The following is a 226,345-nucleotide window of genomic DNA, read 5'->3' on the forward strand; positions in this document are numbered from 1 at the left end:
GTTGCTCAACCCGCCCGAGAGGGCATAATCATGCCAAGGCTCTAATCCCCCGTGGGGGAAACTTCAGTGGCACGTCACAGCGTGAAAACGCCGATAGCGAAAGCGACCAGGGCGCTTCCGTTCTTGCGCCGCGCAACAAGAAAGCTGAGAGCGAAGATTACGACCGGGAAGACGACGTAGAACTGCTCTTCCACGGACAGAGACCAGGTATGCAGCAGCGGCTTCGTCTCCGCCGGTTGGTCGAAATAATTGTTGGACTGACTCCAGAAAAAGATATTCGAAACGAACAGCGTCGCCGCGATCGCGCTTTGAGCGAAGCCCTGATAATCCTCCGGCAGCAGCAGGAACCAGCCCGCAACTTCCGTAGCCAGCAGCACGGCGAAAAAAGCCGGCAGGATGCGGCGCGCGCGGCGCTCATAGAAATTGATGATGGAAAAACGAGAAGAATCGATCTCCGACTTGATGATCCCCGTGATCAGAAAGCCCGAAATCACGAAGAAAATATCGACACCGACAAACCCGCCGGGAAAGAAGCCAAAACCCGCGTGGAATAAAACGACCGGAAGAACGGCCAAAGCCCTCAATCCGTCGATATCGCGCCTATGCAACATTACCGCCCTATTCGTAACAATTGTGGCACAGATACGGCTCCTCTCCTGAATGGCTCGACCGCCAACTCCAAGATTTCCTTGCTGCGTGCGAAAGCGGATTGAATTCCATCGCCTGCCCCTCCAACCCAATGCCTTCTGGATTGACGAATATTAAGGGGGAACGCCCACACCGACAAATCAACCATGCCCGAATTGGAGGGAGTTAGCGCCCTTTTTATCAGCGGCGAACCACCCCGTCGAACGCAGTTACTCACACAACATCCATTGCCCCTCGCTGAATTGGATCGATCCGCTACTTCACCTCTTCGACAAGAAGTGGTTGCCGCCGGTATGAATCATTGGCTCTATCGACTCTGGGGGCGATCCCGCAGCGGCTGAGCGGAAGGCAGAACATCCGATCTGGCAACACCTGCCCATTAGAAGCGACGGATATGTATTTATCGTATCGCAGGGACATCGACGGATTACGCGCTATCGCAGTCCTGCCAGTCGTTCTGTTTCATGCTGGCTTCAGTATATTCCGCGGCGGCTTTGTCGGCGTCGACGTCTTTTTCGTAATCTCCGGCTACCTCATTACCCTGATCATCTCCGCCGAGATCAGAGAGAACCGGTTTTCTGTTCTGCGCTTTTACGAACGGCGCATACGCCGCATAGTTCCAGCCCTTTTCGCCGTTCTGTTCTTTACCCTGAGCGCCGGGACGGCTCTTCTCCTGCCCGAGGACCTGAAGTCACTGAGCCGAGGCATCATCGCCACCGCTCTCTTCGGGTCCAATATCCTGTTTTGGAAGCAAAGCGGCTATTTCGATACGTCAGCCGAGCTAAAACCGCTGCTGCATACATGGTCGCTGGCAGTCGAAGAGCAGTTTTACATCTTCTTCCCGCTGGCTCTCGTACTTGTCTGGCGCTGGAGCCGATACTGGCGACCGGATTTCGCGTGGAGGTTGGTCACATGGACCAGCCTGATCATCTCATTGGCGGCCAGTATCTACTGCGTAGGCTATACGGCCGCATTGAACGGCCTCTCACTTGAAACTAAATCGGACGCCACTTCTCCCGAAATCACAAAGCATCCCCACGGCGCAATCAGCCTAAATCAAGCAGAAGGGATGATGCGGCATGGCCTGGAGGAGCAGATCAACCTCCTCCTCGACAATGGCAAGGAGGTATTTCTTGTCTATCCGATACCGGAAAGCAGCTACGATATACCAAGCGCGTTGGCCCGGCTTGCAAAGAGCGGGGGGGGGGGGCGAAGGGTTACGACTCAGCGAAGCCGCATTCCAGATCCGGAGTCGTGACGCGACGAGAATACTTGACGCCATTCCCGACGCGCCCAACTTGCATCGCATCAGACCTGCCGAACTCCTTTGCAACAAAGGCAGTTGCTTAATCTACAAGGCTGACAAGTCGCTATATGCTGACGACGATCACCTTAGCAAGGCTGGCGCGGAATTTCTGTCCCCCCTCTTCGCACCAGTCTTCGCCACACAGAGATGAAGCTCATTCCGTCGCGGATGAGTTTGTTACAGTTTGAGGCGAATGCGCATTTCAAGCGTCATCGGTATCCGCCTATAATGCCGCGAGTCCGGTTGCCGGGCACCCGGATGGGCTATCGCGAGCGGAGACAGGAGTACGAGGTCCATGCGTTTTGGGACCGTGACCTTACATGCGGGTTTCAATGAAGGCGCGATCCTGCAGAGCCTCGCCCTGCACCGCGCCATCGGCGAGCTTCGTCCCGGAACCGACGTCGAAATCGTGGATCATCGCTACCCCGTGCTGATGGAAAAGGCCTATGGGCCCGCCGATGACGACCGGAAGAAGGTGCTTCAGGATTTTTCCGACCATTGCCTGCCCGTGAGCCCGCGCCGCTTCTACAGCGCCGACCGGCATCCGACATTTGACTATATCCGCTCGCGCTATGACGCCATTGTCATTGGCAGCGACGAGGTCTGGAAGATCGCCTTTCAGCGCCGCCTGAAGGGGTTGCTCCGCTTGCAAACGGATCCCTATGCGCCGGCCTTTCCCAATGTGTTCTGGCCCGACCGGAGCATCGCTATACCGAAACTCGCCTATGCTGCGTCGGCCGGCGAGAAAACCGACTGGCTTTCCATGTCGCCGCGCATGCGCCGCAAGATCGCCGACATTCTGGGCGGCTTCGGCGCCATCGGCGTACGCGACGAGCGGACGCGGGCATTCGCCCTGTGGGCGGACCCCTCGCTTGCCGGAAAGATAGAATGGACGCCCGATCCGACGCTGATCTGCGACCTGACGAACGACGCCGATCCGGACGATCTGCGCGCGCGCCTTGCTGCATGGGGCGTCGATTTCAATCGCCCGCGCCTGCTGCTCATTGCGGGCGAGCATCCGGCCTATGCGGCGGCCTGCACGTTGCTGAAGACGCGGGGCTATCAGATCGTTTCCGTTTCGGACCGGAACCCCTATGCGGACATCGACCTCACCGGCGCCGCCATTGACCCGCTGGACTGGGCGGGCCTTGCACGTCACTTCGACGCATGCCTGAGCGAGCGCATGCATGGCGGCATTTTCGCCGTACTCAATGGTTGCCCACTCATCTGCGCGGACAGGCGACGCCCGACCATGGGCTTTCCAACCAAGAACCACGCGCTGAGCGACATGCTGGGCCTCTCCCATCGCTACGTGTCGGTCAATGAGGCCGGGGGCCAGAGCCGGTTGCTGGAAATGTGCGCCACGCTTCAAAGCCTGCCATATGACCGCGCAGAGATTGGCGAAAGGCTCGCGGAGTTGCGCCGGATCGGGCGAGATTTCCTCGACCGCTCTCTGCCGGGGAATCATCCATGAACAATGCCCTTCCGGAGGCAGGTGAACACCCGACAATCTCCGTTGTCATACCCTATTACAATTCTGGCGCCTTCATCGAAGGGGCGCTCGAACAGTTGAGCCAGCAGACCTTTCGTGATTTCGAGGTGGTGATCGTCGATGACGGTTCATCGGCCGACGAGGCGGCACTTGCCCGTGAGGCTGCGGCGCGATGGCATGCGATCTATCTGCGTCAGAGCAATGCGGGGCCGGGCGCGGCGCGGAATCGTGGCGCGAGGATGGCGAAAGGAACATGGATCGCCTTCCTCGATGTGGATGACACCTGGGAGCCATCCAAGCTTGCCGAGCAAATTGCTGCGGGCGCAGATCAAGACCTCGTCCTGTGCGATACTCAGACCGTCGCGAAGAGCGGCACACTTCGCCACCGTCATTTTTGGAGCTCTTACATCGGGACAGACGTGTTCAGCGCAGCCATATTGCGGGGTGACGTCTATTCCTTTACCTCGGCAATTTTCGTCCGTACCGAGCTCTTTTTCGCGCTTGGTGGATTCGACGAACGGCTTCGCTATCTTGAGGATCACCATTTTCTCTACCGGGCGGTGAAGGTGCTTCGCTGGACCTGCCTCGGTAAAGCACTTTCATCGCGGATCGTGCACGAAGAGAGCATGTCTCACATCTCCCGCAATCTGGACGTCGACGCGCATGTTGAGCGTCGCAAGTTGTTTCTCGACGTCCTGAGCGAGTTCGAGCCAGAGCTTGACAAGAAGGATCACCTGTTGCGCGAGATGCACCGCAACATCAAGCGCAGCATCGTTATGCGCCGCCCGCAAAAGGCACTGGAGCTGGCCTTGCGCGCCGTCGCCTTGAAGCCCGCCAGGCTAAAGAACTACGGGTTCCTCATCGCCATAATAATTTCCCTCGCAAGCCCCTCGGAATTCGACCACTGGAACCCGGATCTGGCGCAAATCGCAAAGACAGCCGACAAGCCGAGGGCGCTGCCTTGTCCATGACGTTGCGCGCCACGCGCGGCATTTCGCAGATCCTTCTCGGCTCGACGGTGCAGACGCTGCTTCGCTTCGGCGTCATCGGAATTCTGGCCCGACATCTTACGCCTGCGGATTTCGGAGTCGTCGCCGCTGCCATGATTATCGTGTCGATTGTTGATCTCGAAGGCGCCCTCGGCGTTGCCCCTGCCCTGATCCAGCGCAAGGAGCTGGAACCCCGCCACATCGAAACGGGCCAGAGCCTCGCCCTAGCCGTGGCAGCACTCCTTGGCGGCAGCCTATATCTCGCCTCTGACTTCGTCGCCGACCTGCTTTCCATTCCTCAGAGTGCCAGCGCCTTGCACGTACTTTGCCTCGTCGTGTTTCTGCGCACCGCCGTTTCGGTGCCTGAGGCGATGATTTATCGAACCCTCCAGTTCCGCAAACTTGCAGCGACGCAGGTGGCGTCCTATTGCATCGGCTATGCGATCGTTGGCGTGGGTCTCGCCATGATGAGCTTCGGCTATTGGTCGCTTGTCTACGCGGAAGTGGCACAGGCATTGGCACTAAGCCTGCTTTACGTCTGGCAAAGCCGGCCCTCACCACGCCTCGGATTCGACAGACTAACGGCGCGCGAACTGCTCGGCTTCGGCTTGAGTCTCAGCGCCGCCAAGGTCATGCGGCAGGTAATCTTCTCAATCGATCAGGCGGTGGTCGCGCGGCTCTTCGGCCCTACCCAACTCGGCCTCTACGTTCGCGCGCAGAGCACGACATTTCGCCCAATCAACGCGCTGGGTGGTGCACTTGAGTCCGTAATCTTCCCAATGATGTCGACAATCCAGCACGATACGGAACGCGTGAACACCGTTTTCGCCCGAGGAATGAGCGCCTATTTCGCATTTATCTCGCCGGTAGTCGCGACAAGCGCGATCCTGTCGAATGAAATCATCTATATTCTTCTGGGCTCCGGCTGGACCGAAGCGGCTCTGCTGATGCAGCTACTCGCCGCAGGCTTTTTCTGCCGAACGGCAAATCGCCTCTGCGCTACGATACTCAAAGCGCGCGGCAGAGCCCTCTGGCTGCTCCTGCTCCAAATAGAGCATGTCGTAATCGTATCGACCTGCATCCTTGCCGGCGCTCAATTCGGCGTGAGGGGCGTTGCTGTCGGCATGAGCGCCTCGCAGTTCCTGCATCTTCTCTCCGGTATCATATTGGTTCTTTGGGAGACGAAAGGCGGCTGGAGGCCGCTGTGTCGTACGCTGTTAGGCACCGCCCCGATAGCCGTCGGCCCCGTGCTGCTGGGCCTCGCCGGGCATGTCGCGCTGGTGGCTCTGGGCGCACCATGGTTTGTCGCGTTCACCCTCACCTGCGCCATAGTAATCTTGTCCTGGCTCACGACTATCATGCTCATTCCGGTGCAGACGCTAGGCGAGCATGGACCGTGGCTCCTGCAATCCCTGTCGAAATTTGTTCCCTCTCGACTCCCAAAAAGCGCAATTCTCAGAGCATGGATTGCACGGTCGCCCACAGCGGAGATGCAGGGGCAATCATGAGCGCACCAACCACCGACACATCGCCAATTGCCGATCTTTTCAGAACGGTCGTAGCCGGGGGGTACTGCGTGGGCTGCGGCGCATGCGCCACAATGGCGCCCGAGCATCTGGAAATGCGCCTCGATAGTTACGGGCGCTTTCTTCCTCGTCAGATCGGGGATGCAGCTCCGTCAGATACCGCACTCACTGACGTTAGAGCCGTCTGCCCATTTTCAGGCAGATCGCGGAACGAAGACGAAATCGGCGCCGACGCCTTCGGTCACGCACCCCATCAGAACGGTCTCATAGGCCGATGGGAAACACTTCACGCTGGATATGTGAGCGAAGGGGATTTTCGGCAAAACGGCACATCCGGCGGCATGACGAACTGGATTGCCAGCGAACTCCTCTCGCGAGGACTTGTCGACGCCATAATCCACATTCGTCCAGGAGCGCAATCCACCGGCGGTCCGCTATTCCAATACGCCGTATCCCGAACAATCGAAGAACTGCGCGAAGGCGCCAAGACGCGCTATTACCCCTGCGAACTCTCCACCGTGATGCAATACATACGCGAGACGCCCATGCGCTTCGCATTGATCTCCCTGCCCTGCTTCGCGCGTGCCGCGCGCCTGCTTCGGGAGAACGACGCCGTCATCGGCGAAAGACTGCATTTTCAGATCGCCATTGTCTGCGGCCATCTCAAGAGCACCGGCTATGCCGAATATTACGGCTGGACCGCAGGCATGCATCCGCGCGACCTCACCTATGTAGATTTTCGATACAAGGCTCCGCAAGCAATCTCGGCCAAGCAATATTTCATTCTTGCGAGAAGCAAAGATCGCCAATCCGTGATCGCCAACGCGAATGTCTATGGAACAGATTGGGGGCTCGGCTTTTTCAAGCTGAAGGCATGCGACTATTGCGATGACGTTCTCGGCGAAACTGCCGACATAACCTTGGGCGATGCATGGCTACCGCGCTTCGACAGCGATCCGGCCGGAACAAACATCGTCATCACCCGCCATCCTCAACTCGCGCAGATCGTTGCCGAGGGGCGCGCAAACGGCAGCATTCATATTGAAGATCTAGGCGCCGAAGACATTGCCCGTTCGCAGGAAGCGGGATTTCGCCATCGTCGAGATGGCTTGGCCTACCGACTTTATTTACGCGACCAAGAGGGCCAATGGCGCCCACGAAAGCGCGTGGCAGCCGCACATCACCTCAGCCTCCGCTACCGCCTGATCTTCCGCCTGCGCGAAGCGCTGCGCGATCGAAGCCATGCTGCATTCGCAGAGGCGGTGCGCGGCAATGATCTGCGTATCTTCATCAGGAAAATGGCCCCCCTCGTCCGGGTCTACCTTGTCGTTCTTCGCCAAATGAATCCCGACTACTGGCAGAAAAAGTGGGCCGGGCTCCGGCGCCGTCTCTCTCTCCGCTAAAGGGCACCCACGACGAGACCCCTTGGTCTGCGGCGCATAGTCTGCGTAAATTGTTTCCTCCGATGACCAACCGCCGTTATCGGCAGCCTGAGATATGCGGCAGGGGCCGTCGCCATTACCGCCTTGGCCAGGCGGTCGCGGCGCGTCGGGAACGCGAAATAAGGCCGAGGGGGAAATTTGATGACGCGCATACTGATCGGCACTCCGGCCTATGGCGGCCAGGTCACGACTGCATGGTTTCATTCGATGCGGAACCTGCAGGCCGCCTGCCAGAAGCGGGGGATCGAGCTTTCCGTGATGACGCTGGACAAGGAGTCGCTCATCAGCCGGGGCCGCAACTCGGTCGTCGCGGAATTTCTCGGCCGCGAGGATCACTCGCACCTCCTCTTCATCGACGCTGATATCGGCTTTCAGCCCGACGCGGTTTTCCGCCTGCTGAGCCTCAACAAGCCGGTCGTCGGCGCGGCCTACCCGAAGAAGGGTATCAATTGGGAAAAGGTTCTCAAGGCCGCCAAGACCACCGAGGATGCGAACACGCTGCGGGACATGTCGGTCGAAATGGCGATCAATGTCTTCGACGAGGACATGCCCAATACCGGCCCCGACAAGGGACACCCCGTCGTCAACGGCTTCATGCGCGTCAGCAAGATCGCGACCGGTTTCATGATGATCCAGCGCGGCGTCTTCGACATCATGCGCCAGCGCTTCCCGGACAAGCAGTACAAGAACGATATCACCGGATATGACAACCAGTTCTCGAAGGGGAATTTCTGGTCCTTCTTCGATGTCATCATCCACCCGGAGACCAAGCGCTATCTCAGCGAGGATTACGGCTTCTGCTATCTCTGGACCAAGGGCTGCGGCGGCGAGATCTGGTGCGACGTGACGAGCCGGATGACGCATTTCGGCGCCTACAGCTATTCGGGCTCGTTACTCGCCGGGCACGTGCAGAAGTAAGGCTCAGCGGCTCGCGGCCAGCAGCAGGTCGAGAAGGCCGAGGATGATTTCCTCGCGCGGACGGCGGAAGTTCGACAGCACCCAGCGCATTGCCACATGGACGATGGCGCCGACAAGGCCCGCCGCGAGGATCTCGGTGCGCCCCTTGTCCGCGCTGACGCGGGGAAAGAGTTCCGGCGTGTCCGTCTGCAGATGCACCGAGAAGAGGTCCATCGCCTCGCGATAGACGTGATCGAGGTTCGGCCCGAGGCTCAAAACCTCGATAAGCAGCACGCGCGCGAAAAGCGGATCGCGCTCGATCTCGCCGAAATAGGCGCTGAGCACGGCTCTGGCCTTCGCCTCCGGCGTGTCGTCCGCCGCTTCCAGCGCCACGAAGAGCGCCGCGCCCACGCGCTCGACGCAATGGGCATAAACGGCAATGAAGAGATCGTCCTTGCTGGCAAAGGATTCGTAGAAATAGCGCTCGGTGAGCCCCGCCTCGACGCAGATCTGGCGGACGGTCGCCGCGCGATAGCCGATGCTGGCAAAGACTTTCAGCCCTGCGGCGACGAGGCGTTCCCGGCGGCCAGACTGCCGTTCCGCCTGACTTTCGCCGCGATAGCGCCGGCTTGGCTTGCTTTCGGGTTCATCCAACATGGCTGAATATTGACAGGATTTATTGTCACATACAATTCGCCGGCGGCCCGGAGCGCCGGACCTTTTGCCGCATAATTAGAGCCGTATACGGACAAAATAAACCCGGCGCGGATCGCTCCGGCCGGGTTCATCTTGTTGAGGCAGTGGGCAGGCGCGACGTTCGCGCTCGCCGCTCGCCCGCGCTTCAGCTCAAAGGAGCTGGAGGTTCGCGGCCGAGGTCTTGCCCTTTTCCGTCACGAGCTCGTAGGAGAGCTTCTGACCTTCGTTGAGGTTCGACAGACCGGCGCGCTCAACGGCCGAGATGTGAACGAAAACGTCGTTGCCGCCATTGTCCGGCTGAATGAAGCCGAAGCCCTTCTGGCTGTTGAACCACTTTACCGCGCCCTTGTTGGACATGGTGTCTCCTTGAATAATAAAGGTGTCGCCCACGCAATATCGCGCAAGCGTGTCAATCTTCACTGAGAGTAAGGGATAGCCCGGCGCTCGATCTTGAGCGTAGAGAGCATGCCGAACCAAAACGAATTGACACCCCATAAGTGGGGCGCGCCGGAGAAATAGCAAGGGGAAAAGTCCGGGCGATGCAAACTGCGCCGCCAGATCGGACTTTTCCCCTGTTTTGAGCCGTTTTTCGTTCCACCTCGAACTAGCTGGCGAGCCGCTTCCGCTCTGCCGAAGCGGGGCGCGGGTTCGAAAATTCCATCGCTCCATCCTCAACACGCCCGAATTTCAGGCTCACAATGTCCAGCGCATAGTTCTGATAGAGCTTCCAGGGCGCCTTCGATCCCTGCTTGGGGAACTTGTCGATCGTGCGCTGTACATAGCCCGAGGAGAAGTCGAGGAAGGGCTCTTCGCCGAGTGTCGGGTCGTTGCGGCGCGGCGTACACTGACGAAGGCCGGTCCGGTCCATGTGGTTGATGAGCCTGCAGACATATTCGCAGGTGAGGTCGCATTTCAGCGTCCAGGAGGCGTTGGTATAGCCGAAGGCCGAAGCGAGGTTCGGCACGTCGCTATACATCATGCCCTTGTAGTTGAGCGTCTTCGACATATCGACGGGCGCGCCGTCGACAGAAATCTGCAGATCGCTCAACACCTGAAGATTGAGGCCGGTCGCGGTGACGATGAGATCGGCCTCGAGTTCCGTGCCGGATTCAAGCTTGATGCCCTTTTCCGTGAAGGTCTCGATACGATCCGTTACGACGGAAGCGCGGTTCGACTTGATCGCGTCGAAGAGATCGCCATTCGGCACGGCGCAAAGACGCTGATCCCAGGGGTTGTATTTCGGCGTGAAATGCTTGGCCACGTCATAGTCGGGGCCAAGCTGTTCGCGGACCTGCTTCAGGAGGAATTGCTTCACGCCCTCGGGCTTCCGCCGCGAGAGGTTGTAGAAATACATGCTGAGAAGCACTTTCTTCCAGCGCGTGAGACCATAGGCGAGCTTGGCCGGAAGATAGCGGCGCATCGCATTGGCGAGCTTATCTTCCGCCGGGACCGTGGCGACATAGGTAGGCGAGCGCTGCAGCATGGTGACGTGAGCGGCCGTCTTCGCCATCTCGGGCACGAGCGTCACCGCCGTCGCGCCGCTGCCGATCACGATCACGCGCTTGCCGGCATAATCGATATCGTCGGTCCATTTCTGCGGATGAACGATACGGCCCTTGAAACGCTCCGTTCCCGGAAAGTCGGGCGTATAGCCTTCAGCGTAATTGTAGTAGCCGCTGCACATGAAGAGGAAGTTGCAGGTGAAGCGGGTAAGCTCCTTCTCGGGGCCCTGCTCCACCTCGACCGTCCATTGCGCGTTCTCCGTCGACCAGGAGGCGCGCTTCACGAAATGCCGGAAGCGGATCTTGCGGTCGATACCGTAGTCCTTCGCCGTCTCGCGCAGATAGTTGAGGATCGCCGGGCCGTCCGCGATCGACTTCGCCTCCGTCCAGGGGCGGAAGGAATAGCCGAGCGTGTACATGTCGGAGTCGGACCGGATTCCCGGATAGCGGAAGAGGTCCCAGGTGCCGCCGAGGCAGTCGCGGCCTTCGAGGATCACATAAGTCTTGGAAGGACAGTTCGCCTGCAGGTGATAGCCCGCGCCGATGCCGGAAATGCCGGCACCCACAATCAGTACGTCGAAATGCTCAATCGTCATGACGCCGGCGAACTCCCTAAATCTGAAATGTCACGTTGTCTGTTTGTAAAGATTTAGTCGCAATCGCCCCTGCATTCCAACTCAAAGTGGCGCAATTCGTCGTTCAGACGTGCCGCGCCCCCGATGCGCGGCTGAACGGGTAAGAGCCAAGGCGCCCCATGGGCCGGGCAAGCCAAGAGCACTCGCAATGCGTGTGATGAAAATAAAATAAGCTCGTTATGGTTGTGTTAAGGGTTATACGTGTCACTATGGTTGTAGAGATTTGCGATTCGCAGTCGCCAATCCCGCAAATACGCCAGTGTTTCCTAGAAAGGAGCCCGGCAGGGCTCAACCGGAGATTGTATTATGTCCATGCAGACATTGACCAACGACCGTCAGAACTGGGGCGCCCGCCCGCTTTCACAAACCGCAACTCCTGCTTCGCATGAAGGCGCGCTGACCCGGCACAGGGCCCGGATGCTGCTCGACCTCTACAATGCCCGGATGAAGTTCTTCCCGACCGGCCTTTTCGCGGACCCTGCCTGGGACATGCTGCTCGACCTCACCCATGCGCGGCTGGCCGGCAAGCGCATTTCGGTTTCGAGCCTCTGCATCGCCGCCAATGTGCCGGCAACCACCGCCCTGCGTCGCATCGGCGACCTCGTGGGCAGCGGCCTTGCGGTCCGCGTCAAGGATGAGAGCGATGGCAGGCGCGTCTTCGTTGAGCTGACGGATGACGGCTTTGCCCGCATGGGGCGCTATCTCGAAAGCGTTCTGAAGGCGATGAGCGCGGATACGAGCCTGGCCGTCAAATAGGCCTCAGGCGACGAGATCGCGATATTCGGGATGCTTCTCGATATAGGCGGCAACAAAGGGGCACTGCGGCACAAGCTTCAGCCCCTCGGTGCGGATCATCTCAAGCGCCCCTTTGACCAGCCGCGAACCGACGCCCTTCCCACCCAGCGCATCGGGCACGATCGTATGAATGAGAACGATGCGGTCCGGCTTTCGCTCATAATCGATATGGGCGGTGATACCCTCGACGATAAGCTCGAAGCGATTGCGCGCGCGATTGTCTGTAACGTCTTCGGACATGAGTCTGCTCTCTCGGGAAAGCTGATGATCAGAGCGCGGCGCGCGCGGCCTCTTCGCTGTCGAAAAAGCTGAAGATCTGCGTAAGGCCGCTCGTCTCCAGGGCATGGAGCACATCCGCGGAGCCAGGCGCGATGATGCCGAGCTTCACCTGACGCTGATGCAGCATCTTGCCTGCCGTGACGAGCAGACGAATACCGAGCGAGGAGAGAAAATCAACACCAGACAGATCGAGCAGAGCCACGTCGCCCGCCTTCTTGACCGCGCCCACTTGGGCGTAGAAACGCGTCTCGAGCTCGCCGACCCGGCTCGTATCGAGGCGGCCTGAAAGCTTGATGCTGTGGAATGCTGAGCTGTCGGTCATTTGAATACCCGGTGAGGCTGTTTCGTGCGCCGCAAGTTATGAGCGCACTGTAACGGAATCATGACATCGGCATCGACCGCTCTTTCAGGATTTCAGCGCGGCGATCGCCTGCTCGTCCGTGTCGTGCATGCCGAAGATGGTGGCAAAGCCGCTCACGTCGAAGACTTCCTTCACATTGCTGCTGACGCCGCTCAGCGTCAGCGCCCCGCCTGCCGACTTGGCGCGCTTGGCCGTGGTGAGCACGACCCGCAGGCCCGCCGAACTGATGTAGTCGACCGCAGAGAAGTCGATGACGACTTTCGCGGGGCCTGCATCGACCAGCGCATTGGCCTGTTCCTCGAAGGATTTGGCCGTGCTGCTGTCGATCCGCTTCGCAGGGCGGAGGATCAGGACATCGCCCCGGATCTCATGGGTCATTTCGAGCATTCTTTATCCCCTTTGGCCGTCAGCCGACCGCATTCAAATTCATGTGCATCTGTAGCCGGTTGAACCCGCCCTCGCGGCTATAGTCCAGCCGGTCCATATGGGTCCGGACAAGCTTGATCCCCAAGCCACCGATCCGCCGCTCGTCCAGCCCCTCGCCAAGCTCGGGAAGTTCCGCATCGACCGGATTGAACGGCTTGCCGTTATCGATCAACAGCGCCTCGATAACGCCATCCCTGAGTTCCACCGTCAACTCGATGTGGCATTCAGAATGGCCTTCAAACGCGTAGGACACAATATTCGTGATGAGCTCGTCGAGCGCCAGGTTGAGCCTGAAGATTGCCTTGGGCGACAGGCCGTGCGCCTCACCGAAGGCTTCGATGGCGTCGAGCACGCGCCCAACCTCCGAGATATCGTTTCGGAGCGCCATTTCGATCTTGTCGGACAAGAAAACCGCTCCACTGCAAGAGGTCTGGGCCACCATTGCCCCCGGCGCGGCATTGGACCCGATGTCTCTTAACATCCTGCCCTTCTCCGTCAAGCCGCGCCGCCAGTATCGAGTATGCGTCTTTCTGCGACAACATCATCACATCGGATAACGCTGCCGCGCTCCGCTGCCTCCCGATGCACCCGGGAGTTCCACGTTGACACCCTCCGGCGGCCTCGTAATATCCGGCTCTTGAGAGCACATGGGGAGCGGGTTAAATGCTGACGGTACCTGAAGAATTCCTGCTACTGACGGTCAAGGACGAGGACGGCGGCTTCGTGGATATTCCCCATGAGGCAGTGAGCGCCGGCTTCATCGGCGCCGCCATCATGGAACTTGCCCTCGAGAATCGCATCGACAGCGACCTCGACCGGATCTGGATCGTCGACAAGACGCCCACCGGCGAGGCTTGCGTCGATCTCATCCTCAGCCAGGTCGCTGCTCCCGATTTCGACCTCAGCGCCGCGAAGCTCATCGACCAGCTGGTCTTCTATGGCACGCAGGTTCGCGAGATGGCGCTGGAGCGCCTCTGTGAAAAGAAGATCCTCGCCAAGGAAGAAGGCCGCATCCTGTGGTTCCTCAAGGCGCGGCGCTACCCGGTGGTGGACGGCAAGGAAATCCGCGAGGTGAAGATTCGCCTGCTGGAGATTCTGCTCCGCGACGAACTCCCCGATCCGCGCGACGTCTGCCTTCTGTCCCTTGCCGACACCTGCGGCATCATCCGCCAGATCGTCCCGGCTTCGGAACTTCACCGCGCCCAGGAGCGCATCGCCACGCTGGCCAAGATGGACCTCATCGGCCAGAACGTGACGCGCTACATCAACATCTTCCAGGAAGCCGTCGCCTACGCCTCCTACACCTGGCCGATGTAAGAACGACCGTTCGGCGCAAAAGAAAGCCCGGCCAATGTGCTGGGCTTTTTTGTGTCTGCCGTTCAGGAATGCTCAACGAGGAGCGAGCGCCCCGCCGTCTCGACATCGGTGCAGCCGGTCAGCGCCATCGCAACTTCGAGTTCGGCCTTGAGCGTCTTCAGCATGGCGCTCACGCCCACTTCGCCACCGCCCGCCAACGCATAGGCCCAGGCTCGCCCGATGGCCACGCTCTTCGCGCCGAGCGCCAGCGCCTTCAGCACATCGAGGCCGGAGCGCACCCCGCCATCCATCACAATGTCGAGGCGAGACCCCACCGCCTCGACGATGGGCGGCAAGGCATCGACCGACGCGGGCACGCCGTCGAGCTGCCGGCCGCCATGATTGGAGACGACGATGCCATCCGCGCCGACTTCCGCCGCCATGCGCGCATCCTCAGGGTCGAGAATGCCCTTGATGACGATGGGCCCATCCCAGCGCGCGCGCACCCATTCGAAATCGCGCCAGGTCACTGAAGGATCGAAATTCTTTCCGATCCACTGGGCGAAATCATTGGTGCCCTTCGCGTTCGGCATGGCATGGGCGATATTGCCGAATGTATGCGGCCGCCCGCCAATGAACACCTCGCGCATCCAGCGCGGATGAGAGAGCACGTTGAAGCCGCGCCTGAGCTTGTCGGCCAGCGTGAGTTCGCCCGAAAGTCCCGAGCGCACATCCCGGTAGCGCGCGCCCGTCACAGGCAGATCGACGGTGAAGACAAGCACCGGCGAGCCCGCCTCCTTCGCGCGGTTAAGCAGCTCCATCATGAAGCCCCGGTCGCGGATCATGTAGAGCTGGAACCAGAATGGCTTCGCCACCGACTTGCGCACCTCCTCCAACGAACAGATGCTCACAGTCGAAAGGCAGAAGGGAAGTCCGGCCGCCTCCGCGGCACGCGCGGCCTGCGTCTCGCCGCGATGCGCGTAGAGCCCGGCCATGCCGACCGGCCCGAGAATGACGGGCATGGCGAGCGTCTGGCCGAAGAGCTCCGTCGAGAGCTTGAGCTTCGACACATCAGTCAGCACGCGCTGGCGCAGCGCGATCTCTTCCATCGCCGCGACATTGCGGCGGAGCGTCGCCTCGGCATAGGCGCCGCCATCGATATAGTCGAACATCATGCGCGGCAGTCGCTTCTGCGCGCGCAGGCGCCAATCCGATACGGATGCAGGTCGTGTCATCGTTTCTCCCCCTCGCAAGGCTTTGGCCCAGTCTAGCGCAACTGCCTGAAAAGCGATCCGCCCTATCGCCACAGGGTAGAATTTCCTAAAGTCCAGCCATCGAAACTTGTATTTCAGGAGACAATGATGACCGTAGCAGGCAAGGGACGACTTTCAGGAAAGCGCGCCGTCGTGACGGGCGCGGGCAGCGGCATCGGACGGGCGAGCGCCGTGCTCTTCGCGCTGGAAGGCGCGAGCGTCGTCGCCGTCGACCGCGTCGAGGACGCAGTGGACGAAACGGCTGCGATGATCCGCGCCAATGGCGGCACGGTCCTCTCGGTCGCCGCCGATGTGGGCGACGAGGAATCGGTCAAGACCTTCATCAACCTCAGCGTCGAGAAGCATGGCGGCCTCGATGTCGTCTATGCCAATGCAGGCATCAGCGGCGGCCTCGTTCCACTGGGCGAGCAGTCGGTCGAATATTGGCTCGAAATCCTCCGCATCAATCTGATCGGCCCGTTCCTCGCCATCAAGCATGCCTCGCCCATCATGGCGAAGCAGGGCTTCGGCTCGATCGTCTGCACAGCCTCCGTCGCCGGGCTTCGCGCCAATGCGGGCGGCCTGCCGTATAGCGCCAGCAAGGCGGGTGTCATCAGCCTCGTCCAGACATCGGCGAATGAACTCTATGGCACAGGCGTTCGCGTCAACGCCGTCTGCCCCGGCCTCATCGAAACCGGCATGACGAAGCCGATCTTCGACAATGCCCGGGCCCGCGGCACGGAAGGCAAGATCGGCCAGCTCAATCCGCTGAAGCGCAATGGCGTGCCGGAAGAGATCGCCAACATGGCGCTCTTCCTCGCCAGCGACGAAGCCTCCTATGTGAACGGCCAGGCCTTCGCCGTCGATGGCGGCCTTTCGAGCACCCATCCCTTCTCGGGCAAGCGTTGAACATGCCGGTGGCATGACGCGCAAGATGATCTATGTGGAGTGATCAGAACTCCGCGTCGAGCTCTTCCAGCTCTTCAGGCTCGGCCTTCGCGCCCTTGGTCCATTCGATCATGTGCGGCAGCGCCGCAATGCGCTTGCAATAGGCAGCCGCCGGCTGGTCGAGTTCGACGTCATAGGTGATGAAGCGGGTGCAGACCGGCGCGTACATGGCATCCGCCATGGTCGGCTTCTTGCCGAAGAGGAAAGGCCCCCTGTAGCGCTCGAGCGCCTCCTCCCATATCTCGGCGACGCGGTCGATATCGGCCTGCGCGCCTGCCCAGATCTTGAAGTCCGGATAGCGCGCCTTGAGATTCATGGGCAGCGCCGAGCGGAGATTGGCGAAGCCCGAATGCATCTCGCCCGAAATCGACCTGCAATGGGCGCGGGCCGCCTGATCCGCCGGCAGGAGCCCCGCCTCCGGTTTGATCTCATGGAGATATTCGGCAATGGCCAGCGTGTCCCAGACCTTGATGCCGTGATGTGTGAGACAAGGCACCAGAAATGATGGCGAGAGCAGCAGAAGCTCCGCCCGGGTCGAGGGGTCGCTGGCGGAAAGCTGTTCCTCCTCGAAATCGAGCCCGGCCATCTTGCAGAGCAGCCAGCCCCGCAGCGACCAGGACGAGTAGTTCTTGCTGCTTATGGTCAGAGTAGCCTTGGCCATGGCGGTCCCCTTTGTCCACGCCGCGCTGTCACGCGCTCGCAATAATTATCTCGCAGTGCAGCATAAGTTGCACTAGCCTTCTAGTGGGTCGGCCAAACTTTATGGCCGATGACAGTGACGTTCAGGGGGCTGGCCGCTGCCATGATGTATTACGCCTATCAGGCGCAAGCAGACTTGATGAAACCTTGGCGGGCCGTGGCGAACGCCGCGGTTTCCTTTCTCAACAACCCGCTGGTGACCCAGTTCGACTCTGCGACGCTCAACCATTGGTCGGCGGCGCTTGAGCTTTTCTCCCGTGCCGGCCTTACCCATGGCCGCCCTCCCTTCGGCATAGACACGGTTCACGTCGATGGCGAGGACGTGCCCGTCCATGAAGAGGCGGCCTTCTCGACGCCTTTCGGAACTCTGCTACGCTTCAAAAAAGAACATGTGAGTTCGGAGCAGCCCCGGGTTCTCGTCGTCGCCCCCCTGTCCGGCCATTTCGCGACCCTGCTCCGCAACACCGTCGCGGTGCTCCTGCCCGATCACGATGTCTACATCACCGACTGGCACAATGCCCGCGACGTCAGCCTCGATGCCGGGCGCTTCGGCTTCGACGAATACGTGGATCACGTGATCCGTTTTCTCGAAGAGCTGGGCCCAGGCGCGCATCTCGTCTCGGTCTGCCAGCCCTGCGCTCACGCCTTTGCCGCCGTCGCCGTCATGGCCGCGACCGACAATCCGGCCCAGCCCGCCAGCATGACGCTGATGGCAGGTCCCATCGACACGCGGATCAATCCGACGACCGTCAACGAACTCGCCACGACGCATTCGATCGAGTGGTTCGAAAAGAATCTCATCTCGCGCGTGCCTGCGGGTTTCGCCGGTGCGGGACGCCGCGTCTATCCGGGCTTCGTTCAGCTCACCGCCTTCATGAGCATGAACCCCAAACGCCATATCGACACGCATGTCGACCTTCTCGGGCATATCGCGACCGGCAACATCGAACGCGCCGAGGCAACCAAGACCTTCTATGACGAATATTTCGCCGTGCTCGATCTCACCGCCGAGTTCTATCTGGAGACGGTGAACCTCGTCTTCCAGAAGCATCTGCTGCCGCAAGGCCTTCTCACATGGCATGGGGAGCGGGTCGACCCCGCCGCGATCCGCCGCACGGCGCTCCTCACGGTCGAGGGCGAGAAGGACGACATCTGCTCGGTCGGCCAGACGCTTGCCGCGCAGGATCTCTGTACCAGCATCAGGCCCTACAAGAAGCGCCACCACCTGCAAGCGGGCGTCGGCCATTACGGTGTCTTTTCGGGTTCGCGCTGGGCGGGGCAGATCTATCCCATCGTCCGGAACATGATCCTCGCCAACGACTAGCCGGTCGCGGCGGGCCGTGCGAACTCCGCGAGACGGTTGCCGAGTTCCGGCAATTCACGCCGCATCTCCTCGAAGGCAAATCCCAGCGTGAACAATCCACCCACGGTCTCGGGCGGAAGCTCCGTCATCAGCGGATCGGCGCGGAGGCGCTCAAGCTCGTTGCCGAAAGCATCGATCGCCGCAATGAAGGCATCGGCCGAAGGCGGCGCCGTTCGGTTGCGCGCCGCCGCGGCGGCTGCGTTCAACTGAGTTTCGAGCGTCGAGGTTACCGCTGCAAGCGGCGCCTGAAGCCACGCGGTCACAGTCTCCGGCCAGGCCGCCGCCGTCGCTCGCCCGACCAGAATGAAGTCGTGCCGAAAGCGTCGCAGCGAGCGCAGCAAGGCGTCCGTGTCGCCATATTCGGCAATCCGCGCGGACCTCTCGCGCTTCATGTCTTCGCCCGCCGTTTCGGCGCCCGCGACCGTGGCGCGAAGCCGGTCGTTGACGCCCTGAAGCTTCGTCTTGAGCAGGACCGCGTCCGCGCCGGGGTCGAGGCTCGCGATCTCGAGCTTCCAGACCTCGGCGAGCAGCGCGAGCACCGCCCCCACCCGCTCGGCGAGATCGGAATGGGCCCGGGCCGGAAGCACGAAAAGCGCCACGGCCACGCCGATGAAGCCGCCAAGCACGATTTCACCGACGCGCTCAACGGCAAGCCAGAAGGCGGGCTCATGGCCCGTCCGGCTCAACACGACGATGATCGCCGTGATGGGCGCAATCTTGAACCTCGGATTGGACGCCGAAAGAAATGCGAGTGGCCCCAGTACCAGCGCGATGACGAGCCCCTCCGCCACGAGGCCGTTCGCCGCCACGAGCGTGGCGAGAAATCCGCCGAGCGCACCGACCACCGTTCCGGTGAGCCGGTCGGTCGCCGCTTTGAGCGAGCTGCCGATATTGCTCTGCATGACGATGACCGCCGTCAGCATCACCCAGTAGCCCTGCGGCAGTCCCAGCGTTCGCGCGAGCATGAAGGAGAGAAAGCTCGCCACCATCACGCGAATGGCGAAGCGTTGCTCGGCGCGCCGCGACGCGACGAAACGCCATGCCGCACTTGCCTGCGCTTTCAGATTGTTTTCGCTCATTCCTACTCCAGCGCCGCCCCGCTCCTTTTCCAATACCCACATCATATCGGCGGGAACGAAGCGACGACAGGATTGCCTCACAGAATGGCCGAGACGGAGGTCGTTCCGGTTGCGCCGGAGATTGCCGCCCTGAGCTTGCAAGGACCGAGCACGAAGCCCCCGACGCCATTCTGCGTGAAGCTCACCGACTGGCCCACGGAGAACCAGTTCGTCCCGTCGGGGCTTGCCTCAAGCGCCACCGTCGCCCCGCCGAAAGTCCCCCAGGCCCAGAAAGTGCCCGTGCCGCCGGTCCAGTCCACCGCCGTCGACCCGCCGTTTGCCGTCGCCGCGTTCAATATGGTCGCCATGATCTCATCCTTGCTCTGCCGCGCCCATGCGCTCGTTGATCGCCGACAGTCTGCAAGGGCCGCGAAGGGCGGGGATAAGTTCGGCACGAAAAAAGCGCCGCCCCATCTGCCGGAGCGGCACTTTCCCAATTCCGTTCTGACCGTCCGCTTACTGAACGACGCGCCAGTCACCGTCTTCGCCGAGGCACGCAGTGCCATAGGCCTGCCGCCACTCGCCGCCGACGCGAACCCTCGACTGGTATTCGCGGCAATACTGGCCGGAGGTGCTGCGATAGACCTCGGAGGCGGGAACCGCCTGAAGGGGCGGCTGCCCGTAATATCCGCTCGGCGCAGGCGCATAAGCGACCGGCGGCGGGGCGTCATAAGCCGGTTGCGACATGATGGCCGCGCCGAGCAGGAGGCCGACACCGGCAGCAACCGCAATCGCCGCGCCGTCATTATCGTCATGCCCGCGATCCCAGCCGCGATCCCAACCGCGATCATGGTATCCGCCGCCCCAATCGCCATGACGCTCCCAGCCATGCCGGTCGCCGCCATGCCACCCGTCGGCAAGGGCCGGCGTCATGGGAAGCGCCACCGTCGCGAAGCCGGCCAGCGCCAGCGCAGCGGCCTTGGCACGGAACGAAGAACTGATCTTGGTCATGGCGATCTCCTTTGGACGGGTCGGTTCGAACCTTCGGACCGCGAGGTCCGTCCTCACATGCTCAAGAGATAGGGCCTGGCGGCTGAACCCACGATGAACGGAGATGCCTGAATACCGCCGCAATCCATTCAGGTGGGGTTCAAACGGCATCGGCGATCCTGCGCGAGCTTGTGGCGGTTCAGAGGAGCCTGCCAAGCCCCAAGGAGAATCCCATGTCCAGACTTGCCGATATCGCACTCAGAGCGCTGGTCGTCGTCGTCATTGTCAGAGGGCTTTTCGAAGCCCGCGACGCGAGGAAGATGCGCCGGTCGGGCCTGCCTCTTCGGGCCTGAAGTCCGGTTCCGCGCGCGTCTCTACCGTGCGCCCGGCTTTGCCCGACGCGCCTCTTCGTCGAGCGTCACCTTGAGGAACTTGTCCATCCGCGCTTTGGCCGCCGCGCCGCCGAATACCCCCTCTGCGATGAAAGTCCGGGTCTCGACCGGGGCATCGCGGTAGATGAAGGCGAGGTCACGCCGCGCACGCGAATTCCAGATACTGCGCAGATCCGCTTCCACATAAGGTTTCAAATCGTCGGGGACGCCCTGCGGCAACGCGAGAATGGCCGAAACCCGAAGGCTCGCGCAGCCGGGCGTCGGCGGGCTCAGTATATAGGCGAGCCGGACCGAAGGTTCGATCGCGATCGAAGGCAAGGCGTAGCGGCTTCCCGCATAGGAATACATGGCCCAGGCGCAGGTGCGGTTGGGAGCCGCCGCGACGGCGGCCCGCAAGGCGCTCGCCGCTTCATCCTTCAGCGCGGCGTTTTCCGCCCGTTCGGCGCGAAGCGCGAGCAGGGCGAGCCGTCCGCGCATTTGCTGAAGGTCGGCATCGCCCGGCAGCCAGGCTGCGGCATTGCGATAAGCGGCGAGCACCGCATCCGTTTGCTCGACGGGCGCACCCGGCCGCGGTCCGGCCTGCGAAAAGTCGCGCCATGAGACAACATCGAAATAGGCAACGACGCGCGGAACGGCGAGGCCGACCAGAACGATGCCGATCGCCAACGCGCCGCCCGGCGCCAGAAAGCGCGAGAAACGGGGGGCTCTTTCCTGCGGCAACGCCACGGCCCCGCCTCAGTCAGCGTAATAGTGGCGGTACTTGCCGTAGTAATAGCCTTCGCTCGCGCCATAGCCATATTTGGCGAGCCTGGCGGTATCGACCTGGACAAGCACAGCGCCGGCAAGATCGACATTATAGCTGCGCAGCTCCTTGATTGCCGAAGCGGCGGCATCGCGGGGCGTGGCATCCCACTTTACGATGAAGACCGTCTTGTCGGCCTGCAGCGCGAGAACGCGCGTATCGGCAACGGGGAGAACCGGCGCACTGTCCAGAATGACGAGATCGTAGATGCCCACGACGTGATCGAGGAGGCGGCGCATCTGCGCCGAGCTCAGGAGGTCGGGCGGGTTGGCGGCGCCGGAGGCCACCGGCAGAACGTCGAGGCCGGTCTGGCCATCCTTGCGGATGACATCTTCGAACTGCACACGCCCCGCGAGGCATTCGACAAAGCCATTCTCGACGCGCTCCCAGCCCAGCGCTCGGTGCACGGAAGGATGCCTGAGATCGCAATCGATCAGCAGTGTCTTGACGCCGGCATGAGCGGCGGCGCGGGCAAAACTCAAAGCAGTCGTTGTCTTGCCTTCGTCGGGAAGTGCCGAAGTGAAGAGGATGATGCGTGGCGGCTTGTCGACATTCGACAGCGCCAGCGCCGTCCGCAGACCCCGCAGCGCCTCCGAAAAGCCGGATAGCGGCTTCTGGATGACATAGTCCTGCGGTTTCATCGGCTTTCCGTCGACGTCCTTCTCGCGCGGCGTCCGGGGAATCGTGGCGAGATGCGGCAGGCTCAACACGCCTTCGAGTTGTTGCCCCGTCTGCACGCCATTGTCGAGATGGTCGAGCAAGAATGCGAGGCCGACACCCAACAGGACGGAGAGGGCAAAGGCAATCTCTATAAACAGGTCCTTCTTCGGGAAAGAAGGGCCCATGGGGACTGCGGCGCGCGCGACGACACGCGCATCGGACATCTGGAGATTCTGCTGCTGCGTCGTCTCCTTGAAGCGTCCAAGGAAGGACTCATAAAGGGTGCGGTTCGCAGTGGCCTCGCGCTCGAGCTCATTGAGGCGCACGAATGCCTGATTGTTCTGGCCCGTGCGGTGCTGGAGGTCGTCGAGGCTCTTTTGGAGGGCGTTGACGCGCGCATCGGCGACCATCGCCTCGTTTGAAAGGCTCGCCACAATGCGGCGCACCTCGTTCTGAATCTGGCTTTCGAGATCGCGGCGTTCGGATTCGAGATTCAGGATCGACGGATGCCTCGGACCGTATTTCGCCGAGAGATCGCCCTGCTTGCGCGCAAGCTCGGCCTCCTGTCCACGCAGGCTGCCGATGACGGAGGACTGCATCACATCCACGACAGATTCAATGCTGCCGCCGGACTGCACGATCTGGCGCGCGCGGTCGTATTTCGCGTGTTTCTCGGCGCGGTCGGCGCGGGCCAGGATCAGCTGGGCATTAAGCTCGGAAAGCTGCTGCTCGTTGAGTGTGCCTGTCTGGGTCGTGACGATATTGTTCTGGCTCTTGTAGAGCTCGACGGCACGTTCCGACGCTTCAAGCTGCCGACGCAACTCATCGAGCCGACCGGATAGCCAGTCATTCGCCTGTTTCGTCGCGTCGAACTTCGCCTCCAGCTGGCTGACGATATAGGCGTCGGCGATCGCATCGGCAATCCTGGCGGACTTTTCCGGGCTCGGCGAAGTAAAGGAGATATCGATCACATAAGTGAGGGCGCGCCTGCTGACATCCTCTTGTCCAACAACGACGTCGACGGCCGCATCAATCATGGCTTCTTTTTCGTCTGCGGACGGCTGCACAGCCTTGTTCGACGACGCAAAGAGCCTGCCGATCCAGTGCAGTGGATTTATGGTGTCGAGCCAGGAGGCCGGGCGGAGCCGCGGATTGAATTCCGGGTCGTCGATAAGGGAGAGTTTTTCAACAACCCGCCGCGCAGTCGCCCTCGACCGGATTATTTCCACCTCGGTGTCGATGGCCGCGGAGTCGGAGCCGAGCCCCGACATGACATCGTTGAGGTTGACCACATCCTTGCGCTGGGTGTCGATCATGACCTGGGTGCCCGCGGTATAGCGCGGCGTCAGCTGGAACACCGCCACCGTCGCCAGCGCCGAAACGGCGACCACAACACTCAGTATGACATTCAGGCGCCGCCTGAGCGTGCGGAACAGCTTGACCAGGTCAAGCTCCAGATGTGTCTGATCCTCAGGGTCGCCAAAACCCCCGGGCGTAGCGGCCGGCGCACCCGACCGCTGAAGCGGCGCATTCATGAACTCACCACATCGACAGACATCACAGCACCGCCACAGTTGCGCCGATGAGGACCGATAGGGCCCCCTGTCACGACGCCCACAAAGGCCTCAAGTTGTTCGAGCGAATCAGAGCTGGCCGCGCAGGGTGAACCCGATCTGGTTCTGCGTATAGTCTGCCCCCGAGACGTTCGAGCTACGATCCACGATGCCATAATTGATGCCGACGGCGAAAAAATTATTCAGAAGATAAGTCGCGCCGACAGAGCCCGACGTCACATCATCCTTACGCGAAATGTTGCCGAAATCATCATTTTCATATGCGACGTCTCCACTGAGGATCAGGTTCCGCAGCAGTTCGTGGTCGAGGCCGAGGCCGACCTTCTGGCTCGTATAGCCCGATGCGCCGGGATCGATCGATTCCTGGATCGTCGACGCCGCGGTGATGCGCACAGTTGTCAGCGGCGTTACGAACCAGTTCACCTTCGCGCCATAAGCGAGGCCGCTGGTAGCGGAGTAATAGGACGCGTCATACTGCTGGCGCTGATAACCCACATAGACCTCGCCCTGCGCAAGCGCTGAGAGCTTGAACTCGGAGCCGATGACAGCCTCATAGCCGTCCGAGTTACGATCGACCGGCACCGACGTGTCGTAAGAGCGCTTGTTGAGCGTTCCCTCCGCATAGACATTGGTGTCGGGGGAGAGGTCATAGCCAAGCCGCAGCTTGCCGATATATTCGTTGCGGTCACGAACGTCTTCGTTGATCGTGCCGCCGCCAATCTGGGCGACATTCTTGTAATCATATTGATTGAAGGCGCCACTCAGCTTCGCCGTGACACGATTGAAGCGCTGGAAAAGGCCGAGCGAACTTTCGAAGAGATTATATTCAACCGGTTCCGCCGCCGATGTCGACGAATTCGTCGAGCCGCGGTCTTCATGGGCAAGCTGATAGCCGAGAGCGCCGGTAAGATAGGTGTCGCGCAGCACGTCAAGCCGGCCATCCGCCCCCACGTTCCAGTTGAGGCGATCTTCCGAGCTATGGCTGTTGTACCAATACTGATCAAGGCCCGCCTTGAGGTTCAGAGCGTGACGCGACCAGAGTGACTGGACCTTGATCGAAGGCGCGACAGACGTGACGAAGTCGCTCTTCGTGTTGGTATCGGTCGCATAGATGTTGTCGTTGTAGCTTTCGCCAAGATCGACCTTGGGCAGAATGAGGAAGCTACCGGCACGGATGCCCACGGCGTCATATCCCGGCCGTGCGCGCTCGCGAACGCTCTGGCCGCGCACATCGGTGATCGGGTCTTGAGAAGAAGGCGTAATATCCTCAGCGGATGCCACAACGCTGGACCCGACCAGCGCGACGACCGGAACGATCAGATAAAATGGGATATTCTTCATAAGCCTCTCCAAACTGTCTGAGCGCGCTGTCCGGGTCGCCCCCCACATCGCGGCCCTCCGCACATGGCACATCGCTACGTATTCGATTAATTCGGGCTCTGCGTCGTCAGCGGAGTGGTCTTCGCGAGCAGCGTATCGCCGGTCTGATTGTTGAGCCCAGCGGTCTGGATTTCCGAAGCCTCTTCGGCATAGGCGGTCTTGACCTCATCGAGGCCTGAGGCATCGACTTGCGCAATGATCTTGCCGGCAACGTCGGCCATTCCCGGCAGGTCCTTCAGACTGGCAACCGCGATCGCCAGCCCTCTACCGGCAGCCTTGCGGTTGTCCTCGCCGAAATACTGCGCAACCGCGAGGACGGTCGCCGAAATCGCGTCGGCGCCCTTGCCGCCGTCAGCGACGACCTTGCCGATCGCAGCCGCAAGCGCATCGGGCGTGATGGAATCCATCCCGTCAATAGCACCCGCAACCGCCGCGAGAGCGGCAGGCGACGCGCCGCCGAGCGAGGCGATCACCTCCGCTGCGGCCGTAGCCGGATTTGCGGCATTCGAAATGAGAGAAGCGAAGGCTGCCCGCAGGGCAGCCCCCCCATCCGCATCGGCCGCGTGAGCCGCAACGATCTGCCCGACATCGTCGGCCACCGCTGCGTGCGCAGCCACCATAACCGTCTGACTGCCGCCAATCACGGACATCATCAGAACTACAGCCTTCAGCCACCGATGTTTCATGTCCCCTCACACGGATAAAGGCCCGCATCACGCTACCGGTCCCAACAAAAATACTTATTTTTTTATACCACAACCGCCCTCTCCACAAAAGCGCGCAGGCTCTCAAATCGATCAATTTGCGGGGTCGGGCTTTTTTCTCACGGCGCAATTTTATTCAGCTGTGCCATTGAAGCATCAGAAGTCCGCAGCACCGGTGCACGGACACGCAGGACCCGATAATCAACATGTCGTTCTCGTGGCTTCCTTTTGACTCACACCAGGAATTGCCACTGGCCAAATTCCGCAATCAGAAGAAGCGTTCCGGCACCCGGACCACATCACCAGGCAGCACCTTGACCTGCTGTGAGGCCGGGTATTGCGCTTCGGCGCCATTGCCGCGCGTGATGTAAACCGTATCGTTGTTCGCGCGGTAAGTGTAACCACCAGCGACGGCAATCGCGTTCAACACAGTCATATCGCTCGTATAGGGATACTGCCCGGGCTTATCGACCTCACCCAGGATGTAGAAGGGCCGGTAATTCAGCACTTCCGCACTCACCTTCGGGTTCGTCAGGTAGCCTTGCGATAATTTATCGCGCGTCTCCTTTTCGAATTGGTCAAGCGTGAGCCCGGCTGCCTGCACCTGGCCAACCAGAGGCAGCGACACTTTCCCGGTGCCCGTCACATCGAATTCACCCGAAAGATCCTGCTCGCCGTAAACGATGACACGCAGCTTGTCGCCCGCGCCAAGAACATAAGCCACTTCCGACGGTGCGGCGGCCGAAGCGGCTGGCGCCGCTGCGGGTGCCTGGCTCTGGCCCGCACCGGAGGTGGCGCAGGCTGCCAGCGCCATCAACCCCGCCGCCATCACGACGTTCAGAACGGCCCGCCGAACCAGATGTGCGCTTGTGAAACTCATTATCCCCACCTTTGACTTCATTTTCCGCCACTTTACCAAAGGACAATCTCGGAACATCCCAACCGCATTGAAAGCATCGCATGCCCGGCGATGTCTCATGCTACTCGGCAGCCGTGCCCGAAAATGCCGCCATCACAACATCCGCCGTCTGAATTATGCGCATCTCCTGCCCCTCGAGAGCGAGACACGAGAGCACATTGGTCATGTAGGCCCCCGTATCGATGCCAATTCTATTCGGGCGGAAGACCGGCCTCTCCTTCGGAGTGTGGCCATGGACGACCACTTTCCCGAACCACATATCCGATTGAAGAAACTTGTCACGAATCCAGAGCAAGTCATCCTCGACCTGCCGCGCAAGACTGATCCCCGGCGCCACGCCCGCGTGAACGAAGAAGTAGTCGCCGATCTCGACCGACAGCCGGAGCGTTTCCAGAAAGCGTCGATGAGCGACCGGCAGAACCTTGAGCAGATGCTCCCGCGCGCGCTCAAAATCATCGGGATTGTCGCTCAGCGTCAGTTCGGTGATGCCATAGGAATGCAGCGTTTCGAGCCCGCCGTAATATTTCCACGTGCGCCCGAAATTCGCATCGCGCATAAACTCGAGCATCGCGGCTTCATGGTTGCCCTTCAGGTACACGAATTCGAAACCCGCAAGCGGATGAGAGGTCAGTCGGTCGAGCACCTGCTTCGACTGCAGTCCCCTGTCGACATAGTCACCCAGGAAGATGACGATATTGCGGGCGGGCGGACGTGCATGAGCATCCGCCTCAACCCGCTGAAGCATATTGGCGAGCAGATCGTCGCGGCCATGGATATCGCCGACGGCGTAGACTCTCACACCGTCTGGAATTGCCGCTGGCTTGCGCTCTGCAACTCCCACCGCTTCGCGAACCCGTTTTACGATCCCACCAAACACGTTACGACCTGGACTTTCGCTTCATACATAAAGGAACCCGGACTGGCTCCGCGACTGCAGCCCATCAGTCCCGAAAAGACCATTGTTTTTAACTCTATACCCGCCAGCCGCGATGACCAAAGCACCGGGTCAAGGCGGAACGGAGGCCTCATAAGGCGACGCCACAAACGAAAAATCTGTTAAGCTATTACCAATTATACCCGCAGTGGTTCCATCGCCATGTACGGCAGTCAACTCCTAAGGCCTTCCCTTGTCATCCGCAAATAAATCCAGAGAGCCTGCAATCTCCAGCCACCTCGCCTCGGCCCGGCGCACGCTCGAGCTCGAAATAGCCGGGCTCAAGGCGCTGGCGGCGTCGCTCGATAGCGGCTTTTCCGAAGCCGTCGATCTTCTTTATGCGGTCGAGGGCCGGATCGTGGTAACGGGTATGGGCAAAAGCGGACATATCGGCCGCAAGATCGCCGCCACCCTCGCCTCCACCGGTGCGCCGGCCCAGTTCGTCCATCCTGCCGAGGCAAGCCACGGAGATCTCGGCATGATCACACGGGACGACGCGATCCTCGCGCTCTCCTGGTCGGGCGAGTCCGCGGAGCTTCATAGCATCCTTTCCTACGCAAAGCGTTTCGCCATTCCCCTGATCGCGATCACGGCCGTGGCGAAGAGCGCGCTCGCTCGCGCGGCGGACATCGCCCTTGTCCTGCCCAAAGCCGAGGAAGCCTGCTCCAACACCAATGCGCCGACGACCTCGACAACCATGCAGCTCGCGCTTGGCGACGCGCTGGCCGTCGCATTGATTGACCGTCGCGGCTTCACGGCAAGCGACTTCCGCATTTTCCATCCGGGCGGGAAGCTGGGCGCGCAGATGCGCCATGTCGGCGACATCATGCACAAGGCCCCAGACCTGCCGCTGGCGAAGGCGGATACGCCGATGACAGAGGCGCTGATCGAGATGTCGCGCAAGAGCCTCGGCTGCCTCGGCATCATTGACGACGAGGGTAAGCTCATCGGCCTCATCACCGATGGCGACTTGCGCCGCCACATGGGCGCGGACCTTCTGGAAAAGCGCGTCGGCGACATCATGAATCGGACGCCGAAAACCGTTCCGCCCACCATGTTCGTGTCCGAAGCGCTCAACTTTCTTAACGAGCAGAAGATCACGAGCCTCTTCGTGGTCGACGACGGAAAGCCCGTTGGCGTGGTTCACATCCACGACTTCCTGCGCGCAGGCGTCGCCTGACCCCACGTCAGATCTTGCTGACGATGAAGCCCGGCGCGAAGCGGATAATGAGCATGATGAAGCGCCACCAGAAGGGTGCGTAAATGATGCCGCGCTTGCCCTTGCGCACGGCGGCGGCGATCTCCTCACCGACCGACTTCGCAGAGGCCCAGAGCGCCCCTTTCGGGAACTCCGCCGTCATCGGCGTATCGACAAAGCCCGGCTTCACGACGAGCACATTGACGCCCGCGCGACCGAGGGCGAATGCCATGCCCTCGCCCATCACGGAGAGAAGCGCCTTCGAGGCGCCATAGACATAATTGCTCGGTCGCCCGCGATCGCCGGCGACCGAGGAAATGACGACAAGCGAGCCAGAGCCCTGTGCCACAAGGATTTCTCCAAGGCGGATCATCAGCGCTGCCGGACTCAGGGCATTGACCCGCAGCGCGCCGAGCGTCGCGTCGACGGAAGTTTCGCAGGCCTTCTGGTCGGGAAGAATGCCATGCGCGATGAGCGCCACATCGATGCCGCCAAGCGCGGCGCGCCCCTTGTCGCAAAGACCGGAAAGCGAATCGAGATCGCTAAGATCCGCGATATGCGTCGCCACGCTTTGTGCTCCGCGTACCTTGAGATCGGCGGCGATATCGGCCAGCGCCGTCTGGTTGCGGGCGACCAGAAAAAAGCTCGCGCCGTCTTTTGCGAAGCTCCGCGCGGCCTCCTGCGCGATGGCAGATGTTGCGCCGAAAATCATTACGCGGCTCATCAGGCTCTCTCCATGACACGCCGCGCGAAACTGGAATTCATGCGCGGATCAACGAATTTGCGGAAAGTTTCGAGATTGGGATAGCCCCGCGCGAAAGAGGCAGGCGACATGCGCGCGTCCTTTGCCGGATAGATGCGGCCCTTCGCTTCCATGACGATGGCATCGAGCCTGTCGAGCAGCTTGAAGGTTTCGTCGCCCAGTATCGGAAAATCGAGCGCGAGCGTCGTTCCCGGCATGGGAAAGGAGAGCAGGCCCGGCGATGGCCGGTCTCCAAAGACCTTGAGCACGACAAGGAAAGAGCCCTTTCCGCTGCGCGCGATTTCCTCCAGCAACGCTTCAGACACATCGCGCTGATCGGCAGTCGGTACAACGACCTGATATTGCAGGAATCCGCGCGGCCCATAGATGCGGTTCCAGTTCGCGATGGCGTCGAGCGGATAGTGAAAACTATCGACATCCCAGATTTTTTCCGCCACGCGCGGCGACTGCCGGTTGTAATAGGCAGCGTTGAAGGCCTTGAGCGTCAAATGATTGACGAGCGAGACTGGCGGCATAACCGGAACGGTCAGCGGCAGGGCTTTCCGCTGTTTGCGGCCCGCAGCCTCTTCCGCCGAAAGAATATTTGCGCGCAGAAAATGCCCACGCCCCAGGGTTTCGCCGCTGCCCAGACAATCGATCCACGACACCACATATTCATGGCTCGCCGCCGACTCTGCGCTCAACTCGAAGAATTCATCGAGGCCGCCGAACTTGATCGACTGTCCGCCGAGAAAGGCGGAGGCGACGCGCTTCAATTGCAACGTCGCCATGGTGACAAGGCCGGTGAGGCCGAGCCCGCCGATGGTTGCGGCGAAGTGATCCGCGTTCGTTTCTGGCGAGCAGGCAAGCCTCGTTCCGTCCGAACGTAAAAGCTCGAAACTCTTTACGTGGCAACCGAAAGTGCCCTCGCGGTGGTGGTTCTTGCCATGCACGTCATTGGCGATGGCGCCGCCCAGGGTCACGAATTTCGTACCGGGCGTGACCGGCAGAAACCAGCCATGCGGCAGCGCCACCTCGATGATCTCGGCGAGCGAAACACCCGCCTCGCAGGCGATCTCGCCGCTTTCCTTGTCAAAGGAAATGAAACGGTCGAGCCCGCGGGTCGCAATCAGCGTGCCACCGCCATTGAGGCAACTGTCACCATATGAGCGCCCGAGCCCATAGGGAAGGACGCTTCCCTCGGTCGGGAGCGGCAGCGCCGCATGACGATCCGACATGCCCACCACATGTTGAGCGAGGCGCGGATAGCGTCCCCAACTCATGGGTTTGACAACAGGATCGACCATCAGAGCGACGCCGCGACGATGATGGCGACGGCGACGGCGCCGATGACCCGGCTCGTCCGGTCCTTCAGCGCGAAGACGATCGGATCGTCATGCATCTCACCTCGATGCGTGAGGAGCCATATCCGGCTGATCCAGTAGAGCATCAACGGCGCGAAGAGCCAGAGGAGCTGGTGATGCGGGTAGAGAGCGCGGCTCTCCGGCGCGCTCACATAGAGCGCGAGCACGACAATACTTGCATAGCCCGCCGCAACGCCCAGCATTTGCAATATGAAAAGGTCTTCGGATCTGTAGCCGCGCCCTTGCAGAAGCGTCACGCCACGCCTCCGCCCGGATTCTATTTCCGCGACACGCTTCACCACGCCAAGGCTGAGGAAGAGGAAGATCGACACGCCCACCAGCCAGGGTGACAGCGCAACATGGGCGACGACGGCGCCCGCGATGATACGAAGCGAATAGAGCGCGGCGAGCGTGAATACATCGAGGAGCGCCCGGCGCTTCAGATCGAACGAATAGGCGACAGTGACGAGATAATAGACGCCAAGCACGGCGGCAAAGGGCAGATCGACATAGACCGCGAGCGAGAAACTCGCTGCGAGAAGCAGCGGGATCGCGACGATGCCCTGTTCGAGCGGCAGAGCCGCATCAGCGAAGGGCCGGAGTCGTTTGGTCGGATGCCTGCGGTCCGCGCCGAGGTCGAGAAGGTCATTGAGCAGATAGACGCTCGATGCGCAAAGACTGAAGGCGAGAAAGCCAAGGCCGACAGCCACCAGCTTGGCCTCATTGAAAATCTGATGCGACAGAATGAGCGGCGCGAAGAGAAGCGAGTTCTTCACCCACTGATGAATGCGCAGCGCCTTCAGCCAGAGCCGGATGCGCGAGCGGCTCTCGCCTTCGCGGCGGAACACGCGATCGAAGTTCACATGTTTCGAAAGCGCCCGCTCGACCGCGTCCGAATGCGCCGCGAGCATCGAGGCCTCCGCTCCCGCCCAGACGGGAATGTCGACCGGAGCATTGCCGACATAGGCGTAATTGCCGAACCGATCCTTGAGGATTGCTGCCTTTGCCTTGCCCGTCATGTTGACGACGCCATCGCTCGCGATGACATCGGCAAAAAATCCGTGATGAGCTGCGATTGCCTCGACAATGCGCCGGTCGGCGCCGGAGGCGAGCACGATCTTGCGGCCGGAAGCATATTCGTCGCGAAGCCAGCCGACGAGGTCCTCATTATAGGCGAGCGCTGCCGGATCGAAGGAAATGCGCCGCGCAATCTCTGCCTTGCAATGCGCCTTGCCCCGGAGAAGCCAGAGGGGCAGCAGAAACAAAGCCCAGGGCCGCTGCTTCAGAAGCAGCAGAACGGCCTCGGTCAGCGTGTCCGTCCGCGAGAACGTGCCGTCGAGATCGACGCAGAGCACAGAGCCGGACGTTACGATGGTTTCATTCATGGGTGGCCTCACCCTTCAAGCGTAGCTTGCTTTGGCGCGGGCGCAACCTTGAGTTCGACCAGCGCGAGCGCGCCGACACCAAGCAACACTGCGAACCAGAGCGTCGCGAGGCGACACACCAGCGTGATCGCAATCGACGAGGCGATGGGGAGCCCCGCCGCCGCAAGGGCACCCGTCATCACCGCCTCGGTGCCGCCAAGCCCGGCGGGCACGAAGACAGCCATCGCGCCGGCCAGAATGGCAAGGCCGTAGATTCCCACGGAAAGGCCGATGCCGAGATCGTGCCCGAGTGCGGAAGTGAGAAGCCAGACGCCATAACCCTCCGCACCCCACGCAATGACGGTGAGCGCGAGGCTGGCTGCGAGCCGCTTCCAGACGAGAAGCTGGCGCGAGTGTTCCAGCGTATCCGCCACCCATTCAATCGTATGGCCGACGCGCCCGCCGAGCCTTTGTCCGGCCCGAACCAGCAAGGCGGGGCTCCCCTCGCGGGTGACGAGGAAGAGCGCGACGACAAGGAGCGAGAGCGGGCCCACAATCGCCCAGACGAGATCGGCCCTGACGGTGAGAACGAGCGCTGCAAGAATAACCACGGCGAAAAAGTCCAGAAGCCGCTCGACGAACAGGAGTGCGACGCTCGCCTTGTAGGGCACGCCCTCATCGGCGAGATAGAGGCAGCGTACGGCCTCGCCTGCCTTGCCGGGGCTCACCGTCAGCGCGAAGCCGGAAAGATAAATGGCCAGGCTTCGCAGGACCGGAACCTTGAAGCCCCGCCAGCCGAGATAAAGCTGCCAGCGGCAGAAGCGGAGCCCATAGTTGAAAAGCGAAAGGCCGAGGACTGCCAGAACCGCCCCGGGGCCGATATGGGCAATCGAGTCGAGGATCTGGCCGCCCTGCACCGAGAGGGCGACGGCCAGATAGGCCGCCATCGCGAGCGCGGTCACGCCCGCCGCGCTGCGTCGCCACTTTGCCGGTACTTTCACGTCTCACTCCACACTTCGCCGTTTCAACGATCTTAATGAACCGCGACCGCCACATGTTCGAAGATTGCCCCAGATTGATGAAGGCTTTTCGAATCCCCTTCGCGCCAAAATTTCTTTTCTCTACTTAATTAATATAGTATTGTTTCTCCAATTGGGCCCCGGACACCGGGTGGAGCTTGCCATGACGAAACGCATTGCAGACCTGCCGCGCTTCAGCGCAATTCTCGAAGCCTCACGCATGCGAATGCAGGCCCGCCTCATGACGCTCATGTGTCAGCACGACCGAATGTGTTGTCGCGCCTGAGCGCAAGTTTGCCGCGGCGTCTGCCCGGCTGAGCAGAAAAATCTTCACAAAATTTTCGCCGCGCCGACAAGGCGCGAGCCGGTGATGCGCGTTATACGCGCCACGGCGAGAGGAGTTGACATGACCGACGCTTATGTAATCGAGATCAACGATGAGGCCGCAGGCATTATCGTCAGGACCGGACGGGATTATTCCTTCTACGCCTCAAACCCTCATTACGCGCAGCTTGAGGGCGCAAGCTTTTCCTCACCTTCGAAAGCGGAAGATGCCGCCCGCGCGCTGAGGCGCCCGGCACTGGCCCGCGCAAGCTGATCGCAATCGACATAAAACGCCGCGCCTCATCAGCGCGGCGTTTTTGATTCAGCTATCGTGAACGAAATACCTTAGCTCCAGGGACCACGACGAGGCCCCTCGCCACCGTCGCGGCGTTCATCCCCGCGCCGCGCGTCGAAGATGCGGGGCGTTCCTCGCTGGAGAAGCGGGACATCGCGTCTCTTGAAAATGGGCGCCAGCACCATCCCCGCGATGAAGCCTCCGACATGAGCCCAGAAGGCGACGCCGCCTTTGGCGCCGTCACTCGAAAGGCCACTCAGAAACTGGATTATGAACCAGAAGCCCAGCACGACGAGCGACGGCACTGTCACGACGCGCACAAAAAATGGAAGAGGCATGATCAGCACACGAACGCGGCCAAAGGGGTGGATGAGCAGGTAACTGCCGAGCACCCCCGAGATCGCGCCGCTCGCGCCAACCAGCGGAATGATCGACTCCGGCGCCTGCAAGGCCTGCGCGAGCGCGGCCGCCGCACCACAGACGAGATAGAAGACGAGGAAGCGAACGCGGCCCATGGCAAGTTCGACATTGTCGCCGAATATCCACAGATAGAGCATGTTCCCACCGACATGGCCCAGGCTCGCATGCATGAACATCGAGGTGAATATCGTTGCCCAGACAGGAACGGCGCCGACTGCCATCGAACCAAAAAGCGCGGCGGGGATCGCGCCGAACTGGAGGAGCGCCCGGTCGGCCTCATCGGCCGGCAGCGACATTTCCCAGAGAAAAACGGCAATGCAGACCGCGATGATCGCCCAGGTGACGAGAGGTCGGCCGGGCTCCGGATTGTCGTCCGAAATGGGGAACATCGAAACCAGCTTGCGCGTTGAGGGGCACCGTCGAGGCTACAGGCCCGCCGCGCCCGCCGCTAGCGCCGGATTTCCGGAGGCTGGAATTCGGCTTCCTTGGTCCGCGCCAGCGCTTCCGCCTCCGCCTTCGATGCGTCAGCGAGCGGACGGGCGGCTGCCACCGCGTCCTTGGTCGCATCGAGCCGGAAGAAGGTATAGGAGAGCGTAATGGTACGGATCGACTTAGCCGTCGTATCCGTCAGCATTTCCGGATCGACATAGAAGACAACCGGCATGCGGGCTGACTCACCTGGCTTCAGCGTCTCCTCGGTGAAGCAAAAGCACTGCGTCTTGGTGAAGTAATAGCCCGCGGCCTCGGGCGTCACATTGTATGTGGCGCGAGCGACGATCGTCTCCTTCGACAGGTTCTTCGCGAGAAAGTATACCGTCGTCGGCAGGCCGATATGGGTCTTGACCGAGACTTCCTCGGGCTTGAACTCCCAGTCGAGCGAGGGCGCCACATTGGTATCAAAACGCACCGTAATCTCGGGCCCGATGGCGTTGGACTGGGTGTAGGTCTCCGTATCGGTCGAGCGCTTTTCGGTCACCGAGCCGCCATATCCCGTAGCGGCGCAGAACCAGCGGTAAAGCGTCGGCGAATAGGAAACACCCGCCGTCATCACTGCCAGCATGAACAGAGACAGTCCGACAGATGGGAGCTTCTTGGAGCGGAGCCATGTAAACATGGCCCGCACCCTAAGTCGCCCGGCTGGTCCGGATCAAGCCCTGATTCCGGGTCCGATCACATGAATTACGACGGGATCACTGGCCCTTCACCGCCGCAACCGCCTTGTCGAAGCCGGCGAGCGGAATGGCGAAGGTGGTCGCCTTGCCATTGAGGCCGACAATGGTGAGCTTCGCCTTTTCCGCCGTCTTCGATTGTTCGACAAACGCATCGGTGAGCGGTGCCGAGGCAAAGCAACCACGTTGCGAGCAGCTTTCAAAGACGAAGTTTTGCGGCTTGCCCTCACCGAGCGTCACATCGACGCCGCGCGGCAACAATACGCCGCCAGGCGTCTGAATGGTCGTGCCGAGCTCGCCCTTGCCGTTTCTGCCGATGACCCAGGTCAGGAGGATCTGATTCCTCTTGGCGTCCTTGATCTCAAGAATGCCGAAGCAACCTTTGGCCGGGCCCTGCGCATCCTTGCGGCAACGAACCTCCCACACGCCGAAGCTCGCGGTCTTCTCCCAACGCGGCTCATTGCCCTGCGCCGTTGCGGCGGCAGGCACGGGGGTCTGCGAAGAGGCGGCCCCGGACATCCCGGCCACGGGGGCCGGCCCGCTGCTGAGACGGTGCGCAACAAAAATGCCCAAAACTGTCAGCGCCAACAGCACAAAGACAATCAGGATCAGAGTTTTCTGGTCCTGGAATTTACCCGTCCGGCTTTCCGCCATCTTGACCTCCCCGAGTTCTCTGCAGCGCGGTGCCTGAGCGCCGCTCAAAAACAGAATGGACCGGCCTTTCGGGCCGGTCCATCCCTTCATTGTAGATTAAGAGCGTCTTACCACTCGTAGCGGAGGCCAGCGGTCAGCTCGCCGCTGGTGTAGTTGCTCTTGAACTTGGCGCCGCCGTTGACGAAGCCCGACAGGCCATCGCCAAGACCGAAGACGTTCACACTGCCGACCACTTCGCCGAACGTACCGTCGAACTTGTCGGTCATGGTCAGGTCCGGTCCGCCGCTGCGGATGACCATCTTGTTGTCGCCCTCGAACTCGTTCCAGAGGCGACCGGTCAAGGAGAGATCAACCTTCGTCTCCGACGACTTGTAGGCCGTCGCGCCGCCACGAAGGCCGAGGCTGCCGCGGAAGCTGGTCGCATCCTGGAAGTCGAACTGCGAATTAGCCACCGAGAAGGTGTCGATCTGGGTCTTCGCATAGGTCAGCGAGGCCAGAGGCTCGAAGAAGGCACTGTCCGAAATCGGGAAGCGCTGGCCGGCGTCGACTTCCACGCCGTAGGACTTGACGTCCGGGCTTGCCGTCGCACCACCGAGCGAGGGCGCCTTGTAGTCCATGGTCAGCAGGTTGGCCTTCGCCATCGCGTCGATGAAGAAGCCGCCCTTGAGGTACGTGCCATAGATGCCGAGGACCGCGCCCTTGTACTCCGCCGTGGTGGGCGAAGCCTTGAAGTTCTGGTCCGAGGTCACGTAACCGGCCGACACACCGCCGAGAAGCGTATCGCCCTGGCCCAGCACATTGCTGCTGCCCGTGTCGACGCCCGCGACGAAGCCGTAGGTGTCCTGATCGTAGTCGGCCTTGTTGGTGATGGAGGTACCACCAGCCGAGACGGTCTGGCTGAGATCACGTGAGGTCCAGCGACCGAGCGCCTTGCCCCAGACGCCGGGTGTGACCGTACCTTCGCCGCCTTTCAGCTGATCCCGGAGGTCAGCCTGACGATCGAGCCAGGGCGAGGTCTCGTACCAGATGCTCTGAGCCGCCGTCAGGAAGGTCGGCAGTTCGGACGCTTCATTCCCCGGAAGCGAGATCAGGCGTTCCTCGCCACCATTAAAGACGAGCTTGTAGTTGAAGAGGCCCGCATCGAGTGCATCGATCGAGGAGTTGTAAAGCGCCTGCGTCGTATCGAGGCTGAAGTTCGACGCGGAAGACGAACCGTTGACGAGCAGGATGCCGTCCGAGAAGTTCGACCCGAGCCAGGCGCCATATCCGGTCGCGACATTGTTGACGCGAATGGCCGTCGAGCCGGTGGTGCCACCCAAAACAGTCAGATAGTCCGCAGAGGCGGAGGCATCGAGGTAGGAGTCGAGGACGAGCTTGCTCGAACCCGTGCCATTGAATGCGCCGCTGATCGTGACGGTGTCTGTCGTGTCTGTATTGTCGGCACTCAGATCAAGCGTGCCTGAGTTGTTGAAGTTCTCGAGGCCAGTAAAGCTCGTGTCGCCGGTGACGAAGAAGTGGCCGGCATTGGCAACTGTGTCGTTGCCCGCGCCGAAGGCGAAGGTCGTCGTATCGCTGGTGTGGATGTCGCCCGTCGACGTGTTGGTGAGCGTATCGTCTCCAGCAGTGAAGTTGTTGTCGCCGCTGGTGTACCAGGTGTTGGCGGTGTTGTTGAACGTCGCGCCGCCCGTGCTGGTGAGGTCGAAATCGACGCGACCGGTGATGTCTCCGTCGTTCTGAACGAGAACGGCACCAGTGCCCGTCGATGTCTGGATGGCAAGAGCGCTCCACGACGGTGAGAGGCCCGTCGCCTGGATCGAGCTGCCGACCTCATTGTTGATCGTGACGCCGCCACCGTTGGTCGTGGCGTTGACCACCGGATCGGCGGACGAGGTCGCGGCGCCGTAATTGGTGATGTCGATGTTGCCCGTGTTGGACGCAACGTCGATGGCGCTACCCACGGTCGAGGTAACGTCGCCGTTGGCGGTGACGTTCACATGACCGCTGCCAGCCAGGACTTCCGCATGGATGCCGTCATCACCACCCGTCACAGTGCCTGTGCCGGTCGTGATGTCGATATTGCCATCGGCCGCCTGGGCATAGATGCCGTAGTCATAGGTGCCCGTACCAGCGGTGATCGCCTTGGTACCGGTATTGACTTCGATGTCGCCCGTACCCGTCTGCTTCGTCCAGATGCCGGCTTCGTTGTTCTGGAGCGTGCCGGCATTGGCACCGAGATCGCCCGTGGTGTTGTTGATCGCGCCGTAGGCGTTGACCGTGACCTTGCCGGCGCCCGAGGTCTGCGCCTCGATGCCGTTGCCGGCCGCCGTGATGGAGGCGTTGGTGTTACCCGTACCGAAGTCGATCGTGATGGGCGCGCCGCCGGAGAGACCGATGGCCGTGATGCCATCGTCGCCGCCATTGTTGCCCGCCGTGATCGTGCCGTTCGAGGTGATGTGGATCAGGCCCGTGCCGGTGCTGACGGCTTCGATGCCGTCATCGCTGGTGGAGTCGACCGTGGTACCCGCATCCTGCGTGATCGTGATCGTGCCCGTGTTGCCCGTCGTAGCGTAGATACCTTCGCCACCAGAGCCCGTGCCCGTGACAGTGCCGCTGTTGAGGTCGACGACGATGTTGCCGGTCGTGTTCTCTGCGTAGATGCCATCCGTCGAGCCGGTGATGCTGGTGCCGTCGGCCGTCACAGTGACAGTGCCGCCTGCGCCCGTTGCGCTGATGCCGGCACCATTCGTGGCGTCGATAACTGTGTCGGTACCCGCCGTCACATCGACCGTGCCGGAGCCCGCATTCGAAGCGAGAATGCCATTGTTGCCGGCGTAGATCGAGGCGTTCGCCTGAACCTTGACGGTGCCCGCGCTGCCGCTGTTCAGCACATTGGCTTCGATGCCGTTATTGCCGACATAGTTGCCCGAGGTGCCGATCGCATCGTTGATCGTGACAGAGACGTTGCCGGTGCCCGACAGATCCGACTCGGCCTTGATGCCATCATTGGCGTTGCCGCTGATCGTTCCGCCGGCGTGAGTAACGATGGTCACATCGCCCGTACCGTCCGCATCGGCATAGATGCCGCGGTCGCCCGTCGCATCGATCGCCGCATAGGTGTCGATATTGAGATTGCCGTCATGCGAGTAGGCTTCAATGCCGTTGCCATTGCTCGTAGTGATGGCGCCATACGTCGCGATGTCGACCTGGCCTGCCGGAGTGCCCCAGCCCTGACGGCCTGCATTCGCGTAGATGCCGACCGTGTTGTTGCCTGTGCTGCTGACATCGATCGCGCCGGTGCCAGTCGTGATGGAGATATTGCCACCATCCGTGAGCGCCGCAATGCCGACCGTCGGAACCGAGGTCGTTGCGCCACCGGTCACGGTGATGTTGCCCGCGCCAGTTGTCACAGTGACGTCGCCGCTGCCGTTGAAGACGCCGAGCGTCGGATCTGCCGTCGCCGCCAGGATGCCGATGGCCTGATCGCCGGACACCACGAGAGCGGTACCGTTTGTGCCGCCATTGGTGGCCGTGTCGACCTTCACCGAACCAGTGCCGCCGCCTTGATTGGTCGCCTCAATACCGACGGCATTGGCACCCGTGACCGTAACAAGGCCGTTGTCGCCCGTTGTGACGACGGCGGTATCAGTGCCGGAGGCCTTGTCGCTCTGCGCATAGAGGCCGACAGCGCCGGCGCCGGCCACCGTCACTGTGTCGCCGTCATTGGTCGTAACCGAGGCATTGCCGCCGGCACTATAGGCATAGGCGCCATAGCCGGTGGGATCGATGGTCACATCGTCCGCGACGATGACCTTCGCGTCGCCCGAACCGTCCGTGCTCGCCGCCGCACCGTAGACACCATCAGCATAGATGGAGTTGTTCACGTTGACGGTGACGTTGCCCGTGCTCGCGTTGTTCGTGTTCGTCGCCACGATGCCACTGCCAGCCGTCGCCGTGGTGCTGTTGCCCACGGTGCCGTTGTTGGTGACGGTGATGTCGCCCGTGCCGCCGCCGGAGTTGAGGGCGTAGATGCCGACATCCGTCAGCGAGGTGACTTCGCCACCCGTGGTGATGTCGATATTGCCGTCGCCGCCCAGCACTTCGGCGTGTATCGCATCGTCGCCGCCCGTTACGGTGCCCGTGCCGGTCGTGATATCGATGGCGCCACCGGCTACCTGGGCATAGATGCCGTAGTCATAGAGGTTATTGCCAGCGGAGATGGACTTCGTTCCGGTGTTGATCTCGATGTCACCGGTGCCGGTCTGCTTCGTCCAGATGCCGGATTCGTTGTTCTGGAGCGTGCCGCCATTGGCACCCAGATCGCCGGCGGCGTTGCTGATCGTGCCGTCGGCGTTGATCGTGATCTTGCCGGTGCCCGAGGTCTGCGCCTCAATGCCGTTGCCCGCCGCCGTGATCGACGCGTCGACATTGCCCGTGCCGAAGTCGATGGTGATGGGCGCGCCGCCGGCAAGGCCGATGGCCGTGATGCCATCGTCGCCGCCATTATTGCCAGCGGTGATGTTGCCGTTCGAGGTGATGTGGATCAGGCCCGTGCCGGTGCTGACCGCCTCGATGCCGTCATCGATCCTCGAGTTGACCGTGGTGCCGGCATCCTGGGTGATCGTGATCGTGCCCGCGCCGCCCGTCGTGGCATAGATGCCTTCGCCGGAATTGCCGGTGCCCGTCACCGTACCGCTGTTGAGGTCGACGACCACATTGCCAGTCGTGTTCGCAGCGTAGATACCGTCCGTCAAACCTGTGATGCTCGTGCCGTTAGCCGTCACGGTGACCGTACCGCCGGCGCCCGTGGCGGAGATGCCGGCACCATTCGTGCCACTGATCACTGTGTCGGCGGCCGCCGTCACGTCCACATTGCCCGTGCCGCTCGAATTAGCGTCGATGCCGTCGACCGCACCAGTGACGCCCGCATTGGCCGTAACCGAGATCAGGCCGTCAACGCCGCTGACGTAGATCGCGTCGCCTCCAGTGGTGGTGACATCGTCATTCGTGGTGACGGTGATCGTGCCCGAACCGCCGGTGACGGCGCCGATGCCCCCGTCACTCACCGTGCCATTGGTCGTAATGCCGATATTGCCGGTGTTGCTGTCGGCGCGAATGCCATAAGCGCTTGCAGGGGTACCCGTCGAAACGTCCGTTCCGGCATCGGTCGTGATGCTGATGTTGCCGGCATCGGTCGAGGCATAGACACCATCGTTGGAGGCACCGGAAACGTTGTCGCCGATCGTCATCGTGACGGTACCGGCACCTGTCGTCTCCATGTCGACGCCATAGGTGCTGCCGGTGACCGTCGTCCCCGGAATGGTGCCGAGGATGAGATCGCCGCCATTGCTAAGCAGCTGAACGCCGGCGCCACCACTATTGTTGACGATCGGCTTAGCAGGAAGAATGCCGCCGAAGGTGCTGACGGCAAGGCTGATGTCGTAACCGTTCAGGCCCGCATCGAGGTATACACCGTTGGCTGTGATCGCCTGATTGCCGAAGACGACGACCTGATCGTTAGTGACCGTTGCGGAAATGCCTGCATCCGTGCCGCCGCACACCTCAAGCGCACCATTGAAGTTGCCCGGCGTACAGGCAGCAAGTGCTTGCGTCGAGCCAAGCGTCAGGCCGGCGACCCCCGCCAGAATGCCCGTTCCAATCCGCACATCCGACCACAATCGGCGGATTTTTACCGACCCGACGGACGTGCTATCCAGAAGGCGAGGCGCGCCAAGACGCCTGAGCAGAAGGTTTCGGGGGAGGACGGTGTGAGTTTGAAATTTCGATGGGGAGTCGCGCTGGGCATTGGGCTTCTAGCAGGCTTCCCCTACGTCATGTGCATGCCTGTGCTGGCAGATGAGGCCAAACAGGAAGCGCTCCAGCCGCAGATGGACCAACCGCAGGCCGACGAGATCGTCGTCACCGCCACAGGTTATGGCGAGAAGCGCAAGACCCATCCCGGCAATATCGCCAAGATTTCTGGCGACGAGATTCGCTTCGTCAAATCGTCGCAGCCCGCGGCGCTGCTCAATCGCGCGCCCGGCGTCGATATTCAACAGGGCAGCGGCGTGGAGCACCTGACCGCGATCCGCTCGCCGGTCCTCACCGGGACGGCGGGCGCAGGCTCCTTCCTTTATCTGGAAGATGGCGTGCCGATGCGCGCGGCGGGCTTTGCCAATGTGAACGAGTTGATGGACGCGCTGACCGAAGAAGCCGGCGGCATCGAAATCGTGCGGGGGCCCGGCAGCGCCCTTTATGGCTCCAATGCGGAACATGGCCTCATCAACATTCTGAGTAGGGCCCCCTCCGAGGTGCCGGAGGCTGAGCTCACCGGCCTCGTCGGCCCGCATGGGGTGCGCGAACTCGACGGCACGGCCAGCACGACGATTACCCGTGGCAACGCCAGCCACGGGTTTCGCGGCAGCTTCGTGCTGAAGGACGACGGCGGCTTCCGCGACGCATCCGGCTACGGCCAGCAGAAGGGCCAACTCCGCTACGACTACACAGCGCCGGACACCACGGTCCGCACGACCTTCACCACGATCAATCTCAATCAGGAAACGGCTGGCTATGCGTCCAGCTACAAGGACCCGGCGATCTACAAGGCCAATGCCAACCCGGAAGCCTATCGCGACGCCTGGGCGATCCGCGCCGCATCGCGCATCGAGCGGGACCTCGGCGACGGCAACAGAATTTCGCTGACTCCCTATATGCGCACCAACGGCATGAACTTCCTCATGCATTTCCAGCCGGGCGAGCCGGTGGAGGAAAACGGGCATTGGTCGGGTGGACTGCTCAGCAGCTTCGCGCATGATCTGGCGGGTGGACACCAGATCATCGTTGGCGTCGATACGGAGTATACGGACGGTTATCTACGAGAGATCCAATCGAGTGCGACGGTCGGTGGCGGCTATGTCACCGGCACGCATTATAACTATGACGTGAAGGCGCTCGTCGTCGCACCCTATATCCACACGGTATGGAAGCTCGGACCCGCGACGGAGTTGACGGCGGGCCTGCGCTACGAATTTACGCGCTACGACTATACGAACAATCTGGCGAGCGATCTCGTCGGCCGCTTCCTGCGTCCCGCCTCGCGCGTCGACACCTTCTCGAACCCGACGCCGAAGCTCGGCCTCACCCATGTTTTCAGCGATGCCTTCATCGGCTTCGCCAATCTTGCACGCTCGGCGCGCGCGCCGCAGACGGCGGATCTTTATCGCCTCCAGACGGGCCAGGACCCGAGCGCCATAAAGTCGGAAGTGCTGGACAGCGCCGAGCTGGGCGCGCGCGGCGCCCTCGACGGCCTGCGCTATGAAGTTTCGGCCTATCTGATGAAGAAGCGGAACTTTGCTTTCCGCGACTCGAATGGCGACAACATCACCGACGGACGCACCAGACACTGGGGCTTCGAGGCGGAGGTCGCCGCGCCGCTCTGGTGGAATTTCGACATCGCCGCCTCGGCAAGCTATGCCCACCACACCTATGACTTCACCGACATCATCACCAAGCCGGGCTATGCTTCGGAATCGATCCTGTCGGGCAACGACATCGACACGGCGCCGCGCCTCGTCTCCAATCTTCGCCTCGGCTACGTCTTCGACAAGGGGCTGGGCCGCGCGGAAATCGAATGGGTGCATATGGGCGAATACTGGATGGATGCCGCCGACACGCAGCGCTATCCGGGCCACGATCTCTTCAATCTGCGGACCGACTATATGCTGACCGAAAGCCTCTCGATCTTCGGGCGGCTCGAAAATGTCTTCGACAAGCGCTATGCCGATCGCGCGGATTATTTCTGCCGTCCGCTCCCGGCCGGCTGCGCGCCGCGTTACTTCCCCGGCGATGGCCGCGGCCTCTATGCGGGGGCAACAATACGCTTCTAAACCCGGACGGCGGCGGGGCTGGACGCGCCGCCCACTTGCTCTAAGCTCGCCGCCATGCAGTTCCTGGTCGATATATGGCCCTATCTCGCGGGCACCGTCGAATTCGCAGCCATGGCCGGGGCCGTCGTCCATGCCATGCTGACGAAGAGCGATGTCCGCTCGGCGGCAGGCTGGGTCGGCTTCATCCTTCTGGTGCCTGTTCTCGGCTGGCTCGTCTACCTTCTCTTTGGCGTCAACCGCATCCAGCGCCGCGCGCGGGAATTGCGCGGCGTCCGGCGCAGCAAGACGCTTCTGCCGCCCAGCGCCGTACAGCCCGAAATCCTGCCCGCCGAGCAGGAAGATCAGCGCAAGGAGCTCGAAAGCTTCGCACGTTTCGGGCAGAAGGTTCTGCCGGAGCATTTCGAGGCAGGCAACGATGTCGATGTGCTGACGAATGGCGACGAGGCCTATCCTGCCATGATCTCGGCGATCGAGGGGGCGGCGCGCTCCATCGCTCTCTCGACCTACATTTTCAACAATGACAAGGCCGGGCACCTCTTCCTCGATGCGCTGACGCGGGCCGTGGAACGCGGTGTGCGTGTGCGCGTTCTCATCGACGGCGTCGGCTCCTGGTATTCGCGGCCATCGCTCATTCCGCTGCTCAAGGAGCGCGGCATCAATTACGCGCGCTTCCTGCATTCGTTCATGCCCTGGCAGATGCCCTATCTCAACATGCGGAACCACCAGAAAATTCTGGTGGTGGATGGGGAGCATGGCTTCACCGGCGGCATGAACATCTCGATCGGCAATCTGCTGGACGAGAAGCCGCGGAAGCCCATCCTCGACCATCATTTTCGCGTCGAAGGGCCGGTCGTCGCGCAGCTCATGCGCACCTTCGCGCATGAATGGGAATTCACGACCGGCGAAATCCTTGGCGGGCCGGACTGGTTTCCGCATATAGCCCGCGTCGGCGAACTCGTGGCCCGCGCGCTGCCGGCCGGGCCGGACATGGGCTTCAACCCGATCCGCTGGACATTGCTCGGCGCGCTCACCCAGGCACGGCAGAGCATCCGCATCGTGACGCCCTATTTTCTGCCCGACACGACGCTGGCGACCAACCTGTCGCTCGCGGCCATGCATGGCGTCGAGGTGGACATCATTCTACCCGCCAGGAACAACCTGCCCTTCGTCGACTGGGCGGCGACGCCGTCGCTCGGCTGGCTCATCGACTCTGGTTGCCGGGTCTGGAAGACCGAAAGCCATTTCGAGCACACGAAACTCATGACTGTCGACGGCATCTGGTCGACGGTCGGCTCCGCCAATTGGGACGGGCGGAGCCTCAGGCTCAATTTCGAGCTGAACCTCGACTGCTACGGCAAGTCCTTTGCCCATAAACTGGACCGCATCATAGATGCGAAAATTGCAGCAGCTCGCCCGGTCACACTGGAAAGCATCGCCCGGCGCCCCTTCGCGGTAAAGGTTCGGGACGCGGCCATACGCCTCGCCTCGCCCTATCTCTGAGCCGTCACACCCCTCGGGGCCCCTCGGTTTCCACGTATTTGCGCGCCCATGTGCCCGCGCTAAGCTCTGTCACAAGATTCCATTCAACGAGGAGCGAGCAAATGGCCGACAAGACCGCCACGACGGCGGAGATCGCCGAGCTCCAGGCCGAGGTCGAGCGGCTGACCAAGGCATTGGAAGAAGCCAAGGCCCTTCTGGGCGAGCAGCCCGACGAGCAGCCCCACACCGCGCGCGAAACGGCGGAAGAAATCGGCGAGCGCGTTCAGGAAGGCCTCTCCGACCTTCATAAACAGATCGGGGAAAATCCCGTGCCGAGCGCGCTCATTGCCCTCGGCATCGGCTTTCTCCTCGGCCGCGTCTTCACGCGATAGGAGCGCCATCATGCTCGACCCCACACCCAATATGCGCCGCCTTGCCGAGGCGGAACTTCAGCGCGCTGAACTCGAGGCGCGCCGCCTCGCCCGCCGCGCCGGATGGATCGGCATTGGCGTGCTCTTCGCGGGGCTTGCGATCACCATGCTCACGCTTGCGGGCTTCCTCGCTCTCTCCGAAGTCTATGGCTACACATGGGCGGCGGCGATCAGCGGCACAGCACTCGTGCTGCTTGCGTTCATCTCGCTGCTCGTTGCCAGCCAGAAGCATCAGGGTCGTGCAGCACAGCTTGAAATGCAGCTTGCCAATCGCTCCGTCGAGGATGCGCGGCGCGAAATCCGCCGCGACTTCGAGGTCATCGAGAAACGGCTCGACGAACTCAGCATGGGGCTTCTCGGCCTCTTCAAGGGATCAACCTCGAACCTGCCCATCCTCACGCTGATACTCGGCGCGGTGGCGGCGCTGAGCCCGGCGCTTCGACACATCATCATGCCATTCCTGAAAAGGACGGAGCCATGAGAGGCGCAGCCCCCCTCCTCTGCGTTGCGTTGACGCTTTCGGCCTGCGCGCAATCGACGCCGCCGCAACCGCAGGTCACCGAAAAGCAGCCGGAACCGCTCATCCATATTCCGGTCGACGATCGCGGATCGGGAATCGTGGGGCCGGGCGGCGGCGCGCTGCTCGGTTCGACCATCGGCGCGGGGCACGGCTTCCAGGCCGCCGTGGTGGCAGGCCTCCTTATCGGTTATGCGGTTCACGGATCGAACGGGCCGACGCTTTCCGGTTTCCCCGCCTCCGAGCAACGCCGCGCGATGGCAAAGGTCATGTCTGTCGAGATCGGCCAGCCGGTGCGCTGGTGGACCGCGACCGAACAGGCATCCGGCACGATCACGCCCATCAACGAATATCGCGACAAGGAAGGCCGCCGCTGCCGCGACTTCACCGAGACGCGCAGCGTGCGCGCGACGCATGGGCAGCTCAGCGGCACTGCCTGCCTCTGAGGTCAGTGCACCGCCTCGACCTTCAACACGTCGTCATCAACGCCCGTGACATGGACGGTCGCGCCTGCCGGAAGGTCAGGCCCTTCGACGAGCCATAGCGTATCGCCGATGCGGATTTTGCCGCGCCCGTTCCGGATTGCCAGTTCGAGCGTGTAATTGCGGCCGACATAGGTTCGGGCGCGCTGGTTCAGAAGCGGATGATCGCTCGGGACTTCGTGTCGCGCGAAATAGCGCCGCGACGTCCAGACCGCAATGACGGAGAGGACCGCGAAAAGCGCGACCTGCAGCGTCAGCGGAATATCGACGGCCATCGCGACGAGCGCGACGACGGCTGCCGCCGCCGCAAGCCAGATGAAGAAGATACCCGGCACGATCAGTTCGAGAATGCCGAGCACGGCGGCGATGATCCACCAGGCCCAGAGCCCGAACTCGTCAAGCGACAGGCTGTCGAGCATGGCTCAGTCCCCGCTGGTGACGTTGGGCACCGTGCCGGAAGTGCGCGGACGGAGCGGCGCGCCGCCGCCCGCGCTGCCGCCACCAAAAGCGTCGCGCGCGAGTTCGCCAATACCGCCGATGGCGCCGATGACGCTCGCCGCTTCGAGCGGCATGAGCACGAGCTTCTGGTTCGGCGCGCTGGCGACGGCCTTCAGCGCATCGACATATTTCGTGGCGACGAAATAATTGAGCGCCTGCACATTGCCGCCGGCGATGGCGTCGCTCACCACCTGCGTCGCCTTCGCTTCGGCTTCTGCGGCGCGTTCGCGGGCCTCGGCGTCGCGGTATGCTGCCTCCCGCCGGCCTTCGGCTTCGAGGATCGTCGCCTGCTTCTGGCCTTCGGCGGCGAGGATCGCGGCCTGGCGCTTGCCCTCTGCTTCGAGGATCGAGGCGCGCTTGTCGCGCTCGGCCTTCATCTGGCGGGCCATGGAGTCGACAATGTCGCGCGGCGGCGCGATGTCCTTGATCTCGATGCGCGTCACCTTGAGGCCCCAGGGATGCGTCGCCTCGTCAACCACGGTGAGCAGGCGCGCATTGATCGAGTCGCGCTGCGACAGAAGTTCATCCATATCCATGCTGCCCATGACGGTGCGGATATTCGTCATGATGAGGTTCAGGATCGCGACTTTGAGATTGCTGACTTCGTAGGAAGCCTTGGCAGCATCGAGCACCTGGTAGAAGACGACGCCGTCGACCGTCACCATCGCATTATCACGCGTGATGATCTCCTGGCTCGGCACATCGAGTACCTGCTCCATGATGTTCACCTTGGCGCCGATCCGGTCGATGAAAGGCGTGATGACGCCGAGACCGGGCATCAGGCTGTGCGTATACCGCCCGAAGCGCTCGACCGTGTAGACATAGCCCTGCGGCACGACCTTGACCGCCTTGGCGATGAAGATGATCGCGAGGACCAGAATGACGAGGACGAAAGTGCTGCCGCCTAACATGGGTGTCTCCTTGATGCGCCGGGGCTTTACCCAGGACTATACATGAGAACCGGGCATGCGAATGCCTCCGAAGCGAGCTATGCTGACGGGGACTCGCCAGACCGGAGAATGTTCCATGAAGCTTTTCGCCTCCAACACCTCGCCCTTCGTCCGCAAGGTCCGCGTCGTCCTTCGCGAGAAGGGGGCCGAAGGCCTCGTCACCGAGGAAATCGTCGTCGCGCGGGAAGACCCGCCTGCGCTTCACGCGGCCAATCCGCTCGGCAAGATTCCGGCGCTCATCCTCAATGATGGCATGGCGCTCTTCGACAGCCCGGTCATATGCGAATATCTCGACACGACACTGCCGGGACCGTCTCTGCTGCCCGCATCCGGCCCGAAGCGCTGGAAGGTGCTGCGCCTTGAGGCAGCGGCTGACGGTATTCTCGATGCTGGCGTCGCCACCATTTATGAAGGCATGCGGCCGACGGACGAGCGGAGCCCCGCCGCCATGCTGCGCTGGCGCAACGCCATCATCAGATCGCTCGATTTCCTCGAGTCGGAATTGGGCGCCACTTTCGCCTCACCAGATATTGGCCTCATCGCTGTCGGCTGCGCGCTCGGCTATCTCGACTTCCGTTTTCCAGATATCGCCTGGCGCGACACGAGGCCAGCGCTCGCCGCGCATTTTGAAGCATTGAGCGCGCGGCGCTCGTTCAAGGAAACGATGCCGCGCGCCTGATAGCGTTTCAGCGCCAGGGTTCGACGAGAATCTTGGCGTGGGCTTCGGGATTCGCCAGGTCGGTGAAGGCCTGCTTCACGCCTTCGACGCCGACCTTGCCCGTCACCAGCGACGAGACCTCGATCTGTCCATCGGCGATGTGATGGAGCGTCAGCGCATATTCCTCCGGCGTATAGCCGAAGACGAACTGCAGGTTAAGCTCCTTGGTGATGGCAAAGAAGGGCTCGAAGCGATCCTGCTCCATGCAGACACCGACGACAACGATGCGCGTATCGCGCGGCGCGCCTTCGAGCATCTGCTGGATGATGCCTGGCACACCGACGCATTCGAAAACCACGGCGGGACGCATCTTCGGCCCCATGCCCAGGATCGAGAGAAGGCTCGTCGGATCGTATCCTTCGGGCGTCGCCTGTTCTGTCCACGTCTTATAGGGCGAATGCTCTGCGGGATCGACGACGATATCGGCGCCCATGGTCTCGGCCAGCTTGCGCCGCGCCGGGCTGAAATCGGCGGCGATGATGGGGCCGACGCCCGCGATCTTGAGCGCTGCTATGACGGCGAGCCCAACAGGGCCGCAACCGATGACGAGCGGCACGTCTTCCCTGGTGAGACGCGCCTTCTGCACCGCATGCCAACCGACAGCCATGGGCTCGGTCAGCGCGGCGTGTTCGGCGGAAAGCCCGTTCGGCACTTCGAGAAGCAACATCTCGTTCAGCACCATCTGCTCGGCAAAGCCGCCGGGCAACTCGTTCGAATAGCCGAGGGGGTGAACATTGCCCTTCTCTCCGGCAACGGTGACCGTCATGGGCACGGAGCAGACGCGCGTGCCGACCTTGAGCGTCTTCTGAGTACCCGGGCCGTGATCGACGATCTCGGCACAGAATTCATGGCCGAAAACGATGTCGCGCTTCAAATCCATCACGAAGCTCGAGCCCGAGCGCTTGGCCGCATCGACCATTTTGGGCGCATGGTGGAAAGCATGAAGGTCCGAACCGCAAATGCCGCAGGCCAGCGTCTTGACGACGACCTGTCCCTCGGCGGGCTTGGGCTCCGGCATGGTATCGACGACAAGGTCGCCGTCGCGGAAAATGGCTGCGCGCATATTGTCTCCTCCCGGGATTTCTTCGCACATCTGCGGCGCGATTGATTTTGATTGCGGCCATGCAATCAGGCCGCGCGGCCGCGCGCAAGCCCGCCGTGGGAGGCTTCCTCAGAAGCGCCTTCCCTCGCGCCAGGCCCTCAGGTCGTTGAGACCGACAATGACGAGAATGGGGAGCGCCAGCACCAGCGTCACCCCATTACCGACGATCAGCGCCACATCTCCCAGCTTGATGCCATAGACCAGCCAGCAGGCGACGCCGATGACAAAGGACATGTACATCAGGACGGACAGGCCATGCGTGTCGCGGGTCTTGATCGTCTTCACCGCCTGCGGAAGGAAGGCAATGGTGGTCAGGAAGGCGGCGACATAGCTGATATACATTTTCCGGCCCCGGCGAGCGTTGACCGCACCTGCTTACAGGAGATCGCGCGGTCAGGAAATGACCAGCCCAGCCACGCCGCAGGCGATGACCACAGCCCATGCCGGCGCTTTCGCAAGTGCGAGCAACGCCCAGGCGGCAACGGCCAGCGCCGCGTCGGCCGGCGCATGGATGGCGGAGGTCACGACGGGCGAATAGAACGCCGCGCCGAGAATGCCGACGACTGCGGCGTTGACCCCCATAAGCGCTGCCCGCGGGCCCGCAAGATGCGAGAGCCGCAGCCAGAACGGCATGACGCCCGGCATCAGCAGGAAGGACGAGGCGAACATGCCCGCAAGGCATATCGCCGCCCCCGCGAGCCCGCGCGGCCCCTGATCGAGGGCCGCGCCGACATAAGCGGAAAAGGTGAAGAGCGGGCCGGGCACGGCCTGCGCGGCGCCATAGCCGGCAAGGAACGCATCGCGGCTGATGAAGCCGCGCGGAACGAGATCGCTTTCGAGAAGCGGCAGCACGACATGACCGCCACCGAAGACCAGAGCGCCCGCGCGATAGAAGATGTCGAACAGCTGGAGGCCCGCTCCGCCCTCCGCAGCGAGAACCGGCAGCAGAAACAGCAAGGCGAAGAAGACGGCGATCAACACCGCGCCGGCCCGCCTGCCGATGGGGCTTGCCAAGGGCACATGCTGGCCGAGATCGCCGGCTGTCAGGAAGGCGAAACCGAAGAGTCCGCCGGCGACGAGAAGGCCGATCTGGCTGAACGCCGAAGGCATGAGCAGCGACATGACGACGGCAAAGGCGGCGGCGAGCCCGCGCGGCCAATCCGGCGTCAGCTTTCGCGCCATGCCGAGCACCGCCTCAGCGACGACCGCAACGGCCGCGATCATCAGGCCATGCGTGATGCCCTGCACGGCCGGCCCCCGAAGCGCTGCAGCACCATAGGCGACCGCGACGAGAATGAGCGCCGACGGGAGCGTGAATGCCGCCCAGGCCGCGACCATGCCCGGCAAGCCAGCCCGCATGAGGCCGAGCCCCATGCCGACCTGACTGCTTGCGGGGCCAGGAAGGAACTGCGCCAGAGCAACGAGATCGACATAGGCGCGATCGTCGAGCCAGCGGCGCCTTTGAACGAACTCCTCGCGGAAATAGCCGAGATGGGCGACGGGACCACCGAACGAAGTAAGGCCGAGCTTCAGAAAAGCCCGAAAGACTTCAGCCACGCCTCCCAATTTATCCCCCCGTCCACAGCCCCGAATTTCAGTCCATGAAACCCGGGGTGCAGGCAACGTTCAACGCAAATATTTGCGTCACTCCGCCGCCCAGCCCTGCAGCACGGCAGCGTCCTGACGCACACGCTCGGGCGAGCCGAGAAGCTGTCGGTCGAGGCCGATGCGCTTGAACCAGTAATGAAGGCCGAGGAGATCGGTGAAGCCCATGCCGCCATGAACCTCGGTGGCCGTGCGGGCAACGAAACGTCCGACCTCGGAAAGATGCGCCTTGGCATGGGCGGCCATGAGCGAGCTTTCCTCCGGGATCTCGTCAAAGGCATGCGCCGCATACCAGATGAGCGAGCGGCCCGGTTCCAGCTCGGCAGCCATTTCAGCGCACATATGCTTCACGGCCTGGAAGGAGCCGATGACGCGCCCGAACTGCTTGCGCTCCTTGGCGTAATCGACAGCCTTCTCGATCATGCGCCAGCCCGCGCCGAGCGTGTCGGCGGCGAGCATGACGCGCCCCGCATCGAGCATGCGCCGCGTCGTCGTCTTTGCATCGCCCGAGACGAGCGGCTCGGCCTCGACATTCACGAAGTCGAGTTCGCCGACGGACCGCGTGAGGTCGATGGTGGTCAGCTCCGTGCGCGCCAGCCCTTCGGCATCGGCCCAGACGAGATGCAACCCGCAATCCCTGTCGCCAACTATGTAGAAATCGGCGCCGCCGCAATCGAGCACGAACAGCGCCTTGCCGGTGAGTTTTCCGCCGGATGCGGTGATGCCTGCGCCATCGCGCGCGCCCGAAGCGCGTTCGGAGATGGCAACGCCCACAACGGCCTCGCCGCCCGCGAGCTTCGGCAGGAAGGCTTCCTGCTGCCTGGGGCTCGCAGAACCGATGAGCGCGAGCGGCGCCATGACGGCAGTGGCAATGAAGGGCGCGGGCGCGACATAGCGGCCCAGTGCCTCCGAAACGAGCGCCGCGTCGAGGAGCTTCAGCCCCATGCCGCCTTCGTTCTCCGGCACGATGAGGCCCGGCACGCCGAGGTCGACGAGCGCCGCCCAGATATCGCGCGCATAGGGCTCGCGCGCTTCCGCGGCCTTGCGCACACGATCGAGGGGGGAGACTTTTTCCAGCGTCCGGTTGACGCTTTCCTGCATCAGCCGCTGGTCTTCCGACAATCCGAATTCCATGTCCCGCTCTCCTTACGCTTTCGCAGGCTTCGGTTCGCGGGGCATGCCGAGGCCACGCTCCGAGATGATGTTCTTCTGAATCTGCGCCGTGCCGCCGCCAATGATGAGGCCGAGGTCGAACATGTAGCGGTGCTGCCACGTGCCCTTCGCCCGCAGATGCGGGCTTTCGCCATAGAGGACGCCAAGCTCACCCAGCGCGTCGATGGCGAGCGCGGCGAGATCGTGATTGAGATCGCAGCCTTGCAGCTTCACGATCAGACGCGCAATGCCCGCATCCTCCTTCTTTGCGGAAGCGGTCAGAAGCCTGAGTCCATGGAACTGCATCGCGAGGACACGGGCCTGCAATTTCAAAAGCCGGTCGCGGAAGAGCGGGTTTTCGATCAGCCGCTCGCCATCCATCGTCTCCGTCTCCATCAGCTCGATGATCTGCTTCAGACGCGAGCCCGCTGCATTGGGGTCGCCCAGCATTCCGCGCTCGTGCTTCAGCGTCGCATTGGCGACAAACCAACCCTGCCCGCGTCCGGCGACGATGTCCTTCTGCGGTACGCGCACATCGGTGAAGAAGACTTCGTTGAATTCCGCATGGCCAGTCATGGTGACGAGCGGGCGCACTTCGATGCCCGGCGTCTTCATCGAGAAGATGAGATAAGAAATGCCTTCATGCTTCTTCGCGTCGGGCTCGGTGCGCACGAGGCAGAAGATCATGTCGGCGGCATGTGCCGTCGATGTCCATATCTTCTGACCGTTGATGATGAAGTCGTCGCCGTCCTCGGTCGCCTTCGTCTGAAGCGAGGCAAGGTCGGAACCAGACCCGGGCTCCGAATAGCCCTGACACCAGACGACGTCGCCGCGAAGCGTCGGCGCGATCCATTTCTGCTTCTGCTCCTCTGTGCCAAGCTCGAGCAGCGTCGGCACAAGCATCGAGATGCCCTGATTCGACAACCCCATGGGCAGACGCGCATTGGAGAATTCCTCCGCGACGATGCGCGACTTCAGAATGTCGGGCTCGGCACCATATCCGCCATATTCCTTCGGGATCGTGCGCGCAGCATATCCATGTTCGATCAGCAGCCGCTGCCAGACCAACGCTTCTTCGGAAGGACGGTTGACGCCAAAATTCCTCGGCGCCTTGTCGCGATGCGCGGCGATGAAATCGCGCACCTGCTGGCGAAAGGCTTCGTATTCCGGCCCGTAGGCGAGATCCATGACATCCTCCTGTCGGTATCGGCAGCGCCGTCGCGTCCCTCTCGTGAAGGCAGCGCATCACTTCGAGGGCGGAGTTTAGCGACCTGAAACGGCGCGTCCAGCCGAGCACGGCATGTGAAGCGCGACTGAAGGAAAACGCTGCGTCAATACGGTTGAGTGAAGGTCAGGCGGCGGAACCCGGCACAGAGCGCAGTCCATGCCCCTTCGCAGGCGCAACAGTTACCGCATGACGGATAGCTGCATCCGGATGGAGCCCATTCGGAGCGTGACGCAGGAAAAGCTCGAACTCCATCGCGGGCATGGGACGCCCGAGGAAATAGCCCTGCGCCTCATCGCAACCGAGCGAACGCAGGATTTCGAGCTGGGCTGCGTCTTCCACGCCTTCTGCCAGCACATTGACGCTGAGGCTGTGTGCAAGGTCGATGATGACTTTGGGGATGACCTTGCCGTCGCGCAGATCGGCAATATCGCGCACGAAGCTGCGGTCGATTTTCAGGCGCTTCACCGGGAAACGCTTGAGATAGGCGAGCGAAGAATAGCCCGTGCCAAAGTCGTCGATGCCGATGCCGACGCCGAGACTCCGCAAACGGCGCAACGTGCCGATCACGGTGTCGACATCGCGCATAACCATGCTTTCCGTCACTTCGAGTTCGAGATATTGCGGCGATAGCGCGTGGCGGACAAGCGTGTTCGCCACAATGTCGGTGAGATCGGGACGGCGCAGATCCACCGCAGATACGTTGACCGCGATGCCGATCTTCGGAAGCCCTGCCGCCTGCCAGGCGCTGTTCTGGCGGCAGGCTTCGTCGAGCACCCATTTCGAGACTTCGGAGATGAAGCCGCAACGCTCCGCCACCGGAATGAAGACGTCCGGCGAGATGAGGCCACGCTCCGGATGCTGCCAGCGGATCAGCGCCTCGGCGCCATTGATGCGGCCCGTATTGATGTCGACCTTCGGTTGATAGAAGAGAACGAACTGCCGCTGTGCCAGCGCGACGCGCAGATCGCGCTCGATGGAGTTTCGCTCCATGGCGCGCAGATGCAACTCATGCCGATAGGGAATGCAGGCGCCAGGGCCCTCTACCTTGGCGCGGGAGAGCGCGAGGTCTGCGTTCTTCATCAGCACATCCGGATCGCGGCCATCCTGCGGATAGATGGTAAGGCCGACGCATGCGGTCTGGTGAAGCTCGTTCGCCGCGAGACGGAAGGGAACGCCGACGGCGCGAATGAAGCGGCTGGCATATTCGACGGCTTCGTCCGGACCGGAAATGCCAGTCAGCACGATACCGAACTCGTCGGCGCCAAGACGCGCCACGGCGTCGCCCTGGCGCTGGCAGCTCTTCAGTATCTCGGCTGTCCGCTGCAGGATGACGTCGCCGGAATCGTGCCCCAACGTGTCATTGATGTCCTTGAACTTGTCGAGATTGAGGACCATGACGCCGATGACGCCGCCATCCGTCTCGCCAAGGGCAATCTGCTTCACAAGCCGCGACTTGAAATAGCTGCGGTTGCCGAGACCTGTCAGGCTGTCGGTCTGGGCTAGATCGGCAAGCCGCGTTTCGTTCTTGCTGGTTGCCTCGAATGCTTCCCTGAGCACCTCGGCGATGATGGAAATTTCGTCGCGCAGACCCATGGCGGTTGCATAGCCGCCGGCGCCGCGGCGCTCGGCATAGGCGCGAAGGGTTTCGATGGGCCCGATGAAGATACGCTGCATCAACAGCGAAAGCGTAAGCACCGCGACGATTGCCGCGGTCGCCAGCCAGACAACGACGCCCCACGCGGTCTCCTGCAAGCCGCTGATCGCCTCGGTGAGATTCGCACGGAAAAAAAGCGTCCCGTTCTGACCTTCTATGTCGATGCGAACGGGAGAGATGAAATCTACCCGTGCGGCATTGGCCGTCGGCAGGCGCTCGAGCCGGGAAGGATGACGCGCAAGGTCGGCGCGCGCAATCGTATCTGGAAGCGAGGCGACGGTCTTTCCGCGCCAGTCGCTACGCGAGGCGGCGACGATTCGCCCATTTGCATCGACAATGGCCATCATCTCGATGCGCGAGGTGTTGGCCATTGCGTCGACTATGAATTGCAGGTCGTCGATCGTGCGCGCGCTCGCGATCGAATGGGCGACCACATCGCGAAGGCCCGTGGCGCGAATCTTGATGATCCTATCGATCTGATTGCCGTAGAAATGGAAGACGAAGACACCACTCAGCGCAACCAGCACCGCGCCGACCGCGACCATGAAGGCAAAAACCTTCAGGCGAACCGCGAAGAAAGAGCCGCTCATCCCGATTCCGAGCAGAGCCTTCGCGAGCGCGACGAGGCTACCGGCGGAATCACCGGCAACATCCGTCGACGCGGCGGCATCGCCGCGCCCGGCCTCGTCATGAGTGGCTGCCCGTTCCATATCAGCCCTGACCATATCCGCCATCCGGCCCGAGCCTCAGCTCTGACTCGTACGCAAACTCAACTGTTCCCTTTGTAAGGAAGTGAGCCCTAAGAATAGGTTACGCCCGAAATGGCTTTATTCGAGACGGGCCGAAATAGCAGGCCGGGCGGGTGCGCAAATGGTTACCGCGCCTGCGGGTGCCATGGGACGCGCGACAAAAGGCACGCCCTTCAGCCAGAGTTTCAACGCTTCCCAGTGAATGCCGGCGATGATCTTCAGCGTCAGCAGCGGATGCGTTAGGAAGGCGTTAAGAAGTGTGGCGTCGGTGAAGGAGCGCGCTTCACCTGCGAAAGACGCCGTGAGCAGCGCGCCCTCGCTGTCGCTTTCGCGAATGGTAAGGCCGATACGCCGTTCCGGTAGCAGGACGGTGAAGTCGTAGCTTCCCACAACCTCAATGAATGGCGAGACGAAGAACGCCTTGTCGCAGCTCTGGCGCAGAACCGCCCCATCGGCATCGGCCACCGGGATGAGATAGGAGTGGCGATCTCCGAACGTGTTCGACACTTCGTAAAACATCGCCGCCGGACGCCCCTCTACGTCATGGCAGAAATAGACGGTCAATGGATTGAAGACATAGCCGAGCACGCGCGGCAAACAGAGCGCGAGTATGCGCCCGCCCGGCGCGAGACCGGCGCGCACAAGCTGCGCCTCGATCCATGGACGGAGTGGCCGACCGTCGCGGGGTCCGTGATCGCAGTCGTGAAAGCTGAAAAGCCCGAAGCGGTTATGCGTGAAGAGCCGCGAGCCGCGGTCCAGCGCATCCAGTTCGTCGATGTCGATGAGCATGTAGAAGACGCGATAGGAAAGCTCATGCCGACGCGGCCGCAACCGGCGGTGAAAGACCTTGCCGAAATAGAGACGGGAGCGCGTCTCACCCTCGATCATGAGGCGCCGACCTCCAACGGCTGTGCCCCGCGTGATCCACGCGAAACGAGCGAAATGCGGCTCGACGGGTTTTCGATGGCCCAGGGTCGCGCGACGCCACCCAGTTCCTCGGCGACGGCAAGCCCCGCCTGCAAGCCATCTTCATGGAAGCCTGAACCGAAATAGGCGCCACAGAACCATGTGCGCCGCGCGCCCTGCAACTGCCAGAGCGCGCGCTGAGCCTCGAGAGCGCCCGCGTCGAAGAGCGGATGGTCATATTCGATGCGCGAAACGACGCTGGCGGGATCGGGCTCATGCGAGGGATTGAGCGTGACGAAAAGATCGCGCGACGTGGGAAGGCCCTGAAGCCTGTTCATCCAGTAGCTGACGCAGACGGGCTGAGCATGACCGTCGCTCGCCGTGCCGCCCATGTAATTCCAGCTCGACCAGACGCGGCGCGCACGCGGCATGAAGCGCCGGTCCGAATGAAGCCAGGCGATGTTGCGCTGATAGGGAATGGCGCCAAGAAGGCGGCGCTCGTTCGCATCGGCATCGGCGAGCATGGAGAGTGCCTCGTCGCTATGGGCTGCGATGATGACATGGTCGTAACGCTCGCTTGCGCCTTTCGCGTCGGTCACCGTCACGCCGGTTTCGTCGCGCAAGACCGAGGCAATTCCGGTGCCGAGACGCAGATGATCGCCCAGCGGCGCAGCGAGCCGCTTCACATATTCCCGCGAGCCCCCGGAAACGGTGCGCCAGAGCGGGCGGCCGGTGAGCCGCATCAGTCCGTGATTGTCAAAGAAGCGCAGAAAGGCGAGCGCGGGAAACTCCTCGACCCGCGCGAGCGGCAACGACCAGATCGCCGCGCACATGGGCAGGAGATGATCCTCGCGCAGCGCTGAGGAATAACCTTGCTCGCGCAGGAATTCGCCGAGCGGCTTGCGGTCGAGGCCGCTCTGATCGAGAAGGCCCGGCGCGAAACGATAGAGCCGCAGAATCTCCGCGAGCATGCGCCACATGCGCGGGCGCAAGATATTGCGCCGGTCGCCGAACAACCCGTTGAGGCCGGAGCCCGAATATTCGAACCGCCCGCCCCTCGCATCCGAAATGGAGGCAGCGAAGGACATTTCGCTCGCCCGCGTCTCGACGCCCAGCGTTTCGAAAAGCGCGGTCAGATTTGGATAATTGAGTTCGTTATAGACGATGAAGCCGGTGTCTACGGGAACGTCACCCTCGGGACATGACGCGACCAATGTGTTCGAGTGGCCGCCCGGCCGGTCGGCCTTTTCATAGACGGTGACGTCATGCGCGCGGGAGAGCAGCCAGGCCGCCGAGAGGCCGGAAATGCCGGAGCCTATGACTGCGATCCGCAAGCCACGGGTTGCGGGGCCGATATTGTCCTGAAAGGGGGCCATTCGGTCCTTTACCTTTTGGGGAGAGCCTCACATCAATACGGCGGTAGGCGCCCGACAGATCATGCTGTTTGCTCATCACGCAACTCGGCATAGGATCAAGGTCGGGCGGAAGAGTGATCCGGACTTCTCTCGCGCGCGTAGGACCAACTATGCGGCAGCCAAGCGCCATGATCCTCGATCACACCCGTCCGATCCGTGCCCTGCGCCGGACGCATTGGAGGAAGCTTGGCCTGATGGCGCAAGACCCGCGAGGGAAGGACGGTCTTTCCGGCGATCTCGAACAGGCGCAGGAAAAGCGCCCGACGGCGCTCACCGAGGCCAACCCAGTCGAAATGGCGCTCCTCGTCGAAGCGATTGCCGGGCGCCGCGACAAGACAGCCTTTGCAAGCCTCTTCGGCTATTACGCGCCGCGCATCAAATCCTATCTGCGCCGGTTGCGCGCCGATGAAAAGGAAGCCGAGGATATCGCCCAGGAGGTCATGCTGACCGTTTGGCGCAAGGCCGCGCTTTTCGACCCTGCCAAGGCATCCGTCGGCACATGGATATTCACCATCGCGCGAAATCGCTTCATCGACGTCAAACGCCGCCAGAAGAGGCCGGAGCTGGACACGGAAGACCCCTCGCTCCAGCCTGAGGCACCCCGCCCCGCAGACGCTGAACTTGCAGCCATGCAGATCGGTGTGCGCGTCCGCGCGGCGCTGGCCGAGCTTCCGCCCGATCAGGCGCAAGTGGTAGCTCTCTCCTTCATGGAGGCGCTTCCCCATTCCGAAATCGCCGCGCGGCTTTCGATCCCGCTCGGTACTGTCAAATCGCGGCTGAGGCTCGCCTTCGCCCGCCTGCGTCCTGCGCTGGAGGATATGCAATGAGTGTCACGCATCCTCTCGGCGACGAATGGATCGCGGCCTATGCGGCGGGGAGCCTGTCGGAAGGCCAGTCGGTTTTTGTCGCCTCGCATCTGAGCTTCCTGCCGGATGCACGAAAGGCGGTGTCCGCTGCCGAGGCTGTGGGCGGAACGCTGCTCGAAGAGCTCGCGCCGGACGTCATGGCGCCCGACGCGCTCGCCCGCACGCTCGCGCTTCTCGAAGAGCCCGTCGTCGAAGCCCCTCGCCCCGCCGCGCGGAAGCGCAACGCCATCCTGCCCGCTCCACTCCATGACTGGCTCGGCTGCGATCTCGACGCACTCAAATGGGGCCTGCTCGGTCCGGGCATGCGCAAGGCCATGCTTTGGCGCGGCGAAAACGACGAACGACTGTGGATGCTGCGCGCCCGGCCGGGTGTCCGGATTCCCCGCCACGGCCATAGCGGCACCGAAATGACGCTCGTCCTCAAGGGCAGCTTCAGCGATCGCTTCGGCACATTCCGACGCGGCGATGTCGAGGAGACGGGCGTAGACGACCTGCACGGGCTCACGGTCGGCACGGAGGAAGAGTGCATCTGCCTCGCCCTCGCGGAGGGGCCCGTCCGCTTCGAGGGGCTGATCGCGCGGCTGCTTCAGCCATTCATCGACCTGTAAGGCGGCGGCCCCGAGGTGGGCCTTACATCAGAACCGGGCCGTCGCCACGAATCTCACATCTCGACCCGGCAACAGCATGCCGTCCTTCTTGAAGGAGACGCTGTTGCGGATGTCGTCGTTGAGCAGATTATCGCCGATCAGGGACAGTTCGACCGGCGTCGCATGGGTGATTTCCTTCGGCAACAAGTAGTGCAGCTCCGCATTGAGCAGGGTATAGCCGCCCGTCTCCGTCTCGAAGGCGCCAAGATCGGTCTGGCTGAAGGCATAGAGCGCGCCGATGCGGCCAGACCACTGATTTGCCTCATAATAGACGCCTGCGCCGACACGCATGGGCGGGATTCGCGGAACATTGCCACCCGCATCGAGCGTCGCGCGCACCATGTCAAAGCGACCGTCGAGGCCGATCGTACCGTCGTCGAGCTTCGCGACCGAGTGTTTGCCGCCGATTTCGAAGCCGCGGAACGTCGCGTCCTGCTGGCTGTAGCGCACCTGGCGGAAATCGCCGCCTGAGCCACCCGGCGTACAGCTCGCGAAATCCTCGCCGCAGGTCTCGCCTGTGTATTGCTTCAGAATGTAGTTATCGAATTTGGTCTCATAGACCGCCGCCTGGAAGGAGAAGTTCTCGCCCTCCCGGCGCAACGACAGTTCACCCGAATAGGCCGTCTCCTTCGTCAGTCCGACATCGCCGATCTCAAAGGTGCCCATTGCATCATGCGCGCCCTTCGAGAAGAGTTCGAGCGCTTCGGGCGCACGCTGCGATGCCTGCAGGGTCCCGCCTGCAACCCATCCGTTGCCAAGTTGCCAGACGAGACCGGAAGAGCCGCTTAGCGGCACGAAAGATTTGTCGGTGAGGTGGTCCACGAATGTCGTCTCGTCAAAGGCTGAGCCCTCGATCGCAACATGCTCGATGCGCCCGCCAAGCTGGAACTTCAATACATCGGTCAGCGGCATTTCCTCGAAGAAGAAAGCAGCCAGCGTCTTCGTTGTCGTTGGCGCGAGAAGATCGCCGCCCTCGCCGCCTGCGCTCAGATCGTGATCGATGGCGTGAATGCCGATAGCACCGGTGAAGGGGCCGACATTACCGTGCAGAAGTTCGGCGCGGCCTTCCCACAGCGTATCGTCGAAGCGCGAGCCGACATCGCCGGAGTTCATACCCACCTCGCCATGATTATATTTCGTGTAGCCGCCGGTCACGCGCAGCGTCTTCGCCCATGAGCCTAGATCGTTGAACTCCGCCGCGGTCTGGACCTTCGTCTGCTCCATGTTGATGAAGGTCGGATCGGAGAGGTCGTCGGGTACGGGAATGCCGTAGTCGCTGTCGAAATGCGAGATCGAGGCACCGACATAGCCTGAATCGAAAAGGACCGATGCACCGCCCGCCACACCTTTCGAGTCCGCCCACGTCTCGGATTGACGCGAGGTGCCACCGGGAATGCGATAATCGTCGGCGATGCGATCATAGGCATCCGCATGCCAGACGACCCGGCCGGTCGAGGCCTCCACCATGGCCGAGCCCTGACGTCCATCATCGACCGTGTCGTAGCTTCCCGAAACTTCACCCGTATAGCCGCCCTCGGGAATGAAGGTCGGGATGCGCGAATTGATGACGTTGACGACGCCACCGATCGCCTCGCTGCCATAGCGCAACGTCGCCGGGCCGCGCACGACTTCCACCTTCTCTGCGCTCATCGGATCAATCGGCACGCCGTGATCTTCGCTCACCGCCGAGACGCCATCGCCGCCGAGTCCGTTTTCGAGGATGTGGACACGAAAATTGTCGAGGCCGCGGATGATCGGACGGCTCGCGCCAGCGGCGAAGGAGCTCTGTGCGATGCCCGGCTCGTCAGCGAGGAGCGCGCCGAGTGTGGACGCGCCCTTGTTCAGGATCTCGTCCCTGCCGATCACGGTGACTTGCGTCGCCAGATCGTCGGGTGTCGAGAAGATCGGTGAGGCAGTCACCACGATCTCGTCAGCCAGCCCCGCCGTATCGGCTGCCGCAACGGGCGTTCCCATCGCTATCGAAAGCACGATGGCAGCTGCTCCAAGCTCGACATAACCCATAACCACACCCCCCAATATGTAATGTTATAATATAACATATCGAGATTTGAACGAGGTGCAAGTCCCCTTCTCACCGCCCCCCCTCGCGGTGCATGAACTGCGTCGTCGCACCCGGCTTCATGCGCGCGCCATTCGGCGTTAGGCTCTGCAATCAGAAACGCGCGAGCCGGGAGGCGTCATGTCCAGCAAGAACCGCAAGAAGAACCAGGTCGCCGACGACGAAGACGACGGCAACGGCGAGTACAAGAAAGACCTCTACGAGCTCCAGGTGGAGCTTGTGAAGCTTCACAAGGACATCATCGCGAACAACCGCAAGTTCCTTGTCATCTTTGAGGGACGCGATGCCGCCGGCAAGGACGGCACGATCAAGCGCCTCACGGAACATCTGAGCCCCCGCGAGGCGCGCATCATTGCACTTGGCAAGCCGTCGGACCGTGAAACCTCGCAATGGTATTTCCAGCGATATTCACGCTATCTCCCTGCCGCGCAGGAAATCGTGTTCTTCAACCGCAGCTGGTACAATCGCGCCGGTGTCGAACCGGTGATGGGCTATTGCTCGGAAGCCGAGCATGAACAATTCCTCAGCACAGTCTCGTCCTTCGAGGAAATGCTGATCGGTGCGGGCATCACACTCTACAAATATTATCTCGACATCACGCGCGACGAGCAGAAGAAGCGACTGGAAGACCGGCGCAAGGATCCGCTGAAACAGTGGAAGCTCTCGCCCGTCGACGATGCGGCGCTGAAGCACTGGTCGGACTATAGCAAGGCTCGCGACCTCATGTTCGCGCGGACCCATACGCTGCACGCGCCATGGTATGTCGTCTGCGCCAACGACAAACGTGAGGCACGTCTCAACGTGATGCGCGACCTGCTCAACCGGACCACTTATGAGGGCAAGAAGCAGAAGCTGACGATTCCCGACATGAACATCGTCTTTCCCTTCGATCCCGCGCAGCTCAAATCCGACCGGATCGCGAAGTGATGCCCACTTTCTCCTTTCCCGCGATCGACCCGGAACGCTTCGCCGTTCTCATGGCGCTCGGCTTTTTCCTCGGTCTCGCCTTCGAGGAATATTTCGCCAAGAGCCGCATCAAGCCACCGGGCGGCGTCAGAACCTTTCCCCTGCTTTCCCTCACCGGCGCACTTCTCTATGCGCTGGAGCCGGAGCATGGGCTGCTGTTTCTGGGCGGGCTCGCCATTCTGGGTACATGGCTTTCCATCTATTACCGGGAACGGCTGGCGCATCAACTCACCGAAACCGACGGAACCGACGAGGAGACGGCGACGCGGCTCGATGCCGGCATCATGGCGCCGACGGGCAATCTTCTCGCCTTTCTTCTCGGGCCGATCGCGCTTGCCGCGCCGCTCTGGGTCGCCGTCAGCGTCGCCGTCGCCGCAGTGCTCCTCACCGGCGCGAGAGAGAGTCTGCATGCTCTCGCCGCGAAGCTCGGTGGCGAGGAACTCAGTACGCTCGGCAAATTCCTGATCGTCATCGGCATTGTGCTGCCGCTGGTGCCGCATGAGCCGGTGACAACGCTCACCGACATCACGCCCTATGAAGTCTGGCTCGCCGTCGTCGCGGTCTCGACGCTTTCTTATGCGAGCTATCTCGTTCAACGCTTCCTCGCGCCACGCCACGGCGTTCTCATTTCGGCGGCACTGGGTGGACTCTACTCGTCGACGGCCACCACAGTCGTCCTCTCGCGCCGCGTACGGGCGAACATAGTCGCACCGGCCCGAACACAAGCCGCCATCGTGCTCGCGACTGCCATCATGTTCCTTCGCATCATCGTCGTCGTCGGCGTTTTCACCGTGCCACTTGCGCTGAAACTCCTGCCTTCGATTGCAATTCTATGTCCCGCCGGCCTGCTCATCAGCGCCTGGCTAATGTGGTCGGCGCCGAAGCCCGCCAACGAAGCAGCTGAGACAACGACCCCGACCAACCCCCTCGAACTCTCGACTGCGATCATCTTTGCCGTTCTCTTCATCGCGCTTTCGATCGCCGTCGCCTGGGCGAAAACACGCTTTGGCGAGAATGGCATCTTCGCCCTCGGTATGCTGGCGGGCTTCACCGATGTCGATCCCTTCGTGCTGAGCCTCGCGCAAGGCACGAGCCGCGCTATCAACCTCGACGTGGCAGCCTCCGCAATCCTTCTCGCCGCTTCGTCCAACAATCTGCTCAAGGCCTCCTATACACTCGCCTTCGCCGGCCGCAACAACGGGCTCAAGCCAGCGCTCGCGCTCTTTGCGCTTTCCGCAGCAGGCATCCTCGCTGCCTTCCACACTCTCGGATGGTTCTGATGGAGAGCTCGCCCTCCGCGAAGCCGCGCAAGATTGCGTTGCCGGCTGGCATCTGGGCGCTCGGCATCGTCAGCTTCTTCATGGACATGTCGTCCGAACTGGTTCACTCGCTGCTGCCCGTCTTTCTCGTCTCGGGGCTCGGCGCCAGCATGGTTGCGGTCGGCTTCATCGAAGGCGCCGCAGAGGCAACGGCATCCATCACCAAGGTCTTTTCGGGCGTCATCAGCGACTGGATCGGCAAGAGGAAGCTTCTCACCGTCATCGGCTATGGCCTCGCGGCACTGACAAAGCCGCTCTTTCCGCTGGCAACGACGGTCGATGCGGTTTTCGCCGCGCGTTTCATCGACCGGATCGGCAAGGGCATACGCGGCGCGCCGCGCGATGCGCTGATCGCCGACATCGTTTCGCCCGAGCAGCGCGGTGCCGCCTACGGCCTGCGACAGGCGCTCGATACGGCAGGCGCAGTCGCGGGGCCGCTGCTTGCCGTTCTCTTCATGTGGCTTCTTGCCGATAACATCAGGGCCGTCTTCTGGGTTGCGACGCTGCCCGCCATCGTCGCGGTTCTCATTCTCATCTTCGCGGTCCGCGAGCCCGAGCATCGCGACGGGAAAGCCAAGGCCCCCTTCCGCCTTGCCGATCTCCGCGAACTCGACAGGCGCTATTGGGGCATCGTCGCCGTCGCAGGCGTTCTGACGCTTGCGCGGTTCTCCGAAGGCTTTCTGGTGCTGCGCGCGCAGAACGCCGGGCTTTCCATCGGCTATGTGCCGCTCGTCATGGTGGTGATGAGCGGCATCTATACGCTGGCGGCCTATCCGGCGGGCCTCCTGGCCGACAGGCTCGACCGGCGCTCGTTGCTCGCGCTCGGCTTCGCCGTGCTCATAGCTGCCGATATCGTGCTCGCCGAAGCCTCCACGCCGCTGATCGTCTTCGCGGGCGTGGCACTCTGGGGCCTCCATATGGGCCTCACGCAGGGTCTTCTCTCGACGCTGGTGGCGGATGCCGCCCCCGCCGCGCTCCGCGGCAGCGCCTTCGGCATATTCAATCTCATCTGCGGCGGCATCCTTCTCGCCGCCAGCGCCATTGCCGGAATGCTCTGGCAAGGCTATGGACCTGCCGCGACATTTTATGTGGGCGCGATCATCACGACCGGCGGGCTCGCCGGTCTTCTCGCCGTCAGGAGCAGGTCCGCTTGAACTACCGTCACGCCTATCACGCCGGGAACTTCGCCGATGTGATGAAGCATTCAGCGCTCGCGCTGGTCATCGAACACATGAAACAGAAGGACAAGCCCTTCTTCCTGCTCGATACGCATGCGGGCACGGGCCTGACCGATCTCACGGGCGAGGAAGCACAAAAGACGGGCGAATTCCGAGACGGCATCGCCCGCATCATGACGGAGCCAGCGCCCCATCCAGCGCTCGCGCCCTATCTCGCGGCGCTCACACGGCTCGGCTGCATCGGCGCCGAGCCGATGTCCTACCCGGGCTCGCCGCTCATCGCACGGGAGCTCGCCCGGGAAGGCGACCGCCTCGCCTTTTGCGAGCTGCACCCCGAAGACGCCGCGAGCCTCAAGTCGCTTTTCCGCCACGACCCGCAGACCAGCGTTCACGAAATGAACGGCTATACGGCCCTGAAGGCGATGCTGCCGCCGAAAGAACGACGCGGCCTCGTGCTCATCGATCCGCCTTTCGAGGCGCGCGACGAATTCGACGCCCTGCTCGAAGGGCTCGAAGATGCGACGGCTCGTTGGGCGACGGGCACCTATATCATCTGGTATCCGGTGAAGGACCCGAGCGTCTCCGGCACCTTCCTCGACGCGCTCGAAAGGGGCGGCCCCGCCAAGACGCTGATGGCCGAAATCTATATCCGCGCCGTCGATCCGGCGCGGATGTCGGGCTGCGGCCTCGTCATCGTCAATCCGCCCTGGACGTTGAAGGAAACGCTCACCGATCTTTATGGCTGGCTTGCGGAAAGGCTCGAGCAAGGCGCCGGCGCGCGGGCCCGTGTTGAATGGCTGAAGCCCTGATTGTTCAAAATTGAACACTGACCGGAACCGGACATCGGGTCTATAAGAGCACCTGCCGACCAAGCAAAAAGAATGGCGGCGGTGGGAGGACGAGGATGGACGGCGGGCCGAGCCTTGCGCGGACTGAGGAAACGGAGGCGCGCCTGGCCGCCGAAGAGGCCTATCACGCCGAGGTCGAGCGGAACCTCAGGCGCAACTATGCCGCCAATCTTGCGCATGGCCTCCTGGGGCAGACAGGTTTCCGCCTCGTCACGGCGCCGACCTTCGTGCCGGCCTATATCTATCTTCTTTCCGGTTCCGAATTCGCCGTCGGCCTTGCGCTCGCCTCGCAATGGCTCGGCAACGCGCTCTCCTCGACGCTTGGCGCGACGCTGGTCGAGCACCGGAAGCGCGTGTTGTCGATGGGCCTGCTGGTCGGTTGGGGCATGCGCGGCGGGGTGCTGGGCCTCGCGCTCAGCGGCTATTTCCTGCCCGACCACTGGGCGCTGATTTTCGCCTGCATCTTTCTCTGCCTCTTCGGCCTCTTCAACGGCGTACAGTCGGTCATCTTCCAGCTTCTGATGGCAAAGGTGATCCCGCTTCGGCTGCGCGGTCGGCTCACCGGCTTTCGCAACTTCGCCGCAGGCCTTACCGCTGCCGGCGTCGCCTATGTCGGCGGCAAATATTTTGTCGAGGCGCATGCGCTCGGCAACGGCTATGCGACGACCTTCCTTGCCGCCTTTGCGCTGACATCCATCGGCCTCACCATGCTGATGCTGGTACGCGAACCCGACTCGCCCGAAGTGCGTCCGCGCACGAGCTTTCTGCTTCGCCTGCGCGAAATCCCGGACATTCTGCGCGAGGACCGCGAACTATCGCGCTTCGTCATTGCATCTGGCCTCGCGGCACTTGGAACGCTCGCTGTACCTTTCTATGTGCTTTACGCGGGCAAGGCGATCGGCCTTTCCGGCACGACACTCGGTGCGCTATCGACGGCCTTCCTCCTCTCGCAAACCGGCGCAAATCTGATCTGGGGATCGCTCGCCGACCGCATAGGCAACCGCGTCGTCTTCCTCGCCTCGGTCGGGATCTGGGCACTTTCGACCGTGGTGCTGATGGGCATGCATTCGCTCTGGCCGCTCGTCGCTGTCTTCGCGGGTCTTGGCGCAGGCCAGGCGGGCTTTCAGAACAGCACACAGAACATGATCCTCGAATTCGGCGCGCGAGAGGATCTTGCAATGCGGATCGCGATCCTGAACACGGCGACGTCCTCAATGATGGCTGTCGGGCCGCTGCTCGGCGGTCTCATCGCCGACAGTTCGTCCTTCGTCGCCGTCTTCTCAATCTCGACGCTGATGCTGAGCGCGGCCTTTGTGCTGGTGCTCTTCGCCGTCGGCGAGCCCCGGAAACGCGGCCTCTTTCACTGACGTTGCGTCGGTCTCCACACGCCAGCGCGCAACTTCGGCAAGTGCCGCCTCGGGCCGTTCGCGAATAACGGACAGTGCGCCGGCAAAAATCTGCCCCGCATCTCCATCAAGCGTCAGTTCGTCGCCTTCGCAGAATTCGCGCCCGCCGATGACGCAGATGCCCTTCTCCGGCAGGATGCGCAGCGCCGAACATCCGACGAGACAGACCTTGCCGAGTTGCCGCGCCACCACCGCCGCATGCGAGGTGCGCCCTCCCGCCGCCGTGAGTACGCCTTCGGCCGCCGCAATGCCCTCGATATCGCCGGTCGAAATATCGTCGCGCACGAGAATGGCGCGTTTGCCCTCCGCCGCGAATTCCGCGGCACGCTTCGGGTCAAAGGCGATATGTCCGACGGCGGTGCCTATGCTCGCTGGCACCGCCTCCGCGAGTGGTGCGACACCGTCGCCCGCAAGGCGAAGACGCTCCAGCTTGTCGAGCGCAATGCCGTCGAGCCGCTTCAGCGCCTCGACGGGCGAGATCAAGCCCTCCTGCACCATGTCGACCGCCATACGTAGCGCCGCCCATGGCATGCGCTTGCCGTTGCGCGTCTGCAGAAGATAAAGCCTGCCATTCTCGACCGTGAATTCGAAGTCCTGCATGTCGTGAAATTCGACCTCGAGCACATCCTTCATGCGGGTGAGTTCGTCCGCGACTGCGGGAAGGCGTTGCGGCAGGCGCTCGGTGTCATGCACCGCGTGGCGACCGGAGACGACATCCTCGCCTTGCGCATTGAAAAGGAAATCGAGATAGGGCCGGTTCTCGCCCGTCGCCGGATCGCGGGTGAAGCCGACGCCAGCGCCGGAGGTCGCACCCATATTGCCGAACACCATGGCCTGCACGGTGACGGCCGTGCCCATATGCTCGTCGATGCCGTTGAGCGCCCGGTAACGCTTCGCCTTGTCGCTCATCCAGGAGCGGAAAACGGCCTCGACCGCTGCAACGAGCTGCTCCATCGGATCCTGCGGGAAGGGCTCGCCCGTCAGGGCAAGCGACAGGGATAGCGATTCTTGCGCGATCGCGGCAAGGGCGTGGCTGTCGAGATCGCGTGTGCTCGAAAGCTGCTCCTCCGCAGCGCGTGTTTCGGCCAGCGCGTCGAAGGGCGCCGCATCCACCTCGCGCACGACTTCCGTGAAATCGCGCACAAGGCGGCGATAGCTGTCCTGAACCTGTCGCGGATTTCCGGTCATGCGCAGGAAGCCACGGGCGGTCTGGTCGGTGAGACCGATATTGAGGACGGTCTCCATCATGCCGGGCATGGAGACCGGCGCGCCGGAACGCACGGACACGAAAAGCGGGCGTCGTTCGCCGCCAAAGCGACGGCCGGTCGCGCCTTCGAGCTCATGCAGGCCACGGGCGAGAAGTTCGCGCGTTCCCTCAGGAAGCTTGCCCCGCGAGAGATAGGTGCGGCAAATGTCCGTCCCGAGCACGAAGGCTGGCGGCACATTGAGGCCGAGCCGCGCGAGACGCATGAGCCCATAGGCCTTGGACCCCATAGTCGTCGCACTTGCCGAAGCGGGCATGGGCTTCCCCGCCAGAATAAAGAAAAGATGCTTGTCGAGGGACATCGTCTATCCGGCCATGACATCGTTGACGAGGTGATCGCGCAATTTGAGCGCCGTTCGCGACAGCGCATCCGCCGCCTCTTCGAGAAGCCGGGCCAGCGTGCCCACGAGTTGATGAACGCGGAAATCCGGCGCCTGCATCAGCAGCAGGCCGCGCGCTTCGCGCTCCACCTTGTCAGTCTCGTGTTCAATGCGGATGAGGCGATCGACCGCTTCAAGGAAATCGTCGAAATCCTCGCGCGCGCCGTCGCGGCGCACCTGCCCGGCCGCTTCGAACATCTTCACCATCTCCTGCGCGCCCTCGACAAGAAGATCGGCGAGCCGTCCAACAGGCACGAGGAGTTCCGGCGACATTTCGAACTTCGGCAGGAAGGAGGCGACAAATGCCGCTTCCTCCAGGGCGTCGGCGACGTCGTCCGCCTCATGCAGAAGATCGCTATAGACCTCAGGCTTGTGCATGCGGCGCACCAGCGAACGGACGCGAGTGACCAGCCCGTCCGCCTCCTGCTCCCAATGCTGCGCCCGCGTGGCGGCTGCATCGAGATTGGCGCGGCCCTCACTGAAGGCGAACAGGCCGTCGCGAAGACCAGTCGCCAACTCGAAGACCAACGCGGCGTGAGAGGAAGCGAGCGAGAGCAGGCTTTGCTGCGCGCCATGAAAGCGGCGCGCGAGTTCGGTCTTCACCTCGTCGCGAATGAAGCGTTCGGAGCGGCCCTGCAACAAGCCTTCGGTCGAGACGCGCAGGACGAATTTCAGATAGTCGAGTGCCTGCTCGGCACCCAGCGCCTCATGCAGCTTCTCGCCGTAGCGGAGTGTCTGCTGCGCAAACTCAATGGCTTCGTAAAGAAGCTGCTCGCCGCCGAGCTTGAGAAAACCGCGATGGCCGATATTCTGTTCCGCCGCCCATTTGAGAAGCCTCACGCCATCGGGCTTGCGCAGGAATTCGCGCAGCAGCTTGCGCGTATGATTCCAGTCGATAAGGAAGACGATGCGCGAGCCGAGAAAGCCCAGATAGCGCTCGAGCGACGCCCGGTCCGGTGCATCGTAACGGCCGAGGCAGAGATAATAGTTTTCCTTCTCGTTGACCTGTTCACCCTGGCGCGTGCGCGTGTCGTCCCAGCGGACGCCAAATGGCTTGAAGAGGCTCTGGAAGAAGGCGGCGCGCTGCACATGGATATCGGTATAGGTCAGCGTGACCGCCAATCCCTCGACATGAATGACGAGGACATGCGCATCATTCGTGCCGATGTCATTTTGAATGACGAGCCTGGCCGCAGCGCGCGTCGCCGTGGTGCCGAGCCCCGGATGGTCGAACTTGAGCGGTGCGGTCTCGTTGAGGCCCCGCATGAAGGCAGCAACGAGCGAACGGTCCGCCTCATCGATGCGCCAGACGCGGGCGCCCTCAATGCTCTCCTCCGACAATTCACCCTGAAGCGCATTGAGCGCCTTGTGAAGATCCATGACGAGAATGTGGAGACTGTCCCCCCGCGCGCGCTCGGCGGAGGTGATGGCATCCACAACGCCGGCTGGCACACGATCCCCGTCAAAGGACGGCAAGGCGGCCGAGAGCGCCGCTTCGCGCGCGGCAAAATCCTCATTGGCCGGAAGTCCCGCCAGCACCAGCGGCGAGCGCATGGCGGCGATGCCGTCGAGCACGGCCTGACGCAAGGCCGCCGCGCCGGGAAGATAAAGCGCGCCGTCCGCTTCGCGCCGCACATCCGCGAGAGAGCGGTCGAGCGTCGCGTCGGCAAGGCCCGCCGCCCGGCGCTCGGCGGAGAGATCGGGCATGGGGCCGTCGGGCCGGTCCGCGCGGCGTTCCGCCGTCTGCATCAGGGTCAGCAGGAATTTGACGCGGTCATTGGCGGTAAGCGCCTCGGAAAGCTGATCCGGCAGGAGCAGCGCCCGCTCGCCGAGTTCATCCATCATGAGGCTTTTTACGGGCACGGGACGCTCTCTGTTGCGGGAAGATGACGGCCATTATGGGGCGCAGCGGCGACGGCGCCTTGATCCGTCTCAATCGCAGAGCCGCGCTTCATTAGAGCTAGAGCGGCCCGATGACGATGCGATGACAAAACCCCCGTCGGGGCCAAGCCATATGTCGCAGACGCACAAAGAAAAACCGGCGCCCTTGCGGACGCCGGTTTCACATCTCATTCCCGAGGGAAAGAAAGATCAGGCAGCGCTGTAGCCGAGGACGGCCTTCACCTCGAGGAACTCCTCGAAACCGAACTCGCCCCATTCGCGACCGATACCCGACTGCTTGTAGCCGCCAAAGGGCGCATTGAGGTCCGGGCCAGCGCCGTTCAGATGCACGTTGCCGGTGCGGAGCTGCGAAGCAACCTTGCGGGCATGCTCAACCGAACCCGACTGCACGTAACCCGACAGGCCGTAGACCGTATCATTGGCGATGCTGATCGCGTCTTCCTCGTCCTTGTAGGGCAGGATCGTGAGGACCGGGCCGAAGATTTCTTCCCGCGCGATCGTCATGTCGTTGGTGACATTGGCGAAGACGGTCGGGCGAACGAAGTAGCCCTTGTTGACGCCTTCCGGACGGCCGAGGCCGCCGGCGACAAGCGTCGCGCCTTCCTCGATGCCCTTCTGGATGAGGCCCTGGATCTTGTTGTACTGAACTTCCGAAACGACCGGACCGATCACGGTGCCTTCGGCCAGCGGATCGCCCGCCTTCACCGTGGCGGCCGTCGCCCGGGCGATCTCGATCACCTCATCCTGGCGCGCGGCCGGAACGAGCATGCGCGAGGGTGCGTTGCAGGACTGACCCGAGTTCGACATCATCGTGTAGATGCCGCTGGAGACGGCCTTTTTGAGGTCGGCATCGTCGAGAACGATATTGGCCGACTTGCCGCCGAGTTCGAGCGCAACGCGCTTGACCGTGTCGGCAGCCGCCTTCGAAACGAGGATACCCGCGCGGGTCGAACCGGTGAAGGACACCATGTCCACATCCGGATGCGACGAGAGCGGCGCGCCGACATCGACGCCGTCGCCATTGACGAGGTTGAAGACGCCCGCCGGGACACCAGCCTCATGCAGCACTTCGGCGAAGAGATAGGCGTTGATCGGAGCGACTTCCGAGGGCTTCAGCACCATGGTGCAGCCGACGGCGAGCGCGGGCGCAACCTTGCAGGCGATCTGGTTGATCGGCCAGTTCCAGGGCGTGATAAAGCCGCAGACGCCGACCGGCTCGCGCACGATATGCGTGGTGCCCTTGTCGTATTCGAACTCATAGTTCTTCAGGAGTTCGAGATTGGTGTTGAGGTGGGCAATGCCCATCGCAGCCTGCGCAACCTGGGCGAGCTTCACCGGGGCGCCCATTTCGGCGGTGATCGCCGCGGCAATGTCGGCATAGCGCTTCTGATAGACGGCGATGATCGACTGCAGAAGCTCGATACGCTCCTGACGGCTCGTCGTCGAATATTTCGGGAAGGCGGCCTTGGCGGCGGCGACAGCCTTATCGACGTCGGCTTTGCCACCCATGCTGATCTTGGCAATCGGCTCTTCGGTCGCCGGGTTAATGACGTCGAGCGCCTTCGGTTTGACCGGGTCGACCCACTGGCCGTTGATGTAGAATTTCAGGTAATCCGTCATTTCGTCCTCCTTGTGATGGCATTCCCAAGCCCGGTGCCTTGCGGCCTCGCCGCCCAAATCGAGGGCAATTCTCAACGAGGTCGTCGGCGCGGACAGCCCTGCCGAGGGGCCTGCCCTACCAGCCGGGAGGGGGTTTTTCTTTGGGGAGAAACCTGACACAGAGGCTCAAGCCCGGTCCAGTCCAAAACGTCTCGCAAACCGGCGATTTCGCGGCGACGCCCTGCGGCAATATCCACAGGCTGCCGCTGGAATTCCGCCGTTCAGTCGTAAAATTGACACATGCGGAAAAGATAGGAAACTAGACCGCGAATTATTCACCGCCTCGCCAAGTCGCGAGAGTCGAATGCGCGGTTCCGGACCGGGAACTCAAACGCCGAAAGGTGCGAGTAAATGTTCATCGACGGCCGCAACGTCCCCGACGGCACCATCGTCGAGGCGGAAGTGGCGATCATCGGCGCCGGCGCCGCCGGCATCTCGATCGCCCGCGCGCTTCGCAATATCGATGCGCGCGTGGTGCTCATCGAAAGTGGCGGCCTCGATTTCGAGCCCGATACACAGGAGCTTTACGAGGGCGAAAGCGTGGGCGTTCCCTACGCCCTCGACACATCGCGGCTTCGCTATTTCGGCGGCTCGACCAACCACTGGGGCGGCTGGTGCCGGCCCTTCGAGCCGATCGACTTCGAGCAGCGCGACTGGGTGCCGCATTCCGGCTGGCCGATCAATCGCGCCGACCTCGACCCCTATTACGTTCGGGCCAATGAAGTCTGTCAGATCGGCCCCTTCATCTATGATGACCCGGCAGCCGTTTCGGAAGGCGGCCAGTACCAGCCGCTCGACCTCGGCAAGGAGGTGATGACGCGCTGGTTCGAATACAGCCCGCCCACGCGCTTCGGCTGGACCTATCGCCAGGACATTGAGAAGGCCTCGAACATCAAGACCTATCTCAACTCCAACGTGATGGAGATCCTGCCCAATGCCGAGGCAACGAAAGTTGAGCGGCTTCGCGTCGGCACACTGACCGGCCGCCGCTTCGAGGTGCGCCCGCAAACCGTGATCCTTGCAACGGGCGGTATCGAGAATGCGCGCATGCTGCTTCTGTCGAACAGCATCGAGAAGGCGGGGCTCGGCAATGGGCGTGGGCTGGTCGGGCGCTACTTCATGGAGCACCCCCATATCGAGCGGCCCTGCGAGATCATGATCACCGATCCATCGCTCGTCGCGCCCTATTACCAGACCTATACGCAGTCGGCGGGGGCCAACATCCGCGGCGTTTTCATGTTCACAGCGGACTATCTGCGCAAGAACCGCCGCCTCGGCACCGTCATGACCTTCTACAAGCAGAAGGAGGTCCGCACCGACATCGACGTGGAGGAAAAAGACACTGAGGCGGCGCGCGACATCGAGCCCGGCATTGCACAGCTCATTCGCTCGACAAGCTCAAAAGCCAACGAAAGTCCGGTGCTCGCCATGCGCTATGGCACGGGCTGCGCGACCGAACAGGCGCCAAACCCCGACAGCCGCATCATGCTCTCGACTGAAAAGGACGCGCTTGGCCTCAACCGCACGAAGATCGACTGGCGGCTCTCGCCGAGCGACCGCGCCAATCTGCGCCACAACATCGAGGCACTTGCCCGCGCCTTCGGCGCCTGGGGCGAAGGCCGCGTGCGCATTCGCCTGCCCGACCGCGACAAATGGGACGAGGCCGAAGGCTGGGGCAACCACCACATGGGCACGACCCGCATGGCCGCCGACCCGCGCAAGGGCGTCGTCGACGCCAACTGCAAGGTCCACGGCGTCGAAAACCTCTACGTCGCCGGAAGCTCCGTCTTCACGACCTCGGCGACCGTCAATCCGACGCTCACCATCGTCGCGCTGGCGCTTCGTCTCGCCGATCACGTCCAGACGCGCTTCACGAGGGGGGTCTGACGATGTCGGACGCCATTTCACGCCGTCAGCTTCTGGTGCTCACGGGTGTCGGCCTCGCGGCGGCCGCTTTGCCCGCCGCCTTGCCCCTGCTCGACCGTGAGCGCACGACACTTGCCGGGGAACTCATCGCCACGCTCGCCGATCCGGCGCGAGCGGCGGAGATCGGGCGGCAATGGATGGTTTCGACAGAGCGTGGCGGGAATACATCCGTCTTCGCCCAGAAAATCGCCAAGCGTCTGCACGCGCGTGGTTGGCATCCCGGCGATCCCACCGACGTCACACGCTCTGCCATCGGCGAACGTGTGCGCTATGAATTCAGACACGACGATATGGTCGAGATTTCCGGCTGGCAGATTTCACGCACCGAAGCGGAACTTTGCGCACTGGCCGCGGCAAGCCTCGGTACCGCCCCCGCCGAAACCGAACCATCGACCGAGGGCTGAGGCAGCCGACCTGGGTCAGGGACAAGGCGCATTCTTGCCGAGCACCACGCTCTGCATACGCGCCTCGATCGTATAGGCGCGGGCCCGCGTCCAGTCGCCCGGCTTGTCGGGATGCCATTTGAGTGGATTGGGGAGCACTGCCGCCATGAGCGCGGCCTGATAGGGCGAGAGCCGCGCCGCGCTGACGCCGAAATAAGTCTGGGCCGCGGCTTCGGCGCCGTAAATGCCCGGTCCCCATTCGATCTCGTTCAGATAGAGCTCGAGAATGCGTTTCTTCGGCAGCAGCGCTTCAAGCCAGACAGTCAGATAGGCCTCACCGCCCTTGCGCAGAAATGTGCGCCCCGGCCAGAGAAACAGATTCTTCGAGGTCTGCATGCTGATCGTGCTCGCGCCCAGCACACGATGGCGCTTCTGCTGCAGCCGCTCGATCGCATTGTCGACCGCCTCCCAATCGAAGCCGCGATGCCTACAGAATTTCGCATCCTCGGAGGCGATGACGGCCCGCTGGAGATTGGGCGAAATCTGGGAGAGCGGGACCCAATCCTTCGAGATTCCATAACCCTCGACGAGACGGATCAGCATCAGCGGCGTCACCGGCGGCGGCACGATGCGATAGAGAAGAATGACCAGCGCCGGACCGACGAAGAGCAGCAGCAGGAGATTGCCGACCACTCTGCGGAGCCTGCTGCGGGGCGCTTTGGCGGGCCGCCGCGCCGCAGGGCCGGGCCTCGATGAGGGTCTTGATCTGGTCACGCCGGAAGTTTCCGCGAGCAGGAGCTTCAACACAAGTCCGCCTTCTTAGGCCCGCGCCCGCCTTATTGCCAGATTTCAGCCACATTCTCGACCGGAAACCTTGCGAGGCTTTCATCTTCGCGATGCGGCGGGCAGCGATTCGCGTCGCTGAAAGGCCGCGCTCTGAGGGGGCGCATTCACGGAGGTTTCGATGAGGAAAGCAGTGACAATCGTAGCGGTGGCGGCGCTTTTGGGTACGACTGCCTGCACCAATCAGGACAACACGACCCAGGGCGCGCTTTCTGGCGGCGCCATCGGCGGCGCGATCGGTCTCGCGGCGACGGCAGTAGCAGGCACCAGCCTCGTCACGGGCGCTATCGTCGGCGGCGCGGTCGGTGCGGCGGCGGGCGCCTATATGGGTTGCCAGAAGGATAACAGGTGCAAGTAAAGCGGCCTCATCCGCTTTACTCTGACGAAAGAGGCCCGCCGGAAATCTCCGGCGGGCCTTTTCGATTCTTCAAACAGCGAAGGGCTCAGTAGCCGCCCTTTTTGCCGGTGCCGACATAGGCGAAGTCCCAGGCGACCTGGAAGGGTTCCCACCATTCCTTCGTGCCCGTCTCCTTGTCGACGTGATGATAAAAGCCGTTATAGGCAGGCGGCTGAATGTTGAACGTCACCTTGTACTTACCGGCGCCGTCGAGCTTCACATTGTCGCCGTAGTGAGGACCATCATCTGCGCACATGGGTAGGAAGAGCCCCGCCGTCTTCCAGTCCGAACCGAGCTTCTCGATCGTGTAGGTGATCGTGAGGTAAGGAATCCAGGCCTCGTCGCGGAAGCCCTGTTCATTTCCGCGCACGGCATGAATGTCCGCCTCCAGATGAATATCGGTCGGCTTGTCCATGCCCGGAAGCTCCGGCGCCATCTTGACCGACTGCAGATAGACGGCGGCGATGTTCATGCCGTCCTTCTCGACAGGATTGCCGACCGCTACTTCACCCGCGGAGGATGGTGTGGCAAGCGCCGCAAGCGACAAGGCAAGAGGCAAGGCGGCAAGACGCTGTTTCAGAGATGTCATGGCATCTGTCCTTTAATTGACTCGAACGAAAGAAAACTCAGGCGCCGACAACGGCTGGCCACCACGAGAAAACGATGAAGATGCTGCCCGCGAGGCCCGGGGCCAAAGCGAACATCCGGGAATAGAAAGAAACGCCCTGACGCGCGAGGATGCGCGCACCGAGCGCGAGGCCCCAAAGCGTCGCTCCGGCAAGCAATGCGGCCTTGAAATCGCCGACGAGTGCGGCGGGTGCGCCAGCGGCTACAACGGTGTCAAAAAGCTTGCCGCCAAGACCGAGAAGCAATGAGACCATCGCCACGGGCGCGAACTGATAGCCAAGCTCGACAAAGCGAGCGCGGAAGCTGCCTTCGCCACCGAGGCGTCCAGCGATCCAGGACGAAAGACCGGTTGCGAGCGCAAGGCCCGCCGCGAGAAGTGCCGCCCAGCCGAGCATGTAGCCGACGATCATCGTGAAATCGAGCCAGGTAAAAACCTCGCGCGCTTCCGGATGCACACTCATCAGCCACCAGGGCCCCGGCTCGCCGACCCAGAACATGTTGTGGTCGATCGCCCATGTGCCGAGAGCCATGCGCCATGTCTGATAGCTCGGCAGGATAAGCCAGAGGAACCCGCCCAGCGCTGCGCCGGTGCCGACAAAGAGGAACCACACTTCGGCGGCATTTGGATTGTGATCGCGGATTTTCGCGACTTCTTCGCCGGGCGCGCGCAGGCGGAGGAAAAGGCCGCCGGGCGAAGACGGTTTCACGCAGCGGAAGCATTCAATGCAGTGGCGCGATTCTTCCTTGCGCGGGATCGAGATCATGGTCGGGCAAATGCCGCGCTCGGCATAGGCGTCACCGCCCGGATGCTTGCTCTTGGGCGCAAACTGCACTGCGCCGAGGCGCGAGAAGACGCCGAGCAACAGGCCGATAGGGCAAGCATGGCGGCACCATGCGCGCTTCTTGCGGCCATAGATGAAGCCCATGGTCACGGCGGCGAGCAGCGTGCCGCCAAAGACTTCGGCGATACCGAGCGGATGATCGCGCACGCCGACCGTCTGGCCGAGAATGGTGATGATGAGAAAGCTGACAATGGGCGTGCCTTCCCATTTGATCCAGCGCGGAATCTGCCGCTGCAAGCCGACCTTGTTCGCCCATTCGGACGCGGCGCCCATGGGGCAGAGCACACCACACCAGCTGCGCCCGGTGAAGATCACCGAAAGGAAGACCAGCGGAAACCAGATGCCCCAGAAGGCGAAGTTTACCGCCACCGTGAAGTTGTTGAGCGGCGTCGCATCTTCCGGCGGAAGCGGCAGAAAGAGCGGAACGATGATCGCGACGAGGAAGGCGACGAACATCGCCGCATGAACATAGGGTAGAAATTTGCGGTAGCGCGTAAAGAAGGCCTCAAGCACGCGGGCAAGACCCGGAAAGAGCCCGGGGCGTTCGGTACCCGAGCGGAACCAGATTTCCGGCCCCAGCGCGCCCGCGCCCGCCCCGCCTCTGCCCGACCTCGTGTCTATGATGACCATGACCCGTAACCAACCAAATCCGGCTCTTCGCGCCGCACGGCTTGCCGCCGCCAGGAAGATGTTGGTTATCGAGTTTGCGAATGAATTGCAATATCTATCGAAGGGCCGAGGCAATCCGCCGCGAGGAACCTCAGCCCTGAGCGGAACGGCCCCTGACCTGCTGCGGAGCCACCAGTCGCCTCCGCAGGGTGCCGATGATCCGGTCGAAGGCTCCCGCATCGTCCAGCGCCCGCGACAGGACGATGGCACCCTGAATGAGGCCTACGGCCTCCTCGGCCAGCGCAGCGGCGTCCTTCCGCCCCGCCCTTGTGAGAGCGGCGGCAAGCGCCTCGATCCAACGCACGAAATAGCCGTGGATACGCACAGCGAACCGGCTGCGCGCATCGTCGAGGGCGAAGGCCCCGACGAGGCAGATGCGCCGGCCCGAACGGAAATAGGCATCGACGGCATCGAGCATCGTTGAAATGGCCTTTCCCGCGTCAGCCTCTTCGCGCAAGGGCAAGAAGACATCCCCCTCAAACCACGTGTCCACATCGGCGAGCACAGCGGCGGCCATCTCCTCCTTTCCGCCCGGGAAAAAGTTGTAGAGGCTGCCCTTGCCGAGGCCCGTCGCCTCGCTGATGAAGGCAAGACTCGCGCCCTCATAGCCATGCTTGCGAAAGACTTCCGCAAGGAGCTGCGGCAGATCGGCGCGTTCGACGGGTTTTCTGGACATGGACCTCATAACCCCAGATCGGAGAGGCCAGGATGATTCAACGGCCGTACACCGAGGGGCCAGTGGAATTTGCGCTCCTCTTCTGCAATGGGCAGATCGTTGATGCTGGCGAAGCGGCGGCGCATCAGGCCGTCGTCGTCGAACTCCCAGTTCTCGTTGCCATAGGACCGGAACCATTGGCCGGAATCGTCGTGCCATTCATAGGCAAAGCGCACGGCGATGCGATTTCCTTCGCAAGCCCAGACTTCCTTGATGAGCCGGTATTCATTTTCGCGCCGCCACTTGCGCCCGAGAAACGCGACGATCTCCGCGCGGCCCGTGACGAACTCGGCCCGATTGCGCCAGACGCTGCCTTCCGTATAGGCGAGGGCGACACGCTCAGGGTCGCGGCTGTTCCAGGCATCTTCGGCCATGCGAGCCTTTTGCACAGCAGTTTCGGCGGTGAAGGGCGGCAGGGGTGGGCGCGGCGACATGGAAACTCTCCGGCTTGTACCGAACGGTCAAATTATGGACCAATCGGTACAAAACTCTTCTGGTGCCGTCAAGAGCGCTTTCTGCCCGCAACGACACCGGCCATGACATTTCGTTGAAGTGGCTGGGCGCTTCGTTCTTCTCGATTGACCGGACCGCGCAAGGCGGTCGATAACAAAATCGAAAAGCTCGCATTGATGCGACGGTTCGATGCGACGGTTCGCCCGTACGCCTCCCGTTTCAACGACGGGCAGCCGGGGACGCGGCGCGGAAAACCACGATAAAAATGAGGATATTCAAATTCGCAGGGCATCTCCTCGTACGGTTCTCATTGCGGCCGGTGGCTTGCTGTTCGCAGGGTTTGCGGTTCACAGTTATTTTGGCGGCGATGTAGCGCACAAAGGCAAGGGCGTGGACACGCCTTCCGTCGCCGTCGCACCCGCCCAGCGACGCGACATTCCCGTCTATGCGCAGGCAGTCGGCACGGTCGTCGCCAATGCCACGGTGCAGGTGAAGTCGCGCATCGACGGACAGATCGTGGGCGCGGGTTTCAAGGAAGGCCAACTCGTCCGCAAGGGCGATCTCCTCTTCCAGATCGATCGGGCGCCCTACGAGGCCGCGTTGCGTGCAGCACGCGCCAATCTGCAACGCGACGAGGCACAGCTCGCCAATGCGCAACTCGACCTCGGCCGTGCCAACAAGCTCGTCAAAAACGGCTATGTCTCCGAGCAGACGCGCGACGCCGCGATTGCTCAATCGAAGGCATTGGCAGGCAGCGTCGCTGCGGACCGCGCGGCCGTCGACCAGGCCGATCTTCAACTCGGCTATACCGAAATCCGCTCACCCATCGACGGCAAGACGGGCCCCTTCCTTGTCGATGTCGGCAACATCATTACCTCTGCGAGCGGAACGCCGCTCGTCACCGTGACGCAGATCCAGCCGGTCAAAATCTCCTTCGCGCTCGCCCAGCAGAATCTGCCGAAGCTACAGCAGGCCCTGGCGAGCAAGAGCCTTGTTGCTTCGCTCAAGACGCATGGCGAGAAGGACGGCGAGGTCGTCGCACCCATCGACTTCATCGGCAACACGATCAACGCGACGAGTGGCACGATCGAGCTCCGCGCCACCTATGACAATGCCGACATGCGGCTTGTACCCGGCGAGTATGTCGATGTGCGCGTCCGCATCGCCGATCTGAAGCAGGCGATCACGGTGCCGCGCGATGCCGTGAATACCGGCCAGAACGGACAATATGTCTATGTCGTTACACCAGAGATGAAGGTCGAACTGCGCAACATCACGGTGCTCGACCAGGCGGGCGACATTGCCGCAGTCGACGGAGCGGTGAAGGAAGGTGAAAACGTGATCGTCGACGGCCAGCTCCGCGTCGCACCGGGCATGGGCGTCAAGATCGCCGCGAAGGGACCGGCGGCCTCATGAATATTTCCGAGGTCTTCATCCGCCGCCCGGTCATGACGACGCTCGTCATGGTCGCGACCGTACTTTTCGGCGCCTTCGGCTACATGCAATTGCCGACGAGTGAATTGCCTGCCGTCGATTTTCCAACAATCTCGGTTTCTGCCTCGCTTCCGGGCGCCGATCCGGAAACGATGGCGTCCGCTGTTGCGACGCCGCTTGAAAGCCAGTTCTCGACCATTGCCGGCATCGACCAGATGACCTCAACGTCGAGCCTTGGTTCGACACGCATCACGTTGCAGTTCAAGCTCGACCGGAACATCGATGCGGCGGCGCAGGACGTACAGGCGGCGATTTCTGCTGCGCAGCGGCAATTGCCCGACGGCATGCCGAACCCGCCGACACTCCGCAAGGTCAATCCGGCGGACTCGCCCATCCTCTTCCTGATGATGAGTTCGAAGGTCCTGCCCTTGAGCGAGGTCGACCGTTATGCCGAAAGCATCCTCTCGCGGCGCCTCTCGACCATTGACGGCGTCGCGCAGGTCAATGTCTATGGCTCGCAGAAATATGCGGTGCGCATCCAGCTCAATCCCGAGCAGGTTGCCGCACGCGGCCTCGGCATCGACGAGGTAACGGCGGCGGCGCAGGCGGCGAACGTCAACAATCCCACCGGGGCGCTCAACGGCCCGACGCGCAATACCGTCATCCGCGCCAACGGCCAGCTCGTCGACGCTGAAGCCTTCCGGCGCCAGATCGTTGCCTGGCGCGACGGCGCACCGGTGCGGTTCGGCGACATCGGCGACGTCGTCGACAGCGTCGAGAATGACCAGGTCGCAAGCTGGTCCGGTCAGAACCGCGCGATCGTACTGTCGATCCAGCGCCAGCCCGGCGCCAACACCATCGCGGTGGTCGATGCGATCAACAAGGTCCTGCCGGCATTCCAGCAGCAGCTGCCAGCGTCGATCTCCTTCGACGTGCTCTACGACCGCAGCCAGTCGATCCGCGCCTCGGTCGCCGACGTGCAGTTCACGCTAGTGCTTGCCGCAGCGCTCGTCGTGCTCGTGATCTTCCTCTTCCTGCGCACTCTCTCGGCGACGATCATTCCGTCGCTGGCACTTCCCATCGCAGTCATCGGCACCTTCGCAGGCATGGCCTTTCTCGGCTACAGCCTCGATAATCTGTCGCTGATGGCGCTGACGCTCGCCGTCGGCTTCGTCGTCGACGACGCTATCGTCATGCTCGAAAACATCATGCGGCATATCGAGAATGGCGAGCGCCCCTTCGATGCGGCACTGAAGGGTTCGCGCGAGATCGCCTTCACCATTCTGTCGATGACAGTATCGCTCGCCGCCGTCTTCATTCCCGTGCTCTTCATGGGCGGCATCGTCGGCCGGCTGCTGCATGAATTCGCTGTCACGATCGTTATCGCCATCATCGTCTCGGGCGTCGTCTCGGTGACGCTGACGCCGATGCTGTGCAGCCGCATGATCCGTGCCGGCCACGACACGGGACGCCAGAGGGCGATCCTCGCCTGGAGCGAGCGCGTCTTCACCGCGATGGAGGCTGGATACGAGCGCACGCTGCGCATCGCCATGATCCATCACCGCGCAATCTTCGCGGTGTTCCTCCTGAGCATCGTCGCGACCGTCGCGCTCTTCAATATCATCCCCAAGGACTTCCTGCCGAGCGGCGATACGGGTCAGATCATCGCCATGACCGAAGGGCCGAACGGCATTTCGATCGCCGACATGTCGCGCCACCAGCAGGCGGCCGTCGCCGTCATCATGAAGGATCCGAACGTCGCTGCCGTCATGTCGTCGGTCGGCGCCGGCGGCTCACGCACGACGGTCAATGCCGGCACGATTATCATGCGCCTGAAGGATCGTTCCGAGCGTAGCCTCAATGCCGACCAGATCATCCAGGAACTCAGGCCGAAGCTCGCGCAGGTTGCGGGATTCAAGGTCTACCTGCAGAACCCACCGGCGATCCGCGTCGGCGGCCAGCTCTCCAAGGCCTCATACCAGTACACACTGCAAGATCTTGACCTGCCGACGCTCTATGCCGGCGCGACGAAGCTCCAGAATGCGCTCGCCACTGCGCCCGGCTTCCAGGACGTGACGAGCGACCTCGACCTTTCGACACCGACACTCAGCGTCAAAATCGACCGCGACCGAGCGGCCTCTCTCGGCATCACGCCGCAGCAGGTGCAGACCGCGCTGTCCTCGGCTTTCGGCGGCGTACAGATTTCGACGATCTACACCTCGTCCGATCAGTACGAAGTCGTGATGGAGCTGCAGAAGCGGTATCAGCAGGACGAAACCGCGTTGCAACGCCTCTATCTGCGCTCATCGTCCGGCAATCTCGTACCACTCACCGCCGTGACGCAAACCAGCCATATCGCCACCTCGCTGACTGAGAACCATCTCGGCCAGCTTCCCGCCGTCACCATCTCGTTCAATCTCGCGCCAGGCGTCGCGCTCAGCCAGGCTATGCGCACGATCGAACAGACGCAGGAGAATATCCGTCTGGCCGCGACGATCAGCACCAGCTTCCAGGGAACGGCGCAGGCATTCCAGAGCTCGATGTCGAGCCTCGGCCTGCTCCTCGGCCTTGCTATCCTCGTCGTCTATGTCGTTCTCGGCATTCTTTATGAGAGCTTCATCCACCCGCTGACCATTCTCTCCGGCCTGCCTTCGGCTGCGGTCGGCGCGCTGCTGACGCTCTGGCTCTTCGGCCTGCCGCTGACGCTTTACGCCTTTGTCGGCATGATCATGCTCATCGGCATCGTGAAGAAGAACGCGATCATGATGATCGACTTTGCGCTGGAGCGGGAGCGCGGCGAGGGCATGGCGCCTGACGAGGCGATTTTCCGCGCCGCCATCATCCGCTTCCGCCCCATCATGATGACGACAATGGCTGCTCTCATGGGCACTCTGCCCATCGCCATCGGTTTCGGCGAAGGCGGTGAAGTGCGCCGGCCTCTCGGCCTCGCCGTCGTAGGTGGCCTTATCCTTTCGCAGTTGCTCACGCTCTACATCACACCGGTGCTCTATGTGTATCTCGACCGGCTGGGCAAGCGGTTCGGCGGGAGACCGGCGGACGTGGTGGTGGCCGCAGGCGAGTAGGCGAAAGGCATTATCGCCTCAGCAGGTGACAGCCGGAATGCCAGCCACTAATGTTCCCGCCGGGTGAGTTCTGGCTCGAAACGGGGGGATATCATGGCAGATGAGAATAATGACGCGCGGCCGCACAAGCGCCGCTGGCTTGTGCCGCTGATCTTCCTGCCCTTCGCGGCGATGCTCTGGGTACCGTTCTTCAATTCGGCCGAGCCTGCGCTTGCCGGCATCCCCTTCTTCTACTGGTATCAGCTGCTCTGGATCGCTCTCGGTGCGGTACTGACCATCGCCGTCTATTTCGCGACCGAGTAAGCCCATGACCATCAATTGGACCGCGCTTTACGTTTTCACGGGCCTTTTCGGCTTCATCACCATTCTGGGCTTCCTCGCCGCGCGCTGGCGGCAGGGCGACCTCAGCCAGCTTCATGAATGGGGCCTTGGCGGGCGCCGCTTCGGGACCATCATCACCTGGTTCCTGCTCGGCGGCGACCTCTACACGGCTTATACATTCATCGCCGTTCCCGCCCTCGTCTTCAGCGCGGGCGCCATGGGCTTCTTCGCCGTGCCCTACACCGTGCTCGTCTATCCGATGGTCTTTGTGATCTTCCCGCGCCTCTGGGCCGTCGCCCATCGCCACGGCTATGTCACGGCGGCGGATTTCGTGAAGGGGCGCTATGGCTATCGCCCGCTCGCGCTAGCCATCGCGGCGACGGGCATGCTCGCCACCATGCCCTATATCGCGCTGCAGCTCGTCGGCATGGAAGTCGTCATCGGCGCCATGGGCGTCCATGGCCATCTGCCGATCATCATTGCCTTCATCATTCTCGCCGCCTTCACCTATACGAGCGGCCTTCGCGCGCCTGCCATGATCGCCGTGGTGAAAGATCTCCTGATCTACATCACCGTCATCGCCGCCGTGATCATCATTCCGGCAAAACTCGGCGGCTACGGCGCGATCTTCGCGTCCGTCGCGCCCGAAAAGCTGACGCTGACGCCACCCGCCGAGGGCAGCCTCGGCGGTTACAGCGCCTATGCGACGCTGGCGCTCGGCTCTGCGCTCGCCCTTTTCCTCTACCCGCATTCGATGACGGGTGTGCTGAGCGCAAGCTCGGGCCATGTGATCCGCCGCAACGCCGCGCTGCTGCCGGCCTATTCCTTCGTGCTGGGCCTCATCGCGCTTCTCGGCTACATGGCGCTTGCCGCGGGCGTTTCGGCGAAGCCGGAATTTGCCGAGGGCTTTAAGATGTACGGGGCCAATTTCTCGGTGCCCGCCCTCTTCCTCGACCAGTTCCCGAGCTGGTTTGTCGGCGTCGCCTTCGCCGCCGTGGGCATCGGCGCGCTGGTTCCCGCCGCGATCATGTCGATCGCGGTCGCGAACCTCTTCACGCGCAACGTGTACAAGGAATTCATCGCGCCGAATTGCTCGGCGGAAGCGGAATCGAGCATGGCGAAGATCGTTTCGCTGGTTGCCAAGGTGGGCGCGCTGGTCTTCGTGCTGAATCTCGAACAGCGGCTCGCGATCCAGCTTCAACTGCTCGGCGGCATCTGGATCATCCAGACGCTGCCCGCGATCTTCTTCGGCCTCTATACGCGCTGGTTCGATCCGCGAGCGCTGCTCATCGGCTGGGCGGCGGGCATCGGCACGGGCACCTGGATGGCATGGTCGCTCGGCTTCAAGACCTCGACATGGCCGCTGACGATCTTCGGCGTCACCATGCCGGGCTATGCGGCGCTCTACACGGTGATCCTGAACCTCGTCATCTCAGCGGTACTAACGCTTGTCTTCCGTGCCATCTCCACGGCCACACATCACGACGCGACCGTGGAAGCCGATTATCGCTGAGGCTTAGAAAAAGTCCCGGTCGACGGGCGAGAAGGAACCGGCGACGAGAACGCCATCCTCGCGATGTGCATCGTCCAACCCGAGCGCTCGGTCGATGCGCGCGACCTGAAGGCCCGCCGCCTTCGCCGCCACGATCTCCTCCGGATTATCGGAGAGGAAAAGAATGTTGGCGGGCTTGATGCCGACTTCCCGCGCGATGCGCTCGTAAGACGCCGTCTCGAGTTTCGCGCCGACGGCGGTGTCGAAGAAGCCCGAGAAGAGCGTCGCGAGATCGCCCTTATCGGAATAGCCGAAAATCAGCTTCTGCGCCTCGACGGACCCGGAAGAATAGACGAAGAGGCTGATGCCGCTTGCATGCCAGCGATTGAGATAATCGGCGGCGTCCTCATAGACCTGACCTTTCAGCACACCCTCTTCATAACCCTTGCGCCAGATAAGGCCCTGCAGCGTCTTCAGTGGACCGGCCTTCCGGTCCTCGTCGATCCAGCGGATGAGCAGCCCGATCGTCGTGTCGAGATCGAGCCCGGGATAACCGTCGAGCGCGCGGGCCGCGGCAAGCGCCTCCGCGACTTCCGGCTCCGCCTCATGCGCCTTGCAGAACTCGGCAATGCGGGCGCGCGCATAGGGAAACAGCGCCTCATGCACAAAGGAGATCGGCGTCGTCGTGCCTTCGATATCGGTCAGGACAGCCGCGATCCTCATGCGGCGTTCTCGAAAAGCGGAAAGCGCGTCGCGATGTCGTCGCCTGTAAAATGGCCGACCCAGCCGTCGGGCGAGGTGAAGATGCGGATGGCGCAGAAATGCGGGCGCTCGCCGGTGTCGAACCAATGCATCGTACCGGCGGGCACGCTGATGAGATCGTTGCGCTCGCAGACGAGGCGATAGACCTTGCCCTGCACATGCAGATAGAAGGCGCCGGCGCCTTCGACGAAGAACCTCACTTCGTCGTCATCATGCGTATGCTCGGCAAGGAACTTCTGGCGCAGCGCAGTGCGGTCGGGATGATCGGGCGTCACACGCGCAACATCGACCGATTTGTAGCCGCCCGCCTCCATGATGCGCTTCACATCGGCCTCATAGGCCTTCAGCACTTCGTCCTGGCCTGCCGCATCGGGCAGCGCAATGGACGCGTTCCAACGCTCGAAGACGACGCCGAGGTCGGAGAGAACGTCAGCGATCTCGGCGGCTTCGCGTGTCTCGATCAGTATCTTCGACGGATCGGTGTCGGCATAGACGGTGAGCTGCGTCATCGCGCGTTCTCCTCATGCAGTTCGGCGGTCAGAAGAAAATCGAAGGCCTCCATGTGGCGGATCGCATCCTTCGCGCTCGCGCCCCATACATAGAGCCCATGGCCGGCAATCAGATAGCCGGGAACCGGACCCGACGCACCCAGCCGTTCCTCGATCAGCGCGGCGAGGCGATCCGTATCCTGATCGTTCGGCACGATGGGAATGTCGAGCGCTGTTTCGTGAGTCTTGATGCCGGTAAATGCCTTGAGCAATTCCCACCCATCGAGGCGAAGTGCGCCCTTCGCGGCATGACGCCGGGAAAGAAGGGTCGCAGGCAGTGTATGAATATGCGCAATGGCTCCGATAGAGGGATCTGAGGCATAACGAACGAGGTGCAGCGGCGCTTCGGCGGAGGCGCGCGGATGCTTCGGTCCCGAAATCTCGGCGGCGATCACGTCCGCTTCCGTCAGATTGGCCTTGTCTGCGCCTGTCGCCGTCACGGCGGCAAAACGCTCGTCTATACGCACCGAGAAATTGCCGCTGGTGGCGGGCACCCAATGACGGTCACCCGCGTAACGCGCCATGGCGATGACGCCCGCGGCGGCGGCGGCAAAGGCTTCGGAACTGGGCGCGCTCGTCATCTCACACTCCGGATGAACAGGTATTTTCGGCCATATAGCATATCTCCATCATATTTGTAGCCTTGGCTCCGAATGACGCGGGCCGATTGACACTGGCCACCCATGCCCTCTCAATTGCATGACCGAGACAAATGGGGCTTCTCATGGCGGATGCAAAGACGGGACGGCTCGCAGGCAAGGTAGCGGTGGTGTCCGGCGGCGCGGGCGGATGCGGCGAAGCGGCTTCGCTTCTCTTCGCGGACGAAGGCGCCAAGGTCGTAATTGTCGACCGGCAGGGCGAGGCAGCAAAGAAACTCGCCGAGAAGATCGTCGCCTCGGGCGGCGCGTCCATCGGGATCAAGGCCGACGTATCGAACGCCGCCGAAGTTAACGCCGCTATCGACGAAGCGCTAAACGCCTTCGATACGATCGACGTGCTGTTCAATCATGCAGGCACCATCGTCGTGAAGCCCTTCCTCGAAACGACGGAAGAGGAATGGGACTGGCTCCACGCGGTCAACGTGAAGAGCATGTTCCTGATGTGCAAAGCGGTGTTGCCAACCATGCTCAAGGCTGGCAAGGGTTCGATCATCAACACCTCGTCCATTTCCGCCATCACGGCGACGCCGCTCGAAGTGCTCTACTGCACGACCAAGGGCGCTGTGCACCAGTTCTCCCGTGCGCTCGCCGTCGAATATCGCGACAAGGGCATCCGTGTGAATGCCGTCTGCCCCGGTTTCATCCGCACAGCGCATGGCATTCGCGAAGTGACCGAACTCTCCGCGCAGGGTGTCGACGCCTCGGAGGCAGCGATGAAGGCCATGCAGGGCCGCTTCTGCGAGCCCGAGGAAGTGGCGCAGGCGGCGCTTTTCCTCGCCAGCGACGAAGCGAGCTTCGTCAATGGCAGCCATATCTTCGTCGACAACACATTCACGGCGGTATGATTTCCGCCGAACCGAAACTGGAAATGGCCGTGTCCTGCAACACGGCCATTTTTCAATCCTGCTCGGGTGCCTCACCCGTTGCCTCATCCCAATCGTCGGGCGGCTCGACCGCGGGGATCGCGTAGGAACCTTTCAGCCAGCGGTTGAGATCGACATCGGCGCAGTGCTTCGAGCAGAAGGGATGAAAGCTCGGCGCCGATTTCTTGCCGCAGATCGGACAGGGACGGCTCGGCCGCAGGGGCACGACATTGTCGGTCATGACAAATTCCTACTGCACCGCGGCGACATCGATGCGCTCGCGGGTGAAGGTCGGCTCCATGACGAGCTGCAGGCTGACGGCCACTTTCTGGCGTAGCCTGTCGATCAGATAGGAATTGCCGCGCTCCAGCCAGTCGACGACATCCGGTGAGGCGCGAGCGATGATGGCGCGGCCAGGTACAGCATGTGCTTCCGCGGCAATCTTCCGCAGCAATTCATTGGCGACCGTCGCGCAGGTCTTGCGGCGCGGGCGGCCATTCGCATAGGCAGGCTCGGTCAGCAGCTTGGTCAGCGGCTCGCGCACACGCTTGCGCGTCATTTCGACGAGGCCAAATTCGGACATGCCGGAAATCTGCGTCGGCACACGATCATGGGCAAAGCCCGTGTTCAGCGCATCGAGCACCTTTTCGATATTCGCCGGATCGTTCAGATGGATGAAGTCGATGACGATGAGGCCGCCCGTGCCCCGCAGGCGAAGCTGATAGATGATCTCGTCCACCGCTTCGAGATTGATCTTGGCGCTTGTTTCCTCGAGGCCGGTCGCCGCCGTGTAGCGGCCCGAATTGACGTCGATGGCGGTCAGCGCTTCCGTCGTCTCGACGGTAATCCAGCCACCCGATTTCAATTCGACGCGCGGCTCCAGCGCCTGCTCGATCTCGCCATCGATGTCGTAGAGCGAGAAAAGCGCGCCCGGCCCGTTGAAGAGCTGAATACGGTCGAGCAATTCCGGCATGGCGCGGCGCGCGTAACGCTGTGCCTCGCCGAAGGCATCTGCATCGTCGATGAGGACGCGGGCGGTATCGGAACTTACATAGTCCCGCAGCGTCTTCGACACAGGATCGAGATCGTGGAAGACGACACAGGGCGGGTTCGAACGCCTCTCGACCTCACGCACCTTGCGCCATTCCTCGGCCAGCATGCGCGCATCGGCCGCGATGTCGTCCACCGTCGCGCCGATGGCCGCCGTACGAACGATGAAGCCCGCCGGTTCGCCCGTGACACCCATCGAACCGAAGCGGGCAATCATCTCCTCGACAAGCGCCGTGAGGCGCGTGCGCTCCGCCTCGTCCTCAATGCGGCGCGAGAGCGCGACGCCCGACTGATTTGGCACAAGCACGAGAAGCCGGCCCGGAATGGTGACATTGGCAGATAGCCGCGCGCCCTTGTCGCCGATCGGATCCTTCGTCGCCTGGACGAGGATGGTCTGGCCTTCGGTCACGCAGGCGCTGATGGGCGGCAGGATGTGCTCGTCGAGCTGGGCGAGTTCGCAGAGGCACTTCGCCTCGCGCGCGCCGAGAAAGCCCGCGCGCTCGAGCCCGATCTCGACGAAAGCGGCCTGCATGCCGGGCAACACGCGCTGTACGCGGCCAAGAAAGATATTGCCGAGGAGCGAGTGCCCCGCGCGGCCGGTCTTGCCCTTGAGGTCGTCTTCCATCCTGCGCTCGAGGATGATCTCGACGGGCCGGCCATTCTCGACGACCGCTACACGCGTCTCGCCGGGCCCTACATTGATCAGCACTTCCTCGGACATGAAACCCCTTGAGCGATCGGCCCGTCCCCCGACACGCCGATCAACCTCCCTCGCAATTCCTATGCCCGCGATCCTAACACCGTTGTCAGTGCGCTGGGTAGAGCGGGAAACCGGCACCCGTGAGAAGCGCCGCCGTCTCGAAGAGCGGCAGGCCAATGACACCGGAATGAGAACCGGTCAGCAAGCGGACAAAGACCGCCGCATGCCCCTGAATTGCATAGCCGCCCGCCTTGCCGAGCCATTCGCCATTTTCGACGTATAGGTCGATTTCCTCTTTGGAGAGGCGCTTGAAGGCCACGCGCGTTTCGCTGACGCGCTCCATGAGCTTTCCATCCGGACGGATCAACGTCACCGCCGTATAGACGCGATGTGCGCGGCCCGAGAGCAATGCAAGACATTGCCGCACCTGCGGCTCGGTCTCCGCCTTGGGAAGAATCCGACGTCCGCAGGCGACAACCGTATCGGCGGCAAGCACCAGCGCGCCCGGCTCGAGCTTTGCCACGGCTTCGGCCTTTTCACGGGCGAGGCGGCGGGCATGTTCGCGGGGCAGTTCACCCTTCAGGGGCGCCTCGTCGATGTCGGACGGGCGCACCTCATCGGGCTCGACGCCGATCTGCGCAAGCAACGCTATCCGGCGCGGCGAGGCACTGGCAAGAACAAGGCGTGGTTTGGCTTTGGACGTCATGACGGCGCTATGGGGCTCGGGCTCGCAATGGGCACGGGTCCGGGGTGGAACCCCGCCGTCCGCTTACTTGAAGCGATAGGTGATCCGGCCCTTGGTCAGATCGTAGGGCGTCATTTCGACAAGCACCTTGTCGCCCGCCAGAACGCGAATGCGGTTCTTGCGCATCTTGCCAGCGGTGTGAGCGATGATTTCGTGCTCGTTCTCGAGCTTGACGCGGAACGTCGCGTTCGGGAGCAATTCCGTCACCACGCCCGGAAACTCAAGTAGTTCTTCCTTGGACATTCATATTCCTTCGAGATTTGGCGGGAGAATGAGCATAAACCCGGCCAAAATCAAGGGCCGTGGCCCAATTCCCGCCACGGCGCGGGGTCAAACCTTTGATTCGTCGCTGAAATCCGGGGCGTTTGCCCCTGACAGCCCTGCCCGCATCAGCTGGCCTTCTTTTCGGCAGCACCGAAGCGCTGCTCGATCCGGCGGCGGAGGTCATCGCGGAGACGGCGATAGGCGTCGAGCTTCTGCTCGCGGCTGCCCTGCTCGCCCCCCGCGAAAGGGTCGATGGTCGGCCAGAAGTCGATGTCGACCGCCTGTCCGCGAGTGAGTTCGGCGACACGGACGCGGGCCTCCTCGGTGAGGCAAATCACGAGGTCGAAGGAGCCGATATTGATCTCCTCGACATCCATCGGGTGATCCTCGGCCATGTCGACACCGATCTCGGTCATCACATTGATCACGAAGGGATCGCGCGGCTGAGGCTCGATCCCCGCGGAGTCGATGAAAATGCGTTTACCGTAAAGCGACTTCGCCAATGCCTCGGCCATGGGCGAGCGCACCGCGTTGAGATTGCACACAAAGAGGACGGACCCCGGAAGCTTCTCGACTGCCGCCACCGCATCAACCCTTGATATGAAGAACGCAGATCAGCGTGAAGAGGCGCCGCGCCGTGTCGAAATCCATCTCGACCTTGCCCGAAAGCCGGTCCTTCAGGAGCTGCGAGCCCTCGTTGTGGAGCCCCCGGCGCCCCATGTCGATCGCCTCGATCTGGGCAGGCGCCGCCGTCTTGATGGCGTCGTAATAACTCTCGCAGATCAGGAAATAGTCCTTGATGATCTTACGGAAGGGCGTGAGCGACAGCATGATCCTGCCATGCGGCTCGCCACCATTGAGCTTCACGTCGAAGACGAGCCGGCTCTCCTCGATGGCGAGGTGGAGCACGTAAGGCCCGCCAGGACTGCCGACCGGCGCGAAGTTGTTTTCTTCCAGCAGATCGAAAATCGCGACCTTGCGCTCATGCTCCACATCCGGGCTGCGGCGCACGACCGTCTTCTCGTCGAGCACAAGCTCGGCAATGCGGAAGTTCGACCTGTCGTCCGTTCTGTCCATGGGCCTGTCTGCAAGCGTTTCGGCGCGGCCACTTTAAGCCGATTTGGGCAGCATAGGCGAGCCGCGCATCGACCGGATTGCTACTTGTTCAACCGGATCGAGACTGACCGTCCATGGGCATCGAGCCCTTCGGCAGTAGCGAGCGCCACGGCGGCGGGGCCGATGCGGCCAAGCGAGTCCGCGTCGCAGCGCACGATCGAAGTCCGCTTCATGAAGTCGAGCACATTGAGGCCCGAAGAGAAGCGGGCGCTACGCGCCGTCGGCAACACATGGTTCGAGCCCGCCACATAGTCACCCACCGCTTCCGGCGTATAGCGGCCAAGGAAGATCGCGCCGGCATTGCGGATGCGGGCGGCCAGCGGCTCGGGATCGTCCACGGCGATTTCGAGATGCTCGGGCGCGAGCCGGTCGACCAGCGGCACGGAATCGACGAGCGACTTCACCACGATGACCGCACCGAAATCGGCCCAGCTCTTCGTCGCTGTCGTTTCGCGCGGCAGAAGCTTCAACTGCGCGGCGACAGCTTCCTCGACGCGGGAGGCAAAGGCCGCGTCGTCGGTGACGAGGATCGACTGCGAGCTTTCGTCATGCTCGGCCTGCGAGAGGAGATCGGCGGCGATCCAGTCCGGATCGTTCTGACCGTCGGCCACGACAAGGATTTCGGACGGGCCCGCGATCATGTCGATGCCAACAATGCCGAAGACCTGGCGCTTGGCGGCCGCAACGAAGGCGTTGCCAGGGCCGACGATCTTGTCGACCGGCTTGATCGTCGCCGTGCCATAGGCAAGCGCTGCCACTGCCTGCGCGCCACCGACACGATAGACTTCATCCACGCCAGCGAGCCGCGCGGCTGCCAGCACCAGCGGATTGACCTTGCCGTCCGGCATGGGCACGACCATGACGACACGCTCGACGCCCGCGACCTTGGCAGGCACGGCGTTCATCAGCACGGAGCTTGGATAGTTGGCCGTGCCGCCCGGCACATAAAGACCGACCGCGCCGACCGCCGTCCAGCGATGGCCAAGCTCGACGCCCTGCGCATCGGTAAAGCGACCGTCGGAAGGCTTCTGGCGCGCGTGATAGGCTTCGATCCGAGCCTTGGCCATTTTCAGCGCGTCGAGCGTCTTGGCATCGCAAGCTGCAACAGCAGCATCGAGTTCGGCATCGGGAATGCGGAGCGTTTCCGGCGTGAGAGACAGGCGGTCGAACTTGTTGGTGAGCTCGATCAGCGCCGCATCGCCGCGCGCGCGCACATCGGCGATGATCTTCGCCACGGCGTCATTGACGTCGACGGAGGATTCGCGCTTCCCGGTGAGGAGCGTTTCGAAGGCCCGCTCAAAATCGGGCGATGATGCATCCAGTCGAATGGCCATGGGCCTTGCCTCTATCTATCCCTCATCGCATCGGCCCGACGGGCTCGCGCAATGACGGCAAATCAATCGTCATGCTTCGGAAGGTTCGGCGTTTCCCAGACGAGGCCGAGATCGGATAAATGCGCATCGAGCGCCTCGACTTCAAGCCTGAGCTCGCCGCCGCCGGAGAAGGTGAGAACCACAATGCCCGAAGGCGCGTCGAGCTCCTCGAAGCGGATGGCGAGCAGGTTCAGCACGCCATCGGGATGATCCCGCCTGATGCCCCGGGCCTGCGCCCTCAGCACGTTCTCGAAATGGAGGCCCGAACGCACGCGCTCATGGGTGCGGACCGCGCCAGCCCTCTTTGCCGTTGAGGTCTCGCCTTCCCAGCGGAAGCGGTTCACCACCATGGCGAAGCGCCGGACGCTCGGCAGATAGGCAAGATCGCCGACGCGCGTCACCGCATCCTGCAAGAAGGCCGAGATCACTTCGAGATCGGCAGCGTCCTCCGCACTCAGCCGCAAATCGCTCATCGGTCCCCTGCTCTCACGATGCCCATGTCTCTCACGAGGCTTTGGCGCGCCAGATATCGGCGCCACAGGCTCTGAGTTTTTCTTCCAACCGCTCGAAGCCGCGGTCGAGATGATAGACGCGGTTGATCGTCGTTTCGCCTTCCGCGGCGAGCGCTGCCACAACAAGTGCGGCGGAGGCACGCAGATCGCTCGCCATGACGGGAGCCGCCTTCAGCTTCTCGACGCCGCGCACCAGCGCCTTGTCGCCATGAAGCGAAATATCCGCGCCGAAACGCGCCAGTTCCTGCACATGCATGAAGCGGTTTTCGAAAATCGTCTCGGTGATTTCGGACTCGCCTTCCGCCGTCGTCATCAGCGCCATGAACTGCGCCTGAAGATCGGTCGGGAAACCGGGAAACACCTGCGTGACGGCATTCGTCGCCTGAAGCCGCTCGCCATTGCGGTAGATGCGCACCTGCCCCTGCTGTACATCGACGCCCGCGCCTGCCGCGCGCAGCACCGACAGCGCCGCGTCGAAAGTCTCCGCGTTAACGCCTTCGAGCGTCACCTCGCCGCCCGTCATGGCGGCGGCGATGGCGTAGGTGCCGGCCTCGATCCGGTCCGCGATGACGCGATGGGTCGTGCCGTGGAGCTTCTCGACGCCTTCGATGCGGAGCGTCGAGGTGCCGATGCCCTGGATCTTCGCGCCCATGGAAACGAGGCAATGGGCGAGGTCGGAGACTTCCGGCTCGCGGGCCGCGTTTTCGAGCACGGTTTCGCCCTCGGCGAGCGTCGCCGCCATCATCAGCGTATGGGTAACGCCAACCGACACGATGGGCGAGCGGACGACCGCGCCCTTGAGGCCGCCGGGTGCCTTGGCCAGCACATAGCCTTCGATCAGGTCGATCTCGGCGCCCATCTTCTGGAGCCCCTTGATATAGAGATCGACCGGCCGGGCGCCGATGGCGCAGCCGCCGGGCAGCGAGACCTTGGCCTCGTGGCAGCGAGCGAGGAGAGGCCCCAGCACCCAGAAGCTCGCGCGGAACTGGGAGACAATTTCGTAAGGCGCCGTGGTCGAGGTGATTTCGGGCGTGACGATGGTCACCGAATCGCCGTCGCGCTGGACATCCGAACCCAGCACGCCGAGAAGCTTCGCCAGCGAACGCACATCGGTCAGCGCCGGGACATTGGTGAATTTCACCGGATCGGCGGTCAAAAGGGCAGCCGTCATCAGTGGCAGGGCCGCGTTTTTGGCGCCGCTGATCGGAATGGAGCCTGACAGCCGGCGTCCGCCGCGAATGTGAATGGTGTCCATGATGGGTCCGCTGGGCACGGGGCCTGATGCCCCGGGCGACCACGGATTTATAGGGGGGCGAGCCCAAAGAGTCACGGGGAGCGGGTCATTTTGCCCCCGAAGCCCCCTCGCCCCTGCAGGAAAGAAGAGGCTTACTTGTCGCCTTCGGCGTCGCGGCCCTTGGCCTGCGCCTTGCGCTTGCGGAGATTGGCGCGCAGCGCTTCGGCGAGGCGAGCTTCCTTGGCCTGCTGGCCCCGGGCGGGACCCTGACCATTGGGGGCGCGGGTGCGGTTGTCGTCGGCCTTGCTTTTCATGGCTCACGGCCCTTTCGAGGCTAAATCTGAACCTCGCATATGACCCATAGGAAACCGGGCGTCAACAGTGTGCCCTCAACCCGCCATTCCCTGTTGCATCTTGGGGGCAGGCTGTGGCACTTTCCGCGCGCCCGAAAGAGGTTCGGCTTCTGCCCGACCTTCCCTTTCGCTCCCCGGCCCGCCGGGGCACCAGAAGCGGCCCACGTAGCTCAGTGGTAGAGCACTCCCTTGGTAAGGGAGAGGTCGAGTGTTCAATCCACTCCGTGGGCACCATTCCCCTTCCAAAACACGCCTCCATCTTCCGGCAGGCACATTCCTCGCGCCTTACCACAAACCGTTCATGGCCGGTTCAGCCGTCGCGGCGCATCCTCCCATCGCGGTCTGGGGAAACCCGCATGGAGGCGGATCATGAATCAGTTCGGAAAACTCACCCTGATGCTGGCTGTCGCTTCGGTGACTGGTCTCGGGACCCTGAGCCTCGGCTCCAGCGCTGCCCGCGCCGACGATGACGACTATTACCGGCCCCGGGTCCAGTGCGATTGGGATGGCGACGACTGCCGCTATGTGCAGCCCGAGCGGACCGTCAGAACCGAATGCGACCGGGACGGCGACGATTGCCGCCAGCTTGTCTGCGACGAAGACGGCGACCGCTGCCGCCCGATGGCGGAACGGCAGGAACGCTACGCCTATCATCACAGAGGATGGTGGTGAGCGCAGCTCGCCAGCGCCCGCCCCGATTCAGCGCCCCGTCGGCTTCGGCAGCGCGACGAGCTTCACCGCATGACGCATGCATTTGGTCGCCAACATCAGCAAGCGCCGCTTCAGGGCAACCTCACCGGGATCGCGCGCGAGGCTCACATATTTCAGAGCCTTCAGGCGCCAATTTTCGGACTGGGACATCGCCAGACTGTAGGCACATGGGGGGAATGCGCAAGAGGTGGTGATTCACGCCTTTCGAACAACGAAATACGCGCCGGCGACGGGATAAGAGAGCCCGCTCTTTTCGACAGCAGTTCCTACCCGTCAGTCGTCACTCTGCTTCGCATCGCCAAGGAGAGTATTTCGGATAACTGCTTTAAGTAAATTGGCGGCACGCTCTGGTTGATCGGGATTCCAGCGAATTGTGTGCCGGTGCTCCGTATCGAAGTGAGTCTGCTTCCCATCTCGGCAGATGTAGATGACTGGCTTGCCAAGCCCCTCTGCGAAACCCGCCTCCCAGTATGCCCCTGCGTTGTTGTCAGAAAGATCTGAAATCAAAAACCGGGCACCACGTATTTCATGTTCAATAATTGAATCTATGAGACCCGCTTTCTGGCTGACGATACGAAGTTCAAAGCCCGTCTGTCCGACTGCGCTCTCAAGGTCTCCTATAATCGAGTCCAACTCCGAATTTTCGAACTTCCTCGCAAAAAAGGCATACTTAGATTCGACTCTCTTTTTTTGCAGCTCTTCAAATCGCCCCCAGCCCACCAAAGTCAGTTGAATGGCAGATGACGAACTACTGGCGCCATGTGGTACGAGGTCGCCTCTTTTTTTCAGTTCAGAGACCAACCAACGAAGGTCTTGCTCATTGGCGGCTCCAATCTCTGCCACCACACTCAAATCATCGAATTTGATAGTTTCTGGCTTGCCAGGCGAACGACCAACCAGATCACCGATAAATAAGACAAGATTATCCGCCGCCTCAGCGGGGGTCGGCAGATTCCGTTCACCTATAGATTGAAAAAAGGACCTGCCTAAAATTGTCCTATGTGCGCCCCCTTGGAGGCGTCGAATAAAATGGCTAGCTATCGCCTGCGCCCGCTCCCATCCGCTATTATTCGCATATGGGGTAAGCCAATCATCAATAAGATCGCGTGTAGCTGAAAAATCTCCACACCGAGAACAGTCAACGAGAACTTGAAAATCATAGGGCTGCACATTAGCGGCGCTACCGCATATTGGGCATTCCCTAGTCGGCGCCTTCGGATTGAATGTCATCTTTCTTCCCAGCAACCAGATAGTTACTGCACCACCACCCGTTTCCAAGCGGCGGTGCAATGCGTCGTAAAGTCGGATCAAATCAACGCGCGATGTTGATGATCTTCAACTGCGTGAATTCGGCGAGGCCTTCTTCGCCGAGTTCGGTGCCGATGCCGGACATCTTCGAGCCGCCGAAGGGAATGTTCGGGGCGAGTTCGGCGTGCTTGTTCACCCAGACGGAGCCCGACTCCATCTTCTCGGCCAGCTTGTAGGCGCGGTCGAGGTCGGTCGACCAGATCGAGCCGCCAAGGCCATAGGGCGAGGCGTTGGCGCGGGCCACCGCATCTTCCGGGTCCGAATATTTGATGACCGGAAGCACCGGGCCGAACTGCTCTTCATCCACGAGGCGCGCGCCGTCGGTGATGTCGCGCACGATGGTCGGCTTGATGAAGAAGCCGGCCTGATCGGGAACCGTGCCGCCCGCAATGACCTTGCCGGTCTTCTTCGCGTCGTCGAGCAGTTCCTTCACCTTGTCGAACTGCATCCTGTTCTGGAGCGGCCCGAGTTGCGTGCCTTGTTCGAGGCCGTTGCCGACGATGGCGGCGTCGGCGATCTTCGCCAGCTCGTCGCACATCTCGTCATAGATCGACTCATGCACATAGAGCCGCTTCATGGCGATGCAGACCTGCCCGTTGTTCTGGAAGGCGCTCTGGAAAAGCTGCGGCGCCGCGGTCTTGGGGTCCACGTCGTCGAGCACGATGCCCGCGTCGTTACCGCCGAGTTCGAGCGTGATGCGCTTCAGCGTCGCCGCCGCACCCGCCATGACCTTGGCGCCCGTCGCAGTGGAACCCGTGAACGAGATCTTGCGCACGTCGGGATGCGCCGTCAGCTCACCGCCGAGATCGTTCGCATCGGTGATAAAGTTGATGACGCCAGCAGGCAGCACATCCTTGATCAGCTCGCCAAGCTTGAGCGTCGCAAGCGGCGTCGTCGGCGCGGGCTTCACGACCAGCGTATTGCCGGCGAGAAGCGCGGGCGGCACCTTGAAGGCCATGAGGATCAGCGGGAAGTTCCACGGCACAATGGCGCCTATGACGCCGAGCGGCTTCCTGTGGGCTTCGACGCGGCGGTTCTCGCTGTCGTCGATCACCTTCACCGGCATGTCGAGCATGGTGAAGTAGCGGAAGAAGGCCGCCGTGCCATAGACTTCGCCGGTCGCGTCGCCGATAGGCTTGCCCTGTTCCTGCGTCAGCAGGCGGGCGAGTTCAGCCGCATTCGCCTCAATGATATCGGCGATGGCGCCCAGCGCCTTCTTGCGCTCCGCGATCGGCGTCGCAGCCCATGCCGGGAATGCCGCCTTCGCCGCGGCCACGGCCGCATTAAGCTGCGCCTTCGACGCACGCGGGCACTTCGCCAGTACTTCCTCGGTCGCGGGGTTGACGACGTCCATCGTCAGGTCGCCGGCAACAAGCTTGCCGCCGATAAGGAGCTTGAAATCGCTCATCTGCTTCTCTCCCTGTTCGCGGGCGCTTCAAGGCCCGTCGCCTTTTGTTATGTGCTGACACTATGCCAGAACGCGGCGCGGCGGAAAGCAGGGAGAATCAGGGCGATGCACAGGCATCGCCCTTGACCCAGCGTCAGCGGATCGGAATCACCACATTGAGCGAGGGGCCGCCGTAATAGACCGGCGGTGGCGCGTAGTAGACCGGCGGCGGGGGCGGCGGCGCATAGAAAACGCGGGGCGGCGGAGGGGCCCAATAGATGTAGGGGCCATCGTAGTAGCGCACCCAGCCTGGATGATAGTGGCGATCCCAGCGTCCATGGTGTTCCCAGCGTTCATGCCGTCCATACCCATGGGGATCAGCCAGCGCGGGCGTCGCGGCGAGGCCACCCGCAAGGCTCATGGCGGTCAGCGCGGCGAGGAGAAGCCTTCGTCCCCGCGCTGATGTCTCCGCACTGCTGCTAGATTTGATCATGTTCCCACCTTGCAACTCTTTTTACCTGCCAATGTGGCGGCGCCTTGGGCCGCGCCACATTGGCAAACCGTTCCATGCTCGAAGCTAGATGGGCATCGCGTCGAAAAAGCGGCATAATTGCGGGACTTTCAGGGAAGTTCGGGCGAGATTGCCGCTCCGTATGATCGAGGTTGAATCAGCATGAGCGGCGGCACCTACTGGCGCGTGATCGAGAGTTTGCATAATCCGCAGGCAAAACTGTGGGAGCAGATCACCGAGAGCCGGGGTATCAGGAAACATGGGGAGTTCCTGCTTGCCGGCCGGAAATCCGTGCCCGAAGCGCTGGCCCTCCACCCCACCCGCTTCCACGCGCTGCTTGCGCTCGACCCGGCACAGGTGGATGGCTGGGACATTCCTCAACACATCGAGAAATATCGCCTGTCGCGCGCGCTGTTCGACGCACTCGATGTATCCGGCACGGGCGTTCCGCTGCTTGTCGGCAAGGTGCCCGCCATGTCGCAAGCCGATCTCGCGGCGAAACCGAAAGGGCTCGAACTCATTTGCGCGCTCGGCGATCCGAACAATCTGGGTGCAGCGTTCCGCAGCGCCGCCGCCTTCGGGGCCAAACGCATCATCCTGATGAACGAGGCCGCGCACCCCTTCCATCCCAAGGCGCTGCGCGCGGCAGCGAATGCCCAATTCGAGCTGACGCTTCTGCGCGGACCGTCATGGGAAGATCTCGATCAAGCCACGGGGCCGATCTTCGCGCTCGACGCGGGCGGCGAAGACATGGGCATGCTCGATTGGCCGCGCGACCTGCGCCTCGTGCTGGGCGAGGAAGGGCGCGGCATTCCGGAGGCGCTTCACGTCAGGCGCCTGACCATCCCGACGACCAGCGCGGTGGAGTCGCTTAATGCAACAGTGGCCGCGAGCCTCGCGCTCTACTCGCACTACCTCGCGACGCGCTGAAGATCAGCCCTTCTTGATGCTGGCGAGAGCCGCAAGCGCGCGAGCGCGTGCCCGTGCGTGTTCGACGATCGGCTTCGGATAGGTTGCGCCCAACTCGATCCCCGCCACAGCAAGCATTGCGGACGGCGCTTCCCAGGGCCGATGGATATAGCGATTGTCGAGACGGACAAGCTCCGGCACGTAGCGGCGAATATATTGCCCGTCCGCGTCGAACTTTTCACCCTGTGTCACCGGATTGAAAATACGGAAATAGGGAGCGGCGTCGACGCCCGAACCCGCCACCCATTGCCAGCCCGCGCGGTTATTCGCGATATCCGCGTCGACCAGCGTATCTTCGAACCATTCCGCACCGTGCCGCCATTGGATCAGAAGATCCTTGACGAGGAACGAGGCCGATATCATCCGTACACGGTTATGCATGTATCCCGTGGACCAAAGTTCTCGCATGCCCGCATCGACGATCGGATAGCCGGTCCGCCCGCGCTGCCAGGCGGAGAGAAGTGCATCATCATGCGCCCATGGAAAATCCTCGAATTCCGGCTTCCATGCATGATCGACCATCTCCGGCCAGTGATAGATCAGGTGATGGGTGAATTCTCGCCAGCCGACCTCCCGCAAGAATGACATGACGCCGCTCGACGCTTCAGGCGTCGTACGCGAAACGGCGTCGGCCGCCGCCCAGACCTGCCGCGGCGAGATTTCGCCAAAATGAAGGTGTGGAGAAAGGCGAGACGTTCCTTCGACTGCCGGAAGATCGCGCATGGTCGCGTAACCGACGACAAGCTCATCAAGAAAATAGGAAAGACGCGCTGCGGCGTGTTTTTCGCCCGGCCTCCACGCGGTGCGCAATCCGCCCGCCCAGTCTGGCTTTGCGGGCCGCAGGTTCCATCGTGAGAGATCGTCCGATGCGATGCCGGCGAGCCCGCGCAGGTTCTTCGGTGCGCGCAGCGGGGCGGCGAAGGGAGCACGGGCGGCAAGCGAGCGCCAGAAAGGCGTGAAAACCTTGTAGGGCCCGCCGCCCCCAGTCTGCACTTCACATGGCTCGGCAAGCAGCCCGGCATTGAAACTTTTCGCCGCGATACCCGACGCGGCGAGCGACGCCTTCAGCGTCGTGTCCCGCGCGATCGCGGTTGGTTCATAGCAGCGATTCCAGAAGACGGCACTTGCCTTCGTCTCAGCCACCAAGGATGGCAGAATGTCGGCGGCAAGACCGCGCCGCAACACGAGCGGCGCGCCACGTTTTTCCAACTCGCCGCCCAATGCTTCGAGGCTTCCATGCAGCCACCAGCGCGAGGCGCCGCCCAACATCGCTTCCTTGTCGAGAATGTAGACGGGCAGGATTGGCTCGCCCGTTTCCACGGCCGCAGCAAGCGCCAGATTGTCGGCGAGACGGAGATCCTGACGGAACCACACGATGACGGACATGATATCCGATGCGAAAAGAGTCTGTCAGCCGTTTACGATTTCGCCGCGAAGTTGGATCAGAGCGGCTCGCTTCTCTGCATGGGTGGCTCCTTCGGACCGGGCGCATTGAAGGCGGTAATGTAGTTCCAGGCCTCCTCCGCGCTCTCGACGAAGTGGAATATCTCGAGGTCCTTGGGCGCGATCGTGCCCTCATCGACCATGGCTTCGAAATTGATGATGCGGCGCCAATATTCCTCGCCGAACAGCAGAACCGGCATGGGCTCGATCTTGCCGGTCTGAATCAGCGTCAGCGTTTCAAAGAGTTCGTCCAGCGTACCGAAGCCGCCGGGAAAGACGACCAGCGCTTTCGCCCGCATCAGAAAATGCATTTTGCGTAGCGCAAAATAATGAAACTGAAAGGTCAACTCTGGCGTGATGTAGGGATTGGGCATCTGCTCGCGCGGGAGCTTGATGTTGAGGCCGATGGAAACACGGTTCGCATCGGCGGCACCGCGATTGGCAGCCTCCATGATGCCAGGCCCGCCACCGGTCATGATGACATAGTCGCGCCCCTGCCCGTTTTGGGCGGCTTCAGACACGAGGCGGCCGAATTTCCGCGACTCCTCGTAATAGCGGCAATGCGCGAGCTGATGCTTGCTGGCGCGAACTGCGCGCTGAAGCTCGGGATTACCCGGATCGGCGGCCAGTGCCGCTTCCGCCTCGTTGCAATGGCTATCCGCCGCTTCAGGAGATGGCACGCGGGCACTGCCAAAGACAACGATGGTCGAGCGGATGTTGTGATCCTGCAGGATGGTCTCGGTCTTCAGAAGCTCGAGCTGAAGACGCACGGCGCGCAACTCGTCGCGCAGCAGGAAATCGCTGTCCTCGAAGCTCAACTTGAACGAGGGCGAAAGCGTCTGGGGGGTTTCGACCGTTCTTTCGTGAGAAGGCTTGTTCATGCTTGCGCTCTTCGTCTGCTCTTTCGACGTCGCGGAGACCTCCGCGCGAGGACCAAAGGATAGAGAGTTTCGCCGCGCGAGACGAGGCCTTGCAGACCCTATTCGACCCGTTTCACGGGCTGCACATGAAAACCCCGCCCTTCGCCGCCGATCAGTGCCTCTACGCGATAGACGCTGCGCAGCGTCTCCGCCGTCAGCACCTCTGCGGGCCCACCATCGGCGCGGATAATGCCTTCATCAAGCAGGATCAGCCGATCGCAATAGCGGGCAGCCAGCGAGAGATCGTGCAGTACCGCAATCACCATGCGTCCCTGATCGACATAGGCGCGAAGCACTTCCATGACGCCAAGCTGATGATAAGGGTCAAGTGAGGCGACAGGTTCGTCGACGAGAAGCAGTTCCGCTTCGACTGCAAGCGCGCGGGCAAGCAGCACACGAGCGCGCTCGCCTCCTGAAAGAGTCAGCACATCGCGATCGCGGAACCGCGTTACATCGGCGAGTTCCATCGCGCGTTCAATGGCCACCTCGTCGGCAGGGGAAGCCGCGCGGAAAGGCTCAAGATGCGGAAGGCGGCCAAGCGCGACGACACGCTCCACCGAAAGCGGCCAATGGCTTTCAGCGCCTTGCGCGAGATAGGCGATCTTCTTTGCCCGCGCGCGCGGCTCGACGGAGTCGACCGGTGCGCCATCGAGCGAAATCTCTCCCTCGAAGGGAATGAGGTTCGCGACGGCGCGGATGAGCGTCGTCTTGCCCGCGCCATTTGGACCGACAAGGCCGATGAAGCTCGGCCCACGCGCATCGAAGGAGAGCCTGCGCAAGACGCGCGCACCGCCGAGAGAGGCGCGGAGATTTTCAACGCGAAGTTCCATCAGGGCGCCTCCCGCCTGGTGCGCAGGATCAGCCACAAGAAGAACGGCGCGCCGATGAGCGAGGTGACGACACCGAGCTTCGGCTCCGGCCCGTTCATCGGCAGGCGCACGAGAAGATCGGCAGCGAGCAGCATGGCCGCACCCGCAAGCGTACTCGGCAGGAGCAGCCTGCCCGGCTGATGGCCGACGAGCGGTCGAACCAGATGCGGCACGACGAGACCGACGAAACCGATGACGCCGGTGACGGAAACCGCCGCGCCGACCGCGAGCCCGGTGCCGATGACGGCGCGGGCCTTGAGCCATTCCTGATTGAAGCCGAGCGTCGCCGCCGTGTCCTCGCCCAGCGTCAGCGCATCAAGGCCGCGCGCCGTAGATGCAACGAGCAGTGCTCCAAGCGCCATGAAAGGCGCGGCGAAACGAACCTGATCCATGCTGCGATCGGTGAAGGAGCCCAGCAGCCAGAAGATGATTTCGTAAACCGCATAGGGCGAGGCGGCGAGACTCAGCGCGAGCGAGGTGAGCGCCGAGGTAAAGGCCGAGATCGCGACGCCCGCGAGGATGAGCGTGACGATGGAAGGGTTTCTGCCGCTGAGCATGTAGAGAACGCCAAGCGAAATGAGCGCGCCAGCAACGCCGCCCAACGGCACGAACATGGCCGAACCCGCGGCGAGGCCGAAATAAAAAACCAGCACCGCGCCGAGCGCCGCGCCGGACGATGCGCCGATAAGGCCGGGCTCCGCCAGCGGATTGCGCAACAGGCCCTGAAGCGCCGCACCGGTCAGGCCGAGCGTCGCGCCGACGAAAAGGCCAAGCAATGCGCGCGGCAGCCGCACTTCCTTGAGGATCAGCCAGGCAAGCGAACGATCCGTCTCGTCGATGGCATGGAGCTTTCCCACCAGCGATTCGCCGCCGCGACCGATATAAATTGAGGCGACGAAAAAGATCGCGGCAAGAAGCGCAAGACCGAGATTGATGAGGAGATAGCTGCGGCTGCGCATCAATTCACCTTCGGCCCATCGAAGCTGTCGCGCGCGGCTGCCAGCCGGTCTGCAATGTCGGCGATGAAAGGCGTGCCGCAAGTCCAGAGTTTCGCGGGCAGATCGACGGCACGCGCATGATGCGCGACGTAATCGCGGAGCGCTGGATGCGCCAGCTGCGCATGGGCAAGCGAAGGCTCATGCGCGCGATAGACGCCCACGGCAACGAAATCCGGTCGCATGTCGATCAGCTCCTCGATAGTGAGATTGACAAAGCCACCGCTCGAAGGTGTTTCGACAACATTCTCGAAGCCTGCATGTTTAAGCAATGCGCCGAGAATGGTGTTGGCGGCCGCAGCGCCACCAAGATCCTGATAGATGACAGCGCGAAGCGGATGCGCGGGCGGCAGCCGTTTCGACGCGGCGAGCGAGGCGTCGAAGCGCGCGATCCACGCCTCGCCACGCTCGGGATGGCCGATGGCGGCGGCGACCGCGCGGACATTGTCGCGAATATCCTCGAAGCTCGATGCGTCCTTTACCTGCACAACAGGCACATGCGCGCGAGCGAGAAGCGCCAACGTGAAGGGTGAGGAATAGCGGTGCGCCAGCACGAGATCGGGTTTGGCCGAAAGAATGTCCTCGGCTGTTGCGTTGTTCAGCGGGAGCTTCGCGGCGAGATCGGCGACGGGCGAGTCCTCCGGATCGGCGGCGACGCGGAAGACGGACTTCACCGTGCCCGGATCGGCAAGTTCCAGCGCCAGCACATCCGAGCAGAGATTGATCGAGACAATGCGCTGCGGCGGCGTGCCCGCCACGGCGGACGCGGCGTCAACAGCGGCCAGCAAGGCGGCAAGCAGGATTTTCCCGATCAGCTTCATCTTTCCGCTCTTGCCGGCTCCGGCGAGGTGGGGCGAAATGGTTCTCATGTGGGAGGGAACGGCACAGATGGTCAAGCATTATCATGACGGCGGGAGGGGCACATGACGGAAGCTCAGGCGCTTGAGGCGTTTCAGGCCTATATCGACATTTCACCGTTTCAGCGCTGGCTCGGCCTCAAGGTCGAGGAAGTGGGCGAGGGGCGACTGGTCATCGCGCTTCAATGGCGCGAGGAGATGGTCTCGAATCCAAACACGAAATCGATGCATGGCGGCATTCTGGCCTCGCTCGTCGACCTCGGCGGGCTCTATGCAGTACTAACAACAAAATCGATCGCCACTGCGACCGTCGATCTGCGTGTCGACTATCACCGGCCATCGACCGGCGGCGCTATCCGCTCGGTCTCAACCATCATCAAGCTCGGCTCGAAAGTCTCGACGGCCCAGACCGAAATCTTCGGCGAAGACGGAAAGCTCCTCGCTTCCGGGCGCGGCGTCTATCTCATGGGCAATGGCTGAAGGAGGAAGAAGTGAAAGAACTCAAGAGCGAATTTCTGTTCGAGATGGATGTCGAACTCGAAGAACACCCTCTCGTCATCGGCGGCACGCCCGACGGCATGCGGCTGATCGCCTATGTGAAGGGCGGCACCTTCGAGGGGCCGCGCCTTCGCGGCACCATTCCGCCGGGGGGTGGCGACTGGGCAATGATCCGCTCCGACGGTTCGCTGAAGGCCGATGTCCGCGTCTGCCTTACAACGCATGATGGTGTGAACATCTATGCGACCTATGGCGGCCGCATTGTTCTGCCGCCGGAACTGGCGGGACTGCTGGGCGACCGCGAAGCGGCAGCCGCGACCGATCCCTCGAAATATTACTTCCGTACCGCGCCCATGTTCGAGGTGGCAGGCGGTACGCCCCATTCATGGCTCAATGGCATTGTGGCGGTGGGACTTGGCCGGTTGACGCGAAAGGGCGTCGCCTATCGCGTTTTCGCCATCAAATAGGCCGCGACTTTCGTGTGAGCTGAAGCCGGACGACGAGCGTCAGCACACCCGCCGCGACGAGCGCGATCGCAAGCGCGAGCATGCCCGCCGAATAGCTCTGCGTCGTGTCCTTCACCCAGCCGACAATGGAGGGGCCGACAAAGCCGCCGAGATTGCCGGTCGAGTTGATGAGGGCGATGCCGGCGGCGGCTGCCGTGCCGCCGAGAAAGGTCGGCGGCAGCGCCCAGAAGGGCACGATGGCGACATAGGTGCCGACGGCAGCAACGCCAAGGGAGAGGATGACGAGCGCGGGCGAGTGAAGATAGGCGCCACCGATGAACCCCGCCGCGCCGATGAAGGACGCAATCGAGGTATGCCAGATGCGCTCCTGCGAGCGGTCCGACGACCAGCCCCAGAGCGGCATGGCAATGGCGGCGACGACGTAAACGGCTGAAACGATCCAGCCGGTCTCATGATTGGTGAAGCCCATGCCCTTCACCATCTGCGGCAACCACAGGCTGATGCCGTAGAGGCCGATGACGATGCCGAAATAGATCGCGGCCATCAGCAACACACGCGGATCGCGTAGCGCCGGCCAGAGCGTGTGATGCGCGTCGCTCGCATGGCTTTCCTCGCGGTCGCGCTTGAGGCAGGCGGCGATGCGCGCCTTCTCGTCGTCGCTGAGCCAGCGCGCCTTCGCGGGACCGTCAGGCAGGAGCCAGAGCACCGCAATGCCGAGCAGCAGCGCGGGAACAGCCTCGAGGATAAACAGCCACTGCCATCCCTTGAGGCCGAGATGGCCGTCGAAACCAAGGAGATAGGCCGAGACCGGCGCGCCGATGACGCTCGCCAGCGGAATGGCGATGAAATAGGTGCCGTAGTATTTCGCGCGCAGATCCGCCGGGAACCAGTAGGTGAGGTAGAGGATCATGCCGGGCGCGAAGCCCGCTTCCGCCGCGCCGAGCAGGAAGCGCAGGGCGTAGAAACTCGTCTCGCTGCTGATGAAGGCCATGGCGCCGGAAATGAGGCCCCATGTCAGCATGATGCGGCAGATCCAGAGCCGCGCGCCCACCTTCTCGATGACGACGTTGGAAGGAATTTCGAAAATAAAATAGCCGATGAAGAAAATGCCGACGCCCCAGCCGAAGACGGCAGGCGAAAACCCCAGATCGGCATTCATCGTGAGGGCGGCGAAGCCGACATTCACACGGTCGAGGAAGCTCACCATGTAGAGAAGGATCATCAGCGGAATGATCCTTCGGCTCGCTCGCGCGAAAAGGCTGCGTTCCTCGGCGGTCAGTGTCGTCATGGGTTCCCCTCCCCGGTCTTTGGACGCGACCATAGGGGAGCGGACGCCGGGTGGGAAGTGGCGCCTAGGGCAGCTTTTTCAGGCCCTGAATGGCGGGCTTCGGCGCGCGCGCTTCGGTGAAGAGACCCCAGAAGGCTTCTTCGGGGTGGCTGCCCGCAACCGGGTTGAAGTCGCCCGTCCGCCAAGGTGCGTCGAAAGCGGCGAAGTAGGAAAAGGCATGGGCCTTCGAGGGCGGCATCTGGCGCTCCAACGCGCGCCAGAAGGCGGCCTGTTTCGCTTCGTCGTAGCCCATGTCGGCAGGACCGGTGGGCAGGCCCGTTTCCTTGATGAGGATGGGACCGCAGAAGGCCCCCGCCAGCTTGTCGACGATTTTCACGTCAAAGTCTGCCCAGTTCTCCGGGCCCGCCGTCTTGAACCAGCTTTCGAAGATGGGATGGACGTTCACCAGCAGAAAATCGAGGCTATCGCGCGCATCACTCGCGTCGCTTCCGAGAAATTGCGCGAAGGGTTCGGAGACGGTGATCGGAAGGTCGGGCACGCGCTCGCGGGTGAGCTTCACATAGCGTGCGAGCTCAGCCCATGTTCCACGCTTGCCAAAGACGATTTCGTTGCCGAGCGAAAGACCGACGACAAGTTTCGGATAGCGGCGCGCGAGCGCCAGCGCATTGCGAAGCTCATCCGGATCGCCCGGCGTCCAGATGCCGATGATGACGGCCTTGTAGCCAAGCTCCTCGGCGATGCCGGGAATGAGCTCGCCGCCATCCCGCGCTGTATAGGTGATGAGGCCGTCGAAATAGGGACGCAACGCCTTGAGATCGGCGCGGATGCTCTCGGCATTGGCTGGCTTCACCTCGCCCTCGACGACCTTCAGCGAAGTCGGCGTGTAGGTGACGAAGCGATCCTTCGCCATCGCGGCTTCGAGCCGATGCAAGGCGGGCGCGGCTTTCGCGCGCGGCTCGCAAGGCTCTGCGGCAAAGCCGGCGCTTGAAACGAAAGACAGAATGATGACGGCGATAAGTGTGCGCATGGGCGAAAGCCTATGCCAGCGCGGACCGGAAGAACAGGGGGCTTTCAGAGCGCGACGAGAACGGCGCCAAGGCCGATCAGCGCGACGCCGAACCAGCCGGTGAAAGACAGTTTCTCGCCGAGGAAGATCGCGCCGAAAATTGCGACCATGACGACCGAGAGCTTGTCGATGGGAGCGACCTGCGCCGCCTGACCGATCTTCAAGGCGCGGAAATAACAGATCCAGGAGCCGCCCGTCGCGAGGCCCGACAGGATAAGAAAGACCCATGTGCGGGCCGAGATCGCATCCGGCTTTTTCAGCTCGCCGATGGCGGCGAGGATCAGCGTCAACGTCACCAGAATGACGACGGTGCGGATCAGCGTCGCCAGATCGGAATTGATGTTCTCGACGCCGACCTTGGCGAAAATCGCCGTCAGCGCAGCGAAGCAGGCGGAGAGGAAGGCCCAGAAGATCCATGAGGTGGAGAGGTTCATATCCGTCATCCTCAATCCGTCATGGCCCGATTATTCGGGCCATCTGCGTCTTCTTCCCGCGTCAGGCACTCAAGACATGTCATGCCCCGGACGAGCCGGGGCATGACATGTCTTTAATACAGCGCAGGTCCTCAGTCGAACGCTTCGTCCCAGGTGCCCTTGGTCGAGGCCTTGGAATATTCCGTCGCGCGGTTCTCGAAGAAGTTCGCATGCTCGATGCCGTTCAGCATCTCGTCCATCCATGGCAGCGGGTTCTTGTCCGTGCGGTAGATGGCCTGCAGGTTGAGCTGCGTCAGGCGACGGTCGGCGATATAGCGGATGTAGCTCTTCACTTCGGCGGCGGTGAGGCCCTCAATAGCGCCCATCTCGAAGGCGAGGTCGATGAAGGCGTCCTCGTGATGGATGATCGTTTCGCAGGCCTTGTAGATGTCGCGTTGCAGCCCCTCGTTCCAGACTTCCGGGTTTTCCTCGACGAAGGTGCGGAAGAGCTTGATCGCCGAATTGGTGTGCAGCGACTCGTCGCGCACCGACCATGTGATGATCTGGCCCATCCCCTTCATCTTGTTGAAGCGCGGGAAGTTCATCAGGATCGCGAAGGAGGCGAAAAGCTGCACGCCTTCGGTGAAGGCGCCGAAGACGGCCAGCGTCTTGGCGATGTCTTCCTTCGTATCGACGCCCCATTCCTGCATGTAGTCGTACTTGTCCTTCATCTGCTTGTATTTCAGGAAGGCTTCGTACTCGGATTCCGGCATGCCGATCGTGTCGAGAAGATGGCTATAGGCCGAGATGTGGATCGTCTCCATGTTGGAGAACGCGGCCAGCATCATCTGCACTTCGGTCGGCTTGAAGACGCGCGAATAATGCTTCATGTAGCAATTGTTCACTTCGACGTCGGCCTGAACGAAGAAGCGGAAAATCTGCGTGAGAAGATTGCGCTCACCATCAGTGAGCTTCTTCGCCCAGTCCTTCACATCGTCCGCCAGCGGAACTTCCTCCGGCAGCCAATGGATACGCTGCTGCGTCAGCCATGCCTCATAGGCCCAGGGATAGCGGAAGGGCTTGTAGACGTGGCGTTCTTCGAGCAGCGACATGGGCTTGGCTCCCTCTTCACTCTGTTCGTCATGCCCGGACTTGATCCGGGCATCCAGGCAGGAGGCTCCACGCCTCGGGCTCTGGATTGCCGTGTCGAGCCCGGCAATGACGCAATATTTCAATGAAACGCTTTGTACTCGACGTAAACGCCCCCCTGCCTCACTGGCAGGCGAGGCATTCGTCGTATTCGACTGTTTCGCGGCGGGCTTCCGTCGCGACCTGATCGAGCGTCTTCACGTCGAGCTTCTTCGCCGGGACGAGGCTCACGACTTCGGCCTTTTCGGCGCGCTGGATCGAGAGCGAGCGGCAGTAATAGAGGCTCTTCACGCCCTTCTTCCAGGCCTGAAGGTGAAGCTGGTGCAGGTCGCGCTTGTGAACGTCAGCCGCGAGGAAGAGGTTCACCGACTGCGCCTGATCGATGAAGGCCGCGCGGTCGCCCGCATGCTCGATCACCCAGCGCTGGTCGAGTTCGAAGGCGGTCTTGAAGACGTCCTTCTCTTCGTCCGACAGGAAGTCGAGATGCTGCACGGAACCGCCATTGGTGACGATGGAGGACCATACGTCATCCGTGTTCTGGCCCTTCTCTTCGAGCAGCTTCGTCAGGTGACGGTTGCGGACATTGAAGGAGCCCGAAAGCGTCTTGTGCGTGAAGCTGTTGGCCGCGATCGGCTCGATGCCCGGCGAAGTGCCGCCGGTGATGATCGAGATCGAGGCGGTCGGCGCGATCGCCGTCTTGTTCGAGAAGCGCTCATTGAAGCCGTAATCCGCCGCATCCGGGCAGGCACCGCGTTCTTCGGCGAGCTTCTTCGAGGCGGCATCCACCTGCGTCTTGATGTGCTGGAACATGCGCTTGTTCCAGACCTTCGCCATCACGCCCTCGAAGGGGATCATGTTGGCCTGCAGGAAGGAGTGGAAGCCCATGATGCCGAGGCCAACCGAACGCTCGCGCGCAGCGGCATATTTCGCCCGCGCCATTTCGTCGGGCGCGCGGTCGATGAAGTCCTGCAGCACGTTGTCGAGGAAACGCATCGCGTCCTCGATGAAGTCCGGATGATCCTGCCACTCGAAGAAGGTTTCAAAATTGAGCGAGGAAAGGCAGCAGACGGCGGTGCGCTGCTTGCCGAGATGGTCGATGCCGGTGGGCAGCGTGATTTCGGCGCAGAGATTCGAGGTCTTCACCTCGAGGCCGGCGAGCTTGTGATGCTCGGGCCGCGCATTGTTCACGGTGTCCTTGAAGATGATGTAGGGCTCGCCCGTCTCGATGCGCGAGGTGAGCATGCGGATCCAGAGCGAACGCGCCGAGACCGTCTTCTGAACCGAACGATTCTTGGGGCTCTTCAGTTCCCAGTCGCCATCGGCCTCGACGGCACGCATGAAGGCGTCGGAAACGAGGATGCCGTGATGCAGGTTGAGCGCCTTGCGGTTTGGATCGCCACCCGTGGGGCGGCGGATTTCCATGAACTCTTCGATTTCCGGGTGATCGACCGGGAGATAGACGGCAGCCGAACCGCGGCGGAGCGACCCCTGGCTGATCGCCAGCGTCAGCGAGTCCATGACGCGGATGAAGGGGATGATGCCGGAGGTCTTGCCATTGCCATGCACCGTCTCGCCGATGGAGCGCAGATTGCCCCAATAGGAGCCGATGCCGCCGCCTTTGGCCGCGAGCCAGACATTCTCGTTCCAGAGACCGACAATGCCTTCGAGGCTGTCGGACGCTTCATTGAGGAAGCAGGAGATGGGCAGGCCGCGCTGTGTGCCGCCATTGGAGAGGACGGGCGTCGCGGGCATGAACCAGAGCTTGGAGATGTAGTCGTACAGGCGCTGAGCATGGGCCTCGTCGTCGGCGTAATAGGACGCGACGCGGGCAAACAGGTCCTGGAAGGACTCCCCGGGCATCAGATAGCGGTCGCGGAGCGTCGCCTTGCCGAATTCGGTCAACAGCGCGTCGCGGCCATGATCGAGCTTTACCCGATAGCCATGCGCATGCTGCACGGCCTGATCCATCTCGCCGAAGGGCATTTCGGGTTCGAGGAGGTCGGCGCGCGGACGCCGCGCCTCACCACGCTTTGGCGCAAGTTCGCCCGTGATGAGTCCGGAGAGCGCAGCCTCGATCTCGTTCGTATCGACAGCCTTCGACGTATCGTTCAGCATTGGATTCCCCTTCAGCCCCATTCGCACTCACCTCCGCCGCCACGGAAAAGCGCGACACATCCCGCCGGCGAAGACATAAATCTTCACCGTTCATCTGCCCGAACCGTGGGCAGAACCCAGATTTCGATGATTGCGCCGGCTTCTGCTCTATCTAGTGCTTCGCCGAAGCGCGACGCGTCCAGATATAGTAGCTCAGCTTTGATTCTCGTCAACGACTTGTGTCAGCCGGACGACAAAAAAGTAGTTAACATCTCGCAGACAGACGCAGCGTCCGGGCGAAAAGTTAAGGCTTATCAAGAGTTTGATTCCGGTTGACGGGGCCCGGCCCAAGGGGCCGAATGCCCGGACGGATTCCGGACCAATTTGCCAGTAGCGAAAACGCAGGATTCTACATGTTCGACACCGCCGCACGACGGACGCTTTACCCCGAAATCGAGCCCTACAAGACGGGCTATCTCAAGGTCTCGGATCTCCACACGATCTACTTCGAAGAGTGCGGAAACCCTGAAGGCAAGCCCGTCATCATCATTCATGGCGGGCCGGGCGGCGGCTCGAACCCGACCATGCGGCGGACCCACGACCCCAAGGCCTACCGAATCGTCCTCTTCGACCAGCGCGGCAGCGGCAAGTCGACGCCGCATGCTGAGCTGCGCGAGAACACGACATGGGATCTCGTCGCGGACATGGAGCGGCTGCGGGAGCATCTCAAGATCGAGCGCTGGCAGCTTTGCGGCGGCTCATGGGGCTCGACACTGGCACTTGCCTATGCCGAGACTCACCCCGCCCGCGTCACCGAGATCATCATGCGCGGCATCTTCACGCTCCGGAAACGCGAGCTTCACTGGTTCTATCAGGAAGGAACGGACGCGCTCTTCCCCGACGCCTGGGAGCATTTCATCGCACCGATCCCGGAGGCGGAGCGCGCCAACCTCATGGCCGCCTATTACAAGCGGCTGACCGGCGACAACGAGGCCGAAAAGCTCGCCTGCGCCAGGGCATGGAGCACGTGGGAGGGGACGACGCTGTCGCTGCTCCCCGATGCCGAGCGCGTATCGCGTTTTTCCGACGGGCACTTCGCCATCGCCTTCGCGCGAATCGAGTGCCACTACTTCATGAACGAAGGCTTCTTCCGCCCACAGGACCAGCTCATCCGGAACGCGCATCTCCTGAAGGGCATTCCGGGCGTGATCGCGCAAGGCCGCTACGATGTGGTGACGCCGATGTTCACGGCCTGGGAACTCGCCAAGGCCTGGCCCGACGTGGAATTGAACATCATTCCGGATGCCGGGCACACGGCAACGGAGCCGGGTATCGTCGATGTGATGGTGCGCGCGAGCGACCGCTTCGCTAAGGTATGACGTCTCCCGCGAAGAAGTTCCCCATGCGTATCCTCTTTCTCGTCAACGACACCATGTCGCCGCCCGGCGTACTGCTTGAAGAAGCACGCGCCAGAGGAGCCGATTGCGACGTCCGGCTCATCCATTACGGCTTCGGCGATCCTTCGCTGCCGCTCGACGAGGTGCCGGAAGGGCATGAGGCGCACGACGCGCTCGTCATCATGGGCGGGCCGATGGGCGTCTATGAGGCCGATAAATATCCCTTCATCGACAAGACCAAAGCTCTCATCTGCAGCTTCCATGAAGCAGACAAATCGGTGATGGGTGTCTGCCTCGGCTCGCAACTGGTCGCTTCCGCCTTCGGCGGCAATGTCTACAAGATGAAGGATTTCGACGAGTTCGGATTCCTGCCCCAGACATGGCTTGACGCCGCGACGGAAGACGCACTGCTCCATGACGCGGAGCCGGAACTTCCGATCGTTCAGTGGCATCACGACACGTTCGATCTACCCGACGGCGCGGTGCAGCTATCGACGCGGCCGATCTGCCGCAACCAGTCGTTCCGCATCGGCAACAAGACCTACGCGTTCCAGTTTCATCTGGAACTCACGCGCGAGACGCTCGAAGAGTGGATGGCCCAGAGGGCGACCTACACAGGCGTGGAGCTTGCCGAGATCGAGGCCGCGATCGGACCGATCGAAGCTGTGCTCGACCCGCAGCAAGCCTTCGCGCGGCGCGTCATGGCGAGGTGGATGGGGCTCCAGGCCCCTCCTACCGCCGCCTCAGAAATTCACGCGACGGGTCAGGGCGCCATCGACCACCATGTTGATGCCGGTGGTGAAGGAGGAGGCGGGGCTTGAAAGGAAGACGGTCGCATTCGCGATGTCCTGCGGGGTCGCCATGCGGCCTGTGAGGTTGCGATCCATCGCGCCCTTGAAGACGTCGGGCATGTGCTGCTCGATCATGTCCCAGACGCCGCCCTTGAAATAGACCGTACCCGGAGAAACGGTGTTGACGCGGACATGTTTCGGCGCCTTTTCCCGGGCAAGACCCTTGGCGAGATGGATCTGCGCCGCCTTCATCGCACCGTAGGAATTGGGGGCGTCGGTCTCGGCGGCGGAGATCGACGAGATGATGACGATCGATGCGTCGCCATTTTTCTCGGCCGCCTTTTCGAGAAACGGCATGGCCGCTTCGCTGGCGCGCACGGCACCGAGAACGTCGATCTCGAAGCCCGCCTTCCACGCCGCTTCCGTGTTGCCATTCTGAAGCGCCGAGGCGTTGGAAACGAGAATATCGATACCGCCGAGAAGCTGGCCCGCCTCGGCGATCCACGCCTTGAAAGTCTCGCCGTCGGCGATGTCGACCACGCCGCCAAAGGCCTTCACGCCCTTCTTTTGCAACGCCTCGACCGTTTCGTTCACCTGAAGCTGGTTGCGCGCGCAGATGGCGACATCGGCGCCTTCCGCCGCCAGCGTTTCGGCGATGGCCCGGCCGATGCCGCGCGTCGCGCCGGTGACAATGGCCTTCTTGCCCTTGAGATGCAGATCCATGGTTCTCTCCCCTGAATTTTGCTTTGGTAGGAGTGTAGGCAGTTATTCCGCCAGCGCCAGAAGCATCAGGACAGAAACAGATCCTTCACAGAGTTCCTGACCTCGGCAAGACGAAGGCGGATGCGCGTCGCGGCGCTTTGCGGCGGCGGCGGGTCGAGGTCGAGGCCGATGCGGCGTGGACTGCCATCCTCGCCGATAGAGAGGGCAACGAGTTCGACGTTTCCCGCCCGGATGCGGGCGCCTTCGTCGATATCACGGCCGAGGCGGGCATGCATGAGGCTCGCCAGCGTGTGGTCGCGCTCATGCGGCGTGACCAGGAAGCCATACATGTCGGCGACGCTGCCCGCATTGGCGCTGCCGTCGAGCTTGAAGTCGACCGAGCCGATATCCTTGACGCGAGCCCGCGTCTTGCGGGCGGCGAACAGGCGGTCGAGCTGGGCGAGCGAGTGGGGTTCCGTGAGCAACATGACGATGTCACCTTCCCTGACGCCGTCGGAAGGCAGCGTGTTGCGCACCTGTCCCTCGCGCATGATCGAGATGATCTCGGTACCCTGCGGCAGCGGCATGCGCGCCATGCGGCGGAGCGCGGCGAGGCTCATGGGGTCGACCGTATAGGCGACGACCGTCTGGCCGACGCCTGCGGGCAGATCGAGTTCGACGCGGGCGCGGGCAGCGGGGCGCGGCGGCAATTCGACCTCGGTGAGCTTCGCGGCCCATGAAATCGTCCAGCCCTGAATGACGAGCGAGGCGATCACCACGACGAAGGCAATGGAAAAGATCGCCTGCGCGTGGCGCACATGCTCGAGCACCGGGATCGTGCCCAGGAAGATCGGCACCGCGCCGCGCAGGCCGACCCAGGAAATGAAGGCACGTTCGCTGCGCGCATATTTGAATGGCGCGAGCGACAAGAAGACCGCAGCAGGTCGCGCCACAAGGATCAGCACCGCCGCAATGGCAAGCGAAGGCACAAGCACGCCGACGAGCTTCGACGGCGTGACGAGAAGGCCCATCATCAGAAACATGCCGATCTGGGCGAGCCAGGAAAGCCCGTCCGAAAAGCGGCTGATCTCGACGGTGGCGCGGTGCGGATTATTACCGAGCGTGGTGCCGACAAGATAGATGGCAAGGAAGCCCGAGGCCTCGACCGACTGGGCGCCAGCGAAGACGACAAGGGCGAGCGCGCCGGCAAAAATCGGATAGATGCCCGCCGAGAATTTCAGCCGGTTGACCGCACGCAGCACGATCTGCCCGCCGACAAGGCCGAAGAGAAGGCCGCCACCCATCTGCCAGAGAAAATCGAGACCGAGCTGAAGCGCCGTCTCGCCCCAACCGCCCTTGGGAAAGCCATGCGCGGCAAGCCCCACCAGCGCCAGCGTCATGAAGATCGACATGGGGTCGTTGAGGCCGGACTCGACCTCCAGTGCCGAGCCGACACGCGGCTTGAGGCGCAGACCCCTCAAATGGAGCAGCAGGAAAACGGCGGCGGCGTCCGTCGGGCCGACAATGGCGCCGAGAAGCAGGGCTTCTGTCCAGCTATAGCTGAGCACGTAATGGGCGGCGACGCCCACGATTCCCGCCGTGACGGCAACGCCTGCCGTCGCAAGCACGATGGCAGGCGAGAGTGCATGGCGGAACTGCTCGCGCGTCGTCCTGAGGCCGCCATCGAAAAGAATGACCGCAAGGGCGAGCGAGCCGGTGAGATAGGCCAGCCGAAAATCCTGAAACTTGATGCCTCCCAACCCGTCCTCGCCCGCCAGCATGCCGAAGGCGAGGAAAACAAGCAGAAGGGGGGCGCCGATCCGCGAGGAGAGAACGCCCGCAAAGATCGAGAAGGTGATCAGGGCGGCCGCGATCAGGATGATGTGGTTGGCGAATTCCATGAAGTGAGGCAGCGTCCGGCGCGAAAAGGGGGGAGAGTCTCGGACGGCGCGGGTCGGGGACGCGCTCACCGCCCATAAACGAACGGGCGGCGAATGGCGAATGAACAGACCGACTTCTGGACCGGCTTCGGCTCGGGGTTATAGTGTAAGGAAAAGAACCGGCGAAACGAGCAAAAATGCGCCAGTTCGCCGATATCAGGGAGGAGCAAAGATGGATCTCGCCATGCGGCCCGAGGATGTCGCCTTTCGCGACGAAGTACGGGCATTTCTCGACGAGCAATTGACGGACGATCTGAAGGCGCATGCGAAGCTGACGCCAGGCATCCTCGCCGATCACGATCTCCGCGTTGAGTGGCTGAAGCGCCTTCATAAGCGCGGCTGGTCCGCCCCTTCCTGGCCGAAGGAATATGGCGGGCCGGGCTGGAACGTGATGCAGCGTTTCATCTGGTCGTCGGAATGCGCCGCCGCCGGCGCGCCGCTGGGTTCCAATATGGGCCTTTCCATGGTCGGGCCGACGCTTATGGGTCACGGCACGCCTGAGCAGCGCGCGAAATACCTGCCGCGCATCCTGTCGGGCGAAGACTGGTGGTGTCAGGGCTATTCGGAGCCGGGTTCGGGTTCCGACCTCGCCTCGCTCCAGTGCCGTGCGGTTGCCGACGGAGACGATTACGTCATCAATGGCACCAAGCTCTGGACCACGGGCGCGCATATCGCCAACAAGATGTTCTGCCTCGTGCGCACCGACCCCAAGGCAAAGCCGCAGGAAGGCATTTCCTTCATCCTGATCGACGAGTTCCCCGCGCCGGGAATCAAGATCGAGCCGATCATCACGCTGGCGGGCGACCATGAGGTCAATCAGGTCTTCTTCGACGATGCGCGCGTACCCCGCGCCAATCTCGTCGGCGCGGAGAACAATGGCTGGACGGTGGCGAAATACCTGCTCGAATTCGAGCGCGGCGGCGCGGCCCATGGCGCGAACCTCCGCAACTCGATCAACAGGCTCAAAGCCATCGCCACGACCGAGCGCGATGACGGGGAGCGGCTGATCGACGATCCCGCGTTCCGCCGCAAGATCGACGAAACCGATGTCGAGGTAACGGCGGTCGAGTTCACCGAGCACCGCATCATGTCGCAGCTGTCTAATGGACAGAACCCCGGCGCGGCCGCCTCGATGATCAAGCTGCGCGGCGCCGACACCAACCAGCGCATCACCGAACTCTGCGTCGAGGCCATCGGTTATTACGCTGCGCCGCATGTGCTCGAAGCCCGCAACTGGGGCTCCAACGTCGCCCCGGTCGGCCCGGAACATGCGCTCATGGTCATGCCGAAATATCTCAACACCCGCGCAACGACGATTTACGGCGGGTCGAATGAGGTTCAGCACAACATCATGGCGAAGCTCGTGCTGGGGCTCTGAAACCCGGATTTCTCTCGACAGGTCATCCCGGCGAAAGCCGGGATGACGATGAGAGGGTGCCGTCCCACCCGCTCCATCCAATACCCGCGACTCCTGACGTAGCGTCGCCCATGCGCGGGACGGAAATCCGCAAGCCGCCCGGCAGAACGGGCTTGCCCCTCCCCATCCCCCTCGACAGACTGCCCCGACAAAGCCAATGCCAGCGCTGTTTCGGGCGCGGACATGACAAGAAAAGACGGGGAAAATGGATCTCAATTTCACGCGCGAAGACGCTGCATTCCGCGACGAAGTACGCGCCTTTCTCGACGAGAAGCTGACGCCGGAACTGAAGGAAGCGGGCAGCCTGACCACCAGTGTCTTCACCGACAAGAAGTGGAATCTCGCCTGGCAGAAGATCCTCTATGAAAAGGGCTGGGTCGCACCCGCATGGCCGGTCGAATATGGCGGCACGGGCTGGACGGAGATGCAGAAATATATCTGGGCGTCGGAATGTGCGCGCTACGGCACACCACATCTTTCGCCCATGGGGCTGCGCATGTGCGCGCCGGTGCTGATGAAATACGGCACGCCGGAGCAGAAGGCGTTCTTCCTGCCGCGCATCCTCAAGGGCGAGGACTATTGGTGCCAGGGCTATTCGGAGCCGGGATCGGGCTCGGACCTCGCCTCGCTCCAGCTTCGCGCGGTCAGCGACGGCGACGACTATGTGCTCAATGGATCGAAGATCTGGACGACACATGCCCATTTCGCCAATCGCATGTTCTGCCTTGTACGGACGAAATGGGACGGCAAGCCGCAGGAGGGCATTACCTTCATACTGCTCGAAATGAACACGCCCGGCATCAAGGTTGAGCCGATCATCACGCTTGCGGGCGAGCACGAAGTCAATCAGGTCTTCTTCGACGAGGTGCGCGTGCCCAAGACGAACCGCGTCGGGCCGGAGCATGAGGGCTGGACGGTGGCGAAGTATCTGCTCGAATTCGAGCGCGGCGGCGCCTATGCGGCGGGTCTCGCGGTCGGCATCGAAAAGGTGCGCTCCATCGCATCGGCCGAGCGCTCGTCGGACGGCGACCGGCTGATCGACGATCCGTCCTTCCGCCGCAAGCTCGACGAGACCGAGATCGCGGTGAAGGCGATGGAAATCACCGAGCACCGTGTGATGTCTGAACTCGCGGGCGGCAAGAACCCCGGCCCCGCCTCATCCATGCTCAAGACGCGCGGCACCGAGACGACGCAGGCGATCGACGAACTCGCGGTCGAGGCAATTGCCTTCTACGCCAATGCCGACCAGCACGACGCCCGTCAACCCGGCTCCAACGTCGCGCCCATCGGCCCCGCCCACGGCCTCACCGCCGTGCCCCGCTATCTCAACAACCGCGCCGCCTCGATCTACGGCGGCTCGAACGAAATCCAGCGCGGGATCATGGCAAAGCTGGTGCTGGGGCTTTGAGCTCTCGCGATTAAATCAACCGTCATGACCCGCTTCATGCGGGTCATCCACGTCTGCCTTGTTGCTGCATCGCCAAGACGTGGATGGCCCGGTCAAGCCGGGCCATGACGGCTAAGAGACTAGAACAAGTGCCCCTAGTTCCCTGCCTTCGCAAGGATAACATTGGCGCTCGCGAGCCGCGCCTCGTCAGCCGCGCCGGAAAAGTCCGATCCTTTCGGCCTCTTGGGTCATCGCGCGCTCGGCAGCCACGAGACACTCTTGCGCATCCAACGCGGCTTGATGACGTTGAACATCGTCCGGATTCTCATTGGACAACCGCACTGCTTCGTTTTTCTTTTTTTCCAGCGCTTCACATCTGGCCCGAAGCTCATCAAGTTTTTGATGCATGACGCTCTCCTTTTTTGCCTAACGATGAGCCTGCCATTGAAAAGCCCTGACGCAAGCGGAATTTCATCGGACCTACCTCTTCCGCGCGATTAGCAGCGTCGTCGTCTGCGTGAAGACTGTCTCGCCGTTCTGATTCAGGAGCGTATGGCGGTTCTTCACGACGCCGCGGTCGGGTTTCGATGAGCTTGGTTTCGTCTCGATGCATTCGATGACGAGGCGGAGCTGGTCGCCGCGTTTGGCGGCTTTGTGGAAACGCACCTCGTCATAGCCCAGCGCGCCGATGACGGCGGTTTCTTCCGGCAGGCGCGCGGCGAGCCAGAGAACAACCGACTGGATGTGCGAACCGCAGGCGGTCAGCGTGCCGTAGACGGATTTTGCGGCAGCTTCCTTGTCGATGTGGAAGGGCTGCGGGTCCCACTTCTTTGCAAAGGAGACGATTTCATCTTCCGTCATGTCGTAGACGGCATCGATCTCGTGTCGTTCGCCGACAACGAAGTCATCAAAATAGCGCATCTCACTCCCCTCCGCATCTCGCGTAAAGATGGATCCCGGCCTTCGCCGGGATGACAGCTGAATATGGGGCGAGGCCGGGGCACCGCCAAAGAAAAAGGCCCGCCGTTTCCGACGAGCCTTTCTCATTCAGGCGTTTCGAATTACGCGAATTCGAACAGACCCGCAGCGCCCATACCACCACCGATGCACATGGTGACGACGCCGTACTTCACGTTCTGACCGGCTTCGCGACGGCGACGGCCTTCGAGCAGGATGTGGCCGGTGCAGCGCGCGCCGGTCATGCCAAAGGGATGGCCGATCGAGATCGAGCCGCCATTGACGTTGTACTTCTCGGGGTCGATGCCGAGGCGGTCGCGCGAATAGAGGCACTGGCTCGCGAAGGCTTCGTTCAGCTCCCACAGGTCGATGTCGTCGACCTTGAGGCCGTGACGGGCGAGGAGACGCGGCACGGCGAAGACCGGGCCGATGCCCATCTCGTCGGGCTCGCAACCGGCAACCGCGAAGCCGCGGAAAATGCCGAGCACGTCGGACCCACGCTTCTCGGCTTCCTTGCGTTCCATGATGACGACGGCAGCGGCACCATCCGAAAGCTGCGAGGCGTTGCCGGCGGTGACGAAGTTGCCTTCGCCGCGCACGGGCTTCAGCGAGGCGAGGCCTTCAAGCGTCGTCTCGGGACGGTTGCACTCGTCCTTCGTCACCGTGACGTCGACGATCTTCTCTTCGCCCGTCGCCTTGTCCACGACCTTCATCTTGGTCGCCATCGGAACGATTTCGTCCTTGAACAGGTCGGCGGCCTGGGCGGCGGCGGTGCGCTGCTGCGAACGGAGCGAGTATTCGTCCTGATATTCGCGGCTGACGTTGTAACGCTTGGCGACGATGTCGGCGGTCTCGATCATCGGCATCCACAGCGCCGGATAGGTCGCCATCAGCTTTTCTTCGGTGAGGTTCTTCGTGTTGATGCCACCCATGGAGACGAGCGAGATCGACTCGACGCCGGCGCCGACCGTGATCGGCACGTCTTCGTTGAGGACGCGGCCCGCCGCGATGGCAATGGAGTTGAGGCCCGACGAGCAGAAGCGGCTGACCGTGAAGCCCGAGGTGGTGACGGGGCAGCCGGCCCAGATGGCGGCGAGACGGCCCGTGTTCATGCCGGTCGCGCCTTCGGGGCTGCCGCAGCCCATGACGACGTCTTCGACTTCGCCCGGCTCGATGCCGGCACGCTCGATCGCGTGCTTGACGGCGTGGCCACCCATGGCGGCGCCATGGGTCATGTTGAAGCCGCCGCGGCCGGACTTTGCGAGGCCGGTGCGCGCGGTGGAGACGATGACTGCTTCTCTCGACATGAAGTTCTCCCGGAAGGGGGTTGGTTCCTATCGCCCGCGCAGCCTTATGATTTTTATGAGCAGCCGCCCCGGCGAGTTGAGGCGCACCATAAACGGCGGCTTACGGGTTCGGAAAGAAGAATTTCCCAGAGGCCGCTGCGTCTAGCGGCAAGCAGGCTGCAGCGGCCGAATAGGCATTATGGAAAATAAAAAGGCTATTCGCCGATGAAATGGCTGGCGATTTGGCGGAGCTGGTGCCGAGGCACGAGCCGGCCGAGCGCGTCGGACAGGTCCGTCAGCACATCGGAACCGGCATTTTCCTGAACAAGAATGAAAGCCAATGTGTGACGGATGAACAGGGTAGAAAGCCACGCCCGCTCGTCCGGAAGGAAAGAATGGTGGCCGCCTCACGCATGGGATTCGATCCTGATGGACGGCGGACCACTCTTGCCCCTTTTCGCATCGGCACTCGCCCTTTAAGTAGGGGGCTCCTTCCCATTACTCCAGTTCAGGCAGCTTTCCCATGAGTGACGTTCCGCCCGGCTTCGCGCCCGTCCAGTCGAAAGGTTTCGGCGGCTTCACGGGGCCCGTCTATCGCGGGCATGACGCGAAGGGCGAGGTCTTCATTTTCGATGTCGCCGCACAGCACCTGAACGGCGGCGACAGGCTCCATGGCGGCATGATGATGACGCTCGCCTCCATCGTGCTCGGCGAGGCCGCGAAATCCGCCGCCGAAAAAAGCGAGCCCGGCGCGGACGCCCGCGCCCTGTCGCTCAATTGCGACTTCGTCAGCGCGGGCGAAAGGGACGAGCGCGTCGAATGCCGGGCGACCATCACGCGGGCGACGCGTAGCGTGCTTTTCATTGCGGGCGAACTCTGCGTCGGCTCGCGCATCCTGATGAGCGCCACCGGCGTCTATGCAATCAAGCGGGCGGAAGCGTGACCGAGACGAGCCCAAAGACCCTGCGGGGACCGGGACCTCTCAAACCCCTCATCGACGCGCCCGCGCCAGAAGGCTTCACGCCCGTCGATCTCTTCGATCCATTCGAAGCCTTTGTCGGCCCCTTCTTCGAGCGCATCGAGGAAGACGGCACACGAGTCTCCGCTTTCCGCATCGACGAACGTCATGTCCGCGAGGACGGTACCGTGCATGAAGGCATGATGCTGACCTTCGCCGACGCCTTTATGGGCGGGACGGCATGGCGAGCGAAGAACGACCGGCCTTGCGTCACGTTGAGCCTGCAGGCGAGCATCCTTGCCGACGCGAAACTCGACGACGTCGTGACCTGCCGCGCCAGGGCCGATCACCAGACCCGGGCCATCGTGTTCGTGTCGGCCTCTTTCTGGGTCGGCGAAGACAAAGTCATGACGGCGACGAGCCTGTTCAAGGTGCTCGGCGAACGCTAGATTCCTCCCCACCGTCCGGAGAGACGGCACCAGAGAGAGGAACCAATGCCAGCACCCCATACGGGCGGATGTCTCTGCGGCGCCATTCGCTACGAAGTGACGAGCGAGCCCGTGGCCGCCGCACTCTGCCATTGCCGCGATTGCCAATACGTCTCGGGCGGCGAACCGGCCGCGGTCGTCATCGTGGCCCGCGACGCACTGAAGATCACAAAGGGTAAGCCGAAGAGCTATTCGGTCGTCGGCGACAGCGGCAAGCATGTGACCCGCCAGTTCTGCGAGAATTGCGGCACACCGTTGTTCAGCGACGTCGAAGCCAATCCGGCGATCTGGGTCGTGAAGGCCGGCTCGTTCGACGATCCGAGCTGGATAAAGCCGGGCGCGATTTTCTATACATCCTCGGCGCAGCCTTGGGCCCATATGGACGCGAACCTGCCGCAGTTCCCGAAGATGCCGGGCTGAGGCAGCCGCCTGCTTTCCCTTTCATCATGCCCGTTTCATGCGGGGCATGACGTGAAGGTCAGATCGCATCCTTTACCGGCAGCAGGTCGTCGAAATTCGGCTCGCGCTTCTCGGCCTTGGCGGTGAAGCTCTCCATCATGTCGTGCGGCTGGAACATGCCGGTCTGCCAGACGGCGATCTGACGCAATCCATCCTCGATCGTATGGTCGCGGGCATAGTTCAGCATTTCCTTCGAGCCATGCACCGCAAGCGGCGAACGCGCTGCAATCTCCCTGGCGATGGCGAGGACGCCTTCGAGCATCTGCTCCTGCGTGTCGAAAACCTGATTGACGAGACCGCATGACTTCGCTTCATCCGCAAAGAGGCGTCGGCCTGTATAGGCGAGTTCGCGCACAAGCCCCTGCGGCATCAGATGCGGCAGGCGCGGGAAGGTACCGACATCGGCCGTCATGCCGATATTGATTTCCTGAATGCAGAAGAAGGCGTCCTTCGTGCAGTAGCGCATATCGCAGGCAGACGCGAAATCGACACCGCCGCCGATGCAGCCGCCCTGCACCGCCATAAGCACGGGGATGCGCGCCTCGTCGAGGCACCCGAACGTCTTCTGGAGCTTCAGCACCGTCTTCATCAGGTTCGCGCGGACGCGGCCCGTCTCGGCGCCCTTTACGTCGGGACCCGACGTAAAGACCGAAAGATCCATGCCGGCGGTGAAATGCTTACCCGTGGAGGAAATCACGATCACGCGGGCGAGCGCGCCGTCGTCGATCGCCTGCACGATTTCCGGCAGCTCATGCCAGAAGGCGCGGTTCATCGCGTTCATCTTCTCGGGCCGGCTGAGCTGAATATGAGCGATCTTGTCCCTGATCTCGACTTTGAAGCACTCGAAGGAGCGCTCGGCGAGAGGCTTCGTTGACGTTGCGGACATGGCGTTTTCTCCGGATGCGGTGCGTATTTTGACCTTTGATAGCATGGAGCGGAACACCCCGCGAGGCCGCCCGCGATCTTGCGCAAGCCCCGCTTTCCGGCTTTGCTATGTCCCAACAAGCACAAAACTTAAGGGAGGGCTCTCATGGCTATCAACTACGACAAACTCATGGGATTGAAGGCCGTCGGCCAGGAGTTCCAGTATGGCGACCGCGAGACGATGCTCTACGCGCTCGGCGTCGGCTTCGGACGCGATCCGCTCAACGCGAACGAGCTGCCTTTCGTCTATGAAAGCGGCCTCAAGACCGTGCCGACACAGGCAACCGTCATCGCCTGGGGCGCGGGCGCGATGCGCGACAGCGGCATCAACTATATGATGGTGGTGCATGGCGAGCAGAAGCTGACGCTGCACAAGCCGCTGCCTTCCGCCGCAAAGATCAGCGTCGACAGCTCCGTTCTCGGAGCATGGGACAAGGGCAAGGACAAGGGCGCGATCATCGTCACCGAAAGCGTCATCAAGGACAAGGCGAGCGGCGACAAGCTCTGCACGCTGCAATCGACGATCTTCGCCCGCGGCGACGGCGGCTTCGGCGGTCCGCGCGAGGGCGCGCCCGAGCCGCACAAGCTGCCCGAGCGCGCACCCGACCTCACCGTGGAGGCCGATACACGGCCCGATCAGGCGCTGCTCTATCGTCTTTCCGGCGACCGCAATCCGCTGCACGCCGATCCGCAGTTTGCCAAGGCCGCCGGTTTCCCGAAACCGATCCTGCACGGGCTCTGCACCTATGGCACCTGCTGCCGCGCAATCATCTCGTCGGAAATCTGCAACTACGATCCGACGATCATCACCGGTTTCGATGTGCGCTTCTCCTCGCCGGTCTTCCCCGGCGAAACGGTGCTGGTCGACATCTGGAAGGAAGGCAACATCGCGTCTTTCCGGGCTCGCCTCAAGGAGCGCGACGTGACCGTCATCAACAACGGCAAGTGCACGCTGAAGGCTTGATGCATCGGGATGCACGGTGCCTCATGGGTCCCGTGCGTCGCCTGCCGATTTATTACGGGCAAGGGGGAAGAGGATGGAGAAGAAACTTCAAGGGCTGTTGATCGCCAATGGTGCGCTCGTGCTGCTCGCGGGCTTTGTGGCAGGCTTCCCCTATGGGAGCACGGTGGTCGCTTCGCTTGCAGCCGGCGTCGCGGCGAGCGACTTCACCGAGCCGCTCCGCGCATGGCACATGGCGCATCTTGAGGGTGTACTGAACGGCATCCTGATGTTCGCCGCCGCCGCGGCCGCCAGCGCGCTCACCCTTTCGGCCACGTCGCAGCGCGTCATCCTCTGGGGCCTCATTGTGTCGGGCTGGACCAACATCGTTGCCTCGACCATTTCGGCGCTGACTGGCGGGCGCGGAACTGCCATCACCGGGCTCGACTGGAACACGCTCGACTTCCTGCTCTTCATGGCCGGCATCCTCGGCGCGGTGGCCGCGGTCATCGCGCTCGCGCTTGGTGGGCTCAAGGCGTGGCGCGGCTAAGGCAGCGCTGACGGCATCTGCTTGTCTGGCAGAAAACGCTTGTTATTTGTCATTTCCGCCAGGCCCGCCCAAGCCTAGTCTTTGGGCATGACCAGACCCCGGACAGCGAAGACGCCAAGGCGCGTATTAATGCTCGGATTCGAGGATGCCCAGATCCTCGATGTGACCGGGCCATTCCAGATTCTGGAAGCCGCGCGGACAAAAGCGGGAGAGCCCGCCTATGAGCTAGAACTCGTCGCGCCCGAAAAGGGGGCATTCCGCACGAGCTGCGGACTGACGCTCACGGCCTCGCGGGGGATCGACGAGATGACCGACGAGGAGTTGGGCCATGTCCATTCCTTCATGGTGGTCGGCGGACAAGGGACCCGCAGGCTTGTCCAAGATGCGCGCGTGATCTCCTTCATTCAGCGCGCCTCGGCAAAGGCCCGGCGCACGGTTTCCATCTGCACCGGCGCGCTCCTTTTAGCAGGTGCCGGTCTTCTCGACGGCAAGCGAGTGGCGACACATTGGGCCTTTGCCGGGACGCTCCGCCGCGATTTCCCACGGATCGAGGTCGATGACGACGCGATCTATCTGCGACAGGGCAAGGTCTGGACCTCGGCGGGCGTGACGGCGGGCATGGACCTCGCGCTCGCGCTTGTCGAGGAGGATCTCGACCGTGAGACAGCGCTCGCTATCGCGCGGCATCTCGTGATGTTTCTGATGCGGCCGGGCGGGCAATCGCAATTCTCGGCGCAGCTTGCCGCGCAAGCGGTGGAGGACGAGCGTATTGCCCGGATCTGCGCCCATATCGTCGAGACGCCCCGCGGCGATCTTTCCGTCCCCTCGCTTGCCGCCCGGGCAAATATGAGCGAGCGCACATTCGCGCGGCGCTTCACGGAGGCGACGGGCCTCACGCCTGCACATTTCGTCGAACGGGCGCGTCTCGACGAGGCGAGGCGGCAACTTACCGAAGGCGCATTACCCATCGAGATGGTCGCGCACCAGGCCGGATTCGGACAGGCGGAGCGCATGCGCCGCGCCTTTCTGCGACACCTCGGCGTTACGCCGAACCGCTACCGCGAGCGCTTCCGCACCGCGAAGCGACCCATCGCAAACTCAATCGCACCGGAGGACAGACGGCATGTCTCGTGAACGCACCATCGGCATTCTCATTTTCGACGATGCCGAGGAACTCGATTTCGTCGGCCCCTATGAGGTCTTCACCATGTCGAACGAAATGTTCGCACGCTCCGAGAACAGGCGCCCCGACAAGGTGCTGTTGATTTCGGAAACGGGAAGGACGGTGACCTGCGCCAAGGGCATGAGGGTCGAACCCCACGCCGCAATCGGCGATATCGACAGGCTCGACCTGCTGCTCGTGCCGGGCGGACAGGGCACACGGGTCGAGGTCAACAACAAGGCGATCACCGACTGGGTCGCGCGGATCGCCGGGACCTGCGAATGGGTGACGAGCGTCTGCACCGGCTCGCTCGTGCTGACTGCCGCCGGCCCCGCGAAAGGCAAGCGCATGACGACACACTGGGCGTTCATCCCGACGCTGCGGGAGCGCGGCGAAGCAGCCGAAGTGCTCGAGCGCGTGCGCTATGTGCGCGACGGCAATGTCGTGACCTCAGCAGGGGTGTCGGCCGGGATCGACATGGCGCTCTGGCTCGTCGGCCAGATGCACGGAGAGGATCATGCGAGGGCAACGCAACTCGGCATGCAATACGACCCGGCGCCGCCTTACGCAGCGGCGGTTTGACCCCGCACTTTCCGATTAGACGAAAGCGGCGGAATCCGGTCTACTCCCGACAAATAAAATCGGGAGAGATGCATGTCTGACAAGAAGCCCTTCGATCCGGCCCTTTTCCGCCCGGAGGCGATTTCCGCCGAAACCCGCGCCATTAACGAGGCCATCGTCAAGGCGATCTCCGATATGGAGGAATGGTGGGATGTCGGCGCGCAGAAGATGCGTGACACGCGTGCCCGGGGCGAGGGCCCGTTCCCGCTCGCGCCGAAGTCCGATGCCGCCCGCACTATCGAAATCCCCGGCAAGAGTGGACACAAGATCCCGCTCCGCATCATCGCACCGGAGAACCCCAAGGGCGTCTACCTCCACATTCACGGCGGCGGCTGGGTGCTCGGCGCGGCGGACCAGCAGGACCCGATGCTGGAGCGCATCGCGAAGAATGCAGGCCTTGCGGTCGTCAGCGTCGAATATCGCCTCGCGCCGGAAAATCCCTATCCCGCCGGGCCCGACGATTGCGAGACGGCGGCCGTCTGGCTCGTCGAGAACGCGCAGAAGGAGTTCGGTACCGACAAGCTTACCATCGGCGGCGAAAGCGCGGGCGGGCATCTCTCCGCGGTGACGCTGCTGCGCATGCGCGACCGCCACGGCTATACCGGCTTCAAGGGCGCGAACCTCGTCTTCGGGGCCTTCGACATGACCATGACGCCGAGCCAGAAGCATTTCGGCAACGAGAGGTTGATCCTCCGCACTGTCGACATCGAACAGTTCGGCGATGCCTTCCTGCCCGAGGGACTCGATCGGCGCCACCCCGACATTTCGCCGCTCTATGCGAACCTGAATGACATGCCGCCCGCGCTCTTCACCATCGGCACGCGCGATGCGCTGCTCGACGACTCGCTCTTCATGCATGGGCGCTGGATCGCGGCGGGGAACCAGGGCGAACTCGCTGTCTATCCGGGCGGCGCACATGGCTTCATCGCCTTCCCGGGCGAGATCGCCAGATCGGCCAACGAGCGGATCGACGCCTTCCTCGCGCGGGTCACGGCCTGAGACGACGATGAAGCACATCAATACCCTTGAAGGATTCCGCAGATGAGCGGAATGATCGATACCTATCGCGGCTATGTCTCGATGCAGGAATGCGACGAGATGGGCCATATGAACATCCAGCATTACATCAGCAAGACCTCCGACGCCTCGTTCAACTTCCGCGTTGCGATCGGCATGGGCTTCTCGCATCAGCGCGAAAGCGGCCTTGGCTATGTCGCGCTCGAGCATCACATCCGCTTTCATCGAGAACTCAGAACCAGCGACCTTGTGCTGGTGAAGTCCGGCGTCATCGAGATCCGCGACAAGACCATGCGCATGTATCAGGAGATGCGCGAAGTCCTCGACGACAGGCTCGCCGCCACGTTCATCGTCGATGTCGGCTGCCTCGACCTGAAGACGCGACGGCTCGTGCCATGGCCCGAGGAGACGCGGAAGAACGCCGAAGCGCTCGTCGTCGCTGAGCCCGAATATGCGCAGCCACGTGGGCTTGCGCGCGAAATCATGGACCGCGACGTGTCGGCCGTCCGGGCGCACGCGCTCGACATGTTCGAGAGCAACCGCTCGGTCGTGAACACCTGGGAATGCGATACCAACGGCCATATGAATGCGCGTTTCTTCATGGCGCGCTTCTCGGACGCGCAGGGTCATATGTGGGCCCATGCGGGGCTCGGTCGGCATCAGCAGACGGCAGCGGGCCTTGCTACGGCAACCGTTGAAATGCGCCTTATTTATTTCCGGGAGATGATGGCGGGCGAAACGCTGTGCGTCAAAACCGGACTTGTCGAAGCGGGCGAGAAGACGCTGCGCTACCGGCACTGGCTCTTCAACGCCGAGACGGGCGAACCCGCCTGCGCCGCCGAGGGGCTCGGCCTCCTCTTCGACAAGACGACGCGCAAGGCCGTGCGCATACCGGACAATATCGCCGCGCGCTTCGCGCGCGGCTGACAGAATGCAGATATCGGGAATGAGGAATCGAGTATGACCAAGATGATCGACGTTGCGCGGTCGAGCGTGCAGACCTGGCAATCCGACCAGATGGGCCACATGAATGTGCAGTTCTATATGGAACATGCGACGCAGGGCCTCGCCGCGCTCGGCATTTACCTCGGGCTCGGACCGCGCTACATCGCCGCCGACCAGGCCCGCCTCATCGCCCGCGATCATCATGTGCGCTTTCTGCGCGAGCAGAGGCCCGGCGCACCCTTCACCATTCGTGCCGGCATTCTCGACGTCACGGATTTCGGGCTGCGCGTCTATAAGGAAATGTGGAACACGGTGTCGGGCGAGATCGCCGCGACCTTCACCGCCGATGTCGAACTGCTCGACGAGGATTCACATGAGATGAAGCCGCTGCCCGCCAAGACGATAGCGGCAGCGAAGAGCCTGATAATCGAGCTTCCTGCGCACGGCGCTCCGCGCGGCCTGACGCTCACGCCCCCGCGCACGGCGCCGAAGCTTGCCGATACGAAGGAACTCGTCTTTACGTGGCAGGGCCAGATTCAGGCCGATCAGTGCGATGCGCAGGGCTATCTCAGCGCGCGGCATTTCATGGGCGTCGTTTCGGATTCCATTCCGAACCTGCTCGGCCAACTGATGGGCGATGACCGCTCGCAGAACAGGAAGGTCGGCGGTGCGGCGCTGGAATATCGCTTCCACTATCACCGCTTCCCGCGCGTCGGCGACGTGCTGACACTGAGGAGCGGCCTCAAGGAAGTCGGCCCCAAGACCTATACCTGGTGCCACTGGCTCTTCGACCTAGAAAGAGGTGACGCGATTGCCACGGCGGAAGCTGTCGCGATTTCGCTCGATCTCGAAGCGCGCAAGACCATCCCCATTCCAGACGATCTGCGCGCGAAGCTCGAAGGGCTGGTCGTGCCGGGCCTAGGCGTCTGATGTCTTCACCAACCGCCGCGTCTTAATGACAAGCCCGCGCTCGCCTGCGATACGCTGGATCGTCTTCAGCCCGCGGGCGAGCGGATAGAGCGTCTCCATGTCATGCGCTTCGCGGGCTGCGGAGGCGGCGCGTCTCGTCTCATGATAGAACGCGAGAAGATCCGCCTCGCTCAGCGCGCGCAGAGATTCTTCCTTTTCCGGACGGTTCGGGTCCTGCTCGAAAAAGGTCAACGCCATCAGTCGCCGAGCCGCGCGTCGAGGTCGAGCATTTCGCGGCGCACGGCGTCGGGAAACTCCATCGGAATGAAATGCGTGGCGCGGCCGATACGAAGCAGCGTCGCACGCGGGTCGCGCTGCCCCAGAAGATCGGGTGCGGGCGCGCGGCATGTGGAACCAATGCCCGCATAGATGAGCGTCAGCGGCGTCTGCAGCCTTGCGAGGTCGGCCCAGATGTCATGATCCTGAGCGCGGAAATTCGCCGCTTCCCACGCCGGCGCACAGGCAAGTTCCGCCTGCCCGTCATCGCGGGTTTTCGTGCCACCCTCGACATAATCCGCAATCACTTCTTCAGGCCAAGTGCGGAAAGCGCCGCGCCCCTTGTAGGCCTTCGTCATGGTGGCGCGGTCGGGGAATACGGCGCGGCGGCGTTCGGCACCATCGGCAAGCGAAAGCGGCCCGCCTTTTCGGCCGAGCATTCGAAAGAGCTTCATCATCAGACGCGCCGATCGCGGCACCATGACCGGATCGACAAGAACGAGACCGCGCACGAGATCAGGACGCTCCGCAGCGACCATAAGGCTTGTTGCGCCGCCCATGGAATGGCCGCCAAGCAGGACCGGCCCGCCGCTTTCCTCGACGAAAGGTTCGATGAAGCGGATGAGGTCGTCGCGGAAAATCGTCCAGCGGCGATGGTCCGTCGGGTCGGCGGAAAGCCGCGTCATGCCATGACCTCGCGCATCCCATGCGCGAATGTGAAAGCGCGAGGCAAGCGGCGACAACAGGCTCCGATAGGTCATGCCATTGAAACCGTTGGCATGGGCGAAATGAAGCGCCGGGAGATCCTTCTCCTGTTTCCACTCAAGGAACGATATCTCACCATCCTTGAGCACAAGTTCGCGCCGCGCGGGCACACTATCTCCGATATGCAGGTTCACGCTCGATACAGTCATGACGCCACTTTCCGAAAATCGGGTTTGCGCTTTGAAAGGAAGGCGTCGACCGCCTCGTGATGCTCGGGCGTCGTCCAGCATTCCTGAAGCGCGTCTGTTTCGAGCTTTTGCGCGCGGGCGAGATCGGTCGTGCACGCATTCTCGGTGAGAAGCTCTTTGGTCATGCGAAGCTGGCGCGCCGGATTTTCCGCGATGAGATTGCCGAGCTCGAAAGCCTTCGCGAGCAATTCCGACTGCGGCACCACATATTCACAAAGCCCCTTCGCCTTGGCTTCGGCAGCCGGATAAAGCCGCGCGGTCAGCATCATCTCGCTCGCATTACCCCACCCCATACGCGAGATGAGGAAGTGCGACGAGGCAAGCTCCGGCACGATGCCCATCTTGACGAAGACAAGGCCGAACTTCGCCTCCTCGGCCGCGACGATGATGTCGAAAGGCAGGATCATGGTGACGCCGATTCCGACAGCGACACCGTTCACCGCCGCGATCAGCGGCTTCGAGGAACGAACGAGATTGATCCAGTCGACGCCTGCGGGCATGCCGCCGGAGCCGCCGGCGGTGTCGTTGCCCGGATCCTTGCCGTCGACGCGCGTCTTGAAGACCGCATCCACGTCCGCGCCAGCGCAGAAGCCGCGCCCCTCGCCCGTCATTACGATGGCGCCGATGTCGCGATCATCATTTGCCGTCTCTATGGCGTGGCCCAGTTCCTCGGCCATGCGCGGCGTCCAGGCATTGAGCTTGTCGGGCCTGTTAAGCGTGATGAGCGTTACAGCACCCCGGTTTTCGACCTTGACCTGCCGATAGTCCATGACGTCCCTCCATTTTCTGGTTGAGTAAAGTCTAGGCAGGCAGCGAGACGGCGACAAGCAAGGCTTGACGGCGAACCGGCTTCGCCCTGCACTGGCACCAACGAAAATTGAACGGGGAGAAGACGCATGGATCTCGAACTCAGGGGAAAGACGGTCTTCGTCGCAGGCGCGAGCCGGGGTATCGGCTTCGGCATGGCACAGGCTTTCGCAAGGGAAGGTGCGAAGGTGGCGCTGACAGGCCGAGGCGAGGCGGCGCTCAACGAAGCGCGCGAGGCTCTGATCGCCGAGGGCGTCCCGGCATCGAATCTCATATCCATTGCAGGCGACATGACGCGCGCAGTCGAGCTTGCCGCTGCCCTTGACGCAACGGAAGCAAAGCTCGGGCCCCTCCACACGGTGATCGCCAATGTCGGCATGTCCAAGGCGCCGCTCGGCTTCGACATCTCGGACGAGCTTTGGGACGCGGACATCCTTCAGAACCTCTCCGGCTCCTATTTCCTAGCCCGCGAGGCTCTGAGGCGCATCCTGAAGCACCCGGCCGAGATGCGGGCAGGCGCGAACATCATCTTCATTTCGTCGATTGCAGGCGTCGACGCGCTCGGCACATCCGTGACCTATGCGGCTTCGAAGGCCGCGGTGAACCACACCACGCGCGCGCTTTCCAAAGCGGTTGGCAAGGAAGGCGTTCGCGTGAACGCCATTGCGCCGGGCAACATTCTTTTCGAGGGCGGCGTCTGGGACAAGAACACAAAGGAACGTCCAGACGATTGGGGCCGGTGGGTCAGGCGCGAAGTGGCGCTACGCCGCTTCGGCAAGGTGGAAGAAATCGCCGATGCTGCGCTCTTCCTCGCCTCGCCCCGCGCGAGCTTCATCACCGGCGCGGTGCTCGTCGTCGATGGCGGGCAGGTGAAGTGATCATCGGAAGTTGAGCGGAATCTCGAAGACAAGATCGGCCTCCGTGAGATCGGCGGGCGGCGTGTCGAAAGGCGCCGCTGCTTCGATCGTGCGTAGCGCAAGTGCATCGAGCCTCTCGCTGCCACTCGATTTTGCAATGCGGATGGCGGCAATGCGACCTTCGCGGGTCAGAGAGAATGTCGCATAGGCAGTGCCGGGCAGATGAATGCCCTTGGGCTTTTTTTCGGCGATGCGCTTCCAGACGAGGCTTCCATAGGCGCGAATGCCCGCAGCGCGCGTTTCCACATCTCTGGAAATTGCAGTGTTCGTCTCGACCGGCTTCATCTGCTGTCGCGGCGCAGCGACCACGGGAGCCGGCTTTTGTGGCACCTGCTTCGGAGCAGGCTTCGGGTGGCGGATAGGGACCGGCCTTTTTTCCAGCACGGGTAACGGCTTTTCAACGGGCACCGGCTTCCGCAACTCGGTTTCGGAGAGGATGTGAACGAGCATTTCCTTAGCACCCGTCCCCACATGTTGCGTGGAGGCAGGCAGAAGCAGGCCCGCAGCCAGCCCCGCATTGACTGCGAAGCTGGCTGCGACCGTGACGGCGCGGCGGAGCCAAGGGCTGCCGGAGGAACCCGCGCCGGCGAACATCAAAGGCTCAGGGTCAGACCGACATTGAGCGAACGCCCCATGCCCGGCAGCGGACGCAGGACGCCCGTCGCCATGTAGTCGCCGAGCGAGAGCCCGCCCAGCGGATCGTCATAGGCCGTATCGAAGAGGTTATCGACGCCGAGGTCGATGCGGACATGCTGCCATGTATAGGACCCGCCGAGATTGACGAGGAGATAGGACGGCGTTTCGGGCTCGTTGCGCAGATCGTCCACGGAGGATTTGCGCGCCGCACCCTTGAGCTCAACATGACCGGCCCAGTCACCGTAGACCTCCTCGAGCGTCAGCGACGCATTGAGCGGCATGATGTGATAGAGGCTGCCATCGGTCGTGAGATCCTTACCGTGGACATAGCCGAGCGTACCCTTCAGCGTGCCCTCGCCCGCCGCGTCCGACTTCCAGAGACCGAGCTTGCCGGAGAGGTTGACGCCGTAGAGTTCGGCATTGTGGTTGACGAACTGGAACTGCGAGAAGCCACCGGAGAGGGAGGCGATCTTCTTCACGCCGATATAGTCTTCGACATAGGTGTAGTAGGGCGTGAGCTTCGCCTCCCAGCTCCGGTCGGCGCTGTGGAAGTCCGCCGTTGCGCTCAGCGTATTGGCAATTTCAGAATCGAGATCGAGATTGCCAACATAGCCATTGCCATCGCCGAACCAGCCGATCATGCGGCTCGCCATCGAGCCCCGGCCCCAGGCATAGAGTTCATAAAGATTCGGCGCGCGGGACTTCCTCGCATAGCCGAATTCGAAGGTCGAGGTTTCGTTTGCCTCATATTTCGCGATGGCAGTCGCATCGAAATTGACGAATGTGTGCTTGTGATCGGCAGCATTGAAGGTCATGGCCGCCATGTTGTCGGACATGCACATCATGCCGCAGCCATAGGACTGAACGTCGCCCGTGTCGGTCCAGACCGTGTCATTGCGGATGCCGAGCAAGGTCGACCAGCTTTTGGTCCATTTCGCATCCCATTCGGCGAAGGTGCCGAGGCGATCGCGCTTGCCACCATTGATGTTGATGTAGGTATTGGGGCCCATCATCATGCTCATGGCGACCGGCGGCCACCAGTCGTCGAGACGTTGGAGATTGAACTCGTTGCCGACGCGAATGGAGCCGCCATCCTTCAGCGCGAAAGTCGCCTTGACCTCATAGCCCGCATTGTCGGCACTGGTGTTCATCGGCATGCCGCCGTCGGCCATGCCGCCCTTGTCGTCGAGGAAATTCATCTCGTGATCGACGCCCTGCCAGAAGGCGCGGGCCTCGAGCTTGCCCCAGTCGAAGCTTCCCTCGTAGCGACCGTTGACGAAGGTCGATCGGTTATCCGTCATGTCCATGTACTGGTTCGGATAACCTTCATAGGGCAGGTATTGCTGGCCGGCTTCGAGAACGACGAGGTTGTCGCCGTTCCTCGCCGCAAGCGTCAGCGCGTGGTTGTAGGACTTGTATTCGGTCGAGCGGACCTCGCCGTCATCGCCGCCGCCCTCATAGTTCCCGGCGCGAGCGACTGAGCCCTTGTAGCCGATGCTCACCTTGTCGTTGCCGGCGGTCGCGGCCACGGAGCCCGTCAGGCTGTCGCCGTTGCTGCGATAGAAGGTCGAGGCGCTCGCTGCGAGAACCGCGACGTCTGGCGTGGTGCCGAAGAGCGGCGCGGGGCTGTCGATGACAATGGTGCCGGCGATGCTGTCGCCTCCCATGCTGACCGGCGTCAGGCCCGCGAGTACCTTCGCCGAGCCGACGCCTGTCGGATCGACATAGGAGAGCGGCGAATTCATGTGGTTCGGACAGGCTGACGACATCACCATGCCGTCGACGACGATGCGCACACGATCATCGGCAAGGCCGTTGATGACCGGCAGGTTCGAAACCCCGCCTGCCTTGTAGGTGCTGACGCCGGCAACATCTTCGAACAGAGAGGCCGTGTCGTTGGTATGCGCAAGCTTCCTGAGGCGCTCCAGTGGCGAGACGTTCGTCTCCGTGAGCGGCGCATAGCCAAGATCGGTTGCCGTCTGTTCCTTCGGCGATTCCACATCGACCGGCGGCAGAAGCGTCGCGTCCTGGGCGGCGGCCATCGCGGGCCAGAAGAGAACCGGCAGCGCAAGAGCCATGAACGAGCGGGAGAGCGCGCTGCTGCCCAGCAGACGCCCATTGAAACGAATATGCATTTTGATTGCCCCTTCCTGAGGACTGACAAAGACAAGTGCTCGCGCGAGGTCATGCCCCCACGCCTTGCAAGCGTTTTTCGTGTCAGATCGTCAGGAAGGGTGGCGCACGGGATCGCTCTCGCGCGAAGAGTTCCCGCTGGAGGGGAAGGTCGCTCGCCGCGTCAAGCGGCGCGGGAAGGAAGGCGGCGTCGTAGATCGCGACCGCAACGCCCATTTCGGGCGAGGCCAGATGCGCGGCCGCAGCATAGGCACATGGAGCGTAGCGCTGCTCATGGTCGTCATCATGCTGCGACGAGCCGTGTGCATCGCCCCTCTCGGCAAGGCCGTTCGCCGTACAGATGACGAAGGGGGCCCAGGCCGCCCCGGTATTGTGGGACGGCGGCGCCGGCATCCAGCCGTCCGGCAGGAAGGCACGGAAAAGCATCGCCGCGAGCGCGACGTAGAATCCGGCCAGACGTGCGGTTTTCATTGCCATTCTGCTACGGAGCTACCGGACCCGCCGGCTCTTTTCAAGCGGGGATTATGGACGAAATGGCCGCAGCGCTCCACGCCCTGCCCGTTTCAGGCCAGAGCGACCTTGAAATTCGTCCGGGCGAGGCGAGGAAAGGCCGGGAAATCGAGTAAGGTTTCGCCGCCCGCCGCCCTCAGAAGATCAGCGGCGCGAAGCTTCTCATCGGCTTCGAGGCTCGAAATAAAGTCGAGCGGGCGCTGCAACATCCAGAGGTCGTAGGGGAAAACGGCGCGGCTTTCCTGGACGCCTTCAAGCGTGAATTCATGCGTGCCGATCGCGCGCGGGACCTCTCCGGTCCCCGCCGCCGTCTCCGGATGCTCCTCCACCCATTTCCTGAAGAGGTGCGCCGTCGAGACCAGGACTGGAACCATTTCGCGCATCATGCGGGCAAGAACCGGAATGAGGGTCTCAGGTACCTCGTCGCGGGGCAGGAACTCGCCGCCCTTGGGATGCGGCGGCTTCATCATGCGTTCGACCCAACGCACGACATTGGGGGCGATGCGCTTCATCAGTTCGCCAGACGCGGGATCGCGGAACTGGTGGGCATAGAGCGGCCCGATCAGGCCGAAATCGCCGATGGAAGGCCGCGTCCCGAACAGGAATTCGTAAGAGGCAAAATGCCGGTCAAGCTCGCCCAGCAGTCCCTCATAGGACTTCTCGATCGCTTCGGCCGTCTTGGGCGTCGCGCCCAGAAAGGGGAGCGCTCCGGCAAAGGGCTTCGCAATTCTGTCGGCCACTTCGCGCTGCCCCTCGGGCGGAAGTTCGGGGGCCGAAAGCCTGCCGAATTCCGAAAGCGCGAAGTCGCGATTCTTGGTCCAGCGGTAATGCATGGCCGGAATCTTCAGCCATTCGTCACCATAGAGTTCGAGCAGGAGCGCCGCGAGGCGCTGCTTCGTCGTGGCCGGATAGACGGGCGCCTCGGGAAAACGTTCTTCGAGCGCGTCGATGATGTCGGTCGAATCCTGCAGCGTCTCGCCCTCGGGCGTCACCACCACGGGGATAACGGGCCAACCCACACGCGGCAGGATCACATTGCGATAGACGTCTGCGGTCGCGCCATATTCGATAAAGGGGATGCGCTTGAAGCGCAGATAGGCGCGCACCTTGCCGCTGTAATAGCTCACCTCGGCGCCGTAGAACTCATATCCCTCGGTCATTCCGTCCGTCTCTTCCCGTCTCGCGTTTAGCATCGCCAGATTAATGCATATCATTAATCGCGTTTATATCCGGTCGCCGACGATATGCAAGACGGAGCGAAAGTGCACCCGCATATGCGGCAGGCCCGCCGTCCTGTGCCGATTCCTTCATGACATCAAAGACATACATGGCCGCGACCTTGCCGGTACATGGCCTCGAATTAATAACCGGCCGCATATACAGCTGCTTAAAACAACAACACTAGCAACTGTCTTCCGCGGAGGGGTGTGATGATGAAGAGAAAATGGCCAGTTCGTGCTGGCCATGCCGCTACGGCTTTACTGTGCCTGATCGCGATGGGAACAGTCTTTGCTCCACAATCCGCCCAGGCGATCCCCTCTTTCGCGGAGCAGACCGACCAGCCCTGCTCCTCCTGCCACGTCGGCTCCTTCGGTCCCGCACTCACGCCCATGGGCCGTCTCTTCAAGCTCAACGGCTATGTCTGGGACAGCGGCGAAACCAGCGTCCCCAAAGTCAGCGCCATGCTGCAGACCTATCTCACCCATACCGAGAAAGGCCAGGACGGCGGCGCGGCACCGCATTTCGCGCCCAACGACAATCCGTCCGTCGATCAGGTAAGCCTCTTTTACGGCGGCAAGATTCTCGACCATCTCGGCGCCTTCGTACAGACGACCTATGACGGCATCGCACGGCGCTTCGCATGGGACAATGTCGATGTCCGCTACGCCGACACCGCGAATTTCGGCAATGTGAGCGCGGTTCTCGGCATCTCGGTCAACAACAACCCGACCGTTCAGGATCTCTGGAACTCGACGCCCGCCTGGGGCACACCCTTCTCGGCGGCCGACCTGGCGCCAGCACCCGCCGCGGCACCCGTGATCGCTGGCGGCTTCGCCCAACAGGTCCTCGGCAGCAGCGTCTACGCGATGTGGGACGACTGGCTCTATACGGAAGTCGGCGCCTATGGGAACCTGTCGGACCGCACCCAAACCATTCTCGGCGTCTCGCCCATGGGAGAGAACCGCATCAACGGCCTCGCACCCTATTGGCGCGTCGCTGCACAGCATCAGTTCGGCTCCCATTACGTCTCGCTCGGAACCTTCGGTCTTTCGGCCAATCTCTTCCCCGGACAAGACCGCAGCGCCGGAACGGATCGCGCCACCGATCTGGGCCTCGACGCGACTTACGACTATCTAGGCGACGAAGACAATAATTTCAGCGTCTATGCCGCCTTCATCAATGAGCATCAAAGCCTCGGCGCGAGCTCGGTGCTGAGCGGCACGAATGGCAGCAACACGCTGCGTTCGGGAAACCTGACGGCTGCCTACACCTACCTTCAGACCTATACGTTCTCGCTTGGATATTTCGATATCTGGGGAACGACGGACATGGGTCTTTATGGCGGCGACAGCTTCAACGGCTCGCCGAACTCGAACGGCATCAATGCGGAGATCGACTACACGCCGTTCGGCAAGGACGACTCGCCGTTCGGACACCACGTCAATCTGCGCCTCGGCCTTCAGTACACCGACTACCTGAAATTCAACGGCGCAAGATCGAACTACGACGGGGCCGGACGAAACGCCTCCGACAACAACACCGTGGCGGCCTTCGCCTGGTTCCTGTTCTAGCCCCTTCCGACGGCGGGAACCGGGCCTCTGGTTCCCGCCGGACATGCTTTTCCCTCCATCCCCCGGCAGGCGGCGCCCCACCGGCGAAAATCGCCGCAATCCTCGCTGTTTGACAAGGCCGCGCGAGGCTCAGAGACTTCTGGCATGTTCCGCCCGCGGTTCGGCGATGCGGCTCTGCGCGGTCGGCACTTTGAGGTTCAACTCGAGGGGAGCAGCCATGGCCAGTTTCGAGACACCTGACGCGGCGTCGATCATCGACAGGGCGAAGAACATCCTCATGTCGCCCGATGCGGAATGGGACAAGATCGACGGCGAGAAACCGACCATCCAGAGCCTCTATACGGGCTATATCGGGATTCTTGCGGCCATTCCGCCGCTCGCCGCGGCCATTGGCGGGGTCGTCTTCGGCTATGGCGCCATGGGCTATTCCTTCCGTCTGCCGCTTGGCAGCGCCATCGCCGGAGCCATCGTTCAGTATATCCTCGGGCTCATCATGGTCGGTGTGCTGGCGCTGGTCATCGAACAGCTGGCGCCGACGTTCGGCGGCACGAAGGACCGGATACAGGCCTTCAAGGTTGCGGCCTATTCCATGACAGCCAGCTGGCTCGCTGGCATTTTCGCCATCGTGCCGGCGCTCGGCCTTCTCAGTATTCTCGGCCTCTATTCGCTCTATCTGCTCTATCGCGGGCTGCCGAAGCTGATGAAGGTGCCGCAGGAGAAGGCGCTCGTCTATACGGCTGCGGTCGTCGTCGCAGGCATTGTGCTGATGATCGTCATCGGCCTCCTTGCCGCTCCCTTCATGCATCGCGGCATGATGGGCCACGGAATGGGTCTGTGACTGGCTAAATGAAGATCAGCGAGGGCGTGCGCCGCGCGCCTTCGCCTCCTCGACCGTCAGAATATCCATCGCCAGCGCCTCGCGGCACTGATCAACGCAAACCAGCGCAAGGCGCGGGTGGCCCGCCTCCAGATAGAAATAAATATTGTAGCGCATGGCGTAGATGCTGCTGACCGCATCGAGCTGAAAAATGCGATCGAGCTTCTGCGGAGGTTCCGCACCCAATGCCGCCTTGAGATTGGCGAGCGCCCGAATCCGCTTTGCCCCCTTCGCCTCCGCCGCATAAAGCGCCGTGAAGCGCACGCCATAGCGCGGATCGAAATCTCTTGTCTTCGGTAGGGGTGTCGCCGCAGGTGGCAAAGCCAGGACGGAGACCGGCTCCACCGTGCCATGCGCCAGCCAGACCATGCCTTCAATGGGAACCAACGCATGGCCCGAGGCAGAGCAGACAATCACGGCCCAGAGGCTGAAAGGATTGGGCACCGCAGGCACGGTACCTGCGGGGGCGTGCTCGCAGAGCAGATCCTCCCGCGGCGCTACCTGCGCAGCCGAGGCGTCTTCGCCAGCGCCCGACAAAGCCGACATCGCAAGCGCCAGCAGCGTGGCCACGAAAGAGCGTCGAATCACAGTCCACATGGACCGATCTTAGCGGCAGTTTCGACGCCCCAAGAGGGGCAGGTGGACGATGGAAGGAACAGCACGAAAAAGCGCCACCCTGTTCATCCTCTTCCGCGATAAACGGAAGGTCGGATAAACAGGGTGGCGCCGAAGCAAAATGGCCTGAAGGGCTTTTCCCTACCAGGCGTAGAGCAGCTTGAGCGAAAGCCCGTAGCCCTTGGCGTCGCTGCGAATATCCGTCGTGCCCGCCAGACCGATGGTCAGGCCACCCGGCGAGGACGCGGTAACGCCGAGATTGGCGAGCAGCGCATCACGGTCGACCGCCTTCTGCGCGTAGACGAAGCTCGAAGCCGGCGTCGAAGCGAAGGAAGCCGTGGCCGTGCCGTCGGGCTGCGAGACATCGTGCCCCCAACGCAGGTCAAGCGAAGGCGAAACCGTCGCATTGGCGGTGGGCGCCTCGAAGCTCGTTCCGACGGCCGCGCCAACCGAGGTGCGCACCAGCGTATCCGACTGCGAGTTCTGCGCGAGGTTGAGACCGCCAGCACCCGTCTCCGTGTAGGAGTCGGAGTGGAAGTTCACGACGTCGATGCCTGCGACCGGCTTCAGCCATGCCTTGCCACCGAGGTCGACGCGGTAGCCCGCCTCGCCCTGAGCGGTCAGCATATAGCCGCCGAAATCGCCCGTGGCCGTGCGGTCGATGCCGCCGAAGACGATGCGACGCGAGGTGCCGTAATCATTATAGGCGGCGGCGATGCGGCCCGAGAGGTCGACGGCGCCGAAGCTGGAACCGGCATAGGCGCCAAGTTCATAGGTCGAGACTTCGCTGCTGCTGCCGATACGGGAATGATCGGCATTGGCGTGGGCGTAGGTCGCCGAAAGGCCGATGATCGTCGTGTCTCCCAGGAAACGGTCGATACCGCCGACGATGCCACCACCGCGATAGTCGTAGCCATTGGCCAGGCCCGCATCGGACGAGGCATTGCCGAAAAGGCCGAAGCCTCGCGCCCAGACGGCCCATTCCGGCCGTAGGCCCGTATTGCCGATAAGGGACGCCGTGAGGTCGCCATCGGCGCCGGACGCGGCAAGGCGCGTGCCGCCATTCCGCATGGCCGTCTGCTGCGCGCCGATGCGGTCGGAGACCAGTGAACCGATCGTGCCCGCCGTGCCGATAAGCGCCTGATTCACGGGCGCGGTCGGATTGTCGGGTGCCATCTGGTTGAAGGCGTTGGCTGCCTCGCCTTCCGTGCCGGTATCGATATAGGCAAGGATTTCGGCGAGATCGCCGCTGGCATTGTTATGGGCATGGTCGAGGGCGCCTGCGACCGCAAAGCCGTTCGGCGTATCGGCGACGCTCTGGTAGCTAACGCCATTGCGCTCGAAGCCGAGCAGAACGGCATTCGACGTATAGGTGAGCGTCGGCGTGACAAAAGCCGCGTTGATGTTGTCGACGAGCGACGAGAAGGTGCCCGTGCGGCTGTCGCCCTGAACGATCGTGTAGTCGAGATCGGAGCGGAACCGCGTTGACAGCGAGGAGACTTCGACCGCGCCGTCGAGTGTCACATTGCCGGTGACGTCGAGGAGATCGGAGCCGCCGGTGCCATTGATCTTCACGTAGTAGAGGCCGGTCGAGCCCTGCGTAAAGGCACCATCGACCGAGAAAGTGCCGATGGAGGAGCCGGTGCCCGTCGCAACCGCACCATTGTTGGTAAAGAGCGTCGTCGTGACGGTGCTGCCATTGATGAAGCCGGCACCCGCAGCGACCGTGAAGACGTCGGTGCTCGTATAGTCGCCGGACAGCGTGACGACGCCGGATTTCACGTTGGTCGTCTCGAAGTTGATCCAGTCCGCGCCGGTGAGCGTGAAGGTCGAGAGCGCGCCGCGATCGATATTGAGCGTGTCGGAGCCGCCTTCCGCATCGACGATGCCCGTCACCGAACCGCCGAAATTGTTGAAGGTATCGTCGCCATTGCCCATCATCACGCTCGTCGCCGAGGAGCCCGAGATGGTGCCGTAGTTGGTGATGGTGTTGCTCCAGCGGCCCGCATCATCGGCGAGCCTGATCGCATAGCCATCAAGGCCCCGGATCGTGCCGTAGTTGGTGATGGAGGTCGCGCCGAAGGCATCGCCATTCGCGCTGTCATCGACCGTGATACCGTAATTGGCGCCGGAGATCAGCGCCGACGTGTGCGACGCATCGCCGTTGATGACGGTGCCGCCGCCGAGTGCCAGGCCTTCACTCATGCTGGGATCAGTCTCACCCGGCTTGATACCGTGTGCGCCCGTGCCCTGAATGGTGCCGTAGTTCTCGACATAGGCGATATGATCGATGTCGACACCGTCACCATCGCCGAAGGAATAGGCTTCGTTGCCACCTTCATAAGCCGCCTAATTCCAGGTGCCGGTAATCGTTGCGCCCTCATAATTATAGACGGAGACAACAGACGCATTGTCCGTCGCGTCGGAGCCGACACCGGAGCCGTTCTCGCCGGTGATCGTGCCCCAGTTGTAGACCGTGGTTCCTGAGGCATCCTTGTCTATCGTGATGCCGTGCTTACCGCCGGTAATGGACGCGCCGGCATAATTGTAGATGACGTCGTTCTTGCCATCGTCGCGAACGCCGTACATGTCGCCAATGCTGTCGTTATTCTGCAGACCTTCGTTGACGATCACGCCGGTCGTCTCGATCACACCGTAGTTCTGCAAGACGGTCCCCGTATAGCCCGGATCTCCGAGACGCACGGCGCCGACTTCGCCTTCATTGGAATTTCCATCAGGATCGGCATCGACGCTTGCGGCATCGCCGGTGGCCCTGATCGTCCCGTAGTTGACGACCGTGGATGTGCCCTTCTTGCCCGCATAAAGCGCATAGACATTGGAGTCGGCGTTTGCGTAGTCGAGCAAATCCGAATCCGTGATGGTCTCCGTTACCGTCGCCCCGGCAGTGCTCTGGATCAGCCCGCCAAGCTCATTAGTGATGGTGCCGCTACCGATATAGATGGCATAGCCGTTCTGGGCCGGCGCTGGATTTCCACTCGCCTGAATGGTTCCGGAATTGTCGATCGTAACGCCGGTTCCAAGCCTGATTGCCCCGCCCGTGTCGCTCGTCGGGTTCGAAGCGTCGGACTGGATCGTTCCGGAATTGATGATCGAGACGTAATTGTTGCTCTTTGTACCGATGGCGGAAAGCGCCGAGCCGGAAACCGAGTGAATCGTGCCTGCATTCGTGAAATCGGTGGGGTTGCCGGAAGTGCCGGTCGTCATGGTGATCGGCGTCTTGTTGGTCGCCGTCGAGTTGTCGATGGTGGTGCCTGCCTCAACGCAGCTCCCATCCGTCGCGGTGAGATTGCCCGCGGTCGTGCTCGACAGGCAGCCAGCGGCAACAGCCGGAGACGACATAGACAAGAGGGCTATCGCCGCGGCCGAACCGAGCAGCACAGAAATCGATGCGCGGTACGCAATGCGACCGCTCCGAAAATCGCGAAGCATGAAACCCCCATAAAAAGCTGCCCGCGCGCAGGCGCGGCCAGTTGCCTGTATGGGTGTGTTAAACCCAGCTTTCACGAAAGCTGGGCGTCAGAAAAATGACGGATCGATTACAAACGTCCTTTTTCGAAACAAAAAAGCCCGGGCTCTCGCCCGGGCTTTTCATGATCGGTCGACCTGATATCAGGCTGCGGCCTTCTCGGGCGCGAAGCGGGCGTAGAACGTGTCGCCCTTCTCGGCCATATCACGCAGCAGCTTGTTCGGCTTGAAACGCTCGCCATATTTCTGCGCGAGCTTGTCGCAGGTATCGACGAACTCCTTCGCGCCCACCATGTCGATCAGCGAGAGCGGGCCGCCGGCCCAGGGCGCAAAGCCCCAGCCGAGGATCGCGCCGACATCGGCATCGCGCACGTCGGTGACGACGCCTTCCTCGAAGCAGCGCGCCGCTTCCAGCGCCTGAATGTAGAGGAAGCGCTTCTTCAGCTCCTCGACATCGACGTCGGCAATATCCTTCGACGTCTTGGCGATTTCGGCGAGGCCCGGCCAGAGCTTCTTCTTGCCGTCGGCGGAGTAGTCGTAGAAGCCCTTGCCGGACTTCTTGCCGACGCGACCGAGTTCAAGCACCATCTGCTCGACGATCTTGTCGGCAGGCGCGGCGACATACTTGTCGCCAAGGTCCTTCTTCGTCTGCTCGCGCACCTTGTAGGCGAGGTCGAGTGAGACTTCGTCGTTGAGCGCCAGCGGCGGCATGGGCATCCCGGTCGACTTGCCGACATTCTCGATGATCGCCGGCTTGATGCCTTCGGCAAGCATGGCGAGGCCTTCGCCGACATAGGTGCCGAAGCAGCGCGAGGTGTAGAAACCGCGGCTGTCGTTGACGACGATGGGCGTCTTGCGGATCTGCTTCACATAGTCCATCGCCTTGGCGAGCGTTTCCTGGCTGGTGCGCTGGCCCATGATGATCTCGACGAGCTGCATCTTGTCGACCGGCGAGAAGAAGTGGATGCCGATGAAGCCTTCCTGAGACTTCGCAGCCTCCGCCAGACCCGTGATCGGCAGGGTCGAGGTGTTCGAGCCGTAGATGCCGCCTTCGGCCAGCATCGGTTCGGCCTTCCTCGTCACTTCCGCCTTGATCTCGCGGTTCTCGAACACCGCCTCGATGATGAGGTCGGCACCCTTGAGGTCGTCATAGCTGGTCGTCGGCTTGATGCGGGCGAGAAGGGCGTCGACCTTCTCCTGCGTCGTCTTGCCCTTTTCCAGCTGCTTGGCGAGCAGCTTTTCCGAGTAGGCCTTGCCTTTTTCGGCACTGGCCTGATCGGTGTCGAGAAGTACGACTTCCATACCGGCCTGAGCCGAGACGTAAGCAATGCCCGCGCCCATCATGCCGGCGCCAAGGATGCCGAGCTTCTTCACCTTGAATTCGGGCACATTGGCGGGACGGCGCGCGCCCTTGCCGAGTTCCTGCATCGAGAGGAAGAGCGAACGGATCATCGCCTTGGAGCGCGGATCCATCAGCAGCTTCGTGAAGTAGCGCGTCTCGATGCGGAGACCCGCCTCGATCGGCACCTGCAGGCCTTCATAGACGCAGGACATGATGTATTTCTGCGCCGGGAAGTTGCCATGCGTCTGCTTGTGCAGCGCGGCGATGCCCATGGTGAAGACCTGGCCCGAGCCATTATGCGGCCCGCCGCCGGGAATCTTGTAGCCTTCGCGGTCCCAGGGCTGAACGGCGATGGCGAAGACTTCCGGACCCTTCTTGCCGAGTTTGATCTTCGGCTGGGCGAGGCCGTCCTTGAGCCAGGCCTTGGCGGCGTCGATCAGCTCGGCGGCAGGCACGACCTTGTGGACAATGCCGGCCTTGAGCGCCTTCTGCGGATCGAGCGCCGTGCCCTGCAGGATGAGCGGCAGAGCGGCTGCAGCGCCGATAAGGCGCGGCAGACGCTGCGTGCCGCCGCCACCGGGCAGCAGACCCACTTTCGCTTCCGGCAGGCCGAGCTGTATCTTCGGATTGTCCGCGACGACGCGATAGTGGCAGGCGAGCGTCACTTCAAGACCGCCACCAAGCGCCACGCCGTTGATCGCGGCAGCAATCGGCTTGCCGCAGGTCTCGAGCTTGCGCAGCAGCATGTTGAAGGCGAGATTGCCTTCATACGTCGCCTTCACGCGGTCTTCCTTGGAGCCCGAACCCGAGCCGCCAGCCTGGCCGCCCATCATCGAGAGGTCTGCACCGGCGCAGAACGCATCCTTGCCGGAGGTCAGCACGGCGCCCTTGATGGCGTCGTTCGAAACGATCTCGCCGATAATCGAGCCCATGTCGGCCATGGAGCTCTGCGAGAGCACGTTCATCGAACGCCCCGGCATGTCCCAGGTGATAAGGGCGATGCCGTCGCTGTCGATTTCGAGTTTGAAGTTTTCGTAAGTGGTCATTGTTCGCCTCACACGCGCTCGATGATGGTGGCCGTGCCCATGCCCGCGCCGACGCAGAGCGTGATGAGCGCAGTGTTCAGATCGCGGCGCTCGAGTTCGTCGAGAACCGTGCCGAGGATCATGCCGCCAGTGGCACCGAGCGGATGGCCCATGGCGATCGCGCCGCCATTGACGTTCATCTTGTCGTGCGAAATGTCGAGCGCCTGCATCATGCGCAACACGACGGAGGCGAAGGCTTCGTTGAGTTCATAAAGATCAATGTCCTCGGGGCGCATGCCGGCCTTCTTCAGCGCCTTGCGCGAGACGTCGGCGGGACCCGTGAGCATGATGCAGGGTTCCGAACCGATGGACGCCATGGCGCGGATGCGCGCGCGAGGCTTCAGGCCCATCGCCTTGCCGGTGTCGAGATTGCCAAGCAGGACGCCCGAGGCGCCGTCCACGATGCCCGACGAATTGCCGGCATGGTGGATGTGAACGATTTCCTCGACTTCGGGGTAACGTTCAAGGGCGACGCCGTCGAAGGCGAATTCGCCGAGCGAAGCAAAGGACGGCGTGAGCGCGGCGAGCGACTGCATGGTCGCGTCGGGACGCATATGCTCGTCATGATCGAGAATGGTCAGGCCGTTGATGTCCCTCACCGGGATGACGGACTTCTTGAAGTAGCCCTGCTCCCAGGAATTCGCTGCGCGCTTCTGGCTCTCGATGGCATAGCCATCGACATCCGCGCGGCTGAAGCCGTATTTCGTCGCGACGAGATCGGCGCCAATGCCCTGCGGCGTGAAGTAGGACTTGAAGGCAATGGCCGGATCGGTCGCCCAGGCGCCGCCCGAAGCCCCCATGCCGACGCGCGACATCGACTCGACACCGCCGCCGATGGCCATGTCGGCCTCGCCGCACATGACTTTCGCCGCCGCCATGTTGCAGGCCTCAAGACCGCTGGCGCAGAAGCGGTTGACCTGCACACCCGCCGTCGTGTCGGCGTAGTCGGCATTCAGCACCGCAATGCGCGCAATGTCGCTGCCCTGCTCGCCGATCGGATCGACGCAGCCGAAGACGACGTCGTCGACGCGCGATGTGTCGAGGCCGTTGCGGTCGCGCAACGCCTTGAGCACCTGTGTGCCAAGCTCCAGCGCCGTCACTTCGTGCAGCGCGCCGTCTTTCTTGCCCTTGCCGCGCGGCGTGCGCACGGTGTCATAGACATAGCAGTCGGTCATTTCCGTCTCCCGTCTGGTCCCATGGCCCCAACCTTCGAAGATGCGGCTACCCGCCATCATCAGGATGAGGAATATTCCTGAATAAGCTCCCCGCCTTGAGACGCGGCGTGGAACGCCGCGTCTCAAAGAGCGAGGCAGAGCGTAATTAGAGCGTGCGTGCGATCAGCAGCTTCATGATCTCGTTGGTGCCGCCATAGATCTTCTGAATGCGCATGTCCTGGTACATCTGCGCGATGGGATACTCCATCATGTAACCATAGCCGCCGAAGAACTGCAGGCAGGTGTCGACGATCTGACACTGCTTTTCGGTCGTCCACCACTTCGCCATGGCGGCCGTCGTCGCATCGAGTTTGCCGTCGAGAAGCTTCATCGCGCAGTCATCGGTGAAGACGCGGGCGATCGCGGCTTCGGTCTTGCACTCGGCAAGCTTGAACTGCGTGTTCTGGAAGTCGAGCAGCGACTGGCCGAAAGCCTTGCGCTCCTTGACATAGGCGGCAGTGAGGCTCACGGCCTTTTCCATCGCAACGCAGGCCTGCACGGCGATGATGAGGCGCTCCTGCGGCAGCTGCTGCATGAGCTGGATGAAGCCGCGGCCTTCCTCGGTGCCGAGGAGGTTCGAGGTCGGAACCTTCACGTCGTCGAAAAAAAGTTCCGACGTGTCCTGCGCATGCATGCCGATCTTGTCGAGGTTGCGGCCACGGCGGAAGCCTTCGACTTCCTCCGTCTCAACCATGATGAGCGAGATGCCCTTCGCGCCGGCCGACGGATCGGTCTTCGCCACGACGCAGATCAGCGTCGACTGCTGGCCATTGGTGATGAAGGTCTTCTGGCCATTGATGACATACTGGTTGCCGACCTTCTTCGCCGTCGTCTTGACGCCCTGAAGATCGGAGCCAGTGCCGGGCTCGGTCATCGCGATGGCGGCAACCATCTCGCCCGACGCCATTTTCGGCAGCCACTTCTTCTTCTGCTCTTCGGTGCCATAGGCCTCGATATAGTGAGCGACGATGCCCGAATGCACCGAGTTGCCGAAACCGCTGACGCCGGCGCGGCCCTGTTCCTGGGCGATGACCATCTCATGAGCAAAATTGCCGCCGCCGCCGCCATATTCCTCGGAGATCGAGGCGCAGAGGATGCCGGCCTCGCCTGCCTTGTTCCAGGCATCGCGGTCGACATGGCCCTGCTTGTTCCAGCGATCGGAATGCGGCGCAAATTCCTTTTCGTAGAACTTGCGAACCGCATCCTGAAGAATCTCCAGCTCTTCCGTGAGCCAGGGCGACTTGTAACCGGCGATCAAATCCATCTGTTTCTCTCTCCTGTCTGTGCCCGATTTTCGGGCTTTTTGTTATGAGTCGATTTCCGCCGATCAGAACTCGTCGGCGGAAAAATCCATCAAGGGTGCGGCGCCCACGCGAATACGCGTGAGATGAGTCGCCGTTTCCGGCACGACGCGCTCGAAGTAATAGCGCGCGGTCTTGAGCTTCGCCTCGTAGAAGCCCTTGTCGCCATTGCCCGAAGCGAGCTTCTCGGCCGCCGTCTTCGCCATCATCGCCCACATGAAGGCAATAGAGGTGACGCCGAAAAGCTGGAGATAGTCGAAGGAACCGGCGCCTGCATTGTCCGGGTTCTGCAGCGCGTTCTCCATGAACCACAGCGTCGCCGCTTCGAGGTCCTTGCGGGCCGCGACCAGCGCATTCATGAAGCTCTCTGTTTTCGCATTGGTGTTCGCGGCGACAAAATCGTCGATCAGCTTGAAGAAGCCGAAGACGCCACGCCCGCCATTCTGCGCCAGCTTGCGGCCGACAAGATCGAGAGCCTGAACGCCATTCGCGCCTTCGTAGATCATGGCGATGCGCGCATCGCGGACGAACTGGCTGAGGCCGTTTTCCTCGATATAGCCGTGGCCACCATAAACCTGCTGTGCCTCGACCGCATTCGCGAAGCCGCGATCGGTGAGATAGCCTTTCACGACAGGCGTAAGCAGCGCCATCATGTCGTCGCCGAACTCGCGCGCCTTCGCATCGTCAGATGCGTGGCTGAGATCGCCATGAAGCGCTGTCCAGACGAGAAGCGCGCGGGCGCCCTCGTTGAAGGCCTTCGCATTGAGCAGCATGCGCCGCACATCGGGATGGACGAGCAGAGGATCGGCGGGCTTGTCCGCTTCCTTCGGGCCCGTCAGCGAGCGCCCCTGAAGGCGGTCCTTCGCATAGGCGAGAGCGTTCTGATAAGCCGCTTCCGACTGCGACAGGCCCTGCAAACCGACGCCGAGACGCGCTTCGTTCATCATCGTGAACATGGCGCGCATGCCCTTGTTCTCCTCGCCGACGAGCCAGCCCTTGGCGCCGTCATAGTTGAGAACGCAGGTCGCGTTACCGTGAATGCCCATCTTGAGCTCGAGCGCGCCGCAGGAGACGCCGTTGCGCTCGCCGAGGCTGCCGTCTTCCTTCACGAGGAACTTCGGCACGATGAAGAGCGAGATGCCCTTGATGCCCGCGGGCGCGCCTTCAGTGCGCGCCAGCACGAGATGGAGAATGTTGTCGGCGAGATCGTGCTCGCCGGCGGAAATGAATATCTTGGTGCCGGTGATGGCAAAGGAGCCGTCGCCATTCGGCACGGCCCTGGTGCGCAGCAGGCCCAGATCGGTGCCGCAATGCGGCTCCGTCAGGTTCATCGTGCCGGTCCACTCGCCGGTGACGAGCTTGGGCAGGTACATCGCCCGCTGCTCATCCGTACCGTGATGAAGAAGCGCCGAATAGGCGCCATGGCTGAGGCCCGGATACATGCCGAAGGCCATGTTGGACGACGACACCATCTCATTGAAGAGAACGCCCAGCGCATTGGGCAAACCCTGTCCGCCGAAGGCGGGATCGGCGACGAGCGCCGGCCAGCCGCCTTCGACGAGGGTCTTGTAGGCTTCCTTGAACCCGGATGGCGTCGTCACCACGCCATTGGCGAGCTTGCAGCCCTCGCGGTCGCCGACCTGATTGAGAGGCTGCAGCACCTCCTCGGCGAGCTTCGCAGCCTCGTCGAGGATCGCGTCCACTACGTCAAGCGGCGCATCCCGGAATCCGGGAAGCTCCGAATATTGCGACATGTTGAAGGCTTCATGCAGGAGGAAACGATACTCCCGCAGGGGTGCTTTGTAGCTCGGCATGTTCGGCCTCGGGTTAGGAGCGGCTCGACCTCAGACGGTCGCCGCGGATGTTTTCGCCTGTGCGGCGGAAGGCTGGGTCTTGACGACGCGCGGACGCTTCTTCGCATCGACCAGCGCCTGGGCCATCTGGCCCTGCAGCGTATCTTCGAGCTTCTGGCAGCTTTCCTTCAGCGTCGCGATCTGGAGCTCGATCTCCTTGCGCTGCTTTTCGAGGCTGGCGATGCGGCGCTTGAACTTGTCGATGGCGACTCGGTTCTGCGTTTCGCAGCCGTCCTCGAGATCATAGAGGCTCAGGATTTCCTTGATCTCCGACAGCGCGAGGCCGACGAGACGGCCGCGCACAATGAGGATGAGCCTTGCACGGTCGCGCGGATGATAGATGCGTGTCTGGCCCTGACGCTCCGGCTTCAGGAGGCCCTTGTCCTCATAGAAGCGGATGGCGCGGGTCGTGAGGCCGAATTCCTCGGCAAGCTGGGTGATCGAGAAGGTGATGGAATTGCCGTCGCAATGTCCGGCGGGGGCAGCAGCGGCCTGAGCCGCATTGTCCAACTGGTGGTCCACGACGTTTTCCTGTTTCCCTTGTCGCCGAACCCGCACAAATCCCGGGGCAGCGGACCGAAGTCCACCCCCAGCACGCAGGAGCGGCATGTAATTGAGCTGGCGGTTTTCCGCCGTTTTTCTATGTGAGCGCCACGCTAGTTGACGTTGACGTAAGCGTCAAGAGGTCAAGAATGCCCGCTTCGCCATGAACCATCGGTTGCTCTATCCTCCCTCGTCCCGTCGAAAGGGAGGGGGAGACGATGCCGCAAGTTTTCAAACCTTTGATGTACGTCCTCATGGCGCTGACGCTTTCGGCTTGCGCCACGCAGAATGCGGGAGAACCGCCCAAGCCCGAGAGGGTCAGCCTCACCTCCCTCCCGGCCTCGGCGAGTGCGGCGGCGCAGGGCGAAAGCACCCTCACCCGCGCCATACTCGGCGCCGTTAACACCTATCGCGGGGAAAAGGGCGTCGCGCCGCTTGCGCCCGATGCGACGCTGCAGCGCGCCGCCGCGATCCACAGCGCCGACATGTCGCTGAGGAACTTCATCGGCAGCTTCAATCCCGACGGACAGGGCACAAGGGAACGGGTTCTGGCCGTCGACCCCAACCATGTCGGCGAGGTTTTCGAGACGATCAGCCTCCTGCGCGATATGGCGGACCAGGCGCCCGAGACGGTGGCCGCCGCCGTCGTCAAAGGCTGGACCACCGACCCCGTCCGGCGAAAGGTGCTGAAGGATACCGCCCTCACCCGTTCGGGCGTCGGCGTCGCCAACAAGGGCCGCGACATATACGTCACGGAAGTCTTTGCGACCGAGTAACGCTGTGCCCGGCTTGCACGAAGCTAAAAGTTTTCAACAGCCGTTAATGATGTATTTACCGCGTCTGCCGTTTTATGAACGGGCAACGGCGTGTCGGGCGGGTGTCTGCACTGGAGAGCACCGCAATCCTTGCTTGAAAGGGTGCTTTTTACCGCCAGATTTCGCGGCCATACTGCAAAAAGGCGTCAAAGGGTTAGTGATTCGGAATGAGACCTGCTGTCCCCTGGAGCGTGAAGGGCATTGAGCCCGAGGCGCGCGAAGCCGCCAAGCAAGCGGCTCAGCGCGCGGGCGTCACGCTGGGCGCGTGGCTCAATCAGATGATTCTGGACGCAGGCACTGACGAAATCGGCAGAACAAGTGCCGAATCCCTGCCGCGTCCGGCCCCTCAGCCGTCCAACGCCCAATCCTATTTCTCCCAACCGGCCCCCTACGACCTCGCGCCGGTAGCCGAGACCATGCGCGAAGTGATCAATCGCGTGGAAAGCAGCGAGCGGCGCGGCGCCGAACTCGCGCGGCGCCTGGAACAGACCGTCGGTCATCTGGCCGAGCGGCTCGAAGAGTCGGAGCGCGCGATGGACGACACACCGGATCGCCGTACGCTCGACCCCCTGGAACGCAAGATTCAGCAACTCTCGGAGCGGCTGGAAGAGCAGGAGCGCGGACGGACCACCCGGCGCAACCCCGACGACAAGGCGATCCAGACACTCGAAAAGGCGTTGAACGCCGTCGTCGACCACCTCGACACAACCGAGCGGCGAACTGAAGAATCCCTCGGCGAAATTCGTCAGACCCTTGCCAAGGTCGCCCAGCGCGTCGACGCGCGCGAGGAAGAAAAAGAACGCGAGCAGGCCGAAGCCCGCGCCCGCGCGATCGACACGAATTTGCAGACCATGGCGAGCCGCCTCGAAAAGATGGAGCAATCCGTCGGTTCGGTGAGCGCGCAGGCCGTCGAAACCGCCCTCAAGGCCATTACCGACAAGACCGACGCCGAGCAGCACAAGGCAACGATCAACACCCTTCAGCGCAGCCTTGCCGAGATCATGCAGCGGCTCGAACGCGCCGAGCAGCGGACGGACGAAACGCTCAAGACCTTTGAGATGACGGTGACCAGCATTGCGCACCGTCTTGACGACCTCGACGCGCCACGCCCGCCCGCACCCGATACAACGCATATCGTCGACAGCCGCCTCGAGCAGATGGCGAACCGCCTGCAAGACAACGAACAGATGACGCTGCAGGCCGTGCAGACGATCGAACGCGCGATCGCCGGCATGTCGGACAGCCTGAATATCGCCGAGAACCGTTCGCGCGAAACGACCGAGTCGCTCCATGTCATGCTGGAGCGGATGACGGATCGGCTTGGCCGTCTCGAAAAGGAAGCAAAGGCCGCGCTCGCCCAGCCTGCCACGCCCGCGCAACCTGCTCAGCCTTCGCAGATGCTTTCGCCCCAGATCGCGGTGGGAAGCAGCACCACCCACGGTGCCGGCAGCGGCTTCGTGCCCGGCGCGCAGGGCTTTCCGATCCCGAATTTCGATGCGCCGCCCATGGGTGGCTTCGGCGCACCTGCGAGAGCCGATTTCCGCAGCCCCTTCGCCGATCCGGTCTTCCCGGAAGTGCCGGCGTTGCCCTCGCCCGCGCCGGTTCCTTCACCATCCAAGGTCGTGCCGGAAAGCGTTGCGAGCGGCGCGATCAGTGACGTGCCGCCACCTTTCGCGACCGCTGGCGACGAAGCCACGTCCGAACTGCGTGCGCCGACCGATGCGGACATCACCAACCCAACGCAGGAATCGGCGCATGCCGCGCATGATTTCCTGTCCGCCGCGCGCCGCGCAGCGCAAGCTGCGGCAGAGGCCGGTCGCAACCCGCAGCAGCCCGGCCAGTCGCCCTATGCGGAATCCGCGGCGCGTTTCACCGCCATCGACGATCGCCGCGACAATCGCGGCAAGCGCGTCCTCATGGGGCTGCTCGCCGCCCTCATTCTCGCAGGCGCAGGCGTTGCCACGCTTCGGTATCTGAAGCACGAACCTCTGGCGCCCTTCATCGACGTACCCGCGAAACCCACCGTGACGGTCAATCCCGCACCGGTAGCGGACAAGACTGCGGACAAAGCCACGGATATGGGCGCGAGCACCGAAACCGCGGCACCTGCCACACAGGAACATCCGGAGGCCAAGCCGGACGACGCCGGGGCCAAAGCGGCGGCTCCCACGGGAGAAGCGGCTCCGGCGTCCACCACATCGGCTGCGCCCGCCGAAACGGCCTCCGAGTCGCCCCCCGAGTCACCCATTGTCCCAATGCCGAAGAAGCCGGCGAAACAGGCCGAGGCGGCCATTCCGCGCACGGAAGCCAAGGGCCCGACACTTACGCCGTCGCCAGCAAAACCGGTCGCCACCGCCCCTCTCGGGGACCAGGCTTCCGCGCCCACCGGCGACCGCGCCCTTCGCGCCGCCGCCACGCGCGGCGAACCCGCCGCGCAATACGAAGTTGCCCAGCGCTATGCGAATGGCGAGGGCGTCGCCGCCGATCTCTCGCAGGCCGCTTACTGGTACAGGCAGGCCGCCGATCAGGGCCTCGCCATCGCTCAATACAGGCTTGCCGCGCTTTACGAAAAGGGCCGTGGGCTAGCGCAGGACGATGCGCAGGCGCGCAAGTGGTATGAAAAGGCCGCCGTGCAGGGCAATGTGAAGGCGATGCACAACCTCGCCGTCATCTATGCCGAGGGCCGCGGCACGAGGCAGGATTTCACCACGGCGGCTCGCTGGTTCGGGCAGGCTGCCGAACTCGGCCTAGGCGACAGCCAGTACAATCTCGCCATTCTTCAGGAGCGCGGGCTCGGCGTGCCACAGGATTACGCCTCTGCCTACAAATGGCTCTCCATCGCGGCCAAGGGCGGCGACAAGGGCGCAGCGCAGAAGCGCGACGAACTCGCCGCCAAGCTCGACGCGACGACGCTCGCCCAGGCGAAAGTCGCCGCCGAGACATGGGCGCCGAAGCGTCCCGACCCGACCGCCAATGGCGACCTCTCCTGAGCGGTAAAAGCCCCAAGCTCTAGGAATCGCTGCGCCGACGTGCTACCCCGAATAGGCCCTCCTGCGGACGAAATGCGCGCCTGAAACGCCGGCGGAGACCAAGCCGCATGCAGATCTATCTGCCGATCGCCGAACTGCCGGTCAATGTGCTGGTGATCCTCGCCATGGGGGCGGCCGTCGGCTTCCTGTCAGGCATGTTCGGCGTCGGTGGCGGCTTCCTGATGACGCCGCTTCTCATCTTTCTCGGCATCCCCCCGGCAGTCGCAGTCGGCACGCAGTCGACGCAAGTCGTCGCCTCCTCCGTCACCGGCGCTCTGGCTCATTGGCAGCGGGGTAGCATTGATTTCAAGATGGGCGGGGTGCTGCTTGCAGGCGGTGTGCTCGGCTCCCTGAGTGGCATCTTCATCTTCCGTCTGCTGACGCGCCTCGGCCAGATTGACCTTGCCATCTCGCTCATCTATGTCGTTTTCCTGACCATCATCGGCACCTTGATGATGACGGAAAGCCTGCGCGCCATGCGGGCGGCGGCACGGGGAACGCCGCTCCCGGCAAGCCGGGGCGGCCAGCACAGCTGGATGCACGGCCTGCCCTTCAAGATGCGTTTCCGCCGCTCGAAGCTCTATATCAGCGTGATCCCGCCGATCCTCGTCGGATATTTCGTTGGCATGCTGTCGGCGATCATGGGCGTCGGCGGCGGCTTCATCATGGTGCCCGCCATGATCTATCTCCTGCGCATGCCAACCTCGGTGGTCATCGGCACATCCCTTTTCCAGATCGTCTTCGTGACCGCGCTCACCGGCGTCATGCATTCTGTGGAGAACCAGGCCGTCGACATGGTGCTCGGCCTCCTGCTGGTCATCGGTGGCGTGGTCGGCGCGCAATATGGCGTACGCGCCGCCATGCGGCTCAAGGGCGAGCATCTGCGCGCGCTTCTCGCGCTGATCGTGCTGCTCATGGGATTGAGGCTCGGCTGGGATCTCGTGACGACGCCGCCCGATCTCTTTTCCATCTCCGATCTGGCGCCACATTCATGAGGATGGGCGCGTTACATAAGTGGGCCATTGCCGCCTTCCTGGCTCTGGGCACCGCCCCTGCGCTCGCCGACCAGCTCGTCACGGATCTTTCCGAACACAAGATCGCCATCCGTTCGAATTTCACCGGCACGCAGATCCTGCTCTTCGGCGCGGTGGAGGCGAACACTCCCGGCGAGCGAGCGCTCGACCGCGACGTCATCGTCGTCGTGACAGGCCCCAGCCGCGCCATGACGGTGCGACGCAAGGCCCGCATCGCCGGCATCTGGGTCAATCACGACTCGCTCGTCTTCCCACGCGTGCCGAGCTACTACGCGGTGGCGAGCACGAGGCCTCTCGAGGTGACTGCGGGCATCGATATTCTGAAGCGCGAGCAGATCGGCATCGACAATGTCGATCTCGGCACACCGAAGGCACAGGCGATGGATGGCCGCGAGGAAATCCTGCCGCCCGACGATGAGGCGAGTTTCATCAAGGCGCTGATCCGCAACAAGAAGCGCGAGAAGCTCTTTATCAGCGATCCAGGCGGCGTGACCTTTCTCGGTCAGACGCTTTTCCGCGCCACCGTCGACATTCCGGCAAATGTTCCCGTCGGCCTCTATACGGCGACCGTTTTCCTGCTGCGCGATGGCCAGGTGGTCGACGCCATCGCCTCGCCCCTCTATATCGACAAGAGCGGGCTCGAGCGCTTCATCTATCGCCTCGCCCATGCCCAGCCGCTCTTCTACGGCCTGGTCGCCGTGCTCGGCGCGGCGCTGGCGGGTTGGCTTGCTTCGGCGCTCCTCCGTGAGCGGTGAAACATTGCCCCATGGCATCGTTGCGGCCGCGCCGCTAGAGTGCCGCGCGACTGAACGGGACGGAAAATGACTGATCTCAATATTTCCTATGCGGCAGCGGCGGCGGGCGGCCTTCTGAGCTTTCTCTCGCCTTGCGTGCTGCCCCTCGTGCCGGCCTATCTCTGCTTCATCGCCGGAACCTCATTCGAGGAGCTGACGAAGGATGAGGCGCAGGGGCATGAAAAGCTCACGCAGCGCGTCGCGATCGGCGCGATCGGCTTCGTCCTTGGCTTCACCACCATTTTCGTGGCGCTCGGGGCCAGCGCCTCCGCGATCAACCCCTACATCCTCGCGCATAAGGAAACACTCGGCCGCGTTGCGGGCCTCATCATCATCGTCTTCGGCCTGCACTACATGGGTATCTTCCGCATCGCGCTGCTGAATCGCGAGGCGCGTTTCCAGCCCGAGCGCATCGGCGACGTGACGCAAAGCCTCTGGATGCAGTTCCTGAGCCCCTATGTCCTGGGCCTCGCCTTCGCCTTCGGCTGGACGCCCTGCATCGGGCCGATCCTCGCGACGATCCTCGCCATCGCGGCCTCGCAGGAAAGCCTGCGGGCGGGCGTGGCGCTGCTCGCCACCTATTCGCTCGGGCTCGGCATTCCCTTCCTCGCGGCGGCCTTCGCGATCCGTGGCTTCCTCGCCTTCGCAAAGCGCATCCGCAGCCACATGCAGGCGATCGAAATTGCAGCGGGCGTATTGCTCGCCGGCACGGGCCTTCTGATGGTGCTCGGCTCCTTCGAGACGATCGCCATCACGCTGATCAACCTCTTCCCGTTCCTGGCAAAGCTCGGCTAATCGCCTTCGAGCCGACGCGCGGCGACCGGTACGACACTCCTCGCCCCCATCATCCAGGCATGGAAATCGAGACCGGGCAGAAGATTGTCATAGGCGACATCAAGCACATTGAGCCCGCCTGCATAGGCACCGAAGGCTGGCAGGATCGCCCGCGTGCCGTCCGATACCACGCAGCGCCGACGAAGGCGCCGTCCGCGCACACGCACCGCCGCACAGGGATGGAGATGCCCGGCAATCTCGCCCGTTGCGGGCGCGGGGCGCGGCTCATGGCGAAAGGTGAGCGGCCCGATGCGAAGCTCATCGAGAACCGCACCGCCGAACGCGCGCGAGGGACGCGGATCATGATTGCCCGCGATCCAGACCCATTCCGTCCGCCGCGTGAGTTCCGAAAGCATCGCTGCGTCCTCGCCACTCATCCGCGCTTCGGCGCCCTGATCGTGAAAGCTGTCGCCCAGCGCAACGAGGCGCAACGGCCGATGCTTCGCAATCAATGCATCGAGGCGGCGGAGCGTCGCTCGCGTATCATAGGGCGGCAGCGCGATACCGCGGGCGGCAAAGGCGGACCCCTTCTCAAGATGGAGATCGGCAACGACGAGCATGCGCTCCATTTCCCACCACACCGCGCCTTCGGGCAGCACGGCCAGCGCGGCGCCGCAGACGCGCAGAGCCGGCGCCGCGTGAAGCCTCTCCTCCGATATGTCGACTGTCTCAGACAAGCCGCGTCGCCTCTTCGATCAATTCATCGGCCGCTTCGTGGAGCAGCGCCTCATTCGCCTCGCCATGCACCTGTTCCTTGCCGATGTCGAGCAGCACTGGCACAGCGAGTGGCGAAACGCGGTCGAGCCTTTTCAGGACGATGTGTCCCCTGATGCGCCTCAACATATCACCGACGCGGGCCACATCGAGAAGACCCGTCGCCGCATCGGCATAGGTGGCGCGCAGCAATATGTGATCGGGCTCATGCTCCCTGAGCACGTTGTAGATGAGATCTGAGGAAAAGGTTACCTGCCGTCCGGTCTTTTCCTGTCCCGGATAGCGCCGCTCGATGAGCCCCGCAATGACCGCGCAATCGCGAAACGTGCGCTTCAACAGGTTCGACTCGGCAAGCCACGCTTCCAGATCGTCGCCCAGCATGTCCTCGCCGAAAAGCTCGGAAAGCGGCAACGAGCCGCGCTCGGCCATCAGCCCCATGTCGCGCAGGCCCCAGATCGCCAGCGAATATTCGGACGCGACGAAGCCCAGTGGACGCGCGCCCATGCGATCGAGGCGGCGCGTCAACAACATGCCCAGCGTCTGATGCGCGAGCCGCCCCTCGAAGGGATAGCAGACGAGATAATAGCGATCACCGCGCGGGAAACATTCGACCAGAAGCTCGCCCTCACGCGGCAGGACGGACCGCCACTCCTGAAGCCGCAGCCATTCCTTCACCTGCGCGGGCAGAAAGGTCCATTCCTCATGATGGGCGAGCATGCGGCGCACGCGCTCCGCAAGATAGGTCGAAAGAGGAAACTTGCCGCCGTAATAGGACGGGATCATCGGTTCGCCGCCCTCCGCATGAGTGACAAGCGCCTCCGTTTCGGCGAGTCCCTCGAAGCGTAATATGTGGCCCGCAAAAATGAATGTGTCGCCGGGCGCGAGCTGGTCGATGAAATATTCCTCGATCTCACCCAGCATCCGCCCGCCCATGCCTCCACGCGGGCGCCTGCCCTTACCGATCAGCCGGATGCGGATCATCGGCGCCTCGACGATGGTGCCGACATTCATGCGATACTGCTGCACCACCTTGGGAGATGAAGGCCGCAGCCGCATGTCGCCTGTCATGGGCGAATTGGCGCGCAGCCGCGCATAACGGTCATAGCTCTTCAGCGCATAGCCGCCGGTCGCGACGAAATCGACGACGCGATCGAAGGTCACCCGGTCGAGATGGCGATAGGGCGCGGCGGCACGAACCTCATCGAAAAGCGCGTCAGGCGCGAAGGGCTCGGAACAGGCGCGGCCGAGCACATGCTGCGCAAGCACGTCGAGGGCGCCGTCACGGCCGATCCGCGCGTCCTGCGCGCCCTCGATGGCGGCCGCGCGGGCAGCCTCGCATTCGAGAACCTCGAAACGGTTCGCGGGCACAAGCAAGGCGCGCGAGGGCTCGTCGAGACGGTGATTGGCGCGGCCGATGCGCTGCGCGAGGCGGCTGGCGCCCTTTGGCGCGCCTATGCAAATGACGAGATCGACTTCGCCCCAGTCGATGCCGAGGTCGAGCGTCGACGTGCAGACGACAGCGCGGAGCGTTCCCGCCGCCATGGCCGCCTCCACCTTGCGGCGCTGTTCCGCCGCGAGCGATCCGTGGTGAAGCGCGATGGCGAGGCTGTCCTCATTCAGATGCCAGAGCGACTGGAACACGAATTCCGCCTGGCTGCGCGTATTGACGAAAACGAGCGTCATCCTGTTGCGCCTGATAGCGTCATAGACGAACGGCAAGGCATGACGCGCCGAATGGCCGGACCAGGGAATGCGCGCCTCGCCATCATCCTTCGTTTCCGGTCCTTCGGGAACGAGCACGCCGATTTCGGGCCGCGCGCCCGGCGGCGCGACCACGACCTCACTCAATGCCTCGCCATCCACCGGTTGCGGCATCAGATAGCGGCGCAACTCATCGGGCTCGGCCACAGTCGCGGAAAGACCGACGCGGCGGAGTTTCGGCGCGAGGATGCCGAGACGTGCAAGACCGAGAGCGAGAAGATCGCCGCGCTTCGAATTCGCCAGCGCATGAAGCTCATCAAGGACCACGCAGGACAGGTTGCCGAAGAAGGCGCCCGCATCGGGATAGGAGAGAAGCAGCGCCAATTGTTCCGGCGTCGTCATCAGAATGTCGGGTGGTTCGCGGCGTTGGCGCTGGCGACGATTGGTCGGCGTGTCGCCTGTGCGCGTCTCAACGGAAATATCGAGCCCGATCTCCGCTATCGGCGTTTCGAGATTACGCTTCACGTCGACGGCCAGCGCCTTCAGCGGCGAGATATAGAGCGTGTGGAGGCCGGGCTTGCGCTCTGCGCGCTCGCTCAATTCGACGAGACTCGGCAGAAATCCGGCAAGCGTCTTGCCCGCGCCGGTCGGCGCGATGAGGAGCGCCGACCTGCCCGCTCGTGCTAGATCGAGAAGCGCAAGCTGGTGCGCGCGTGGGCTCCATCCGCGCGCAGAAAACCAGTCGCCGAAACGAGCGGGCAGCCCGTTCGTCTCCGTGGATGGCACTGCTTTTCGGCTCGTCGGTTTCGGCATGCCTACTCGTTATCATGCCTGTGTCGTCACAGGCATCATTCCCTCATCCCACCAAACAAGGCTACATTCCGGCCGGGAGAGAGAAACGGGAAAGACGGAAACCGAATGATGGAATGGCTGCCTGCAAGCATTCAACATAATCTTGATACGATTCTGCCGCTCTTTATCGACCGCGGCCTCAGCTTCGTCGGCGCGGTGGTCATCCTCATCCTTGGCTATTGGCTCTCCGGCAAGGCACGGCACTGGGTGAGCTTCCTGCTCGGCCGCGCCCCAAATGGCGACGCGATGCTTCAGGGCTTCTTCGGCAGCATCGCCTCCTACGTGGTGATGATCTTCACCATTCTCGCTGTGCTGGCACAATTCGGCGTGCAGACGACGAGCTTTATTGCGCTACTCGGCGCCGCCGGCCTCGCCGTCGGCCTTGCGTTGCAGGGCACGCTGTCGAATGTTGCAGCCGGCGTGATGCTGCTCTTCTTCCGTCCGTTTCGTGCAGGAAATTATGTCGAGGTTGGCGGCATCGCCGGCACGGTGAAGCAACTCACTCTGTTCACCACGGAACTCACGACCGTCGACAATGTCCAGATCATCATTCCAAACAGCAATGTCTGGGGCCAGGCGGTCAAGAATTACAGCTTTCACCCGACGCGGCGCGTCGATCTCGTTTTCGGCATTTCCTATGACGACAATATTGCCAAGACGATGGAGGTCATGCGCCAGGTCATCGGAGCGGACAAGCGCGTTCTCGCCACGCCCGAGCCGCTCATTGCGGTCAACGCGCTCAACGAGAGTTCCGTCGACATGTTGCTGCGTGTCTGGACCAGCAATGACGATTACTGGCCCGTCAAATTCGACCTCACACGCGCCATGAAGGAACGCTTTGACGCGGAAGGCATCACCATCCCCTTCCCGACGCAGACGGTCCACAATTTCGGCGATCCACAATTTGCGGGCATTGTCACCGAGCCGCAGAAGAACTGACGCCCTCTCGACGAAGCGGGAGCCACCCGCTGCTCCCGCTTCGTTTCACCCTGTTTCTTCCCCAGTCTTATGGGGTAAGTTAGAAATGTGCCCCTGCGGGCGAGAGGAGTGTATTCATGGAACGGCTCTTTGGCGGCCCCATCCTGCCAACCCTGATCAAGCTTGCGGCGGCGTCCGTCGTCGTCGGCGTCCTCCTCGCCTTTTTCGGCATAAAGCCCATCGACCTCTGGTACGACTTTCTCGATACGGTGGTCCGCATCTGGCACATGGGATTCGACGCCATCGACTGGTCGGTAAAATATTTTGCGCTCGGCGCCGTGGTCGTCGTGCCGATCTGGCTTGTCGTGCGGCTCTGGACCTATCTCATCGAAAAGAAGTGACGTAGCGGCAGCCGTTACTCCGCCGCCTGAAGCTCCAGACCTCGTGCAAAAGTGATGGGCGCGACAGACGCGCCTGCTATCCTCCCGGCAAACAAACAGGGGAGGACCTCATGGTTTCGATGTTTCGCGACGGATTGCTGAAGGGCAAGCGCATCCTGGTGACGGGCGGCGGCACCGGTCTCGGCAAGGAAATGGCCGAGGATTACCTGCGGCTCGGCGCCGAAGTTTATATCTGCGGCCGCCGCAAGCATGTGCTCGCCGAGACGGCCAAGGCACTGATGGACAAGCATGGCGGTTCGGTGAAGACGCATGGCGTCGACATTCGCGTCGCGGGCGCGGTCGATGAGATGATCGGCGAGATCTGGGCCGATGGCGGCCCGCTCACCGGTCTTGTCAACAATGCCGCCGGCAACTTCATCAGTCCGACAAAGGATCTTTCGCCCAAGGGGTTCGACGCTATCGCCGGCATCGTGTTCCACGGCTCCTTCTACGTGACTCACGCCTGCGGCAAGCGCTGGATCGAAGGCGGCGACAAGGGCAGCGTCATCTCGATCCTCACGACATGGGTTTGGAACGGCGGCCCCTTCACCGTGCCTTCCGCCATGTCCAAGGCAGGCATCAACATCATGACGCAATCGCTTGCCGCCGAATGGGGCCAGTACGGCATTCGCCTCAACTCGATCGCGCCCGGACCTTTCCCGACAAAGGGCGCGTGGGAACGCCTGAGCCCAGGTCAGTCGCTCGAAGGCGACACATCGCGCGAGGGTATTCCCATGGGCCGCGTCGGCAAGATGGACGAGCTGAAGAACCTCGCCACATTCCTCATGGCCGATGGATGTGAATATCTCACCGGCCAGTGCATCGCCATCGACGGCGGTTCTTATCAGGCGGGCGGTGGAAATTTCTCGCGCCTGTCGAGGCTCTCCGAGGAAGAGTGGGACAATATGCGCGACATGATCCGCAGCGCGAACGAAAAGGACAAGGCGCAGCGCAGCGTCTGACCCTCGCTCAGGTCGCGCTCCACATGATGGCGATCAACCGCCAATTCGCAATCTCGGTCGGCGGAGGCAGGACACCGTCCTCTGCCGGTTTTTTTCCGCCGAAGATATAGATGACGTGATCGAGCTTCGGCGCTGTACAAAAAATGCGGCCCGTATAGCGCCCCGCGCCGGGAATACAGTCGGGCTTTTCGCCGTAATGATAGAGCGAACTCAGCCGTGCCTTGACGCGTGCTCCGCGCGCATCGGCGATGCGCTGTGTGAAAACGGTAATGCCTGTGACGCGCGGCTTCTTGCGGTCGCCATTGGATTCGAGTTCAAGCAGAAGATTCTTGCCTCTCGAGACGCGCAGAACCGTGTACGGCGCGGCACCTTCGAGTTCGACCGTCTGCGGCTGGAAAGTCACGCCCTCAGGTAGAATCTTTTCCAGCGCGGCCTGATCGAAAGGCACCTTGTTGTCGAGCGGACCGACGCCAGCATCGCGCACGATATAGGTGTCGAGCGACTGGACCGCAAACGCAGTCGTCGCGGAGAACGCCGTCGCGGCAATCACGGCAAGACATGACAAGATACGCTTCGATGACATGATGTCCCCTTGGGCACGGATGAATTGCGGGATCAGTTGACGGACGCGTCGTCGCCATCCCATAGCATGGCGGTCACATGCCAGTCCGCCAGAACTTCCGGCGGGGGCACCTGACCGTCAGGCGCGGGCGGCACACCCTGCATCTCGTAGATGATGCGATTTGAATTGGGTTGTGGACAATAGATGCGCCCCCGCTTCTCCATCGCGCCCGCCATGCAGCCCGTTGGCTTCGACGGCGGAAATATATCGCGATAGCGCGAGCCGATATGGACGCCGTTTTCGTCCTGCACAATATCGTCCAGTATCAACACGCTTGCGACGCGGGCGCCATCTCCGGTCGGATAAAGTTCGAGCACGGTTTTGCCATTGTCGATGACACGGATGACATGCGCCCCCGGCTCCAGCGCCGACGACATGCCGGCACTCACCTTGAATTGAGGGAAGAGCCTGGCAATGGCTGCGACATTGAACGCGGTCTCGACGCTGATCGGACCCACCTTGTCGCCATTGACGACCAGCCCCGCCGGCTTCGAGCAGGCGAAGAGGAGCAGGCCAGCAACAAGAATGGCAGCCGCCATTGGAACGCGCGTCATCTTTCCTCCTGCCGCCCCCTCCGAGTTGCCGATCCATGGATCTCTAGTCCATGGTTATAACGACTTTTCCCACAGCTTTCCGTTCCTGCAGCAAGCGCATCGCATCGACTGCACGATCGAGCGGGAAGGTCGCGCAGACATAGGGAACGATCTTGCCTTCCGCCGCAAGCCTGTCCACCGCCTCGATATTGCGGCGCCCTGCTTCCGGATCGCGGCGGCCATATTCGCCCGCGCGAACGCCGATTACGGAAAAGCCCTTGATAAGCGGCATGTTGACGGAAATGTTCGGAATGCGGCCGCTGGTGAAACCGATGACCAGCAGGCGCCCGTTCCAGGCAATGCAGCGCACGCTCTCGTCGAAAACATCGCCACCCACAGGATCGTAAACGACATCGGCGCCCCTTCCCCCGGTTAACGCCTTCACCTCTTCGCGGAAGCCCGTTGTCACATTCAGGACATGATCGGCCCCCCGCGCCTTCACCACCTTGAGCTTCTCATCCGACGCCGACGTTGCGATGACGGTGGCACCCCAAAGCTTGCCGATATCGACAGCCGCCATGCCGACGCCACCCGTACTCCCATGCACCAGAAGCGTCTCGCCCGCTCGGAGGTTCCCGCGAATGACGAGAGCGACATAGGCGGTGAGATAGGCTGCCGGATAGGCGGCGGCATGAACGAAATCCATGCCCCTTGGAATCGGTCGGCAGGCTTCCGCCGAGGCGATCGCCTCTTCCGCGAAGCCGCCGATGCGCAGCCCCGCAACCACCTCATCTCCGACCTTGAGCGATGTCACGCCCGGCCCCACTTCGGCGACGATGCCCGCCCCCTCCATGCCCGGAGCGAAGGGCAATTCGGGCTTGAACTGATACTTGCCCTGCACCATCAGAATGTCGGGGAAATTGACCGAGCAGGCCTTGAGGCGAAGCCGCACTTCGCCGGGGCCCGGCGGCGGCAAGGTCACCTCATCCATGCGGAGGACGGAAATATCCTCCGACAGCTCATGCACACGCATGCTGCGCATCTTCATCTCCCCGAATTCAAGTTTCTTTGCGGCGAGCATAGGTGCAGAGCTTGGCTCAAATCAAACGATGCCCATCGCCTCTAGGATGGTGACGAGGCCCAGAGCGAAGAAGATCGCCGCAGCGATTCCACGTACCAGCGCCAGCGGCAGCGCCTTTGCCGCAGCGTTGCCAAGGAAGACCACGGGAACATTCGCCAGCATCATGCCGATGGTCGTGCCGGCGGCGACCGAGATGAGATCGTGGAACCGCGCCGCAAGGCCGATAGTCGCAAGCTGCGTCTTGTCGCCCATTTCGGCGAGGAAGAAAGCGATTACCGTGGTGACAAAGGGGCCGAAGCGCGATGCGCCGCCCGGCACCTCGCCCGCCTCGTCGGGAACAAGCATCCAGACACCGCCCGCGACGAAAGAAACGCCGAGTACCCACTGAAGAACCTGCGGCGTCAGCCAGTTCGCGACAAGAATGCCAACCTCGGCGGCGAGCGCATGGTTGAAGATTGTCGCAACGAAGATGCCCGCGATGATCGGGAGTGGTCTTTTGAAGCGTGTCGCGAGGACCATCGAGAGAAGTTGCGTCTTGTCGCCGACTTCGGCGATAGCGACGGCGGAAAGCGAGAGAAAGAAGGCTTCCATATCGGGGGCTTCCAGCCGGGCGTGTTGGACCAATGACCTGAGACGCGCGTCGCCCGGCAGGGAGACACACCTCAAGCCAAAGGTCTCGCCAAGCGGTGCGGCTTCCGCACCTGCCGCGCGCACCATGATCCGAAGATCAAGTTTGTTGATGCGCGCCCCTCTCGTGATGGAGGGCGACTACTCCCCTAAGGATGCTCGGGAATTAGCATGGCCCTCGCCGCCAATGCAAGCCCGAACGAGGAGATTGCGACTCTCGCAACAGGATGGAACATTGCGCTCCGGGAGGAGCATTCATGGACGATATTCGGTTTGGACGCGCGCGCGTCAACGACGTCGATATTCATTACGCGGAAGCAGGGCCCCGGGATGCGCCGCCCGTTATGCTGCTGCACGGATTTCCCGAATTCTGGGCCGGGTGGCGCGCCCAGATTCTTGCGCTGGTCGCAGCGGGCTTTCGCGTCATCGCCCCGGATCAGCGCGGCTACAATCTAAGCGGCAAGCCGAAGGGCGTTGCCGCCTACGACCTGGACAAGCTGGCGGCCGATGTCGTCGCGCTCGCCGATCATTTCGGCATTTCCCGGCTGAAACTCATCGGGCACGACTGGGGTGCCTCCGTCGCATGGTGGCTTGCGACGACAAGACCGGATCGGCTCGAACGGATCGTGGTCATCAATGCTCCGCACCCCGCCCTCTGGCTGAAGGCCATGCGCGAGGACAAGCAGCAGAGGCGCAAGAGCTGGTATGTGCAGATGTTCCGCCTGCCCTGGCTTCCCGAGGCCATCATGAAGGCGCGTAACTTTCGGGGCCTTGCAGACGGTCTCGTGCGGTCAAGCCGCCCCGGCACGTTTCACGAGAGCGACGTTGCAGAATACCGCAAGGCATGGTCGCAACCCGGCGCGCTCACCGCGACCGTCAACTGGTATCGCGCGCTGCTGAAAAAGCGGATGCCGGAGGCGCTGCCCTGGATCAAGACGCCGCTGCTCCTGATCTGGGGCGTCGAGGATCGTTTCGGCGAGAGGAGCGGGGGCGAGGCGAGTCTCGCGCTTTGCGAGAATGGCCGCTCGCTCTTCGTCGAGAGCGCGACGCATTGGGTGCACCATGAGAAGCCCGCGCTCGTAAATGCGAGCTTGATCGAGTTCCTGCGCGACTGATGCCCGATCAGGCGTGGAGAATGCGCCGCACGTCGCGCGCGATCTCCTCGCAGGCGCGCTTCGCCGCAGGCACCACGCCCGTCATTGCCGTGAAGGCGTGACAGAGATTGTCGTAACTGCGATAGGTCGTGTTGACCTCAGCCTCGCGCAGCGCCTGCGCATAGGCGATACCCTGATCGCGCAGCACATCGAAGCCAGCCGTTATTACGATGGCCGGGCACAAATCTTCGAGGTCGCCCGATTTGAGCGGCGAGGCCAGAATGTTTTTTGCCTCGCCGGGATCGTTCAGGTAGTGGCCGATGAACCACTCCATGATCTCGCGCGTCAGCGGATAGACGTTCTCGCAACTTTCCCACGAGCCGCCCTGCCACTCCATGTCCGTGACCGGATAGATGAGAAGCTGCAACGCCGGCTCTTCTTCTCCCGTGCGCTTCATCTCCTGTGCGACGACGGCGGAAAGATAACCGCCCGCGCTGTCGCCACCGACCGCGATGCGCCGCGTCATGCCAAGCGTCTCGGCATTGTCCCGGGCATAGCGATAAGCCGCGAGCGCATCATCGACCGCTGCGGGGAACTTGTGTTCGGGGGCAAGCCGGTAATCGACCGACAGAACCACGCATTCGCCAATATCGGCGAGCATCGAGCAGAAGGTGTCGCAGGTATCAAGATCGCCGATGACGCAGCCGCCGAAGTGATAGAAGACGAGGCCCGGAAGCGGTCCACCCGCGTTGCGCGGCGTATAGAGACGTGCGCCGAGCGGCCCGGCAGACCCCGGCACGGTGACGGCTTCGACGAGGACCTGCGGGCTCCTCGTTCCGTCGAGAAGCTTCAGGCCCTGCGCCGTCGCGGCGCGGGCGGTGACGGGATCGAGCGTCGTGATCGAAGGCGCCTTGGCGCCCTGCACCGCGAGAAACTGCGCGCGCGCATCGAGCGTGCGGCCATCGATCGCTAGCGGCTTACCGCCGGCCATGGCGACAAGCGCGCCATCGGGCAGCTTCAGCAAGGTCCGCACGATCAGCTTCTGGATGCTCACCAGCCCCTCCCCTTGTGCATTCGACTACTTCTGTTGCGCGTCAGTCTTGATCGGCAGGGCATGAAATCCATGCAGGACAAGCGTCGTCGCAAAATCGGCGGCTTCCGTCGCATTGAGTTCGGGCCGCTTGATCATCCGGTCGCCGATCTCCATGGCGATGCCGACCACGGCAGCCATCAGATATTCAGAATCCACCGGTGGCACATTGCCGTCACGAATATCCTCTTCGATATATTCGCGAATCTCCTCAAAGCCCGCGATCATCTCCGGCGTATCCATGCGGACGCGCAACGAGGCGGGATTGCGCCTGATGATCTGGAAGGTCATGCGGTCGGAGGCGAGATAGTCGAAATAAGTTCGGAAGGCGTTGCGGATGAATTCCTCGAAATTGCGCGAGCGAATGCGATCCGCCTTCAGGCGCGGGCGAATGCGGCGCATGCCGTCATCCATCAGCGCCTCGAAGACCTCTTCCTTGCTCTTGTAGTAGTTGTAGAACGTGCCGGAGGCGAGGCCGGTCTTGCGGATGATGTCCCGCACCGTGGTCGCGCCATAACCGAGCTCCGCAAAAACCTCGCGCGCCGCGTTCAGTATGGACTCGCGGTTGTTGAGCTTGGTCTGCTCACGCTTGCCGATGGGTTTCACGGAATGCATGAACGCGCCGTCCTGCCCGCCCTGCGGCGCCTTCTCCTTCAGGTCGGTCATGAGCGAACCAGTACCCTCATACAGGCGGACGCGATCATCATGTCTCCTATGGGCGCAAAAGCGCGCCGATTCCAATTTCACCCTAATCTAGACGAAAGCGCCGCAAGGTCAATTTGAACGAGTGTCGCGCCGAAGAAAACTCCTGCCAATTCAATGACTTGACGGAATACGCGAGGGAAAGACGCACACCAAATAGGCGAAAAGCCCCTTTTGCGGCTCGTATCGGCGCTTCGATCGCAAGCGGCGCAGGGCAAGCGAACAGAAACGTAGCCTCGCCGAGTGCGATTGAGCATCGTAAATGTGCGATGCGAACGGTAGACTCGCCCCACCCCCAATTCATGAGTTGTTCCGGGACGTACATGACTACCGAATTCAGGATGACGCCAGAGACGATGATGGCGCTGAAGGAAATGCTTATTCAGCATGTTCCGCAAATGCGCGCGCTCGGCGTCGAAATCATCAACGCCGCCCACGCACAGGCCTGGCTCCGCGTACCTTACGACGAGAGGTTCATCGGCAATGCCGAGACGGGCGTGATCCATGGCGGCGTGATCACCACCGTGCTCGACAATACATGCGGCATGGCCGTGCAGCTCGCAATGGACGAGCCGAAGGCCATCGCGACACTCGACCTGCGTATCGATTACATGAAGCCGGCAACGCCCGGGCTCGCGCTGACGACCCATGCGCATTGCTACAAGACGACGCGCAATATCGCTTTCGTGCGCGGCACTGCGTACCACACCGACATAAACGACCCCATCGCCTCCTGCGTCGGCACCTTCATGATCGGCGCAAATCGCACCGTGCCGACCGGCGTCGCCGCCGCGAAAGCCTTCATGGCGAAGCAGAAGAAGGAAGGCTGAGCCATGACGGACACAAAGACGCCGCGCGATCTCAACGCCTTCATCGAGGGTATTCCCTATGCTCGCTTCCTCGGCATCAGCGTCGACCAGAAGGGCAATGAAATCACCACCGTGATGAAGTTCGACGAGAAGCTCATCGGCAATCCCCTGCTGCCCGCGCTACATGGCGGCGTGATCGGTGCTTTTCTTGAAATGACGGCGATCATTCAGCTCGCCTACGAAACGGGAAGCGCGGCGATCCCGAAGCCCATCGGCCTCACCATCGACTATCTGCGCTCCGGCAAGCCCGTCGACACCTATGCCCGTGCGCAGATCACCAAGCAGGGCCGCCGCGTCGCCACAGTGCATGCGGAGGCCTGGCAGGAAGATCGCTCGAAGCCCATCGCTGCGACGCATGGGCACTTCCTCCTGAAAACCGGCGAGGAAGCCGAGTCCTGACATGACGACGGATGACTCCCCGCCGCCGCAGCGCGTGACCCACGGACGCGTTCTGCGGCTGGCGGGGCCGATCGTTCTCTCCAATATCTCGACGCCCCTTCTCGGCATTGCCGACATGGCGGTCATAGGCCGCATTCCAAATCCCGCCGCGCTCGGTGCCATCGCGCTTGGCGGCACCATCTTCAATTTCGTCTATTGGGGTTTCGGCTTTCTACGCATGGGGACGACCGGCCTCACCGCCCAGGCGCTCGGCGCAAAAAATGCGCATGAGGTCAGCGCCAATCTCGGTCGCGCACTCCTGATCGCCGCCGCAATAGGACTTTCACTGATCCTGCTACAATGGCCGATCGGACTTGCGGCCTTCGCGCTTCTGAAGGGGAGCTCTGAAGTTCAGGCCATGGCGCACGACTTCTTCGCCATCCGCATCTGGAGCGCGCCCTTCACGCTTGCGAACTTCGCGATCCTCGGCTGGTTCATCGGGCGGCAGAAGGCAAGCACAGCGCTGCTGCTGCAAGTCTTCATGAATGGTATCAACATCGCCCTCAATGTCACCTTCGTCGCGGTGTTCGGCTGGGCCGTGAAGGGCGTCGCGACGGGCACGGTGATCGCCGAAATTGCCGCCTGCGCGCTCGGTCTCTCGCTTTCCGCCCGCGATCTAAAATCAGTCGGATGGCATTGGGAATGGCCGCGGCTCCTCGACCGTGAAAAGCTCGGCCGCATGATTGCGGTCAACCGCGACATCATGATTCGCACCTTCTGCCTCATTTTCGCTTTCGCGTTTTTCACGGCGCAAGGCGCGCGCTCTGGCGATGTTCTGCTGGCGGCGAACGCGGTGCTCGGGCAATTCATCGCAGTCTCGGCCTTCCTGCTCGACGCCTTCGGCTTTGCGGCCGAAGCGCTGGTCGGCCAGTCGGTCGGCGCGCGCGACCGCGCTGCATTCGACCGGACAGTGAAACTCACGTCCCTCTGGGCAGGCGGCGCAGCGCTCGCGCTTTCGCTGGGATTGCTCGCGGCAGGCCCGCTCCTCATTGATGCACTGACCACATCTGAGCCTGTGCGCGAGGCGGCGCGAACCTACCTGCCTTGGGCAGCGGCGGCGCCCTTCGCAGCGGTCTGGTGCTTCCTGCTCGATGGCATTTTCATCGGCGCGACGCGATCGGTCGAAATGCGCAATGCCATGGCGCTTTCGCTTGGCATCTTCCTCGCCGCCTGGTGGCTGCTCGCAGCACCTTACGGAAATCACGGCCTCTGGGCGGCACTCATCATCTTCTATCTCGCGCGAGCGGCGACGCTGCTCGGCCTATACACCTCGGTCGCGAAGTCAACGGCCCTCAAAGGCCAGTGAAGAGATCAAGCACATCTTCCGGCGGACGGCCTAGCTTCGCGCGCGCGCCGAAGATTACGACGGGGCGTTCGATCAGGATCGGGTTTTCGGCCATCGCCGCCACGAGCTGATCGTCGGAAAGCTTCTCATTGTCGAGGCCGAGATCCGTGTAGACCTGCTCGCCCTTGCGCATCAGATCGCGCGGCTTCATGCGCAGCTTCTTCAGCACGGATTTGATCTCGTCGGCTGAAGGCGGCGTCTTCAGATAGTCAACAATCTCGGGGTCGAGCCCGTGCTGCTCGATCAGCGAGAGCGTCGCGCGCGATTTGCTGCAACGCGGATTGTGCCAGATGATGACTTTCGACATGGGCGTTTCCTATTGAGCGTCGAGGCCGACCGCATCGCGCAAATGTTCGATGCCATCCGCAGCGAGCAACAGCGCAAGCTCGCGCTTGATACGGCTGACGAGTGTGGGCCCATCAAAGGTGAGCGCAGTGTAAAGCTGAACGAGGGATGCACCCGCGCGAATCTTCGCATAAGCATCGGCGCCGCTCGCCACGCCACCAACGCCAACGATCGGAATCTTTCCGCCAGTCAGGCGATACATGGTTCGCAGCACTTCCGTCGACAGCGCGAAGAGCGGCTGGCCAGAGAGACCGCCCGTCTCGTTCGCCAGCGGCCCGGAGACGAGACCCTCGCGGCGGATTGTGGTGTTCGAAACGATGAGACCGTCGAGACTCTGATCACGCGCCACCTCGGCGATGTCGGCGAGTTCTTCATCGGTGAGGTCCGGCGCGATCTTGAGCAGAATTGGCGTGCGGCCCTGCCGCGCCTTCATCACGCGTGCGACGAGCGTTTCAAGTTCCGCCTTGTTCTGTAGCGCGCGGAGCCCCGGCGTGTTGGGCGAGGAGATATTGACGGTGAAATAACTTGCCAACCCCTCGAAGGCCGCGATGCCGGCCTCGTAATCGGCAATACGGTCGGCGGCATCCTTGTTCGCGCCGATATTGACGCCAACAATGCCGGACCGCGCACGCCGCGCGATGAGACGACGCTTCAGCGCCGCATGGCCTTCATTGTTGAACCCAAGACGATTGATGACGGCGCGTTCTTCCGTCAGGCGGAAGATGCGCGGGCGTGGATTGCCCGGCTGAGGGCGCGGCGTCACGGTGCCGACTTCCGCAAAGCCGAGGCCGAGCTTCAGCATGGCATCCGGCACTTCGCCGTTCTTGTCGAAGCCAGCCGCAATACCCAGCGGATTGGGAAAGTGAAGGCCCCAAAGATCGATGCCGAGCGAAGACGGATTGGGCGCAACGTCCCGCGGCGCGAGCCCGAGCTTCAAGCCGAGAATGGTGAGCCGATGGGCACGCTCAGGCTCGATGAAGCGGAGTGCCGGGCGCACAAGCGGAAAGAGGTCCATGAGGTTTAGTCCATCGGCGGAAAGCGATGCTCGCCACTCGCGCAAAGCGGCAGCGGGTCGACGCTCCGCACGGCACTGAGCGGGAGGTCGCCATAAAGGTGGGGGAAGAGGGCCCCGCCACGCGAGACCTCCCATTTGAGGTCGAGCGCGGCGGCATCGACGGCGACGAGCAGCAAATCGCTCGCGCCAGCGAAATGCTTTGCTGCCGTTTCCGGCGCCTGTGCGGCAGTCGAGAAATGAATGAAACCGTCTTTCAGATCGACGGGCGAGCCCGCAAAGCGGCCCGACGCCTCGGCAGCGCGCCACTCCGCCTGATGCACTATTTTGTAAATCGCGCGCGCGCTCATGTCCCCGTCCGCCAGCCTTTGTCTTCGCGCGCGCAATGTAACGAGGGGTGCCGTAGGGAACAAGAAAAGCCGACATTTTGTATGGCAGGACAGCGCGGGCTTCCATTTCATAATTCAGGTTAATTATACCCATTACCGCTCGGTTCGGGATTTGATAGCGCCCCGCCCCAGCCGCCTCCTCGCACAGTCGGTTCCGGGCCGGAATCGACGAACTGGCGCGGCGTACAGCAAAGACCGTCGGGTTGCAGTCGCCAGACCCGCCGCACGAGCCATATGCGCTCGCAGTGGAAAAGATCGTCTGGCTCGCCCGCATCATCCGGGCGAGTCCGTAACGCTCAGCGCGACGACTTTCCCGATGTCGCGAGTACGTCCGGGACCGCCAACTGGTCCTTCATGATGGCCCGAAGCGCGCCGTCATCATGCGCCTCCAGCGCAAGCATCATCCGCTCGGCCCTGCGCCACGCGAAGCGCTGGAAGGCATCCACCGGCTCAGCCTGCAAGGAGCTCTTCAGCACCTGATATGCCTCTGCGCGCGGCCACGCGCCACCCATGGCCACAAGCTGCAAGGCATATTGATATGCGATCGCCGCGTTACCAGGGGCAAGCGCGAGTGCGTAATTGTAGGCGGCGATGCCCTTTTCACGGGAGGCACCGTAGATTGTCTCCGCAAGGACGCCGCCATCATTGACGATTTCGAGGTTCCAGCCGCCCAGCAGCGCGTTTGCCCATGGGTCTGTCGGCGCGAGTTCAAGCGCCCTGTCGATATGCTGGCGCGCCTCTTCCGCGTAACCCGCAAAATGGGCCGCGACGCTTCCCTCGATACGGCCGAGAAAACCCAGCGCCAGCGCAAGGTAGAGATGGCCTTCCACATTGTCGGGATCGAGCTGGAGGGCAGCGCGCGCGCTCTTCGCCGCCCGCCGGAAATCCTCGTGGCTCGCCTCGCCATGCTCGACAAAATCGCCCTCGGCGAGTTCCGAGCGCGCAGCCAGCGTCTCCCCCTCAGCCGTGCCCGCCTCATGGGCGAGCGTCGCCGCCCGGCGGAAATCGCCTTGCGCGAAGGCCTCGCGGGCCGCGTCGAGCGGCACCGCCGCAAACGCCGGCGACGCAGCGAGCAACAGGAGCATCAGCGGAAGGCAAAGACGCGGGCAATACATCGCGCGATGATCCTTCGAGACGAAGGGCGTGGCAAGCAGGACCGCATGCAGGCCCCGCGTGCCGACACCTACGCGCGTACGCCGCGAGGACCGGTCCGTTCAGCCCCTGGACAGATCTTCGCCCGCAAGCGCCCGGCGGATGAGACTCACCGTTTCCTTCACGCCGTAAAGAGCGATGAAGGAGCCGAAGCGTGGGCCTTGCGCCTCGCCAAGCAGAATTTCGTAGAGCGCCCTGAACCAGTCGCGCAGGTTTTCGAAGCCATGCGTCTTGCCGATCTCATAGACGATGTTCTGCAACTCTTCGGCGCTCGTCTGCGGCTCGGCTCTTTCCAGCGCTTCGGCAAGATCGGCAAGCGCGATTTTCTCGATTTCCGACGGCGCACGATAGACCTTGGACGGCTTCACGAAGTCATGGAAATAGTTGATCGCGTAGCCGACCATGTGGTCGAGACGGGGGAAGCGCTCCGGCGTCGCGTCCGGCGCATAGCTGCGGATGAAGCCCCAGAGCACATCCTTGTCTTCGGAATGGCTGGCGCTCGCAAGATTGAGAAGCAACGAGAAGCTGATTGGCAATTCTTCCGTTGGCGGATTCCCCGCATGGATATGCCATGCCGGATTGCCGAGGCGTTCCTTCACGGCCTGCTTCGGGTAAGCCGTCAGGAAGGAGAGATACTCATCGACATTCTTCGGGATGACGTCGAAATAGAGCCGCTTGCCGGTACGCGGCGCCTGATACATGAAAAGCTGCAGGCTTTCCGGGCTCGCATAGCGCAGCCAATCCTCGATCGAAAGGCCGTTGCCCTTCGACTTCGAAATCTTCTTGCCCTCCTGATCGAGGAAAAGCTCGTAGTTGAAGCCCTCCGGCGGATTGACGCCGAGTGTGCGGCAGATGCGCGAGGCGAGCTTGACGCTGTCGATGAGGTCCTTGCCCGCCATCTCGTAATCGACCTTGAGCGCAGCCCAGCGCATGGCCCAGTCGGCCTTCCATTGCAGCTTGCAATGACCGCCCGTCACAGGAACCTCGACGATCTCGCCCGTATCGGGCTCCTCATAGGAGACAGTGCCCTTCTCGACATTGCGCGAGACGAGCGGCACCAGCAGCACATGGCCGGTCCGCGGGCTGACAGGAAGGATCGGACTGTAGGTCGAAGCGCGCTCCTCGCGCAGCGACGGCAGCATGATGTCCATGATGGCGTCGAACTTCTCCAGCACCTTCAGCAGCGTCGCGTCGAACCGGCCCGACTTGTAATAATCGGTCGACGAGGCGAACTCATACTGGAAACCGTAGGAATCGAGGAAGGCGCGCAGCCGGGCGTTGTTGTGCTCGCCGAAGCTCGGATGCGTCCCGAAGGGATCCGGCACCTTGGTCAGCGGCATGTTGATGTAATTCGCCAGCATCTCCTGGTTCGGCACATTGGTCGGCACCTTGCGCAACCCGTCCATGTCGTCCGAGAAGCAAAGGAGGCGTGTTTTCACGCCCGGCGCCAGCGTTTCGAAAGCGTGGCGCACCATGGTCGTGCGCGCGACCTCGCCGAAAGTGCCGATATGCGGCAGTCCGCTTGGGCCGTATCCGGTCTCGAAGAGCACCACGCGATCAGCCGCCGCACCCTCTTTTTCCAGCCTTTCCACGATTTTTCGCGCTTCCTCGAAAGGCCAGGCCTTGCTGACGCGGGCGGCTTCGAGGAGTTCGGCATCGTTAATGACTGGTGTATTCGACGGCATTTTCTGACCTGAAACGAGACTGCTTAATGAATTTTAAAGCGCCGGGACCCTAAGCTTTGGGGGCCCTGCCCGTCAACGCGGCGCAAGAAGCAGCACCCCGTGAGTGGTCGACAGAGTAACCGAAGCCAGTGTGATGTCCGAGTTCCAATCCGCCGATAGCGAATCCCAGAGCGGTGGCGCGGAGAGCCTCGCACAGAAGGGGCCGGCACGGCGGCGGGCAGACCTCCCTACACGCATTTTTGCCGAGCAGGTGCGGCTTCTCCTCGATATGGGCGAGACGAGCCGCTACACGATCTTCGGCGCCGTTCTGGTGGTGGGGCTCGCCTTCTATGCCACGGCGCCGATCTGGGCGACCGCGGTCCCGCTGCTGATCCAGTTCGTCGCACAGGTTTCCTTCGACCGTGTGCGCGCTGCCTTCCGCGCCGATCCTGAAGCGATCCTGAATGCCCGACTCTGGGCGCGGCGCTATGCGATCGTCACCCTTGTCAGCGGCTCGACATGGGGTGTCGGCAGTCTCCTCTGGTTGCCCGGCTCGTCCTTCCCGCACCATATCTTCTACGCGCTCCTCCTCGCGCTTCTCTGCATGGCGACAGCAATCTCGCGGGCCACCTATCCCCCGGCGGTCGCGGCCTATGTCGGCGCAACCGTGACGCCGACACTTATGCTCCTTCTCCTCTCGGGAAATCCGCTCGGTCTCGCGACAGTAACGCTGGCCTGCATGTTCCTGCTGGTGCTCGTCGGCTGGACACGGCAGGTCAACCGCTCCTTCAGCGAGGCAATCCGACTGCGCTTCGAGAATGCCGATCTGGTCGAACGGATGGCGCGGGCCCACGCCGCGACCGAGCAGAAGCGCGCCGACGCGGAGGAGGCCGAGCGCCGCGCCATCGCCGCCAATCGCGCCAAGGGCGAATTCCTCGCCATCCTCGGCCATGAGGTGCGCGCGCCCCTCGACGGTATCTCGCGCATGTCGAACCAGCTCGGCGACGAACCCCTAAGCGAGGCGCAGGCCAACCTCGCACAGGCCATGGCGGAATCGAGCCGGATGCTCAGCCGTCTCTTCGACGACATGATCGACTTCTCGCAGATGGAGGCCCGCACACTGGAACTGAAGCCCCTGAGCTTCGATCCGACGACGCTCGCCCGCAGCGTCGTGCGCCTGATGCGGCCGTATGCGAAGGAGCGCGGGCTCTCGCTCGAACTCGATCTCGCGCCCGATACGCCCGCCTGTATGACGGCCGACCCGGACCGGCTGAGGCAGGTTCTCGTCAATCTGCTCTCCAATGCCATCAAATTCACCGAAACGGGCGGCGTGGTCCTCAGGCTTCAGCCCGTGGGGCATCGCGGAGACGTCGCGGGCTTACGCTTTTCCGTGCTGGATACAGGCCTTGGACTTACGTCTGAGGTAAAGGCGCGCATCTTCGACAGCTTTTCCCAAGGTTCCTCCGTCGGGCATGACCGGCCGCTTGGCATCGGACTTGGCCTCGCCATAGCCGACCGCCTTGTCAGGCTCATGGGGGGGCAAATCGGCGTCGACAGCGCTGCGGGCCAGGGCAGCACCTTCTGGTTCCTCCTGCCCATCCGGTCAGGTTCGAGCCTTCCGACCGTGGCCGGTCCGCAGGCCAGCGCTTTTCCGGCATATCCGCGCGAACGGCTCATCGACCACGATTATCTTTATGAGCTCGAGCGGGAGCTTGGTCTCGAGGGAGCCACCGATCGCATGGTGAGCGCGCTGGACCGCATTCTCGACCTCCAGCGCGAGGTGGAAGCGGCGCGGAGCAGCAGGGACGCCGACGCGCTCGCCGCACATGTCCTTGCGATCAGGAGGGAAGCGGGCGAAAGCGGGCTCCCGGCCATCGCCGGTCTTGCGCAGGAAATGGCGCGCGCCCTCGACGCAGGCCGGCCGGAAGGCACGATGCCCGACGGCCAGCGCCTGCAACGGAAGATTGCTGCGACCCGGCAGGCCCTCGCACAGGCCTTTCCCCGGCTCGGAAGCTGAGGCCTGTCTTTTACGCGGGGCTGGCTATACTGCCCCGCCATGGCCCTTACTCCTTCGGACGATTCGGCGGATTTCCGCTCACAGGCGGCTCCCGTCCTGCCCGATGCCGCCGCGCTCGTTCCGGCGCGGATCGGCGCGGGCGCCGGATCGCGCTGGGGTGCGCTTGCCGTCACCGCCGATGGCGAGGTTGAGGAACTCTCCGCTGAAAAGGCGCTGGAGCGGCTCGCCCGCGACACGGTGCTCGTCGTCCACCCCGGTTTCACCGCGCGGCGCATAGCGGTCGGTCTTGCGAACAAGCGCGGCTTCAGCGAGCCGGGTCCGAAGGTGCTCGATCTCCTCGAACTCTTCGCCTTCGTACACCCGGCTGCCCCCTGCCTGCCCACACCCGGCGGGCTCGCCCGTGCGCTCCGCCTTAATACGACCGAGACGCCGGAGGCCCAGGCACTGATGCTTCACGAGGCAGCGGCGCGGCTGCTCTCTACCCTGCAATCGCGCAATTACCCCGACCGCTCGGGCACCGCGCGGGTCGCGTGGCGCATGGCTGAGGCCGGCTGGGCCTGGGCGCCCGGCGTCATGTCGGCGCTTGGCGATGTCGTCACGCGGGAAGGGAAGCCCCGTGTCGGCCGCGGTTTCGATGTCTGGAACGACCTGCCCGAATGGGAAGACCGCGCGCCCCGTGGCGCGCCTGGCCAAATGCCGGTGACGGAAGACGAAGCGCGGGAGCGGCTTGCCGAACTCGTCGGCACGAATGCCGAAAAGCGCTCCGGCCAATCCGATTTCGCAGCCGCGACCGCCCGCGCCTTTGGGCCGCGCGAGGCGGCGGGCGCCCCCAATATCGTCATCGCGGAGGCTGGCACCGGCATCGGCAAGACGCTCGGCTATATCGCACCCGCTAGCCTCTGGGCCCAGCGCAACAAGGGCACGGTCTGGCTTTCCACCTACACCAAGAATTTGCAGCGCCAACTCGATCAGGAATTATCGCGGCTTTATCCCGACCCGGCCGAGAAGAATGAAAAGACAGTCATCCGCAAGGGCCGCGAAAACTATCTCTGTCTTCTGAACTTCGCCGAAACCGCCGACCGCGCGGCCCTGTCCGGCAACGCGGTCGCCATCGGCCTCGTTTCGCGATGGGCGAAGGCAAGCCGCGATGGCGACATGGTGGGTGGCGATTTTCCCGCGTGGCTCGCGCAGAAGCTCGGCGGTGGCGGAGGGCGCTCCGTGCTCACCGACAGGCGCGGCGAATGCGTCTATACAGCTTGCCCACATTTCAAGAAGTGCTTCATCGAAAAGGCAATCCGCAAGGCGCGGCGCGCCGACATCGTGGTGGCGAACCACGCGCTCGTCATGCGGCAGGCAGCGCTCGAACAGGCCGGCGCATTGCTGATGCCGCAAGCGCCGCGCAACGTCGCCACGAATGTAGAGGCCGCAGGCAATGCCGAGGATGAGGAGCCAACGGGCCGCGAGGCCCGCTCGCGTTTCGTCTTCGACGAGGGACATCACATCTTCGACGCGGCCGACAGCGCCTTTTCCGCGCATCTCTCCGCTTCGGAAACAGCAGAACTGCGACGCTGGATTCGGGGCGCGGAAGGACAGCGCGGACGCCGCGGACGCGGTCTCGAAGACCGCATCGGCGATCTGACCACGGGCGACGAGACCGCCGAGGAAGCGCTATCCGCCGCGATCAATGCGGCATCCGCGCTTCCGGCGCCCGGATGGGCGAGCCGCCTCAATGACGGTGCGCCACGCGGCGCGGCGGAAGAATTCCTCGCGCTGTTGCGCAATCATGTCCATGCGCGGGCGGAAGACAGCGACGGCCCCTTCTCGCTCGAAGCGGAAATCGAACCGCTGTCAAAGCCCATCGAAGAGACCGCCCGCGCGCTCGACGTCGCACTGGAACGTCTTGCCGCGCCGCTCTTCCGTATCGCGGAACGGCTGCGCATACGGCTCGACGCGGAGGCGGAAGATCTCGACACATCGATGCGCATTCGCATGGATGCAGCCGCGCGCGGCCTCGAACGGCGCGCGAAGCTTCTCATCCCCTCATGGCGCTCGATGCTCGGCGGCCTCGGCCGTCCGACGCCGGAGGATTTCGTCGACTGGTTCTCGATTGATCGCATCGGCGGGCGCGAGGCCGATGTCGGTATGCACCGCCATTGGCGCGATCCGACGATCCCCTTTGCCGAAGCCGTGCTCGAACCGGCGCATGGCATCGTCATCGCGTCGGCCACGCTGCGCGACCGGTTGATCGACGACGCGGATGCGGACGAAGGCTGGGCGTCGGCGGAAGTCCGCACCGGTGTCACGCATCTGGCCGTGCCCGCGCGGCGCGCCTTCATGGCCTCGCCGTTCAACTATGCGGCGCAAGCGCGCATCTTCGTCGTGCGCGATGTGAGCCGGACCGACTTGAACCAGATTGCATCCGCCTATCGCGAACTCTTCCTCGCGGCGGGCGGCGGCGCATTGGGGCTCTTCACTGCCATTCATCGGCTTCGGGCCGTGCATGAGCGGCTCATGGCGCCACTCGAGGAAGCGGGACTCTCACTTTATTCGCAGCATGTGGACGCGCTCGACACCAGCACACTGGTCGACATCTTCCGTGCCGAGCGCCACGCCTGCTTGCTCGGCACCGACGCTGTGCGCGACGGCGTGGACGTGCCGGGCGATTCGCTGCGCATGATCGTCTTCGACCGCGTACCCTGGCCGCGTCCGGACATTCTGCACAAGGCCCGCCGTGAACGTTTCGGCGGCCCGCGCTATGACGACATGCTGACACGGCTTAGGCTGAAACAGGCATTCGGGCGTCTGATCCGCTCCGCACGGGACAAGGGCGTTTTCATCATGCTGGATTCCCGTCTACCCACGCGGCTTACCTCTGCCTTTCCGCCGGATGTGACCGTGGAGCGCGTCGGCCTTGCCGAGGCGGTCGCGGGAACGCGGGAATTTCTGAAGGGATAAGCTTGCCGCAGAGCGCCCCAGTCCCTAATCTCCTCGCGCTTTCAAACAAGGACGGCAAGAATGTCGACGATCGCCCCGGAAACAGCCCTTATCTATGTCATGGTCACCATGAGCGCCGTGGACAGCGCCATGAGCGACAATGAATTGCGCACGATCGGCGGCATCGTGAAACATCTCCCCATCTTCCGGCATTTCGATACGGAACGCCTTATCCCCGTTGCGCGGGAATGTGCCTCGATCCTCCAGGAGGATGGAGGGCTCGATGCGGTGTTCGGCCTCGTCAAGGACGCGCTGCCGCCGCACCTGCGCGAAACGGCCTATGCGGTTGCCGTGGAAATTGCTTCTGCAGATCTCTCGGTGGGTCAGGAAGAATTGCGCCTGCTTCAGCTTCTGCGCGACACGCTCGGCATCGAGAAGCTGATCGCGGCGGCCATCGAACGCGGCGCCCGCGCCCGTCACGCGACCGCGTGAAATCGAAGGCGTCGTCGGCGCCTTCGGACTTCACACTGTATCGCACTCAGCCGGAAATCTTGCCGGCCTTGTATTCATTCAAGTCGAGATAGCCGTCGTGGTTCTGGTCGAGCTGCGTTGCAAGGTCCCGCTCGTCGGCAGGGAACCAGCTCACGGCAATCTTGCCGCCATGATAGGTGCCGAACTGCCTTTCCGCATTGTCCTGAAACGATGCCACGACGGACGGACTTGCAGCCACCGTCCCGGCGGCGAAAGCCGATGAAGCCCCCACTGCCGTAAGGGCCAAAGAACCGAGAAGTGCAATTGCCCGAGTGTTCATTTCCAACCTCCATTTGTTATATGCCGCGCATCAACGCGCGTCGCATGTGGAGGTATATCGAAACAGTCGCGCGATAGTTCCAGACCTTGTCTGGAAACAATCTGTTGCCTACATTCGGGGAAAGTTTTCGGCGGAAAAAGGGTCAGCGACGCTTACTCTTTATCGCAAGATCCCGTGCCCGTTTTCTTCTGTTCTTCGTCGATCCGGTCGTAGAAGCTGCGCTGGCACGCGCCGCCGTCGGATAGCCGATCGACCTCGCGGTGAACGAGCAGCGGCATTGATCCGTCAAAGGAATAAATATCCGTAGTCCGCTCGTTCGCACCACGTTGCCAGCGGCTCACGATCTCCTGATCTTCGGCATTGAATTCCGGCGAAGCGATCGCGTCGAGTTCGGGGCTTGCGACGAAGTTGCCGCCCTCTTTCGACCAGACCCAGTTCCGATAGAGGCCCTTGCCTTCGGACGATGATCGCTGGACACGCAGATCGAAGAAGCCATCGAAATTGAGGTCGATCATCCCGACGCCACCATTCTCCGCGTCCTTCGGGACATGCAATGCGATACCCTTCAGAACCTGGAAGGGTTCGGCCTCGCCGCTACGGCGAAGTTCGATACTGTCCAGTACGCGCTCGCCATTCGTCGCATTACCGCGGAAAACGAGAGACAGGCCGATCTCGGGCAGGCCTGGATTGATTTGCGCCTGGCAGGAAATGGGGGCGGCATCGGTGTTGCCCGCCGGCGCGGCACAGGTCAGCGAGCCTTCGAAGGTTTCGTCGCCCACCGGCTCCGCCAGCGCAGGCACAAGCCCGAGCATGGGCAGCGCCATGAGGCAGCCCAGATAATGCTTCGCCATCATCATGTTTCCCCGCCGCTGCTTTCCCATTTGCATGGGCCTTTATGACAATTGTAGCCGAGACGAACCGCGAGGCGTAGGCCTTTGCGGAGCTCGCGCTCCCGGCTTTGCGAGGGCATTTTCCCGGATGGAAAGCCGCTCTATAGTCGCCGCTCACCTGCCTCCCACAAGCCAGTTCCAGGCCTGCGTCGGGTGCCGAGGCCATGATGCAAAGCTTTCTCCTGACCCATGAGCTCGCCGTCCGGCTCGCCTTCTTTGGCGGGCTGCTGGCGCTCCTCGCCACATGGGAGCTTGCCACGCCCTGGCGCCCTTCCGTTCTGCCGCGCCTTGCGCGGTGGCGGACCAATCTGGGGCTGAGTGTCGCAGGCGCAGTTCTCGTCAGATTTGCCCTGCCTGCCGCCGCCATGGGCGTCGCCCTATGGTGTGAGGTGAAGGAGATCGGGCTCTTCAACCAATTCGATGCGCCGGTCGCCCTCTCCCTGCCCCTCTCGCTTCTCGCCCTTGATCTGCTGATCTATGCCCAGCATGCGGCCTTCCATTACGTGCCGCTCTTCTGGCGTATGCACAGGGTTCATCATGCGGATCCGGAAATCGACGTCACCACGGCGGTGCGCTTCCACCCGCTTGAGATACTCGCAAGCATGGGCATCAAGATGGCCGCGGTCGCCGCACTCGGCGTTCCGCCCGTGGCAGTGCTCATCTTCGAAGTGGCGCTCAATGCCATGGCCATGTTCAATCATTCGAACGTCAAGCTTCCCCCCCGCATCGAACGCAGCTTACGCAGCGTCATCGTGACGCCGGACATGCATCGCATCCATCATTCGGTCCGCAGGGATGAGCATGACATGAATTTCGGCTTCAACCTGTCACTCTGGGATCGGGCCTTTGGCACCTATCGCGAGAGCCCGCAGGGCGGCGCGGAAAATTTGCGGATCGGGCTCGACGCCTATAAAGGCGCGGAGCCCACGAGACTTTTCTGGAGTCTCGCCCTACCCTTCCTCGACGGAGCCCGCCCGGACACGGCGTCAGACGGACAGCGCCAGGAGAATGCTTGATGAAACGACTTTGCCTGATGCGGCACGCGAAATCGGACTGGAGCGATCCCGCGAAGGACGACTTCGAACGCGCGCTGAATGCGCGGGGTATCAAATCCGCGACATTCATGGCGGATTACATTGCCGCCTCCGACTACAAGCCCGACGCAGTGCTCTGCTCGACGGCGAAGCGCGCGAGGGAAACCTTTGTGCCGCTGCGCAAGCGTCTTCCCGCCGATTTACCGGTGATTTTTCGCGACGAGCTCTACCACGCCATGCCCGACGTGATGCTCAACGAAATTCATCACGCGCCGGCCGACGCGCAGACATTGCTTGTCGTCGCGCATAATCCGGGCCTCGTCCTCCTTGCCATGGCCCTTGCCGAAGACCCGGAGGAAGAGGTTGCGCTCAAGGTCGCGAATGGCGTGCCCACTGGCGGCTTCATCGTCTTCGAATTCGATGTCGATGACTGGAAGGAGGTGAAGGAAGGCAAGGGCCGCACTGTCTTCTTCGGCAGGCCGCGCGACCTGATGGCGCCTGCGGAAAAGAATTGAACCCTATCGTATGTTCTGGCCGAAATAGCGGCGGCTGATGGCGGCGTAAGTACCGTCGTCAAGCAGGGCGCGTAACGCGATGTCGAACTCGTCGCGCAAGCCCTTGTCGGATGCTCGCAGCGCAATACCCACGCCCGCTCCGAAAAACTCCGGATTGGAATAATCGACACCCACCATCTGACAGCAGGATGCCTCATGGCCGTCCTTCAACCATCGCAGCAGAGCATTGCGATCGGCGAAGAGCATATCCACACGCGCCTCTGTCAGCGCTTTTTCAGCCTCATCGAGCGATGCGGCGCCGATAATGACGACGCCCGGAAAATGCTGTTTGAGAAAAGCTTCATGGATCGATCCCGACTGGACGGCAATCCGTTTGCCAGCGAGGCTCGCCGCGCTTGCGGCCACGGACACGCCACTCTTTCGCGCCGCAAAATGCCCGGGCGTCGAATAATAACGCTGCGTGAAAATAATCCCTTCGCCCCTGGACAGCGCTTCACGCGCCGGTGAAGGGATAAGCATCGACGCCACCACGGCGTCGCCCTGGCCGCGCTGAAGAAGCGAAACAAGGCTCGCCCAGCCATGGGTCTCGAAGCGGCAATCGCGCTTCATGCGCTCGCAAAGGGCTCGGGCAAGTTCGATATCGAAGCCCGTCAGGCGTCCATCCGGCCCTCGATAGTTGAAGGGCGGATAATCGCCCTCGGTGAGGATGCGTAGGGAGCCGCGCGCGTCCGGCGCGGGCGAGGCCGGCACCTCCGCTTGCACCTGCGGAGTGGCAAGCGCTGAAGTCTCGGCCGGGGGCATGACGACCAGATCATGTGTCGTCCAGGGCAAGGGGGCGCCCTCGTACATCCGGCCAAGCGCACCAGCCAGGGTAACAATCGCAATCAGATTGATGAAGAACACCGCGCGCATGGAACCCCGTCGACCCACGAATACGTGCTGGAGCGGGACGGGCTGCCGCCCGCGCGGTGCCAATCAGGGACGCTCCAGCATGCCCAACCGAACGGGAGCAAGGGCCGTGCCCACCCTTCTAGATGCTTCGATCTATTTCTATGATGAAATTATAAATTTACCATTTTGTCTCCAGTTCAGATTGTCTTGAGCATCCACCCGCGTGGGGTTCGAGCGGGTGGGGGCCCATGGACAACCGCGACGATTACACTTCGGGATTGGCGGAGGGTGCAGCCCGCTTGGCGGGCGTTGCAGAAGAGACGAGTCTCGGCCGGGCCGACCACAGGCCACTCATCGGGGAACTGGCGATTGAAGCTGGCCTGATCGGACGGGAAAGCATTCAGAGCCTGCTCGGGCTGCAGAGACGCTGGGGCTCCCGGCTCGGCGAAATCATGGTGAGCCTCGGCAAGGCGAAAAGCGCCGATGTCGCACGGCTCCTCGCGACGCAGAAGGGCCTGCGCTTCATCGACCTTGCGGCAGAGCCCGCCGATCCGACGCTCGCCAATACCGAGGCGCTCGATTTCTACATTGCGGGCCGCTGCATGCCCTGGCGCTGGATTCGCCGCGAGCCGGTCTACGTCGCCGTCGACCCGGAGCGCGCCCGGCCCGCGATCGAAGCTTTCGAGGGGCGGCCATGCCTCATTCACATCGCGACGGACCGCGACATCGACCATGCGCTGCGCGAACTCTTCCGCGAAAAGCTGAACGACCGGGCGCGTTTCGAACTCATGACCAACGCGCCCGAAAGTTCGGCGAGCCGGCGCGTGAGCCTCGGGCAGCTGAAGCTCGTCTGCGCCTGCGCCTTTTTTTTCGCCCTCGCTTGCGCGATAGCGCCCACAGTCACACTCCTCCTGCTCAATATGATCCTCGGTTTCTGCTTCCTCGCCGTCGCTGGATTGCGTTTCATCTCGATCTTCATCGGCATAATCGCCGGGCCGACGCCGGAGGAACTCGCTTACGAAAAAGGCGGCGAGATCGCGGAAGCCGATCTGCCGGACTACACCGTCATCGTGCCTCTCTTCCGTGAAGGCACCGTCCTGCCGATCCTCGTCGATGCCCTGAGAAAAATCGACTACCCGGCATCGCGCCTCGACATCAAACTGGTTTTCGAAGAGAGCGATGCCGCAACCTATGAGACCGCAATGCGGCTTCAACTCCCCGGCAATTTCGATCTCATCCGCGTTCCCCACAGCCTTCCGCTTACCAAGCCGAAAGCCTGCAACTATGCGCTGCCTTTCGCGCGCGGAGAGTTCGTGGTCGTCTATGACGCCGAAGACATTCCCGCGCCCGACCAGCTCAAGCGTGCGGTAGCGGCCTTCCGGCTTGGCGATCCGAAGCTCGCCTGCGTACAGGCGCAACTCAACTACTACAACTGGTCCGAGAACTGGCTGACGCGCCAGTTCGCCATCGAATATTCCTCCTTCTTCGATCTCCTCCTGCCGACGCTCGCCAAGCTCGGCATGCCCGTGCCGCTCGGCGGAACATCCACACATTTCAGGACGACCCTGCTGAAGGAAGCTGGTGCCTGGGACCCCTATAACGTCACCGAGGACGCGGATCTCGGCATGCGCTTCGCGCTGCTCGGCCTCAGAACGGGCATCATCCGCTCGACGACAGAGGAGGAGGCCAATTGCGAGCTGAACAACTGGCTCCGGCAGCGCTCGCGCTGGATCAAAGGGTGGATACAGACCTATTTCGTGCGCATGCGCAGACCTCTCGCGCTCTATCGCGCGCTTGGCCTCCGGGGCTTCATCGGGTTCCAGCTCGTCATTGGCGGCTTCTCGCTCTCGAGCCTCGTCCACCCGCTCTTCTATGTCGCCGCACTCCTTTCCGCCGCATCCGGGCATCAGGTTCACGATCTTCTGGAGAATCTTCCGGTCACGGCTTTCAACGTGGCTGTGCTCGTCTCAGGCTTCGGCACCACGATGCTCGCAGGCATGGCAGCGACGGCGACACGCGGATTGAAACCCCTCGTGCTCGAAACGCTGATGATGCCCGCCTATTGGCTGCTGATCTCCGCCGGCGCCTATAAGGCACTCTTCCAGTTCATTCTGAGGCCGTTTCACTGGGAAAAGACGGTTCACGGTCTGAGCAGGCTCACCGAGGCCCAGTTGATAAAGGCCCGTTACACAGCAGATGACGAGCCCAAATCGTGAGCTCGTTCCTAACGGATCGCTAAGGCTTTGCGGGGCATTGTAGGGGAGGAATTCGAAGATCGGTTCAAGGCCCATGACCACGCGCAAAACACCTCATCTGCCCTTGGGCAAGCCAGACACCGCCGCCTATGCCGACCTCGCGGTCCTCGTCCTTGAGGATTCGCCGCATCTGGTCGGTGTTGTCTGCGGCATTCTGAAATCCTTCGGGGTCGGCAGGATCCACGCCGCGCGAGACTCGGAGGACGCCCTCTTCATTCTCGCGAACCAAAGGGTCAATGTCGCCGTCATCGACGAGTTGAAACCGCCGCGCGACGGACTCTCACTGGTGCGGACAATTCGCACCGCCGCGGCCCAACTCCCCAATGAATTGCCGATCATCTACCTGACCGAAGTGCCGCATCAAGGCGCCATCATCGCGGCGCGCGATGCGGGCGTCACGGAAGTCTTGTCGAAGCCTTTCTCGGCATCGCAGCTGATGACTCGCATTTCCTCGGCTATCCGCAATCCGCGTCCGCTGGTGCGGAGCGAAGATTTCGTCGGACCCGACCGGCGGCGACGCACCAAGGAACCCACGCAGCGGAAGCGACAGGCCGATATCGCCCCCGCGGGCGGCTCCTAGCGGCAAGCGTCGCGATAGGTCTCGCGCAGCAGATTCTTCTGAACCTTGCCCATGGTGTTGCGCGGCAGGGTCTCGACGAAGTAGGCGCGCTTGGGAACCTTGTAATTCGCGATCGCATCCTTGAGCCGCGCGATGAGCGTCGCCTCATCGAGCATTCTGCCCTTGCGCAGAACGATCACGGCAACACCCGCCTCGCCAAAATCGCGATGCGCGACACCGACGACGGCAGATTCATCGACCTCCGGCATTTCGTCGATCAGCGTTTCGATCTCTTTGGGATAGACGTTGTAGCCGCCGGAGATGATGAGATCCTTCGCTCGACCGACGAGATGCACATATCCATCTTCATCGATCTTCGCGACGTCGCCTGTCTTGAACCAGCCGCCCTCGGCAAACTCCTCGGCCGTCTTTTCCGGCATGCGCCAGTAACCACCAAACACATTGGGGCCGCGCACCTGGAGTCCGCCGACCTCGCCCCGCGGCAGCTCTCGCCCCTCATCGCTCACGACGCGCACATCGACGCCCGGCAGCGGAAAGCCGACCGTGCCGGCGCGTCGCTCGCCATCATAGGGATTTGATGTGTTCATGCCGGTTTCGGTCATGCCATAGCGTTCGAGAATGGCCATCCCGGTCCGCGTCTTGAACTCATCGAAAGTCTCCGCAAGGAGAGGTGCAGAACCGCTGGTGAAAAGCCGCATATGCGCAACGACTTGCGCGTTGAAATCCGCACCGTCCAGAAGCCGCACATAAAAGGTCGGGACGCCCATGAAGACGCTCGCGCGCGGCAAATGCCGTAGCACTTCCGCACGATCGAACTTGCCGAGCCAGATCATGCGGGCGCCCGACAGAAGCGCGCAGTGGCACGCGACAAAGAGGCCATGCGCATGGAAGATCGGCAGCGCGTGGAGCAGAACATCGTCTCTCGTAAAGCGCCACGCTTCGCGCAGCGCAAGACCATTTGACGCCAGATTGCCGTGGCTCAACATCGCGCCCTTGGGCTTTCCGGTCGTGCCGGAGGTGTAGAGGATCGCCGCGAGGTCGGCGGACTCGCAAGCTGCCGCCGGCACGACATCTCGCGGCTTTGCGATATCCTCGGCAAAGCTCCCCTGCCCCTCAGCGTCGAGCGTCAATACATGCACCGTCCCGTAGCGCTCCGCAATCGCGCGCGTCTCCTCCTCCCGCGCGGGATCGCAAACGATCAGCGACGGCTCTGCATTGCCGACGAGATAGTCGACCTCATCCAACCGATAAGCCGTGTTCATAGGCAAGAACACATAGCCACCGCGCAGACAGGCGAGATAAAGGAGCAATGCCTCGGGCGACTTTTCCGCCTGCACAGCGACGCGGTCACCCTTCTTCAGACCAAGCCCCGCGAGAAGGCTCGCCGTACGCGCAACATCGACGCCGAGCTCCGCAAAGGTCCAGCTCGACCGCCCGACGCTCCGGTCGGGAACTTCGATTGCCAGCCTTCCGCTATCGGTGGGAAAGGAGGCTTCAATCAACGCATAAAGGGATTGGGACATGGGCTCGCCTCCGGAATTGCTGCCGCTCTTATAGCGCATCGAAGCGAAGCCGATACAAGCGTACATGCGAGTTCTACGTGTAGCGGCGGCGCCCGCTCCACCGCGAAGCTGGAGATGCCTGCATTTTATGTCTTTCTAAATCCCGTTGCGATGTGACGTGCCGATATGTGCAGTGTGAAAACTGCTTCAGTCGGAATGGAACAGCTCTCCGTTTTTGTTTTGGCCTTTGCCTGCAAACATGCCGTTAAGCATAAGGTCCACGTAAGGGACCGCTTGCACCTCTCGCAAAGACATTACAACGCCATGAACGCTGCAAGACATCTCCGCCCCCTCGACGAGATCAAAGCCGAATATGTCGCCTCCGCCCTAGCCAAGAATGGCGGCAACGTCAGTCTGGCCGCGAAGGCCCTTGGCATAGGAAGATCGACGTTCTATCGACGTTTTGCCGATGTCGCCTCGCCGCCGACCATCGACGCGAAACTGCCGGTGCGAACGCTCGACGAGATCGATGCCGAATATGCGGCGCTCGCGCTTGAGCAAAGCAATGAAAACGTGAGCCTCGCCGCGCGCATGATGGGCATTGGCCGCACGACGTTTTACCGCCGATACAAGCATCTGATCGGCCGCGAGAGGTAGGTCCTGCGGAAACGCCCCAGGCCGTGAATGCCCGTTAGCGCACACTTACACCCGGCAATTCCCAAATTTTCATCAAAAATACCGGCATCGCGGGCCCGCGATGCCGGTATTTTGCTGAGATGTGTGAGTGATTGAACTTGTTTCTGCGCCGCGCCGCCCGCGCGCGTCAGAGACGAACGTGACAGCCGACAAGGGCGGGGGCCGAATGGCCGGCTGTCACGTTCAACCTGGCGCCTGTTTGGGCAAACGGTACGCCAGGCTATTTGAAAGCTCTCTGCAACTTACAATCAGGTCATGAGCGAGGGCCCCGAAGGAATGCCAGCTGCGCAAAATGAAAATGTGATGAGCCTGCTTATATGTCTACGCCATCACATTGCCCGCATCCTTGATACATAAGCGTCCCGCTCGGCGCGAATGCCTCAAAAACGCACTCCTGCAATCACTTTGTCTCACATTTGCTCAAATCGAATTTAGGTTGACGTATGTGTGCAGCCAATGACGGATGCATCATCTTTGATCGAAGAACAAAGAACATATTCCGAAATGACTTTCACGGGGCCTAGCGGATCCGGAACACAAAAATGAACTATCCATTTCGCGTTCCTTCCAATTCGTAGCAGAAGACTATCGAGACGAATTCTCAAATCGCACAGAACAACGAACAAGATATTGCACCTTTCGGCACTATTTCGCATACGGTAAACTCTTCAGTTTACAAATCATCATGTATAAGTTCCGCAAAATCCTTTCGAATTGCGAAAACGCTCTTCATATCTAGCGGAAATTATGGTGCACTTGAATTCGATTTGGGCTGCTTGGTGTCGCGCAAAATGAATTAGCTCTGTGCACACGATCTTCACCAGACGGCGCGTCGAAAAGCGATGCATATAATTTCGGAAGCAAGTGAGCGATGTCCAACATGGAACTAGGACTTCACAACGGCTCGAAACACGCAGTCGCGGATGATGTCGATCATCATGTCGTCCTGATCGTCGATGACGACAACGCCATTGCCAAAGAGATGGCGGATGCCCTGCTCTCACAGGGCTTCCGGGTTCGCTATATGACGAGCGCCCGCGACGCTGCGGATTATATCGAAAGCGGCATGCCTGTTGCGGTCGTGCTCGTCGACATCAACATGCCAGGCACAAACGGCATGATGTTCATTCAGGAGCTACGCCGCAAAATTCGACAGCCCATGCCCAAGATCATTGTGGTTTCGGGTCTGTCTCGTCCGGAAACAATCATCACGGCGCTTCGACTCTCGGTTGCCGACTATCTTGTGAAGCCTGTCAAACCGAGCGAGCTCTTCGCATCCGTTGAGCGCGCCTTCGAAGCTTTTCTTTCCCATCAACTGCGGGGTATGGATGGGGACGCGATGGAGCTTCGCGGGGCGCCAGCGCTGCTCGATGAGGTCGCGCTGCCTGAGCCGATAGAGAATTTCGGACAGTCGGTTCAGTTTCTCGTCGCCATCAACGTCATCCGCACCCGTCTGGCCCTGGCCTATGGCATCGACGATCTTCAGATGCAGATGTTGATCGACCTCGCGTGGTGCCACGAACGCAACAAGCGCGTGTCCGTCACCGGCCTCATCTCCGGCCTCGGCATCGCGCTTGCTACGGGCTATCGCAGGTTGAAGGCTATCGAAAAGCTCGATCTGATCGAGCGACTGGGGGAGGCGAACGACAAGCGGCTCAGTTATCTGACGCTTACGCCAAAGGGCCGCCAGATCGTCGATGAAATGCACAAGAGTTGCCTGACCAAGTTTCCGGAGCTTTACCAGGGCGGGATTCGGAGCCTTTCAAAAACCGCCTAGGCGCTATGGTGTCCTCGTTGAAAGTGATGGTGGTTGAGGATGACGAGACAGTTCTCGAGGAACTGCGCGACACCATAGAATCCGCAGGTCATACAGTGTTGGCCCTCACCACGGCGGAGAGCGCGCTCAGTTCCTTCCTCGACTGGTCGCCGGACTTCGTGGTGACGGACATCAACCTACCCGGACTTGGCGGCGGAGATTTTGCCCGCTTCGCGGCGAAGGCCAATGGGCGCGTCTCCTTCATCCTCATCTCTGGCAGCAGCTCATCGATCGAGGTCGAAGGCGCGCGACCTGACGCCGTTCATCTGACGGCGCTGGTGAAACCCTTCAAGCCGCGAGATCTCGTCTCCCTCTTCGGAGAGGTAGACGGCGAGGCCGAACCGACATAGAACTTTTCGTCCCTTCGGGGGGCTATGCCGTTGCGCGCTGGACGCGCGGCATAATCAGTGTGAAGCGGGCCCCCCCGCCTGTGTTCACGGCGTTGATGGCGCCGCCAAGTTCGGTCGCGATTCCGAAGGAAATGGATAGCCCCAGCCCTGTGCCGGAGCCCGGTGCCTTGGTGGTGAAGAAGGGTTCAAACAGCCGCCTCATATTGTCATCGGAGATGCCGGTTCCATTGTCCTCAACCGAAATCAGCACCTCTGAAGGGGTACGGCCCACCTGCAGCGAGATTTGCCCCGGCGTCTCATCGCCGGCTTTCTTGCGATCGCCAATGGCGTCTCGGGCATTGGAAATGAGGTTCATGATGATCTGTTCGACCATGACCTGCTGAGCGGACACGAACGCATCCTCATCTGGATGTTTGACGTCAAAGTAAATCGCCGCGTCGAGACACATCGGTCGCGCGAGCGCCGCAATCGCGTCGATCACCGCATTGACAGAGAGAAGCTCCCGCGCGATCGGCGTCGCACGGCCGAAAATGCCAACATGAGAAATGATTTCGCTCGCGCGATCGATCTGGTGCTCAATTCGCTCGATGCGCTGCAGAATTTTCGGCGTGATTTCCGTCTCCGGCAATTTCTTCACGTCATACTTCAGATTGGCGGCCGCGAAGGTGATAGCCTGCAATGGCTGATTGATTTCATGCGCGAGCCCCGCTGCCATTTCGCCAAGCGTGGAGAGCTTCGCCGCCTGTACCAGTTTTTCCCTCATGACCTTGAGTTCGGTAATATCCATCGAGAATCCGATGACATCCCTGAATCCATTCTCGGCTGGCGCACCGACGATGGCACAATCGACGACCCAGACATATTCACCGTTCTTCTTCTTCACACGGTATTCACTGATGGACCGTCCATCCTTCTCGATGGTTTTCAGGAGGTTCGCGATAACTGCCTCCTTATCGTCGGGATGAATCCTGTCGAGCCAGGACCCCACATTAGGCACCTCATCCGGTGTCCAGCCGTACACCTTCTGCCTGGAAGGACTTGTCTGAAAATGGGCGACCCTGTAGCCGGCATCTATGTTGACCTCATAGGCATAGATCACCAGAGGCGGCTCGGCCGCTATCTGTTCGATACGCCAGCGTTCACGATCGAGCTCTCTTTTCTCGCGCAGGAACTTGCGATGAACTGAAAGGAGGCGCGCCGCCATGTCGCGGGTCTCGCCAAATCTCGTAATCGACTTCGGGAACACGACGGCGCCGCTTTCGGTGCTTTTCTCGATGGCGTTGATCAAATCGCCTGAAATCTCCCGGCCCGTTCTCGACACGGAGACCGCTACGAGCGCAGCGAGGTTGAGGATGGCGATAGCCTGAAAAAGAAGGAAAACCTGTTGGCGCCGAAGAGAGGTCACGCCCTTTTCCAGGGACACAGCACTGACAAGGCGCCAATTCGTGCCTTTAAGCGGCGCCGACGCGAGCGCGAGGACGGATTCGCTCTCCATGACCATCGCGGGCACACCGAATATCAGCTTTCCAACCCGAACCGGCGAAAGCAATTGGTTCGCGGACGCAAGTTCAGCAACCCTCTGCTCCCAATGTCCCTCGATTGCGTTCCGCTTCAGAGCGACAACTTTCCCGTCCGCATCGAGCACCATGAGCGCCGAGTTCGACTGAACGAAGGTGGCGGCATCGAGTATCCGCTGGATATCAGATGTACTCACAATCGTGAATGTCACGCCGTGCCGACCACCAATCTCGAACGGTACCACCCATTGAAATTTCCGCGCGCCGCCTTCTGTCCCAGGCAAGGGTCGCATCGCAGGGAACTTGTACTGAAAGGTGTCCGCAATCCTTTCATCATGAATCTCGGCGCGCGTGCTACTGGCGATATCCACGATGTGGTCCGGCTTCACCTGCACGTAGAATCGCTCGAAACCGGTATTGAGCGTACGCGCCATTTCCCTGATCTGAGCGCCGTCCGCGCCGTCGAGGTATGCCTGAGTAAGCGCGCGAATATTCTGGAAATATCGATCGACCAGATCGTTGTAGCGCACCTCCGCCTCTCTCAGCACTCGCATAGTCGTCTGCTGTGACTCATCACTCAGCCGCTCATAGGCTCCTCGCGATGTCGTCCACAGGGCCACCACCGTCGGCAACAAGACAAGGCTGAAAAACAGGACCACCACGGACTCGCGCAACGATATTGACGAGACCCCATGCTCGGTCGGGTGGATCCAGCGCCGCGTGAACAGGACGAAGAAGAGCACATCCGCAATGACGATATTGGCCACGCCATTCGCGCCCTGCTTCAGGACGACAAGCAGCATGGACAGAAGATCCATGCCCATTATCAGGCCATAGAACAGAAAGAGCGCCGGCGCACCGATGAGCGACCAAAAGATCACGTCGCGTGCCGGCGCTGCGATCTTCGACCGGCGCGTGACAAAGACGTATTCTACGATCCAGATGATCCATGCAAAGGGATGGTTCCAGAGGAGAACTGTCGCGGAGGCGGAAATCGTGATCGCAATCAGCCCACTCCGGCGACCGAACGCACGAAAGGCGAAGTAGCTGAAAACATTACCCAGCAGAATGTCGACGCCTGTGCCAAGCGAGAACCTTGCCATGTTCGCGGCGAAGCCGAGACATCCGCAGAGCACTCCCCACAATATCGGAGAGAGGGTCAACCTCTTCACCACACGCTCTCCAATCAGCTTCCGCGCAACAGCGGGAGGATGGCATCCATAAGCTCCTGCGGCGCCACCGGTTTGCGCAGGAAATCAACCACACCGAGCTGCCGCCCAGCCTCGACATCTTCGGGCGAAATGAAGCCGGACATGACGACGAAGCTGAGCCTGCGGTCGGGAAATTTTTCTTTTATGCTCCTGATAAAATCGAATCCCGAGCGGCCGGGCATACGCAGATCCGTTACGACAACCCGAACCTTTTCCATCCGCCCCAGCTCATCCTCAAGCATTGCCGGCGTAAAAAGACCGATCGCCTTAACCCCCCGCCCCGACAGGTAATCGGCAACCTCATCGGCAATTTCGATTTCATCATCGAGCAACAGGACCTCGACCTCTTTCATCACGCCTCAATAATCACATTTCACTCTTCACAAGAGGAAAAATACAAAATACACCATACGGAGCAACTATACCGAGCTCGATTTGCAGTATTTCATATTTGAGATACGCCGCAAGCTTTCGGCTGCGGGGTTTCCATGCCGATGATGACGTCGCGATCGAGCAGACGGCGCACTTGCTGATAGCTCGCATTCCCGGACATCGAAGAATGCGTGCAGGGGGCTGTCTAGTGACTTGCGAGCACCGCCTCCGTTGACGACGAGATATATTCTGCCAACTCGCGCTCAACCTTCGCCAACGCACTCTCCCAATCACCCAATCGATCCTGACGGAAGAGCCTCACGGTTGGATACCAGGGGCAATCACGGCCCTCCATCCTCCAACGCCATTCCGGCGAATGCTTGAGGATGACCCAGGTCGGACGAGCCATAGCGCCGCCGACATGGGCGAGCGAGGAGTCTAGCGTGATGATCAGATCAAGATGCTCCGCGATGGCGGCCGTATCGAGGAAAGCGTCAGGCCCGGCGTCGAAGTCATCGCCAGGCGTCTCCACGCGCATTCCCCTTGGCAGGCTCGCCAATTGCTCCGTCCCCTCATTTTTCTGTAGACTGATCAGTCGGACATTCGGAAGCGCGGCGACACCTTCCAGATCTGCCAGCGGGAATACCCTGTGCTCATCAATCGCCACTTTGCTACCGCACCAACTGACGCCGATTTTGAATCCATGATCGCCGATCCTTCTTCTCCACAGCTCCGCCCTGTCGGGATCGGCCCGCAAGTAGGGCACTTCGGCAGGAATGGTGCTCGCCGCCGTGCCAAAAGCCAGAGGCAGGCTCATGAGCGGCGAGTGATAATCGAAATGAACAGGCGTCGCGGTCTCGTCGATGATCTCGATAGTTGGGCTCAGAGTCCTGATAAATCCATGCAAGGAATTCTGGATGGACAGGATAACCCGCGCGCCGCGCTCCTCGGCGAGCTTGGCATATCGGCAAAACTGAATCGTGTCTCCGAGCAGATGCTCATGATAGATGAACAGCGTCTTGCCAGCGATGTCGACATCGGATGTCAAGGACGGCTGCGAATACGAGAGAACCTCTTTCAACTTTCGCAGACTCGGCCTGAGCTCATACAGCGGTAACCCTTCCTCATAACGGCCAAGGGCGAGCAGGCAGGTGCCTTTTCCAGCCTGCGCGTTGGTATAGGGCGGCAGAGCTGCGCTGGCGTTGTCGTAGCTCTCTATTGCCTCCTCGATGCGCGTCAGCGTCGTTAGCGCCTTCGCGCGATTGTAGTGAGCGTCGGCAAAATGCGGTGCAAGCGCGATCGCCTTGTCGAAAGCAAGCACGGCCTCCTCGTGACGGAGCAAAGGCAGAAGCACCATTGCGCGCTGCATGTGCGCTGCCGGATTTTTCGGCGCGAGCGCGACCGCGGTTTCGCAACATGCCAGAGCCTCCGCATAGCGCCCAAGGCCACTGAGAGCAAAGGAAAGATCGAGATGCGCGTCCACGTTGGAGGGCGAAATCCGGGTCGCTTCAGTCAACATCTGCCGCGCTGGCTCGAACAATCGCATTTTGACGCAATTGCTGCCGAGGAGGTAGAGCGCGCCAGCATTGCGCGGCGACGCCCTCAGAATGTCGAGCAGGACATCGTTCGCCTCCTTCAACTGCCCCCGCCTGGAGAACTCAAGCCCCCGGTTGAACTTCAGCGCTATGTCCATCTCGCTCCGAACGGCCATCTCATCCTCTCTACCTTGCAGCATTCGCCAAAGCGTAGATCAGTCGGGAATTTACTTGATTATTCGGTCTCTCACCCGACGACGCCAACAAAAAGAGCGGAATGAAGCTTTCATTCCGCTCTCCGACGTTTCACCATGATCTGCATGGAGCAGCGGCAAAGGATCAGTCGATGCGCTTTATCGCTTCGCTGAAACCCTTGAGCGAAACCGTATAGGCCATAGCCTCGGTGTTCGGACCGAGGACTGTCACCGAGACGCTCTTCATCGCCGAAAGGCGGGAGATTATATCCGGATCCATGGGGAAGAGCGCATTGCAGCCTTGCGGTGTGCATCTGTTGAAAGCGTATTTCCGCGGCTTGTCCTTGGCCTCAACCGTCAGCCCGCCAGGCAGGAGAACACCCAAGGGGACGTTCACAAAAGACACCGTGCCTTTGCCGTCTTGCCGGTGCGCAACGAACCAGGAAACCGCTGGCCTGCGCTTTTCCTGATCGACAAGAAGAATGCGCGCGAAGCAGGACTGTTTGTCCTTGGTCGGACAAACAACCTTCCAGTCGCCGAAACTTTCGACATGTGCCGCAGGCATGGACTTTGCCGCAGCCTTCCTGGGGGCAGGTTTCCTGATAGCGGGTTTCTTGGCCAAACCAGGTGCTGTCACCTTTGCCGGAGGCGGGGGAGGTGGATCGTTCAGAACCCCAACTTCCGCCCGCACCGACCCAACGGGGACCAAAAACAAACCAGCCAACGCAACGACCATAGCCGCAACGCGGCCCTTGCCAAATGCTGTCATACCAACTCCCCGTGTCCCCCGCAGCCTGGGTAATCAAACAAGTGCGGGAACAAGTCCGCGCACAAACCGCCGACGTGTCAGTTGTCGAACCACTGATATGAATCGGACGCCTTGAACTGATAGGTCCCCGGCTTCGTGGTCTTCAGATGGACCGGCGTCGACGTAAGCTCGCTGCTGCTGGAATTACTCAACGGCTGCGTCGAAGCAAGCGAACCCTGAACGACCGACGCATTGTCCTGATTGGAACTGGTCTGCGTCGTAGAGCTCGTCGTCTGATCCTGCTGCGGCATATCCGGACTCTTCAGAGGCGCATCCTCGGCGGGCAAGGACGACACAGCCGTGGCCGTCGATGTAACGGCGGGTGTCGCGGCCTGCTTCTCCGCAGGGGCCGGAAGCGCCGCCTGCTTCTCGGCCGGTGCAGGAACGGACGCCTGCTGCTCGGCTGGCGCAGGAGCAGCTACTTTCTGCGCAGGCGAAACATAACCCACGGGCGCGGCGCTGGTCTGGGGCCCGACAGCGGCGGAAGGCGCGGCATCGTTCATGGCGTTCGGCAGTTCATTGGCTCCCGTCGCGCCCGCGTCCGCCGTGGCCACAGGATCCTTGCCGAGTTCTGCACGCAGTTCCGGCGTATCGCAATATTTGTCGGCGCCGGTGAGCGATGAAACCATGTCGTAGGCCGCAAGCTCGAGCAGCCAGCGCACGGCGGCCTGTACGGGCTCGTTGGCCTGAGAGCCGAGATTGAACTCGAAGATTTCCCTGGGACCCCAATTTGTGCCACCGCCCATCGCGAAGAAGCGGAACAGGCCAGCGGACAATTCACTGCCCACGATCTGCTTCGAATAGGAACGCGCCATCACGAGCTCTGTCGTCTTCGTATTCGTGAGCATCAGGTCGGCGCCGACGCTGATGTAATATTTCCGGCTACCAGCCGTCAGGCCCGCGACGCCTGCCTCGGCGATGTCGGACTTGATGCTCCAGTTCAATTCGGTGAGCGCGCCCGAGACGAAATGGGTCGAGCCCACGATCGCGCCGGCGGTGATGGGACGATAGGCGAATTCCTTGCCCTGGACTTCCACGGGCTTGCCCTCGCCGAGCTGCTTGTCCATCGCGCGTTTCATCTCCCATTCGGAGACGGCGGTGGAATTGCGATTGACGAGCCTGACACCTGTCTTGGCCAGCGCGATCACGAACATCATGTCGGGGCGCTGCGTGAGGATCGTCGAATGTGCATCGCCGCTCGCCTGCGCGCCAGACCCATCGGTCAGATCGTTGACGGCGAGACGCAGATCGAGCCCCGGCGGAATATGATGCGCGAGGCAACGCAAGTGGCTCTCCATGGGCGTGAAGTTTGCCCGTGGGGCCGGCCCCTGCATCACAGTCGCCTCCTGCTTGATGTCTTGGGCTGCGTCGGGCATAGCGCATGCGGCCTGTGCCAGAGCCAGAGCGACGGCAGACGACACTCCGATAAACCTGCGAATAGCGCCGAACATAGAATTTACCCCACTTTTGCAGTCGCTCCCGAGGCGAAGCCGACTTCGCGCAGTTTAAAATGCGTCATTACGGATTCAGCGGATCCGGATTGAGCGTAAGATCGCGCTGGTTGGTTCCCGACTGGCTGGTGTCGGTTGACGTCTGCGTCGGATCCGTAACCTTGCCGCCGTCGAAGGTGACGGTGTTGTTGTCGCCGTTCAGAACAAGCGTGTTGTTGATCTGCACGACGTTATTCATGTTCGTGTTGGCTTGCTGATCGGAATTCGATGTACCGGAGCCCGTTCCCAGGTTGCTCCTGCCCGAGTTCCAGTAATTGAAACGGAGTGCTTCTTTGTTGGTCCTGGATGATTCCGTGTTCAGCTTGAAAGAGAGCACGTAGGGGCGAGAGAACCCGTCCTCGTCCGCGCGTGCCTGCGCCGCGCAAAGCAACACGCCCGCCATGACAAAAAGCTGAGGCAACCGCCGGTAAGAACGCATGTTTGGGACCTCTCAAGATAGTTGGGAGGGGCTGAATTGCCCCTCCCGGTTATCGTCAAACAACCGCAGGCATTACTGGACGACGGGAACCGTCGCCGTAATCGTATTGATGCGGTTGATCGCGGCCTGCGACGCGCCGTTGATAGCGCTCGACGCGCTGCCATACGCGATGGCGGCGTTGGTCAGGTACTGCTGGGTATCATCCGAGATCTGGTTGATCGTGGTAATACCACTGACGCCCACGGCCGAGATCGTATTGACCGAGGCCAGAGCCAGCTGCGACACGTTGGACATCGATGCTGTCGAACCGGTGCCGTCGCCATTGGCCCAGGCGCGATTGTAGATATCCAAGATGTTGCCACCCTCGCCGGTATTCTTCGAGACCTGGTTGACCGTCAACTGCGTGTCGCCGTTGAGGATGCCACCAGAGATCGAGTTGACCGACAGCGAGGCCTGCTGTGTCACATTGTCGACATTGGCATGCGTACCCCATGCCACGGCCTCGTTTCCGTTCATGACCGCATAGTCGATGGCCGCCTGATCGATGCCACCCGTCGTCGTCGTGACATCGCCGGTCGAAATCGAATTCAGGACCGTGACTGCGGTTTGATCGAGTCCGTCGATCTTGGCAGTACCGCTGTCAGTCTGCGCCACGGCCACGTTGAAGCCATTATAGGTCTGGTAATAGCTCTGGTACGGGAACATCACATAGTCGTTCACGACCTGAGAGAATGTTCCGCTAATCGACAACGTCCCGTCGTTGGACACGTTGCCCGTCGCCGGGTTGTCCACCGCGAAGGTGTTCACGACCGTGCGCAGGTACTGCGAGTCGCCGGAAATGTCGACATTGCCAGCACCCGTGACATTGCCCGCGGGGTCCGTATTGAACAGCGCACCGTTGTTGAAGTTGTTGAAGTAAACGTACCCATCCGTATAGGCGAAGTTCCAAACGGAAGGATTGGTCGTCGCCAGGATGGAGTTGGAGGTATAAGGCGACGAACCATTGAAGAAGGCGTACTGGTTCGCATAGCCGCCATAGGCCACACCGAAGATGTTGCCACCGCCGAAGATGTTGCCGCCGCCATAGATGCTCGACTTCGCTTCGACGATCACGTTACCGCCGAGATCGAAGCTGCCACTCTCGGTGCCGGTAGACAGCTGAGCGGTGTTGATCGAGGCCATTGCGACCTGATCGATGCCGGTGACCTTCGGATCGCCAGCAGGCATGTGGGGCAGACCGCCAGGTGAGTAGGCACCTGCGAAGTTCTGCGACCACATCTGGGCATAGGTGTTGGTATAGGGCCCGACGCTGAAAGCATACGGATCGCCGAGGTAGAAATGCTGATAGAGGTTTACGGAGATCGGCATTCCGTCGAGGCCTGAAACACCCGCGACGTTTACGCTGTTGGCAGCGTACTGAACCGAGTTGATCGGGTCACCAACCTGCAGCGTCGAAGTCGGATCCGCCGCGAGGGCGGCGTCAACGTCCGCCTGTGTTGCAGGAATATGCCCGTCGATAAGCGCACTGCCGCCGTTAAGCGCCGCAGCGACCTCGAAGTTGGTCACAGTCTGATGGAAGGAATAGACATCGGCGTAGGCGAACGGGCCGAAGCCAGTGCCCTGATAGAGCTGTTGATAGATATCGGTCACGCCATTATAGGCGACGTTACCATCGACATACGGCGTGAAGTCGGCCTTCAGGAACGCGCCATTGACGAGATTGCTCCCGTATTGCGTACCACCGCCGGCCGCATCGCCCCAGTTCGTGACGGCAGCCATTTCATTCGACACGCCCTGATAGATATAGGCGTAGCTATATGCGCCGAGAATGTTGAAGTCCTGGTTGACCGAGACCGCCGCATTACCCAGGTTGACATTGTCAGCGGTGATGACCGTCGAGACCACCAATGGCGACGAGGAAGAGCCGATGCTGTCCAGGTAGTTCGCGCCCTGCTGCGAGCCAAACGCATCCGCTCCATAAATCGGCGAATGCACCGAATAGGAATTATCGGTGAACGCCACGAGGTAGTTGTCGATGTACTGGTTGTAATACACGCTGCCGAAGAGCGGATTAGGCCCCTGGTTGAGCACGATGTTCGCATCCGCGTAGGCCCTGCCACTCATCAGAGCCACGGTCGCGACGCCGAGAAATAGCGTCTTTGACATCTTCATGATTTGCCTACCCTTCTAAATGTGGACGAGGCCGCATCAGCCCCGCCCCGTTCCCAGTTAACTTTCAGAAATGAAGAGACAACCCGATAAGCAGGTTGTTGGAGTTGAGATTCGCGTTACCGCTCATCAGGATGGACCTCCAACGATAGCCAACATCGACACTCACACTGTCCCCGAGCGGTGCCCTGACGCCTAATCCAAGCTGATATGCAAAGTCCGTTTCGTTATCGCTGCCATCGACCCTGTCCGCGGTCGGTCCCGCCAGCGTTCCCGTTCCGGCTGCGGAGTAATCGACCCAGGCCACGCCGAGGCCGCCTCCCGCATAAGGCACAACCGGCCCCTCGATCGGCAGGTCGTACCAAAAGTTGGCGAGCAGAGTGACGACCGACACATCCCCCGACAGGCTGCCGTAATGATCGACATACGGAGTGCTATCGGTCGGAAAGATATCGGACGGGCCTTCCCTACCGGTCGCGGTGATCGAGGAAAGATCGTATTTCGCATAGGCGAGTTCGAGTTCGCCGCGCAGATCGTCGCCATCCTTCAGGATGTCGTAGAAAAGCCGCGTACCGACCGCGCCGGAAATGATCCAGGAATTGTCGAAGTTGAAGTCGTAAACGCCGACATCGCGGCTATCCAAATTGATGTTGTCGTAATTCTTCGATGAATCGAACGACAGCCAGCTCCAGCCGCCCGCGCCCGTCACGTAATAACCTGGCCCATGCAGAATATCAGTGCGCATGGTCCCGCTTGCTTCGCCGTTCTCCTCAGCCGCGAATGCGGACGAGGAGATCAAGGCGGCAAAGACCGCGAGAGCCAGAAAAAAACGAGATTTCATATTCCCCCCAGAACGTAGAATTGAGCTTCAGAATATGCTCCCCGAAGCGGTCATTCACCGAGACGCAACCATTCCAATTCGAGAGCGACCGCTATCCATAATCGACCAAACTGATACAGACGACTTTTGCTCCAGACCTCGTCTACCGTAGTCGGACTATTTGAAAGCGATGATTTCACGATGCAGTTTCACAGACTCCGTACGTGCCGCCTGCAAGTCTTCGCCCGCGATGTCCCTGAGAATTTTCATCGTACGAAACTGGAAATTTTGCGGATGCTGTGGCATCCCCATGACAAGGCGCATGCCACCCTTGTCGATGACCGGATAGCGCCGATTGATTGCAAAAAGCATGAGCTGCCAACACGCAATCGTCTGCGCGTAGAGCGCCGTCAGATAAGGAAGGTCCAGCGGAGAGCGCACCTTCGATGCGTGTATCAACGCAAACTCTGCCTCGGTTCGAAACGTTCCGATCATTCGTGAACGCAACATTTCGGGATACGGCGTCGCCCGTTGCACCAAATTTCGCAGCGCGCGCTCCGGATCGTGGACCGGAAGCGCATAGACGACATAACTGATGATGATCGTGGTGAGATAGCCGATCGGATGGAGCGGATGGAGTGTCCGTTTGAACACACCCTGTCTGGCGGCCTCAATCTCCGCAGCGATGACGTCAAGAGATCGAACGAGAATTTCCACCTTTTGCCCGCGTACGGTGAAATTCACCAGATTGCCGTTCGGGGAGCTTGCGATGCCCGGGCCGGCAAGATGCGCCACGGCGGCATTCAATTGCTCTTTGTTGATGGCGCCAAGACGGCTTTCGAAGGCAATGATGTCGTAATCGGAGCCTGCATCTGCGGTTCCAATCGCCCGCGATCCGCCAATTGCAACCGCACATACCCCGGAAACGCTACTCAACGCCGCTGCAACATCGGCGATCACCGGATCCTGCACCGGCGCCGTTCGGCTGGCGATATGCGGCATGCTGCCCCCTCCGATATTCCAATCCCGCAGCGGACTGCAGACGGCGAAATGAATGAAGCCTCATCCCGCCGGATTCGAAGTATCAGATTTTCCGCTCGAGGAACCGCATGGATGCATCCAATTTGAGACAGAGTCCCTCGGCATCGGATTGCCGCGTTGTCGCAACTGGCCTAGCAATCCAAAAGCGTGTGACATATTGTAATTGTAAAGAATAGTAGCGAACTGGCGGCATTCTCGTTGCGTGCCGCTTGAAGAAACCGCCCGAAAAGCGGCGGAAAAATCCTCCGCACCGGAATTATTCCGGATGCTCACCGGCATTGCGGCGGCGCACCAAAACAAAATGAACGAAAAACGGAACGCGTTTCGCCAGCGCGTAGCCAGCCGGATCCACCTTCTCCATTTCAGGCGCGGGCTCCGCCTCGATAAGCTGCTCTATCAGCAGACCGGCCTCATAAATCGCAGATGTAATCGCCCCCATCGGCCGTTGAACATGCTCGACCGGACCACCGGCCCAGTCCCACCCTGGCCGGACTAGCCCGACCGCTCGATATCCAAATTTCTGAATGAAGCCGATGTGCAGAATCGGATGCTTCATCGAAACGATCATTTTCCCATCGGTTTTCAACATTTGCTCAAGACGGGAAAATTCGACCTTCAAGTCCTGCACATAGTGCATGACGAGATTTGACAGCACGAGATCGAACTTTCGACCTGCCATTATCGCATCGAGATCGGATGATTTGCAGCTGTGGATCTCGCAGCCCGTTCCGACGCGCTTGATGGCCTGCTCGACCATTCCTTTGGATGGATCGAATGCGACAACGCGCGCTCCGGCCTTGTGCGCGTATTCGGTGTAAAAACCGCTACCGCACCCCGCGTCGAGAACATCAATGTCCTTGAGTGGGGGCAACAGCGAAATCGTCGCCGGGCGCTCGTAAAACTGATTGCCCGGTATTCGATCGATAACGGCAGAAAACTGCTCGGCGATCTGATCGTAGTCCGTCGTCATCTGCGCCCCCTGCTGGGCTGATGGTTACGCCGCCCCGTTCGACACAGAACCAGCGCTCACAAACCCGCACCCGGCACAACGCTCTCCGCCCGGCTCTCGTTCCCGTACAGCTTTTCCAGGATTGCAAACGACGCCTCCACAGGAACATTCCTGCGGCGCATGTCTTCGATCACGCCACCACGCGCGAGCCACTGACCGAAGACGACCGCGCCCGGCGAAACGGCGGACCAGGCACCGATCGACCTTCCAACACCATCAGGCGCGAGGTTGATGAGCCTCTCCATCAGCAGCGCGATAAGCAGGTCTTCGAGCAAACGAGAGCCCGGCGGCTGGATATCGCATCTGCCTGCCTGCATGTATTTGTTCGAACGAAACAAATCCATTCCGCCGGCCAAAGGGTCCCGCGAGGCGAAACACACACGGCCGACGCCCGCCATTCGAATGGCGCCAGCACACATCGGGCAAGGCTCGAGTGTCGAATAGAGCACGAAGTCTTGCAGCGCCGCCTTGTGCTTGACCGATCCTAAAGTCAGAATTTCAGCGTGAGCGACCGAGCTGCCTGCAAAGGGGTGTGTTGCATGGTCCGCAAGACGAAGGTTGTGCCCGCAAGCAACAACACGTCCTGACCGGTCGGCCAGCGCCGAACCAATCGGCAATGTCCCCGCGCGACAAGCCTGCCACGCCTGCTGAACAGCGACCTTCCAAGGCTCTGAAAGCGTTTGAAACAAGCCCGGCACGGCTGACTGCTCAGTTGGTTCCAATACGGCATCCCATAAGGAATATTATATATAGGGCTTTAATTCATCACGCTGATAGCAATAGAAATAACTCGCATAGCCAAGCCAGTCCAAGCGATCGACGACGCGATCCCGAAACAATTAATCATTGAACCGCGCCGCGCTGCGTGGCAAGCCGCATGATGAATCTTTGACCACGCGCCTTAAAACGCGTTTTTGCTTTTCCAAAATCGGCCAACCGGCATGACTTTCTCGATACGCTGAGCGTATTCTCTGTGCCAGTTGCTTACTTACAGGGGCAGTTAAATTGTTACTCACAAAACGACAAAAGACCCAGCTCTCCAAGATCGTCTTGCAGGTAGAGAAGCTGTTGAAGCAGTCTGAGGCCGCAGAGAAGCGTCAGCAGAAAAAGGCAAAAGCATCAAAGACCGCGAAGGGTCAAGGTCGCCGCAAGCGAGTGAAGCGCTCTCGCGTGGAAGCCGCCGAGATGCGCAAGGCCATTATCGCCGCACGCAAAAAGGGTGCAAAGGTTGCCGAGCTCGCCAAAAAATATGGCGTCAGCACAGCATATATTTACATGATCAAGTAAGTGCCTGCGGCCGAAAGAACCGCAGTCCTTGGGCGTTGGCAGAACTGCCTCCGGAGGGGGCAGTAGCGGGCAGGCTACGCCTCGGCCAACGGAGAGGCACCGCATAAGGCCCGGGGGTGGCCCCGGAGCCAGCAAGTCCCTTCCGCAGGTGCCCGCGGATAGCCCATAAATGCCGGAAATTGGAGCGGGTGAAGGGAATCGAACCCTCGTCGTAAGCTTGGGAAGCTTCTGCTCTACCATTGAGCTACACCCGCGCGCCGTCTGTTTAGCGCGAGGGCCGATGTCTGCGCAAGGGCCCCCAAGCAAGGATTCCGGAGCTTGCCTCCCCAGGCCGCGCATTGTGCGTGGCGACGATGAGGTTTTACGCGTGGCAACCCCTCCGATCGCAAGAGGCCCGGAAACGCCATGCCACGCGGGCGATGGGCCCAAGGCAGCTATGTCGCACCTACCGGACGCCGCCTCCGTCACTCCACTCCGAGCAAGTACTTCCTGAATTCCCGAATCCGGTGGTCATCTTCATCAGTATGCTGAACGCGTATCGAACTTCTCAGCCTTTCTGGTTCCGCGCAGCTCAGTCCACATTCCCTGAAGACCGACTGAACGATGCCGGGATTTTCCACAATGTCCTCATAAAAATAAACCTTGCTCACATGTCGCGAAACATAAGCGTTGTAATACTCCTCCCAGGTGCTGAAGGCATAAAGTGAGTGGAGTATCAGGCTGTTCGTGATCGCATCCGGCGGGACATGCCGCTTGGGCGCTTGATGCGACATCCATTGGTCGGTGGCGATCGCCTTGGTAAACGAAAACGCCTGCGCGATCCTGTCCCTTCGCTTGAGATAGAGGACCTTGTCAAATCCTATGGACAGGAGGTCGAAGCCTCTCTCCTTCCAATGGATATATTGGTTCATCTGCACGTTTATCGAGAAGACGCCATTCGGCGTCGTCGTCTTGAACAGCACATCCCTCATGAAATCCGGGAAGTGCAAATGCTCGATATTCCGTTTTTCCAGATAGAGGTCTAGCGCTCGCTGATTTAGCCATTCACGCGGCTCACCGAATTCGTTGCTGCTGGCCAGAAGACTGCAGAAATGCGTGGAGCCGCTTCGTTGGGTAGAAAAAATCGCGATCTTTTTCGTCGGCGGCCATGCGCGAGCTGGGCGGCTTTCCAGCGCAACAAGAGGCTCAACCAAGAGTTCGTCCGCGGTTTTCAGCTCCGGCATCTCGCTAAAATGCTCCGGTAGTTCATATGCACTTTGGAAAAAAGCGACGCACAACCGCCAGCTCAGGAAAATAACGCCGAGCATAAAACTGAAATTCGGCCCACCCGCATCGAGCGTCAGGCGCGTTTAAAACAAGAAAATCCCATCAACGCCTTCAAGTCAACGCGCCTGCTTCGTCGCGCGCCCGGATTTTACCAGCGGTTCTCAACCTCCTCCGCGAAACCGAGAAAATCCTTCACTTCGAACTTGCTGCCATCGTCGAGAATGACGAAGCCGGTAAAGCGCCCGAAGACCTGATGCTGGATCGAGCGCAGAAGCTTGAGATCGAAGATTGCGCTACGGTCGATGATCGGTCTGAACTCCATCTCGAAGCGCCCGTCGCTGCTCGTGAAACTCCACGGCGCGCCGTCATAGGTGTCGGCCGGGATGTGAAAGGCAATGTCGGCAAGCTTGTGCGCGCAGCCGTCGAGAAAGACCATGTTCTCGGTCGCGGCCGAGGTATCGCCAAAGCCATAGCCGATGTTGAATCCGAACGGGCGCCCGCTCACAAGGCCTGAGGTCGAACCCCAATACCACGTATTGTCATAGGTCCAGACGCCGCGCCCCCAGTCGAGAACGGCGAATGCGGATGCCGGCTCGAAGCGGAAGCTTTCGCCACCCATTGATATCTCGCCTTCGGCGGGCATGCAGTTGATCTTCTGATTGTAGTAGAAGGCGCGCGGCGCGCGGGGGAACGGCGTCGCGATGACCATACGATCCATCGGTGGCTGCGAGAGGCGCAACTCGCCCTTGAGCCCCCTGCCTCTGGCGAAGCCCGGACAATCGACGGAGAGACGCCGCCCGCCCGGCTCATGGCGAAAGGCGATCGACATCTTCGGATGGCCCTGCACGATATCGCCCGCGTCGGCGCTCTCAGGCAGCGCCATGCGACCCTTCGGAAAAGGAATCATGATGCTGTCGTTGATCGCCTTCGGCGCGCGAAAGTCGAGCCACGAGGCAGAGAGCAGGCCCATATAGCCATTGTCGGCAACGGTGAGCGCTATCCCGTATTCCTCCGTCAGCGCGCAGTAATAGTCCCACTCCTTGATGCGCAGCCAGGACGCCGCAATGTCGCCGCGCCGATAGCGTTTCACCTCGCTTTTGGCGAAGCCTGCCTCGCGCAATCGGCCCCTGTCGTCCAGAAGCTCTCCCGCCGTCAATTCGTGCTGCATGCTGCCCCCCCTTGGTGTTGAGCGCAGTCTAGCGAAGCTCGCGGATTTGTGAATGGCGAAGCCGACGCCCGATGCTAGCTTGCGAGCCATGACCAGACTCATGACGACAGACTTTCCGGCAATGAAGTTTTCCCATCCCGACATAACGGCGAAGGGGGAACGCCGCGCCGCGGTTGACTTCCAGCAGCTCGATACGCTCTGGATCAACACAGGCACACTCTGCAACATCGAGTGCGCCAATTGCTATATCCACTCGAGCCCAACCGAAGATCGCCTGTCTTACATCACCGCCGCCGAGGTCACCGCCTATCTCGACGAGATCGCAACTGAACGGCTTTCAACGCGCGAAATTGGCTTCACCGGTGGCGAGCCCTTCATGAACCCGGATATCTTCGGCATGGTGGAGGACGTGCTTCGGCGCGGGCATGAGGCACTCATTCTCACCAACGCGATGCAGCCGATGATGCGCCCTCGCTGCCGCGAGGAACTGCGACGACTCAAGGCGACATATGGAGCATCGCTCAGGCTGCGCGTCAGCCTCGATCACTATACGGAAGAGCTCCATGAGCTGGAGCGCGGCAAGGGTTCCTTCGCGAGTACAATGGAAGGCTTGCGCTTCCTCGCGCGCGAGGGCTTCGCGCTGGCTGTCGCGGGCCGCATGAGGTCCGGCGAACAAGAAGCAGAAGAGCGGGCGGGCTTTGCCGCACTTTTCGCGCGAGAGAAGATTGCAGTCGACGCATCGAACCACGGCTCCCTCGTCCTTTTTCCCGAAATGGACGAGAAGGCAGAAGTGCCGGAGATCACCACGGCATGCTGGGGCATTCTGCACGTAGATCCGGAAAGCCTCATGTGTGCCACGAGCCGCATGGTGGTGAAGCGCAAGGGCGAGGCTGCCCCTCGCGTCGTCGCCTGCACCCTGCTGCCGGACGACCTGCAATTCGACCTTGGCTCGACGCTCGCCGAAAGCTTCCGGCCGGTGAAGCTCAACCATCGCCACTGCGCCAAATTCTGCGTGCTGGGCGGCGGAAGCTGTTCGGCGGCCTAGGCCCCGCCTGCAGACTGCTCCAAAACGGGACCATTGACCGTAATCAATGAGCGCTCGGCCTCGGATCGGCAATCTCTCCTTCATCGGACGAACGGGAAGCGTTTTCGCTTCTGCGCCCATCGAAGGGAGAAGACAGAGAATGAACATGAAATCGCTGTTGGTAGCCGGCGTCGCGGTGGCAAGCCTGATTGCCGGGTCGGCTTTTGCCGATGTCTACATGAAGGGTGAGGACGTCGCGAAGCTCATCGTCGGCAAGACAATCGAGGGCCAGTATCTGGCCTGTGGCGCCGGGCGTAACGACTTCCGCGAATATTACGATGCCAACGGCGCAATTCGCGGCGGCGAGCGCCCCTGCCAACAGGCAGGCAAGTGGAAGCACTATACCGGCAAGTGGGACGTGAAGGACGGCAAGTTCTGCGTCTATCTCGGCTCGGATCGCACGAGCGGCTGCTTCGACTATCAGGTCGACGAGAAGGGCACTCTGCGCCGCTTCGACGCCAAGGGCGGCGATGTGAACTTCAAGATTTTTGACGGAAACCCGGATCACCTCTGAGCTTCCGCCAGGGTTGCGCGGCCGGCCAACTTGACCCCCCGCCCCCCGGGGCCGGCCGCTGCAATCTCTCCACCAGACCGAGCCGGATCGCGATATGGCATGAGGCGTGGCGCTATTTGCTCACGCCTCTTTTTTCTTCAGCTTGCAAAGAACAGCCACAGCACCGGCAGGAGCAGCGCCGTCACGATGCCATTAATCGTCATGGCGACGCCGGAAAACGTGCCCGCCTTGAAGCTCACCTGAAAGGCACGCGCAGTGCCCATGCCATGCGCCGCAATGCCCATGGCGAAGCCCCGCGCGCGGCGGTCTGTCACACCGACCAGATTGAACAGGGCGCTGCCACAGATTGCGCCGACACCACCTGTGATGATGACAAAGGCGGCTGTGAGCGCTGGAATGCCGCCGATCTCCTGTGCGATGCCCATGGCGATCGGTGTGGTCACAGATTTTGGCGCCAGCGAGCGGATCGTCTCGATGCTCGCGCCGAGTTCATAGCCGATCGCGACCGCCGAGATCACCGCGGTGAACGAGCCGACGACAAGCGCGGCGATCATGGGCAGAAGCACGCTCCTCACTTCGGCAAAATTGAGATAGAGCGGCACGGCGAGGCCCACTGTCGCCGGGCCCAGCAACCAGAGCAGCAACCATCCGCCATGAGAATATTCGGCATAGCTCGTATGGCTCGCGATGAGGAGCACGATGAGCGGCGCCGCTGCGATCAGCACCGGATTGGCCAGCGGATTTCCGTTGAGCGCCTGCTGGAGGCGGCGTGCGGCGAAATAGGCGACGAAGGTCAGCGCGAGCCAAAGCGCACCGTGCGCGACGACAGGCCAATCGATGCTCACGACTCCTCCTCCGCATTGCCGGTCAACTTCGCCGTCCAGTGAAAGGCAAGTGCGCCCGCGACGAGCGCGACGGCAGTCCCGCCCAGGAGCGCCGCGACGATGGGCAGAAGATCCTGCCGTACCAGTGCCGCATAGGCCATCACGCCGACGCCCGCGGGAATGTAGAAGAAGTTGAGATGGCCGAGCAGGAACTCGGCGGTACGGCGGATCGGCTGCGGTACGCGCCCCAGAAGCGCGAGACCGGCAAGCAGGATCAGAATGCCGAGGACGGTTCCCGGCACCGGCAGATGCAGTACCGATGCGACGAGCCCGCCCGCCGCGTTGCAGAGCACCAGCAGCAGAAAGGAGAGCGCGTAATGAAGGACGTTGCGCGCCGTCATCACGTCAGAGCGGCTTGAAATGCTTGGAGAGCTTCAAGCCCTGACGTTGATAATTCGACCCGAGACCCTCGCCATAGAGAACGGCGGGCCGGTTCGTCAGACGCTCGAAGACGAGGCGGCCGATGATCTGCCCATGTTCGAGGATGAAAGGCACGTCATGGCTGCGCACTTCGAGCACGGCGCGGCTGCCAAGTCCGCCGGCTTCCTTGGCACCGAAACCCGGATCGAAGAAGCCCGCATAGTGAACGCGGAACTCGCCGACCAGCGGGTTATAAGGAACCATTTCCGCCGCATGGCTCGCGGGAACATGAACCGCCTCGCGTGAGGCGAGAATGTAGAATTCGTCCGGGTCGAGAATGAGCCCTTCACCAGGGCGCACGCGCAGCGGATCCCAATAATCGAGCACCTCATATTCGTCGCGACGATCGACATCGATAAGCCCCGCATGACGCTTGGCTCGATAGCCGACGAGGCCCGTTTCCTTGTCCGGCTGCAGATTGACGGTAAGGCCGAGTCCGCCATCGATATCGGCCTCGCCATCGACGAGGCGTGACTCCTCATGCAGACGCTTCAGTTCCGCATCCGAGAAGTTCGGCGTACCGCGGCGGAAGCGTATCTGCGCGAGGCGCGAGCCGGGACGCACAAGGATCGGGAAGGTGCGCGGCGAGATTTCGAGATAGAGGTGCCCCTTGTAGCCCGCGGCCACTTGGTCGAACTCGGTCCCGAAGTCGGTGATGACGCGGGTAAAGACGTCGAGGCGGCCGGTCGAGCTTTTCGGATTGGCGGCAGCGGAGGTGCGCTCGGAAAGCGCGAGCGCTTCGACCAGCGGCACGAGGTAGACGCAGCCGGTTTCGAGCACCGCACCGTCGGTCAGGTCGATCTTGTGCAGTGCCAGTTCCTCGACGCGCTCCATGACGCCCTTGTCGGGGCCCGGCAGGAAGCTTGCGCGCAGGCGGAAGGCTTCGGTTCCAAGGCGCAGGTCGAGGCTTGCGGGCTGGATTTGGCCGGCTTCGATCTCCTTGCAGGCCCAGATTTCGCGCTCGCGGATCAGCGTCTGGATGCCATGAGCGGGAAGAATGCCGGTCGCATACACCTGCCCCGGCCCCGCATGGCGGAGTTCCGTGCCGTCATGGTCGGGAAAAAGATCGTCCGCCGCTCGTGTCATGCCGAAGCCTTGCCTTGCCGCCCGGCCCTCGTGGCCGGCCCCGCCCGTTATATGTCGCGGCAGGCCGCCCGGAAAGCCCCTGCCCGCTGCCCGCCCCCTCCCCCATGTCGCTTGACCGCCGGGGGCAATGAGACTTAAATGCGCGCCACTTCGTGGTGATTTGAGCCGACCGGCTTGCGGCCACGTTAAACAAACCGCTAAAGAGGTCGGGTTTCGCGAACCCCGATCCCTTGCCGGTCGGGGTTTTTTGCATTCCGCGGTTTGCAAGGCCCGTAAGCGGGCACCACAAGGCAGGCACCATCATGACAAAGCCCACGAAGTACCGTACCCGCACCTCCCTCGTTCACGGCGGCACCGTCCGCAGCCAGTTCGGGGAGACCAGCGAGGCGATGTTCCTGACCTCGGGCTATACCTACGAGACGATGGAAGCCGCCGAGCGCCGCTTCAAGAATGAAGAGCCCGGCTTCGTCTATAGCCGCTTCTCCAACCCCACCGTCCGCATGTTCGAGGAGCGCATGGCGCTTCTGGAAGGGGCGGAAGACGCCCGCGCGACCGCGAGCGGCATGGCGGCGGTGACGGCGGCGATCATGTGCCAGCTCAGGGCGGGCGACCATATCCTCTCGTCCCAAGCGCTTTTCGGCTCCTGCCGCTACATCGTCGAGGATCTGGCGCCGCGCTATGGCATCGAGTCGACGCTGGTGGACGGCCGCGACCTCAACGCCTGGAAGGCCGGCCTGCGCCCCAATACCAAGGTCGTCTTCCTCGAGTCGCCCTCCAATCCGACGCTCGAAGTGATCGATATCGCGGCAGTGGCCGAGATTGCCCATTCGGTGGGCGCGAAGCTCGTCGTCGACAATGTCTTCGCGACGCCGATCCTGCAGAAGCCGCTGGAACTGGGCGCCGATGTCGTCGTCTATTCGGCGACCAAGCATATCGACGGTCAGGGCCGCTGCCTCGGCGGCGTGGTCCTCTCGACCAAACAGTGGGTCGACGACAATCTGGCGAACTACCTCCGCCAGACCGGGCCCTCGATCAGCCCGTTCAATGCCTGGGTCATGCTCAAGAGCCTCGAAACACTCGACCTGCGCGTGCGCGAACATGCCCGCAACGCCGACGCCGTCGCCCGCTTCCTCGAAGGCCACGAAAAGACTGGCCGTGTGCTCTATCCGGGCTTGAAGAGCCATCCGCAGCACGACCTGGCCATGAAGCAGATGGAAATGGGCGGCAATATCGTCGCTTTCGAGGTGAATGGCGGCAAGGAGGCCGCTTTCCGCTTCGCCAACGCGCTCAAGGTCATCAAGATCTCGAACAATCTGGGCGACGCGAAGAGCCTGATCACCCATCCGGCAACGACAACGCATCAGCGGCTCACACAGGAGCAGCGGGCGGCGCTTGGCATCGGCGAAGGCATGCTCCGCCTGTCGGTCGGGCTTGAGGATGTGCAGGACCTTATCGAGGATCTGGGTGCGGCGCTTGGTCGCGCCTGATCTGTCGCGGCGCTGCGTTCATACGTTGTTAACAGAGAGTTAGCGGATTTGGGATAATGTAACTCAACGAGGGAAGTTCTGCGGGCTACCTTCGGTTGGCGCGGTTGTTGTATGCGTACCCGGACACCCAGAAGGGCCCTCGGCACTCACGGGGGGCGCCCCTCTCCGCAAGGACTGCAAGATGTACAGCGCTCAGACACACTCCATCCGTATTCAGGTCAACCCGACCTATCTCGAGGACCAGTCGGAACCCGAGCAGGATTATTTCGTCTGGGCCTATCACATCGTAATCGAGAATCGGGGCGACAGGACGGTGCAGCTCCGTTCGCGCTACTGGAAGATCACCGACTCGTCCGGCCATGTGCATGAAGTGCGCGGCCCCGGCGTCGTCGGCGAGCAGCCGGTGCTGAAACCCGGCGAGAGCTTCGAATATACGAGCGGTACGCCCCTCTCGACGCCCTTCGGCATCATGTTCGGCACATATCAGATGGAAACCGAAAAGGGCGAGACCTTCAGCGTCGATATTCCGGCCTTCTCGCTCGACTGCCCCCACATCCCGGCCCTGCCCAACTAAGGCGATTTCGCTCGCGGCGCCGTCTTGGTTATGATGCCGGTCCCTTCCTCACGGGACCAGGACATGGCCGCGAAACGCTATTCCACGATCGAGATGATCGAGAAGCTCGTTTCTTTCGATACGACGAGCCGCAACTCGAATCTCGAACTCATTGCCTTCGTCGACGACTATCTGTCGGGTCACGGGGTCGCCTGCCGCCTGATCGCCAATGAGGACGACACCAAGGCCAACCTTTTCGCGACCCTCGGGCCTGCGGACCGCGCGGGCGGCATCGTGCTTTCGGGCCATACCGATGTCGTGCCCGTGGACGGGCAGGAATGGACGAGCGATCCCTTTTCCGTCGTCGAGCGGGATGGCAGGCTCTTCGGACGCGGCACCAGCGACATGAAGAGCTTCATCGCCTCGGCACTCGCCCATGTGCCGGACTTCCTCGAACGCGGACCCGAAACCCCCGTCCATTTTGCGCTTTCCTACGACGAGGAGGTCGGCTGCCTCGGTGTGCGCCCGATGATCGACAGCGTCATCCGCACACTACCCAAGCCGCAGATCGTCATTGTCGGCGAACCTTCGAGCATGAAGGTCGTCAATGCCCATAAGGGCATCCAATCCTATGTGACCACGGTGACCGGCCTCGAATTCCATTCGAGCCAGACGCATCAAGGCGTCAGCGCCATTCAGTATGCGGCAGAACTGATCGGCTTCCTGATGAACCTCGCCGGGGAGTTGCGGGAACGCGGCGACGCCTCGGGCCGTTTCCGTCCGCCCTTCACCACGATCAGCGTCGGCCTCATCAAGGGCGGCAGCGCAGTCAACATCATTCCCGGCCATTGCAGCTTCGCCTGGGAATGCCGCGCCCTTCCCGACCTCGACCCGGAAGAAATCATCACGCGCTTCAACGCGCATGTCATCAAGGACGTCCTGCCGCGCATGCGCGCCGTCTCACCCCACGCGAATGTCGAAACCGTCATGCGGGCGCGTTCGCCGGGCCTTGCGGCCGACGACGGCTCGCCCGGCGAGACGCTGGTGATGAAGCTGGCGCAATGCAATTCGCCGGAGGCCGTGTCCTACAACACGGAGGCCGGGCTATTTCAGCTTGCGGATATTCCGACCGTCGTCTGCGGTCCCGGGTCGATCGATCAGGCGCACAAGCCCGACGAATTCATCGAGCTTGCCCAGATCGCGGAATGCGACCGCTTCATGGTGCGGCTCGCCGAGCACGTCGGCGGCGAGTGACGCCGCCGCGTCAGATCAGGGACGAATCGCCGGCGCCACATTGCGGTTCACTTCCGCGGTGAGGGCCGCGTCGAACTTCTGCGCGACGACCTGCATCAGATCCGAATAGGCCTTGTCGCGCTCATTGAGCGTCGCGCTTTGCAGAATGGTCTGCGTAGCCGACGCGAAGGCGGTCGCGGTATAGGCAGCGTAGTCGCCTGGCTTGTCGCCCTGGATTGCGACATTAAGCTTGGCTTTCAGCGTGGCAGTGAGCTTCGTGTCCACCTGATCGCCGAAAAAACCCTCCACCCCGCCCTTGGTCGGCAAGCGCGTTTCGATCACGTTGCCGTCGAGGATGGTAAGCGTCGCGATGCCGCGCTTGCCCACCGCGACGAGGCGCGTATCGGCCCAGCGCTGCGCGATACCCGCCGGCGTCACAGAGTGAAGCTGCTCGACATTGGGCGCGCGTCCCGGCGGGTTGTAGCGGTCATCGACGGAGATGGAGGCAACGTCGAGCTTGATCGGGCGCCCGACGAAGCCGATGTCGGAGCGGGGCGCGGGCGGCGGCTCGTTCGCGCAGGCGCCGAGAAGGGCGACTGAGGCCATGAGCACGGCGGCGGCCATGTTGCGCGCGGAAAACTTCAAGCTCATTCCAGTCCCTCCTTCAGCGTATCCGCCGCGAAGAGATAAACCTCGCTGCAGAAATCGCAGGTCACCTCGATGGTGCCGTTCTGTGCCATCTCGTCGATCTCCGCCACGCCGAAGGAGCGGAGCACATCGGTCATCTTCTCGCGCGAGCAATGACAGCCGAATGCAACGTCAGCGGGCTCGAAGGCGCGCACTCCATCTTCATGAAAGAGGCGATAGAGAAGCTCCGTCGGCGCAAGCGCCGGATCGAGCAATTCGTGATCCTCAACCGTGCCGAGCAGGATCGAGGCGCGGTTCCAGTTCTCTTCCTCGTCGGTGAACGGCCTTGCGTCCTCCGCGTCGCGATGGCCGGTGAGGCCGCCATCGCGGGCGATATGCTGGATCATGATCGCGCCGGCGCGCCATGACGTGCCACCATGGCCAGCCGCGTCGCGCTGGAAAAGCGGCCCTGCCGCGAGGCGGATGCGCGTCGCGATCTGTTCGGAACTCGCGAAATACTCATGCGCGGCTTCGGATAGGCCCTTGTTGCCCAGAGCGACGATGCCCTGATAGCGTTCCATGTCCGCGCCCTGGTCGATCGTCATGGCAAGATGGCCCTCGCCCAGAAGATCGGGCGTGGAAGTGTGGCCCGATGCAAGATATTGGGCGAGACGTTCCTCATCCATCAGCGCATAGCCGCGAAGCTGACCGAAGCTCCGATCCTCATCCGCCGTCCAGTAATCCGCGACGAGCATGCTTACGGGGCCGTTGCCGTTGGTCTGCAGCGTGAAGCGTCCCTTGAACTTCAGCGCCGAGCCGATCATGGCGGTGAGCGCGAGCGCTTCACCCAGCATGCGCGAAACGGGTTCGGGATAGTTGTGGCGCGTCAGCACCTGATCGACCAGCGGCCCGAGCCGGATCACGCGCCCGCGTATGCCGAGCCCCTCGATCTGGAAAGGCAGCACAAGATCGTCGCGATGAGCCACAAGACGATCGGTCAGGGAGCGCAGCTCCATGTCACTCATTGAAAATTACTCAAGAAAAACACCATGCCAACACGCCCTTCTGCGCGTGGAGCCTGTTTTCCGCTTCATCCCACACGACCGATTGAGGCCCATCGATCACATCCGCCGTCATTTCCTCACCGCGATGCGCCGGCAGGCAATGCATGAAGATCGCGTCCTTGCCCGCTGCCGCCATCAGCCGCTCGTTCACCTGATAGGGTGCAAGCAAATTGTGGCGATGTCGTGCCTTTTCCTCGGGCGTTCCCATCGAAACCCAGGTGTCGGTGGTTACGCAATCGACGCCCTTCACCGCTTCGAAGGGATCAGTGGTGGTGACGATCTTCGCGCCCTTCGCCCGCGCCCAGGCCAAGGCGCCTGCATCGGGGAAAAGCTCCGGCGGACAGGCGAGCCGCAACTCGAAATCGAGCTGGGTGGCCGCGTGGATCCACGAAGTCACCATATTGTTGCCGTCGCCGACCCAGGCAACGGTGCGGCCCTTGATCGGCCCCTTATGCTCCTCGAAGGTCAGCACATCCGCCATGAGCTGGCAGGGATGCGACTTGTCGGTAAGGCCGTTGATGACGGGCACACTCGCATATTCGGCGAGATCCGTCAGATGCTTGTGGTCCGTCGTGCGGATCATGATCGCATCGACATAGCGCGACAAAACCCGCGCCGTGTCGGCGATGGTCTCTCCGCGGCCGAGCTGCGTGTCATTGCCGTTGAGGAGCAACGTCTCGCCGCCCAGCTGGCGCATGGCCACGTCGAAGGAAACGCGTGTGCGGGTCGAGGGCTTCTCGAAGAGCATGGCGAGAAGCTTGCCCTTCAAGGGGCTGTCCATATCGGGCTCGGCCTGCGGCTTGCCCTTGCGCAAGGCCTTCCGCGCCTTCGCGCCGTCGAGGATGGAGCGCAGTTCCACGGGCTCGACAAGGTCGAGATCGAGGAAATCCCTGTGGGTCTTCAGCGCGTTCATTGCGCACCTCCCGCCGCCTTGGCGGATGTTTGCGCCAGCTCCGCTTCGAGGGCCGTGCAGGCCCGGTCTAGGGCTTCCAGCGCTTCGTCGAGGTGGCTCTCGTCAATAATGAGCGGCGGCAGAAGCCGCACGACATTGTCGCCTGCGCCCACCGTCAGCAGATGTTCCTTGCGCAGCGCCTGAACGAGGTCGCTATTGGTGATGCGGCATTTGAGCCCCAGCATCAGCGCCTCGCCGCGCACTTCCTCAATGATCGACGGATGCTGGTCGACGAGCCCGGCGAGCTTCTGCTTGAGCTTCACACCGATCGACCGCACATGGGCAAGGAAGTCTTCCTGCATCATCATGGAGACGGCGGCGTCAGCCACCGCCATGGCCAGCGGGTTGCCGCCATAGGTCGAGCCATGCGTGCCGACCGTCATGCCACGCGCCGCATTCTCGGTCGCAAGACATGCGCCCACCGGGAAGCCGCCGCCCAACGCCTTTGCGACGCTCATGATGTCCGGCGTCACGCCTGCAAGTTCATGTGCAAAAAGCTTGCCCGTGCGGCCAAAGCCCGTCTGCACTTCGTCGAGGACAAGCAGAATGCCCGCCTCATCGCAAAGCGCCCGGATCTTGCGCAGGTCTTCATTCGGCAGCACGCGAATGCCGCCTTCGCCCTGGATCGGCTCTATGAGAATGCCAGCCGTGGCCGAAGTGATTGCCTTTTCCAGCGCCTTCATGTCGCCGAAGGGCAGATGCACGAAGCCCGGCATGTCGGGGCCGAAGCCTTCGAGATACTTCTTGTTGCCGCCCGCCGCGATGGTCGCGAGCGTACGTCCGTGGAATGCGCCTTCGAAGGTGATGAGTTCATTGCGCTCCGGCGCGCCGCCGACGAAATGATAGCGCCGCGCCATCTTGATCGCGCATTCGAGCGCTTCCGCACCCGAATTGGTGAAGAAGACGGTATCGGCGAAGGTCGCATCGACGAGCTTGCGCGCGAGTTTTTCCTGTCCCGGAATCTTGTAGATGTTCGAGACGTGCCAGACCTTCTGCGCCTGTTCGGTCAGCGCGCTTACAAGCGCGGGATGGGCATGGCCGAGCGCGTTCACCGCGATGCCGGCGCCGAAGTCGAGATAGCGCTCGCCCGATGCGGTGAAGAGATAAGGTCCCTCGCCTCTCTCGAATTCGAGGTCGGCCCGCGCATAGGTCGGCAACACTGGGGTAATCAAGATCAGGTCCTTCTCAATATTCCTTGGGTCCCTTGATGCTCAATGAAACGGCTGTCTGAGCATCGCGGGCCGGGCGACGATCGGGAGTTCCGAACGACAAGCTGGTCTTCCTCCGCGACGCCCTCATGGCACCGCGGTTCTTCCAGTCAGCGTCGTCGTTTCCCGTTCAGGATCATTCGATCTGTCTCGCGCCCAATAGAAAAAGCCGCCTGAGAAGGGCGGCGATCCGAGAAGTGACGCAGTATTACGGAGGCAAAAGAGCCTGTCAAATCCGGCCCGCCGGGGGCTTTACCCCCGGCCAGGCTCAAAACCGGCCCGAAAGCCTCACCCCTTGAGCCGGTAGCCTCGCCGGAACAGCCGGTCGCTGACGATCCAGAGGACGGCATTGACCGCTATGGTCAGGATGACCCCGATCTGAACCGAGCCGTCAGCATGGCCGGTGAAGCCATAGCGGAAGCCGTCGATGAGGTAGAAAACCGGGTTCCAATGGGTGATCCGATGGGCGAAAGCCGGGAGCTGGTCCACCGAGTAAAAGGTGCCCGAGAGAAAGGTAAGCGGCAGGACGATGAAATTCGTCACCGCCTGAAGGTGGTCGAATTTCTCCGACCAGATGCCGCCGAGCATGCCCAGCAGCGACAGCATCAGCGAGGCGCCCACGGCGAAGAAGAGCACCGCCCATAGATGCGCGATGCCCATGTCGACGAAGGGAAACATGCCCGCCGCCGTCACCAGACCAACGACCACGCCACGGGTGACGCCGGCCATGGCGATGCCGAAATTGAGTTCGCCGGGCGAAAGCGGCGGCATCAATATGTCGACGATATTGCCCTGCACCTTCGAGATCAGCAGCGACGAGGAGGTGTTGGCGAAAGCATTCTGGATCATGGTCATCATGATGAGACCCGGCGCCAGAAACTCGATGAAGGGCACGCCATGCACAGCGGGGCGCAAGGAGCCCACCGAAAGCGCGAAGATTGCCAGATAAAGCAGCGTCGTGATGACCGGCGCGACGATCGTCTGAGTCAGGACTTTCCAGAAGCGGCGGACTTCCTTCAGATAAAGCGTCCATGTGCCGAGCCAGTTCACCGCACCGAAGCGGCGCACACCGCTTTCGGGAAAAGCCCTCTCGCCGCTTGTGATGCTCATCCCCTGCCCCTCTCTTCGGTCCCGATGCATGGCAGACATGTAGGCTCTCGGCGCCAAAGGGGCAATGCCCGCCAAGCCTCGCTTTTCTGTGGATAAGGAACTCCATCCAGAACGGCGCGGTTGCGGAAAACCGGCTCTATCTTGTATATTTATTGTCAGGGCCTACGAAATCTAGTGCAGTTCTACGCGGGGGCCCTTGCGGTCGCTCACCCTCGCAATCGAGCGCCGCGTGAATGGGGCCTCGATCGGTTGTCCGCGACCCGCGGACGGGACTGAGCATCGAGGCGAGGGGAAGGTGATCCAAATGTGGACCGATGAACGCGTCGAAATGTTGAAGAAGCTGTGGTCGGACGGGCTGAGCGCCAGCCAGGTCGCCAAGCAGCTTGGTGGTGTTACGCGTAATGCCGTGATCGGCAAGGTGCATCGTCTGGGCCTTTCCGGCCGCGCGACGCCGAGCCGTCCGGCACGCCCCCGTCCGCAAACGACAGCACGGGCAATGGCGCCGCTGCGCGGCCGTCCGGACCCGCTGGTGGTGGAACGCCGCGCCGAGGAACTGCGGAGCGAAGCGCATATCGAACGCGCCGAAATCGCGCGGATCGAGGCGGAAGCGCTTGAGCCTGCCCAGCGGGCGACCGTGCTCACGCTGACCGAGCACACCTGCAAATGGCCGATCGGCGATCCGGGCCGTCCGGGTTTCCACTTCTGCGGCCGTGGCGCGGACTCCAGCTCCCCCTATTGCACGGAACATGCACGGCTCGCCTACCAGCCCGTGCAGCCCCGTCGCAATCGGGACCGCACCCGCAAGGACTCCTACGCCATCTGAGCGTTGCGAGGCCCAATAAAGAACCGGCGCCCCGTTTTCGGGTACGCCGGTTTTTTGTTGTCTGCGTGATAGCGAGGCCTCAGGCCCGGAACTGCTCGTCGAGCGAATAGCCTGCCGACCGGACCGTGCGGATCGGATCCTTCTCGTTCTTCTCGTTGAGCGCCTTGCGCAGGCGGCCGACATGGACGTCGACGGTGCGGGCCTCGACATAAACATCGGAGCCCCAGACCGCATCGAGAAGTTGCTCGCGGCTGAAGACGCGGCCCGGATGCTGGATCAGGTGATCGAGAAGCCGGTACTCGGTGGGGCCGAGATGGACTTCGCGCTCGCCGCGGCGTACGCGATGCGCGGCGCGGTCGATGACGATATCGCCGAAAGTCACCAGATCGTCGGTAAGCGCCGGGCGGATGCGGCGCATCACAGCGCGGATCCGCGCCAGAAGCTCCGTCATCGAGAAGGGCTTCGTCACATAGTCGTCGGCGCCGGTGTCGAGGCCGCGAATGCGATCGGCCTCTTCGCCGCGCGCCGTGATCATGATGATCGGCAGGTTACGAGTCTCGGGGCGGCCACGCAGGCGGCGGCACAGTTCGATGCCGGAAATGCCGGGCAGCATCCAGTCGAGAAGGACGAGATCGGGCGTCACCTCGCGGATGAGCATCGCCGCCTCTTCGCCATCGGCGGCAGCCACGACCTTGTAGCCTTCCTTGTCGAGGTTGTACTGGAGGAGCGTCGAGAGCGCCTCTTCATCCTCGACGATCATCACCGTCGGCCTCATGCGGCGCTCAAAACCGACTACCGACTGCTCGCGTTCCTCGATGACCGCCATATCCATCCGATCCTCGTCCTGATCCTGTCGTTAAGCTCCGACAGACGTAGAGCTTGTCTTGTCGCCCTTGGGTCTGTCATCGGCGACGGGGATGCCCGTCACCACATAGCGCACGGTCTCGGCGATGTTCGTCGCGTGGTCGCCGATACGCTCGATGTTCTTCGCAATGAACAAAAGATGGGCGCAGACGCCGATGGTCCGCGGATCTTCCATCATGTAGGTCAACAACTCGCGGAAGACCGAGTTGTACATTTCGTCGATTTCCTCGTCGCCGCGCCACACTTCCAGGGCGGCCTGGGCGTCGCGGTTTGAAAAGGCGTCAAGCACACTCTTGAGCTGGCCCTGGGCGAGACGGCCCATACGGGCGATGCCCTGAATGAGGCGCACGGGCGTATCGAAGTCGCCCTGAATGACCAGGGCGCGCTTGGCGATGTTCTTGGCCAGATCGCCGATGCGCTCGAGGTCGGTCGAAATCTTGATGGCGGCGATCGCTTCGCGGAGGT

Annotated in this window: 220 protein-coding genes, 2 tRNA genes and 2 riboswitches (1 of these 224 cut by a window edge); of the genes, 86 read left to right on the forward strand and 136 right to left on the reverse strand. The window is 62.1% G+C overall.

Features of this window, described 5'->3' with window-relative positions; translation table 11 throughout:
* Nucleotides 1-74 precede the first annotated feature (74 nt).
* Nucleotides 75-611 carry an acyltransferase family protein gene (locus F2P47_RS04965; RefSeq protein ID WP_152215339.1) on the reverse strand — a complete coding sequence of 179 codons (537 nt, stop codon included), beginning with the start codon at nt 609-611 and terminating at the stop codon, nt 75-77.
* A 431-nt stretch (nt 612-1,042) separates the two neighbouring features.
* Here F2P47_RS04965 and F2P47_RS04970 point away from each other — a divergent pair, with 431 nt between their 5' ends.
* The 7 genes from F2P47_RS04970 to F2P47_RS04995 all read left to right on the forward strand — a co-directional run bounded on the left by F2P47_RS04970 (nt 1,043) and on the right by F2P47_RS04995 (nt 8,321).
* Nucleotides 1,043-1,906 carry an acyltransferase family protein gene (locus F2P47_RS04970; RefSeq protein ID WP_152215079.1) on the forward strand — a complete coding sequence of 288 codons (864 nt, stop codon included), beginning with the start codon at nt 1,043-1,045 and terminating at the stop codon, nt 1,904-1,906.
* On the forward strand, nt 1,836-2,105 hold the full coding sequence (locus F2P47_RS18100) for an SGNH hydrolase domain-containing protein (protein ID WP_425500027.1): 270 nt from the start codon (nt 1,836-1,838) through the stop codon (nt 2,103-2,105). The genes F2P47_RS04970 and F2P47_RS18100 overlap by 71 nt, the downstream gene beginning before the upstream one ends.
* A gap of 144 nt (nt 2,106-2,249) precedes the next feature.
* Nucleotides 2,250-3,428 (forward strand): polysaccharide pyruvyl transferase family protein, encoded by a 1,179-nt coding sequence (locus F2P47_RS04975; protein WP_152215080.1) that lies wholly within the window; start codon nt 2,250-2,252, stop codon nt 3,426-3,428.
* Nucleotides 3,425-4,417, forward strand: a complete 993-nt coding sequence (locus F2P47_RS04980; RefSeq protein WP_152215081.1) for a glycosyltransferase family 2 protein — start codon at nt 3,425-3,427, stop codon at nt 4,415-4,417. The genes F2P47_RS04975 and F2P47_RS04980 overlap by 4 nt, the downstream gene beginning before the upstream one ends.
* Nucleotides 4,418-4,419: 2 nt before the next feature.
* The gene (locus tag F2P47_RS04985; RefSeq protein ID WP_185680949.1) at nt 4,420-5,943 is read left to right on the forward strand and encodes a lipopolysaccharide biosynthesis protein; all 1,524 of its coding nucleotides are present in this window, start codon (nt 4,420-4,422) and stop codon (nt 5,941-5,943) included.
* Nucleotides 5,940-7,364 carry a Coenzyme F420 hydrogenase/dehydrogenase, beta subunit C-terminal domain gene (locus F2P47_RS04990; RefSeq protein ID WP_185680950.1) on the forward strand — a complete coding sequence of 475 codons (1,425 nt, stop codon included), beginning with the start codon at nt 5,940-5,942 and terminating at the stop codon, nt 7,362-7,364. Before F2P47_RS04985 ends, F2P47_RS04990 begins: the two co-directional genes overlap by 4 nt.
* Before the next feature lie 180 nt (nt 7,365-7,544).
* Entirely contained in the window at nt 7,545-8,321 is a 777-nt protein-coding gene (locus tag F2P47_RS04995; protein ID WP_152215084.1) for a hypothetical protein, read from the forward strand.
* 3 nt (nt 8,322-8,324) lie between these two features.
* Here F2P47_RS04995 and F2P47_RS05000 read toward each other — a convergent pair whose 3' ends face one another.
* From F2P47_RS05000 to F2P47_RS05010, 3 genes are all read right to left on the reverse strand, one after another.
* Complete coding sequence (locus F2P47_RS05000) at nt 8,325-8,957, reverse strand: TetR/AcrR family transcriptional regulator (RefSeq protein WP_152215085.1); 633 nt, start codon at nt 8,955-8,957, stop codon at nt 8,325-8,327.
* A 189-nt stretch (nt 8,958-9,146) separates the two neighbouring features.
* The gene (locus tag F2P47_RS05005; RefSeq protein ID WP_152215086.1) at nt 9,147-9,353 is read right to left on the reverse strand and encodes a cold-shock protein; all 207 of its coding nucleotides are present in this window, start codon (nt 9,351-9,353) and stop codon (nt 9,147-9,149) included.
* 247 nt (nt 9,354-9,600) lie between these two features.
* Nucleotides 9,601-11,094: a flavin-containing monooxygenase gene (locus F2P47_RS05010; RefSeq protein WP_152215087.1), complete on the reverse strand. Its 1,494-nt coding sequence runs from the start codon at nt 11,092-11,094 to the stop codon at nt 9,601-9,603.
* A 345-nt stretch (nt 11,095-11,439) separates the two neighbouring features.
* Here F2P47_RS05010 and F2P47_RS05015 point away from each other — a divergent pair, with 345 nt between their 5' ends.
* Nucleotides 11,440-11,889, forward strand: a complete 450-nt coding sequence (locus tag F2P47_RS05015; protein WP_152215088.1) for a winged helix DNA-binding protein — start codon at nt 11,440-11,442, stop codon at nt 11,887-11,889.
* Between the two features lie 3 nt (nt 11,890-11,892).
* Here the strand turns inward: F2P47_RS05015 and F2P47_RS05020 are convergent, their stop codons facing one another.
* The 4 genes from F2P47_RS05020 to F2P47_RS05035 all read right to left on the reverse strand — a co-directional run bounded on the left by F2P47_RS05020 (nt 11,893) and on the right by F2P47_RS05035 (nt 13,493).
* Complete coding sequence (locus tag F2P47_RS05020; RefSeq protein ID WP_152215089.1) at nt 11,893-12,168, reverse strand: GNAT family N-acetyltransferase; 276 nt, start codon at nt 12,166-12,168, stop codon at nt 11,893-11,895.
* A 28-nt stretch (nt 12,169-12,196) separates the two neighbouring features.
* Nucleotides 12,197-12,529 (reverse strand): STAS domain-containing protein, encoded by a 333-nt coding sequence (locus tag F2P47_RS05025; RefSeq protein WP_152215090.1) that lies wholly within the window; start codon nt 12,527-12,529, stop codon nt 12,197-12,199.
* 84 nt (nt 12,530-12,613) lie between these two features.
* On the reverse strand, nt 12,614-12,955 hold the full coding sequence (locus F2P47_RS05030; protein ID WP_152215091.1) for an STAS domain-containing protein: 342 nt from the start codon (nt 12,953-12,955) through the stop codon (nt 12,614-12,616).
* Between the two features lie 19 nt (nt 12,956-12,974).
* The gene (locus F2P47_RS05035; RefSeq protein WP_152215092.1) at nt 12,975-13,493 is read right to left on the reverse strand and encodes an ATP-binding protein; all 519 of its coding nucleotides are present in this window, start codon (nt 13,491-13,493) and stop codon (nt 12,975-12,977) included.
* A gap of 164 nt (nt 13,494-13,657) precedes the next feature.
* On the opposite strand from F2P47_RS05035, the gene F2P47_RS05040 reads away from it, so the two are divergent.
* Nucleotides 13,658-14,311: a GOLPH3/VPS74 family protein gene (locus F2P47_RS05040; RefSeq protein WP_152215093.1), complete on the forward strand. Its 654-nt coding sequence runs from the start codon at nt 13,658-13,660 to the stop codon at nt 14,309-14,311.
* 62 nt (nt 14,312-14,373) lie between these two features.
* Here the strand turns inward: F2P47_RS05040 and F2P47_RS05045 are convergent, their stop codons facing one another.
* The gene (locus tag F2P47_RS05045; RefSeq protein WP_152215094.1) at nt 14,374-15,525 is read right to left on the reverse strand and encodes an L-lactate dehydrogenase; all 1,152 of its coding nucleotides are present in this window, start codon (nt 15,523-15,525) and stop codon (nt 14,374-14,376) included.
* A gap of 126 nt (nt 15,526-15,651) precedes the next feature.
* Between F2P47_RS05045 and F2P47_RS05050 the strand changes: the two genes are divergently transcribed.
* Entirely contained in the window at nt 15,652-16,452 is an 801-nt protein-coding gene (locus tag F2P47_RS05050) for an SDR family NAD(P)-dependent oxidoreductase (RefSeq protein WP_152215341.1), read from the forward strand.
* Between the two features lie 43 nt (nt 16,453-16,495).
* On the opposite strand, the gene F2P47_RS05055 is transcribed toward F2P47_RS05050, so the two are convergent.
* Nucleotides 16,496-17,152: a glutathione S-transferase family protein gene (locus F2P47_RS05055; RefSeq protein ID WP_152215095.1), complete on the reverse strand. Its 657-nt coding sequence runs from the start codon at nt 17,150-17,152 to the stop codon at nt 16,496-16,498.
* A 141-nt stretch (nt 17,153-17,293) separates the two neighbouring features.
* On the opposite strand from F2P47_RS05055, the gene F2P47_RS05060 reads away from it, so the two are divergent.
* The gene (locus F2P47_RS05060) at nt 17,294-18,514 is read left to right on the forward strand and encodes a polyhydroxyalkanoate depolymerase (RefSeq protein WP_152215343.1); all 1,221 of its coding nucleotides are present in this window, start codon (nt 17,294-17,296) and stop codon (nt 18,512-18,514) included.
* Here F2P47_RS05060 and F2P47_RS05065 read toward each other — a convergent pair.
* The 9 genes from F2P47_RS05065 to F2P47_RS05105 all read right to left on the reverse strand — a co-directional run bounded on the left by F2P47_RS05065 (nt 18,511) and on the right by F2P47_RS05105 (nt 27,831).
* Nucleotides 18,511-19,632: an FUSC family protein gene (locus tag F2P47_RS05065; protein ID WP_185680951.1), complete on the reverse strand. Its 1,122-nt coding sequence runs from the start codon at nt 19,630-19,632 to the stop codon at nt 18,511-18,513. The genes F2P47_RS05060 and F2P47_RS05065 overlap by 4 nt on opposite strands.
* Before the next feature lie 77 nt (nt 19,633-19,709).
* On the reverse strand, nt 19,710-19,979 hold the full coding sequence (locus tag F2P47_RS05070) for a hypothetical protein (RefSeq protein WP_152215097.1): 270 nt from the start codon (nt 19,977-19,979) through the stop codon (nt 19,710-19,712).
* A gap of 148 nt (nt 19,980-20,127) precedes the next feature.
* A complete protein-coding gene (locus F2P47_RS05075; RefSeq protein ID WP_152215098.1) occupies nt 20,128-20,622 on the reverse strand; it encodes a hypothetical protein in 495 nt (164 codons plus the stop codon).
* 353 nt (nt 20,623-20,975) lie between these two features.
* Nucleotides 20,976-21,719: a hypothetical protein gene (locus tag F2P47_RS05080; protein ID WP_152215099.1), complete on the reverse strand. Its 744-nt coding sequence runs from the start codon at nt 21,717-21,719 to the stop codon at nt 20,976-20,978.
* A 9-nt stretch (nt 21,720-21,728) separates the two neighbouring features.
* On the reverse strand, nt 21,729-23,990 hold the full coding sequence (locus F2P47_RS05085) for a GumC family protein (protein ID WP_152215100.1): 2,262 nt from the start codon (nt 23,988-23,990) through the stop codon (nt 21,729-21,731).
* Between the two features lie 108 nt (nt 23,991-24,098).
* The gene (locus F2P47_RS05090; RefSeq protein WP_185680952.1) at nt 24,099-25,370 is read right to left on the reverse strand and encodes an outer membrane beta-barrel protein; all 1,272 of its coding nucleotides are present in this window, start codon (nt 25,368-25,370) and stop codon (nt 24,099-24,101) included.
* Between the two features lie 86 nt (nt 25,371-25,456).
* Nucleotides 25,457-26,095 (reverse strand): hypothetical protein, encoded by a 639-nt coding sequence (locus F2P47_RS05095; protein WP_152215102.1) that lies wholly within the window; start codon nt 26,093-26,095, stop codon nt 25,457-25,459.
* Nucleotides 26,096-26,381: 286 nt separating this feature from the next.
* A complete protein-coding gene (locus F2P47_RS05100) occupies nt 26,382-26,993 on the reverse strand; it encodes a polysaccharide biosynthesis/export family protein (RefSeq protein WP_246176746.1) in 612 nt (203 codons plus the stop codon).
* 100 nt (nt 26,994-27,093) lie between these two features.
* The gene (locus F2P47_RS05105; RefSeq protein ID WP_246176747.1) at nt 27,094-27,831 is read right to left on the reverse strand and encodes a metallophosphoesterase family protein; all 738 of its coding nucleotides are present in this window, start codon (nt 27,829-27,831) and stop codon (nt 27,094-27,096) included.
* A gap of 328 nt (nt 27,832-28,159) precedes the next feature.
* On the opposite strand from F2P47_RS05105, the gene F2P47_RS05110 reads away from it, so the two are divergent.
* Nucleotides 28,160-29,146 carry a KpsF/GutQ family sugar-phosphate isomerase gene (locus F2P47_RS05110; RefSeq protein WP_152215103.1) on the forward strand — a complete coding sequence of 329 codons (987 nt, stop codon included), beginning with the start codon at nt 28,160-28,162 and terminating at the stop codon, nt 29,144-29,146.
* 7 nt (nt 29,147-29,153) lie between these two features.
* Here F2P47_RS05110 and F2P47_RS05115 read toward each other — a convergent pair whose 3' ends face one another.
* Genes F2P47_RS05115 through F2P47_RS05130 form a run of 4 tightly spaced genes read right to left on the reverse strand, consistent with a single transcriptional unit; the run spans nt 29,154 to nt 33,635 of the window.
* Nucleotides 29,154-29,888 (reverse strand): SDR family NAD(P)-dependent oxidoreductase, encoded by a 735-nt coding sequence (locus F2P47_RS05115; protein ID WP_152215104.1) that lies wholly within the window; start codon nt 29,886-29,888, stop codon nt 29,154-29,156.
* Nucleotides 29,888-31,213: an FAD-binding oxidoreductase gene (locus tag F2P47_RS05120; RefSeq protein ID WP_152215105.1), complete on the reverse strand. Its 1,326-nt coding sequence runs from the start codon at nt 31,211-31,213 to the stop codon at nt 29,888-29,890. The genes F2P47_RS05115 and F2P47_RS05120 overlap by 1 nt, the downstream gene beginning before the upstream one ends.
* The gene (locus F2P47_RS05125) at nt 31,213-32,655 is read right to left on the reverse strand and encodes a UbiA family prenyltransferase (protein ID WP_152215106.1); all 1,443 of its coding nucleotides are present in this window, start codon (nt 32,653-32,655) and stop codon (nt 31,213-31,215) included. The genes F2P47_RS05120 and F2P47_RS05125 overlap by 1 nt, the downstream gene beginning before the upstream one ends.
* An 8-nt stretch (nt 32,656-32,663) precedes the next feature.
* On the reverse strand, nt 32,664-33,635 hold the full coding sequence (locus tag F2P47_RS05130) for a lysylphosphatidylglycerol synthase transmembrane domain-containing protein (protein WP_152215107.1): 972 nt from the start codon (nt 33,633-33,635) through the stop codon (nt 32,664-32,666).
* A 424-nt stretch (nt 33,636-34,059) separates the two neighbouring features.
* Here F2P47_RS05130 and F2P47_RS05135 point away from each other — a divergent pair, with 424 nt between their 5' ends.
* Nucleotides 34,060-34,251 (forward strand): hypothetical protein, encoded by a 192-nt coding sequence (locus F2P47_RS05135; RefSeq protein WP_152215108.1) that lies wholly within the window; start codon nt 34,060-34,062, stop codon nt 34,249-34,251.
* Between the two features lie 71 nt (nt 34,252-34,322).
* Here the strand turns inward: F2P47_RS05135 and F2P47_RS05140 are convergent, their stop codons facing one another.
* The 4 genes from F2P47_RS05140 to F2P47_RS17620 form a co-directional block, all read right to left on the reverse strand.
* Nucleotides 34,323-35,081 (reverse strand): rhomboid family intramembrane serine protease, encoded by a 759-nt coding sequence (locus F2P47_RS05140; protein ID WP_152215109.1) that lies wholly within the window; start codon nt 35,079-35,081, stop codon nt 34,323-34,325.
* 59 nt (nt 35,082-35,140) lie between these two features.
* On the reverse strand, nt 35,141-35,806 hold the full coding sequence (locus tag F2P47_RS05145) for a cytochrome c oxidase assembly protein (RefSeq protein WP_152215110.1): 666 nt from the start codon (nt 35,804-35,806) through the stop codon (nt 35,141-35,143).
* 76 nt (nt 35,807-35,882) lie between these two features.
* Complete coding sequence (locus F2P47_RS17615) at nt 35,883-36,350, reverse strand: invasion associated locus B family protein (RefSeq protein WP_185680954.1); 468 nt, start codon at nt 36,348-36,350, stop codon at nt 35,883-35,885.
* A 272-nt stretch (nt 36,351-36,622) separates the two neighbouring features.
* Nucleotides 36,623-42,178, reverse strand: coding sequence for a hypothetical protein (locus F2P47_RS17620; protein WP_185680955.1), 5,556 nt, complete (start codon nt 42,176-42,178; stop codon nt 36,623-36,625).
* 102 nt (nt 42,179-42,280) lie between these two features.
* Between F2P47_RS17620 and F2P47_RS17625 the strand changes: the two genes are divergently transcribed.
* The 5 genes from F2P47_RS17625 to F2P47_RS05175 all read left to right on the forward strand — a co-directional run bounded on the left by F2P47_RS17625 (nt 42,281) and on the right by F2P47_RS05175 (nt 47,271).
* Complete coding sequence (locus F2P47_RS17625; RefSeq protein ID WP_185680956.1) at nt 42,281-44,398, forward strand: TonB-dependent receptor; 2,118 nt, start codon at nt 42,281-42,283, stop codon at nt 44,396-44,398.
* A gap of 54 nt (nt 44,399-44,452) precedes the next feature.
* Nucleotides 44,453-45,898: a phospholipase D-like domain-containing protein gene (locus tag F2P47_RS05160; RefSeq protein ID WP_152215112.1), complete on the forward strand. Its 1,446-nt coding sequence runs from the start codon at nt 44,453-44,455 to the stop codon at nt 45,896-45,898.
* Nucleotides 45,899-45,999: 101 nt separating this feature from the next.
* Nucleotides 46,000-46,269, forward strand: a complete 270-nt coding sequence (locus F2P47_RS05165; RefSeq protein ID WP_152215113.1) for a hypothetical protein — start codon at nt 46,000-46,002, stop codon at nt 46,267-46,269.
* Nucleotides 46,270-46,279: 10 nt separating this feature from the next.
* A complete protein-coding gene (locus tag F2P47_RS05170) occupies nt 46,280-46,789 on the forward strand; it encodes a phage holin family protein (protein ID WP_152215114.1) in 510 nt (169 codons plus the stop codon).
* Nucleotides 46,786-47,271: an RT0821/Lpp0805 family surface protein gene (locus F2P47_RS05175; RefSeq protein WP_152215115.1), complete on the forward strand. Its 486-nt coding sequence runs from the start codon at nt 46,786-46,788 to the stop codon at nt 47,269-47,271. Before F2P47_RS05170 ends, F2P47_RS05175 begins: the two co-directional genes overlap by 4 nt.
* 2 nt (nt 47,272-47,273) lie before the next feature.
* Here the strand turns inward: F2P47_RS05175 and F2P47_RS05180 are convergent, their stop codons facing one another.
* Nucleotides 47,274-47,726, reverse strand: a complete 453-nt coding sequence (locus F2P47_RS05180; RefSeq protein WP_152215116.1) for an NfeD family protein — start codon at nt 47,724-47,726, stop codon at nt 47,274-47,276.
* Nucleotides 47,727-47,729: 3 nt separating this feature from the next.
* The gene (locus tag F2P47_RS05185; protein WP_152215117.1) at nt 47,730-48,716 is read right to left on the reverse strand and encodes an SPFH domain-containing protein; all 987 of its coding nucleotides are present in this window, start codon (nt 48,714-48,716) and stop codon (nt 47,730-47,732) included.
* Between the two features lie 115 nt (nt 48,717-48,831).
* Here F2P47_RS05185 and F2P47_RS05190 point away from each other — a divergent pair, with 115 nt between their 5' ends.
* Entirely contained in the window at nt 48,832-49,434 is a 603-nt protein-coding gene (locus tag F2P47_RS05190) for a glutathione S-transferase N-terminal domain-containing protein (protein WP_152215118.1), read from the forward strand.
* A gap of 7 nt (nt 49,435-49,441) precedes the next feature.
* Here the strand turns inward: F2P47_RS05190 and F2P47_RS05195 are convergent, their stop codons facing one another.
* The 8 genes from F2P47_RS05195 to F2P47_RS05230 all read right to left on the reverse strand — a co-directional run bounded on the left by F2P47_RS05195 (nt 49,442) and on the right by F2P47_RS05230 (nt 59,245).
* Nucleotides 49,442-50,536 (reverse strand): zinc-binding dehydrogenase, encoded by a 1,095-nt coding sequence (locus F2P47_RS05195; protein ID WP_152215119.1) that lies wholly within the window; start codon nt 50,534-50,536, stop codon nt 49,442-49,444.
* A gap of 108 nt (nt 50,537-50,644) precedes the next feature.
* Nucleotides 50,645-50,917: a SemiSWEET transporter gene (locus F2P47_RS05200; RefSeq protein WP_152215120.1), complete on the reverse strand. Its 273-nt coding sequence runs from the start codon at nt 50,915-50,917 to the stop codon at nt 50,645-50,647.
* 51 nt (nt 50,918-50,968) lie between these two features.
* The gene (gene chrA / locus F2P47_RS05205) at nt 50,969-52,141 is read right to left on the reverse strand and encodes a chromate efflux transporter (protein WP_425500028.1); all 1,173 of its coding nucleotides are present in this window, start codon (nt 52,139-52,141) and stop codon (nt 50,969-50,971) included.
* Nucleotides 52,142-52,219: 78 nt separating this feature from the next.
* A complete protein-coding gene (locus F2P47_RS05210; RefSeq protein WP_152215121.1) occupies nt 52,220-53,314 on the reverse strand; it encodes an acyl-CoA dehydrogenase family protein in 1,095 nt (364 codons plus the stop codon).
* A gap of 12 nt (nt 53,315-53,326) precedes the next feature.
* Nucleotides 53,327-54,520 carry an acyl-CoA dehydrogenase family protein gene (locus F2P47_RS05215; protein ID WP_152215122.1) on the reverse strand — a complete coding sequence of 398 codons (1,194 nt, stop codon included), beginning with the start codon at nt 54,518-54,520 and terminating at the stop codon, nt 53,327-53,329.
* 163 nt (nt 54,521-54,683) lie between these two features.
* On the reverse strand, nt 54,684-56,939 hold the full coding sequence (locus tag F2P47_RS05220) for a putative bifunctional diguanylate cyclase/phosphodiesterase (RefSeq protein ID WP_185680957.1): 2,256 nt from the start codon (nt 56,937-56,939) through the stop codon (nt 54,684-54,686).
* Nucleotides 56,940-57,041: 102 nt separating this feature from the next.
* Nucleotides 57,042-57,851, reverse strand: coding sequence for a DUF1365 domain-containing protein (locus F2P47_RS05225; RefSeq protein WP_152215124.1), 810 nt, complete (start codon nt 57,849-57,851; stop codon nt 57,042-57,044).
* Complete coding sequence (locus tag F2P47_RS05230; RefSeq protein WP_152215125.1) at nt 57,848-59,245, reverse strand: NAD(P)/FAD-dependent oxidoreductase; 1,398 nt, start codon at nt 59,243-59,245, stop codon at nt 57,848-57,850. The genes F2P47_RS05225 and F2P47_RS05230 overlap by 4 nt, the downstream gene beginning before the upstream one ends.
* 167 nt (nt 59,246-59,412) lie before the next feature.
* On the opposite strand from F2P47_RS05230, the gene F2P47_RS05235 reads away from it, so the two are divergent.
* Nucleotides 59,413-60,111, forward strand: coding sequence for a sigma-70 family RNA polymerase sigma factor (locus tag F2P47_RS05235; RefSeq protein ID WP_343032303.1), 699 nt, complete (start codon nt 59,413-59,415; stop codon nt 60,109-60,111).
* Nucleotides 60,108-60,758, forward strand: a complete 651-nt coding sequence (locus F2P47_RS05240) for a ChrR family anti-sigma-E factor (protein ID WP_152215126.1) — start codon at nt 60,108-60,110, stop codon at nt 60,756-60,758. Before F2P47_RS05235 ends, F2P47_RS05240 begins: the two co-directional genes overlap by 4 nt.
* Nucleotides 60,759-60,785: 27 nt before the next feature.
* Here F2P47_RS05240 and F2P47_RS05245 read toward each other — a convergent pair whose 3' ends face one another.
* A complete protein-coding gene (locus F2P47_RS05245; protein ID WP_152215127.1) occupies nt 60,786-62,819 on the reverse strand; it encodes a TonB-dependent receptor in 2,034 nt (677 codons plus the stop codon).
* 178 nt (nt 62,820-62,997) lie between these two features.
* Between F2P47_RS05245 and ppk2 the strand changes: the two genes are divergently transcribed.
* From ppk2 to F2P47_RS05270, 5 genes are all read left to right on the forward strand, one after another.
* Complete coding sequence (gene ppk2 / locus F2P47_RS05250) at nt 62,998-63,804, forward strand: polyphosphate kinase 2 (protein WP_152215128.1); 807 nt, start codon at nt 62,998-63,000, stop codon at nt 63,802-63,804.
* Nucleotides 63,804-65,123 carry an MgtC/SapB family protein gene (locus tag F2P47_RS05255; RefSeq protein ID WP_152215129.1) on the forward strand — a complete coding sequence of 440 codons (1,320 nt, stop codon included), beginning with the start codon at nt 63,804-63,806 and terminating at the stop codon, nt 65,121-65,123. Before ppk2 ends, F2P47_RS05255 begins: the two co-directional genes overlap by 1 nt.
* Entirely contained in the window at nt 65,123-66,316 is a 1,194-nt protein-coding gene (locus tag F2P47_RS05260) for an MFS transporter (RefSeq protein WP_246176749.1), read from the forward strand. The genes F2P47_RS05255 and F2P47_RS05260 overlap by 1 nt, the downstream gene beginning before the upstream one ends.
* Nucleotides 66,313-67,149: a 23S rRNA (adenine(2030)-N(6))-methyltransferase RlmJ gene (locus tag F2P47_RS05265; RefSeq protein ID WP_152215131.1), complete on the forward strand. Its 837-nt coding sequence runs from the start codon at nt 66,313-66,315 to the stop codon at nt 67,147-67,149. The genes F2P47_RS05260 and F2P47_RS05265 overlap by 4 nt, the downstream gene beginning before the upstream one ends.
* A 95-nt stretch (nt 67,150-67,244) precedes the next feature.
* Nucleotides 67,245-68,555, forward strand: a complete 1,311-nt coding sequence (locus F2P47_RS05270) for an MFS transporter (protein WP_152215132.1) — start codon at nt 67,245-67,247, stop codon at nt 68,553-68,555.
* Here the strand turns inward: F2P47_RS05270 and F2P47_RS05275 are convergent.
* From F2P47_RS05275 to F2P47_RS05285, 3 genes are all read right to left on the reverse strand, one after another.
* A complete protein-coding gene (locus F2P47_RS05275) occupies nt 68,469-70,160 on the reverse strand; it encodes a pyruvate, phosphate dikinase (protein WP_152215133.1) in 1,692 nt (563 codons plus the stop codon). The genes F2P47_RS05270 and F2P47_RS05275 overlap by 87 nt on opposite strands.
* Nucleotides 70,161-70,163: 3 nt before the next feature.
* Nucleotides 70,164-72,101, reverse strand: a complete 1,938-nt coding sequence (locus F2P47_RS05280) for a DUF47 domain-containing protein (protein WP_152215134.1) — start codon at nt 72,099-72,101, stop codon at nt 70,164-70,166.
* A gap of 228 nt (nt 72,102-72,329) precedes the next feature.
* Entirely contained in the window at nt 72,330-73,760 is a 1,431-nt protein-coding gene (locus F2P47_RS05285; RefSeq protein ID WP_152215135.1) for an aldehyde dehydrogenase family protein, read from the reverse strand.
* 390 nt (nt 73,761-74,150) lie between these two features.
* Here F2P47_RS05285 and F2P47_RS05290 point away from each other — a divergent pair, with 390 nt between their 5' ends.
* Nucleotides 74,151-75,686: a GMC oxidoreductase gene (locus F2P47_RS05290; RefSeq protein ID WP_152215136.1), complete on the forward strand. Its 1,536-nt coding sequence runs from the start codon at nt 74,151-74,153 to the stop codon at nt 75,684-75,686.
* A 2-nt stretch (nt 75,687-75,688) separates the two neighbouring features.
* Nucleotides 75,689-76,129 (forward strand): hypothetical protein, encoded by a 441-nt coding sequence (locus F2P47_RS05295; protein WP_152215137.1) that lies wholly within the window; start codon nt 75,689-75,691, stop codon nt 76,127-76,129.
* Nucleotides 76,130-76,144: 15 nt separating this feature from the next.
* Here F2P47_RS05295 and mtgA read toward each other — a convergent pair whose 3' ends face one another.
* Nucleotides 76,145-76,801, reverse strand: a complete 657-nt coding sequence (mtgA, locus tag F2P47_RS05300) for a monofunctional biosynthetic peptidoglycan transglycosylase (RefSeq protein ID WP_246176751.1) — start codon at nt 76,799-76,801, stop codon at nt 76,145-76,147.
* A gap of 271 nt (nt 76,802-77,072) precedes the next feature.
* On the opposite strand from mtgA, the gene F2P47_RS05305 reads away from it, so the two are divergent.
* On the forward strand, nt 77,073-77,309 hold the full coding sequence (locus F2P47_RS05305; protein ID WP_152215139.1) for a hypothetical protein: 237 nt from the start codon (nt 77,073-77,075) through the stop codon (nt 77,307-77,309).
* An 85-nt stretch (nt 77,310-77,394) separates the two neighbouring features.
* Here F2P47_RS05305 and F2P47_RS05310 read toward each other — a convergent pair whose 3' ends face one another.
* From F2P47_RS05310 to F2P47_RS05325, 4 genes are all read right to left on the reverse strand, one after another.
* Nucleotides 77,395-77,937 (reverse strand): iron transporter, encoded by a 543-nt coding sequence (locus F2P47_RS05310; RefSeq protein ID WP_152215140.1) that lies wholly within the window; start codon nt 77,935-77,937, stop codon nt 77,395-77,397.
* Nucleotides 77,938-77,974: 37 nt separating this feature from the next.
* Nucleotides 77,975-79,447 carry a 4Fe-4S binding protein gene (locus tag F2P47_RS05315; RefSeq protein WP_152215141.1) on the reverse strand — a complete coding sequence of 491 codons (1,473 nt, stop codon included), beginning with the start codon at nt 79,445-79,447 and terminating at the stop codon, nt 77,975-77,977.
* Nucleotides 79,448-79,577: 130 nt separating this feature from the next.
* Nucleotides 79,578-80,162 (reverse strand): TetR/AcrR family transcriptional regulator, encoded by a 585-nt coding sequence (locus F2P47_RS05320; RefSeq protein WP_152215142.1) that lies wholly within the window; start codon nt 80,160-80,162, stop codon nt 79,578-79,580.
* Between the two features lie 5 nt (nt 80,163-80,167).
* Nucleotides 80,168-80,635: a nuclear transport factor 2 family protein gene (locus tag F2P47_RS05325; RefSeq protein WP_152215143.1), complete on the reverse strand. Its 468-nt coding sequence runs from the start codon at nt 80,633-80,635 to the stop codon at nt 80,168-80,170.
* Nucleotides 80,636-81,044: 409 nt separating this feature from the next.
* Between F2P47_RS05325 and F2P47_RS05330 the strand changes: the two genes are divergently transcribed.
* The 4 genes from F2P47_RS05330 (at nt 81,045) to mctP (ending at nt 87,005) form a co-directional block, all read left to right on the forward strand.
* Complete coding sequence (locus tag F2P47_RS05330) at nt 81,045-82,070, forward strand: efflux RND transporter periplasmic adaptor subunit (RefSeq protein WP_185680958.1); 1,026 nt, start codon at nt 81,045-81,047, stop codon at nt 82,068-82,070.
* On the forward strand, nt 82,067-85,171 hold the full coding sequence (locus tag F2P47_RS05335; RefSeq protein WP_152215145.1) for an efflux RND transporter permease subunit: 3,105 nt from the start codon (nt 82,067-82,069) through the stop codon (nt 85,169-85,171). Before F2P47_RS05330 ends, F2P47_RS05335 begins: the two co-directional genes overlap by 4 nt.
* A 93-nt stretch (nt 85,172-85,264) precedes the next feature.
* Nucleotides 85,265-85,474 (forward strand): DUF3311 domain-containing protein, encoded by a 210-nt coding sequence (locus F2P47_RS05340; protein ID WP_152215146.1) that lies wholly within the window; start codon nt 85,265-85,267, stop codon nt 85,472-85,474.
* 4 nt (nt 85,475-85,478) lie between these two features.
* Complete coding sequence (gene mctP, locus F2P47_RS05345) at nt 85,479-87,005, forward strand: monocarboxylate uptake permease MctP (RefSeq protein ID WP_152215147.1); 1,527 nt, start codon at nt 85,479-85,481, stop codon at nt 87,003-87,005.
* Between the two features lie 3 nt (nt 87,006-87,008).
* On the opposite strand, the gene mtnC is transcribed toward mctP, so the two are convergent.
* From mtnC to mtnB, 3 genes are read right to left on the reverse strand one after another with little or no spacing between them, the layout of a single operon-like run.
* Complete coding sequence (gene mtnC, locus F2P47_RS05350; protein ID WP_152215148.1) at nt 87,009-87,707, reverse strand: acireductone synthase; 699 nt, start codon at nt 87,705-87,707, stop codon at nt 87,009-87,011.
* Nucleotides 87,704-88,255 carry a 1,2-dihydroxy-3-keto-5-methylthiopentene dioxygenase gene (locus F2P47_RS05355; RefSeq protein WP_152215149.1) on the reverse strand — a complete coding sequence of 184 codons (552 nt, stop codon included), beginning with the start codon at nt 88,253-88,255 and terminating at the stop codon, nt 87,704-87,706. Before F2P47_RS05355 ends, mtnC begins: the two co-directional genes overlap by 4 nt.
* The gene (gene mtnB / locus F2P47_RS05360) at nt 88,252-88,875 is read right to left on the reverse strand and encodes a methylthioribulose 1-phosphate dehydratase (protein ID WP_152215150.1); all 624 of its coding nucleotides are present in this window, start codon (nt 88,873-88,875) and stop codon (nt 88,252-88,254) included. Before mtnB ends, F2P47_RS05355 begins: the two co-directional genes overlap by 4 nt.
* Nucleotides 88,876-89,018: 143 nt before the next feature.
* Here mtnB and F2P47_RS05365 point away from each other — a divergent pair, with 143 nt between their 5' ends.
* Nucleotides 89,019-89,798 carry an SDR family NAD(P)-dependent oxidoreductase gene (locus F2P47_RS05365; RefSeq protein ID WP_152215151.1) on the forward strand — a complete coding sequence of 260 codons (780 nt, stop codon included), beginning with the start codon at nt 89,019-89,021 and terminating at the stop codon, nt 89,796-89,798.
* A 52-nt stretch (nt 89,799-89,850) separates the two neighbouring features.
* Here F2P47_RS05365 and yacG read toward each other — a convergent pair whose 3' ends face one another.
* The 10 genes from yacG to F2P47_RS17630 form a co-directional block, all read right to left on the reverse strand.
* The gene (gene yacG, locus F2P47_RS05370) at nt 89,851-90,057 is read right to left on the reverse strand and encodes a DNA gyrase inhibitor YacG (RefSeq protein ID WP_152215152.1); all 207 of its coding nucleotides are present in this window, start codon (nt 90,055-90,057) and stop codon (nt 89,851-89,853) included.
* Between the two features lie 9 nt (nt 90,058-90,066).
* Nucleotides 90,067-91,587, reverse strand: coding sequence for an Rne/Rng family ribonuclease (locus F2P47_RS05375; RefSeq protein ID WP_152215153.1), 1,521 nt, complete (start codon nt 91,585-91,587; stop codon nt 90,067-90,069).
* 85 nt (nt 91,588-91,672) lie between these two features.
* On the reverse strand, nt 91,673-92,272 hold the full coding sequence (locus F2P47_RS05380) for a Maf family protein (RefSeq protein ID WP_152215154.1): 600 nt from the start codon (nt 92,270-92,272) through the stop codon (nt 91,673-91,675).
* 63 nt (nt 92,273-92,335) lie between these two features.
* Nucleotides 92,336-92,554, reverse strand: a complete 219-nt coding sequence (gene infA, locus F2P47_RS05385) for a translation initiation factor IF-1 (RefSeq protein WP_011995440.1) — start codon at nt 92,552-92,554, stop codon at nt 92,336-92,338.
* A 146-nt stretch (nt 92,555-92,700) separates the two neighbouring features.
* Entirely contained in the window at nt 92,701-93,159 is a 459-nt protein-coding gene (locus tag F2P47_RS05390; RefSeq protein ID WP_246176752.1) for an arsenate-mycothiol transferase ArsC, read from the reverse strand.
* A 4-nt stretch (nt 93,160-93,163) separates the two neighbouring features.
* Entirely contained in the window at nt 93,164-93,652 is a 489-nt protein-coding gene (locus F2P47_RS05395) for a UPF0262 family protein (protein ID WP_152215155.1), read from the reverse strand.
* 80 nt (nt 93,653-93,732) lie between these two features.
* Nucleotides 93,733-95,025 carry a histidinol dehydrogenase gene (gene hisD / locus F2P47_RS05400; RefSeq protein ID WP_152215156.1) on the reverse strand — a complete coding sequence of 431 codons (1,293 nt, stop codon included), beginning with the start codon at nt 95,023-95,025 and terminating at the stop codon, nt 93,733-93,735.
* A gap of 62 nt (nt 95,026-95,087) precedes the next feature.
* Nucleotides 95,088-95,537, reverse strand: coding sequence for a DUF2948 family protein (locus F2P47_RS05405; RefSeq protein WP_152215157.1), 450 nt, complete (start codon nt 95,535-95,537; stop codon nt 95,088-95,090).
* Nucleotides 95,538-95,568: 31 nt separating this feature from the next.
* Complete coding sequence (gene murA / locus F2P47_RS05410) at nt 95,569-96,831, reverse strand: UDP-N-acetylglucosamine 1-carboxyvinyltransferase (RefSeq protein WP_152215158.1); 1,263 nt, start codon at nt 96,829-96,831, stop codon at nt 95,569-95,571.
* 131 nt (nt 96,832-96,962) lie between these two features.
* Nucleotides 96,963-97,124, reverse strand: coding sequence for a hypothetical protein (locus tag F2P47_RS17630; RefSeq protein WP_185680959.1), 162 nt, complete (start codon nt 97,122-97,124; stop codon nt 96,963-96,965).
* A 198-nt stretch (nt 97,125-97,322) separates the two neighbouring features.
* On the opposite strand from F2P47_RS17630, the gene F2P47_RS05415 reads away from it, so the two are divergent.
* Together F2P47_RS05415 and F2P47_RS05420 are read left to right on the forward strand one after the other, a co-directional pair.
* A tRNA-Thr gene (locus F2P47_RS05415) sits at nt 97,323-97,397 on the forward strand.
* 135 nt (nt 97,398-97,532) lie between these two features.
* Entirely contained in the window at nt 97,533-97,835 is a 303-nt protein-coding gene (locus tag F2P47_RS05420) for a hypothetical protein (protein WP_152215159.1), read from the forward strand.
* 27 nt (nt 97,836-97,862) lie between these two features.
* Here F2P47_RS05420 and F2P47_RS17635 read toward each other — a convergent pair whose 3' ends face one another.
* The 4 genes from F2P47_RS17635 to F2P47_RS05435 form a co-directional block, all read right to left on the reverse strand.
* Complete coding sequence (locus tag F2P47_RS17635; RefSeq protein ID WP_185680960.1) at nt 97,863-98,024, reverse strand: hypothetical protein; 162 nt, start codon at nt 98,022-98,024, stop codon at nt 97,863-97,865.
* 123 nt (nt 98,025-98,147) lie between these two features.
* Nucleotides 98,148-99,104, reverse strand: coding sequence for a hypothetical protein (locus F2P47_RS05425; protein WP_152215160.1), 957 nt, complete (start codon nt 99,102-99,104; stop codon nt 98,148-98,150).
* A gap of 82 nt (nt 99,105-99,186) precedes the next feature.
* On the reverse strand, nt 99,187-100,590 hold the full coding sequence (locus F2P47_RS05430; RefSeq protein ID WP_152215161.1) for an aldehyde dehydrogenase family protein: 1,404 nt from the start codon (nt 100,588-100,590) through the stop codon (nt 99,187-99,189).
* A 133-nt stretch (nt 100,591-100,723) separates the two neighbouring features.
* Complete coding sequence (locus tag F2P47_RS05435; protein WP_204886516.1) at nt 100,724-101,062, reverse strand: hypothetical protein; 339 nt, start codon at nt 101,060-101,062, stop codon at nt 100,724-100,726.
* Between the two features lie 180 nt (nt 101,063-101,242).
* On the opposite strand from F2P47_RS05435, the gene F2P47_RS05440 reads away from it, so the two are divergent.
* Entirely contained in the window at nt 101,243-102,010 is a 768-nt protein-coding gene (locus F2P47_RS05440) for a TrmH family RNA methyltransferase (RefSeq protein WP_152215162.1), read from the forward strand.
* Nucleotides 102,011-102,013: 3 nt separating this feature from the next.
* Here the strand turns inward: F2P47_RS05440 and F2P47_RS05445 are convergent, their stop codons facing one another.
* The 5 genes from F2P47_RS05445 to F2P47_RS05465 all read right to left on the reverse strand — a co-directional run bounded on the left by F2P47_RS05445 (nt 102,014) and on the right by F2P47_RS05465 (nt 107,097).
* On the reverse strand, nt 102,014-103,435 hold the full coding sequence (locus F2P47_RS05445) for a cryptochrome/photolyase family protein (protein WP_152215163.1): 1,422 nt from the start codon (nt 103,433-103,435) through the stop codon (nt 102,014-102,016).
* A gap of 56 nt (nt 103,436-103,491) precedes the next feature.
* Nucleotides 103,492-104,373, reverse strand: a complete 882-nt coding sequence (locus F2P47_RS05450; RefSeq protein ID WP_152215164.1) for an LOG family protein — start codon at nt 104,371-104,373, stop codon at nt 103,492-103,494.
* Between the two features lie 98 nt (nt 104,374-104,471).
* Complete coding sequence (locus F2P47_RS05455; RefSeq protein ID WP_204886554.1) at nt 104,472-105,245, reverse strand: ATP-binding cassette domain-containing protein; 774 nt, start codon at nt 105,243-105,245, stop codon at nt 104,472-104,474.
* A complete protein-coding gene (locus F2P47_RS05460) occupies nt 105,242-106,240 on the reverse strand; it encodes a FecCD family ABC transporter permease (RefSeq protein WP_152215166.1) in 999 nt (332 codons plus the stop codon). Before F2P47_RS05460 ends, F2P47_RS05455 begins: the two co-directional genes overlap by 4 nt.
* Nucleotides 106,240-107,097 carry an ABC transporter substrate-binding protein gene (locus tag F2P47_RS05465; protein WP_185680961.1) on the reverse strand — a complete coding sequence of 286 codons (858 nt, stop codon included), beginning with the start codon at nt 107,095-107,097 and terminating at the stop codon, nt 106,240-106,242. Before F2P47_RS05465 ends, F2P47_RS05460 begins: the two co-directional genes overlap by 1 nt.
* Before the next feature lie 102 nt (nt 107,098-107,199).
* On the opposite strand from F2P47_RS05465, the gene F2P47_RS05470 reads away from it, so the two are divergent.
* Both F2P47_RS05470 and F2P47_RS05475 read left to right on the forward strand, forming a co-directional pair.
* A complete protein-coding gene (locus F2P47_RS05470) occupies nt 107,200-107,613 on the forward strand; it encodes a PaaI family thioesterase (protein ID WP_152215168.1) in 414 nt (137 codons plus the stop codon).
* Between the two features lie 11 nt (nt 107,614-107,624).
* The gene (locus F2P47_RS05475; protein WP_152215169.1) at nt 107,625-108,098 is read left to right on the forward strand and encodes a DUF3237 domain-containing protein; all 474 of its coding nucleotides are present in this window, start codon (nt 107,625-107,627) and stop codon (nt 108,096-108,098) included.
* Here F2P47_RS05475 and F2P47_RS05480 read toward each other — a convergent pair.
* The 5 genes from F2P47_RS05480 to F2P47_RS05500 form a co-directional block, all read right to left on the reverse strand.
* Entirely contained in the window at nt 108,091-109,386 is a 1,296-nt protein-coding gene (locus F2P47_RS05480) for an MFS transporter (RefSeq protein WP_152215170.1), read from the reverse strand. The genes F2P47_RS05475 and F2P47_RS05480 overlap by 8 nt on opposite strands.
* Before the next feature lie 64 nt (nt 109,387-109,450).
* Nucleotides 109,451-110,413 carry a hypothetical protein gene (locus F2P47_RS05485; protein ID WP_152215171.1) on the reverse strand — a complete coding sequence of 321 codons (963 nt, stop codon included), beginning with the start codon at nt 110,411-110,413 and terminating at the stop codon, nt 109,451-109,453.
* Nucleotides 110,414-110,457: 44 nt separating this feature from the next.
* The gene (locus F2P47_RS05490; RefSeq protein ID WP_152215356.1) at nt 110,458-110,886 is read right to left on the reverse strand and encodes an EamA family transporter; all 429 of its coding nucleotides are present in this window, start codon (nt 110,884-110,886) and stop codon (nt 110,458-110,460) included.
* Nucleotides 110,887-111,017: 131 nt separating this feature from the next.
* The gene (locus F2P47_RS05495) at nt 111,018-111,977 is read right to left on the reverse strand and encodes a ribonucleotide-diphosphate reductase subunit beta (RefSeq protein ID WP_152215172.1); all 960 of its coding nucleotides are present in this window, start codon (nt 111,975-111,977) and stop codon (nt 111,018-111,020) included.
* Between the two features lie 160 nt (nt 111,978-112,137).
* The gene (locus F2P47_RS05500; protein WP_152215173.1) at nt 112,138-114,129 is read right to left on the reverse strand and encodes a ribonucleoside-diphosphate reductase subunit alpha; all 1,992 of its coding nucleotides are present in this window, start codon (nt 114,127-114,129) and stop codon (nt 112,138-112,140) included.
* 392 nt (nt 114,130-114,521) lie between these two features.
* Between F2P47_RS05500 and pip the strand changes: the two genes are divergently transcribed.
* Both pip and F2P47_RS05510 read left to right on the forward strand, forming a co-directional pair.
* A complete protein-coding gene (pip, locus tag F2P47_RS05505) occupies nt 114,522-115,487 on the forward strand; it encodes a prolyl aminopeptidase (protein WP_152215174.1) in 966 nt (321 codons plus the stop codon).
* A 23-nt stretch (nt 115,488-115,510) separates the two neighbouring features.
* Nucleotides 115,511-116,326, forward strand: a complete 816-nt coding sequence (locus F2P47_RS05510; RefSeq protein WP_185680962.1) for a type 1 glutamine amidotransferase — start codon at nt 115,511-115,513, stop codon at nt 116,324-116,326.
* Here F2P47_RS05510 and F2P47_RS05515 read toward each other — a convergent pair.
* A complete protein-coding gene (locus F2P47_RS05515; protein WP_152215176.1) occupies nt 116,249-117,019 on the reverse strand; it encodes an SDR family NAD(P)-dependent oxidoreductase in 771 nt (256 codons plus the stop codon). The genes F2P47_RS05510 and F2P47_RS05515 overlap by 78 nt on opposite strands.
* Before the next feature lie 65 nt (nt 117,020-117,084).
* On the reverse strand, nt 117,085-118,899 hold the full coding sequence (locus tag F2P47_RS05520) for a potassium/proton antiporter (protein ID WP_152215177.1): 1,815 nt from the start codon (nt 118,897-118,899) through the stop codon (nt 117,085-117,087).
* A gap of 211 nt (nt 118,900-119,110) precedes the next feature.
* Here F2P47_RS05520 and F2P47_RS05525 point away from each other — a divergent pair, with 211 nt between their 5' ends.
* Both F2P47_RS05525 and F2P47_RS05530 read left to right on the forward strand, forming a co-directional pair.
* Nucleotides 119,111-120,316, forward strand: coding sequence for an acyl-CoA dehydrogenase family protein (locus F2P47_RS05525; protein ID WP_152215178.1), 1,206 nt, complete (start codon nt 119,111-119,113; stop codon nt 120,314-120,316).
* A 244-nt stretch (nt 120,317-120,560) separates the two neighbouring features.
* On the forward strand, nt 120,561-121,763 hold the full coding sequence (locus tag F2P47_RS05530) for an acyl-CoA dehydrogenase family protein (protein ID WP_152215179.1): 1,203 nt from the start codon (nt 120,561-120,563) through the stop codon (nt 121,761-121,763).
* Nucleotides 121,764-121,949: 186 nt separating this feature from the next.
* Here F2P47_RS05530 and F2P47_RS05535 read toward each other — a convergent pair whose 3' ends face one another.
* From F2P47_RS05535 to F2P47_RS18030, 4 genes are all read right to left on the reverse strand, one after another.
* Nucleotides 121,950-122,150 carry a hypothetical protein gene (locus F2P47_RS05535; RefSeq protein WP_152215180.1) on the reverse strand — a complete coding sequence of 67 codons (201 nt, stop codon included), beginning with the start codon at nt 122,148-122,150 and terminating at the stop codon, nt 121,950-121,952.
* 72 nt (nt 122,151-122,222) lie between these two features.
* A complete protein-coding gene (locus F2P47_RS05540; RefSeq protein WP_185680963.1) occupies nt 122,223-122,663 on the reverse strand; it encodes a MaoC/PaaZ C-terminal domain-containing protein in 441 nt (146 codons plus the stop codon).
* A gap of 140 nt (nt 122,664-122,803) precedes the next feature.
* Nucleotides 122,804-124,006, reverse strand: coding sequence for an acetyl-CoA C-acyltransferase (locus F2P47_RS05545; RefSeq protein WP_152215182.1), 1,203 nt, complete (start codon nt 124,004-124,006; stop codon nt 122,804-122,806).
* 194 nt (nt 124,007-124,200) lie between these two features.
* Nucleotides 124,201-124,344, reverse strand: a complete 144-nt coding sequence (locus F2P47_RS18030; protein WP_152215358.1) for a YjbQ family protein — start codon at nt 124,342-124,344, stop codon at nt 124,201-124,203.
* 164 nt (nt 124,345-124,508) lie between these two features.
* Between F2P47_RS18030 and F2P47_RS05555 the strand changes: the two genes are divergently transcribed.
* From F2P47_RS05555 to F2P47_RS05565, 3 genes are read left to right on the forward strand one after another with little or no spacing between them, the layout of a single operon-like run.
* A complete protein-coding gene (locus F2P47_RS05555; protein WP_152215183.1) occupies nt 124,509-124,928 on the forward strand; it encodes a PaaI family thioesterase in 420 nt (139 codons plus the stop codon).
* Entirely contained in the window at nt 124,925-125,392 is a 468-nt protein-coding gene (locus F2P47_RS05560) for a PaaI family thioesterase (RefSeq protein WP_152215184.1), read from the forward strand. Before F2P47_RS05555 ends, F2P47_RS05560 begins: the two co-directional genes overlap by 4 nt.
* A gap of 45 nt (nt 125,393-125,437) precedes the next feature.
* Nucleotides 125,438-125,851, forward strand: coding sequence for a GFA family protein (locus F2P47_RS05565; protein WP_152215185.1), 414 nt, complete (start codon nt 125,438-125,440; stop codon nt 125,849-125,851).
* Nucleotides 125,852-125,909: 58 nt separating this feature from the next.
* Here the strand turns inward: F2P47_RS05565 and F2P47_RS05570 are convergent, their stop codons facing one another.
* On the reverse strand, nt 125,910-126,776 hold the full coding sequence (locus F2P47_RS05570) for a crotonase/enoyl-CoA hydratase family protein (RefSeq protein WP_152215186.1): 867 nt from the start codon (nt 126,774-126,776) through the stop codon (nt 125,910-125,912).
* Between the two features lie 144 nt (nt 126,777-126,920).
* Between F2P47_RS05570 and F2P47_RS05575 the strand changes: the two genes are divergently transcribed.
* The 7 genes from F2P47_RS05575 to F2P47_RS05605 all read left to right on the forward strand — a co-directional run bounded on the left by F2P47_RS05575 (nt 126,921) and on the right by F2P47_RS05605 (nt 132,979).
* On the forward strand, nt 126,921-127,778 hold the full coding sequence (locus tag F2P47_RS05575; protein ID WP_152215187.1) for a MaoC/PaaZ C-terminal domain-containing protein: 858 nt from the start codon (nt 126,921-126,923) through the stop codon (nt 127,776-127,778).
* 73 nt (nt 127,779-127,851) lie between these two features.
* Entirely contained in the window at nt 127,852-128,304 is a 453-nt protein-coding gene (locus F2P47_RS05580) for a styrene oxide isomerase (RefSeq protein WP_152215188.1), read from the forward strand.
* A 129-nt stretch (nt 128,305-128,433) separates the two neighbouring features.
* Nucleotides 128,434-129,438: a GlxA family transcriptional regulator gene (locus F2P47_RS05585; protein ID WP_152215189.1), complete on the forward strand. Its 1,005-nt coding sequence runs from the start codon at nt 128,434-128,436 to the stop codon at nt 129,436-129,438.
* A complete protein-coding gene (locus F2P47_RS05590; protein WP_152215190.1) occupies nt 129,428-130,048 on the forward strand; it encodes a DJ-1/PfpI family protein in 621 nt (206 codons plus the stop codon). The genes F2P47_RS05585 and F2P47_RS05590 overlap by 11 nt, the downstream gene beginning before the upstream one ends.
* A gap of 72 nt (nt 130,049-130,120) precedes the next feature.
* Nucleotides 130,121-131,086 carry an alpha/beta hydrolase gene (locus tag F2P47_RS05595; RefSeq protein WP_152215191.1) on the forward strand — a complete coding sequence of 322 codons (966 nt, stop codon included), beginning with the start codon at nt 130,121-130,123 and terminating at the stop codon, nt 131,084-131,086.
* Nucleotides 131,087-131,128: 42 nt separating this feature from the next.
* Entirely contained in the window at nt 131,129-132,031 is a 903-nt protein-coding gene (locus tag F2P47_RS05600) for an acyl-CoA thioesterase (RefSeq protein WP_152215192.1), read from the forward strand.
* A gap of 33 nt (nt 132,032-132,064) precedes the next feature.
* Complete coding sequence (locus F2P47_RS05605) at nt 132,065-132,979, forward strand: acyl-CoA thioesterase (RefSeq protein WP_152215193.1); 915 nt, start codon at nt 132,065-132,067, stop codon at nt 132,977-132,979.
* On the opposite strand, the gene F2P47_RS05610 is transcribed toward F2P47_RS05605, so the two are convergent.
* From F2P47_RS05610 to F2P47_RS05620, 3 genes are read right to left on the reverse strand one after another with little or no spacing between them, the layout of a single operon-like run.
* Nucleotides 132,968-133,216 (reverse strand): hypothetical protein, encoded by a 249-nt coding sequence (locus F2P47_RS05610; RefSeq protein ID WP_152215194.1) that lies wholly within the window; start codon nt 133,214-133,216, stop codon nt 132,968-132,970. The genes F2P47_RS05605 and F2P47_RS05610 overlap by 12 nt on opposite strands.
* The gene (locus F2P47_RS05615; protein ID WP_185680964.1) at nt 133,216-134,148 is read right to left on the reverse strand and encodes an alpha/beta fold hydrolase; all 933 of its coding nucleotides are present in this window, start codon (nt 134,146-134,148) and stop codon (nt 133,216-133,218) included. The genes F2P47_RS05610 and F2P47_RS05615 overlap by 1 nt, the downstream gene beginning before the upstream one ends.
* Entirely contained in the window at nt 134,145-134,957 is an 813-nt protein-coding gene (locus F2P47_RS05620; protein WP_152215196.1) for an enoyl-CoA hydratase/isomerase family protein, read from the reverse strand. Before F2P47_RS05620 ends, F2P47_RS05615 begins: the two co-directional genes overlap by 4 nt.
* Nucleotides 134,958-135,083: 126 nt before the next feature.
* Between F2P47_RS05620 and F2P47_RS05625 the strand changes: the two genes are divergently transcribed.
* Complete coding sequence (locus F2P47_RS05625) at nt 135,084-135,872, forward strand: SDR family NAD(P)-dependent oxidoreductase (protein ID WP_152215197.1); 789 nt, start codon at nt 135,084-135,086, stop codon at nt 135,870-135,872.
* Here F2P47_RS05625 and F2P47_RS05630 read toward each other — a convergent pair whose 3' ends face one another.
* The 4 genes from F2P47_RS05630 to F2P47_RS05645 form a co-directional block, all read right to left on the reverse strand.
* On the reverse strand, nt 135,873-136,505 hold the full coding sequence (locus tag F2P47_RS05630; RefSeq protein ID WP_152215198.1) for a TonB family protein: 633 nt from the start codon (nt 136,503-136,505) through the stop codon (nt 135,873-135,875).
* Nucleotides 136,505-138,682: a TonB-dependent receptor gene (locus F2P47_RS05635; RefSeq protein ID WP_152215199.1), complete on the reverse strand. Its 2,178-nt coding sequence runs from the start codon at nt 138,680-138,682 to the stop codon at nt 136,505-136,507. The genes F2P47_RS05630 and F2P47_RS05635 overlap by 1 nt, the downstream gene beginning before the upstream one ends.
* An 82-nt stretch (nt 138,683-138,764) precedes the next feature.
* Nucleotides 138,765-139,151, reverse strand: a complete 387-nt coding sequence (locus F2P47_RS05640) for a hypothetical protein (protein WP_152215200.1) — start codon at nt 139,149-139,151, stop codon at nt 138,765-138,767.
* 92 nt (nt 139,152-139,243) lie between these two features.
* A complete protein-coding gene (locus F2P47_RS05645) occupies nt 139,244-140,350 on the reverse strand; it encodes a glutathione S-transferase family protein (RefSeq protein WP_185680965.1) in 1,107 nt (368 codons plus the stop codon).
* Between the two features lie 270 nt (nt 140,351-140,620).
* On the opposite strand from F2P47_RS05645, the gene F2P47_RS05650 reads away from it, so the two are divergent.
* Nucleotides 140,621-141,982 carry a cytochrome C gene (locus F2P47_RS05650; protein WP_152215202.1) on the forward strand — a complete coding sequence of 454 codons (1,362 nt, stop codon included), beginning with the start codon at nt 140,621-140,623 and terminating at the stop codon, nt 141,980-141,982.
* Nucleotides 141,983-142,199: 217 nt separating this feature from the next.
* Nucleotides 142,200-142,820: a Yip1 family protein gene (locus F2P47_RS05655; RefSeq protein WP_152215203.1), complete on the forward strand. Its 621-nt coding sequence runs from the start codon at nt 142,200-142,202 to the stop codon at nt 142,818-142,820.
* 15 nt (nt 142,821-142,835) lie between these two features.
* Here the strand turns inward: F2P47_RS05655 and F2P47_RS05660 are convergent, their stop codons facing one another.
* From F2P47_RS05660 to F2P47_RS05695, 8 genes are all read right to left on the reverse strand, one after another.
* Nucleotides 142,836-143,456: a hypothetical protein gene (locus F2P47_RS05660; protein WP_152215204.1), complete on the reverse strand. Its 621-nt coding sequence runs from the start codon at nt 143,454-143,456 to the stop codon at nt 142,836-142,838.
* A gap of 159 nt (nt 143,457-143,615) precedes the next feature.
* The gene (locus F2P47_RS05665) at nt 143,616-145,679 is read right to left on the reverse strand and encodes an autotransporter outer membrane beta-barrel domain-containing protein (RefSeq protein WP_152215205.1); all 2,064 of its coding nucleotides are present in this window, start codon (nt 145,677-145,679) and stop codon (nt 143,616-143,618) included.
* A 144-nt stretch (nt 145,680-145,823) separates the two neighbouring features.
* The gene (locus tag F2P47_RS05670; RefSeq protein ID WP_185680966.1) at nt 145,824-146,840 is read right to left on the reverse strand and encodes a hypothetical protein; all 1,017 of its coding nucleotides are present in this window, start codon (nt 146,838-146,840) and stop codon (nt 145,824-145,826) included.
* A gap of 264 nt (nt 146,841-147,104) precedes the next feature.
* On the reverse strand, nt 147,105-149,348 hold the full coding sequence (locus F2P47_RS05675; protein ID WP_152215207.1) for a 3-hydroxyacyl-CoA dehydrogenase NAD-binding domain-containing protein: 2,244 nt from the start codon (nt 149,346-149,348) through the stop codon (nt 147,105-147,107).
* Between the two features lie 8 nt (nt 149,349-149,356).
* Nucleotides 149,357-150,562: an acetyl-CoA C-acetyltransferase gene (locus F2P47_RS05680; protein ID WP_152215208.1), complete on the reverse strand. Its 1,206-nt coding sequence runs from the start codon at nt 150,560-150,562 to the stop codon at nt 149,357-149,359.
* A gap of 145 nt (nt 150,563-150,707) precedes the next feature.
* Nucleotides 150,708-151,865 carry an acyl-CoA dehydrogenase family protein gene (locus F2P47_RS05685; RefSeq protein WP_152215209.1) on the reverse strand — a complete coding sequence of 386 codons (1,158 nt, stop codon included), beginning with the start codon at nt 151,863-151,865 and terminating at the stop codon, nt 150,708-150,710.
* Nucleotides 151,866-151,928: 63 nt separating this feature from the next.
* On the reverse strand, nt 151,929-153,716 hold the full coding sequence (locus F2P47_RS05690; RefSeq protein WP_152215210.1) for an acyl-CoA dehydrogenase C-terminal domain-containing protein: 1,788 nt from the start codon (nt 153,714-153,716) through the stop codon (nt 151,929-151,931).
* Between the two features lie 30 nt (nt 153,717-153,746).
* Nucleotides 153,747-154,277 carry a MerR family transcriptional regulator gene (locus F2P47_RS05695; RefSeq protein WP_246176754.1) on the reverse strand — a complete coding sequence of 177 codons (531 nt, stop codon included), beginning with the start codon at nt 154,275-154,277 and terminating at the stop codon, nt 153,747-153,749.
* A 239-nt stretch (nt 154,278-154,516) separates the two neighbouring features.
* Here F2P47_RS05695 and F2P47_RS05700 point away from each other — a divergent pair, with 239 nt between their 5' ends.
* The 5 genes from F2P47_RS05700 to F2P47_RS05720 all read left to right on the forward strand — a co-directional run bounded on the left by F2P47_RS05700 (nt 154,517) and on the right by F2P47_RS05720 (nt 160,765).
* On the forward strand, nt 154,517-155,074 hold the full coding sequence (locus F2P47_RS05700) for a CAP domain-containing protein (protein WP_152215212.1): 558 nt from the start codon (nt 154,517-154,519) through the stop codon (nt 155,072-155,074).
* Nucleotides 155,075-155,280: 206 nt separating this feature from the next.
* Nucleotides 155,281-158,103 (forward strand): SEL1-like repeat protein, encoded by a 2,823-nt coding sequence (locus F2P47_RS05705; RefSeq protein WP_152215213.1) that lies wholly within the window; start codon nt 155,281-155,283, stop codon nt 158,101-158,103.
* A 107-nt stretch (nt 158,104-158,210) separates the two neighbouring features.
* Entirely contained in the window at nt 158,211-159,137 is a 927-nt protein-coding gene (locus F2P47_RS05710; protein WP_152215214.1) for a sulfite exporter TauE/SafE family protein, read from the forward strand.
* On the forward strand, nt 159,134-159,931 hold the full coding sequence (locus F2P47_RS05715) for a TIGR02186 family protein (RefSeq protein ID WP_152215215.1): 798 nt from the start codon (nt 159,134-159,136) through the stop codon (nt 159,929-159,931). Before F2P47_RS05710 ends, F2P47_RS05715 begins: the two co-directional genes overlap by 4 nt.
* A 66-nt stretch (nt 159,932-159,997) precedes the next feature.
* Nucleotides 159,998-160,765 carry a cytochrome c biogenesis CcdA family protein gene (locus F2P47_RS05720; RefSeq protein WP_152215216.1) on the forward strand — a complete coding sequence of 256 codons (768 nt, stop codon included), beginning with the start codon at nt 159,998-160,000 and terminating at the stop codon, nt 160,763-160,765.
* On the opposite strand, the gene pdeM is transcribed toward F2P47_RS05720, so the two are convergent.
* Entirely contained in the window at nt 160,762-161,481 is a 720-nt protein-coding gene (gene pdeM / locus F2P47_RS05725; RefSeq protein ID WP_246176756.1) for a ligase-associated DNA damage response endonuclease PdeM, read from the reverse strand. The genes F2P47_RS05720 and pdeM overlap by 4 nt on opposite strands.
* Complete coding sequence (locus F2P47_RS05730; RefSeq protein ID WP_152215217.1) at nt 161,474-164,032, reverse strand: ligase-associated DNA damage response DEXH box helicase; 2,559 nt, start codon at nt 164,030-164,032, stop codon at nt 161,474-161,476. Before F2P47_RS05730 ends, pdeM begins: the two co-directional genes overlap by 8 nt.
* A 105-nt stretch (nt 164,033-164,137) precedes the next feature.
* Here F2P47_RS05730 and F2P47_RS05735 point away from each other — a divergent pair, with 105 nt between their 5' ends.
* The 3 genes from F2P47_RS05735 (at nt 164,138) to F2P47_RS05745 (ending at nt 166,391) form a co-directional block, all read left to right on the forward strand.
* On the forward strand, nt 164,138-165,010 hold the full coding sequence (locus F2P47_RS05735; RefSeq protein WP_152215218.1) for a mechanosensitive ion channel family protein: 873 nt from the start codon (nt 164,138-164,140) through the stop codon (nt 165,008-165,010).
* Nucleotides 165,011-165,126: 116 nt separating this feature from the next.
* Complete coding sequence (locus F2P47_RS05740) at nt 165,127-165,390, forward strand: DUF6460 domain-containing protein (RefSeq protein ID WP_152215219.1); 264 nt, start codon at nt 165,127-165,129, stop codon at nt 165,388-165,390.
* Between the two features lie 119 nt (nt 165,391-165,509).
* The gene (locus F2P47_RS05745) at nt 165,510-166,391 is read left to right on the forward strand and encodes an SDR family oxidoreductase (protein WP_152215361.1); all 882 of its coding nucleotides are present in this window, start codon (nt 165,510-165,512) and stop codon (nt 166,389-166,391) included.
* Nucleotides 166,392-166,398: 7 nt separating this feature from the next.
* Here F2P47_RS05745 and F2P47_RS05750 read toward each other — a convergent pair whose 3' ends face one another.
* Genes F2P47_RS05750 through F2P47_RS05765 form a run of 4 tightly spaced genes read right to left on the reverse strand, consistent with a single transcriptional unit; the run spans nt 166,399 to nt 169,218 of the window.
* Complete coding sequence (locus tag F2P47_RS05750) at nt 166,399-166,974, reverse strand: DUF1131 family protein (RefSeq protein WP_185680967.1); 576 nt, start codon at nt 166,972-166,974, stop codon at nt 166,399-166,401.
* A 32-nt stretch (nt 166,975-167,006) separates the two neighbouring features.
* A complete protein-coding gene (locus tag F2P47_RS05755) occupies nt 167,007-167,567 on the reverse strand; it encodes a DUF1131 family protein (protein WP_152215221.1) in 561 nt (186 codons plus the stop codon).
* A gap of 43 nt (nt 167,568-167,610) precedes the next feature.
* Nucleotides 167,611-168,588 (reverse strand): NADPH:quinone oxidoreductase family protein, encoded by a 978-nt coding sequence (locus F2P47_RS05760; protein WP_152215222.1) that lies wholly within the window; start codon nt 168,586-168,588, stop codon nt 167,611-167,613.
* A gap of 60 nt (nt 168,589-168,648) precedes the next feature.
* Nucleotides 168,649-169,218: a TMEM165/GDT1 family protein gene (locus F2P47_RS05765; protein WP_152215363.1), complete on the reverse strand. Its 570-nt coding sequence runs from the start codon at nt 169,216-169,218 to the stop codon at nt 168,649-168,651.
* A 55-nt stretch (nt 169,219-169,273) separates the two neighbouring features.
* Nucleotides 169,274-169,409: riboswitch (yybP-ykoY riboswitch) on the reverse strand.
* 102 nt (nt 169,410-169,511) lie between these two features.
* On the opposite strand from F2P47_RS05765, the gene F2P47_RS05770 reads away from it, so the two are divergent.
* Nucleotides 169,512-170,369 carry an alpha/beta fold hydrolase gene (locus F2P47_RS05770; RefSeq protein ID WP_152215223.1) on the forward strand — a complete coding sequence of 286 codons (858 nt, stop codon included), beginning with the start codon at nt 169,512-169,514 and terminating at the stop codon, nt 170,367-170,369.
* Between the two features lie 7 nt (nt 170,370-170,376).
* Here the strand turns inward: F2P47_RS05770 and F2P47_RS05775 are convergent, their stop codons facing one another.
* Both F2P47_RS05775 and F2P47_RS05780 read right to left on the reverse strand, forming a co-directional pair.
* Nucleotides 170,377-171,402, reverse strand: coding sequence for an alpha/beta hydrolase (locus F2P47_RS05775; protein ID WP_246176758.1), 1,026 nt, complete (start codon nt 171,400-171,402; stop codon nt 170,377-170,379).
* A gap of 24 nt (nt 171,403-171,426) precedes the next feature.
* Nucleotides 171,427-172,104, reverse strand: coding sequence for a TetR/AcrR family transcriptional regulator (locus F2P47_RS05780; protein WP_246176759.1), 678 nt, complete (start codon nt 172,102-172,104; stop codon nt 171,427-171,429).
* A 359-nt stretch (nt 172,105-172,463) separates the two neighbouring features.
* Between F2P47_RS05780 and F2P47_RS17890 the strand changes: the two genes are divergently transcribed.
* The 3 genes from F2P47_RS17890 to F2P47_RS05790 are packed head-to-tail and all read left to right on the forward strand — an operon-like array spanning nt 172,464 to nt 174,753.
* Nucleotides 172,464-172,970 carry a PaaI family thioesterase gene (locus tag F2P47_RS17890; RefSeq protein ID WP_246176761.1) on the forward strand — a complete coding sequence of 169 codons (507 nt, stop codon included), beginning with the start codon at nt 172,464-172,466 and terminating at the stop codon, nt 172,968-172,970.
* Nucleotides 172,971-172,973: 3 nt separating this feature from the next.
* Complete coding sequence (locus tag F2P47_RS17895; RefSeq protein ID WP_185680968.1) at nt 172,974-173,408, forward strand: PaaI family thioesterase; 435 nt, start codon at nt 172,974-172,976, stop codon at nt 173,406-173,408.
* 1 nt (nt 173,409) lies between these two features.
* A complete protein-coding gene (locus tag F2P47_RS05790) occupies nt 173,410-174,753 on the forward strand; it encodes an MATE family efflux transporter (RefSeq protein ID WP_152215224.1) in 1,344 nt (447 codons plus the stop codon).
* On the opposite strand, the gene arsC is transcribed toward F2P47_RS05790, so the two are convergent.
* From arsC to F2P47_RS05815, 5 genes are all read right to left on the reverse strand, one after another.
* Complete coding sequence (gene arsC / locus F2P47_RS05795; protein WP_152215225.1) at nt 174,740-175,099, reverse strand: arsenate reductase (glutaredoxin); 360 nt, start codon at nt 175,097-175,099, stop codon at nt 174,740-174,742. The genes F2P47_RS05790 and arsC overlap by 14 nt on opposite strands.
* Before the next feature lie 9 nt (nt 175,100-175,108).
* A complete protein-coding gene (locus tag F2P47_RS05800) occupies nt 175,109-176,152 on the reverse strand; it encodes a quinone-dependent dihydroorotate dehydrogenase (protein ID WP_152215226.1) in 1,044 nt (347 codons plus the stop codon).
* Nucleotides 176,153-176,157: 5 nt separating this feature from the next.
* Nucleotides 176,158-176,499 (reverse strand): DUF952 domain-containing protein, encoded by a 342-nt coding sequence (locus tag F2P47_RS05805; RefSeq protein ID WP_152215227.1) that lies wholly within the window; start codon nt 176,497-176,499, stop codon nt 176,158-176,160.
* Between the two features lie 335 nt (nt 176,500-176,834).
* The gene (locus tag F2P47_RS05810) at nt 176,835-177,614 is read right to left on the reverse strand and encodes a hypothetical protein (RefSeq protein WP_152215228.1); all 780 of its coding nucleotides are present in this window, start codon (nt 177,612-177,614) and stop codon (nt 176,835-176,837) included.
* A gap of 138 nt (nt 177,615-177,752) precedes the next feature.
* Complete coding sequence (locus tag F2P47_RS05815) at nt 177,753-179,375, reverse strand: lysine--tRNA ligase (RefSeq protein WP_152215229.1); 1,623 nt, start codon at nt 179,373-179,375, stop codon at nt 177,753-177,755.
* A 133-nt stretch (nt 179,376-179,508) separates the two neighbouring features.
* Between F2P47_RS05815 and F2P47_RS05820 the strand changes: the two genes are divergently transcribed.
* From F2P47_RS05820 to F2P47_RS05830, 3 genes are read left to right on the forward strand one after another with little or no spacing between them, the layout of a single operon-like run.
* Nucleotides 179,509-181,371 carry a sensor histidine kinase gene (locus F2P47_RS05820; protein ID WP_152215230.1) on the forward strand — a complete coding sequence of 621 codons (1,863 nt, stop codon included), beginning with the start codon at nt 179,509-179,511 and terminating at the stop codon, nt 181,369-181,371.
* 39 nt (nt 181,372-181,410) lie between these two features.
* Complete coding sequence (locus F2P47_RS05825; RefSeq protein ID WP_152215231.1) at nt 181,411-184,326, forward strand: ATP-dependent DNA helicase; 2,916 nt, start codon at nt 181,411-181,413, stop codon at nt 184,324-184,326.
* A 60-nt stretch (nt 184,327-184,386) separates the two neighbouring features.
* A complete protein-coding gene (locus F2P47_RS05830) occupies nt 184,387-184,797 on the forward strand; it encodes a tellurite resistance TerB family protein (RefSeq protein WP_152215232.1) in 411 nt (136 codons plus the stop codon).
* A 46-nt stretch (nt 184,798-184,843) separates the two neighbouring features.
* Here F2P47_RS05830 and F2P47_RS05835 read toward each other — a convergent pair whose 3' ends face one another.
* Nucleotides 184,844-185,116 carry a hypothetical protein gene (locus tag F2P47_RS05835; protein ID WP_152215233.1) on the reverse strand — a complete coding sequence of 91 codons (273 nt, stop codon included), beginning with the start codon at nt 185,114-185,116 and terminating at the stop codon, nt 184,844-184,846.
* Between the two features lie 152 nt (nt 185,117-185,268).
* Nucleotides 185,269-185,973: an XAC2610-related protein gene (locus F2P47_RS05840; RefSeq protein ID WP_152215234.1), complete on the reverse strand. Its 705-nt coding sequence runs from the start codon at nt 185,971-185,973 to the stop codon at nt 185,269-185,271.
* 200 nt (nt 185,974-186,173) lie between these two features.
* On the opposite strand from F2P47_RS05840, the gene F2P47_RS05845 reads away from it, so the two are divergent.
* Both F2P47_RS05845 and F2P47_RS05850 read left to right on the forward strand, forming a co-directional pair.
* Nucleotides 186,174-187,022, forward strand: a complete 849-nt coding sequence (locus F2P47_RS05845) for a sterol desaturase family protein (RefSeq protein ID WP_152215367.1) — start codon at nt 186,174-186,176, stop codon at nt 187,020-187,022.
* Nucleotides 187,022-187,555: a SixA phosphatase family protein gene (locus F2P47_RS05850; RefSeq protein ID WP_152215235.1), complete on the forward strand. Its 534-nt coding sequence runs from the start codon at nt 187,022-187,024 to the stop codon at nt 187,553-187,555. The genes F2P47_RS05845 and F2P47_RS05850 overlap by 1 nt, the downstream gene beginning before the upstream one ends.
* Before the next feature lie 3 nt (nt 187,556-187,558).
* On the opposite strand, the gene F2P47_RS05855 is transcribed toward F2P47_RS05850, so the two are convergent.
* Complete coding sequence (locus tag F2P47_RS05855) at nt 187,559-188,467, reverse strand: transporter substrate-binding domain-containing protein (RefSeq protein WP_152215236.1); 909 nt, start codon at nt 188,465-188,467, stop codon at nt 187,559-187,561.
* A 227-nt stretch (nt 188,468-188,694) separates the two neighbouring features.
* On the opposite strand from F2P47_RS05855, the gene F2P47_RS05860 reads away from it, so the two are divergent.
* Together F2P47_RS05860 and F2P47_RS05865 are read left to right on the forward strand one after the other, a co-directional pair.
* Nucleotides 188,695-190,662: a glycosyltransferase gene (locus F2P47_RS05860; RefSeq protein WP_152215237.1), complete on the forward strand. Its 1,968-nt coding sequence runs from the start codon at nt 188,695-188,697 to the stop codon at nt 190,660-190,662.
* Between the two features lie 73 nt (nt 190,663-190,735).
* Nucleotides 190,736-191,281: a response regulator transcription factor gene (locus F2P47_RS05865; RefSeq protein WP_152215238.1), complete on the forward strand. Its 546-nt coding sequence runs from the start codon at nt 190,736-190,738 to the stop codon at nt 191,279-191,281.
* On the opposite strand, the gene F2P47_RS05870 is transcribed toward F2P47_RS05865, so the two are convergent.
* On the reverse strand, nt 191,278-192,804 hold the full coding sequence (locus tag F2P47_RS05870; protein ID WP_152215239.1) for a malonate--CoA ligase: 1,527 nt from the start codon (nt 192,802-192,804) through the stop codon (nt 191,278-191,280). The genes F2P47_RS05865 and F2P47_RS05870 overlap by 4 nt on opposite strands.
* Nucleotides 192,805-193,107: 303 nt before the next feature.
* On the opposite strand from F2P47_RS05870, the gene F2P47_RS17650 reads away from it, so the two are divergent.
* From F2P47_RS17650 to F2P47_RS05885, 3 genes are all read left to right on the forward strand, one after another.
* A complete protein-coding gene (locus F2P47_RS17650; protein ID WP_204886518.1) occupies nt 193,108-193,440 on the forward strand; it encodes a helix-turn-helix domain-containing protein in 333 nt (110 codons plus the stop codon).
* A gap of 910 nt (nt 193,441-194,350) precedes the next feature.
* Nucleotides 194,351-195,256 carry a response regulator gene (locus tag F2P47_RS05880; protein ID WP_152215241.1) on the forward strand — a complete coding sequence of 302 codons (906 nt, stop codon included), beginning with the start codon at nt 194,351-194,353 and terminating at the stop codon, nt 195,254-195,256.
* Between the two features lie 26 nt (nt 195,257-195,282).
* Complete coding sequence (locus F2P47_RS05885; protein WP_246176768.1) at nt 195,283-195,645, forward strand: response regulator; 363 nt, start codon at nt 195,283-195,285, stop codon at nt 195,643-195,645.
* 22 nt (nt 195,646-195,667) lie between these two features.
* Here the strand turns inward: F2P47_RS05885 and F2P47_RS05890 are convergent, their stop codons facing one another.
* On the reverse strand, nt 195,668-197,980 hold the full coding sequence (locus tag F2P47_RS05890; RefSeq protein WP_185680970.1) for an ATP-binding protein: 2,313 nt from the start codon (nt 197,978-197,980) through the stop codon (nt 195,668-195,670).
* Between the two features lie 43 nt (nt 197,981-198,023).
* Here F2P47_RS05890 and F2P47_RS17655 point away from each other — a divergent pair, with 43 nt between their 5' ends.
* Entirely contained in the window at nt 198,024-198,209 is a 186-nt protein-coding gene (locus F2P47_RS17655; RefSeq protein WP_185680971.1) for a hypothetical protein, read from the forward strand.
* Nucleotides 198,210-198,348: 139 nt separating this feature from the next.
* Here the strand turns inward: F2P47_RS17655 and F2P47_RS05895 are convergent, their stop codons facing one another.
* The 10 genes from F2P47_RS05895 to F2P47_RS05940 form a co-directional block, all read right to left on the reverse strand.
* Entirely contained in the window at nt 198,349-198,726 is a 378-nt protein-coding gene (locus F2P47_RS05895; protein ID WP_152215244.1) for a response regulator, read from the reverse strand.
* A 224-nt stretch (nt 198,727-198,950) separates the two neighbouring features.
* On the reverse strand, nt 198,951-200,285 hold the full coding sequence (locus tag F2P47_RS05900; RefSeq protein WP_185680972.1) for a tetratricopeptide repeat protein: 1,335 nt from the start codon (nt 200,283-200,285) through the stop codon (nt 198,951-198,953).
* A gap of 334 nt (nt 200,286-200,619) precedes the next feature.
* Complete coding sequence (locus tag F2P47_RS05905) at nt 200,620-201,243, reverse strand: invasion associated locus B family protein (protein ID WP_152215246.1); 624 nt, start codon at nt 201,241-201,243, stop codon at nt 200,620-200,622.
* A gap of 77 nt (nt 201,244-201,320) precedes the next feature.
* Nucleotides 201,321-202,616, reverse strand: a complete 1,296-nt coding sequence (locus F2P47_RS05910; RefSeq protein ID WP_185680973.1) for a CsgG/HfaB family protein — start codon at nt 202,614-202,616, stop codon at nt 201,321-201,323.
* Nucleotides 202,617-202,800: 184 nt separating this feature from the next.
* The gene (locus F2P47_RS05915; protein WP_152215248.1) at nt 202,801-203,211 is read right to left on the reverse strand and encodes a hypothetical protein; all 411 of its coding nucleotides are present in this window, start codon (nt 203,209-203,211) and stop codon (nt 202,801-202,803) included.
* 72 nt (nt 203,212-203,283) lie between these two features.
* The gene (locus tag F2P47_RS05920; RefSeq protein WP_152215249.1) at nt 203,284-205,383 is read right to left on the reverse strand and encodes a hypothetical protein; all 2,100 of its coding nucleotides are present in this window, start codon (nt 205,381-205,383) and stop codon (nt 203,284-203,286) included.
* Between the two features lie 64 nt (nt 205,384-205,447).
* Nucleotides 205,448-206,221, reverse strand: a complete 774-nt coding sequence (locus F2P47_RS05925) for an outer membrane protein (RefSeq protein ID WP_152215250.1) — start codon at nt 206,219-206,221, stop codon at nt 205,448-205,450.
* 156 nt (nt 206,222-206,377) lie between these two features.
* The gene (locus F2P47_RS05930; RefSeq protein ID WP_152215251.1) at nt 206,378-207,202 is read right to left on the reverse strand and encodes a hypothetical protein; all 825 of its coding nucleotides are present in this window, start codon (nt 207,200-207,202) and stop codon (nt 206,378-206,380) included.
* A 295-nt stretch (nt 207,203-207,497) separates the two neighbouring features.
* Complete coding sequence (locus tag F2P47_RS05935; protein WP_152215252.1) at nt 207,498-208,211, reverse strand: class I SAM-dependent methyltransferase; 714 nt, start codon at nt 208,209-208,211, stop codon at nt 207,498-207,500.
* A 56-nt stretch (nt 208,212-208,267) separates the two neighbouring features.
* Nucleotides 208,268-208,972 carry a nucleoside deaminase gene (locus F2P47_RS05940; RefSeq protein WP_152215253.1) on the reverse strand — a complete coding sequence of 235 codons (705 nt, stop codon included), beginning with the start codon at nt 208,970-208,972 and terminating at the stop codon, nt 208,268-208,270.
* A 283-nt stretch (nt 208,973-209,255) separates the two neighbouring features.
* Between F2P47_RS05940 and F2P47_RS05945 the strand changes: the two genes are divergently transcribed.
* A complete protein-coding gene (locus F2P47_RS05945; RefSeq protein WP_152215254.1) occupies nt 209,256-209,537 on the forward strand; it encodes a hypothetical protein in 282 nt (93 codons plus the stop codon).
* A 180-nt stretch (nt 209,538-209,717) separates the two neighbouring features.
* Here F2P47_RS05945 and F2P47_RS05950 read toward each other — a convergent pair.
* The 3 genes from F2P47_RS05950 to F2P47_RS05960 form a co-directional block, all read right to left on the reverse strand.
* Nucleotides 209,718-209,791, reverse strand: a tRNA-Gly gene (locus F2P47_RS05950).
* A 210-nt stretch (nt 209,792-210,001) separates the two neighbouring features.
* Nucleotides 210,002-210,844 (reverse strand): Stf0 family sulfotransferase, encoded by an 843-nt coding sequence (locus F2P47_RS05955; protein WP_152215255.1) that lies wholly within the window; start codon nt 210,842-210,844, stop codon nt 210,002-210,004.
* Between the two features lie 107 nt (nt 210,845-210,951).
* Nucleotides 210,952-211,971 carry a DUF2804 domain-containing protein gene (locus F2P47_RS05960; protein ID WP_152215256.1) on the reverse strand — a complete coding sequence of 340 codons (1,020 nt, stop codon included), beginning with the start codon at nt 211,969-211,971 and terminating at the stop codon, nt 210,952-210,954.
* Between the two features lie 88 nt (nt 211,972-212,059).
* Here F2P47_RS05960 and F2P47_RS05965 point away from each other — a divergent pair, with 88 nt between their 5' ends.
* Together F2P47_RS05965 and F2P47_RS05970 are read left to right on the forward strand one after the other, a co-directional pair.
* Entirely contained in the window at nt 212,060-213,016 is a 957-nt protein-coding gene (locus tag F2P47_RS05965) for a radical SAM protein (RefSeq protein WP_152215257.1), read from the forward strand.
* Nucleotides 213,017-213,155: 139 nt separating this feature from the next.
* Entirely contained in the window at nt 213,156-213,569 is a 414-nt protein-coding gene (locus F2P47_RS05970; protein WP_152215258.1) for a hypothetical protein, read from the forward strand.
* 137 nt (nt 213,570-213,706) lie between these two features.
* Here the strand turns inward: F2P47_RS05970 and F2P47_RS05975 are convergent, their stop codons facing one another.
* From F2P47_RS05975 to F2P47_RS05985, 3 genes are read right to left on the reverse strand one after another with little or no spacing between them, the layout of a single operon-like run.
* A complete protein-coding gene (locus F2P47_RS05975) occupies nt 213,707-214,414 on the reverse strand; it encodes an LrgB family protein (RefSeq protein ID WP_152215259.1) in 708 nt (235 codons plus the stop codon).
* Nucleotides 214,411-214,794 carry a CidA/LrgA family protein gene (locus F2P47_RS05980; RefSeq protein ID WP_152215260.1) on the reverse strand — a complete coding sequence of 128 codons (384 nt, stop codon included), beginning with the start codon at nt 214,792-214,794 and terminating at the stop codon, nt 214,411-214,413. The genes F2P47_RS05975 and F2P47_RS05980 overlap by 4 nt, the downstream gene beginning before the upstream one ends.
* 4 nt (nt 214,795-214,798) lie before the next feature.
* The gene (locus tag F2P47_RS05985) at nt 214,799-215,959 is read right to left on the reverse strand and encodes a 2'-deoxycytidine 5'-triphosphate deaminase (RefSeq protein WP_152215261.1); all 1,161 of its coding nucleotides are present in this window, start codon (nt 215,957-215,959) and stop codon (nt 214,799-214,801) included.
* Between the two features lie 142 nt (nt 215,960-216,101).
* A riboswitch (SAM riboswitch) is annotated at nt 216,102-216,181 on the forward strand.
* 80 nt (nt 216,182-216,261) lie between these two features.
* On the opposite strand from F2P47_RS05985, the gene F2P47_RS05990 reads away from it, so the two are divergent.
* From F2P47_RS05990 to argE, 3 genes are all read left to right on the forward strand, one after another.
* Entirely contained in the window at nt 216,262-217,446 is a 1,185-nt protein-coding gene (locus F2P47_RS05990; RefSeq protein WP_152215262.1) for an O-succinylhomoserine sulfhydrylase, read from the forward strand.
* A gap of 181 nt (nt 217,447-217,627) precedes the next feature.
* A complete protein-coding gene (gene apaG / locus F2P47_RS05995) occupies nt 217,628-218,020 on the forward strand; it encodes a Co2+/Mg2+ efflux protein ApaG (RefSeq protein WP_152215263.1) in 393 nt (130 codons plus the stop codon).
* A 63-nt stretch (nt 218,021-218,083) separates the two neighbouring features.
* A complete protein-coding gene (argE, locus tag F2P47_RS06000; protein WP_152215264.1) occupies nt 218,084-219,253 on the forward strand; it encodes an acetylornithine deacetylase in 1,170 nt (389 codons plus the stop codon).
* A gap of 15 nt (nt 219,254-219,268) precedes the next feature.
* Here the strand turns inward: argE and F2P47_RS06005 are convergent, their stop codons facing one another.
* From F2P47_RS06005 to F2P47_RS06025, 5 genes are all read right to left on the reverse strand, one after another.
* The gene (locus tag F2P47_RS06005) at nt 219,269-219,883 is read right to left on the reverse strand and encodes a hypothetical protein (protein ID WP_152215265.1); all 615 of its coding nucleotides are present in this window, start codon (nt 219,881-219,883) and stop codon (nt 219,269-219,271) included.
* Nucleotides 219,880-220,884 carry an Hsp33 family molecular chaperone gene (locus F2P47_RS06010; protein WP_246176764.1) on the reverse strand — a complete coding sequence of 335 codons (1,005 nt, stop codon included), beginning with the start codon at nt 220,882-220,884 and terminating at the stop codon, nt 219,880-219,882. The genes F2P47_RS06005 and F2P47_RS06010 overlap by 4 nt, the downstream gene beginning before the upstream one ends.
* A 10-nt stretch (nt 220,885-220,894) precedes the next feature.
* Nucleotides 220,895-221,836, reverse strand: coding sequence for an ornithine carbamoyltransferase (argF, locus tag F2P47_RS06015; RefSeq protein ID WP_152215266.1), 942 nt, complete (start codon nt 221,834-221,836; stop codon nt 220,895-220,897).
* A complete protein-coding gene (locus F2P47_RS06020; RefSeq protein WP_152215267.1) occupies nt 221,833-223,047 on the reverse strand; it encodes an aspartate aminotransferase family protein in 1,215 nt (404 codons plus the stop codon). The genes argF and F2P47_RS06020 overlap by 4 nt, the downstream gene beginning before the upstream one ends.
* Before the next feature lie 324 nt (nt 223,048-223,371).
* The gene (locus tag F2P47_RS06025) at nt 223,372-224,193 is read right to left on the reverse strand and encodes an ABC transporter permease (RefSeq protein ID WP_152215268.1); all 822 of its coding nucleotides are present in this window, start codon (nt 224,191-224,193) and stop codon (nt 223,372-223,374) included.
* A 304-nt stretch (nt 224,194-224,497) separates the two neighbouring features.
* Here F2P47_RS06025 and F2P47_RS06030 point away from each other — a divergent pair, with 304 nt between their 5' ends.
* On the forward strand, nt 224,498-225,016 hold the full coding sequence (locus tag F2P47_RS06030) for a GcrA family cell cycle regulator (protein WP_152215269.1): 519 nt from the start codon (nt 224,498-224,500) through the stop codon (nt 225,014-225,016).
* 79 nt (nt 225,017-225,095) lie between these two features.
* Here F2P47_RS06030 and phoB read toward each other — a convergent pair whose 3' ends face one another.
* Together phoB and phoU are read right to left on the reverse strand one after the other, a co-directional pair.
* Nucleotides 225,096-225,791 (reverse strand): phosphate regulon transcriptional regulator PhoB, encoded by a 696-nt coding sequence (gene phoB, locus F2P47_RS06035; protein ID WP_152215371.1) that lies wholly within the window; start codon nt 225,789-225,791, stop codon nt 225,096-225,098.
* Between the two features lie 81 nt (nt 225,792-225,872).
* Nucleotides 225,873-226,345: the 3' portion of a phosphate signaling complex protein PhoU gene (gene phoU, locus F2P47_RS06040; protein ID WP_152215270.1), read on the reverse strand. 238 nt of this gene lie beyond the right edge of the window; the window shows 473 of its 711 coding nt (coding positions 239-711); its start codon lies beyond the right edge, outside the window; its stop codon occupies nt 225,873-225,875.

It is taken from the genome of Parvibaculum sedimenti, assembly GCF_009184905.1.
In the GTDB taxonomy this organism is placed as follows: Bacteria; Pseudomonadota; Alphaproteobacteria; order Parvibaculales; family Parvibaculaceae; genus Parvibaculum; species Parvibaculum sedimenti.

Bases quoted from the DNA above. Each gene is read 5' to 3' on its own strand.
- F2P47_RS17890 (WP_246176761.1), top strand. From the start codon at position 172,464: ATGACTACCGAATTCAGGATGACGCCAGAGACGATGATGGCGCTGAAG.
- F2P47_RS05490 (WP_152215356.1), bottom strand. From the start codon at position 110,886: ATGAACCTCTCCACCTCATGGATCTTCTGGGCCTTCCTCTCCGCCTGC.
- F2P47_RS05355 (WP_152215149.1), bottom strand. From the start codon at position 88,255: ATGACGCAGCTCACCGTCTATGCCGACACCGATCCGTCGAAGATACTG.
- F2P47_RS05030 (WP_152215091.1), bottom strand. From the start codon at position 12,955: ATGCTCGAAATGACCCATGAGATCCGGGGCGATGTCCTGATCCTCCGC.
- hisD (WP_152215156.1), bottom strand. From the start codon at position 95,025: ATGGCCATTCGACTGGATGCATCATCGCCCGATTTTGAGCGGGCCTTC.
- F2P47_RS05780 (WP_246176759.1), bottom strand. From the start codon at position 172,104: ATGACCGACCTGAAGGAGAAGGCGCCGCAGGGCGGGCAGGACGGCGCG.
- F2P47_RS05425 (WP_152215160.1), bottom strand. From the start codon at position 99,104: ATGACATTCAATCCGAAGGCGCCGACTAGGGAATGCCCAATATGCGGT.
- F2P47_RS05320 (WP_152215142.1), bottom strand. From the start codon at position 80,162: ATGTCCAGAAAACCCGTCGAACGCGCCGATCTGCCGCAGCTCCTTGCG.
- F2P47_RS05430 (WP_152215161.1), bottom strand. From the start codon at position 100,590: ATGAGCGATTTCAAGCTCCTTATCGGCGGCAAGCTTGTTGCCGGCGAC.
- F2P47_RS05675 (WP_152215207.1), bottom strand. From the start codon at position 149,348: ATGACCACTTACGAAAACTTCAAACTCGAAATCGACAGCGACGGCATC.
- F2P47_RS05640 (WP_152215200.1), bottom strand. From the start codon at position 139,151: ATGAAAACCGCACGTCTGGCCGGATTCTACGTCGCGCTCGCGGCGATG.
- F2P47_RS05610 (WP_152215194.1), bottom strand. From the start codon at position 133,216: ATGGCGTTGACCTTTTTCGAGCAGGACCCGAACCGTCCGGAAAAGGAA.
- F2P47_RS05240 (WP_152215126.1), top strand. From the start codon at position 60,108: ATGAGTGTCACGCATCCTCTCGGCGACGAATGGATCGCGGCCTATGCG.
- F2P47_RS05170 (WP_152215114.1), top strand. From the start codon at position 46,280: ATGCTCGACCCCACACCCAATATGCGCCGCCTTGCCGAGGCGGAACTT.
- F2P47_RS05010 (WP_152215087.1), bottom strand. From the start codon at position 11,094: ATGACGATTGAGCATTTCGACGTACTGATTGTGGGTGCCGGCATTTCC.
- F2P47_RS05845 (WP_152215367.1), top strand. From the start codon at position 186,174: ATGCAAAGCTTTCTCCTGACCCATGAGCTCGCCGTCCGGCTCGCCTTC.
- F2P47_RS05880 (WP_152215241.1), top strand. From the start codon at position 194,351: ATGTCCAACATGGAACTAGGACTTCACAACGGCTCGAAACACGCAGTC.
- F2P47_RS05965 (WP_152215257.1), top strand. From the start codon at position 212,060: ATGACCAGACTCATGACGACAGACTTTCCGGCAATGAAGTTTTCCCAT.
- F2P47_RS05765 (WP_152215363.1), bottom strand. From the start codon at position 169,218: ATGGAAGCCTTCTTTCTCTCGCTTTCCGCCGTCGCTATCGCCGAAGTC.
- F2P47_RS17650 (WP_204886518.1), top strand. From the start codon at position 193,108: ATGAACGCTGCAAGACATCTCCGCCCCCTCGACGAGATCAAAGCCGAA.
- F2P47_RS05500 (WP_152215173.1), bottom strand. From the start codon at position 114,129: ATGCTGAACGATACGTCGAAGGCTGTCGATACGAACGAGATCGAGGCT.
- F2P47_RS05145 (WP_152215110.1), bottom strand. From the start codon at position 35,806: ATGTTTACATGGCTCCGCTCCAAGAAGCTCCCATCTGTCGGACTGTCT.
- F2P47_RS05405 (WP_152215157.1), bottom strand. From the start codon at position 95,537: ATGAGCGATTTGCGGCTGAGTGCGGAGGACGCTGCCGATCTCGAAGTG.
- F2P47_RS05000 (WP_152215085.1), bottom strand. From the start codon at position 8,957: ATGTTGGATGAACCCGAAAGCAAGCCAAGCCGGCGCTATCGCGGCGAA.
- F2P47_RS05040 (WP_152215093.1), top strand. From the start codon at position 13,658: ATGCTGACGGTACCTGAAGAATTCCTGCTACTGACGGTCAAGGACGAG.
- F2P47_RS05820 (WP_152215230.1), top strand. From the start codon at position 179,509: ATGTCCGAGTTCCAATCCGCCGATAGCGAATCCCAGAGCGGTGGCGCG.
- F2P47_RS05115 (WP_152215104.1), bottom strand. From the start codon at position 29,888: ATGAGCCGCGTAATGATTTTCGGCGCAACATCTGCCATCGCGCAGGAG.
- mtnC (WP_152215148.1), bottom strand. From the start codon at position 87,707: ATGAGGATCGCGGCTGTCCTGACCGATATCGAAGGCACGACGACGCCG.
- F2P47_RS05450 (WP_152215164.1), bottom strand. From the start codon at position 104,373: ATGAACAAGCCTTCTCACGAAAGAACGGTCGAAACCCCCCAGACGCTT.
- F2P47_RS05235 (WP_343032303.1), top strand. From the start codon at position 59,413: ATGATCCTCGATCACACCCGTCCGATCCGTGCCCTGCGCCGGACGCAT.
- F2P47_RS04990 (WP_185680950.1), top strand. From the start codon at position 5,940: ATGAGCGCACCAACCACCGACACATCGCCAATTGCCGATCTTTTCAGA.
- F2P47_RS05860 (WP_152215237.1), top strand. From the start codon at position 188,695: ATGGACAACCGCGACGATTACACTTCGGGATTGGCGGAGGGTGCAGCC.
- F2P47_RS05460 (WP_152215166.1), bottom strand. From the start codon at position 106,240: ATGCGCAGCCGCAGCTATCTCCTCATCAATCTCGGTCTTGCGCTTCTT.
- F2P47_RS05225 (WP_152215124.1), bottom strand. From the start codon at position 57,851: ATGATCGAGGGTGAGACGCGCTCCCGTCTCTATTTCGGCAAGGTCTTT.
- F2P47_RS05325 (WP_152215143.1), bottom strand. From the start codon at position 80,635: ATGTCGCCGCGCCCACCCCTGCCGCCCTTCACCGCCGAAACTGCTGTG.
- F2P47_RS05185 (WP_152215117.1), bottom strand. From the start codon at position 48,716: ATGTTAGGCGGCAGCACTTTCGTCCTCGTCATTCTGGTCCTCGCGATC.
- F2P47_RS05295 (WP_152215137.1), top strand. From the start codon at position 75,689: ATGTCGGACGCCATTTCACGCCGTCAGCTTCTGGTGCTCACGGGTGTC.
- F2P47_RS05435 (WP_204886516.1), bottom strand. From the start codon at position 101,062: ATGATCAAATCTAGCAGCAGTGCGGAGACATCAGCGCGGGGACGAAGG.
- F2P47_RS05580 (WP_152215188.1), top strand. From the start codon at position 127,852: ATGGAGAAGAAACTTCAAGGGCTGTTGATCGCCAATGGTGCGCTCGTG.
- F2P47_RS05520 (WP_152215177.1), bottom strand. From the start codon at position 118,899: ATGGAATTCGCCAACCACATCATCCTGATCGCGGCCGCCCTGATCACC.
- F2P47_RS05805 (WP_152215227.1), bottom strand. From the start codon at position 176,499: ATGAGCGCGCGCGCGATTTACAAAATAGTGCATCAGGCGGAGTGGCGC.
- F2P47_RS05165 (WP_152215113.1), top strand. From the start codon at position 46,000: ATGGCCGACAAGACCGCCACGACGGCGGAGATCGCCGAGCTCCAGGCC.
- F2P47_RS05605 (WP_152215193.1), top strand. From the start codon at position 132,065: ATGACCAAGATGATCGACGTTGCGCGGTCGAGCGTGCAGACCTGGCAA.
- F2P47_RS05485 (WP_152215171.1), bottom strand. From the start codon at position 110,413: ATGCGCACACTTATCGCCGTCATCATTCTGTCTTTCGTTTCAAGCGCC.
- F2P47_RS05970 (WP_152215258.1), top strand. From the start codon at position 213,156: ATGAACATGAAATCGCTGTTGGTAGCCGGCGTCGCGGTGGCAAGCCTG.
- F2P47_RS05935 (WP_152215252.1), bottom strand. From the start codon at position 208,211: ATGACGACGGACTACGATCAGATCGCCGAGCAGTTTTCTGCCGTTATC.
- F2P47_RS05705 (WP_152215213.1), top strand. From the start codon at position 155,281: ATGAGACCTGCTGTCCCCTGGAGCGTGAAGGGCATTGAGCCCGAGGCG.
- F2P47_RS05160 (WP_152215112.1), top strand. From the start codon at position 44,453: ATGCAGTTCCTGGTCGATATATGGCCCTATCTCGCGGGCACCGTCGAA.
- F2P47_RS05830 (WP_152215232.1), top strand. From the start codon at position 184,387: ATGTCGACGATCGCCCCGGAAACAGCCCTTATCTATGTCATGGTCACC.
- F2P47_RS05700 (WP_152215212.1), top strand. From the start codon at position 154,517: ATGCCGCAAGTTTTCAAACCTTTGATGTACGTCCTCATGGCGCTGACG.
- F2P47_RS05285 (WP_152215135.1), bottom strand. From the start codon at position 73,760: ATGACGGATTACCTGAAATTCTACATCAACGGCCAGTGGGTCGACCCG.
- F2P47_RS05065 (WP_185680951.1), bottom strand. From the start codon at position 19,632: ATGAGCGAAAACAATCTGAAAGCGCAGGCAAGTGCGGCATGGCGTTTC.
- F2P47_RS05865 (WP_152215238.1), top strand. From the start codon at position 190,736: ATGACCACGCGCAAAACACCTCATCTGCCCTTGGGCAAGCCAGACACC.
- F2P47_RS05365 (WP_152215151.1), top strand. From the start codon at position 89,019: ATGGCGGATGCAAAGACGGGACGGCTCGCAGGCAAGGTAGCGGTGGTG.
- F2P47_RS05195 (WP_152215119.1), bottom strand. From the start codon at position 50,536: ATGCGCGCAGCCATTTTCCGCGACGGCGACCTTGTCGTCGATACCATG.
- F2P47_RS05125 (WP_152215106.1), bottom strand. From the start codon at position 32,655: ATGAATGAAACCATCGTAACGTCCGGCTCTGTGCTCTGCGTCGATCTC.
- F2P47_RS05750 (WP_185680967.1), bottom strand. From the start codon at position 166,974: ATGTCATCGAAGCGTATCTTGTCATGTCTTGCCGTGATTGCCGCGACG.
- F2P47_RS05465 (WP_185680961.1), bottom strand. From the start codon at position 107,097: ATGAAGCTGATCGGGAAAATCCTGCTTGCCGCCTTGCTGGCCGCTGTT.
- F2P47_RS05885 (WP_246176768.1), top strand. From the start codon at position 195,283: ATGGTGGTTGAGGATGACGAGACAGTTCTCGAGGAACTGCGCGACACC.
- F2P47_RS05665 (WP_152215205.1), bottom strand. From the start codon at position 145,679: ATGAGTGAAGGCCTGGCACTCGGCGGCGGCACCGTCATCAACGGCGAT.
- F2P47_RS04965 (WP_152215339.1), bottom strand. From the start codon at position 611: ATGTTGCATAGGCGCGATATCGACGGATTGAGGGCTTTGGCCGTTCTT.
- F2P47_RS05815 (WP_152215229.1), bottom strand. From the start codon at position 179,375: ATGCCGTCGAATACACCAGTCATTAACGATGCCGAACTCCTCGAAGCC.
- F2P47_RS04975 (WP_152215080.1), top strand. From the start codon at position 2,250: ATGCGTTTTGGGACCGTGACCTTACATGCGGGTTTCAATGAAGGCGCG.
- F2P47_RS17630 (WP_185680959.1), bottom strand. From the start codon at position 97,124: ATGAAAAGCAAGGCCGACGACAACCGCACCCGCGCCCCCAATGGTCAG.
- F2P47_RS05270 (WP_152215132.1), top strand. From the start codon at position 67,245: ATGGACGGCGGGCCGAGCCTTGCGCGGACTGAGGAAACGGAGGCGCGC.
- F2P47_RS05535 (WP_152215180.1), bottom strand. From the start codon at position 122,150: ATGCATCAAAAACTTGATGAGCTTCGGGCCAGATGTGAAGCGCTGGAA.
- F2P47_RS05255 (WP_152215129.1), top strand. From the start codon at position 63,804: ATGCCCACTTTCTCCTTTCCCGCGATCGACCCGGAACGCTTCGCCGTT.
- F2P47_RS17635 (WP_185680960.1), bottom strand. From the start codon at position 98,024: ATGTCCCAGTCCGAAAATTGGCGCCTGAAGGCTCTGAAATATGTGAGC.
- F2P47_RS04995 (WP_152215084.1), top strand. From the start codon at position 7,545: ATGACGCGCATACTGATCGGCACTCCGGCCTATGGCGGCCAGGTCACG.
- F2P47_RS05525 (WP_152215178.1), top strand. From the start codon at position 119,111: ATGGATCTCGCCATGCGGCCCGAGGATGTCGCCTTTCGCGACGAAGTA.
- F2P47_RS05960 (WP_152215256.1), bottom strand. From the start codon at position 211,971: ATGCAGCACGAATTGACGGCGGGAGAGCTTCTGGACGACAGGGGCCGA.
- F2P47_RS05420 (WP_152215159.1), top strand. From the start codon at position 97,533: ATGAATCAGTTCGGAAAACTCACCCTGATGCTGGCTGTCGCTTCGGTG.
- F2P47_RS05445 (WP_152215163.1), bottom strand. From the start codon at position 103,435: ATGTCCGTCATCGTGTGGTTCCGTCAGGATCTCCGTCTCGCCGACAAT.
- argF (WP_152215266.1), bottom strand. From the start codon at position 221,836: ATGAACGCGCTGAAGACCCACAGGGATTTCCTCGATCTCGACCTTGTC.
- F2P47_RS05140 (WP_152215109.1), bottom strand. From the start codon at position 35,081: ATGTTCCCCATTTCGGACGACAATCCGGAGCCCGGCCGACCTCTCGTC.
- F2P47_RS05890 (WP_185680970.1), bottom strand. From the start codon at position 197,980: ATGGATCTTCTGTCCATGCTGCTTGTCGTCCTGAAGCAGGGCGCGAAT.
- F2P47_RS05620 (WP_152215196.1), bottom strand. From the start codon at position 134,957: ATGGACTATCGGCAGGTCAAGGTCGAAAACCGGGGTGCTGTAACGCTC.
- F2P47_RS05930 (WP_152215251.1), bottom strand. From the start codon at position 207,202: ATGCCGCATATCGCCAGCCGAACGGCGCCGGTGCAGGATCCGGTGATC.
- F2P47_RS05440 (WP_152215162.1), top strand. From the start codon at position 101,243: ATGAGCGGCGGCACCTACTGGCGCGTGATCGAGAGTTTGCATAATCCG.
- F2P47_RS05090 (WP_185680952.1), bottom strand. From the start codon at position 25,370: ATGAAGAATATCCCATTTTATCTGATCGTTCCGGTCGTCGCGCTGGTC.
- F2P47_RS17895 (WP_185680968.1), top strand. From the start codon at position 172,974: ATGACGGACACAAAGACGCCGCGCGATCTCAACGCCTTCATCGAGGGT.
- F2P47_RS05915 (WP_152215248.1), bottom strand. From the start codon at position 203,211: ATGCGTTCTTACCGGCGGTTGCCTCAGCTTTTTGTCATGGCGGGCGTG.
- F2P47_RS05870 (WP_152215239.1), bottom strand. From the start codon at position 192,804: ATGTCCCAATCCCTTTATGCGTTGATTGAAGCCTCCTTTCCCACCGAT.
- murA (WP_152215158.1), bottom strand. From the start codon at position 96,831: ATGGACACCATTCACATTCGCGGCGGACGCCGGCTGTCAGGCTCCATT.
- F2P47_RS05980 (WP_152215260.1), bottom strand. From the start codon at position 214,794: ATGACGGCGCGCAACGTCCTTCATTACGCGCTCTCCTTTCTGCTGCTG.
- F2P47_RS05925 (WP_152215250.1), bottom strand. From the start codon at position 206,221: ATGAAATCTCGTTTTTTTCTGGCTCTCGCGGTCTTTGCCGCCTTGATC.
- F2P47_RS05835 (WP_152215233.1), bottom strand. From the start codon at position 185,116: ATGAACACTCGGGCAATTGCACTTCTCGGTTCTTTGGCCCTTACGGCA.
- F2P47_RS17655 (WP_185680971.1), top strand. From the start codon at position 198,024: ATGAGCGACCAAAAGATCACGTCGCGTGCCGGCGCTGCGATCTTCGAC.
- F2P47_RS05200 (WP_152215120.1), bottom strand. From the start codon at position 50,917: ATGTATATCAGCTATGTCGCCGCCTTCCTGACCACCATTGCCTTCCTT.
- F2P47_RS05055 (WP_152215095.1), bottom strand. From the start codon at position 17,152: ATGGCCAAGGCTACTCTGACCATAAGCAGCAAGAACTACTCGTCCTGG.
- F2P47_RS05210 (WP_152215121.1), bottom strand. From the start codon at position 53,314: ATGGAATTCGGATTGTCGGAAGACCAGCGGCTGATGCAGGAAAGCGTC.
- F2P47_RS05680 (WP_152215208.1), bottom strand. From the start codon at position 150,562: ATGACCGACTGCTATGTCTATGACACCGTGCGCACGCCGCGCGGCAAG.
- F2P47_RS05335 (WP_152215145.1), top strand. From the start codon at position 82,067: ATGAATATTTCCGAGGTCTTCATCCGCCGCCCGGTCATGACGACGCTC.
- F2P47_RS05735 (WP_152215218.1), top strand. From the start codon at position 164,138: ATGATGGAATGGCTGCCTGCAAGCATTCAACATAATCTTGATACGATT.
- F2P47_RS05070 (WP_152215097.1), bottom strand. From the start codon at position 19,979: ATGGCGACCATATTGAACGCGGCGACGGCAAACGGCGGGTCGACGGCG.
- F2P47_RS05825 (WP_152215231.1), top strand. From the start codon at position 181,411: ATGGCCCTTACTCCTTCGGACGATTCGGCGGATTTCCGCTCACAGGCG.
- F2P47_RS05515 (WP_152215176.1), bottom strand. From the start codon at position 117,019: ATGGATCTGCATCTCAAGGGCAAGAAGGCCATTGTCACCGGCGCGACG.
- F2P47_RS05655 (WP_152215203.1), top strand. From the start codon at position 142,200: ATGGCCAGTTTCGAGACACCTGACGCGGCGTCGATCATCGACAGGGCG.
- F2P47_RS06005 (WP_152215265.1), bottom strand. From the start codon at position 219,883: ATGAGCTTGAAGTTTTCCGCGCGCAACATGGCCGCCGCCGTGCTCATG.
- F2P47_RS05005 (WP_152215086.1), bottom strand. From the start codon at position 9,353: ATGTCCAACAAGGGCGCGGTAAAGTGGTTCAACAGCCAGAAGGGCTTC.
- F2P47_RS05315 (WP_152215141.1), bottom strand. From the start codon at position 79,447: ATGGTCATCATAGACACGAGGTCGGGCAGAGGCGGGGCGGGCGCGGGC.
- F2P47_RS05275 (WP_152215133.1), bottom strand. From the start codon at position 70,160: ATGTCCCTCGACAAGCATCTTTTCTTTATTCTGGCGGGGAAGCCCATG.
- F2P47_RS05380 (WP_152215154.1), bottom strand. From the start codon at position 92,272: ATGACGTCCAAAGCCAAACCACGCCTTGTTCTTGCCAGTGCCTCGCCG.
- mctP (WP_152215147.1), top strand. From the start codon at position 85,479: ATGACCATCAATTGGACCGCGCTTTACGTTTTCACGGGCCTTTTCGGC.
- F2P47_RS05190 (WP_152215118.1), top strand. From the start codon at position 48,832: ATGAAGCTTTTCGCCTCCAACACCTCGCCCTTCGTCCGCAAGGTCCGC.
- F2P47_RS05120 (WP_152215105.1), bottom strand. From the start codon at position 31,213: ATGGTCGATCCTGTTGTCAAACCCATGAGTTGGGGACGCTATCCGCGC.
- F2P47_RS05790 (WP_152215224.1), top strand. From the start codon at position 173,410: ATGACGACGGATGACTCCCCGCCGCCGCAGCGCGTGACCCACGGACGC.
- F2P47_RS05555 (WP_152215183.1), top strand. From the start codon at position 124,509: ATGAGTGACGTTCCGCCCGGCTTCGCGCCCGTCCAGTCGAAAGGTTTC.
- F2P47_RS05910 (WP_185680973.1), bottom strand. From the start codon at position 202,616: ATGCAGGGGCCGGCCCCACGGGCAAACTTCACGCCCATGGAGAGCCAC.
- F2P47_RS05755 (WP_152215221.1), bottom strand. From the start codon at position 167,567: ATGACGCGCGTTCCAATGGCGGCTGCCATTCTTGTTGCTGGCCTGCTC.
- F2P47_RS05710 (WP_152215214.1), top strand. From the start codon at position 158,211: ATGCAGATCTATCTGCCGATCGCCGAACTGCCGGTCAATGTGCTGGTG.
- F2P47_RS05015 (WP_152215088.1), top strand. From the start codon at position 11,440: ATGTCCATGCAGACATTGACCAACGACCGTCAGAACTGGGGCGCCCGC.
- F2P47_RS05715 (WP_152215215.1), top strand. From the start codon at position 159,134: ATGAGGATGGGCGCGTTACATAAGTGGGCCATTGCCGCCTTCCTGGCT.
- F2P47_RS05395 (WP_152215155.1), bottom strand. From the start codon at position 93,652: ATGGACAGAACGGACGACAGGTCGAACTTCCGCATTGCCGAGCTTGTG.
- F2P47_RS05745 (WP_152215361.1), top strand. From the start codon at position 165,510: ATGTTTCGCGACGGATTGCTGAAGGGCAAGCGCATCCTGGTGACGGGC.
- F2P47_RS05075 (WP_152215098.1), bottom strand. From the start codon at position 20,622: ATGACCAAGATCAGTTCTTCGTTCCGTGCCAAGGCCGCTGCGCTGGCG.
- F2P47_RS05245 (WP_152215127.1), bottom strand. From the start codon at position 62,819: ATGGGTTATGTCGAGCTTGGAGCAGCTGCCATCGTGCTTTCGATAGCG.
- F2P47_RS05290 (WP_152215136.1), top strand. From the start codon at position 74,151: ATGTTCATCGACGGCCGCAACGTCCCCGACGGCACCATCGTCGAGGCG.
- F2P47_RS05545 (WP_152215182.1), bottom strand. From the start codon at position 124,006: ATGTCGAGAGAAGCAGTCATCGTCTCCACCGCGCGCACCGGCCTCGCA.
- yacG (WP_152215152.1), bottom strand. From the start codon at position 90,057: ATGACCGACAATGTCGTGCCCCTGCGGCCGAGCCGTCCCTGTCCGATC.
- F2P47_RS06025 (WP_152215268.1), bottom strand. From the start codon at position 224,193: ATGAGCATCACAAGCGGCGAGAGGGCTTTTCCCGAAAGCGGTGTGCGC.
- infA (WP_011995440.1), bottom strand. From the start codon at position 92,554: ATGTCCAAGGAAGAACTACTTGAGTTTCCGGGCGTGGTGACGGAATTG.
- F2P47_RS05510 (WP_185680962.1), top strand. From the start codon at position 115,511: ATGCGTATCCTCTTTCTCGTCAACGACACCATGTCGCCGCCCGGCGTA.
- F2P47_RS05590 (WP_152215190.1), top strand. From the start codon at position 129,428: ATGTCTCGTGAACGCACCATCGGCATTCTCATTTTCGACGATGCCGAG.
- F2P47_RS04980 (WP_152215081.1), top strand. From the start codon at position 3,425: ATGAACAATGCCCTTCCGGAGGCAGGTGAACACCCGACAATCTCCGTT.
- F2P47_RS05025 (WP_152215090.1), bottom strand. From the start codon at position 12,529: ATGACCGACAGCTCAGCATTCCACAGCATCAAGCTTTCAGGCCGCCTC.
- F2P47_RS05645 (WP_185680965.1), bottom strand. From the start codon at position 140,350: ATGACCGAGGGATATGAGTTCTACGGCGCCGAGGTGAGCTATTACAGC.
- mtnB (WP_152215150.1), bottom strand. From the start codon at position 88,875: ATGACGAGCGCGCCCAGTTCCGAAGCCTTTGCCGCCGCCGCCGCGGGC.
- F2P47_RS05175 (WP_152215115.1), top strand. From the start codon at position 46,786: ATGAGAGGCGCAGCCCCCCTCCTCTGCGTTGCGTTGACGCTTTCGGCC.
- ppk2 (WP_152215128.1), top strand. From the start codon at position 62,998: ATGTCCAGCAAGAACCGCAAGAAGAACCAGGTCGCCGACGACGAAGAC.
- F2P47_RS05585 (WP_152215189.1), top strand. From the start codon at position 128,434: ATGCTCGGATTCGAGGATGCCCAGATCCTCGATGTGACCGGGCCATTC.
- arsC (WP_152215225.1), bottom strand. From the start codon at position 175,099: ATGTCGAAAGTCATCATCTGGCACAATCCGCGTTGCAGCAAATCGCGC.
- F2P47_RS05060 (WP_152215343.1), top strand. From the start codon at position 17,294: ATGATGTATTACGCCTATCAGGCGCAAGCAGACTTGATGAAACCTTGG.
- F2P47_RS05990 (WP_152215262.1), top strand. From the start codon at position 216,262: ATGACAAAGCCCACGAAGTACCGTACCCGCACCTCCCTCGTTCACGGC.
- F2P47_RS05760 (WP_152215222.1), bottom strand. From the start codon at position 168,588: ATGCGCAGCATGCGTGTGCATGAGCTGTCGGAGGATATTTCCGTCCTC.
- F2P47_RS05595 (WP_152215191.1), top strand. From the start codon at position 130,121: ATGTCTGACAAGAAGCCCTTCGATCCGGCCCTTTTCCGCCCGGAGGCG.
- F2P47_RS05340 (WP_152215146.1), top strand. From the start codon at position 85,265: ATGGCAGATGAGAATAATGACGCGCGGCCGCACAAGCGCCGCTGGCTT.
- argE (WP_152215264.1), top strand. From the start codon at position 218,084: ATGGCCGCGAAACGCTATTCCACGATCGAGATGATCGAGAAGCTCGTT.
- F2P47_RS05375 (WP_152215153.1), bottom strand. From the start codon at position 91,587: ATGTCCGAGGAAGTGCTGATCAATGTAGGGCCCGGCGAGACGCGTGTA.
- F2P47_RS05570 (WP_152215186.1), bottom strand. From the start codon at position 126,776: ATGTCCGCAACGTCAACGAAGCCTCTCGCCGAGCGCTCCTTCGAGTGC.
- F2P47_RS05600 (WP_152215192.1), top strand. From the start codon at position 131,129: ATGAGCGGAATGATCGATACCTATCGCGGCTATGTCTCGATGCAGGAA.
- F2P47_RS05575 (WP_152215187.1), top strand. From the start codon at position 126,921: ATGGCTATCAACTACGACAAACTCATGGGATTGAAGGCCGTCGGCCAG.
- F2P47_RS05840 (WP_152215234.1), bottom strand. From the start codon at position 185,973: ATGATGATGGCGAAGCATTATCTGGGCTGCCTCATGGCGCTGCCCATG.
- F2P47_RS05310 (WP_152215140.1), bottom strand. From the start codon at position 77,937: ATGACATCTCTGAAACAGCGTCTTGCCGCCTTGCCTCTTGCCTTGTCG.
- F2P47_RS05215 (WP_152215122.1), bottom strand. From the start codon at position 54,520: ATGGATCTCGCCTACGGGCCGGAATACGAAGCCTTTCGCCAGCAGGTG.
- F2P47_RS05260 (WP_246176749.1), top strand. From the start codon at position 65,123: ATGGAGAGCTCGCCCTCCGCGAAGCCGCGCAAGATTGCGTTGCCGGCT.
- F2P47_RS05045 (WP_152215094.1), bottom strand. From the start codon at position 15,525: ATGACACGACCTGCATCCGTATCGGATTGGCGCCTGCGCGCGCAGAAG.
- F2P47_RS05050 (WP_152215341.1), top strand. From the start codon at position 15,652: ATGACCGTAGCAGGCAAGGGACGACTTTCAGGAAAGCGCGCCGTCGTG.
- F2P47_RS05895 (WP_152215244.1), bottom strand. From the start codon at position 198,726: ATGAAAGAGGTCGAGGTCCTGTTGCTCGATGATGAAATCGAAATTGCC.
- phoB (WP_152215371.1), bottom strand. From the start codon at position 225,791: ATGAGGCCGACGGTGATGATCGTCGAGGATGAAGAGGCGCTCTCGACG.
- F2P47_RS05920 (WP_152215249.1), bottom strand. From the start codon at position 205,383: ATGAAGATGTCAAAGACGCTATTTCTCGGCGTCGCGACCGTGGCTCTG.
- F2P47_RS05770 (WP_152215223.1), top strand. From the start codon at position 169,512: ATGGACGATATTCGGTTTGGACGCGCGCGCGTCAACGACGTCGATATT.
- F2P47_RS05495 (WP_152215172.1), bottom strand. From the start codon at position 111,977: ATGTCGCTGCTCGAAGAACGCCACGTCTACAAGCCCTTCCGCTATCCC.
- F2P47_RS05625 (WP_152215197.1), top strand. From the start codon at position 135,084: ATGGATCTCGAACTCAGGGGAAAGACGGTCTTCGTCGCAGGCGCGAGC.
- apaG (WP_152215263.1), top strand. From the start codon at position 217,628: ATGTACAGCGCTCAGACACACTCCATCCGTATTCAGGTCAACCCGACC.
- F2P47_RS05905 (WP_152215246.1), bottom strand. From the start codon at position 201,243: ATGACAGCATTTGGCAAGGGCCGCGTTGCGGCTATGGTCGTTGCGTTG.
- F2P47_RS05100 (WP_246176746.1), bottom strand. From the start codon at position 26,993: ATGAGTTTCACAAGCGCACATCTGGTTCGGCGGGCCGTTCTGAACGTC.
- F2P47_RS05720 (WP_152215216.1), top strand. From the start codon at position 159,998: ATGACTGATCTCAATATTTCCTATGCGGCAGCGGCGGCGGGCGGCCTT.
- F2P47_RS05305 (WP_152215139.1), top strand. From the start codon at position 77,073: ATGAGGAAAGCAGTGACAATCGTAGCGGTGGCGGCGCTTTTGGGTACG.
- F2P47_RS05230 (WP_152215125.1), bottom strand. From the start codon at position 59,245: ATGGCCCCCTTTCAGGACAATATCGGCCCCGCAACCCGTGGCTTGCGG.
- F2P47_RS05180 (WP_152215116.1), bottom strand. From the start codon at position 47,726: ATGCTCGACAGCCTGTCGCTTGACGAGTTCGGGCTCTGGGCCTGGTGG.
- F2P47_RS05630 (WP_152215198.1), bottom strand. From the start codon at position 136,505: ATGTTCGCCGGCGCGGGTTCCTCCGGCAGCCCTTGGCTCCGCCGCGCC.
- F2P47_RS05730 (WP_152215217.1), bottom strand. From the start codon at position 164,032: ATGCCGAAACCGACGAGCCGAAAAGCAGTGCCATCCACGGAGACGAAC.
- F2P47_RS05095 (WP_152215102.1), bottom strand. From the start codon at position 26,095: ATGAAACATCGGTGGCTGAAGGCTGTAGTTCTGATGATGTCCGTGATT.
- F2P47_RS06030 (WP_152215269.1), top strand. From the start codon at position 224,498: ATGTGGACCGATGAACGCGTCGAAATGTTGAAGAAGCTGTGGTCGGAC.
- F2P47_RS05530 (WP_152215179.1), top strand. From the start codon at position 120,561: ATGGATCTCAATTTCACGCGCGAAGACGCTGCATTCCGCGACGAAGTA.
- F2P47_RS05635 (WP_152215199.1), bottom strand. From the start codon at position 138,682: ATGCATATTCGTTTCAATGGGCGTCTGCTGGGCAGCAGCGCGCTCTCC.
- F2P47_RS05470 (WP_152215168.1), top strand. From the start codon at position 107,200: ATGACGGAAGCTCAGGCGCTTGAGGCGTTTCAGGCCTATATCGACATT.
- F2P47_RS05565 (WP_152215185.1), top strand. From the start codon at position 125,438: ATGCCAGCACCCCATACGGGCGGATGTCTCTGCGGCGCCATTCGCTAC.
- F2P47_RS05020 (WP_152215089.1), bottom strand. From the start codon at position 12,168: ATGTCCGAAGACGTTACAGACAATCGCGCGCGCAATCGCTTCGAGCTT.
- F2P47_RS05135 (WP_152215108.1), top strand. From the start codon at position 34,060: ATGACCGACGCTTATGTAATCGAGATCAACGATGAGGCCGCAGGCATT.
- F2P47_RS05685 (WP_152215209.1), bottom strand. From the start codon at position 151,865: ATGGATTTGATCGCCGGTTACAAGTCGCCCTGGCTCACGGAAGAGCTG.
- F2P47_RS05690 (WP_152215210.1), bottom strand. From the start codon at position 153,716: ATGCCGAGCTACAAAGCACCCCTGCGGGAGTATCGTTTCCTCCTGCAT.
- F2P47_RS04970 (WP_152215079.1), top strand. From the start codon at position 1,043: ATGTATTTATCGTATCGCAGGGACATCGACGGATTACGCGCTATCGCA.
- pip (WP_152215174.1), top strand. From the start codon at position 114,522: ATGTTCGACACCGCCGCACGACGGACGCTTTACCCCGAAATCGAGCCC.
- F2P47_RS05955 (WP_152215255.1), bottom strand. From the start codon at position 210,844: ATGCTCGGCGTTATTTTCCTGAGCTGGCGGTTGTGCGTCGCTTTTTTC.
- F2P47_RS05850 (WP_152215235.1), top strand. From the start codon at position 187,022: ATGAAACGACTTTGCCTGATGCGGCACGCGAAATCGGACTGGAGCGAT.
- F2P47_RS05220 (WP_185680957.1), bottom strand. From the start codon at position 56,939: ATGGTCAGGGCTGATATGGAACGGGCAGCCACTCATGACGAGGCCGGG.
- F2P47_RS05800 (WP_152215226.1), bottom strand. From the start codon at position 176,152: ATGGACCTCTTTCCGCTTGTGCGCCCGGCACTCCGCTTCATCGAGCCT.
- F2P47_RS05855 (WP_152215236.1), bottom strand. From the start codon at position 188,467: ATGCGCGCGGTGTTCTTCATCAATCTGATTGCGATTGTTACCCTGGCT.
- F2P47_RS05480 (WP_152215170.1), bottom strand. From the start codon at position 109,386: ATGACGACACTGACCGCCGAGGAACGCAGCCTTTTCGCGCGAGCGAGC.
- F2P47_RS05740 (WP_152215219.1), top strand. From the start codon at position 165,127: ATGGAACGGCTCTTTGGCGGCCCCATCCTGCCAACCCTGATCAAGCTT.
- F2P47_RS05650 (WP_152215202.1), top strand. From the start codon at position 140,621: ATGATGAAGAGAAAATGGCCAGTTCGTGCTGGCCATGCCGCTACGGCT.
- F2P47_RS05985 (WP_152215261.1), bottom strand. From the start codon at position 215,959: ATGACACGAGCGGCGGACGATCTTTTTCCCGACCATGACGGCACGGAA.
- F2P47_RS06010 (WP_246176764.1), bottom strand. From the start codon at position 220,884: ATGAGTGACATGGAGCTGCGCTCCCTGACCGATCGTCTTGTGGCTCAT.
- F2P47_RS05615 (WP_185680964.1), bottom strand. From the start codon at position 134,148: ATGACTGTATCGAGCGTGAACCTGCATATCGGAGATAGTGTGCCCGCG.
- F2P47_RS05540 (WP_185680963.1), bottom strand. From the start codon at position 122,663: ATGCGCTATTTTGATGACTTCGTTGTCGGCGAACGACACGAGATCGAT.
- F2P47_RS05085 (WP_152215100.1), bottom strand. From the start codon at position 23,990: ATGAATGCGCCGCTTCAGCGGTCGGGTGCGCCGGCCGCTACGCCCGGG.
- F2P47_RS05660 (WP_152215204.1), bottom strand. From the start codon at position 143,456: ATGTGGACTGTGATTCGACGCTCTTTCGTGGCCACGCTGCTGGCGCTT.